Here is a 164,985-nt window from a genome sequence, read left to right on the forward strand (position 1 = left end):
GGCCTTTTTTAAGATCTCCTTTTCCATCCTGAGTTCTTTATTTTTCTTGCGCAGCCTCAACAGCTCTGTTCGTTCATCTGCACTTAAATTGGTCCCAGATTGCTCAGCTTCAAACTTAGCTTTCCAGTTATAGAGTATTTTATCTGTGATACCTAAAGACGCCGCTGCTTTTGGTACGCTGTAACCTTGCTCAGTTACCAATGCCACAGCTTCTTGCTTAAATTCAGCCGTATAATTTCTGTTTGTTCGCTTTGTCATTTAACACCTCAATAATTGGATTATATTCCATTATTAAAGTGTCCTGTTTGATTAAAGCAGATCATTATATTGAAAATATATTTTGATGATCATGTGTCTTTCCGTAACGCTGATGGTGTGACATTAAATAACTGAGTGTGAAATAAATGTGAAATGATAAGGTGTAGTTAAAGACTTATACGATATAGGAGAGCTTGGGCTTATTAAGTCAAATAGTGAAGAGTAAATGTGTTATCCGAAGTTCCGCAAAGTCATTTAAAGCAGGTGTTTTATAACGTAACTATTAGTGAGTCTTTTGTATTTTCTACGGGTAGTCTACTTTATGGTCATGTTTGTTTTTTTTGAAAAATATCAAGTAAATCAGTTTTTCTGGTAACGGAGCTCGTCGTTGAGTGTTATAAAGGCGCTATTGAAACGTGTGTCTATAAATAGAGTATTATGATCTGTATTGAAATGGCTAGGCCACCTAATTCTGCTGCATTTAGGTGGCATAACATAGCTATGTGATACTCAATCTAGATTGATTGTATTTCTACACCTACCTCATAGTAACAAATTCTTCGCTGCCAGTTGGGTGTATCGCAACCACTGCATCAAAGTCTGCTTTGGTCGCGCCCATTTTCATGGCAACGGCAAAGCCTTGGATCATTTCATCCACTGCAAATCCAATACCATGTAAGCCAACCACTTTCTCTTCAGGGCCAACACACACTAGCTTCATTTTACAAGGCTGACGATGGGCTGTAACTGCGGTGTACATGGCCGCAAAAGATGAACTATATACTTTAACTTGATCTTCACCATACTGTGTAATTGCATCGGGTTCAGTTAAACCGATTGTACCAATTGGTGGGTGACTGAATACCACTGTTGGTACTAAGTTATAATCCATTTTTGCATTGGGTAATTCAGGGTTGAACAAGCGTTCTGCCAACATACGGCCAGCTTTAACAGCCACGGGCGTAAGCTCTATGCCCCCTTCCATAATATCGCCTAACGCATAAATACCATCCACCGAGGTGTTTTGAAATTCATCTACTTTGATAAAACCACGCTGGTTGGTATCAACGTCGGTGGCTTTTAGATTGATCAAGTCGGTGACTGGCTCTCGACCGATTGCCCAAATAAGTTGCTCCACGTTGTGACTTTCCCCATTTTCAAGGTGCAGAGTCACAGAGCCGTCGGCTTCTTTGACAATTTCTTTCGGTGTTGAGTGGGTGTGAAGTGTTGGGCCTTCTTTTTCCATTACTTCAGTGAGGGTTTCTACAATGAGCGGATCAAAACTGCGTAATGGGGCGTGTTTACGAACGAATAAATGGGTGTCAGTGCCTAATCCATGTAAAACACCCGCTAATTCAACGGCAATATACCCTGCACCAATTACAGCAACACTGCGTGGTTGCTCATTTAGCTCAAAAAAACCATTGGAGTCGATACCGTGCTCAGCACCCGGTATGTTTGGTACCGATGGACGACCGCCTACCGCAATACAAATGTGATCAGCGGTGTAGTGCTCACCATTAACTTCAAGCGTTTTGTTGTCAATAAACTTAGCAAAGCCATTGATCACGGTAACGCCATTTTTGGCTAAATAGCCATTATAACCTTGATGAATGCGACCAATATATGCCTGACGACTTTCAACTAGTTTGGACCAATTGAAGTTTTTCAGTTCAACATCAAATCCGTAGTCGGGCGCATATAATTTAATTGCTTCAGCGACTTGCGCGCCATGCCACATAACTTTTTTTGGCACACACCCGACATTTACGCAGGTTCCACCCATGTGCTTGGCTTCAATAATGGCTACTTTTGCGCCACGCATTGCAGCTCGGTTTGCAGAAGCAATACCACCACTGCCTCCACCAATAGCAATATAATCAAAATGTTGAGCCATAATTTACCCTTAAAAATTAAATAATATGTTCTACGCTTAAAGTAGTAAGACCATCAAGCCGATGAAAAAATAACAGTGTAATACCAATTTACGCAAAGATCTGAAATTTGTGCGTGATGATAACTTAAGCTTAACGGAAGAATACGTATACATGATCACTTTAGAACAGGTATATGCTTTCTTTTAGGTTGATCAGAATTCTTTGTTACTGCTTGAAATAGCGATGTTTGCCCCAATTTCAACATCTAGATAAAAAATAAAAGAGAGATTACATGAGCAATCCATTAATCGGGCTTGAAGGCCTACCGCCATTTTCTAAGATCCAGCCAGAGCATGTAGTACCCGCCCTTAAAGAAGCGATTGCTCACTGTCGTAAAACCATTGATGATGTGCTGACTAACAGTGTATTTAATTGGGAAAACTTGGTACTACCATTAGAAGAGGCGGATGATAAGCTGTCGCGTATGTGGTCGCCTGTTTCGCATATGCACTCAGTGGTTAATTCAGATGCGTTGCGAGAGGCCTACGATGAGTGCTTACCCCTGATCTCTGAATATTCTACTTACTGTGGTCAGCATCAAGGGTTATATAATGCTTACAAAGCAGTAAAAGAGTCTGCTGAATTTTCAACATTGTCTATTGCTCAGCAAACCACTATCGACAATCAGCTGCGTGATTTTGCATTATCAGGCATCGCATTAAATGAACAACAGCAAAACCGTTATGGCGAAATAAGTGCGCGTTTATCCGAATTGGGTGCAAAGTTTGGTAATAATGTGATGGATGCCACACAAGCTTGGCAAAAACATATTACAGATGAGAGTCAATTATCAGGTCTTCCTGAATCTGCACTCGCATTAGCTGCGCATACAGCACAAAGCAAAGAGTTAGAAGGGTGGGTATTTACCCTCGATTTCCCGTCTTATTTACCAGTGATGACGTATGCCGATAATCGTGAGTTACGCGAAGAAGCGTATCGTGCATTTTCAACCAGAGCGTCTGATCAAGGACCAAATGCCAATGAATTCGATAACTCTGAGATTATGGCTGAAGCGCTAGCCTTGCGTCATGAAATAGCACAATTACTTGGTTTTGATAGCTATGCTCATAAATCACTGGCAACAAAAATGGCCGATTCACCGGGGCAAGTATTTGAGTTTTTAAATGATTTAGCTGAAAAATCCAAAGCACAAGCCAATGGCGAATTAAAAGAGCTTGTTGAATTTGCCGAGCAGGCACATGGCATTAGTGAACTACAAGCTTGGGACTATGGCTATTATGGTGAAAAGCTAAAACAAGACAAGTATACGATTTCTGATGAACAATTACGCCCATACTTCCCAGCAAACCGTGTACTGAACGGCTTATTTGAAACGGTTAATCGTTTATTCGGTATTAAAGTAACTGAAATGACAGACTTTGATAGTTACCACAGCGATGTGCGTTTTTTTGCGATACATGATAAAGCCGATGAATTACGTGGTCACTTTTATTTAGATTTGTATGCGCGCGAGCATAAAAGAGGCGGTGCGTGGATGGATGATTGCATGGGCAGAAAGGTGCGTGCAAATGGCCAACTTCAGACACCAGTTGCTTATTTGGTGTGTAATTTCAATAAAGCGGTTGGAGATAAACCTGCATTATTTACCCATAATGAAGTCACTACATTATTCCATGAGTTTGGCCATGGTATTCACCATATGCTAACACAAGTTGATGCAGCACCAGTGGCGGGTATTAATGGGGTTGCATGGGATGCGGTTGAGCTACCAAGTCAGTTTCTTGAAAACTGGTGTTACGATGAAGAAGCGCTGAGTTTTATTTCTGGGCACTACGAAACAAACGAGCCATTACCAAAAGAGTTACTAGATAAGTTATTAGCGGCTAAAAACTATCAATCTGCGATGCAAATGTTGCGTCAAATTGAATTTAGCTTATTTGATTTCCATATTCATGCTGATTATCAAGCCGATTCAGGGTGCCAAATTCAACAAGTGTTAAATACCGTACGGGAAAAAGTCGCGGTCGTGAAAGCGCCAGAGTTTAATCGTTTCCAACATGGTTTTAGTCATATTTTTGCCGGTGGTTACAGTGCTGGGTATTATTCGTATAAGTGGGCTGAAGTTCTGTCAGCGGATGCATTCTCTAAGTTTGAAGAAGAGGGGATCTTTAATGCTGAGACAGGTCAGGCATTTATGGAAAACATATTAGAAATGGGCGGGTCTGAATCACCAATGACATTATTTACTCGTTTTCGTGGTCGAGCACCACAAGTGGATGCATTGCTGCGCCACAGTGGTATTGATGTAGCAGCATAACACAGCAGTAAAACAGCGCTGTATAAAGATAAAAGTACCTAAGGGTGCTTTTATTTTATCTGAAACTTGCTCGCAAATTTATCATCTCGGTCTATGCTTTTTAAAGAAATGATTTGATAGGGAAAGCACAATGACCAAATTGGTGTTGGCTATAGATGATGACAAATTAGTGCACCATATTATAGAAGAGGCATTGTCGCACTTTTGTAAATTGATACACGCCAAAAATGGTGACGATGGCTTGCGCCTTGCTGAAAAGTATCACCCAGACATAATTTTACTCGATGTTGAAATGCCGGGCATATCGGGCTTTGAAGTATGCGAAAAACTAAAAAAGTCACGCCGTACAGCGGATATACCGGTGATGTTCCTTTCGTCTAAGTCAGAACTTTCTGAGCGAATGCGAGGCTACAATGCGGGGGCGTCAGACTACGTGGCTAAACCCTTCGAAAGCGATGAACTTATTGCTCGTATCAAAGTGTTAGATGCGTATCGCCAACAATCTCGTAAGTTAACGTTAGATGTACGCAGAGCTCAGATCACTGCCGAGATAGCCATGACTGACTCTGGTGATATGGGGCGGATCATGCGCTATGTTGGTCAGTCGTATAACGCCCATGATTTAACCACTCTGTCGGATTACTTCTTTGAATTTTTTGTGCCATTACGGCTAGAGGTTGCTGTGGCATTTTGGTATCACGATACACAAGTGTTTTTATCTGGTAATGGTGCCATGCAGCCAATAGAACAAGAACTACTGAGTAAGCATCGTGATGGCAGCCGCTTTGTTGATTTTGGCCGTCGGACAATTATTAACTACCCGAAGGTTTCTTTGTTGATTAAAAATATGCCAGTGGATGATAATGCCATGTATGGGCGTTACAAAGATTTGTTACCGCACATTTTAGAGGCGACTAATGCAAAAATAAAAGATATGGAAGTCAGTGAAGAAGCATTGAGTAAAGTGGATCAAATTGGCCGTGTTTTTGAAGAGTTATCAGATCAACTGGCTGGTATTGGCGGCCATCATTCAAGTAAAGTAAATGAATTTGGAGCCTTGGTGCAGCAAATTCATAGCTTAAAAGACAGGCAGCTGACGGCAGAGCAAATAAAAGCACTAGATAAACTCTGCCAACATTTTTCGTTTGTGGATGACGAGTTATCAATTATCAAGTTTAAGTTGTCGGATATTACCGAGGCACGGCATCAATTAATTGAAAGCTTAAATAAAATTGCGAAGCCTTGGGGTGAAGAAGAAGTTGCGGCACAAACTGATATTGAGTTATTTTAACTTTCTTATCGCAAATGGCATTAACTTTGGGGCATGAAGCAAGTTTTTATGTCGTGTGGATTACTGATTAGATATACTGTGAAGGCCATGATTTTAGGAGCTTGCAGTTGGTTATTCATACCCCTTTCCCAGAAAACCGCCCATATTTAGAACAAATTGAGCAAAAATTTGCGTTGCCTGCATGGACGCAAAACCATGCGCAAGGTAAAGATTTTAAATTAATATATGACCAATTAGGGCTCCAGTTATTTAAAAGTGATGAACCTAAGTTAGGGGCGATTCAAGTTGATTTTGTCACCGGAGCAAGTGCGCATCGTCGTAAGTTTGGCGGTGGAAAAGGCCAAGCGATTGCCAAAGCAGTTGGCTTAAATAAAGGGGCCACCCCCCATGTTTTAGATGCAACAGCAGGACTTGGACGAGATGCATTTGTATTGGCATCACTTGGTTGTCAAGTCACCTTACATGAACGCCACCCAGTTGTGGCCGCACTGTTATACGATGGCTTACAACGTGCTTATCAGGATGCAGATATTGGACCTTGGATGCAAAGCAATATGGCCATGGCATTTGGCTCTAGTCATGCGCTTTTGGCCGCAACGACGTGTCAGCCTGATGTGGTGTATTTAGATCCGATGTTTCCACATCGCGAAAAGTCAGCATTGGTAAAAAAAGAAATGCGCGTTTTTCAAACCTTGGTTGGAGAGGATCATGATGCGGATGGGCTATTTGACTTTGCTTACGCGCTTGCCAGTAAACGAGTGGTGGTTAAGCGTCCAGACTATGCACCTTTTTTGAATAATAAAAAGCCCAGCATGCAGATCACCACTAAGAAAAACCGTTTTGATGTTTATGTAAAATCAGCGATGAAATAACAAAACACTCATTTACCTGAGGATAAAAGCTACGCCTAAAGTATGCTTTTATCTGTTGCTCAACCTGAAACAAAGAAATTACATTAAACTGTCATAAAAGGTTAATACTCTACCGGTGCTACTCATTATTAGGATGTGATCATGCGCGTATCTTCGTTTACTCGGCTCTTGGCAATACTCTTAGCTTTAGCCAGCATCTTCTTGGCAGGCGTTTTATTTTGGGCGTCAAATACTTTAAATACGTTAGATGTACAAAACACGGCGTACACTCAGTTAAAGAACACCATTTTGATTGACCTTGAAGGCAGTATTGAAGACTATCTAAAAGCAGGGGATAGTCAGCATTTAAGTCAATCTTCAGAGGTTATTACCGCCATTAAGGCCAATAGTTTATCTATATTGCCGATCAGCGTGAGTGGATTACTCACCAAACAGCTGGATAGTTTAGATAGCGACATAAACGGCAAGTATCGAGCTCTGGGTAAGTTGTCGGGCAATGAAATGGCGTTACTAGATAATGCGTTAAGGCAAATGGCAGGCTCGGCATCGTCGTTAATTAGTTACACATTAAAGGCGCAGCCACACCCTTTGAGTGCAGACTATTTTTCACTGGCATCCGACTATTATGCACAAGTGAGCAATCTGGGTATTTATACCTATCAACTCAATGCCCATTTTGACAATACGACAGAGGCCAACTTGCAAAAAACCATCAGCAGCTTAAATACATTAGCGCGCAAATTGGAATCGCTCGACAATTTGGGTGTAATGTCTGAAATTGATGAGGATGAACTGTTTTTTGGTGGCGAGGCGGAAGATCTCGCGGAGGAAATAAAAGCTGAGCTAGTAAGCTGGCCAAAACGCTTTGATCGTGATTTACAAAGTACCTTAACGCAGGCAAAACAAAGGCAACAAGGTATAGATTCACTGCGTAACGACATTAAAGAGGTTGCTGACATCATGCTCAATGCTGAGCAACAATTAAAAGATGAACAGACTCAGTTAAAATACCAAGTATTGCTGATCTTTGGTGTTGCAATTGGCTTGTTGGTTTTATTAGCGGCCGCGGTTTATATAATGCAATTTAATCAGGTACTGACGCCCTTACGCCAATTACGCGATGGGTTTGCCGACTTGATCGAAAGTAATGAATTAAAAAATATTCATAGTAAACATGCCAATACCGAGCTCGGTGAAATAGCGACCTACTTTAATCAATTGATTGACCGACAGCGCAGTGAAGCGCAAGAGCGTTCGCATATGTTGGAAGTGATCAACGACTTTATGCAGCAAATGAGCGATAACCTTTCGCAAATAGGCTGCCAATCAGACACCACGTATGAGCAAGTTGAACAGACCGAGACCATGCTGGTAACAATTAAAGCGTTAGGCGGAGAGGTGAACGATATCAACACCCAAGTCTCGGATAATGCCAGCAGCACTTATCAAGCTATGACGCAAAGCGTACAATTTGCAGACGCCATGCTTAATGCTAGCTCTGAAACGCAAAGCCGAGTTGAGCAAGGGTTAGCCAGCTTAAATGAGCTATTAAATGGCGTGTCGGATGTGGGGAAAGTTATTGAAATGATCCGCACCATTGCAGAACAAACAAATTTGCTCGCTTTAAACGCTGCAATAGAGTCTGCGAGGGCGGGTGAGCATGGCCGAGGTTTTGCTGTGGTGGCTGATGAGGTGAGAAAACTCGCCCAGCAAACCCAAGATTCGCTGTCTGATATTAATCAGCAATTGGGTATTTTAGGTGAAAACTCAGAAAAAGTATCAACGCAAATATCGGCATTGGCGGACGATGCACAGTTGCAAACTTCTCATGCTCACGAGCTTAAACGTAATTCAGAAGGTGTCGCGACCAGTGCACAAAGTGCCAATCAAGTTGCCGATAACGCCATGGAGCTTGCCCAACAGCAAAACGGACTCTTAGAAAACTTTAGTGTGGCAATGTCACAAATGAAGCATCAAGTGAATAGTTCAGGGCAGCAGGTTATTGATATACAAGGGCAGTTACAAGAGCAAATGCAGCGAATAAGAACCAGTTTAGGATTGGTGTAAGTGCAGTGAATAAAAAGGCCAAAGCGGTTGCTTTGGCCTGCCCCAGGGAATGGGAGTGATTGCGAGTTGCTACAATCAGGTTGGGTTATTTGTACTCAGCATTGAGTGTAACGCCTGAGAAAGTAGCGTAAGCATTTAAGCTTAAGTGCCATGTACCCGCTGCTGGCGCATTAAAAGTACAGGTTTCAGCGTTACCTGAATTCCACGAACGGCAATCATAGCTGCTGCTTGTTGGACGTGAACCTTGAGTGACATATAAATCTGCATCACCCGTGCCACCAGATGTTGTTACCGTAAAGCTGCTCATGCCTGCAGGTACATCAATGGTGTAGTGTAACCACTGATTTCTAGAGGCTGCTAGGTTACTTTGTGAGCCACCGCCTGGTTGCGTTGTGCTGCCACCCGTTGTGATATCACCTTTTAAGCTCACACCAGTATATGCAGAGTACGCACTTAATAGTACATGGTAAGTCCCCGCGGTAGGGTTGTCGATTTCACACACTTCACTGGTTGATGGTTGCTCAGATTTACATGCATGCCTGCGTGTTGTTGGTTTAGTGCCTGCCTGTACGTAAAGGTCAACATCACCTGAACCACCCGATGTCGTAAAGCGTACTTTAGTTGCGCCAGCTGGGACTTCAAATGTATAGAACGCTTGGTTATCTTTAGCTGCACTCAAGCCACTTTTCGCGACACCATCAGTTAACACGTTGTCATCACCAGCCGGTGGTGGTGTGCCTGTTGCTTGCGCTACAGCCGCTGCAGCATCAACAATACCAGTACCACAGTTGTTACACGTTGCTGGGAAGCTACGTGTGGTATCTTTTAAGATAGTCTCTATTTCATCAGGCGTTGCATTGGGTTTTACTTGCTTGATCAATGCAGCAACTCCTGCCACATGCGGCGCCGCCATTGAAGTACCTTGCGAGTAATGGTAGCTATCAGATACCGGCCCTGTGCTGCCTGAGTTGTGCGTTGACAAAACCCCTTCTGAATCATTGGCAAAGCTTTGTGCGCCACCTGGTGCTGCGACATCAATAGAGGTACCATAATTTGAATAGTAAGCTCGGCCACCGTTACGTCCAACTGATGCAACATTCACCACGCCATTACAGTTACCAGGGTTGTAGTTGTTGGCATTGTCGTTGTCGTTACCTGCAGCAATTACCACGACAGAGCCGTTGTTACGTGCTTGGTTGATGGCATTTTGCGTTGTTGCACTACATGCACCGCCGCCACCTAAGCTCATGTTAATAACATCAGCAGCATTGGCGTTTGCAGGCACGCCAGCAACACTTCCACCAGATGCCCAAATAATACCGTCGGCAATATCTGAGGTTAATCCGCCACATTTACCAAGTACACGTACAGGCACAACTTGTGCGTTATAAGCAACCCCAGCGATACCTTCGCCATTGTTTGTGACTGCCGCAACAGTACCCGCAACATGAGTACCATGCCAGCTAGAGTCTCTGTCAGAACTAGGTGATGGGTTGCCCTGCGCATCTGTTCCACATTCGCCACGTGTTGTTGCATCACCTGGATCTCGTGCGTCATTATCTCGTAAGCCACCATCATTCGCGACTTGTAAGTTAGAGATCATGTCGTAGCCAGGTAAAATGTTTGCGTTTAAATCTCGGTGAGGACGATAGCCTGTATCAAGTACAGCAACCGTTACACCCGCACCAGTTGCACTATCCCAAGCGGTTGGTAAATTGAGTCCGCCATTGGCTTCAAAATAATGCCATTGATCTGAATAACGCGGATCGTTCGGTGTGGCAAATGGCTGGAGCATTTGATCTATTTCAATATATTCAACATTGCCTGACTCAACGATTTCTTGCATTAACGCGTTTGCTTCAAGGGTTGTTAGTTTTTTATTTACCCGCATAACGTGGTGGTTTGCCAGTGCCATAGGTCGCACATACTGCGTTGAGACGCTCGATTTTTGGCTTTTAAATGTCTGAACAAACCCTTGAGCGCGCTGTTGCAAATTCGCGTCAGACATTTGTTCAGTCGATAACGTCATCACTTGTTCGTTGTTTTCTTTATACTTTATGATGAACTGGGTACCGAGTGTTGCTTGGTTTTGCATTTTCACAGCAGTTTGCGCAAAGTTAATATTGTTATTTGTCGCTAGCGCACTGTGTGCCGTAAATGCTGCCGTCACTGCCAGTGAAATTGCACCTAATTTTAATTTTTTTGTTGTCATTAATTTCCCCTAACTTGTTTGTGTTGATGCTTCTTATTTGCAAGAAGGTTAACGAAGGTAAAATTAAAGTTATTTTTTTTAAAGTGTTGTTTTGTTATGTGCACTATTGTTTTTGTTATAAGGGGTCGTCCAAGTTGTGCAAAAAACATGCTAATATTATGTTTTTATTACATTTATAAAAATTATTTATTCTGTAAACTAGTGTGCACGGCAGTGTAAAAGAATGTAAACAAGGTGAGGTGAATTCATATTTTAGTGAGAATATGCTTTTTTGGCCGGAGTTTGAGCAAGTAATTTTGCTACGAGTACAATTTTGTTACAATGCACGCATAAATTTATTTTGATGAGTAAAAGTGTGCTGCAATTTGATGTTGTTGTGATTGGTGCAGGAGCTGCCGGGTTAATGTGTGCCGCGCAGGCTGGCTATCGAGGCCGAAAAGTCGCTGTTGTTGATATGGGCAAAAAGCCCGGTCGTAAAATTTTGATCAGTGGCGGTGGTCGGTGTAACTTCACCAATGAAGGGGCGTCACCCAGCAACTATTTATGTGCCAATCCACACTTTGTTAAATCATGCTTAAGCCGCTATACCCAGCATGACTTTATTGAGCTGGTAGACCGCCATGACTTGGCCTATCACCATAAAACCTTGGGCCAGTTATTTTGCGACAACAGTGCCCAAGACATTGTTGATATTTTAATGACCGAATGCGAATGGGCGGGTGTTGAGCACTTTTTACGGAGTGAAGTGTTAAACGTCGTGGCAGCGGCTGAAGGTGACTATGTTGTGACAACCTCAGAGCAGCAATTTAAATGTGCGTCATTGGTGGTGGCCGCCGGTGGATTAACTATGCCAAAACTAGGCGCAACGCCGATTGGCTATAAAATCGCCGAGCAGTTTGGCTTAAATGTATTACCAACCATAGCGGCACTGGTGCCATTTACTTTGCATGATCATGATAAAGCGCGATTTGACGGGTTATCAGGCGTGAGTATCGCGTGTAACGTAAGCAGTGAAGATGGCACTGCGTTTAAAGAAAATATTTTGTTTACTCACCGAGGCTTATCAGGCCCCGCGGTGTTACAGATCTCATCATTTTGGCGAGCAGGTCAGGCCGTCACGATTAACTTACTACCCGAATTAAGCTTGTCAGACACCCTTCATCAATGGCGCGCAGAGCAGGGCAGTAAATCGCTTAAAAATAGTTTAAGCACCCTATTACCAAAACGTTTTATCGAAATTTTAATTGCTGAACATGCCATTCCAGACAAAGCACTCAACCAGTTAAGTCACACAGAAATAGAGGCCGTTGCCACTTATATTCATAATTGGACTATCAAACCCAATGGCACCGAAGGCTATCGTACCGCTGAAGTAACGTTAGGCGGCGTGGACACCGATGAACTCAGCTCAAAAACCTTTGAAGCCAAAAAAGCACAAGGCTTATATTTTATTGGCGAAGTAACTGATGTAACAGGCTGGTTAGGGGGTTATAACTTCCAATATGCGTGGAGCTGTGGCTTTGCCGCTGGGCAGGTGTGTTAGTTGTGTTTTCTGATAAACAAAGCGAAGACAATCTCTTTATGATATTACAACTTTAATGACTTTACTGATTAGTATTTATAAGTAGTTTTCGTTTCTAGGGATTAATAACAGAATTCGCTAATCGTTTTTCATTGTTAAGTGGAGTTGTGTAGAAGCGCTCCACAAAGTAAAAAATTTAGCTCTTGAGCGGTAGTAATTTCAAATTTTCTATTTTGAATATCTAAAGTTAATTGTTGATGTTCAATAATTATGTACATGCGTAAGCAGCTAAGCTTGTCTGCAGACGTCATTTCATTAAACGTATCCCTAGCTAAGGCAATACACTTTCTGTTTGGCTTTGACACCTTATCTCACTCAAGATCCCCAGAATGTTTTTTCTCATGAAAAACTTTCCTATTTTTGTTAACGGAAAATTCTACTTATGAACTGTTTCATTTATTTGGGATAGATACATGAGCACTGAATTACTGCATAAAGTAGCATTGTATGCAGATAAAGCTATTTTAGTATTCGCTACCATCCATAAATTACAGTAAAATAGATAGACTAACTTCTATAACTCGGCAGAATTTACGTAATAGCTGTCCTGACACAGAGATCACCATGAAAAAAACTTTTGCTTTGACGCACCCTAAGTTAAAACCTGCACGTTTAGTTGACGCGATAAAATACGAAGTGAAAAAATACCTTCGCCGTGAGCGCAATAAAACGTTACCGGCAGGCGTTGACTATTGGGATTTTGATTGTCGATTTGGTCATACTGAATCTCAAGCAGACGTTATTAAAGTCCATGAAATTAATAAATGTATTGATGAAGCAGCGCGATTGGAGCAGCCATCATTTTACCTTGAAGTCCTCGTTAAGCATGGTTTTAAAACGGCAAATGATGACATTGATTATGAAGATGCTGAGTAATTGACTCGGTATTTTAAAGTGAATAAGCCAGTGAATGAACACTGGCTTTTTTATAGATAACCACCTTATAAAAATAGTGCTTTATAGGGACAATTCGGCGGGTTGCAATAAAATCGTCATAAAATCTTGATAGCGTGTTTGATTATTACTTAATCATGTGGTTTGAATTCAGTGGACAAAGTGCCCAATAACACCTCGCTTGACTTAGCAGCATTAGAAGAATTATTACAACAAGGCGCTGTTCGCACTTTATTTCAACCTATCTATGATATTGCCAAACAACATGTACTTGGTTTTGAAGCGCTTAGTCGAGGTGTTACGGGATCAAATATCGAACTTCCTGACCGCCTTTTTTCACTTGCCAGTGCTCATGGCAGGCTGTCAGAGTTAGAATTACTTTGCCGAGAAAAAGCCATTGCACGCTTTGTCGAACAAGATTTGCCAGGAAAGCTTTTTATAAATGTGAGCCCAAATACATTACTTGATCCAAGTCACCCGAAAGGCGAGACGCTGCATTTAGTTGAAAAGTATGGTTTGGCGGCTAACCGGGTTGTGATTGAGGTTACTGAACAAGATAAAGTCGATGACGGATTTTTGTTATTAAAAACCATAGAGCATTACCGTCAGCTTGGTTTTAAAATCGCCATTGATGACTTAGGCGCTGGATATTCAGGGTTAAAGCAATGGTCTGAACTACGGCCCGATTTTGTAAAAGTTGATCGCTACTTTATCGATCATTGCGACCAAAGTATTGTGAAGCGAGAGTTCCTAAAATCTATCATTGAATTAGCAAAAGTAACCAACACCTCTGTGATTGCGGAAGGGATTGAGCGATTAGAAGAGCTATCTTTGCTAGAAAAGTTAGGGATTGAGCATGCACAGGGGTTTTTGCTTGCAAGACCCGCGCATCAACCGCCAGTCATATTAGATGCAGCACAAGTGATGCAATTAAAATTGCGACCACAAGGAGAGTACAGCGAAATGACGATGTCAGTGGGGTTACTAGCACAAATAGAAAGTGCGATCGATCAAGCTACGCGTTGCAAAGATGCACATAAACGCTTTGAGCAGAATAAATTACTGATGAGCTTGGCTGTCATTGATGCTCAGCAGCAACCAGTTGGTTTACTTCATCGTGATCAATTAACTGAAGTATTCGCAGCTCCCTATGGCCACGCTTTGTATGCGAAAAAGCCTGTTACGGAGTTGATGGATAAGCAGCCCCTTATAGTCAATGAGAACGCAAAGTTAGATGTGGTGAGTAAGCAGATCACAGAGCAAGAGTTTGATATTCGCCGTCATATTATTGTGACTCGAGATGATAGGTACCTTGGTCTAGCACCACTACGAGATATTTTGAAACATATTACAGAAGAAAAAATTCGCCATGCTCAACACGCAAATCCATTGACGATGTTACCGGGTAACGTTGCGATAAATGAAGCGATAGAACAAAGGCTAAAAGCGCATCATACCTTTTCTTTGGCGTATGTGGATTTGAATCACTTTAAACAATTCAATGATTTGTATGGCTATGCCAGTGGTGATAGCGTCATAAAGTTATTGGCAGATGTGACGGTTCAAGTGTGTAGTCAAAGTAAGTGTTTCGTAGGGCACATTGGCGGAGATGATTTTATGGTGGTATTTGATGGTACGGATGCGGAGCATTTATGTCATCAAATTATTAATCAGTTTGAACTGCAGTCTAAAGCATTTTTTACCTCTGAACATGTGGAAGCGGGTGGCTATTGGGCGACCAATCGAGAAGGGCAAAAGCAATTTGTACCATTATTGACACTATCGATTGGGTTAGTAAGGCCTGATTTAGAGAGCTGCAACAATAGCCATCAAGTGGCAGCGCTCGCAACCGATGCAAAGAAAGAGGCTAAGCGCTATCGCAATAGCTATTTGTTTGTGTGTAACCGACGAAAGCCGGCCGCGCCTGTCGTTAGAATTAAGAGTCAAGCACAAGAGTGCTTGGTATAAAATACATAAAATCGCTGTCATTAAATAAGTAAAGAAATGCGTACCTGTGTGTGCTATGAGTTTAGACTTTAGGTGAAGTACGAGTGATAATTCTTGAGTAACGAGTCGCGAACGTGTAGCTTAATTGAAAACAACCTTGGAGCGAGCATATGGGGAAATTCATATGGCTGTGCCTATTGTGTAGTTGGGCTAGTACATCTTATGCGGTATCAACTTTATACGTTGCAAAAGAGCAGCGTGCACTTTATGACCGTGATTTATACTTATATGAGTTGCTTGATAAAGCGTTACTAGCGGCCCAGTTTGAGGTAAAGGTAGAGCATATTGAAGTGCATCCTCATCAGCAGCGTACGTTAATGGCATTGAGTCGTGGTGAAGTGGACTTACATTGGAGTATGACCAGTCCAGAACGAGAGCAATTGGCGATAGCGATTCCTGTAGCATTGTTTAAAGGGTTTATTGGTAAACGGGCTCTGATGATAAACCGCACGCACTTAGCAAGGTTTGAAAAAATAGAGACCAAAGCGCAATTGGCTAAGTTAACCGCCGTGCAAGGCCATGATTGGCCTGATACAAAAATTCTCGCTTTTAATGATTTACCAGTCAGGCCGATGTCTAAATATCAAGCAATGTTTGCGATGGTTGCCCGAGGAAAAATAGATTATTTCCCACGTTCTTTTATTGAGGTTGCCTCAGAACTTGCCAAACAACACAATGACGACTTAGTGATTTTACCTAATTTATATTTGCAGTACCCAAGTGCTTTTTATTTCTTCGTGAGTAAGGAAAAACCTGAGGTCGCGACTGCACTTAAAAAAGGGTTAGCACTGATGCAGCAAAACGGTGAGTTTGATGTGTTATTTGAGCGTTATTTCTTGGCCAAGCTTAATGCGTTACCTATGGATAATGCGAGAAAAATCTCACTACAGAACCCCTACTTTGAAGTGCCTAAGTAATGATTACTTTAATAAAAAGGGCATTAACACCAAAGATATAGGCAAGAAAAAAGGAGGCATGTGCCTCCTTTTATAAAAACAGATTAAATTAGCACAGCAATGATTCAGTCAATACTGGGCGAATTTCTTTTACCACAAGTTGGCAAAGTTTTGGTGAACCACAAATGACGTTACCACTGTGGTTGTAACCTGCACCACCTGCAAAGTCCATAACCATACCACCCGCTTCTTTAACGAGTAATTCGCCAGCTGCCGTATTCCAAGGTTTTAAACCTAATTCGAAAAATCCATCAATACGACCTGCCGCAACATAGGCCATATCTAACGCAGGAGAGCCAGCGCGACGGATGTCAGCAGTGTGGATGAATAATGCTTTGAATGCTTCAGTGTAAGCGTCTAAATGGTGTTTTTGTTTGAACGGGAAACCAGTGGCTAATACTGATCCTGCAATATCATTGCTTTTCGTTACACGAATACGGGTATTGTTGAGCTGAGCACCTTGACCACGAGAAGCGGTGAATAATTCACTGCGAATTGGATCATAAATAACAGCTTGATCGACACGACCTTTCACTTTCAATGCAATTGATACTGCAAAGTGAGGAATGCCCTTGATGAAATTAGTTGTGCCATCAAGTGGATCGATAACCCATTGGTAATCTGCATCAGTGCCTTCAATTACACCTAACTCTTCACCTACTAATGAGTGGTTAGGGAAAGCTTTTAAAATCGTATCACGGATGATCGCTTCAGCGTCTTTGTCGATGTTCGTAACAAAATCGTTGCTACCTTTTTGTTGAGCTTCGATTTTTGATAAATCTTCACATGCACGTAAGATCACTTTACCTGCATTACGCGCAGCGCGTACCGCAATGTTTAACATTGGATGCATAGCATTACCTTTGGGTTGTAAAAGAACAGTATTATTTCAAGCCGGCGTATTTTAGCGACTTTTGCTACAAAGTAAACAATAATTATGAAATTAAGCTGGTGGTTTTTTATACGCAACTGATCTTTCTAAACTAATTTTTTTACTGCGGGTTTTACTATGGGGCTGTTCGCAAGCTGTGGTAAACTCCCGCATTATTTTTATCAGGGCTTATAACGATGGCATTAGAAGACATTCGCATTGTATTAGTAAATACATCTCACTCAGGCAATATTGGTTCAGTCGCACGCGCGATGAAAACGATGGGATTATCCAAACTATTTTTGGTTGACCCGGCTTGTGAAGTTGATAGTCATGCGAGTGCTCTAGCTGCGGGTGCCACCGATGTACTTGGTGCTGCAACCACGGTAAATACCTTATCGGAAGCAATTGATGGGTGCGCATTAACCATAGGCACGAGTGCACGTTCACGTACGTTGTCATGGCCAATGGTTGATCCTCGAGAATGTGCTGAGAAATTGGTTAAAGAATCAAATACTGGGCCTGTTGCTTTGGTGTTTGGTCGTGAAAATAGCGGTTTAACCAATGAAGAATTACAACTGTGTAATTTTCACGTATGTATTCCAGCCAACCCTGAATATAGTTCGTTAAATTTAGCAATGGCAGTACAAACTTTAACGTATGAAACGCGTATGGCCTTCTTGGCGACGCAAGAAGTCAAAGTTGAAGAAGATGATGCGGTTTATCCAAGCGCTAAGCAAATGGCGTTATTCTACGAACATTTAGAAAGTACACTCAATGAAACTAACTTTATTGTAAAGCAGCACCCTGGCATGGTTATGACCAAATTAAAACGCTTATTTAACCGCGCTCGCCCAGAGGATCAAGAGCTTAATATCTTGCGCGGTATTTTAACCTCAATTAATAAATCGACGCAAAAATAGCCAGTGTAAATAGGCTGTGTGGTCGAACACGATTTGCACAAGATAATACTTGACTAAATTACTCGGGTAATTACAATATGATAATACTTGAGTATTTTAGTCGGGTATTTGGGCAGTATCTGTGATTAGACTGGTATTACAAGTGAGTAATACTTGACTATCTTAGTCAGGTAATTAAAATTTGCGCTTTGGTAATCGAGCTTGGGGGCTTTATGAAATTAACATCGAAAGGCAGATATGCGGTAACAGCAATGTTAGACGTTGCGTTGCATACTAAAGCTGGCCCTGTCCCTCTTGCTGATATTTCAGGTCGTCAGGAAATATCTTTATCTTACCTTGAACAATTATTCGCTCGATTACGTAAACATGGGTTAGTGAGCTCAGTACGAGGTCCGGGCGGCGGCTATTTACTTGGTCGTGATGCGCAAGCAATTTCTGTGGGTGACGTGATAAACGCCGTTGATGAGTCAGTCGACGCGACACGTTGTCATGGAGAAGGGGGCGGTTGCCAAAGTGGGATGCGTTGTTTAACGCACACATTGTGGTCTGATTTAAGCCAGCGTATCGAAGATTTTTTAAAAAACATTTCCCTTGCCGAATTAGTCGCAAATTCTGAGGTGCAATCTGTTGCATTACGTCAGGATAACAGCGTCAATAGTGCGATGAAGCAATTAGACAATATTCAAGTGAGCTGTCAACTTTAAGGTTGGCGTCAAGCGGAGAAACAAATGAAGTTACCGATTTATTTAGATTATGCAGCAACCACTCCGGTTGATCAGCGTGTTGCCGACGAAATGATGCAATGCCTGACAATGGAAGGGAATTTTGGCAACCCAGCATCTCGCTCGCACCGCTTTGGGTGGCAGGCAGAAGAACTTGTTGACCAAGCGCGTAATGATATCGCTGATTTAATTAACGCGGACCCGCGTGAAATTGTATTCACTTCTGGCGCAACAGAGTCAAATAACCTGGCTATTAAAGGCGCAGCAAACTTTTATCAGAAAAAAGGGAAGCATGTCATCACTGTAAAAACAGAGCACAAAGCAGTGATTGATACATGTCGTGAGCTTGAACGCCAAGGGTTTGAAGTAACCTATATGGAAGTTGAAGAAAATGGCTTGCTTGACCTGAAAAAGTTAGCAGCCACAATGCGTGAAGACACTATTTTAGTGAGTGTTATGCACGTAAATAACGAGCTTGGTGTTATTCAAGACATCGCGACGATTGGTGAAATGTGTCGTGAACGTAAGATCATGTTCCATGTTGATGGTGCGCAAAGCGCAGGTAAAGTTAAAGTTGACCTGAAAGAGTTGAAAGTTGATTTTATGTCTTTCTCTGGTCATAAAGCCTATGGTCCCAAAGGGGTAGGGGCACTTTATGTACGTCGTAAGCCACGTGCTCGTCTAGAAGCACAAATGCATGGTGGTGGTCATGAACGTGGTATGCGTTCTGGTACTTTAGCAACACACCAGTTGGTTGGTATGGGCACGGCATTTCGTATTGCAAAACAAGATTTTGAAAAGGACCATGCACACATCAGCGCGCTTCGTCAGCGTTTGATTGATGGTGTTATGGGTGAAGATGGTATGGATGAAGTGTACTTCAATGGCTGTGTTGAGCAGTCTGTACCAGGCATCGTAAATATCAGTTTTAACTTTGTTGAAGGCGAGTCTTTGCTAATGGCAGTTAAAGACATTGCTGTGTCGTCAGGATCAGCATGTACTTCAGCGAGTCTTGAGCCTTCATATGTATTAAGAGCACTAGGTCGTAACGACGAACTTGCACACAGTTCAATTCGTTTCAGTATTGGCCGCTTCACAACAGAAGAAGAAATCGACTACACCGTCAAATTAATGAAAGAGTCGATTGGCCGCCTACGTGAAATGTCACCGCTTTGGGAAATGCATCAAGAGGGCATAGACCTAGACAGCGTTGAATGGGCACACCATTAAGCATTAAGCAATTTTTGCTTGTAGCTCAACGCTATGAGCATATAGTGAGGAAAGTATTATGGCGTATAGTGATAAAGTAATTGACCATGTAGAGAACCCACGCAACGTGGGCTCTTTAGACAAAAATGATCCAAATGTTGCGACGGGTATGGTTGGCGCGCCAGCATGTGGCGACGTAATGAAGCTGCAAATCAAAGTATCTGATGGTGGTATTATTGAAGATGCTAAGTTCAAAACGTATGGCTGTGGTAGCGCTATTGCATCTTCGTCATTGGTTACTGAGTGGGTTAAAGGTAAGTCGTTAGATGAAGCTGCTGAAATTAAAAATACAGATATCACTGCAGAGCTAGAATTACCACCAGTGAAGATTCACTGTTCAATCCTAGCAGAAGATGCAATTCAAGCAGCAATTGCTGATTACAAAAGTAAACAAGCAAAGTAAGAGTAAATAGTTATGGCAGTGACATTAACAGACGCGGCAGCAGATCGAGTTAGAACCTTTTTAAACAATCGTGGCAAAGGGCTAGGTTTGCGTGTTGGCATAAAAACCACGGGCTGTTCAGGTCTTGCTTATGTACTCGAATTTGTTGATGAGTTAAGTGAAGGTGATGAAGTTTTCGAACACCAAGATGTGAAGGTCATTATTGATGCTAAGAGCTTAGTATATATTGATGGCACCGAACTGGACTACACGAAAGAAGGGTTAAATGAAGGATTTAAGTTTACTAATCCTAACCAAAAAGATGAATGTGGTTGTGGAGAAAGCTTTACCGTTTAACTTATTCGTTTTACGGATGTAACATACCTGAAGAAATATTTTTTGGGTATAGAGCCCTACTTTAGTGGGGCTTTATTGTATTTTAGCAAAGCCTTTTAGAAGTGAATAAGTGATATGCGTTACTTTGAGTTGTTTGATATTCCAGTAGCCTACGACGTTGATTTAGTTAAAGTTAATAAACAGTATTTAGATTTACAGCGTGTCATACATCCTGATAAATTTGCAGGAAAGAGTGAACGTGAAAAGTTACTTGCAGTGCAAAAAACAGCTGAAATTAACGATGCACTGGCTGTGTTGAAACACCCATTGAAGCGTGCTGAATATATGCTTAGTGAGCGCGGTGTCGATATTCGAGCAGAGCAAAAAACATTACAAGATCCATTATTTTTAATGCAGCAAATGGAATTACGTGAAACGCTATCAGAGCTTGCAGATAGCAGTGATGTTGAACAAGCCATTGAAAACTTTGAAGCCGAAATAGACGCATTAGACAAACAGTACAGTGCGCAGTTATTTACGCAATTAGCTGATGAAGCTGATGAAAGTATGTTATTGGAAGCTGCTGATAACATTCGTAAACTCAAGTTTGTATTTAAATTACGTGATGAACTCGCACGTATTGAAGACAGTTTATTTGATTAATCTTACAGGCTGACCTTTTCGAAGGTGAGCTGCAAAGTGAAGAGCATAATGGCCTTATTGCAAATTGCTGAGCCGGGGCAGAGCGCGGCACCACATGAACATAAACTCGCGATTGGTATAGACTTAGGAACTACCAACTCATTGGTTGCGACAGTACAAAGCGGCGAAGCGAAAACACTGACGGATGTATTTGGCACAGCCATGTTACCTTCTGTGGTTAGGTATCAACAGCAGCAGATCATTGTTGGCCAAGAGGCTCAACAAGCTTCTGTTGAAGATCCAACTAATACCCTTATCTCAGTAAAGCGTTTTTTAGGCAAAACGTTAGCTGAAATCGAACAAAGCTATGGTCAGTTACCGTATGAGTTTATTGAGCAAAGCGGTAACGTTGCGATTAATACCATCGCAGGCGCAGTGAACCCAGTTCAGGCATCGGCTGAAATACTCAAAACATTGAATCAACGTGCTGTTGAGAGCTTTGCAGGTCAAGATATCTTGGGCGCGGTGATCACGGTCCCTGCCTATTTTGATGATGCACAACGTCAAAGTACCAAAGATGCGGCTGAACTTGCCGGACTTAATGTCTTAAGATTGCTAAATGAGCCAACTGCGGCCGCTGTGGCCTATGGTTTAGACTCAGGCCAAGAAGGGGTTATTGCGGTTTATGACTTAGGTGGCGGTACCTTTGATATTTCTATTTTGCGCTTAAACCAAGGTGTTTTTGAAGTATTGGCCACAGGCGGTGACTCAAGTTTAGGCGGAGATGATTTTGACTCCATGCTGGTGTCATTGTTTAAGTCAAAAGTAGGAATTGATGATTTAGACGTCCATGAATTACGTTTGTTCATGAATAAAGCCAAAGCATGTAAAGAAGCGCTGAGTGGTTATAAAACGGTTAACGTTAAATTAGAGGTTAGAGAACAAACTCATACCGTGGCAGTAACACAAGGCGAATTTGCTGAACTTGTGATGCCTCTGGTGAAGAAAACCCTACGTGCTTGTCGCCGTGCAGTGAAAGATGCCGGTGTGACTAACGAAGAAGTACTGCAGGTTGTTATGGTGGGTGGCTCGACACGGATGCCGGTTATTCGTGAAAACGTGGAAAGCTTTTTTGCAAAACAGCCATTAACGTCTATCGATCCAGATAGAGTTGTTGCATTAGGCGCAGCTATTCAAGCTGATATTTTAGTTGGCAATAAGCCTGACTCTGATATGTTGTTATTAGACGTATTGCCGTTGTCGCTTGGTCTTGAAACGATGGGTGGCTTAGTTGAGAAAATCATCCCACGCAATACCACAATTCCAGTTGCTAGAGCGCAAGAGTTCACGACCTTCAAAGATGGTCAAACTGCGATGTCGTTGCATGTACTCCAAGGTGAGCGAGAGCTGGTTGATGATTGTCGTTCGCTGGCCAAATTTAGCTTAAAAGGCATACCGCCAATGGCTGCGGGTGCTGCCCATATTCGCGTTACGTTTAAGGTGGATGCGGATGGGCTATTGAGTGTATCTGCCACAGAAAAATCCACCGGTGTCCAAGCTGACATCCAAGTCAAACCTTCGTTTGGCTTATCGGATGACCAAGTTGCTCAAATGCTTAAAGACTCAATGAGTAACGCTAAAGAAGATATGCAAGCGCGTATGCTAAAAGAGCAGCAAGTAGAGGCACTCAGGGTACTTGAAGCCCTTGAAGCTTCTTTGTTAACAGACAGTAATTTATTAAATGAGCAAGAACTTGCTGATTTACGTGAAGCGATGACGGAGCTGGTGAACACGCGTGAGCAAGCAACGTTACCGGATCAAATTAAGAGTGCCATTGAACATGTTGATGCCGCAAGTAGCGAATTTGCATCACGTCGTATGGATGTATCAATTAAACAAGCACTGCAAGGGCAGTCTGTAGACGAGGTGTAATATGCCACAAATCATCTTTTTACCCCATGAAGAATTATGTCCTGAAGGCGCTGCTATTGAAGCACCTAAAGGGGAAACAGTGTTAAACGTGGCATTGAAAAATGGCATTAGTATTCCCCATGCATGTGAGAAGTCGTGTGCATGTACTACTTGTCACATTGTTGTACGTGAAGGGTTTGACTCATTAGATGAAAGTGATGAATTAGAAGATGACATGCTAGATAAAGCATGGGGCTTGGAACCTGAGTCACGTTTAGGGTGTCAGGTGATTATCACAGATGAAGATCTTGTGGTTGAAATTCCTAAGTACAATTTAAACATCGTAAATGAAGATCATTAATAGTTAGGGGCTGTTGATCTTTCAGGTTCATTTTTGTAGCAGTGTGATTGGCTTTTATACAAGGCAGAGGCTGCGTAGCATGGTTATTCCATGTGAGTCAGCCGATAACATAGTAGAAAAGCCAATCAAGCGCTGCCTACCGGTTCTTTTGAGCGCCCTTTTCTCTTTGTTGCTTAATATTCGCTTAGATTACTAGGCCACACATTAAGCGCTGTGATAAAAGCACGCTCAAAGAGAACAAAAATAGAACAGAAAAGATCAACAGCTCCTAATCTCTGTCATTTATTATGATGAAAACCGTAGCATAAGTGCTGCGGTTTTTTTGTTTATAGCGCCATAACTGTGGCATATTAATCATAACTAGATTAACGGGTTGTCTCGATGCAATTGCTCTTAGAACACGAACATTCTTTTATTAACGGTCAGTCATATCAAACTCAGGATATGTTTGCGGTATTGAATCCAGCTAATCAGCAAACTGTAAAGCACGTCTCATCTGTTGATGAAAAAGGCAGGATGTTGGCGTTAACGGGTGCTAAACACGCATTAGAACAATTACGTTTGGTTTCAGTGCTACAGCGCAGTGAGGTACTGAAAAAATGGCATGGATTAATTTTATCAAATGAAGAGATGCTGGCAGAATTGATGGTCGCAGAGCAAGGCAAGCCATTGCATGAAGCGCTAGGTGAAGTGCGTTATGCTGCGGGCTTTGTGGAGTGGTTTGCGCAAGAAGCCATACGAAGTTATGGCGAGACTATCCCGAGTCAAAATACGTTGGTGCAATTGAGTACCATTAGACAACCAGTCGGTGTAGTACTTGGCATCACACCATGGAATTTTCCGCTTGCGATGATCACGCGCAAAGTTGCACCAGCTTATGCGGCGGGATGTAGCTTTATTTTAAAGCCATCTGAAGAAACCCCATTGAGTGCCATTGCATTAGCAAAATTAGCTGTTCAGGCAGGTATGGAAGCAGGGGCGTTTCAGGTGCTGATAACGACTCAACCTGCTGAGCTGATTGAGTATTATTGCCAATGCGCAGCAATCCGCAAGTTAACATTTACAGGGTCCACAAGGGTGGGGCGATTGTTACTGTCGCAATCGGCTACGACAATCAAACGCACATCTATGGAGCTTGGCGGAAACGCGCCCTTTATTGTCTATGACAGCGCAAATATAGCTGCAGCGGTTACTGGTTTGATGGCAGCTAAATTTCGTAACGCAGGGCAAACATGTGTAGCGGCGAACAGGGTGCTGGTTGAGCAAGGATGTATGGCGGAGTTTATCAGCTGTCTTACAACGGCTGTGGCTGCTTTAAAAGTCGGTGATGGTATGGTGGCAGGTAACGATTTAGGGCCATTAATTAATGAGCCTGCTAAAGTCAAAGTAGAAGACTTGATCTCTTTGGCATTAAACCAAGGTGCGAAAGTACATTACCAAGGAGCTGTAGAAACAGGACTGTTTATTGCCCCTGTTATTTTAACTCATGTGACACCCGATATGGACATTGCCAACACTGAAATATTTGGGCCGGTTGTGTCAGTCATAACATTTACGGATGAACAGCAGAGTTTAAGCTTTGCCAATGGAGTAGAAGAGGGGCTCGCCGCTTATTTCTATTCACAAGATGTGTCGCAAATACATCGGGTCTCTCGTGCGTTAGAGTATGGCATGATTGGCATAAATGAAGGTATGATCTCGAATCCAGTAGCGCCATTTGGGGGGGTGAAGCAATCAGGGTTAGGTCGTGAAGGGGCTAAGCAAGGGCTCGAAGAGTATCTTGAAGTTAAGTATCTCTGCCAAAGGTTTGATTAACGCAAGTTTTACAATGACTTTCTATTATTTAAAAAGCGCTGTAAACTTGTCCGCCTATTAATATTTAGTGGTCTGATATGGTAATCGGAAATACGGATAAGGCAGTGCTTACGCCGCTGCTGGTGATACTAGCCGGAGGTCTTGGTAGCCGTTTTGGTGGTAATAAGCAGATAGCAGAAATCCCAGGGCTAGAATGTTCCATTATGGAATTAAGTATCCAAGATGCTCATAATGCGGGAGTCATGGAAGTTGTGTTGGTGATAAATTCAGCGATAAGATCCACGGTAGAAACACGTATTATTCCACGTTTACCTCAGACCTTAACGATTCATTTAGTTGAGCAAACGATATTAGATGTGCCAAAAAAGCATCTTGATAGGGCAAAAAAGCGACTAAAACCTTGGGGAACGGGCCATGCGTTATTGACGGCGCGTGACTATATTACCCGACCTGCTATTGTGATCACGGCCGACGATTATTATGGACCAAACGCTTACGAACAATTGGTTAGCCACTTTGTTGAAACCGCTGCGAATGAACATCATATGGCTATGGTGGGTTATCCAATTAAGCGTACGTTGTCAGAGCAGGGAGGCGTAAATCGCGGTCTATGCCTGTTAGATGGTGACTCGCTGGTATCGGTTAAAGAATGTTTAAATATTAAGATGGAAAACGAACAACTACTCGGTGAGTGTGCGGGTGACACTATACTTATCAATGAAAACACACTTGCCTCCATGACATTTTGGGGGATCACTCCTAAGCTTATGACATATCTGAATCATGATTTCTCTCGGTTTTTAGATGGCGATGACAACGCTATCAAAAGGGAGTATTATTTGCCCGATTGTATTCAAGCATGTATATCCTTGAATGAAATTCATGTCACAGCTTATTCAGCCATAGATGATTGGTATGGCATTACCTTCAAAGAAGAACTAGATAGCGTAGCAGGAAAATTAAATGAATTACGTCATGGATGAGCAAGTCTCAGTCCCTTCACACACGCGGTCACGCAATGAGGTGCACATGAAGAACACTGCGATAGTGCATTATTTATCGCAACAATTTGGTTTAGATAGCAGCACCGCTGTGATGAACCCGATCGGTAATGGTCATATTAATACCACAATGTTACTAAAAGATGGCAGTCAGGCGGTGGTAGTACAAAAGCTCAATACGGATGTTTTTCCACAGCCAGAGCACCTTGTAGAAAATGCACGGGCTATCGAGCAGCACCTGTCAGACAAAGCGGTTACAGGTAAGTATAAACTGAATATCATTAAGCATTTACCAACAATTAATGGTAAATATTTAGTAACCCATAATAACGAGGTATGGCGCGCATTAGAGTTTATTGGGGGAAGTTACAGTGAAGACGTGGTTAATAGCACCGAGAAAGCGCAAACCGCAGCCAATGCATTTGGGCTATTTGCTCGGGCGCTAGAAGACTTTAATGCACAAACATTACATCATGTTATTCCTGAATTTCATAATTTAACCAAGCGCTTTGAGACATTCAAAAATACGGTGAGTGCAGATGAGCATGACCGTGTAGCGAATTGTATGACGGATATCTCTTTTTGTGAAAGCCAAGTTAGCCTAGTTGCTGAACTAGAGGCATTGGCTGGGACTATTCCACTGAGACCTTGTCACAATGATACTAAAATTAATAACATGCTTTTTTGCAATAGCAGCAATAAAGGTAAGGCCGTCATTGATTTAGACACTTGTATGCCGGGTTATTGGTTATTTGATTTTGGCGATATGGTACGTACTTTTTGCTCACCAGAAGCCGAAGACTCTACAGATTTATCTGCTGTAAAAGTACGAGAGGAAATATTCGAAGCCATTGTGAAAGGATATGTTTCGCCTTTATCTGAGTCGATCACTGAGCAAGAAAAAATGAGCTTCTTACTTGGTGCAAAAGTAATGCCGTTCATGATAGGCCTGCGCTTTTTGACGGATTATTTAGATGGTGATAATTACTTTGCGACCAAGCACGCCACGCACAATTTAGAGCGTGCACGTAATCAGTTTAAGTTGTACCAAGACATACTTGATAAAGAAGGCACCTTAAAGGGTATTCTTGTTAAAAATTAAAAAAGCGCTTATGCGCTTTTTTAATGCTTGTCAGACTTGTTGGTCGTCGCTAATAACGTAATATAGGGCCAGAATAGTTGTGGTAATGACAAAGGATAACAATGAAAAAGTTTAACCGCCGTGATTTTTTAAAAGCAGCCAGTGCAACGGCAGCAGCCAGTGTTGTAGCCGGGTGTGCGCAAACAAATACATCACTCCCCCAATCGCCAGCAGCTCAGGGCCAATCTGTTATAGGATTGGTAGTACCAAAAATGCCAATTGTACGTGTTGGCTTTATTGGTGTTGGGCAGCGTGGCTATGGGCATGTAAAACGCATGAGCCATATTGAAGGCACAAAAATAGTCGCAATTTGTGACACTCATGACGAAGTTTTGGAACGTTCTGCTCAATATTTAGTTGATAAGGGAGTAGAAAAGCCAGCATTATATTCTGGGGGCGAACGAGCTTATCAACAAATGCTAGCGCGTGATGATATTGATATAGTGATTATTTCTACTCCGTGGGCATGGCATGCTCCGATGGCTATCGATACCATGAATAGCGCAAAGCATGCCTTTGTGGAGGTGCCTCTGGCCTTGACGGTAGATGAAATGTGGCAAATTGTAGATACCGCAGAGCGTACTCAGAAAAACTGTATGATGATGGAAAACGTCAACTATGGTCGTGATGAGTTGATGGTACTAAATATGGTTAGGCAGGGCTTGTTTGGCGAATTATTGCATGGTGAAGCCGCTTATATTCATGAATTACGTTGGCAAATGAAAGAGGTTGAGCATAAGACAGGCTCATGGCGTACTGAGTGGCATGCAAAGCGCGACGGTAATTTATACCCAACCCATGGCCTAGGACCCGTTTCACAGTATATGAATATTAACCGGGGTGATCGCTTTGATTATCTAACCTCTATGAGTTCACCTGCGTTAGGCCGAAGCGCTTATGCCAAACGTGAATTTGCAGCGGGGCATCAACGTAATCAGCTCGATTATATCGCGGGTGATATGAACACCACGATAATTAAAACCGTTCAAGGTCGCAGTATTATGGTACAGCACGATACAACCACGCCAAGGCCTTATTCTCGTCATAATTTAATTCAAGGGACCAATGGTGTGTTTGCTGGTTTCCCAAACCGGATTGCCTTAGAAAATAATGGCAGTAAGAGTTTTCATGAATGGGATCATGATATGCAGGCTTGGTACGATAAATATGATCACCCTCTTTGGGTTAAAATGGGAGAAGAAGCACAGCGCAATGGGGGCCATGGTGGCATGGACTTTTTGATGTTTTGGCGGATGATTTATTGTTTACGTAATGGTGAGCCGCTTGATCAAGATGTCTATGATGGAGCAGCGTGGTCTGTTATATCACCATTATCTGCACAATCGGTTGCAAACCGCAGTAATTCTGTTGATATACCTGACTTTACGCGTGGCGCATGGAAAAATGCGAAACCACTTGGCATTGTTGGCGCATGAATAGAGTTAGGGTGTTTTAATCATTAAATCGCCCTATTTATTGCTGTTAATATGTATTTATTTATGATTGCTTTACATGTGTTTAGTGTGAGTAATGGTCGCCAAAGTCGCTATCGGCGGCTACAATAGCCATGTCTATATTTCCTTTAGAGAGCAGTAATGAAACTGTCAGTTGAGATCAGTAAATATCCACTTCATAGTGATTATATTCCATTTATTAAAGAGTTCATTGACCGCTTAAATCAAAATCTAGAACTAAAAGTTATTACCAATACTATGTCTACCCAGGTGTTTGGTGACTATGATTTAGTTATGCAGACGCTACAGTCAGAAATGAAGCGCTCGTTCATTACTTATGGAAAAATCGTTTTTGTGTGTAAATTTATTTCCGGTGACTTGTCCGCCAATGATTGAATTTATACGAGGCGTACTTTCTGGTTTTACCGCGATGTCGTATTGGGAGTATATTGCTGTATTGCTCTCTTTGGCATACTTACTATTGGCCATCAAAGAGAATCGCTTGTGTTGGCCTGCTGCATTTATCAGTACGTTTATTTACACGGTGATGTATTGGAATGGGGCTTTAGTTATGGAGTCTGCGCTGAATTTTTATTACATGATAATGGCGGTTGTTGGCTGGAGAATGTGGCAAAAAACGCAGGAGCAATCCATAGTGCCCATTGTGTCTTGGTCGCTTGACCGACACATTAAAATTATCATAGTGACCAGTATAATTGCTGTCATATTAGGTTATTTGACGGATAAATATATCAGTGCTGAACTGGCATACCTCGATAGCTTTACCACCTGTTTTGCGATCGTTACCACGTACTTAGTGGCTAAAAAGGTGTTGGAGAATTTTTTATATTGGATAGTGATTGATACTGCTTCAATCTATTTATATTTTGCAAAAGGCTATTATCCAACGCTGGTTTTATTTGTTTTTTATACCGTGTTGGTGTGTTGGGGTTACAAACGTTGGTATGATGAACATGAGCAACGTGAAGGCCAATCATTAGCAAAATTAGAATATGACTAACCCGCCGGTTGATTTAACTGCGCTAGCTCAAGCATTGTTACCGACATTGCATGTAGAGGGTATTGAACGCCTAGCTCGAGGGTTAAGTAACGATAACTTCCTATTACAGACTAACCAAGGAAAGTTACTATTAAAATGCTATAAAGGCGAGGTGCCAGTACCTATTTTAAATATTCAAAATACGCTTGCGGATATGGGGATCACGCAATCGGTTAGGGCATACGACTGTGATAAGCGTATTGCGTTATTTGAGTTTATTGAAGAGGTAGCCCCGTTTACCGCGCTTGATGTAAATCTTATTCAATGTTTGGTGACTTTACATGAATACCAAGGGCTGGATAATACAGCCCCTATCGATATAATCAGCTTTGTGAAAAAGCTTACATTAAAAGAGCTCGACTGTGCTGAACATCATATGTTACGGGCTGTTAAATTGATTGAATCGTTGCCGCGAGAGCTGGCTTTTTGTCATAACGACTTGGTATTTGATAACCTAATCAATGCGGATCGTGGGCCTAGATTAATTGATTTTGAGTATGCCCAGTATAATGATGTTTACTTTGATTTGGCTGCACTCAGTTGTAGCTTTAATTTGGATACACACGCACAGGGGGCGTTATTAAAGACATATTACGCACATCGTTACTTCACTTTACCTGACTATGCTATCGGTAAATTAGTGGCGTATCAGGTTGTCTATCTATTATTGAGTATCGACTGGTATCAAAGCAGAGGAGCACACTCACATGTGAGGCCCCTCATTGCAAGACTACACAGTCTCGTTGACTAGATCCCGCCTAACCTTTGTGCTAGCTCTTTGTACTTTTCCACATCTGTTTTATCAAATATAGGCTGACCATCAGCATCATTATCTTTTGCAACAAGTAAGTTCTCCCTAGATAGTCTCCTTACACGCTCTACTTTTACGCCGAGAAATTCAGCTACTTGTTCAGTGGTCATCGGGGTCATAATAATAATCCTCTTGATATTATTTAAGCACAATGCGCTTGTTGTTATAGGGCTTTTGCTCTGTTTCGCATTGTTCGGTGAACACAAATGGCATGTTGCACCGACGAAAGTATAACTAAGCATAGTTAAATATCGCGTTTTTTGTGCAATGTATAGTGTTTTTTTGATTTTTAGATTAAAAATTAGGCATGTAGCGCACAAGTGCTAGTATTTGGCCATCGATAGCATTATTATAAACACGGTTGAAAAACGGCTGTGTCGCTCTCGTGGTGAAATGGATATCACGTGGCCCTCCGGAGGCTAAGTTGAAGGTTCGATCCCTTCCGAGAGCGCCAAACAGCTTTTAGGTTCATTTTTAAAGTGCGACAAAGTCGCATTTTGCTTTACGTCTTCCTTTTTTATTCCAGCGTATACTCTTCGATAGCCTCATCACCATCCAGTATAGCCACTTTTACTTATACAAACTTTACTGATTGTATTTTACCCAGCTTAAAAAATATGCTTTAGTTACAGAATGTTTGATGGTGAATTGTGGCGCTTTTAAAGTTTTGGCGAGTAGCATGCGGTATTTAAAAACAATTATTTATGTTGATAACGTAGAAGAGGTGCTTGATTTTTACTATCAGGCTTTTGGGTTGAGTGCGCTTGAATTAACAGAAACAGCAGATTATGGTGAGTTAAACACGGGCCAAGTGACACTTGGGTTTGCCAGTCACCCCTATGCGCAAGCACAGTTTAAACAAAGCTATATACGGTCTCAGCCCAAACAGCCAGCATTGGGGTTTGAGTTAACTATGCTATGTAATAATGTCAGTGAAAGTTATGATAAAGCTGTTGCTGCAGGTGCTGAGCCGTTAATGCCACCATGTAGTAAAAATGAGCACACACAAGCTTATGTGCGTGCTATTGATGGTACCTTGGTAGCCTTAGTCAGTTAACGCTCGCGCTAAACCAGTTGGTTCGATTTCAAGGCATACATTTTCGTCATTCCAGTTCAGACCAAGTAATGCTTCGTCTTCATTGAGATCTTCAACCCACTCATCTAAAAACTCATCAAGTGCAATGGGTGTTGGTATATAGCCCTGCCATTCATCTTTACACTGAGCTTGCGCTTTTTCTGCGCTATCCCACACGAGTAAAACGTCAGTCGTTTCGAACTGGTTTGATTCACATACCACAACGCCACCATCTTCAGCACCCAGTGCCCATACCTGTTCACCGAGGCGAACCTTTTCAACAAAGGTGACAAGTTCTGATTCAATTTCAATGTCGCTCATGGCGTATACCTTTTTAAATATGTTATTTAGTTGCGTGGATCGCTTTGCTTTATTCCTTTGCGTTGTGATTGAACGGTGTGAAAGTTCAATAAGGCAGCAAATGAGGTTAGATCGGTGAGTTCTCTGAACACGATCCAATCTAGCAAGCAGTATAAACTGATCTGCAAGTACTGACAGTCTAAAAAGTGAGTTTTCACACATTGTTCATTTAAATCTAAAAGTACTTGCTCAATACGTTCCCTTTGTAGGTTAAAAAAGAGTACGTCACTGTGCGTGTCCAAGCCTGAGCGATCACAAATAAGTAGTTCAACCAACGAATCGTTACAGGCGTTAATATTTGTCAGCTGATTTTCTTGCCACCAAGTTGGCCTAGGCAAATCGTAGTGTTCATTTAGGTAACGAAAAATAACGTTAGAGTCACTTATTTGCTGTGATCCGTTCACTAAAAATGGGATTTTCCGAGCTGGGTTATGTGCTATGAGCTCCTTTCTCCCCTCGTCGGAAAAGATATCGAGGTGAATATACTCTATATCGAGGGCGTGATGAGCAATGAATAATCGAATTCGGCGCGCGTAGGGGGATGTATCAGAACCAAATAGTTGCATAGCAGTGTTCCTTTTCCAAATTTAACTCAAAAAAAAGCCGCAAAAAGCGGCTTATTGGCATAAGTATGAACTTACTCAGTTCTACTTGTTACTTCAAGTAAATGGTAACCAAACTGTGTTTGAACAGGGCCTTGTACATCATTCAGTGGTGCAGCAAATACCACAGTATCGAACTCAGGGACCATCATACCAGGGCCAAACTCGCCAAGTGCTCCACCGTCTTGCCCTGAAGGACAACTAGAATACTGCTTTGCTAATTCAGCAAAATCTTCACCGGCAGCAATGCGCGATTTTAAATCTAAACATTCCGCTTCACTATCTACTAGGATGTGCCTTGCGCTTGCAACTGTCATAACTTCTCCATATTTCGCTTGTGATTAATTTTTATTCACTATTTATTCTAATACACTTGTATTAAAAACTCACGATATCATTGTAATGCTTTTTCTACGGCACTCACCATTTCGTCTGATAAAGGTTTAGTGCGGCTATTGAAGCGAGTAATCGTTTGTCTGTCTGCAGAGACTAAATATTTATAAAAATTCCATTTTGGAGAGCTGGTTTTATCACCTAAGTGTTTGAAGATAGGGTTTGCGCTATCACCTCGTACATCTGATGTTGCTAACATATTAAAAGTCACCCCATAATTAACGAAGCAAACTTTGGCTGTGTCTTTCTCATCATCTTCTTCTTGAAAAAAATCATCTGATGGGAAGCCCAATACTACTAACCCTTGGTCTTTATACTTTTTGTGGAGTTTTTCTAAATCTTCAAATTGACCGGTGAAACCACAGTTACTGGCAGTGTTGACGATAAGCAAAGGCTTGTTTTTAAACTGGCACAAGTTAAGGGTGTCTTGAGAGCGTAATTTTCTTAATTCTACATTGGTAAAATCATCACATGTTGCAGCGAGTACTTGCGAGCTCAATAATAAGCTTGATGAAATTAGAGTCAGTGTGAGTAATTTGTTTAGCATTGCCTTTCCTTTGTTTAATGAACTCTTTTATGATACGCCAATAGACCTTGATTTGATCATCTTTCTTACACTATGACTATTAGAATTGCGGAACATCGAGATTTGCCTGCTATCGTTGCTGTTTACAATGAAACTATCGCCAGTCGTATGGTGACAGCGGATACTGAGCCTACGACTGTAGAAGCGCGTCGCCAATGGTTTTTTAGCCACACACCAAGGAGACCCTTATTTGTTTATGAATCCCAGGGAGTTGTGCTTGCTTGGTTGAGTTTTAAGTCATTCTATGGCCGCCCAGCTTACGCTGGAACGTGTGAAATAAGTATCTATATTACAGCCCTAGCAAGGGGGAAAGGGTTAGGTACTCAATTACTGGAATTCGCTGAGCAGTATGCAATAAGCATTGACGTGGATACCTTACTCGGCTTCATTTTTTCACATAATGTGCCCAGTATAAAATTGTTCGAACGTCAGGGTTATAGTTGCTGGGGGAAGTTACCTCATATTGCCCGTATGGATGGCAAGCGGTTCAGTTTAACCATTCTTGGTAAGCAGTTAGGCAATGGGTAGCCTAGGTTTCTAACAAGTTAAAAAATTCGACTACACTACTTGTGTTAGGGCAAGGAATAGAAATGGATTATGTCGAATAAAGTATTGATCATAGATAGTAATAGTGTGTTGGCAATGCGACTCAAAGTATTGTTTGAACTGTTAGGTGGGCAGGTTGAGCATATTCACTATAATATGCTTGATAAAGGAATTACTTTTACTCATTATGATGTTATTGCCATCGCACATGGGATCCCTAGCCATTATTTAACGCTACTTTCCTCTTTAAAAGAGCATTGCAAACTCATCCTTTTAGCGCCAAAACCAGATAATAACGAACATTTAGAAGTATTTAGCCAATTTAATAAAGCACTGCCGAATGGCATTGTAGTTTACCCTTTTTTTGCCAATAAAGAGATCACGCATTTATTAGAGCGTGTATTAGAAGTCGGCGCAAGTCAACGCTTGGTGTTGCCAACAGTGCTATTAGTGGACCATGACGCTATACGTTTAGAGCTGCTAGCCATTAGTTTACGTGGGGCGCAGCTAACCGTATTTACCGCAACAACGATTGGCTCAGCATTAAAAGTAGCAAGTAAAGATCACATTGATTTATTGATCAGTGACTTTAATTTTGAAGACGGCACTGGCGTTGAGATGTTTGTGCAGCTTAAGGGGTTATCGCCAAATTGCCGCTGTTTATTGTTTACTTCCAGAGCAAGCCAAGTAGACATGATGGAAGCCATTCGACAGGGGGTTGAAGATGTATTACTGAAGCCGTTTGATGAAAGTGAATTACTGCAATCACTCCATAAATTATGGCAGACCGAGTTATTACGGCGGCAAAATCAAGAGTTGGTTGAACGACTACAAGAGACCGTTGATGCGCTAATTGAGCGGGATAGCTTATTACGAGTTATTTACAAGCATACTCCAGACCCCATTGTTTTGTTTAAGCGCAGTGGTGCGATTATTGAAGCGAATGATGCGTCAATACGATTACTTAATTTGTCACAAAGCGAGATACAAGCGCGTTCTCTGTATGATTTATTTGCGACTGACTGCACTGACTCTTTAAAATTGGCGATTAAAGAGGTGGGTATAAAGTGGCACTTTAATTGTGAGTTGGTATTACCACAGGCGTCAGGTGATATCCCTTTAATGGGCACTTTTAATGAAATAGATCATCATGGCGAAGTAGCATTTGCGGTTATATTTAAAAATGTCGCGCACTTAAAGAAAAAACAGCAAGTTTTAGAAGAAGCCAAAGAGGTACTTGAAGCAGAAGTTCAAGCACGGACTTCGCAACTACAAAGTGCGAAAGATGCTGCAGAGGCTGCGAATTTAAGCAAATCAGAATTTTTAGCCAATATGTCTCATGAATTACGTACTCCAATGCATTCTATTTTGAGCTTTGCGCGCTTTGGATTAGATAGGTTAAGCAGCGGGGAAGCACCAATAGACAAATTACAAAAATATTTATCAAGAATAGAAACCAGTGGTGAGCGGTTGCTATTGCTACTCAATAACCTTTTGGACTTATCTCGTTTGGATGCTGGTCGCTTTCCCTTTAATCCGAGTAATTATGATTTTACCAGTATTATTAAAACGGGTATTGATGATGTTGCTGGGAGTGCCTTGGCAAAAAAAATCCAATTTGAACTATGTGTCCCTTCAGCGCCTATTTTGTTGTATTGTGATCAAGATCAAATGAATCAAGTGGTGCGTAATCTATTGGGAAATGCACTAAAATTCAGCCCTGAGAATAGCCAGATTAAGGTGGCTGTTGATTTAATCGGAAATAAAGTTGCCGTGGCCATTAGCGATCAGGGCGTTGGGATCCCCGATGATGAGCTTGAGCAGGTTTTTTCGAAGTTTGTGCAAAGTAGTAAAACCAATAATGGCGCTGGTGGTACGGGTTTAGGATTGGCGATTTGCAAGGAATTTATATTGCTACACAAAGGCTGTATTTATGCCAGTAACAATGAGTTTGGAGGTGCGACAGTCCACATAGAGTTGCCATTGAGTCAGCATTAAAGCATTTAACATACTAGCATTCATGTAAATCACGACTATAAATAGAATGAGTGAGATAACACAAAAGGAATAAACTTATGGCCCTACAGCGTATTTTAGCCGTCGATGATGAACCATTTAATTTAGAAATTATTGAAGAAATCCTTGAAGACCTCAATTTTGATTTGCTTCTCGCAAGCAGTGGGCCTGAATGCTTAGATATGATTGAGTCATTTGACCCACAAGTGATTCTACTCGATGTCAGTATGCCGAAAATGAATGGTTACGACGTATGTCGTGCGATAAAGGCAAACCCAGAAACACATCATATTGTAGTGATGTTTGTGTCAGCAAGGGGGTCTGTTGAAGAGCGTATGGAAGGTTATTCTGTTGGGGCTGAAGACTATATTGTAAAGCCATTTGGCCAAGGAGAACTAAAGACAAAGTTATTGAACTTAAGTCAAATGTTGCTAGATAAAGATATTCTTGAACAGCAAGTAGAAGAAGCGACATCGACCGCATTTGATGCAATGGCTACCAGCAGTGAAATGGGCCAAATAGTTAACTATATAGAACAGATTTCACTTTTGGACGATATTCCTACGCTGGCTAATGCTATGACGAAATGCTTGTCTAGCTTTGGCTTGAACAGCAATGTTGAAATTCGAATTGATGAGCAGCGTCATCATTTTGCCACCACAGGGTTATGTTCGCCCATTGTCATTGAGTTATTCGATATTTTAAAATCTAAGGGGCGGTTACATGAATTTACGAACCGAGTGTTAGTAAATTATGATTTGGTCAGCGTACTGATTTTAAATATGCCTAAGGATGAGAGCAAGCATGGTCGAATTCGAGACCATATATGTTTTTTGGTGAGCGTAACAGAGCAACAATTGACCGCAATTTTAACTCGTCATGAATTGGCAGCTCAGCGTCAAAGTTTAGATAAAGCTCAAGCGATGGTAAATGGAAAATTTACAAGTTTGATGGGTATGTTAGAGACGAATCGCAAGCAAAGTGAAACGGTGTTTCGCGCATTGCAAGAGCGTTTTGAAACGCGGATCCCGAGCATGGGTTTAGATGAAGATCAAGAAGTTTTCATATTCAGTAATGTGGATGAGGCAATCCAAAACTCAATTGCAAGAGAAGAAGCCATCGACATGATTAAAAGTGCTTTTAAAGAAATTGAAGGTGATTTGGCACTGTTGTCTGAACATGAAAAAGGTTAGGCGTCTCGTGGTAGGCCCTTTTCAATGATTCTAATGAGTCGGGCCTTTTTTCGTTCTGTGTTTATTTGTTTATCATGCTGTTGTGTGAGTGCCCATTCTACATGTTCTTTAACCAAAGGGGATGCACAATTAAGTCGAGCCTTTAACGCCTCAATGATGAGAGGATCATAATGTGCGTTGCCTAATCCAACGGCTATATTACGCAACCAACGTTCATGACCTATGCGACGTATAGGGCTGCCTTCGGTATTTTTTAAAAAAGTACTTTCATCCCACGCAAATAATGTTATTAAATCTTGATCTTTAATTTGTTGACGAGGATGAAAATCTAGCTCGTCGGTTAATTGCCCGAAGCGATTCCACGGGCACACCAGTTGGCAATCATCACATCCATAAATACGGTTTCCGAGTAATGGACGGTACTGCTCAGGAATAGCACCTTGTAGTTCGATGGTTAAATATGAAATGCATTTTCTGGCGTCGACCACATAGGGTTCGACGATTGCACCAGTGGGGCATAAGGTAATGCAGGCATTACATTTGCCACATCCTTCAATTTCATTGGGCGCATCTATGGGTAAGGGGATGCTGACAAATAACTCGCCTAGAAAAAACCATGAGCCAGCTTGCTTATGAATTAATAAGCTATTTTTACCACGCCAGCCTAGCCCCGCTTTCTCAGCCAATTGGCGTTCAAGTACAGGCGCAGAGTCAACAAAGGGTCGATATCCAAGTTGTTCGACCTCTTGTTCTATTTTTAGGCCTAGTTTTTTGAGCCTGTTACGCAATACCTTGTGGTAATCGCGGCCAAGCGCATAGCGGCTGATGTAGGCTGTATGTTTATTACCTAATGCTCTGGCAAAGCTGGCATCAGGAGGTAGGTAGTTCATTTTGACTGAAATAACGCGTTGTGTGCCTGGCACTAACTCCGCTGGACGTGCTCTTTTCATGCCATGAGCTGCCATATAATCCATTTCGCCGTGATAACCTTTGTCTAACCAACGCTGCAGTTGTGCTTCATGTTCACTGAGATCTATATCGGTGATCCCGACTTCAGCGAAACCAAGTTCGCGGCCCCATTGCTTAATTTTTATTGCGAGTTCAGTATAGTCAATATGAGTGATAGTCACGGGAAATCGATCTTGGCAGTTAAATACACGGCTAATTTACCACAGTTTGCCTACACGGCCCAGCAAGTGAGGGATAATGAAGCAAGCGCAGCCCAGCTTGCTGGTCTTAATTTATCGCAATTAATGATATGCGCAGCTGACGCGCTCTTTGATTTATTCGATCATGAGTTAGTAAATGCAGAGCATATTTTAATTCTAGCGGGTAAGGGAAATAATGCAGGAGATGCATATTTGTTGGCTGAGTTATTGCACCGAGCTGGACGTAAGGTGACCATAGTTGCCGTTTTTTCACCGAGCTTGCTGGCGGACGATGCCCTGCGGGCGTATCAACGAGTTTATGCTGCGGGCTTAAACGTATTAAGTGAGTTACCAAAACAGCACTCATTTGATGTGATTGTTGAGGGGGTTTTCGGGATCGGTTTTTCTGGAGAGTTAAGCGGATCATTAAAAAATATTTTTGCATATTGTAATAAAAATACTGCACTGCGACTCAGTATTGATGTGCCAAGTGGCATTGAGGCATCAACTGGGAGCGTAGCTGACGGTGCATTTTTAGCTGATATTACTCTGACTTTTATTGCCTTAAAGCAAGGTATGCTAACAGGCAGTGCTAAACACGTTTGTGGCAAGTTGTTATTTGCGCCTTTGGGCGTTGCAGAGGCTTTTTCAAAAATAGTGAACTCAGCAGTGTCTTACGTGTCTCACTCTGCGTTTATGGCAATGCGTTTACGCAGGGCGCACGATTGTTATAAAAACCAATGCGGTCACGTTTTATTGGTTGGCGGCAATAAAGGGATGGCAGGGGCGATCCGGTTAGCGAGTGAAGCATGTTTACGCTCTGGCGCAGGTTTAGTGAGTGTACTAACACATACCGATAATGTCGCAATGGTTCAACAAGGGCGATATGAGCTTATGGTACATGGTGTTGAAACAGTTGAGAGCAGTTGTAAATATATTGGCGCCTTGTTTGCTAAAGCCGATGTATTGGTGATTGGCCCGGGGTTAGGTCAAGATAGTTGGGCGAAAGCGCTGTTTGATAAAAGCTTTAACTTTGATGGTATTGTGGTTTGTGATGCTGATGCATTGAATTTGTTAGCTTTATCTTCACTACGCTATAAACAGGCGGTTATGACACCGCATATGGGAGAAGCTCGTCGTTTGCTGACGAAAAGTAATACTGTGGATATGTCGAATAGGTTTGATGTTGCAGCACATTTACAACGGGACTATGACACCACTGTGGTGGTAAAAGGGCCGGGGAGTTTAGTTTGCCAGCAAACTCGAATGAATATTAACCGTTCAGGTAGTTCAGCAATGGCCAGTGCTGGGATGGGAGATGTATTATCTGGTATCATTGCCAGTTTAATTGCACAGGGCATGGAGAAATTTGCCGCGACCAGTTTGGCTGTGTATATTCATGGTCTGGCAGCTGAAAGGGCTGCTGTCGAAGGTGAAAAAGGATTGCTTGCCGGGGATTTATTTAATCATATTAGAGATTTATTGGGGTAAACATGAGTGATGTTTTTTGCCTACACTTAACTGATGAAGCGGCAACTGTAGAGATGGGCCGACGCTTGTCTAATGCTGTGAAAGCAGGCGCGGTGTTGTTTTTAAATGGGGATTTAGGCGCTGGCAAAACCACATTAAGCAGAGGCATTGTGCAAGGGTTAGGGCATAATGGCAAAGTAAAAAGCCCCACTTATACCCTAGTGGAGCCATATGAATTAGATGATGTGTCAATTTATCATTTTGATTTATATCGTTTGGGTGATCCCGAAGAGCTTGAATATATGGGGATCAGGGATTATTTTGCAGAACAGGCTATTTGTATTGTTGAATGGCCTGAGAAAGGGGTGGGTTTTATTCCCACGCCAGATCTTAGTATTGAAATGGCGTATGAGGATCAGCAGCGCTGTATTACTATCACCGCAAAGAGTGCGCGTGGAGAAAAAATTATCAGCAGTTTAGGGTAATATGAGATTATTCAAATATCATACGGTCTTGCTTTGCACTGTATTATTGTGCCTATTTATCAGTACAAAGGTGCTGGCAAAAAACAATATGGAAGGTGTACGTGTATGGCCTTCACCTGAAAGCACGCGTGTGGTTTTTGATATGTCGTCGAAGCCAGACTTTAGCTACTTTATGCTGAAAAACCCTTTGCGGTTGGTTATTGATTTACAAAATACACAGCAAGCTAAATATTTACCCAGTGTGCCCAAAAAGCATAATTTGATCAGTAAATTGAGATACAGTAAACCTAAAAAGAAAAATAGTACGCGGGTTGTATTTGAATTAACTGGGGCGATAAAGCCAGTGGTATTTGCCCTAGCACCAACTGGGCCTTACAAAAACCGCTTAGTCGTTGATTTATATTCTAGAAAGCAAAAATCATTTTCAGTTGATAAAAGTACAGCTAAAAAACGGACACGCACTGCAGACAGAGATATTATTATTGCAATTGATGCAGGGCACGGTGGAGAAGACCCTGGTTCAATCGGGCCTGCAGGTACGTATGAAAAGAATATCACTCTACAGATAGCGAAGCGAGTCGCACGCCTGGTTGATAAAGAACCTGGAATGAAAGCGCGTTTAATTCGTACTGGAGACTACTATTTAAAGCTTAATACGCGCACGGCACATGCACGAAAAAAACGCGCTGACTTTTTTGTTTCTATACATGCAGATGCATTTTCAAGTCCAGGCCCAAACGGTACTTCAGTGTGGGTTTTATCACTGCGTCGAGCTAACTCTGAAATAGGTAAGTGGTTAGAAGATAAGGAAAAACACTCACAGTTGTTGGGGGGGGCGGCCGATTTAATTAAAGACACTGCCAATGAAAAGTATTTAGCGAAAGCATTGTTAGATATGTCGATGGATCACTCTATGAAAACGGCATTTCAAGTCGCTGATGAGGTCGTTAAAGAGCTTAAAAGTGTGTCTAAGTTACATAAAAAGCGACCTCAAGCTGCAAACTTTGGGGTGTTAAAATCTCCAGACATACCTTCGATATTGGTTGAAACTGGCTTTATCTCTAATCCAAAAGAAGAACGAAAGTTGAATACTGCGCAACATCAGCAGCGACTGGCACAGGCGATTTTTTACTCCATCAGAAATTATTATAAGCGCAATCCACCGGATGACTCTTTATTCGCCAGTTTAAAAAATACTAAAACACTGAGACATAAAGTGAAAAGTGGTGAGTCGCTGAGTGTACTTGCAAGCCGTTACGGTACGACCATTTCAGCACTAAAAAAGCATAACCAGTTAAAGAAGAATACCCTTTACATTGGCCAAATTCTTATGATCCCAAAAGCCTAGCATATGAGCATTGAAATATTACCTGCACGTCTCGCTAACCAGATAGCCGCTGGTGAGGTGGTTGAGCGCCCAGCCTCGGTTGTCAAAGAGCTGGTAGAAAATAGTATTGATGCAGGTGCAACAAAGATCCACATTGATATAGAGCGCGGTGGGCATAAGCTAATTCGTATTCGTGATAACGGCAAAGGGATAGCAAAAGACGAACTCACTTTGGCGTTATCTCGACATGCAACGAGTAAGTTAAAGAGCTTGGATGATTTGGAATGTATTTCATCATTGGGGTTTAGGGGGGAAGCATTGGCCTCAATTAGCTCTGTGTCTCGGTTAACATTAAGTTCAAAGCCTGCAATACAAGAAACAGCATGGCAAGCTTTTGCTGAAGGGCGAGATATGGCGGTTCAGGTGCAGCCGACAGCACATCCTGATGGCACGACGATTGAAGTGAAAGATCTGTTTTTTAATACGCCAGCACGTCGCAAGTTTTTACGAACAGAGAAAACGGAGTTCAGTCATATTGATGAGCTATTAAAGCGTATTGCACTGAGTCGCTTTGATATTGCATTAACTTTGACGCACAATAAAAAAGTAGTGCGTCAATATCGAGCCCGCGAGTCCACACATGGTGTAAAGCGGGTTGCGCAGGTTGCCGGAAAAGAATTTGAGCAGTTTGCTGCATTTATAGAGTCAGGGACTGATGGCCTAAAGCTCTATGGCTGGGTGTTGCCGATTGGCAATACCAATAGCATACAATATAGCTATGTTAATGGGCGAATGATGCGAGACAAGTTAGTTTTGCATGCGATTCGACAAGCTTTTGAAGAAGCTGCAGGAGAACAGGCTTTACCGGGCTTTGTGGTGTACGTTGAGATAGACCCGCGTCAGGTTGACGTGAATGTGCATCCAGCCAAACATGAGGTCCGTTTTCACCAAGCGCGGTTAGTGCATGATTTTATTGTGCAAGCTATTAAGCAAGTTGTATTACCCGCGGATCTGATCACGCCTATAGAAGGGGAATTAGATGTATCGGGTGATGAGGCACGTGCTATGCAAATGCACCAACAACAAGATGAACAACATCAAACGTACCGCAGCTCGCTCCAAACTATTAATGAAACGAATACCGACTATACGGCTCTTGTTGGCAGTTATGATCCAAAAGAGAGTAACACAAGGGAGCAGGGCTCTGCAGGTGGTTATAATGCCAATAGTCGCCTAGGGACCACAGAAAACAGCGGTGGATCGGGTTTTAGTACTCACTCTACGCAGCCGCACAATTCTCGTAAATATAATGCAAATCAGATTTATCAGGGGTTGTCTCATCAGCAAGCCAGCCATTTTGATAATGTTGTTGAGGTGGCAGAGCCTACGGTCAACTCAGTTCAGCAAGTTTCTTGGTTGAGTATTCCTAATGGTGCTGTGTTAATTAAGCGTGATGGTGATATATATATTTCACACTTTGAATATGCTCTAACCACTTACTGGCAAAAAGTTATAGAGCAGGATGCTGCTTTACTGGGTAAAGCATTGCTATTGCCTGTTAGAGTTAATCTAGAGAAAGCAGACTTAACACTGTTACATGACCAAAGTTCGTGGTTAACTTTATTGGGCTTTGAAATTTCATTGTTTGAGCAATATGCAATGATAAAAAAAATGCCTATGAGCTTGTACAGTATTGATGTCGCAAAATTTATGACAGCTCTGTTGGCGGGGTGCAGTATAAATCCGGATTCATTAGAACATTGGCTAAAGTGGCTCAATAGCCATACACCTAAACGTTATTTTGCATCGGAGCATTTTGCAAAAATTCAGCCAGCAGTAGAAAAAAATACCGAATGTTTGGCGCGCATTCAGGAAAAAGCAGTTAAAATAGAAAACAGTATATTTTTGAAGTTATTACAGCAAGAGTCTGAGAGTGAATAATTTACCCGTTATAACCTTAATGGGCCCCACTGCCGCTGGAAAAACGGCATTGGCCATTGAGTTATGCCAACATTTAGATACACAAGTTATTAGCGTTGATTCTGCTTTGGTATATAAAGGCATGAACATAGGCACAGCTAAACCTGATGCAGAGGAGTTATCACTTGCGCCACATCATCTAATTGATATGTTAGATCCGCTTGAAACCTATTCGGTGGCTGATTTTCGTCGTGATGCGATTGAAAAAATTGAACAGTTACACCAACAAGGAAAAGTGCCCATTTTGGTGGGAGGAACGATGATGTATTTTAAAGGTTTAATTGAAGGGCTATCTCCTTTGCCGGAAGCTGATGCTACAATACGTCAAGAGTTAGAAGCACAAGCACAGCGAATCGGTTGGGCTGGTTTGCATGAGCAACTTGCAACGGTTGACCCTGATGCAGCAGCAAAAATCAGTGAAAATGATTCTCAGCGTATCAATCGAGCTCTTGAAGTATATCGTTTGACAGGTCAAACTATGACTGTTTTGCAGCAGCAAAAGCAGCCTCTTTTACCTTATCACTTCCACCAATTTGCTATTGCGCCCACAGATCGTAAAGTATTACACGATCGTATTGAAAAAAGATTTAATATAATGTTAGATCAGGGGTTTAAAAATGAAGTTTCGGCCTTATATCAGCGGGGAGACTTACATCCAGATTTACCGTCGATACGGTGTGTAGGGTATCGACAAATGTGGGAACATTTAGCGGGAAACTGCGATCATGACGAAATGGTATTCAAAGGGATTGCGGCAACCAGACAACTTGCGAAGCGTCAGCTTACTTGGTTAAGAAGCTGGCCGGATGTGAATTGGTTAGAGACTGATGATCAAGAAAACTTGCAACGCGTATTAACTTCGCTAAGCTAATAGTAGTTGTTAAATCAATCTGTTCCGATTTGATGACAGCGAAATTATAATAACACCTAGAACGAAGGAAAAGAAAATGGCAAAAGGCCAATCGTTACAAGACCCATTTTTGAATGTCTTACGTCGTGAGCGCATTCCTGTTTCAATTTTTTTAGTTAACGGCATTAAATTACAGGGTAAAATTCAATCGTTTGACCAGTTTGTAATTTTGCTTGAAAACACAGTAAACCAGATGGTTTATAAGCACGCTATTTCTACTGTTGTGCCTGCGCGCGCAGTAAATTTTCAAAGTGCGCAAGGCAATGACGTTGCTGAGCAAAGCGATGAAGGTAGCTATCAATAAAAACTAGGAGCGTAATGCTTGTTTGACCGTTATGAAGCCGGCGAACAGGCAGTTTTAGTCCATATCGAGTTTCCAAATGAAGGAGATCGTGAAGATCTTCATGAGCTGGAAATGTTGGTATCTTCTGCTGGTGTTAGTAGTTTGGCGGTTGTGCAAGGCAGCCGTCAATCACCGCATGCCAAGCTATTCGTCGGTACGGGTAAAGCAGAAGAAATAGCTGAAACTGTCAAAATCCACAATGCAGATGTCATCATATTTAATCACCAACTCAGCCCTTCGCAAGAGCGCAATTTAGAACGTATCTGCCAGTGTCGAGTATTAGATAGAACGACGTTGATTTTAGATATATTCGCCCAACGTGCAAGAACGCACGAAGGAAAGTTACAAGTTGAGCTTGCTCAACTGCGCCATGTGTCTACTCGATTGATCCGAGGTTGGACGCATTTAGAGCGCCAAAAAGGTGGTATTGGGTTACGAGGACCAGGTGAAACGCAGTTAGAAACTGACCGTCGTCTACTGCGAGAGCGTATAAAGAGTATTCGCAAACGGTTAGATAAGGTTGCACTTGTACGAGAGCAAGGGCGACGTGCGAGAGCTCGCAACGAGGTACCTACTGTATCGCTAGTTGGGTATACCAACGCTGGAAAGTCGACACTCTTTAACCATATTACTAATGCTGATGTGTATGCAGCAGATCAATTATTTGCAACACTTGATCCCACATTAAGAAAGTTGCATATAGACGATATTGGGCCTGTGATCTTAGCTGATACAGTAGGCTTTATTCGCCATTTACCTCATGATTTGGTGGCGGCTTTTAAAGCAACGTTAACAGAAACACGAGAAGCTGATTTACAAATTCATGTGATTGATACGGCGGATAGTAGAAGAAAAGAGAATATAGAAGAGGTACAATCGGTGTTAACTGAAATTGAGGCAGATGATATTCCTCAGTTATTAGTGTACAACAAAATCGATTTATTAGACGAAGTAAGACCTCGTATTGACCGTAACGACGAAGGAATGCCAATTCGTGTGTGGTTATCCGCACATAGCGGTGCGGGTGTTGAGCTACTCAGTGATGCTATTTCTGAATTACTGGCGAAAAAGATATTCTCAGAGAGTCTATGTATTCCGCCAAGTTTTGGACGTCTACGAGGGGCGTTGTTTAACCTGAGTGCAGTGCAGCAAGAAAGTTATGACGAGCAGGGTAATTGGCTAATTGACGTCAGAGTGCCTCATGTCGACTGGGAAAAGCTAAAGAAAGAACAAGGCTCAGAAATAGAAAGTTTTATTATAAAATAAAATTTTCACAATAAATTACAGTTTTTCGCGCATTTTTGTATGAGATGCGTTCTATATTTGTTAGATTTATCTTAATTCATTTTAATTACAATGGAGTATAGCTATGGCCTGGAATGAACCGGGTAATAATGGCAATGATAACGACCCATGGAAAAACAAAAACCGTGGTGGACGAGATCAAGGCCCACCTGATCTAGATGAAGTATTCCGTAAGTTCAGTAACAAGTTTGGCGGTTTGTTCGGCGGTAAATCCGGCGGCGGTGGCAATGGTGGCATCGGTGGTGCTGGTATTACATTTGTATTGCTTATCGCAGCTGTTGTTTGGGCTTTAAGTGGTATTTATACCGTTAAAGAAGCTGAGCGCGGCATCGTATTACAGTTCGGTAAATTTGACCGTATTGCTGAGCCAGGTTTACGTTGGAAAATGACGTTTATTGAGCGTGTCATTCCAATTAATATCGAAGCCGTTCGTTCGTTATCAGCATCAGGCTTTATGCTCACTGAAGATGAAAATGTGGTCAGCGTTGAATTTGAAGTGCAATACCGTGTTATGGATCCAACACTATACAAGTTTAGTGTGACGGATGCCGATCACAGTTTGCAGCAATCTCTTGATAGTGCTTTACGATATGTTGTGGGTCACTCACGCATGGACCAAGTACTAACAACAGGGCGTGAATTAGTTCGTCAGCGTACTTGGGATGAACTTAACAAAATTATCGAACCTTACAATTTAGGTATTTTGGTAACTGATGTGAACTTTAAAGATTCGCGTCCACCATCAGAAGTAAAAGATGCGTTTGATGATGCGATTGCAGCACAAGAAGATGAAGAGCGCTTCATCCGTGAAGCTGAAGCATATGCGCGTGAGATTGAGCCAAGTGCACGTGGTCGAGTTACACGAATGACTCAAGAAGCGGAAGGTTACCGAGAGCGTATTACATTAGAAGCTCAAGGTGAGGTTGCACGATTTGAGAAACTATTACCAGAATATTTTGCGGCGAAAGAAGTAACGCGTCAGCGTTTATATATAGATGCAATGGAAGAGGTATTAGGGCGCAGCACTAAGGTGTTAGTTGATGTTGAAGGCTCAAATAATATGATGTATTTACCGCTTGATAAAATCATGAATCAGTCTTCAGGTGGCACACCGATGACCTTACCTAACCAAAATGATATTAATCAGCTTCGTAAGACGCTAGGTCAATCACGTAATAGCACAGTGAATAGCAGTAATGATCGCTATACACAAGACAGATTTAACAGCGGGAGGTAATTGCAATGAAAAACTTTAGTGTTGTGCTACTACTAGCCGCAGTCGTGATGTCTTTTTCATCTGTGTTTGTTGTCACAGAAGGTCAACGTGCGATTGTTTTGCTATTTAGTAAAGTACAAAAAGATAGTAATGACGATGCTGTTGTATATGGACCCGGTTTACACTTAAAAATTCCATTTTTTAGCCAAGTTCGTCGCTTAGATGCACGTATTCAAACACTTGATGGTGCGCCTGATAGATTTGTAACCAGTGAAAAGAAAGATTTGATTGTTGACTCTTTCGTAAAATGGCGTGTTAATGATTTTAGTTCGTTTTATTTACGTGCACGTGGAGATAAGGCATATGCTGAAACACTCCTTAAGCAAAAAGTGAATAATGGACTGAGAACAAACTTTGGTTCGCGTACCATTCGTGAAATTGTATCAGGTGAACGAAGTGAGTTAATGGCTGAAGCGCTGGTACAAGCATCAGAAAGTGCGCAGGAGCTTGGTATTGAAGTATTAGATGTTCGTGTTAAGCAAATTAACTTACCTAATGAAGTGAGTAACTCAATTTATCAACGTATGCGCGCTGAGCGTACCGCTGTGGCGAAAGAGCACCGTTCTGAAGGTCAAGAGAAGGCTGAGACTATTCGCGCTGAAGTAGACCGCAGAGTGACGGTTATGTTGGCTGATGCTGAACGTAATGCGCGTGGTGTTCGAGGTGAAGGTGATGCAACAGCTGCAAAGATTTATGCAGATGCGTATAACAAAGATCCTGAGTTCTTTAGTTTTGTTCGTTCACTGGAAGCGTACAAAAACACTTTTAAAGACAAAAATGATGTAATGGTATTATCGCCTAAAAGCGATTTCTTCAATTACATGAAAGGCGCAAACGCACAGTAGTGGTTGTAGGCCTTTGTAAAAAAGCTCTGAGAATTCAGAGCTTTTTTTGTTTTTAATTCAATGGCTTTTGATAATAAAAAATTGAATGAGGAAAAAATAATCTAAACAAGGTGATCTTGACCATGGTTTTCTGGTAAAATCTGCGCCTAATTTTTTCTAAGTGATTTTGCAATGGGTAAAAACGTCGTTGTATTAGGCACCCAATGGGGTGACGAAGGTAAAGGTAAGGTTGTTGACTTACTGACAGATAAAGCTTCTCTTGTTGTACGTTATCAAGGTGGTCATAACGCTGGCCATACATTGGTAATTAACGGTGAAAAAACCGTTCTACACTTAATCCCTTCAGGTGTGTTACGTGAAAACGTGCAGTGCGTGATCGGCAATGGTGTGGTTTTAGCGCCAGATGCGCTAATGAGAGAAATTGGCATGCTAGAAGAGCGTGGCGTACCAGTACGTGAACGTTTGTTGATCAGTGAAGCTTGTCCTCTTATTTTGCCTTACCATGTAGCTTTAGACCAAGCACGTGAGCTTGCTCGCGGCGAGAAAGCAATTGGTACAACTGGTCGTGGCATCGGCCCTGCATATGAAGACAAAGTTGCACGTCGTGGGTTACGCGTTGGTGATTTATTCAACCCAGAGCAATTTGCAAATAAGCTTAAAGAAGTTCTTGAGTACCATAACTTCGCACTTGTTAATTACTACAAAGTTGACGCAGTAGACTTCCAAAAGACGTATGACGAAGCAATGGCTGTTGCTGATATTCTGAAATCAATGGTTGTTGATGTTACAGAACTACTGGATCAAAAGCGTGCCGCAGGTGAACACATCTTATTTGAAGGTGCACAGGGTACGTTACTAGATATCGATCATGGTACATACCCCTATGTAACGTCTTCGAATACTACTGCTGGTGGTGTTGCAACAGGTGCTGGTTTTGGTCCATTAAACTTAGATTACGTACTTGGTATTGTTAAAGCATATACAACACGTGTAGGCTCTGGTCCTTTCCCAACTGAACTATACGACGGCTTAGACAAGCAAGACCCAGTAGGCAAGCACTTAGGAGATAAAGGCCATGAGTTCGGTGCGACAACAGGTCGTTTGCGCCGTACCGGTTGGTTTGATGCTGTTGCGATGCGTCGTGCGATTCAAATCAATAGTATCACAGGCTTTTGTTTAACCAAGTTAGATGTCTTAGATGGCTTAGAAACAATTAAGATCTGTACTGGGTATCAGTTAGAAGATGGAACGGTAACAAATATCACCCCATTGGCTGCTGAAGGTTACGAAAAAGTAACGCCAGTTTATGAAGAAATGTCTGGTTGGACTGAAAATACATTCGGTGCAACGTCAGTTGAACAGCTTCCAGAAGCAGCTGTTAACTATGTTAAGCGCTTAGAAGAAATTACTGGTGTGCCAATTGATATTATTTCAACTGGCCCAGATCGCGTAGAAACGATGGTTTTACGTAACCCATTTGGCGAGTAAACTCGATCAAATTAAAAAAAAGCTGCAATTGCAGCTTTTTTTATGCCTAAAATTTGATTATTGGTATAGTCTTTGTATAGATATGAGAGTGTGATATTGACCTCAAGGTGCTTATGTTGAAAAAGTGGTGTAGTGTTGGTTTTTTGCTCTGTTGGCAAGTCTATTCCGCGCAGGAGCCGATTGAAGCCGTTCCCTTGTATAATCAGGCTGAGTTAATTGAGCTCATAAAGCAAAACACGCATTTAGAGCGGGTGAAGGCTGATGAATGTCAATTGGTTCAAGATATTGAAGCCAGAGCAGAGATAATGGCGTTACCGTCATATCAATTTTTATATGGGGATATGTTAGCGTATGCGGTTTGTGTAGAACGTGATGTAGAGCTAGGGTTATATTATATGCGAAGTGCTGCTGAGCAGGGCCTAGCGTCGGCACTTGAGCAACTAGGTCGATATTATGATGTCGGGCAGTTGGTGCAAGCAGATAAAGCGATGGCGATAACCTATTTACGTGAAGCCGCAGCACAAGGCAATTTAAAAGCCCAGCTACGTTTAGTTGGTTTATTTAATAACGGGCATGGTAGCCCGAGAGATTATGAAGATGCTTATCGATGGTTATTTCATTCTGCCGTTGCGGATAAAAAACAACATAAACAAATAGAGCATGCTTTAAGCAAGCTCGCAGAGCGTATGCCACTAAGTGTTATACGCCGTGCACGACTGCCGTTGTAACTTATTTAACCTCAGCTCTGGATAAGCGAACTTGCCCAATAAAGCTATTTTTCTCACTCTCGCGTTGCTTTTATGTAGTAACAGCCCGCTATGACTGCATAAAAGCGCCTTGATATTGAGCAAAATATCATCATTAGATTGTACGTAAGTTTGTTTTCAAAACATTTTCTATTCCAAAACCCTTACCCAAACCTGAGGTTATTTAACTGGCTATGAGAAAGTTGTCATAGCCATACTGGCTGCGTTTCTTAGCCTTCTACGTGTGCTTGCTAAGAAGGCTCTTTATTGAGAGTTGTATCTTTTAAAACAGTCATTTTAGGGGGTTGCAAGGCGACGATCTTTTCACCTTCTTCAGGCTGCTTTAGCATACCAATAACAAAAGGCCTAATGAGCAGAGGGCTATCTTCTTTACTGCGCTCAGATATAATAAACAGTGGGATGGCTTCTTTATTTACATCGAGATACTGTTGCCACGTAAATTCTTCTGATAGGCGGGTTGCACTTACTTTCCCCCCTTTGGCTATTAAACTGCTTAAACGCGCATAATTACCTTGCTCTCCAAACAATATCTGCCGGGATAAAAAGGTTGCACTATCTTTGTTTGCTTTGGCGTGGTTGGTTGAGGAGCGCAATGAAAATACACTTTGCTCATTTAATAAATGCGAGAAGTATTGCACCCCTAACGCGTTGTGATGACGATTTGGTGAAAGTGCTATCACTGATCTCAGTTGAGTGAGCGGTAAGTAACGCTCCGCGTGTTCAGACTGAGGGTTTCCATAATAACAAGGTAAGCCATCCATACGTGCCATTTTACAATTTTCCCATGCTGGGTCTGATAAGTGAACGTCAATATTTTGGTCTTTTAAACCACAAGCAATAGCTCTAGCGACGTGATTAGCCCCAATTATGAGTAATGTATTTGGACTGGGTTGACGCACACCCAATAATTTAGCAAGTGGGGTGGCCGTTAAGCTCTGCAGTACCACAGTGACAATGATCACGGTGAATATAAGAGGGACTATTTTATTAGCATCTGCAATACCTGATTCAAACATACTGATTGCGAAGACGGAACCCACTGCCGCTGCGACTATTCCTCTAGGAGCTATCCAAGATAATAGGAGTCGAGACTTAAATGGCAAATCACTATTGAAGGTTGAGATAGCAATACAGATAGGCCTTGCGACAAAGAGTACGATGGCGAGAAAAATGAAAATATTGATATCGAGTAACATCAAATCGTTGATTTGAAGGCGCGCAGCGAGCAAGATAAATAAACTCGAAATCAGGATCATTGATAGATCCTCTTTAAACTCAAGGACTGAATCAATTTCCAAATCATCCTGATTGGCAAGCCAAATACCAAAGACCGTGACAGCTAATAAACCGGACTCATGACTTAAAATGTTAGAAAATGAAAAGCTAAATAGCACCAATGCGAGGATCCCGAACTTATGAAGTTCATATGGGAGCCATTCACGTCTGATCAATAAACTTGTTAGCCAGCCACTAACAACGCCGACACTCATCCCCACACCTAACGTGGTAAAAAGGGCAATTATGGTATGGCTTAACACTTCGCCTTTGCCTACAAAGCTAACTGCTTCAAACACTAATACGGCAAATAGCGCCCCTATGGGATCTATAACGATCCCTTCCCAGCGTAATACTCGGTCAATGTCTTGTGTCGGGCGCATTGCGTTAAGCATTGGCGCAATAACGGTTGGCCCAGTAACCACGAGTACAGCGCCTAACACTGCTGCGACTCGCCAGTCTAAATTAAGGATAAAGTAACCACTGAGAGCAATAGTGACAAAAGTTGCGAGCATGCCTATAGAGCACAAGTTACGTACTATTTTTCCAATACCTTTCAGTTCTCTAAAATGCAGTGTTAAAGATCCTTCAAATAAGATCACAGCAACAGACAATGAAACAATGGGAAATAATAAGTCCCCCAATAAGTCATCAGGGCTTAGCTGGCCAGAAATTGGGCCGAGAAGGAGTCCAACAAGTAGTAAAAACAGGATGGCTGGCACTTTGAAGACCCACGCAAGCCATTGCGCAAAAACAGAAAATAAGGCAATTCCAGCAATGTAAATAGCTGACATAGCGTCTCCGGCTGATCATAGTGTCAGCAAAATTTAACGGACAACTCGCTTGTGGTTGTCGCATAATTAAGGTGAGAGAAAGCAATTTAGTATTGCGTTTTCAAACTACGTATTCACTTTAACAATAGACTGTTTAATGATCCTTTACCGTGAAAATTACTGTGAATATATGACATTTCAACGGTGCCTGTTTTGAATTATTTTTACGGCTAATTATTAAGTATTCGATGGCTGTGCTGAATTAAGCGTTACGTGATGCGTATTGGAATGTCTGCGGGAGAATTTTTTGTTATTTAATGCAAGGGCGTGCTAGCCGCAGTCAACTTATAGTTTGATATGGGGCTGGGCTAAAATCAAAAACGTATGAAGTATAAGGCACGTTAATACTTAAGATTGGATAACGCTATTTAAAGCGAATAGATAGCTCAATCAGAAGAAAAATGAGTGATTAACACTTAAAATAAAGATACGGAAAGTGGTGGAGCTAAGCAGGATCGAACTGCTGACCTCCTGCGTGCAAGGCAGGCGCTCTCCCAGCTGAGCTATAGCCCCACATTCCGTCAAAAGACGAGCCAAAATTTATAGTTTTTCTCCTCAAGAGTCAAGTATTTTCGATATTAAAAAATTAACAATTTTAATGCTGCCTTTGTTAGACTGGCTATACAGTTTAAGAGGGTAGAATATTTTGATTAAAAGCCTAGCCGTTATTTTTCCTAGCGTATTATTTATGCTGGGGTGTAGTAGTACCCCAAAACCAAGCTATGAAATCGAAAAACAAGTGCTGCATACAAAAAAGTCTGAGCAAGGAGCTGAGCTCTTTGTATTTATTGTGACAGTATTACCCACCCCAATGATGAAAGTGGATAGTCGCAAAGCAATGACGCGCAGTGAGCTCAAGCGTTTCTCTGAATATGAACGCGTTGAAGATTCTCCAGAGTTAAAATTGGCTTTAGAAGAAGAGGCTGTCACGCTTTTAGAAAAAAAACTGGATGAAACTACGTATTGTCCGCAAGGCTATAAAGTGAGCCAAGTTTTTTGGCGACAAAGGAGCGTACAATTGCGGGGTGAGTGCTCATGACGCCTCAACAGCTTAAGCTCAAAGCCGTACTAGAAACGCTAAGAATCACATTCAAAAGTTACGAACATCCACCTTTACCTACTTGTACCGAAGCGCAAAAACTCGGACTTAAACGCAGTGGTGTCCAGATCAAAAACCTGTTTTTACGAGATAATCGAGGAAAGAGGCATATTTTGTGCCTGACCCGTGCTCATTTACAAGTTGATTTAAAGGCCTTATCTACACAGCAAAAGCTATCCCGTTTGGGGTTCGCTTCTACGGAGCGTTTAGATAAGTATTTAGGGGTTAAGCCAGGTTGTGTATCTGCTCTTGCGTTAGTAAATGATGATAAAAGAGCGGTTGAACTGTGGCTAGATAGTGGTTTATTGAACGAATTAGAGTGGCAGTGTCATCCGTTTGAAAACGATAAAACCTGGGTATTACAGCAACATGATCTTTATACTTTTTGGCGACAAACAGGGCATTACCCGCGCATAGTTGACATCCCATGTTTATAATTCTTCGCGACTAAAACCAGGCCGACTAAGCTTACGAGCAATAAACTGATGATAAAGGCTGTATAGCCATGGTGTTGCATGATAAGCCCTGGAATGTAAGAGCCAAGTGCGCCACCACTGTAATAAAATGAGACGTAGGCGCCATTTGTTATAGAAGTCGGCGCTTTGCTTAATTGATTTACTAATGGCGCTGCTGTCGAATGTATCATGAACATACAAGCACAAAAGAGCGTAAATATAACGACAAAGAAGTTTAAGTTACTAACTGATAAGAGTGCAATACTGATGCTATATGTCAAAAATACCGCGCTTAAGAATATCCAGTTGTTAGTGATGTAGCGTCGAAAAGTGGGCGTGGACAGTGATAAAATGGCGCCGACTAAGTAGCTGGTGTAAACCCACCCAATCATTTTATTATCAATGATATGAAAGCGTGTTTGCAAGATAAAGGGCAAATAGTTCAGTAATCCTGAAAAGCAAAAGAACATACAAAACACCGCACAATAAAGTCTGAATAATCGTGTTTCTTTCAGTGGACGTAAATAGTCTTTAGGTGAGCTTGGTACGGTATGCTTACTCGGACTGAATTTACTTGACGGAGTCGTGATAGCTAATGCTAAAACCACAAGCATCACTGCAATAAAATAATAAAAGCTTTGCCAAGTAAAAAAGGCGGCGAAATTTGCTGAAAGTACCCGACCTAAATATCCTCCCATAATTGAACTTGCGATATACCGCGTCATATTCTTATGTAAGGTCTGGCTTTGATATTGTTGGCCGATGTAAGTTGTCATGGCTGTTAACGCGGCGGGTAAGATCAAACCTTGTATAAAACGTGTGGCTAGCAGCAACTCAAAGTTGGGCATATGAACAAAGATGATACAGGTGATCGCAAGTAAGAACATGGCATATTTTAAAATCCGTAACGGGTTAAATCGAGTAAATAAAATGCCATAACAAATTGGCGCGATTGCAAGTGGCAGCATAGTCGCAGACATCAAGCTGCCACTGCTGGCTGGGCTGACGTTGTATTGCGTTGCCAATACCATCAACAAAGGCTGCGGTGCATACAAGACAAAAAATGTAAAAAGAGAGCAGCTAAGTAATAGCATTAAAGGCATGAAACAACTCAATATCAGTATTAAATAAGTGGGTGATAAATTTTATTAATTTTATTCTTCATCATAACTTTAAATTTTTTAGATACAAATAACTTGCGCTAAGTCATGGTGCCTGCTGATGAACTTGCTAAATTACTGTTTGTGCCTTTCCTGGTAAATAAGCCACAGAAATGTGTGTTTTCTATCTGGTGAAAAAAATCAACTAGGTTAAAATATAGCGCATTATATTTTCATGGAGCACTGCATTATGGGTTCATTACAAGACCAGCTTTTGAAAGCAGGATTAACATCGGAACATAAAGCCAAAGTGGCTAAATCTGAAAAGCGTAAAGCGCAGAAGAAAAAGAAAAAAGGTGCCACGAGCGATCCGAGTGATTTACAAAAGCACATTGCGCAAACTAAATTAGAGCAGCAGAAAAAAGCCGAAGAGCAGAATCAAGCGAAAAAAGCTGAGCTTAAAGAGCGTGAGCAAGTGGCTCGCGTTAAACAAATTCTAGAGCATCACAATCAGGATGAGATCCGTGGGGAACTCACTTTCAATTTTACATATAACAATAAAGTAAAAGAATTAGATGTGGATGAGCCCACGAAGAACGCTTTATCTAAAGGTCGCTTAGCGATTTGTGTACTGGAAGGTCAGTTTTTTGTGCTTCAAGATGAGCCGGCAAGAAAGGTCGCAGAGGTGGATGAGAAGTACATCGTGTTCCACGTTGAAGATGATAGCCAAGGGCCAGATGAAAATGACCCATATGCAGACTATGAGATCCCAGACGATTTAGTGTGGTAAGACGAAAAATAGTGACTGAATGTGGCTGGTAAGATTGTTTTTCTCTGCGCCAGCTATCGTTGGTATGGATACACTCATTGCGATCTTTGAAGCGAGTAAGTGCGTATGTGTAGTGAAAGTAATTGGTCTACACTATAAAAGATTTATCCGTTTATTTAAAAAAAGAGTAAAGTTATGAGCAAGATAAAACACGTAATAATGGGAGTCGGGTTAGCGCTTTCCACGATGGGAGCAACGGCAGTGAACGCTGCGGATGGTGCTGCACTTTATACCGCTAAGATGTGTCAAACATGCCATGGTGCTGAAGGTAAAGCGCCTATAATGGCACTGTACCCGAAATTAAATGGTCAGAACAAAGAGTATTTAGCGGCTCAGATGAAAGATATTAAATCTGGTAAACGTAATAATGGTATGTCGATGGCAATGAAAGCCATGGTAGCCAACGTGTCAGATGCTGAAATTGACGCCATTGCAGAGTATTTATCCAAAGTTAAATAACGCATTATTTGAGTCAAATAAAAACCACCGCTTGTCGGTGGTTTTTATTTTTCATTGAACAAACGAGCTGAGTGATTTAGACTTCTAAACATCTATATTGATGGGTGTGTGACCAAGTAAAAAGGAAAGTATATGCTAGAGCTGCCAAAACTTGATTTAAAAGGCAAGGTCAGTGAGCAAGAGTGGCAATTGAGAGTTGATTTAGCTGCATGTTACCGGTTGGTAGAACACATGCGTTGGGGTGATTTAATTTATACCCATATGTCGGCTAGGTTACCCGGTACAGACTATTATCTTGTGAATGCTTTTGGCCTGAGCTTTGACGAAGTTACCGCCTCCAATCTTGTTAAAGTTGACTTGGCTGGTAATATTATCGATGATACGCCATTTGAAATAAACCCCGCTGGATTTACTATTCATAGCGCAATTCACGAGGTTCGTGATGACGCGCACTGCGTTATTCATTTACACACCAAAGAAACGATTGCGGTTGCTAGTAGCGAATGTGGTCTATTACCTTTAAGCCAACATTCGATGTTTTCACTGCCCTCACTGTCTTACCATGGCTACGAAGGTTTAGCCGTAAATGATGATGAGAGGCAGCGTTTACAAGATGACTTGGGAACGACTAATCATATGCTTCTGGTGAATCATGGTGGTTTAACGGTTGGGCCTACGGTAGGTGATGCATTTATGCGTTTTTATGATTTGCAGCGAGCATGTGAAATTCAAGTCGCCATTCAAGCCACCGGGCAACAAGCTGTTCAAGTTCCACAGCCCATCATTGATAATATTTATAAACAAGCAAGCGTGGTACACAGCGGCAGTACAGGTGGGCAGTTAGCCTGGCCAGCCATGTTGAGAAAGGCGTATCGTCTTGATCCTGGTTTTGCTCAATAGGAGTTTACATGAAAGTTAATCGCGTCGAAGTATTTGATATTCACTGTCCAGAACGACCAGCTTGGACCCCCGTTTTTATTCGAATTCATACTGATGAAGGTATTTCCGGTGTGGGTGAAGCGGGTTTAGCTTACGACTTAGGGCATAGCGCTGCTGCCAGTATGATTAAAGAAATGGCGGAAGCGTTTCTGATAGGGCATGACCCATTTCAAACTGAATTGCTTTGGTCTCGTATGCTAAGAGAAAGCTTTTGGGGTCTAGGTGGCGGGCCTGTGGTTTATGCTGCGATGAGTGCAATTGATATTGCCTTATGGGATATAAAGGGTAAGGCACTTAAGTTACCTGTATATCAATTACTTGGTGGTAAAGTAAATCCAGAGCTACGTACTTATGCGTCACAATTACAATTTGATTGGGATGATGAATTTAAAGCGCTTGTTCAACCACAAGAATACGCGGAAGCGGCTTTAAAAGCGATTGCACAAGGGTACGATGCTGTCAAAGTTGACCCAATTATGTATGATAAGGCGGGTAACACTTATTATGACCGCACTAAGCTGATCTCTCGCCAAGAAATGAAATTATACCGCGCGCGTATGCAAGCTATTCGAGAAGCAGTTGGTGATGAAGTAGATATTATTTTTGAATGTCATAGTTTACCTGGCGCGACTTCTGCAATTCAAATTGGAGAGATTGCGCAAGAGTTTGATTGCATGTTCTATGAAGAGCCAGTGAATTACTTAAACCATTCGTTACATGCGAAAGTTGCAGATAAAGTTGCTGTGCCCATTGCTGGTGGTGAGCGCTTGTATAATCGTTGGGGTGTTCGTCCTTACTTTGAAGATCAGAGTATTGATGTATTACAGCCAGATGTGGGATTGTGTGGTGGTTTCACTGAAACTAAGAAAGTGTGTGATTATGCAGATATTTTTGATGTACGCGTACAAGCGCATGTTTGTGGTGGACCAGTTGCAACTGCGGCGTCATTGCATTTAGAAACAGCTATTCCAAATTTTCTTATTCATGAACATCATACTTACGCGATTAAAAAGTGGAACCGTGAGCTATGTATTCAAGATCCTCAACCTGAAAATGGCATCTTCAAAGTATCAGAAGAGCCTGGTATCGGTATCGAGCTAAACGATGAGATTGTTACGCGTTCGCGAAGGGTTGAAATAAAGTAAGCAATAAGGGCCTTTGAGGCCCTATTTATTCGAGCGCTTCACATCTTTAGAAAGTAATGTCGGTGTTTTAAAACCATAAAACTCTTTATACGCCATACCCAGTAATACGGTAATGATACCAACAGCAAAAGAATATTTTAAATATCCTACAATTGAATACGAGTAAAAAAAGAAGGTGATGTCATAGCCTTTGGCATTTCTAAAGTAATTCTCAATTAATGTAAAGAAGCTCATAGCGATAGCAATGATTTGTACCCATGGTAACATGCTATCAGCAAAAGTATATTTTACCTTGGCTACGGGAAAAAGCTTTTTTGATAACTCAACACGGTATGTTAGTGGCACTAGCACAGCTAAGTCTATGGCAAAATGTATGCCGTAAATTATACTATTTTGAACGAGCCTATCACCATGTGATGAGGAAAGTTCGACTAACCCGAGCCCAAAAATGAGAAACTCAAAGAGTGTAGGTAGGAAAATGAGAACGACAATAGTGGCGATATTCACTTCGTCTATTCTAATCGATAAGAATAAGACAAGTAATCCAACTGCCATTAATACACTTATAGAGATCAAGGGGTTGTCTTTTACAATGACCCAAATTACTATTGATACAGCATAAATCAATAGTAACCTATAAAGGTTTTTCTCCGATTTCATTTGCGTTTTTGCTGTATTACTTTTTCTGAATTAGCTTTTATTATCGGTTGCTCTGGATCAAAGATACCAGCGCCTATAACTTTTTTACATGCTTCTAACGATAGTGCTTTCATTTTGATATTCCTTCTGCAAAGTATTTAATTAAAAGATGTATTATCCGTATTTCAATTTATGCCTATACTTTTGGGGTTAGCTATAACTAGAAAAATCGAAACGATATGGTTTGTTACAATTATTTTTAGTTACAATTAAGAATTTAACACTAATTAAACAAAAAAAGAAATGAATTAATTAATTTTTCCTAAAAACTATACATAGCCTTTATACGTGTTGGGTTTTTCTTAAGTTGTTGATTTAAATCATTAAGATTTATATTTTTATGGTTTTGTTAGGCATCGAACTTATCCATTTCTCGCTCTAAGGTCGCTGTGAGTTCTTTAATACTATCAGTTGCTAAGTGTGCTTGCTGCGATACATTTGCGGTTTGTGATGCAGTATCTGAAATGGTTACCACTCGTCTAGCGGTATCTTCACCTGCATCAAGTTGCTCTTTAGCCGCCAATGCAATTTGGTGACTCATTTGAGAAATAGCACCTAAAGAACTTGCTACCCTGCGAAGCTCCTCACTTGCTTCTTTTGACATGGTTACTGTTTTCTCACTGGTTGCAATACTCAAAGATACGGAAGATTTTGCATCCTGTGTGGCCGATTGGAGCTTACCTATCATCGTGTGAATTTCTTCGGTACTTGTTTGTGTTCTTTGGGCAAGTTGTCTGACCTCATCTGCAACAACGGCAAAACCTCGCCCTTGTTCTCCAGCTCGTGCCGCTTCAATTGCAGCATTAAGCGCCAGCAAATTGGTCTGCTCGGCAATGCTTTGTATGACACTCAAAACGTTTGCGATATTATTTACTTCTTCATCAAGAACATGAATATTATTGCCTGCACTGTCAATTTGCTGCTCCAACACCTCTATGGCTTCTGCTGCATTGGAAGTTAATCTGTCTGCATTTTGTCCTTGGTTCTCAGCTTCTTGGACAGACGTTGCAGCTTGTTCTGCATGCTCGACTACGGTATGTGCTGATGCAGTTAGCTCTGTAATGGCTGATGCGACCATTTGTGTTTCCTCACTTAAGCTTTGCGTTAAATGCTCCAATTCGTCAGAGCGCTTTTCACCATCAAAGCTTTGTACTTTTAATGTGTCACTTACCGTGACGATTCCACCCACAACATCTCGTAGGCCTTTTTGCATGTAGTCCATCGCAGACATCATGCTATCAGGGTGCGCGTTTGATGTGTTTATAGGGGAGGTTAAGTTACCCCTTGAAACTTGATTAACGATAGACAACACATCGTTAATCTCGCCCCCTAATTTGTTAGAGAGTCCAATACCAAATTTACTGAGCGCGAATGTGAGTACAACCGCAATAATTAAGGATAAAGATAACAACCACTGTGCGGTTTCCCAGTAGCGTTCATCTACCTCTTTGTAGCTAATTCCGGTGCCAATATACCACCCAAAATTCGCTGTTTTTTGCACTACCGAGGTTAAATCCACGGTTTCACCATCGCGTACAGAGTCCCAATGGTAGGTAATGATTTGATTTGTTTTTCTGCCGACTAAACGTTCGACCATTCTGCCAATGCTTTGCCCTTTGGCATCTTTGAAGTCGTTAAAGCTGGTACCATGAAGTTGCGGGTCGTGAGGGGTAGCAACAAAATTTAAACTATCGTCAACCACATAGACGTACTCAGAGTCATGGTATTTATTATTACGAAGCATCTCAATCGCAAGTTGTTTAGCTTGAGACTTTGACAATTCACCACTTGAAGCATATTGCTCAAATTGCTCGACAATATTGACTGTGGTTTTCATTAATTGATTTATTCGTGCAATATTATCTACTTCACTTGCGTGTCGAAGTGATTGCAAGCCTAAAATAGCAACAATTAGCAGTGAGAGGAAAAATGCTGCAGCGAATAAAATTATTTTAATTCTTAACGTTAATGATGAAAACACAAAATACCCCTTAAAACATGTCAAGTATATTAATTATCACGTTTATTGAAATCATGTAAGTAAGATATAACGTATTTACGGGAAAATGAGATGATATTTACTCATACTCCCGTAATGTAAGACTATTTTGCATTAATTATGTTGATTTCTTCATCTGTCAGTAGCCGATATTCACCTGCTGATAAGGCTTCATCTAGTGCGATACCTGCAATATTTTCTCTATGCAGTTCAACGACTTTATTACCTACAGCGGCAAGCATCCTTTTTACTTGATGATATTTGCCTTCATAAATTGATAAACGCAGGCTGTAGCTGGCGAGTTGTTCAACTATCGCTGGGGCTGTTGGCTGTTTTTCGTTATGCAATTGCACGCCATTTCGAAGCTGTTCGATTGCTTCAGAGGTAATGATATCCTGTGTTTCAACTAGGTACGTTTTGTATTTTTGTTTTTTTGGTGAGGTGATCTTATGAGACCAATCTCCATCATTAGTGAGCAATACCAGCCCGGTTGTATCAATATCTAAACGCCCTGCAACATGAAAATCCTTTAAGTGTGTTTCATCTAATAAATCAAACACAGTCGTGTGTAACTCATCGCTATTTGCGCAAACATATCCAGCTGGCTTGTTTAACATAAAGTACCGTTTACCAAGGTATTTTAATGACTCACCTTGCCATGTAACCTGGTCGTCTAAGGTAATTGAATGATCAAATTTTGTAATGGTTTCGCCGTTAACAGTTACTTTATTTTTTTTGATGCCTGCTTTGACTTTTGTGCGGGGTAATTCAGTAAGATGGCTGACAAATTTGTCGATTCTACACGGAAATTTCATATAAACTCATTGGAAAAGTATAACGTATGTCTCATTATACGTTAGCTACAGGCTCAGTTCAGTTTTTTCGATATATTTGTGGGGTCAAATCATAAATATGAACACTTAATTGGTATTCATCGGTCAATTGTATTTGCAGTTGTTGAAGTAATGCATCGCTTAAGAGTTGTTTTTGCTCTGTTGTTCTGCCCTCAATAATATGTGCTTGAACATGGACAAAGCCACATTTATTGTTCCCTAGTTTAAAGTGCTTAAACTCTATTGTGCGAGATTTTATGGTCGTGGGATCAAATAATTGGGTTGATGCTGCCGTGTCATGTAGTGCATTAAGTAAGTTTATTTCAGAAACGGGTAAGTTATGAGAGTGTTCAATGATCAAATGAGGCATGATGACTTATTGTGTAGTTTATGCGTAAATGCCAAATATACTAAGTAAATTTGAAAGGAAAGCCAAATGGTTAATTATAGAATTTTAGCGCTTTTACTGGGCGTTAGCCTCTTGTCTGCTTGTTCTGATGATGCCGCTAAGGTAAGTTTAGGGTTGTTTACTACGAAAGATGTCGTGGTTTCTGCTCAACAAGACCCATTAGTAACGGGTGTTACCTGTCATATAAGTCACGTAGAAGCAGATCTTGATTTTTCTGATCCCTCAGACATGTCGATCGCATGTCGTCAAACAGGCCCCATTACCGCTGAGCAACTAGCAAAGATCAACTTATCAAAAAGTGGTGAGGTAGTGTTTAAAACGTCGAAAAGTATCTTGTTTAAATCATTGAAAGTGAGACGTATTTTTGATGCACCAACACGAAGCTTAATTTATTTATCATATTCAACAAAAGAGACCAGCGGCAGTCACCATCATGCACTATCAACAGTGCCTTTGTATGGGACGCATGCATGGGAATGGGCAAATAAGGCACAGTAAATTATGTTGACACTCTTTAAATCATCTCCTTTATTAAGCGACTCTGAAGTCGAATGGTTAATCGATACGTTCGTATGGGCATGTGAGCAATTTGATGGTCAGTATTTTATGACTGAAACCCAAATTATTGAACCAACGGGTAAATTTTTTCCAGATCAAGTCAGTAGTGTTGAGCAAATGGCCAGCACCGTGTTTAAACGCGTGAGTCATTATGCTGGTATGCAATCATGGCCAATTAGTGTTGTAAATCCGCAGCAACACATGCAGCAGCAAAGTATGCCTAAGTTTACTTTCGTAGATGAAATTCGTGGCGAGAAAGCCCAATTAGTGAATGCGCCGGCAATTGATATGCAGTTATCTTATAACCCAAATCAAATTAACCAACCACAAGATTTAGTCGCAAGTTTTGCCGGTTCTCTGGCGACGGTAATGATTTATCATCGTGGTATTTTACCGCCTGGAGGCGAAGCGCAAGTTGCTGCAGCGAGTGATGCATTGGCTTGCTTTTTAGGATTCGGCGTCATGATGAGTAATACGGTTTATCAATTTAAAGGGGGATGTGGGTCGTGTTACAACCCCTATGCAAATCGCCAAGCCGCTTTGACTGAACCACAAACGGTCTTTATGCATGCATTAATTTGTCATTTTAAGCCACAGGTAGATGGTAAAAAACATTTAAAACCCCATTTGCGCGGTGTATATAAAAAGGCACAAAAGCAAATTAAGAACTATATAAATGATACGCCAAATCCATTGTTGTTGGCTTTAGAGGAGCAGCGTCATGTTCGTCTATCTTGATGAATTTTTATTAATTGCAGTCGCACACTTTTTTGCTGTAGCGAGCCCTGGACCTGATTTTGCGATTGTGTTGAAACAAAGTGTTCAGCGAGGCCGTACAAATGCTTTGTGGACGAGTGCAGGAGTTGCTTTAGGCATTTTAGTGCATGTCACGTATTGCTTGTTTGGTGTAGCGATTTTATTGTCTCAATTTGAAGCTGCCTTTAATGCATTAAAATATGTTGCGGGTGCCTACTTAGCATATATGGGGATCCTAGCGCTTAGAGCAAAAGCGAATACTGACCCTCAAAGTGTTACCAATGAACAGTCTCAAGCTGAGTCATATGGTTTAGCGTTACGTAGAGGCTTTTTGGTTAATGCGCTTAATCCCAAAGCAACACTGTTCTTTTTATCTCTATTTACCTTGGTTATATCTGCTGATACGCCAAGTGTTGTGCAAGCACTCTACGGTGGTTATATGGCTATTGCAACTTGGCTGTGGTTTTCGTTTTTATCGATTGTCTTATCTAAACAGTCGGTAAGAGCATTTTTTCGTAAAGCAGGGCATTGGTTTGATAGAGGGATTGGTATCATTTTAATTGCCCTGGCAGTTCGAGTAGTCATTTAAGAGGAGCTTAGCGATGAAAGGTATTACCTTTTACAACTTTGCATTTGGCTCTAACATGTCAAGTTTGCGACTGTTTGCACGATTACCGCAAGCGAAAAAGGTGGGGGTTGCTCAGTTGTCAGGTTTTGAACTGAAGTTTTCGATGCTCAGTACCGATGGCTCTGCAAAGTGTAATATTCATCAGACCAGTAACACCCAAGATGTTGTTTTTGGGGTTGTGTATGCGTTGGATGAGCATGAACAAGCCTTACTTGACGAGGTTGAAGGAGCACGTTACGACCGCACAGAAGTCACCGTGCAATTGAGGTCAGGTGGGTATGTGAGTGCGTATTGTTACATTGCCAATACATTCATAACGACACAGCTTCCGTTTGACTGGTATGTTCAGCATGTATATGTCGGGGCATTAGAGCACCACTTCCCAACAAGTTATTTAGCACGTATTAAAGAGCAAGCGTCTGTCATTGATAGGCAAGCTCAGCGCAAAGAAACCGAACTCTCAATCTATACAAAATAAAGAAGTTATTAATAATGAAATACCTTAATACATTGGTCGCTGCGACTTTACTTACTGTGAGCTTAGGCTCATTTGGGGCGGCCCCTGCCGCGAAAGTGAATATTACTGATATTGATGATGCTGTATACGCTGCAATGGCACAATTTAATGTACCAGGTATCGCAATTGCCGTGGTGGAAAATAATCAAGTTGTATTGTCAAAAGGGTACGGTGTAAGAGATTTAGCATCTGGTAAAAAAGTAGATAAAAACACCTTATTTGGCATCGCTTCAAACTCTAAAGCGTTTACTGCTGCTGCGTTAGCGATACTTATTGATGAAGGTAAGTTAAGCTGGAATGACAAGGTTACTAAACATCTTCCTGAATTTCGCTTATATGATGAGTATGCGACAGCTCACATGACTATCAGAGACCTATTGAGCCATCGCAGTGGTTTGGGCTTAGGTGCTGGGGACTTAATGATTTGGCCTGATACGGATAAGTCGGTGCAAGATATTATTAAAGGGCTACAGTACATTCCGCCGTCTTCAAGTTTTCGTAGTGAATATGCATATAATAATTTAATGTTTGTGGTCGCAGGAGAAGTGGTTGCTCGAGTATCTGGTATGAGCTGGAGAGAATTTATCGAGCAGCGGATTTTCAAAACACTCAAAATGGATGGTTCTAGAGCCGGCTTCTCACGTATTGCTAAGCACAATACCAACTGGGCGATTGGTAACATACCTGATAATGGTCAGTTGACGCCATTCTTTGTTAATTACTTAGAAGACTTTCGAGGTGCAGGCGCAATTGCATCTAATGTTGATGATATGAGTAAGTGGTTATTAACTCAACTCGCCTCGGGTAAATCGTTAGCTGGTGAGCAGTTATATAACAGCGAACATCAGGTACAAATGTGGCACCCGCATATCATGCGTCTGACAGAGCCCGCTTCTTTTAATGCATACCGACAGCAATTTAGGGGCTATGGTTTAGGTTGGGCAATTGAAGATTACTTTGGTTATAAAAAAGTGGGCCATGGTGGTGGGATTTTAGGAATGGTTTCACAGGTTGCGATGATCCCAGAGAAGAAGCTGGGAGTCGTGGTACTTTCTAATCAACAGGCTTACCCAGCGTTGACTGCGATAATTCATGAAGTGTTTGAAGATGCACTAGGGCAAACGGACAAAGATTGGGTAACGTTATTAGCAACAGAATACAAAAATGAAAAAGCCAAGCTATATGCCAATGCAGGCATTACACTTCCTATAGAGATCCGAAAAGCTTTTCCAGCACAGTATTACACCGGTACATTAAAAAGTGATTGGTATGGTGATGTTATTATTGAAGAGTTAGTGGGTGAACTGCGTATTGACTTTATGCATACTAAAATGCTCAAAGGTAAATTAGAGCACGTCTCGGGAGACCGTTTTGTGGTGCGATGGGACGAAAGGCTACTTGAGGCAGATGCTTATATTGATTTTGTTTTTGACAAAACCCAGCAAGTAAAGTCAGCCACAATGGAATTTGTGAACCCTGATATTTCAGATTTTAGTTTTGATTTTCATGATCTAAACTTAACCGCTAAATAAAGGCTGAGTGTGTATTCATAACACCAAAGTAGCAAAGTATGCACAGATAAGCTTTGCTACACTCTGTGCACATTCGTTTATTGTGTATGAGTTTTTCAAAAGGATCTAAAATGCGCACTGCTGTGATCAGTCACCCTCATTGTCGCAAGCATAAGATGATCGCCGATCATCCTGAGTGCCCAGCTCGTTTGGATGCCATATCGGATAGGCTTTTGGCATCAGGACTCGATATTGCAGTGACGCAAAAGCAAGCACCCTCCGCTACCCGTGATCATATTGCTTTGGTACATGATCACACCATGATAGATCGTGTGTTGACACAATTACCAGAGCATGGTTTGAAGAACTTAGATGGTGACACCTGGTTATGTTCGGAGTCATTTAAAGCCATAGAACGAGCTGTGGGGGCTGGGATCTTAGCTGTTGATGAAATTTTAGCGGGAAATTTAGATGCTGCGTTTTGCAGTGTGCGCCCGCCTGGACACCATGCTAATCAGCATACATCAGCTGGTTTTTGTATCTTTAATAATGTTGCCATTGCTGCAGCCTATGCCAAACAGCAAGGGGTTGAGCGCATTGCGATCCTTGATATTGATGTGCATCACGGTAATGGCACGCAAGATATTTTTAAATCTGACCCTGCTGTTTTGTTTTGCTCTTTATTTCAATACCCATTTTATCCAAATACTGCTATTGAAAACACCGACTCAGTGTTGAACTCTCCGCTGGCTATTGCCAGTGATGGCAAAGATTTACGTGCACTTTATGAACAGCAGTGGTTGCCTAGGCTTAAGTCATTTTCTCCACAGTTAGTGTTGATCAGTGCTGGGTTTGATGCTCATTTAGAAGATGAAATGGGTAGCCTTAAGTTTGTTGAAACTGACTACCAGTGGTTTACCGAGCAGGTGGCACAGTTTGTTAAAGACTCCGGTGCACTGGGCATTATTTCTTATTTGGAGGGAGGGTACGACTTATCTTCGTTGGGGCGTAGTGCCGTTACGCATATAAAAGCATTGGTCAACGGCTAAATATCTACTAAGCCGCTAAGCTGAGTCTTGAAGTAAATAAAACGCTTGGCAAACATCTGTTATTTCGATCTTTTCTACACAACACTGGCCATCATCAACAAGAGACTGTTGCACTAATTTGGTTAATTCCGTTAGGCATATTTTGATTGGCGCGGATGAGCTTAATACATGGCACTCTCCGCTGTTGTATATGACGAGTATTTTATTAAATTCTTTCTTATCAATACTGTAAAGCGATGCATCTAACATGCTTTGATCCTTAATGTACTCAATATCACCTTGTATTATAAGCAGTAGAGGGTAGTGCTTTATTGTCATTTTTTGTGTTCAATCAAAGTATAAATGGTGAGCAATATTATACTGGCTTGTAGTGCTAGAAAGCGAGGTTTAGCTTATGGAAACTGATAACCGCCAATTACAAGTCAAAGATATATTTTCCAACCAATTAGTGACTGTTGTTCTTTGCTGTTCTATTTTTGTTCTCTTTAAGTGTACTTTTATCGTGGCGCTTAATGTGTGGCCTAGTGATCTAAGCGAATAGTAAGCAGTAAAGAGAGAAGGGCGCTCAAAAGAACCAGAATTGATTGGCTTTTCTACTATGTTACCGGCTGGCTCACATGGAGTAACCATGCTACGCCCCCTCTGCCTTATATAAAAGTCAATCAAACTGCTGCAAAAATGAACCTGAAAGATCAACTGCCCCCTAGTAACTTAGATGAGGCAAAAATGCAGCTAACACAGCTCAAGAACTTAGGTGTGTCAATTGCATTAGATGACTTTGATACAGGCTATTCAGCCTTAAGTTACCTGACAAAATCCCCAATTGATATGTTGAAAATTGATGCCATTTTTTACAAAAACTGGGCTGTCATACTTTACAAGGCTATTTGTTTTGTAAACCTCGGGCTGTCAATGATTGGATGAATTTTTACAACTCAGCAAAGCTCACTTCATAAGAAGTGAATTTACGGATGTTGATCACACCGGTATCGAAAATAAGGTATTGGCCTTTTATACCTTGAAGTACACCACTGACTTCTGGATTTTTATCAAAGTTAAATGAGGTGACCTTACTTGGGAATGTCTCGACTGGAAACGATAAATCGATAACATCTTCATCGAGCTTTTCAATGGCCGTTGCACCAAATAGTTCTGCAAGTTCATCTAATTTTGCTTGTATCTGGGGGATCAACTGAGCTGCAGCCGCTTTTAAATCAGCGTCAACACTGATCCCTTTTAACATATTACGCCAATTTGTTTTATCAGCAATAAACTCAGCTAAGGCGACTTCAACCAGTCCTGATTGTAATCTGGTTTGTACTTTAAAAATGGGTAATGCTTGTGTTGCTCCCTGATCTATCCAACGTGTTGGGATCTGAGTATGGCGTGTGATACCGACCTTTAAACCCGAAGTATTGGCTAGATAGACATAATGAGGGACAAAGCAGTTATTCTCACCCCATTCCGGTTCTCGACATGTTCCTTGATCATAATGGCAAGTTTCCGGCTTCATGATACACATATCGCAGCTAGCAAGCTTTTTCATACACATGAAGCAGTGGCCTTGAGAGTAGCTCTTTTTGGTTTTTTTACCGCAGTTACTACAAAAGATATTGCCAGTATGCGTCAATGTGATTGTTTTACCCATAAAGTCATTTAAGTTAATGAGTTCATCCCCAACCGGAAGTTGGTATTGGATAGGATTGGTCAGTTGTGCTTTTAATTTACTCAAAGTACCTTGCATCTTTACGCCCCTAAAGATGTTTAAAAAAGTAATATTATCAAAGCGCGCGATGCTGCGCGAATATTCGAAAAGAATTTATGAATATAACAGTGGAAAAAGGCGCAGTACGGTCTGCGCCTTTACGGTAATAAATTGCTTAGTATTTAGCGGCTTTGTCTGCGCTGGGTAATGACGCTTTTATAAAGTCGCGTAACTCCTGATTTGACTTTTCAAGGTCGGCTCGACGTAAATACATCATATGGCCTGAACGATACCCTTTAAAGCTGAGTCTGTCGCGCATTTTTCCGCTTGGGTCGAGTTGCCAAAGGGTGTATTTAGCATCAAAGTAATTGGTTGCTCCGTCGTAATAACCCGCTTGGATCATCACATTCAAATAGGGATTTTGTGCCATCGCTAATCGCAATTGTTCACCCGTCTTATTATTACTGCGGTCCCAAGGATGCACGTTACCAAACATATTGTATTTTACGTCGGTTTTATAATTTAGCTCTTCTCTTAAATAATAGTTAATCGCAGGGGTAAATGAATGTAACCACGATGTAAGCTCTGGCCAGTAATCAGGTCGAGATCCGGCATCTCTTTTATCAATACCTAAGTAGCGAGAATCTAAGCGACCCAATGTATAACCCTTATCACGCAATAGCTCTTTCCAAAACGCTGCATTTGGAATATCAAGGTTGTTTTGTGCAACAAATTCTTCAGATACACCACTGTATTTAGCTACTTGTGTAATGGTGTGTTGTTTTTCTTGTTCGCTAATAAATGCGCCTTTTGCGAGCGCGGGTAAGTATTGATCAATGGTATAGCTTTCAACCTCTTCCAAGACCTCAAGCAAGTCTTTATTTTGTAGCTCGGTGGTGAGGGCTTTGTGATACCAGGCTGCAGCAGCGAAATAAGGGAGTCTATTAGCCGCTTTGACTGGACCATCACGCTTGATACCAATATCGGTTGGCGAGACTAAAATTACCCCGTTAATATACATCCATTGCTGATTTTGCAAAGCATGAGCTAGCCCAGAGACACGGGTTGTGCCATAGCTTTCACCAATGAGAAATTTAGGTGAACGAAAGCGGTTGTGACGATTAACAAAGGTATTTAACCATTCGGCTAAATACGTTACGTCGGCATTTACACCAAAGAACAATTTCTTTTGCTCTGCTTTACTTGGCATTTTGCCATCTTTGTTGGGTAATATTCGTGAGTAACCGGTATTTACTGGGTTCACAAAAACAATATCTGCCACATCAAGTACTGAAAATGGATTATCTTGCAAGCCGTATGGCTGCACTGGGTAGCCTTCTTCGTCAATGTTAAGCACGCGAGGCCCAGTATAGGCAACATGCATCCATACCGAAGCTGAACCTGGACCACCATTAAAAGAAATTAATAACGGGCGTTTACTGTCGTCTTTGATTTTATCTCTTTTGTAATAGGTGTAGTGTAAGGTTGCAATAGGTTGCCCTTGCGCATTCCATACCGGCTGGGTACCCGTATTGACGGTATAACTGATCTTTTGATCATTAATGGTCGCTTTATGCTTGGTGATAACGTGGCTATCAATGTCGATGGCTCTTGCATGCTCGCTGGCACTGGCGCTAGCGCTATAACAGAGCAAGATCAGTATAAATAGCAATATTGTAACGGGTTTCATAATAATCCTATGTTTTGCAATTGATTAATTAAAGAGGAAAATTTTATATAATGCAAAGGATTTGAGTTTAAATGGCGACATGATGAGATTATTGCTTTTAGTGGAAATAGCCTAGGTACACATGCTAAGTTGATTGTAATTTGTAACGTGTTTGTGGTTTTTTTTGTAACAAAAATCGCGTATATTTAATACTTTATTATGTCGTATTAAAGTATTTAGTCGTTTAAATCCTTGAATCGTCCCATTTCTCTTAGTAGTTATAGAGCCTCGTTATCATGCAAAGAGTTTTAATTGTTGAAGACAGTAAAGTGGTACAGCAAGTGCTGCGTCATTTAGCCAGCTTATATTTAGAAGTTGAAATAGACTTTGCGTGGTCTTTAAAAGAAAGTCGAGAATATTTGAGTAAGCATCAATATACATTGGCTTTGGTCGATTTGACGTTACCCGATGCTATGGATGGAGAAGTTGTTCAACATACGCTAAGACAAAATGTACCTACCGTGGTGCTCACGTCAAAAATTGATGAGTACAGCCGTCAGCAAATGTTAGAGCTCGGTGTGGTTGATTATGTTATCAAAGACAACCGTGACTCATATTTATATGCTGTAAAGCTGGTTTCTCGACTGCTGCGAAACCAAGGTTGTAAAGCATTAGTCGCCGATGACTCGATGATCAGCCGTGCAGTTATGCGGCAAATGCTCGAAAAGCAGCTGTTTACTGTGCTTGAAGCACAAGATGGTGAGCAAGCATTACACATGCTTAAAGAAGATTATGAGATCAAGCTGCTATTAACGGATTATGCTATGCCGACAATGGATGGCTTTGAGTTAGTTAAAGCCATAAGAAATAATCGAGGTCGAGATGAATTAGCGATTATTGGTTTGTCGGGGGCAGGCAGCCATGGTTTGTCGGCTAAGTTTATTAAATTTGGTGCCAATGATTTCTTAGCAAAGCCTTTTATGAATGAAGAGTTTCATTGCCGCATAATGCAGACAATGGAACAATTAAATTTAATTGCTGAAATTAAAGAGTATGCACACCGAGATTATTTAACGGGTTTATATAACCGTCGCTTCTTCTGTCAACAAGCTGAAAAATTGTTTAAGGCAAAACCAGAGCAATATATATTGGCGCTGCTTGATTTAGACCTATTTAAAAGTATTAACGATCAATATGGTCATGAAGGTGGGGACTCAGTTCTAACCCAAGTTGCTGATTTACTTAAAAGTGTATTCAACCATTGTATGGTTGCTCGGATCGGCGGGGAAGAGTTCGCTGTGGTGCTACCGGGCAATGATATGCAAGTTGCAGAGCGGGCAATGAACGATTTTCGTAACCGTTTAGCAAAAACACAGTTCGATATTAATGGTGAAATATTGTTTAGCACGGTGAGCATCGGCTTAGCATTTTGCAACCATGGTTCTCTTAGCCAAATAATGCGTGCAGCGGATAAAGCACTCTATCAAGCCAAAGCTCAGCAACGTAACCGTGTGGTGGTATACAGCTAGCGCACCAGTTCAGCTCATAAATAAATAAAATGCACCTTTATGGTGCATTTTTTATACGCCTCGTAATACTAAATATAATAAGTCTCTAAAAATAAACAATAAAAAATTATGGCATAAAGGTTGGATTACCCCTGTGTACAGGATAAGCCTGTCCTAAGGGGACGAACAATGAAAATGATAAGTGCAATAATAAAACCATTTAAATTGGATGAAGTACGCGAAGCGCTTGCCGATTTAGGCGTGGAAGGGATGACGGTGGTCGATGTAAAAGGGTTTGGGCGTCAGCGAGGTCATACTGAGTTATATCGAGGGGCTGAATACCAAGTAGATTTTATTCCCAAAATTAAGCTAGAAATTGCCACACGAAGTGAAAATACGCAGCGTGTTGTAGATGTATTAACACAAGCAGCACACACAGGGAAAATTGGTGATGGAAAAATATTTGTTTACGATTTAGATCAAATAGTGCGGATCCGTACTGGTGAACTAGACGAAGAAGCTATCTGAGGAACCATCATGGAAAATGCAATAATAGAACTAAAGTTTTCATTAAATACTTTCTACTTTCTTATATCTGGCGTACTGGTTATGTGGATGGCGGCGGGTTTTGCCATGCTCGAAGCAGGACTTGTCCGCTCTAAAAATACCACTGAGATATTAACCAAAAACATCGCGTTATATGCCATTGCATGCACCATGTTTTTGCTGATTGGCTATAATATTATGTACGTGGGAAATACCGAGGGCGGAGTCGTTCCTGAGTTTGGTGCTTTAATTGGTTCAGCAAGCACCGATGCTACGCATGCGTTAGAGGCTGATTTTTTCTTTCAAGTGGTATTTGTCGCGACAGCAATGTCGATAGTATCTGGCGCAGTAGCTGAACGTATGAAATTATGGGCATTTTTAGCCTTTACAGTCGTATTGACCGGCTTCATCTATCCGGTCGAAGGGTTTTGGACATGGGGTGGTGGGTTTTTATCACAACTAGGCTTTGTTGATTTTGCAGGTTCTGCCATTGTGCATGGCGCGGGTGCTGCTGCTGCATTGGCGGGAGTATTATTGCTGGGTGCGCGCAAAGGGAAATACGGTCGTAACGGTGAGATTTACCCGATCCCTGGCTCAAATATGCCTCTGGCAACATTGGGGACTTTTATATTGTGGATGGGCTGGTTTGGCTTTAATGGAGGCTCTCAACTTTTTTTAGCAGACAAAGAAAACGCAGTTGCGGTGAGTCAAATACTTTTAAATACCAATGCGGCGGCAGCCACAGGGGCAATTGCCGCATTGTTGGTGTGTAAAGTTTTATGGGGTAAAGCAGATCTGACGATGATTTTAAATGGTGCGTTAGCTGGCCTCGTGGTTATTACTGCTGAACCTGCGTCTCCGACTCCGTTAATGGCGTGTTTATTAGGCGCATTAGGAGGCTCGCTGGTGGTATTTAGTATCGTGTTTTTAGATAAAGCGAAGGTGGATGACCCTGTGGGAGCGATTTCAGTACATGGCACTTGTGGCATGTTGGGGGTCATGTTAGTACCGCTGTCTAACAGCGATGCTACTTTTGGTGTGCAGCTAATTGGTTTGCTATGTATTTTAGGTTTTGTTTTTGTTGTGTCTTATTTGGTGTGGGCACTACTAAAAGCAACAATGGGAATTAGGGTGGGCCAAGAAGAAGAAATAAATGGTATGGATCAACATGATTGTGGTGTTGATGCATATCCTGAATTTGTGAGTGTGCGTTCTCAGTAAACTTACTTACTCTATATCAGAATATTTACGGGCCTAAGGGCCCGTTGTGACTTTCAGGTCTGGTTAATCTGAGGTAACCTACGCTTATCAACTATTTAATATTTCTTTTTGTACGGTAGGCATGGCAGAAAAAAACGCAGGTTCTAAAAAAAGCACTGATAAAGTCAGTAAGTCAGCCACTAAAAGCAGAGCAAAAACAGCAAAGCCAAAACCCAGAAAAAGAGCAGCCAGAAAGCCGACTAATGCCCCTTTGTTACAACGAATCAAGCAGCGTACATTGCGTACCCTTTGGCACTTAATTTGGAAAGGGAGTTTAGCATGCATTGTGGTCGTGGCGTTTTATTTAGTGTATCTCGACGCCAAAATCACCAAACAATTTGAAGGGAATAAGTGGCAACTGCCAGTGCAGGTGTACGCACGTGCTATGACCTTTTATCCTGATCAGTACTTGTCAGAAGATGAGGTGTTATGGGAATTAAAACGCTTAAATTATTCACAAGTTAATCGAATAAACCGCACTGGGCAATATGTGCTGCAAGGACGAACCATTGAAGTACATCGACGCAGTTTTAATTTTCATGATGGGAGTGAGCAAGCTCGTACCTTTATTTTAAACTTTGCGGGTAAAAAACTAGCCAGCATTGTTGATAAAAATGGCCGTAGGGTTAATTCAGCCCGACTAGAGCCTGTTCAAATAGCCCGTATTGGTAATGAAAGTAATCAAGACCGTGAATTTGTGCCGTTAGAAAAATTCCCGAATATTCTTAAGCAAGCATTATTGGTAGTCGAGGATCGAGATTTTTATGAGCATCATGGTGTATCACTGTGGTCGATTATGCGCGCATTCTATACCAATATTAAAGTCGGCCGCACCGTGCAAGGGGGCAGTACACTCACTCAGCAATTGGCAAAAAACTTTTATTTAACACGAGAGCGCTCCATCGTGCGCAAAATTAACGAAGCCTTTATTGCATTAATTTTAGATTATAGGTACAGCAAGGATGAGATACTTGAAGCGTATCTTAATGAAGTATATCTAGGCCAAGCATATAACCAAGGTGTTCATGGCATGGGTTTAGCTGCTGAGTTTTATTTTGCAAAACCTGTTGATGAGTTAGAGTTTGATCAAATTGCACTATTGGTTGCGATGGTTAAAGGGCCTTCTTATTATAACCCGCGACGCTACCCTGAACGAGTGCAAGAACGCAGAGATCTTGTCTTACGTTTGCTGGCAGAGTCCGGCCATATCAGTACCAATGAATTTCGCTTAGCGTTGGCACGACCTATCAAAATTCAAACATTAAAAAATAGCTTACACAAGAGCTACCCGGGATACCTAGAACTGGTTAACCGAGAGTTGAAAAAGCGCTTGCCAAATCAAGAAATCGTGAATGCAGGAGTGCGTATTTTCACGTATTTCGATTTGCAAAAACAATCGGCCATGGAGCAATCAATTGGAGCTGGGATACCGTATTTAGAGAGGCGGTTTAAAACCAAGCAACTAGAAACCGCCATGATTTCAGTTAACATAGAAAAAGGCGGTGTGTCAGCATTGGTTGCGGGTAGGGAAGTGCGCTACAACGGTTTTAATAGAGTATTAGATACCAAGCGTAATATCGGTTCACTGGTGAAGCCGGCAGTATATTTAACGGCATTAGAGCAATCACAATACAACTTAGGCACGTTATTAGATGATTCTCCGCTACAGGTAACAGATGAAGCTGGCGATACTTGGAAACCTGAAAACTTTGATCATAAGTTTAGAGGATATATGCCATTGTTTAGGGCGTTTAGTCGCAGTATTAATATTCCCGTGGTGAATCTAGGGCTCGATATCGGGGTTCACAACGTTGTTGAATCACTAAATAAACTGGGAATAGAAGAAAAAATAAACCAATACCCTTCATTATTACTAGGCGCGATAGAACTATCTAGCTTTGATGTTGCACAAATGTATACCACCATAGCAAGTGGTGGGCAATATCGAAAATTAACCAGTATTTCGGCGATGACTGACGCGGTTGGGCGGGTTTTATATGAGCATAATGTTGATGCACAGAAGCGATTCTCTGCAGACGCCAGTTATATGACAAAGTATGGATTAAAGCGGGTGACAAAAGATGGAACTGCACGGCGTATCAATGCGCACTTTCCGTCAATTCAACTTGCAGGGAAAACGGGCACAAGTAATGATCTACGAGATAGTTGGTTTGCTGGGTTTGATCATAATACGGTAACGGTTACTTGGTTAGGGCGAGACGATAATCGTCCAACAGGTTTGACGGGTGCCAGCGGTGCGTTAGAGTTATATATTCGTTATTTAAAGCCTTTAAACCCACAAGCCATTGCAGACGCCCGACCTGCTGGCGTTCGCTGGGCTTTTGTCAATGAAAAAACAGGCAAACAAGCGCCACCTTGGTGCGGGAAAGTGATCCAATTACCGATACGAAGCAGCGAATTTGAACCAAGAGCTAAATGTGTTCAATAATTTAGGCCTCTTATAGTCTGGTGGTTATGTTTTAAACTGATCCATCGCGGCCTGTAAATTAGTCGCCATGGTTGAGAGCTTTTGTGCCCCCTCTTGAGTGGCTTCGGCAGACACCAAAGTATGCTCGGAAAGACTGCTTATTTCACTTGAATCAGCCAGTGCTTGCTGGGTTGCACTAGACTGTTGTTTAACTAGGTCTGAAATAAGGTGCCCTTGCTGATCAATGTCGATCATACTTTGCTTTGCGGCTTGAAGCACTTGATTGGTTTGATTGGCTGCATTGACGCCGAGTTCCATTTTTTCAACGCTATTGCGCATTTTGCTTTGCGTATCGTTCGATGCATTTTGGAGCGAACTAATAATGCTGTGGATCTCTTCTGTTTGCTGTTGTGTGCGCTTTGCGAGTGTGCGTACTTCATCGGCAACAACCGCAAAACCACGACCTTGTTCTCCGGCCCTTGCAGCTTCAATGGCTGCATTGAGTGCTAATAGGTTTGTTTGCTCTGCGATTTCACTAATAGCAGCACTGACCTTACTGATATTTTGACTGTCTTGCGCGAGTTTATCGAGTGCGCCTCGGCTCTCTTCAAACTCCAATTGTAGCTCTGTCATATGGCGAGCCAATTCAGTGGTATTGGTTGTGCCTTGTTTTACGTGCTGTGCTGCTGTGCTCGCAAGTTCAGTTGCATGTTGTGCAGAGGTCTCAACCGAGTCGGCAGAGTGTGCCATTTCACTTAAAGCACTATGAATAGTTTGAATCTTATTTTGTTGCTGGTCAACGTCATCACGGGTGTCTTGGCTGATTTGACTGAGTTGTTTGGTCGCAGTGTGTAGGTCGCCACTAGTCACATTCACGTCTTCCAATAAATGCACGAAGGCATCAATAACCTTATTGTACTGTTCGACGATGATAGACATTTCATCTTTACCATGGGCTGTTGCTTTGGCACTTAAATCGCCACCGGCTGCTCTTGCAGCAGTACGAGAAAAGTTTGAAATGCTATCTGATACTGCGAAATAGAACCCTAACATTAAATAGATGGCAATTAATAAACTAACAAGTGCAGCAAATGCGACGGTATTTCGGATCAAGCGCTGCTGTTCCAGCTTCTGAGTTAGCAATGTTTTTAATTGTGGGGTTGCAGCGTTAACTAACGCATTGACGTCATTCAGCACATTTTGATGAAAGCGAGAAAACTGACTCGCGCTGAGCTCTAGGTTATCAGGCTCCAATAGCTTATTGGTGACGGCATTTTTGTATTCATCTAAGCTTTTCTCTAGTGCATCCACATGTGGCTGTAACACTTTTTTTGTACTTGGCATTGCATGTAGGGCAACGAGTAGCTTACTTTGCAGTTGTTCGTTAAAAGTCGGTAACCCCTTGTTCAAATTAGACAGTGCAATAAAGCTATCTGGTGTGAAGCGACCGGCATTGATCACTTTATTAGCTTGCTCTGCGACAGCATTGATTTGAGCCAGTAGGCGAGGCGTGGATTCAACAAGCGTTCTATTGATATAAGAGCGGGTTAAATTATCATCGATTGCTAGTTTAGATTGAATGGATACGAGCTCAAGTACCGAAGAATCTTGCTGAGTTGTTAATTGAAAACCAGCTCTTTCAGCGACTTGCTTATTATTGTCGGGCCGTGCCTGCATGATATTAGAGAGTAACTTTGGATAAATACTTAAGCCATGTTGCTGTTCTTTGCTCACTCGGATCGAGTCAGACAATATGTTGGTTAGAAAAAATAAGCTTAAACTCAATGGAACCAGTAAAATACCGAACACTAAGGTTATTTTTGTTTTGTATTTTAATTGCGCCATAAATTGAGTGGCAGGCGCGCTGAGCGTTCTTAGTCCTTGCATATTGTTCACTTTTGAATGTTAAAAGTATTCGAGAAGAGTAGACCGTGTAATGACTAATATTAGTTCAAAATAAAATAGTCAGGCATAAAAAAAGCCCTTTCGGGCTTTTTATTCAATAATTTACTGTAACAACACTGAGTGTATTACAATTTAGCAAAGGCACGTTGCGCAGCAGCGATGGTATTTTTAATATCTTCATTTGAGTGCATTGTACTTACAAAGCCAGCTTCAAATGCTGAGGGGGCTAAGTAAACACCTTCTTCTAGCATTAAATGGAAGAAGCGTTTAAAGCGCTCTAAATCACATTCCGTTGCTTGCTGGTAACTGGTAACCGACTCCGCGTCAGTGAAGAAGAAACCGTACATCCCACCAGCAAAATTGGTAGTTAGTGGAATACCTGCGGCATCAGCTGCTTGCTGAAAGCCTTCGCATAGCGCTTTACTTTTTGCTTCAAGTTCATCATGCAAGCCTTCAGCAGATAAAAGCTCTAGTGCTTTTAATCCGGCCGCCATAGCGATTGGATTGCCTGATAAAGTACCGGCTTGGTATACAGGGCCAACAGGGGCAATATAATCCATAATGGCGTGTTTACCCCCAAACGCACCGACAGGCATACCACCACCAATCACCTTCCCTAAGCAAGTTAAATCTGGCTGGATATCGTAATAAGCCTGAGCCCCCCCAAGTGCCACCCGAAAGCCTGTCATGACCTCATCAAAGATGAGTACTGCGCCGTGTTCATCACACACGTCACGCAAACCTTGCAAGAAGCCAGGCTCAGGTGGAATGCAGTTCATGTTACCAGCAACCGGTTCCACGATAATACAAGATATTTCATCTGGGTACTGTGCAAAGATGGCTTTCACTTCATCTAAATTATTAAATGATACGGTGAGCGTGTGTTTGGCAAAATCTTCTGGGATCCCAGGGGAGCTAGGCACGCCCATGGTGAGTGCGCCTGAGCCTGCTTTAACCAATAAAGAATCTGCATGGCCATGATAACATCCTTCAAATTTGAGGATTTTGTCACGATTAGTGTAGCCTCGGGCTAAACGAATTGCGCTCATGGTGGCTTCTGTGCCTGAACTTACCATGCGTACCTTTTCAATTGAAGGAACTAGCTCTTTGACTTTTTCTGCCATAAGAATTTCAGCTTCAGTTGGGGCGCCGTAGCTTAGACCGTTTTCTACTGCGGCTAACACGGCTTGTTTTATCTCTGGGTGATTGTGCCCTAAGATCATCGGTCCCCATGAGCCAACATAATCGATGTAACAATTGTTGTCGGCATCGTAGGTAAAAGGCCCTTCTGCTTTGGTAATAAACAAAGGTGTACCGCCGACACCATTGAATGCGCGCACAGGAGAGTTTACACCTCCTGGAATAGAGGTTTGTGCACGAGAAAATAAATCTTGGCTTATGGTCATGTTAAATTCCTATCTGCTTAGCTATTACGCTTACGGCTGAACCAAGGTACATCTGCTTCATACTGAGTAATTTGGTTTTCTACGCCAAGCGTTAATGCAAACAACGCCATTCTGATCAAGACACCATTTTGTACTTGACGGAATATTGCGAGGTTATCGTTATTATTGAGATCATTGTCTAGTTCATTCGCGTCACTGCGGCTATCACGCGGCAGCGGATGCATTAATACGGAGTTTGGTTTGCAGTGCGCGTTGTAAATGGCTTGGCTGATCCGAAAGCCACCACGGTATTTGTTTGCTTCTTCTTGGGAAGGGAAACGCTCTTCTTGAATACGTGTTTGATAGACGATATCAGCGGCTAGGTTGCCTTCCATTTGTGACACGATTTCTATTTTATGGCCCGCATTACTGACACTATCTAAGATGTAATCGGGCATTTGTAATCCGTCAGGTGCAACCATACTGAAGCGAATATCTTTATAGTGACAGAGTAATTTTGATAAAGAGTGCACTGTGCGGCCATATTTTAAATCACCCACCAGAGCAATATGCATTCCATCGATTCCACGCTCAAAACGACCCAGTTCTCGATCTATTGTCAGCAAATCTAATAAGGCTTGAGTTGGGTGCTCATTTGGCCCGTCACCGCCATTAATTACGGGAACGTCTGAGCCTGTCGCAAACTCTGCGACTGATCCTGCATCAGGGTGGCGCATTGCAACGGCATCAGCATAAGCTGAAATGACACGTGCAGTATCGTAGAGAGATTCACCCTTTGCTAATGCAGAGCTTTGCATACCTGTTGTCTCTCGGACAATACCACCGAGTAAGTTAAATGCGGTACCAAAACTCACTCGTGTTCGAGTACTTGGTTCAAAGAATAGGTTGGCTAAGATAGCGCCCTCTAAAACACGCGTGCGCTTATGCTTTTTTGCATAAGGTTCCATTTGTTTTGCAACAGCAAAAATATGCTCAATTGCCTCTCGGTCCAATTGATTTACGGAAAGAATGTTTTCACCTTGGAAACTTAACATGGGGTGGTTCCTAATCACTGATTGACAACGGGCTTGCGGCGCAGCAAACCACCATCATAACGCGCATACAGTAGCATGGTTATTTGGCGCGCCATTGTAACACAATTAAAGGCTTGGTTTGAGTACCGCGAGCAATACAATTGCAAGTAATACCAGCACTGGAAACTCGTTAAAGTAACGATAGAAGCGATCGCTTCGTTTATTTCTGTCATGCTTAAAATCAGCGAGTAATTTAAAGCAAAAGCCATGATAAATATAAAGAATGATCACCAGTATTAATTTGTAATGTAGCCACATACTGTACCGGAACCACTCACGTCCATATTCAACGATAGTTAATACGCCGAAAATCAGAGTTAGGATTGCAAATGGGGTAACAAAATAAAGTAATCGGCGCTCCATTATTTTAAGCATAGCACTGCATGACTTTTCTTCAGTCATTGCGTGGTAGACAAATAATCTAGGAAGATAAAAAATACCCGCAAACCATGCGATCATAAAAAAGAGATGTAACGCTTTAAAAGTTAAAAGTAAGCTCATTGTGCCCTCAATGTTAAAGTAAGCTATTACGCGTGGTTAAAATATGACGGATATGGTCCCAGCGTAATATCCCCATTATTTGTTGATTATCTTTTTGATTGTAAATATATACTGCGCCACTGCGCTTATCTTTGAGTACATCAAATGCGTCTGACAAGGTTGCTTGACTGCTTAGGCCTTGAAGCGGAATATAAGAAATATTCATGCTTTGATCACTCATTAAATTTAGGTCATATTCAGCTAATCGATAACCGTGTTCTTCATCATAAACGATCAGTGGAGTTTGACTATTCACTGCGTCGAGTGTTTCTTTTATTTGTTCTTTATCATCGGAATATAACAATTTAAATTGTTCGTCCATGTCATCCATTATCCCCACTTTTTGTAGTGCTTCGCTGGCGGGAGAAACTTGATAAGGTAAGCCCTGAAAATCAAGTTGCTGTAAAAAAATAGACCGATTACCAAACACTTGCAGTGCAGTTACATAGGCGGTAGAGATCACCAGCATTGCAGGTACGATGATTTCTGGACTAGAAGTCAATTCCATTACCGCAGTTAACGCCGCCAAAGGCGCATGCAAGGTAGCCGCAAGTAACCCTGCCATGCCCAATACACCATAGGTGCCGCTGACATCAACCCCCGGGGTAATAAACTGGGCAAAAAAGGACATTAACGTGCCCATAACAACCCCAAGTCCGATAACGGGACCAATTAACCCCCCTGGTATACCTAGCCCTATCGCAAATAAAGTAGCAAGCAATTTAGCGATGAGTATTGTTGTGAGTAATTGAATATTTTCTGGTGAATCCACAGCAATGGTGATAGCACTCATCCCAGACCCCATTGCTTGAGGAACCATATAGCCGATAAGGCCCGCAATTAGCCCAGCTAACATTAATCTTGGTAACATGCTCAATGGTTTGAATGTTTTTATAATGAGCATAAGATTTTGATTAAAACTAAAGGCGACGGCACCGAGTATTGCGCCACACAGAATTAAATAAGGGTAGTGCCAAAAGCTCAAAGGCGTGATATTGATTAGTGCCAACTCAGATCCTGCGCCAAATACAAACTGCGTTGCTAAGGCCCCTGTGACTGCGGCGAGCATGATGGGCACAAAGATATGTATTTTGTATTCTCGTAAAACGACTTCCATCACAAAAATAACCGCAGCCAGCGGTGTGTTAAATGACGCCGCTATACCTGCAGCGACACCACAGCCAGCAAGAGTACGAGAGGCATTCATAGGTAAATGTAGCCGCTCAGCTAAAATACTGGCGCCGGTAGCTCCCATATGAACAGAAGGTCCTTCACGGCCAACAGAGAAGCCACTTATAAGTGCGACAGCTCCGCCAAAAAATTGGTTCGCGGTATTCCAAATCGGCATTTGACCGTAGTGATGTTTGATACGGTGGATCACAAAAGGAATACCCAACCTATAATGCCTAAAGCCTGTTAAATTAGCGAATAGAGCAATCAATAAAGCGGCCAAAACAGGTAGTACAACACGTTGAAACTCAGGGAGCTGCGAAAAATGATCAGGAGAGTCTAAAAAGGTTGATTGCACAAGCACAATGGTGAGACGAAATAATATGATCAGAATAGCCGCAATTAATCCTGCACACACACCGAGTAAACACAGTTGAACGGATGTTTTGGGTTTGGCCAAACTACGCCGTAATGTATCCAGCGACATATCTTAATTCCATGTCATATTAAAGACTTAAGTCTATCAAAAAAATGTCACTTCGTCTTATTGAGAAACTGAAATTTTATGGCAAGAATTACCTGAATACTTATGAGAAGCAAATGTCATTATGAGGAATTTGGCAATAGTCTGAGAAGCGTGTTTGATATGGGGTTATTTTAATCAATTAAGGTGTTGTGACTATACTTGATTAAAACACTCGGGTATTAGATAATCCAGCCATAAAATGTACAAGGGTCGAAAAGTATGTCTGAACAGTTACCAATTCAATTTAGTGATGCCGCGGCGCATCGCGTAAAAGAGTTAATTGAAGAAGAAGAGAATCCTGAGTTAAAGCTGCGTGTTTATGTAACTGGAGGTGGTTGCTCTGGTTTTCAATATGGATTCACTTTTGATGAAAAAGCCAACCCTGGTGATTTAGAAATTGAAAAAAATGGGGTGGTCATGGTTGTTGACCCGATGAGTATTCAATATTTAATTGATGGTGTGGTGGATTATACTGAAGGGTTAGAAGGCGCACGCTTTTTTGTAAGTAACCCAAATGCAACGACAACCTGTGGGTGTGGGGCTAGTTTTAGCGTTTAATTAAACCCCACTACTTAAAATGAAGAGGCCACGAATTAACGTGGCTTTTTTATGTCTTTGTCACTTGGATCATTAATGTAAAGAATCCTAATACAAAAGAACTAAATACGAGTATATAGATAAATCCTTGCTTCCCTTGTTTCAGTGGAATTCGATTACTGCGTAAAAACCAAAACCATCCTATACATAATAAAATAGGTAACAAAAACAGCACTCTAAACATAAAAGATTCTCTTTTTTAGGTTTACCTATCCTTTTAAAAATCTAAGCTATTGTTTTAAATGAAAAAATAAATCATTTCATTTTCTGGTGCATTTTATAAAAAATTTGTTAAAGTTAATGCCTGTCCACGCTTGGATAAAAAGTCGGTAAAAAGTTAAATTTTAATTAGGTGTTAACAAAAATATAGGCTATACCTAATTTGGTACATAGGAACAAATGATAGATTTTTTGATCATGCCTATGGTATACAGTACACCGCTGATGTGAGACGGGCAAATTTCATATCGGTGTAATTTAGAATAATCATCGAGTAGGAGATGTTAAATATGATGGGTAAAACGGTTTCTTCAGAAGAAAACGGCAAGTTAACAAAATGGTTAAAATCGAAGCGTCATGAAAAAGGCCATACAATGCGCAGCCTTGCGCAGGTTTTAGGCACACCGCACTCTTTTATCGGTAAAATTGAAAATCAAGAACGTCGTTTGGATGTGATTGAATTTTTACGCTATTGCGAAGCATTAGAAGTAGACCCGTATGAAGGTCTTAACTTAGTGAATAAAGACGAAGACTAATTAAATAAGTTAGCGTATGAAGGTGCAAGGAACTGCACCTCAATCCTCTCACTCTTACGTTACTTTTTTGAAAGATGATATGCAGATTCAATGTCATACAGTTTATGACGTATCATATAAAGTAGCAATAATGATGGTATTACCATTAATGCAGTTATCACAAAGAATAACGCCCAATCCCCTTGTAACCAATCATCAATTACCATGCCACTATAGCTCGACATAACCGTTCGCCCTAAGCTTCCTAGTGAGGCTAGCAAGGCATAATGTGTTGCACTGAATGCGCGGTCACACATCATCGATATAAAGGCGACCATTGCAACTAATGACCAAGCTTGTGTAAAGCCATCAACCACGATCGCCATAGCATATAAATGCTCTTGAGGGCCTACTACAGCGATCCATGAAAACATGAGATTAGAAGCAGCCATTGCTAAACCGCTGATAAATAGCCCTTTTACAATGCCATACTTATGGTTAAAAATACTGCTTAAAAAAGCGAATATAATGGTGATCACACCCGTTCCTAGCTTCGAATATTGGCCAATTTGACTGTTACTGAAACCAATCTCTTTATAGAAAACAATAGACATTCTTGCTAAAAACGATTCACCTATTTTAAATAAGAATATAAATAGCAATAATGCTAGCGCTGTTTTGACGCCATTTTTAGTGAAAAAACTTTTAAAAGGCTCTATGAGTGTCACCGCAAACCATGCTAGTGCTTTATTTATGGCACTTTGTGAGTGGCCTAAGCGAGCTTGGTAAGCTAATTCTAGCTGTTTGTGAATATGATCTCTTTTTGATTCCGGCTCTTTAGCAAATAATGTAACGAGAACGAGTAGCCCCATAATGATACCAAGTACTAAATAAATTCTTGGCCAATCGAAAGCCGGTGAGTCAGCCAAGAAAAAAGGGATCGCGCCGAGTAATGCATAGCCACTCCACCACCCAGAGGTCGCCATTGCGGCAGCCGCAGTGGCTTTTTCACTTTCTGCTTCAGGTAAGATATCTATACGGTAGGCGTCAATCGCAATGTCGTGTGTTGCCGAAGCAGCCGCAATAATAAAACACAGTAAGGCGGCACTGAATACGTTATCTTTGATGACGATATAAGACATGCCTATGGTTGCAAGCATAGTGATCACTTGGCAAGTGGCGATCCAGCTTCGTCTTTGACCTAGCATGGCGGTCAATCGTGGGATCTTGACGCGATCGAGCAACGGTGACCATAAAAAGTTAATCGTATATGCACCGAAGACGATACCAAATAAGCCTATCATACTGCGGCTTAAACCTTCATCTTTAAGCCATGCGGACATAACTGAACCTATTAAAACCCAAGGGAAGCCACTGCTGATCCCCAACATAAAAATAGTGACCAATCGTCGGTCTTTATAGTAACCCAAATAGTCACGTAAACTTGCTTTGAGGATCATTGGTGTGCTTCTTGTTTAGTTTAAAGTTCTATTGCTTTGAGCACGGCAATATCGAAAATAATAACCGGAGTCTTGGGGATAAAGGTGTAGCCGAGTTTTTGATTGTAACCTGTCTCTACTTGCATTATTTTGTCGAGCGTTTCATAGCCTTCAATAACATTACCAAATACTGCGAAGCCCCAATCACGGCCCGGGTTTAAATGTTTATTGTTATCCATATTAAAAAAGAACTGACGCGTACCTGAGTGGGGTTTACTGTCTTGGTATGCCATTGCAACGCTATAAATATCATTTTTCATACCATTACCACTTTCGTTAAATATAGGCGGGCGTTCGAACATGCCATCATAGTCTTTATCATATCCGCCTCCTTGGATAACGAAGTCTTGTTCATTGGCATCATCGCGTTCAACACGATGAAAGACGGAACCTTTATAGTCACCATTGATGACATATGTCAGAAAGTTGTTTACGGTAATAGGAGCACGAGAACGATCCAGCTCCAAAGTCACTTTGCCAAGACTTGTGGTGATCTCAACACGAGGAAACAAATTATCTTTTTGTACAAAGCGCCCTTCTTTATTCGCCGTAAAAGCGAGGTTAGAAAATAACGCTACGATCAAAATAAACCATATTCTTTTCATCTTATTGTCCTTGTAAGAAATTGATAAGTACTTGATCAGTTACAATGCGCGTCAGCATTTTCTTCGTCAAGTTGTTTAATTGTGATTCGACTTTTGCTTGTTCGTGTTTTAACGGCCCTGTAATTTGCGATTGGCCTGTATAACGTTTTTCAAACGTATTGCCATTAGCGGCAGCAATAACCAACCAATCTGCAACAGCGTTACTTTCATGTTGCGTGAGACTTTCTGATATTTTGCTATTAAATGCATTGATTTGTAGCGTGATAGTATGGCTTGAAGTAGGTAAGACTGTTACGCCATTGCTGGTTAGTGCGTCTAAAAAGGCGTTTTGTATTTTTACTGGCAAACTGGCATCGGGTAAATATACAGCGGGCTCTTGATTGAGTACTTTGATTGTGAAATTGGTAATACGGTGATCGACAACCTTTGCTTGCAGTACACTGTTAATAGTACTTATTTTTCCACTGGAATAAACTGGGTTTAAAATAACGGATTTTGGCTGTGTTGCACACCCTGACAGTGTGAAAAGGCTGATAAATAGAAGACACAGTTTTAACATGGATTAACCCCTTTTTGTTGCGCTTAGCACGGTAAATTTTTTGTTATTTCCGATAATTTTGCAATTGCCAAATAGTCGATTTAGTTTTTCTTGATACTCCAAATGACGATTTCCAATAATGCGTAATTCACCACCTTGTTTTAGCGTCTGCTTGGCTTGTACAAACATTTGCCAAGCAATGTGATCAGTGATGGCTTGCGCTTGATGAAACGGAGGGTTACATAACACTAAGTCAGCTGAACCCAGTGTGAAGTCTGTAAGGCAGTCATTTTGAATAAAGGTACAGTTACTGATTTGCTCAGGTAAGTTATGCAGTACATTATGTTCTGCACTTGCAACAGCCATGGCAGATTCATCCACAAATGTCAGTTTAGCATTTGGCATTTTGGCGAGCGTTAAAAGGCCTATTACGCCATTTCCACAGCCAAGATCTATGACTTTTAATGGCTTTTTACCTTGTGGCAAGTAGTTGGCAAAAAAGCGCGCACCAATATCAAGTGAATCTCTTGAAAATACATTAGCATGATTGTAAATAGTAAAGTTTGTTTTTTCTAAAGCCCAACTGGTTGGGAACTTGTCTTTGACTGGCTTGCCTGTGCTAGTGGCAAATATTAGTCGAGACTTTTTAACAGCTAAACTGGTTTTTGGTTCAGATAAAAAATGGGTGACACTTTTGAGTGTTGAACTGTGTATTTCTTTAACTTTCCCCGCAATGATAACTGGAATGTCAGCCGCTAGTTGGCTAATTTGGGCTAACTGATGCTGCATAAAGCCAGCATTCTTAGGTACTTTCATTAAAATCAAATCAACATCTTGGGGCAGAGACGTTAAGCTATTTTGAGAAGTAACGTGTTCTGTATTAAGTGTGTTCACAGCTAAATTGTATTGGCATGCTTGATGGCTAACAAATGAGTCTGATACGCAAGTTACTCTGATCGTTGGGTATTGAGCAATAAGTGCTGCTGTAATGGCGCCAAAAGCGTCATTCAAAACCAGTGCATGTTGAGGGGGGCAATGATGCTCAAAAGTGTAATCTAGTAAATATTCATCAGCCGAATCCCACGCTTGTAAACTGCGATTTTTTTGTTCCAGTGGAAAACGGTGTAGTGTAAGGTGATGCTCACCCAGTAGCGCGTCAGTTGTCATAATCAATATAGTAGCAGTTATAGAGAATAGGAGAATGGTATCATGACATTGCAAAACCCTGAACTGCTCTTGCCTCACGGCTTCGACTATATAAAGCATGTTATGAGTTATAGAAAAGGGATGGCTTTGTATGAGTACTTGGTTACGAATCTAAACTGGCAACAGCCACAAATTCAAGTATTCGGTAAGTTACATCGCATTCCTCGGTTGCAAAGCTTTATTGCAGACAATAACGTGAATTACAGTTATTCAAAGCAGACTTTATGCTCTGAGCGCTGGCCTAGTGTGTTGGATGATATGCGGATGCGTCTGCAAAAGGCTTATGGGTATCGTTTTAATGCGTTACTAGTCAATTGGTACCGAGATGGTAATGACTGTATGGGTTGGCATAGTGACGATGAACCCGAACTCGGTATTAACCCTTTTATTGTGTCTATTTCGCTTGGCGCGTCAAGAAAGTTTGTCATTAAAGAGAAGACCTCCAAAACTACTTACAATATCTTGCTTGAAAATGGCAGTGGTTTACTTATGCACAGCACCAGCCAATCAGACTATCAACATGCACTTCCAAAACAAACCCGGGTGAAAGGTGGGCGTATAAATTTAACCTTTCGTAGTGTTGGTCAATAGCAAGCAAAAGCGTATAGTAGCCCTAAATTCCAAATTTATTGAAGGACTTGAAATGTCAATGCAACAACACATTCACGCTAAGCTTGCTGATGCAGTTGCGTGTAAGCATTTAAATGTGGTGAATGAAAGCCATATGCATAGCAGGGGTGAAGAGTCACATTTTAAAGTCGTCATTGTAAGTGAAGAGTTTTTAGGGAAGCGCTTGTTACCGCGTCACCGTATCGTTAATGAGATCTTAAAAGATGAACTTGCTAACCATATTCATGCGCTTTCTATCCATGCATATACTCCTGAGGAGTATAGTGAAAAAAATGGGCAAACTCCTGATTCGCCAACATGTTTGGGTGGTTCAAAGTTTGATAAGTAGCTGATCAGACCTGTGTTTGTCTGATCAACCATTAAACTATGGCAGTTATTTGAAAAGTAAATAGGATTTATCATGGTCGTTAAGCCAAAAATTCGTGGTTTTATTTGTACTAACGCACACTCTGCTGGTTGTGCCGCTCACGTTCAAGAGCAAATTGATTATGTAAAAGCGCAAGGCCCAATTGAAAATGGTCCTAAGAATGTATTGGTTATTGGTGCATCAACTGGATATGGATTGGCGTCTCGTATTACGGCTGCCTTTGGTGCAGGCGCAAAGACGTTAGGGATCTTTTTTGAAAAAGAAGGCACTGAGCGTAAAACCGCATCGGCTGGTTGGTATAATACAGCGGCATTTCAGCAAGCGGCAGATGAAGCTGGTTTATGGTCTAAGAACATAAACGGTGATGCGTTCTCTGACGAGATAAAGCAAAAAACGATTGCTGCAATTAAAGCTGAAATGGGTAAGGTTGATTTGGTTATCTATAGTTTGGCGTCTCCACGTCGCACAGATCCAAAAACCGGTGAAGTATTCTCGTCGGTACTCAAGCCCATTGGTAATGATGTTACAACAAAAAATTTGAATACGTCAGCACGTACAATAGGTGATATTACCGTTGAAGCGGCAAATGAAGACGAGATTGCCAATACAGTGAAAGTGATGGGTGGTGAAGATTGGGAGTTGTGGGTTGATGCTTTAAAAGAAGCAGATGTGTTAGCTGATAACTTCAAAACGACCGCGTATACGTACATTGGTAAAGAACTGACTTGGCCAATATACGGCCATGCAACGATTGGTAAAGCAAAAGAAGATTTAGATAGGGCAACAGCCGCAATTAAAGCATCGACTGCTTCTTTAAATGGTGAAGCGTATGTCTCTTCGTTAAATGCGGTGGTAACACAAGCCAGTTCTGCTATCCCTATTATGCCTCTTTATATTTCTGCGCTATTTAAAGTAATGAAAGCGGATGGTACATATGAAGGTACCATTGAACAAATAAATGGTCTGTTCCGCGAGAGTCTTTATGGTGACACGCCACGTTTTGATGAGGGTGGCCACTTATTCCAAAACTATAAAGAGCTGGAAGAAGACGTGCAATCACGTATTCAAGTCATTTGGGATTCGGTTAATTCTGAAACCATTGATGAGCTTACGGATTATGTTGGTTACCACAATGAGTTCTTACGTTTATTTGGTTTTGGCATCGAATCGATAGATTATGATCAAGACGTTGATTCTGCTGTGGTGATTAATCACCTTTTGTAACGTACTGATAATTATGGACTAGGCCCAATTACCATCTGTGCTTAGTTCATTTATTCAACATTTTTAGTTCTATTTAGCTTTATTTTTGTTCAAAACCCTTCTATATTTTTCATCAATTAGACTTTAGTCTACGTTGAAATAAGTACAAGACCCATAACTACACAAAAACCATTATAAAGACGTATTAATTTAATATTTATCCTCGCATAGTTAGGGCGATTAATGTTAAAATCTAGGCAATATGTGAGAACACGACTACGATGCTTGTTTCAGTACTTGGACAGGTGGCTCTTTTATACCTGACGAATACGAGGCAACAAGCGCCGTGGTAATTAAAAGATTTTTCAATTTCTTTCCGTTAATGTAATGCAAGTGCGTATGATCAACATAAAAAAAGGTCTGGACTTACCCATAGAGGGCGCACCTCAGCAAGTTATTCATGATGGCTCTGCCGTCAAACGAGTAGCTGTGCTAGGTGAAGAGTTTATTGGTATGCGTCCTACCATGCATGTTCGTGTGGATGACCAAGTCAAGAAAGGCCAAGTTCTTTTTTTAGATAAAAAGAATCCTGGCGTCAAGTTTACTGCACCAGCTGCTGGTGTAGTTAAAGAAATCAACCGTGGTGCTAAGCGTGTACTACAATCCATCGTGATCGAAGTACAAGGCAATGAGCAAATTACTTTTGAAAAGTTCTCGGCTGCTGAATTAAGCAATCTTGAGCGTGATAAAGTAAAAGAAGTGCTTGTTGAGTCTGGTCAATGGCCAGCGCTTCGTGTCCGTCCTTTTAGTAAAGTTGCTCAACTAGATGCTACTCCTAGCTCTGTGTTTGTAACTGCAATGGATACTAATCCGTTAGCTGCTGATCCTGCAGTTATCATAGCTGAAAATGTGGAAGCATTTGAAGCGGGTCTTGCTGTGTTATCAAGACTAACTGATGGTAAAGTATTCGTCTGCAAACAAGCTGGTAGTCAAGTACCTAGCTCGTCGCTTTCTCAAGTAGAAGTGCATGAGTTTGGTGGTTTGCACCCAGCAGGACTGGTTGGTACTCATATTCATCATTTAGACGCGGTATCTGCTAGCAAGCAGGTTTGGCACCTAGGCTACCAAGACGTGATTGCGTTTGGTCAGTTATTCTTAACTGGCGAAATCAATGTAGAACGTGTTGTATCCTTAGCTGGCCCTCGTGTGAAAAACCCACGTCTAGTTAAAACACAATTAGGTGCATCGCTAACTGATTTAGTTGCCGGTGAGCTTGAAGACGGTGATAACCGAGTCATTTCTGGCTCTGTGTTAGCTGGTAAAACAGCAGCCGGACCTCATGCTTTCTTAGGCCGTTACCATGTTCAAGTATGTGTATTACTTGAAGGTCGCGAAAAAGAACTATTCGGTTGGATAGCGCCTGGCAGTAACAAGTTCTCAGTAACACGTATGTTTGTTTCACACCTTGCACCGAGTCGTTTATTTAAAATGACAACGTCTACGGGTGGGTCTAAACGAGCAATGGTGCCAATTGGTAACTATGAACGTGTTATGCCACTCGATATTTTACCAACACCTTTACTACGTGACCTAATTTCAGGTGACTTAGATGGTGCAATTACCTTGGGTGCATTAGAGCTAGATGAAGAAGATCTGGCATTGTGTACGTTCGTGTGTCCTGGCAAATATGAGTACGGTTCAATCCTTCGTGATTGCCTGACTACTATCGAGAAGGAAGGTTAAAATGGCCTTAAAGAAATTTTTAGAAGACATTGAACCTCACTTTGAAGCGGGCGGTAAGCACGAAAAGTGGTACGCTCTGTATGAAGCGATAGCAACTGTCTTTTATACGCCTGGTTATGTTAACAAAGGCGGCACGCATGTGCGTGATAACATCGACCTAAAACGTATTATGATTTTAGTGTGGATGGCAACTTTTCCGGCAATGTTTTTTGGTATGTTCAATATTGGTCACCAGGCTGCTTTAGCGTTGGGTAACGGATTTGAAATTGCTAATACATGGCAGGTAGCGATTTTCCAAGCGTTGGGTGGTGAATTAACCGCACAAGCTGGCTGGGGCGCTAAAATATTCTATGGTGCGTGTTTCTTCTTACCTGTCTATGGTACTGTCTTCATAGTGGGTGGATTCTGGGAAGTATTATTCGCGTCAATCCGTAAGCATGAAGTAAACGAAGGCTTCTTCGTAACCTCTGTGTTGTTCTCGCTTATTCTTCCTTCAACCATTCCTCTGTGGCAAGCTGCGCTAGGTATTACTTTTGGTGTTGTTGTTGCTAAAGAAGTATTTGGTGGTACGGGTCGTAATTTCTTAAACCCTGCACTATCGGGTCGTGCATTCTTATTCTTTGCATACCCAGCTGACATTTCTGGTGACACGGTTTGGACTGCAGTGGATTCATTCTCAGGTGCAACATACTTGGGTCAAGTTGCACAAGGTGCGGTTGATTTTAACAACATGGCGCTTTGGTGGGATGCATTCTATGGCTTCATTCAAGGTTCAATGGGTGAAACGTCAACGCTTGCACTCATGATTGGTGGCTTGTTCTTAATCTATGTACGTATTGCGTCATGGCGAATTGTTCTAGGTGTTTTCCTAGGAATGGTTGTGATGTCAACGCTATTTAATGTACTTGGTTCTGAAACAAATCCAGCATTTGCAATGCCTTGGCATTGGCACTTAGTACTTGGTGGTTTTGCATTCGGTATGTTCTTTATGGCGACTGACCCAGTTTCTGCGTCATTCACAAATAACGGTAAATTTGCATACGGTGCATTGATTGGTGTGATGGTTGTACTTGTTCGCGTCGTTAACCCTGCATACCCTGAAGGCATGATGTTGGCTATTCTTTTCGCTAACTTGTTCGCGCCATTATTTGACCACTTTGTTGTGCAGTCTAATGTTAATAGGAGATTAGCACGTGTCTAGTAACAATGAATCTATAGGCAAAACATTAGGCGTTGTTATTGGTCTATGTTTAGTGTGTGCGGTAGTGGTATCTGCTGCATCAGTGCAGTTGCGTCCACTACAGCAAGCTAACAAAATTGAAGACGTGCAGCGCAATATTTTAGCAGCAGCAGGCTTTAATGATGTTACTGATGTAAAAGCAACCTTCGGTACTAACATTGAATCACGCGTTATCAACATGAAAACGGGTGACTTTGTTGACGTTGACCCTATGTCATTTGATTTTGAAATGACTAAATTTGATGACACACGAAGCATTGCGTTATCTAAAGCTGATGACATTGCTGGCGTTCAGCGCATGACAAACAACTCGCCTGTTTATCTTAGCAAAGATGAAAATGGCAATGTTGCGTCTGTTATCTTACCTATTCAAGGGTATGGATTATGGGGCGTGATGTTTGGTTTCCTAGCGTTAGACAGCGACGGTCAAACGATCAATGCAATTCAGTTTTATAAGCATAATGAAACGGCAGGTCTGGGTGGTGAAATCCAAAACCCGAAGTGGACAGCAACTTGGGCTGGAAAGTCACTTCCAATTGATATTGTTAAAGGTACTTCTGATGGCGACGCCAACAAGATTGACGGGCTGTCAGGTGCAACATTAACGTCAGTTGGTGTAGACAATACAATTGATTTTTGGACTGGTAATACTGGTTTTGGTCCATTCCTTGCGAAAGTACGTAAAGGAGCATTGAACTAATGGCTAATGCTAAAGAAATGAAAGACGTTTTGTTTGGCCCTGTATTTGCTAACAACCCAATTGCCCTTCAGGTATTAGGTGTTTGCTCTGCACTTGCCGTAACTTCAAGCCTTAAAAATGCGCTTATCATGTCAATTGCTTTGACTTTGGTAACTGCATTCTCAAGTTTATTTATCTCAATGATACGTAATCATATTCCTTCAAGCGTACGTATCATAGTTCAGATGACAATTATCGCTTCATTGGTAATTGTTGTTGATCAGGTACTCCAAGCCGTTGTTTATACCACGGCAAAAGAGTTATCTACTTTCATTGGTTTGATCATTACAAACTGTATTGTAATGGGTCGTGCTGAAGCTTATGCAATGAAATCACCACCAACGATGTCATTTTTAGATGGTATTGGTAACGGTTTAGGGTACTCAGTGGTACTTCTAACGGTTGGTTTTGTACGTGAACTGTTTGGTTCAGGTACATTATTTGGTGCTGAGATTTTACCTTTGGTTTCTGATGGTGGTTGGTATCGTCCTATGGGTCTACTAATTATGCCATTTAGCTCGTTCTTCTTGGTCGGTATCTTTATTTGGATACTTCGTACATACAAGAAAGATCAAGTAGAAGCGAAGGCATAAGGGGAGAGAGATGGAACAATATATCAGTTTATTCGTCAAAGCAGTTTTCGTTGAAAACTTAGCGTTATCTTTCTTCTTGGGTATGTGTACTTTCTTAGCAGTATCAAAGAAAGTAACGACTTCATTGGGGTTAGGTGTTGCAGTAATCTTTGTACTAGGTGTTGCGGTACCCGTAAACAACTTAGTGTATTACGCAGTACTTGCACCAGGTGCGTTAGAGTGGCTTGGCTTTAAAGAGGCGGATTTGAGCTTCTTACGTTTCCTGACCTTTATCGGTGTTATTGCAGCACTTGTACAGATCTTGGAAATGGCTTTAGATAAGTTCTTCCCTGCACTTTATAATGCACTGGGCATATTCTTACCGCTTATTACCGTAAACTGTGCAATCTTTGGTGCAGTATCATTCATGGTAGAGCGTAACTTGAACTTTACTGAATCAGTGGTGTTTGGTATTGGTTCTGGTGTTGGTTGGGCATTGGCAATTGTATTACTTGCCGGTATCCGTGAGAAAATGAAATATGCAGACGTACCTGATGGATTACGTGGTTTAGGTATTACCTTCATCACTGTAGGCTTGATGGGCTTTGGCTTTATGTCATTCTCTGGTATTTCACTGTAAGGTAGCGAGGAAAAATCATGCTTGAGGTATTTTTAGGCGTAGGAATGTTCATTGCTATCGTTGTACTACTTGTTTTAGTTATTATTGCAGCTAAATCTAAGCTAGTAGCGAGCGGTGACATATTAATTAATATTAATGGTGATCCTGAGAAGGGCATCAAAACATCGGCTGGTACAAAGTTACTTGGTGCCTTAGCTGATGCAGGTATTTTCGTATCATCTGCATGTGGTGGCGGTGGCTCTTGTGGTCAGTGTCGTGTACACATTCATGATGGCGGTGGTGATATTCTACCTACAGAGCTTGACCATATTTCTAAAGGTGAAGCACGCGAAGGGTGTCGTTTAGCATGTCAGGTTAATGTTAAAACAGACATGGACATCGAACTTGAAGAGTCAATTTTCGGTGTTAAGAAGTGGGAATGTGAAGTTATTTCTAACGATAACAAAGCAACCTTCATCAAGGAGCTTAAACTAGGTATCCCTGATGGTGAGTCAGTACCATTTCGTGCCGGTGGTTATATCCAGATCGAAGCACCCGCACACCATGTTAAATATGCAGACTTTGATGTGCCTGATGAGTACCGTGGCGATTGGGAACGTTTTGGCTTCTTTAATCTTGAATCTAAGGTTGATGATGAGACAATTCGTGCGTACTCAATGGCTAACTACCCTGAAGAAGAGGGTATCATCATGCTTAACGTGCGTATCGCTTCTCCGCCGCCAAACAACCTTACGCTTCCTTGTGGTAAGATGTCATCGTACATCTGGTCATTGAAAGAAGGTGACAAGGTGACGATTTCTGGTCCATTCGGTGAGTTCTTCGCTAAAGACACCGATGCTGAAATGGTATTTGTTGGTGGTGGTGCTGGTATGGCGCCAATGCGTTCACATATCTTTGACCAACTTAAGCGTCTTAATTCGAAGCGTAAGATGTCGTTCTGGTATGGTGCACGTTCTAAACGTGAAATGTTCTACGTTGAAGACTTTGACGGCTTAGCGGCTGAAAATGAAAACTTCGTATGGCACACTGCATTGTCAGATCCGCAACCAGAAGATAACTGGGAAGGTTACACTGGATTCATTCATAACGTATTGTTTGAAAACTACCTACGTGACCATGAAGCGCCAGAAGATTGTGAGTACTACATGTGTGGTCCTCCAATGATGAACGCGGCAGTTATCAACTTGTTGAAAGACTTGGGTGTAGAAGAAGAAAACATCTTACTAGATGACTTCGGTGGCTAATTAGCACACTTAGTTTTTCAAACATAGTTTTGAAATAGATATCAGCCCTCAAGTCATGTACTTGGGGGCTTTTTATTTTCTATGGAGCAGTCAGTAAATGAATAGAATGAGTATTGTATTAACCGTGTCTTTGGGTTTGTTTTTAGTGGGTTGTGACAATGCATCGCATGAGCCAGTTAAACCTCTGACATTGCATGGTAAAACGATGGGCACTACCTATAATGTCAAAGTATTTACTCAGGGTAAGCAGGTGGAAGGGGGGGAATTACAGCAGAAAATCGATGATACACTGATTGCGGTGAATGCTTCTATGTCGCCGTGGGTCGAAAACTCTGAGATTAATCGTTTTAATGGTCTAAAGGCGAATGAGGTTATGGAGATCAGTGATGATTTTCGAGTCGTCATTGCTGAGTCTATACGCTTGGGTCGGTCGACAAAAACGCTCGATGTAACCATGGGACCATTGATTGATTTATGGGGGTTTGGACCAGATAAGCGACCAACTAAGCGCCCTGGAAAAATGCAATTAGATGATATGCGTGCTCATATTGGCGTGGATAAACTAGTTCTGAACGAGCAAGGTTTGGCTAAGACTCAAAATGGTTTAGAGCTGTCTTTTTCGGCCACGGCGAAAGGGTATGGTATCGATAAAGTTGCCTTATTATTGGAGCAGCAAGGGTTTCGTAATTATATGGTTGAAATCGGCGGTGAGCTGAGAGTGTCTGGAACTAAAGCGGATAAAGCGCCTTGGAGAATTGCCATAGAAAAACCAGATGCACCTGTGGGGCAACGTCAAATTCATAAAATTATTGAACCTGGAAATAATGGTATAGCGACTTCTGGTGATTACCGTATTTTTTATGAAATGGACGGCGAAACGTTTACGCATTTGATTGACCCGATGACGGGGATGCCAGTAAAGCATGAACTTGTGTCGGTAACTGTGTTACATCCATCAGCAATGACAGCCGACGGTTTAGCTACGGCTTTAACTGTAATGGGCACTGAGCGGGCTAAAGCATATGCACAGCAGCATGACCTAGCGGTGTATTTGATCAGTAAAAGTGATGATGGCTTAGTAACCTATGCAAGTGAGCGGTTCAAACCATATTTGTGAGTACGGAATAACCGCGTTATAATGAGGGGTGTTTTACACCGTCATGAGCTCAATTATTGAGCTGTTTATTTGCTTTTAAGGGGCCTGTGCAATGTCGCTGTTTTTACTTACATTTGGTTTACTGATTTTAATTGTTGTGGCAATGGCTGTAGGTGTTATTGTTCAAAAAAAATCTATGGCGGGTAGCTGTGGTGGTTTAGGTGCAGTAGGTATTGATAAAGCATGTGATTGTGATGACCCGTGTGATAAACGCAAAAAGCGCCTAGAAAAAGAGCAAGTTTGGAAAGAAAACCAAATTTTATAATAGAGTGATGGAAGTAACTTCAGTTACTCAGTGTAATGCGAGCGATTAGCTCGCATTTTTGTATCTGCATTTTAGAGACAATATGCAACAGACTTGGTACTTTTTACGCCATGGCGCACTGATTCAAAGTGGTGTAATGTCTGGTCGTACTGATATTACACTCAGTGAATTAGGTATAGAGCTGCTATTTGCTAAAACGAAGACATTGACTGATATAGACCGTATATTCTCTTTTCCCTTACAGCGATGTCGCCAGTCTGCTACAGCATTAAGTTGTTGCTGGCAGATCTCTTTATCTATTTCATACTCATTACAAGGATGGATTTTGGCGCGTGGTATGGCAAATCGTTTGAATGGCTTTGGAGTAATCCCCATAATCCGAGCATCTGTGACTTTTGGCAAAACCCTTGCTGTATACTCCGCCAGAGGCTGAAACCATGAAAGCGTTTTACACACGGATTCATCAGTGGTGGCATGCACAATTTGCGACATCCAATGATTCATGCAATCTAGTGATCACATATGGCGGTGTGATCAAGCAGTTGCTGGTGCTGATTTTAGCGTTTCCCAAGTAAGATACTAGACAACAAAGCTCATTTGATGTCGGTTATGGGGCAATGATTAAATTACAGGTCTACTATGATGAGCAGGGCATTGCGTGGCCAAAAGTTGTATTTTAGACATCTAGACAGCATAATAGTGACTGTTTGTTGGTTTTTCTTGGGAATGAACTGCAAGTGTTCAACTGTCCCCGCAACTGTAAATGCATTAAATGTGCTGAAGTCAGATACCAAGACCGGCAACTTTCTCATGAGCGGGCGTACTCTGGGTGATTCAATTAATTTATATGTTATATCAGTGATATGACATGCTTTCTTGTATTATCGTTTTTAATAGCCCGTGAAATATAGCTTTCAAACTGATCATAGCTGATTAAATGCAGACATGAGGGTCACTATGGACGATCGAGGGTCTAACCGCTCACCTGTTATTGAGGTCTGTAACTTAGATCTTAAAATTGCTGAACACCATATACTGAACAAGATTGATTTTACAATTCAAGCTGGTAAGTTTGTAGGGTTAATAGGGCCTAATGGCGCGGGTAAGTCTTCATTACTGCGCTGCCTATATCGTTATGTAACGCCGAACGCTGGACGTATTACATTTATTGGAAAGTCGTTATTTGATTATCCTCGGCAAGAATATGCAAAACACGTTGCGGTTGTGCTGCAAGAGATCCCTGAACAATTTAATTTAACGGTGTTTGATGTTGTCGCGATGGGCGTGTTACCACATAAAACATTGTTTAGTTCAGTTAACCAGCAAGACAAAACACATATTTTAAATGCGATTGATAAAGTTGGCTTAGGTGACAAAGCACAGCAGCCTTTTTCTCACTTGTCGGGGGGAGAAAGACAACGGGCATTGATCGCGCGCGCGATAGTGCAACAGCCCACTTTTTTAATTATGGATGAGCCCACCAGTCATTTAGATGTGAAATATCAAATTCAAATTATGGCGCTGGCAAAGTCACTGAATATTACAGTACTAGCGTCATTTCATGATTTGAATTTAGCAGGGGCATTGTGTGATGAAATACTTGTTTTACAGCAAGGAAAGTTAGTCGCGCAAGGAGTGCCTATTGATGTATTAACTGCAGAGCTTTTAGCTGACGTATATGATGTGCGTGCGTCGGTGGTTCCTGTGCCTTGTCCATATGATGGTGTTGTGCAAGTTCCCCATATTCGTTATCACTATGGGTGCCAGTCATGAGGGGGGCAACGATAGTTACTACGCTATTTATAAGCTGTATAGTGAGCTTTTTCATAGCGTTAAAGCTAGGTGCCATTGCCATTACCACAGAGCAAGTATTACAGACTTTGTGGCAGTATGATGTAGGGGATTTTTCACAGAAAATTATTGTAGAACTACGCTTGCCTCGTGTAATTTTGGCATTTATTGCAGGCAGTGGTTTGGCTATGGCAGGGCTTATTTTACAAACGGTAACGCGTAATCCTTTGGCTGACCCTTATTTGTTTGGTATTTCATCGGGCGCGTCGTTCGGGGTTGTGGTGTTATCTGCTGTCACGGGTATTCAAGCTGGTTTGGCATTATCTGGTGCTGCCTTTGCTGGGAGTTTACTGGCGATGACATTGTTGTTACTGATCGCAAAAGGGCGGACATCAGGACAAGTTGAGGCCATGTTACTGGCCGGTGTAGCGCTGTCTTTCTTATTTAGTTCTTTTACTAGTTTGCTTTTGTATTGGAGCGACCCACAAGCGATCAGCGCCATTTTGTTTTGGAATTTAGGCAGCTTTAGTCGAGCAGACTGGCAGTGGTTGTGGTTACCGTCTTTGGTGGTGAGTGGTTGCATGCTGATTATGTTGCTATTACGCCGGCCTATTAACGCTTTATTACTCGGGGATGAGGGTGCTACTACGTTAGGTGTCAGTGTTGAAAAAGTACGTTTAGGCATGCTGCTATTAAGCTCCTTATTGACGGCGGTGCTTGTTGCTATGTGTGGTGGCGTAGGGTTTGTAGGCTTAATGATCCCCCATATTGTGCGATTTTTTATCTCGCAGGCAACCACTCTTGGCCTGATCACGACCTCAATGAGTGGCGGGCTGTTGATGATTTGGGTAGATGTGATAGCTCGAACCTCTTTTGAAAATCAAGAGTTGCCGATTGGTGTAATTACTTCTGCAATTGGTAGTGTGTTTTTCCTGTTTTTATTGATGTTTCGTAAACGTTCATCTTAATAATCTTAACCCCAACGCAGAGAGTTAACGGATGATAGCGCCGCGAGAGAAAAAATTTGCAATGCAAATTAATCATAAAATAGACTTTAAAACCAAGCATTCGGGGCACTCGGTAAATTAGAGGATGTGGCTTACCAAGTAGTCACTATTTTGTCCCAAAAGTTAGACGATAAGCAATTTGCTGAGGCGCGTTTTGAAATTACTTCACCACAACTAATCGTTTTTGCGGGAAAGTATGGTGTGGCGGCACAAGACATTTCGATTGCACTGCGTGAAGTAACGGGGCAAATGGTGGGCACCATGCAACAAGCAGTAAAATTACAAATGATTTTGCTGATCGACGGATTTATTGGAGCGGCTGCGGCAAGGATCGTGTGCGCCCTTTCACCGAACGCACAACAGTATATGATTTTTGCGCATTGCTCAGGTGAAACAAAGCCATCGATGCGTATATAAGGCAAAAATCAGCCTTGTTGAGTGTATTGGGAGAAACTCAAGCCACAGTGATTTTAGTGAGTAATGAAGTAGGGCATGGCATTGTACTGTTAGGTGAATTGAGTCGTACTTTTGTAGACCAATCAAGGTTGTTACATCAAGATATTGCGCAGTTAGCCGATCGCGTCGACTTCATTCTGGCTGGTTGTACATTACGAATAAAACAGAGAAGAAAACAGTGAAAACATTGATGGTACAAGGGACCACGTCAGATGCTGGTAAAAGCACACTGGTAGCAGGGTTATGTCGTGTATTTGCCAGGAAAAATTTTAACGTTGCGCCATTTAAACCACAAAATATGGCATTAAATAGCGCAGTGACCCCTTGTGGTGGTGAAATTGGTCGTGCGCAAGCGTTGCAGGCTATGGCCGCAAATGTCGCTTTAGATACTGACTTTAATCCTATTTTGCTCAAACCTAATAGCGATACTGGTGCACAAGTTATTATTCATGGGAAGGTCATTAGTAATATGGAAGCGGCCAAATATCATGATTATAAAAAAGTGGCGATGGAGGCGGTGCTGCAATCACATGGCCGGCTGATAAACGCGTATGACATGATCATGGTTGAAGGGGCGGGCAGCCCTGCAGAAATTAACTTGCGAGAAAATGATATTGCCAATATGGGATTTGCAACCCAAGTCAATTGCCCAGTGATCATTATTGCTGATATTGATAAAGGAGGGGTATTTGCACACCTTGTTGGCACACTGATGTTGCTCAGTGAGAAAGAACAAGCACTGGTAAAAGGGTTTGTGATTAACCGCTTTCGTGGCGATATTGGATTATTACAATCAGGGCTGGATTGGTTGGAAGAAAGAACCGGCAAGCCAGTACTGGGTGTATTGCCTTATTTACATTCATTGAATTTAGATGCAGAAGACGCAGTAGCGATGGATAATGTGCTTGATGATAAGCAAGTGTCAGTAGCGGTACTGCTATTGCCTCATATTAGCAATCACACAGACTTTGATGTGTTACGTCTACACCCAAATGTTGATTTACGCTATGTGCGTCACACTCAAAGTATTGGCAATGTAGATTTGATCATTATTCCTGGTAGCAAGAATGTGATCAGTGATTTCACCTTTCTACAGTCGCAAACTTGGTCAGCAGAGATCAAGCGCCATTTACGCTACGGTGGAAAGGTACTTGGCGTATGTGGAGGGTTGCAAATGCTGGGAAAATCGATTTCAGATCCGTTAGGGGTTGAGTCATCAGTTCTGCATATTACCACTTTGGGTTTGGCTGATTTTACGACACAGTTAAGTGTAGAGAAAACCTTGACCCAAGTGAGTGGAACCTGCAAATTAGATGGCAACGATGTTGCTATTGCGGGATATGAGATCCATTGTGGCCAAAGTCATGGGCCAGCGATGGCACGTCCTTTTTTGTATTTTTCAGCCCACCCAGATGGTACTGAACAAGATGGCTTTATTTGTGACGATAACCAAATAGCGGGTACCTATTTACATGGTTTATTTGATAACACAGAGGCAGCATTTGCCATTTTGCGCTGGGCCAGTGAAGGGCAATTAGACAATGAGATGTTCGACTTAAATAAGCATCGAGAAACGCAATTAGAACGCCTTGCTGATGTATGTGAACAATATTTAGATATAACAAAAATTACCGCGATCACGCGTGGTGAGTAGAGGAAAATATGAGCACCGATAAGCAAAATAAGACACAAGAAGCACAACAAAAAAGCCACGATAAGCATCAGCAACGCCAGCAAAAAGTAAAAGAGAATGTGGATGCAAAAGTCGCTGCTGCACAAGTTGAGCAAGGGGTATTTCAAGTTATTACTGGTAATGGTAAAGGAAAATCAACGTCTGGATTTGGTACCGTCGCTCGGTGTGTTGGGCATGGTATGAACGCGGCTGTTGCTCAGTTTATAAAAGGTTTATGGGACTGTGGAGAACGTAACCTGCTAGAAAAAGCGGGAGTTCCATTTTCTGTGATGAAAACCGGTTTTACATGGGAAACGCAAAATCGTGAAACAGATACCAAAGCAGCACAAGACACCTGGCAACAAGCTAAAGCTTGGTTAGCGGACGACAGTATCGATCTTGTCTTACTTGATGAGCTGACTTACATGGTGACCTATGAGTATATCGATTTAGATGAGGTCATTACGGCTATTGAAAATCGTCCTAAAATGCAATCAGTCATCATCACAGGTCGTGCTGCACATCGACGCTTAACTGATCTTGCTGATACAGTCAGTGAGGTTCGTAATGTAAAGCATGCCTTTGAAGCAGGGATTAAAGCGCAAAAAGGGTTTGATTTTTAATGCGTTTTTTTACTGCTTTTACAGCGTTTTTATTGCTAAGTAGCTATGTTCAAGCTGATAGCGCTAAGCGCATTGTGGCATTAGCGCCACATGTGGTTGAAAACTTATTTGCAATTGGAGCGGGTGATTTGATAGTCGGTACGGTTGATTATGCCGATTACCCTGACGCCGCCAACGCCATTCCTCGTATTGGGGGTTACAACGGCATTCAGCTCGAAAAACTATTGGCACTAAAGCCAGATTTAGTGATTGCGTGGCAAACGGGCAGTAAAAAAATTGACTTAACAAAAGTGGAAAAGCTGGGCATTAAAGTCGTTTATAGCGATGCAAAAGACATTAATAAAGTGGCTGATGAATTACGGCTTTTTGGTCAGTTAACTGGGAAGAACCAGGAGGGCGAATACGCAGCAAGTGCTTTTACGGCTCAGTTTGAAGAAATAAAAACGCGTTACGCCACAGGTAATTCGCTTAAGGTTTTTTATCAATTGTGGCCCGACCCTATGATGACTGTTAGCAAAAATACGTGGATCCACCAGTTATTATCAGTGTGTGGTGTTGAGAACGTATTTGCAAAGGGCAGTACTGACTATCCACAAATCAGCATTGAGAATGTGATCAAAGCTAGCCCTCACGTTATTGTCTTACCTACTGAAAAAACCAAGAAGCAAATACAAATGGTTAATTGGCAAAAATGGCCAGAGATCCCAGCTGTGGCGAATCAGCAATTTATAGAAGTGAATGCTGATTTGTTGCACCGTTATAGCACTCGGGTGTTGCAAGGAGTAAGCGATATGTGTGATAAAATGCGGCATTCAAAAGCACATTATAATTCGTTATGACAATAATTTATTATGCGATGTATTGAGGCTAGGTTAATTAATGAGGCTATCCACATGAGCGGTTGGAAAACATTTTTAGAGCAAGAGCATAAGCAAACTTACTTACAAGATACACTCAGTTATGTCGCACAACGTCGTGCTGAGGGGATTGCGGTTTACCCGGAAGATAAGCATGTATTTGAAGCGCTGAATGTCACTGATTTAGATAAAGTAAAAGTCGTGATATTAGGACAAGACCCTTACCATGGTCCTGAACAAGCGCATGGCTTGTGTTTTTCGGTTTTACCAGGAATAAAGCCACCTCCGTCATTGGCGAATATGTATAAAGAGCTGGTACAAGATGTGGCGGATTTTACCATCCCAGAGCATGGCTTTTTATTGTCATGGGCTGAGCAAGGTGTTTTACTGTTAAATACCGTATTAACGGTTGAGCAAGGCGCCGCACATTCCCATAAAAAGCTTGGCTGGGAGCGATTTACTGACGCTGTGATTACACATGTAAATGAGCACACCACAGGCACTATATTTTTATTGTGGGGCGCACATGCTCAGAAAAAAGGGAAAAGCATCGATACCGCCCGCCATCATGTATTGCACGCACCACACCCATCTCCTTTATCGGCTCACCGTGGGTTCTTCGGCTGTCAGCATTTTTCTAAAACGAATCAGTTGTTATTGGACATGGGTAGACAGCCCATCAATTGGCAGGTATAGAGCGCGTCATGGTTAAGTTATTACTATGGTGTTAACAATGAATGGCGGTAACTTTTACTATTAATTCATTTTTATGATTTATTTTATAATAAAACTCATGATGTTATGGTTTTACTATAATTATAATGACTTTTCATTTAGAAAATTATAGTATTATTTTTCGCAACTAAACTACTTGAGAAATGGACTTTAAAAGTAGTAAATAACGATGCACGATTAGGTGCTCGTTGTTCCCGTATTTAAAGCCCACCTCTATGTAATACTCATGAAAAATAATAAGGATTATTAATGAGAAGAGCTCTTGGCTTAGCCCTACTTTGTACATTACCCACTTTATCTTTTGCCAATTCAGATGAGTCTGGCCTAATGGAAGAGGCTGCAGCGGCATGTTATAAAATGCGCGCAACAGATTGGTTCGATGAACCGTCAATCGGCTCCGACAACAAGCTGGCGCAGCAAACCGTCTTGTCTAATGAATATGAACAGCTGCGCTTACAACTTGAAGCGTTAAATCCAAACTATGCCCAAAATACACAAAAAGTTGATATTTCAGGGCGCGCTGCCAAGCCGTTTAATGAAATTATCACTTATTGCTCTGATAAAATGGCAGCGCTAAAGCGCTACACCCGAGAATTAGCGGAACTAAAAGTCACGAGGGCTGAAGCTGAACGTATACGGTTAGAAGAAGAGGCACAGGCGAAAGTAGACAAAGAATATGCTGCGCAGATGGCTGCCCAAGACTTGGATGTAAAACTAACAGATATTGCTGCTGAGCATGGTTATGATGCATATATTGGGAGTATTCGAGCGTTCTATCAACAGCATTATGCTGGGGCAAGTATTGATGAGCTGGCAGAGTACGCCATGGTGCCAGCAGAAGATGCTGAGCGTTATACGATGCAACGTGTGATAGGTGATTATGCGATTTATCAAGGGACAGATGATGCCTCGCCACATACACGTTTAATTGCATTAGAAAAAACCTCTGACGGCTCGTACGGCCAATATGCTAGGTTGCCTTTAGAAGCCTATGTAGTATTAGAGAAAAAGACGTTCAAAACTTGGCGCGGCGGTGAAAGAGAGATCCTTGTTTTTGGTCGTGCTGAAGATCATCCGGCGGGTGGGTCGTTTCTAGTCTGGCTGTTCTTGCTTATTATCGCTGGTGGGGCTGGGTATCATTTCCGTGAGCAGTTATTACCGCATTTAGAGCCATTATTGAATAAAGCGAAGCAAGCTAAAGATGACTTAGAGACACGTAAATAAACCTATCCAATTGTAATGTTACATAAGGCCCTACTAGGGCCTTATTTTGTTCTATTAATAAAAATATATGCCAATCAGATAGGTAGGCGTATTTTTAAATGGGCAGTCAAGAAGGAGGAATTACCATGAGAGACTCATTAGAAGCTTCAACTATTGCCAAAGCGCATGGCTTTGATCAGCATGTCACTTGTCTCAGTGAGATCTATGCAAAGCTTCGTGCAGGAGCAACTGTACAGAGTATGAAAAGCTATGCCATTTTAATGGAGGGGGAGGTTTTTTACGCGTTGAAATGTGTGGTGGGTGAGTATGCAATTTATGAGGGCAGTTCGGGCACTGAGCGGAAAAAAAGGCTGATTGCGCAAGAGATAAATCCTGAGCTCTTTTATGCCAAATATACTGCTTTTCCCAAAGGTATGTATGTAATTAAAGACAAGCGTCGTTTTGCTATTCGAGTGGAATCAAGTAGTGATTTTGAGTTACTCGGTGCAGAACAAGAGGTATTGGTGTTCAGTAAGCTTAGTGACTTATAGACAAAAATTAATACGTTTTTATTCATAGCTGAGGCTAAGTACTATTTTTAGTTTTAAAAAGGCTCCTAAGGAGCCTTTTTTTACTGACTTACACAAGATCTAAATCATCTAAGTCTAGATTGTCTGCGAAGTAGTCTAGTTCCTGTAGTTCTTTGCGAAGACGCTGTTTATCCTTGAGCGCTTCTATTTCACGCCATTTTCTCTTTTTACTTTTTTGAGAGGCTCGTTTTTTTGTTTCAGGACCTTCTAGTATTTCAATTATATCGTCTAGGCTATCCATGAATATCTCCTAATTGATTATTAACCTCAATAACGCTTTCGCGCCAGCTTTGTGTGCGTGCCCTAGCACTACAAGCAACTTTGGTATACCACAACTCGGCTAAAAATAAAACAATACTGTGTCAGATAGGTTAAAAAAAAGTGACAGTTTGATGAAGGTCAAAAAGAACCGGGCATAAAAAAACGCCGTATAAAACGGCGATTTTAAATACAGTAAGCTGACTATTGGGTTATAGCGCTTTAAAGCGTGCCTCTAGCGTTTCTTGCGCGTCTGCGAAAGACCGAATACCTTCAGCTAGCTTTTCTGTTGCCATAGCATCTTGATTATGTAACCAACGGAATTGTGCTTCTGTTAAAGGAGTTGGTTTTGCTTCAAGTGGGTAGTTGCTTTCAAGTAGGTACTCTTGTGCATCAGTTAAGTTACCTAGCTCTTCAAGTAACCCCGGGCTAATAGTCAGCTTGTCACAGCCTGTTAGGGCAATGATCTCACCTGTGTTTCGGAAACTTGCACCCATAACAACCGTATTATAACCATGGCGTTTGTAAAATTCATAAATACTGCACACAGACTGCACACCAGGATCATTAAGTGGGTCGGTTGGCTTTTCTAAGCCATTGGCCACATGCCAATCTAAGATACGGCCAACAAACGGTGAGATCAGAAATACGTTAGCATCGGCACAAGCTCTGGCTTGTGCTTGGCTAAATAGTAACGTCAAATTGCACTTTACACCTTCTTTTTCAAGTTGCTCAGCAGCTTTAATACCTTCCCACGTTGATGCAATCTTGATCAGTATCTTATCTTTACTTACACCTTCTTGCTCATACAGTTTCAATAAAGTGTTGGCTTTATTGATCATAGCTTGTGCGTCAAAAGACAAACGAGCATCAACCTCGGTAGAAATGTAGCCAGGGACAATCTCCGCAATTTCTTTACCGATCAATACTGCGAAGTAATCACAAGCAAGCTCTAGCTGTTGTTGTGCATCTGATTCATTTGCTTTGGCAAAGTCCCATGCTTTTTGTAAATAAGCTTGGTATGCAGGCATTTCACTTGCTTTAAGCAGTAGCGAAGGGTTTGTTGTGGCATCTTCTGGTTGATGCTTACGAATGGCTTCAATGTCGCCGGTGTCGGCAACAATCGATGAATGTTGTTTTAGCCTATCTAGTGCTGATGTCATTAGCTGTCCTCATTCCTATTTGCAGCAAATTTAAAGTGTAATTACGCTATGTTGCAGTACTGTGATTTGCTTTAATAGGTCAATTGTCCGTATCTAAAAAGACTCAAGGCAGGTAAGCACAACCAGAAGGAACATTTAGGTAATTACACGAATTAGGGCTATCCCTTATTACTTCAAAGGTTATTCTAAGCTTGAAGTCAAACAGGGATAGTGTTGAAATTGACATTAAATAATTTTCAAGTCAATAGGCTAGCCATGATCACGGTAATATCTCCTGCAAAAAATTTGGATTACGACACTCCAGCACATATTTCACGTCATACACAAGGGCAACTACTTGATCATAGCGAGGAGTTGATGACGGTTTGTCGTGAACTGTCTCCTCAGCAAATCGGCAGTTTGATGAAAATCAGTGATAAATTGTCGGGATTAAATGCTGCACGATTTAGTGAGTGGTCTCAGCCGTTTACGCCAGAGAATGCGAAGCAAGCGGTACTTGCATTCAATGGTGATGTGTACACGGGCTTAGATGCAGCCAGTTTAGATGACGCGACACTAGATTATGCGCAAAATAATCTCCGTATTTTATCTGGGCTTTATGGTGTGTTGAGGCCGCTTGATCTGATGCAAGCTTATCGCTTAGAGATGGGCACTAAATTAGAAAACAGCCGTGGTAAAAATTTGTATGAATTTTGGGGCTCGGTTATTGCTGAGAATTTAAATGAAACTGTTGCTGATCAACATGCAACGCACATAGTTAATTTGGCATCAAATGAATACTTTAAAGCGGTTAATAAAAAGGCATTAAGCGCTGACATTATTACACCGATATTTAAAGATTGTAAAAATGGGCAGTTTAAAGTGATCAGCTTTTACGCTAAAAAAGCGCGTGGCATGATGGCGCGTTTTATAATGGAGCATAAAATAACAAGTCTTGATGCGCTTAAAACATTTGATGTTGCAGGCTATTATTTTAGCGAAGAAGCAACGATTAAAGCCAATGAACCAGTATTTTTACGTGCTGAACAAGGTTAACCAAGCTACATATTCTTACAAAATACGATAGGTACTAAAGTATTAAAAGTGTTTATGATGCCTAAGTAGGTACCTTGCCAAAAACTTAGGTTTATAGGTCTGAGTAATATCTTATTTGTAAGGAGCAGTCGATATGCTAAAAAGCACGATATTGATAACATCATTTGTGTGTTTAATAACGGGGTGTGGTAGCGTCAAGACATCGATGACGAGCAAAGGGTTGAGTTGCGAGCAAGCACATTCACAATGTAAATCGTATTGTTATGACGACACGTCGTTGCCCGGTACTCAGCAACAAACGTGTTTAGATAGATGTTATGAAACACTTAATAGTTGCCGAGTGTCACCTGAGGACCCATTTGTGTTCCCCAAACCGACTGTGGGGTGGTAACGTCCATGCGACCGAGCTTTTTGGAGTTAAGCTACCCGATATGAACAAAAACGTATTGCTATTAGCAATGTGCCAAGGGTTAATTACGACGGGCAACATTTTACTCGTTACCATTGCGGCATTGGTGGGCCAAGCCTTGAGCCCTTCAGCCGCATTCACGACCTTACCTGTAGCGACTCAAATGTTTGGCTTACTTATTGCGACGATCCCTGCTTCATTGGTGATGGCAAAAATAGGACGTAGGAGAGGGTTCAGTTTAGGCAATATTGTGGGGTTAAGTGGGACACTTTTAGGTTACTTTGCTTTGAATCAAAGTGCTTTCTTGTTGTTTTGTATTGCCACCCTTTTGATAGGTATTGGTATCGGTTTTGCGACTCTTTATCGCTTTGCTGCGATAGAAGCCAGTGATAACCCTGCCAGAGCGATATCTATAATCATGGCGAGTGGAGTGGTTGCAGCCATACTGGGGCCAAATTTAGCGGTATGGGTAACAAGCTATTTTCCTAGTATTAATTATGCGAATGTTTTTATTTCACTGAGCGGTTTGTACTTACTGGCATTATGTTTACTGCAAGCAGTCAAGTTTAATGAAGTAAGTGAGACATTGAATTTACATAAGGCGAGAGGGTTACGAGAAATTGTGATGCAGCCGCAGTTTATAACGGCAGTGTTAATTGCGATGTTGAGCTATACAATAATGAATTTATTGATGACGGCAACCCCTCTGGCCATGCATCGTCATGGTTTTGACTTAGCTGACTCGGCACTGGTTATTGAATGGCATGTATTGGGCATGTTTGTCCCTTCCTTTTTTACCGGTAAGTTAATTCAACGGTTTGGACAGACGCCTATGATGGCGTCAGGTGCACTCCTTATTATCGGGTGCTGCGTCATCAATTTATTGGGGGTGAGTCATTGGCACTTTTTATTCGCACTGTGTATTTTAGGCGTTGGTTGGAATTTTATGTTTATTTCAGCGACTCATATGGTGAGTGAAACGTATCACCCAAGTGAGAGAGCAAAAGCACAAGCCAGTAACGAATTCTCTGTATTTAGCATGGTTGCAATATCCTCGTTAGGTGCTGGTTGGTTAGAAGCTATTGCTGGCTGGCGTTTTTTGAATATGATGAGTATTCCTATCATGCTGATAGCGCTTGGTGTGATCTACTGGTTTGCGTCACAAAAAGAGACGCCATTAACTCAGATACCTTTAGGTAGATGAGAGTAGACGATCACGATTTCATCTCTAAATGCACTGTCTAAATGTCGCTGTTCGATACGATATTGTTGGCAAAATACCTGTGCAGATCCTGTTTGTGTGAGTAGGCTAATGTGAGCATGTTTGTCTAATACGGCTTGCCATTTATGTATGATATGTGTCGGTGGGTTAGGCAAGATATCAATAATTTCTAGCGGGCTTTTAAACTCACTGCACATGGCAACTTTTAACATTTCATCATTGGCGGCAGTTAGCCAGCTTGTTTGATTTTTACCGACACAAATAATAGGTAAAAAGGGCGCCAGTGCAGGCCATACTGTATTTCTATATAACTCTACTTGCCAATAAGGGCGTGCGATATGAGCAAATTGCTTGAAGCTCGTAATTTGACTAAACCCAGATTGTGCAAAAGGCACGATTTCTACCCGGGGTTTATTTGCATTAACAGTGTCATTGGCCACATCAATGTACCATTGATCAATTATTATGGCATTTTGGAAAACTCATCTCTCAATGAGCCCCATACTTTTCGTAATTCAGGCCGTTGTTGTGTGGTTTTCAGTATATTTAATATCGGATATTCGGTGTAGCTCTGAGGGGGCATTAATAGACGATATACTTCATCCCTGATCTCTTTGCAGCGCCCGAGAGGGGATGGCTTACCTGCAAAGTATGGATAGTTCGGCGCTAATGTTAAGTCTGCTTTTAGGCGCAGCTGAGCCAATTCACTGCATAATACACCTTGTTATTCCTTGGAAATATTCATCATTTGCTCCTTTGAAATTGCCCAGTTTATTTGCTCAATATATCGCGCGTAAGGGTTCAGTGGGTAGCAAATCAAGATCTAGATCAAAAAAAGTACAAAAAATTAACCTTTTGTAACGTTGCTGTTTGTTTTTTATCCTTGTTGAATTTAACCTGCGCACAGCAGGGGAAGTTTAAATTTCTTCAAGTGAGATATAAAAAATAGAGGCAAGTTATGAAGTGTTTAAGGCGAACAAAGGACATTGTGCCCATTACATCACCGTCATTTGAAATAACCGTCAATCAGCGGCAGGTTACAGCGAGTGAAGGGGAGACTATTTTATCAGTACTTTTGGCAACAGAGCATAAGGCGTTGATGGTGAATGACCATCAAGGTATATCTGGTGCATATTGTGGTATGGGCGTTTGTCATTGCTGTCATGTTAAAGTGAATAAGCGCTATAAAAAACGCGCATGTCAAACGGTTGTAAAGCCGCAAATGATTGTTGAAACGTTAACGAATCGTTTTTTAGAAGAGGGCATAAAATGACACATTCATGTCCTGTGGTGATTGTTGGGGGAGGCCCTGCTGGCACAGCCGCCGCGGCCCAACTAGGAAAGTTGGGTATTACGAGCAAAATCATCGAAGAAGCGTCAAAAATTGGTGGGGTGATTTATCGAGGCCCTTTGCGTAACACCCACAGCTTGCCCCATTTAGATGACAATTTAAAACGTGCCATGGCAGCACTGCAAACGCGCTACTATGCTAATCGACGTCACATTGAGTTATTAGAGAATACTCGGGTATTGGGACCTGAAGGGACGCATTCTTTGCTCTTAAACAAAGGTGAAACGCTAAGCAACATTGAATACCAAGAGCTTATTTTAGCAACGGGTTGCCATGAGAGAAGTGTACCTTTTGAAGGTTGGCAATTACCTGGCGTGATGCTTATGGGCGGAGTTCAGTTGCAAATTAAAAGTGGATTAGTACAACCTGGGCGTAAAATGGCTTTAGTGGGTACGGGCCCTTTACTCCCCTTAGTTGCCTGTCAGCTGCACAGATCAGGTATTGATGTTGTAGGAGTATATGAAGCAAGTCAGTTTAGTAAATTAGCGAAAGAAGCCGTCGCATTATTGAATGAGCCAAAGTTAACTTTGTCAGGCTTGAGCATGATGGGGTATTTAAAAAAGCATACTATCCCTTTTTATTATGGCTGGGGGATTGTCAGTGCTCAGGGTGAGAATGCGTTAAAGTCTATTACTGTGGCGCCTTATAACGAGCATTGGCAAGCCGATACTCAGAATGCGCAAACACTGGAAGTCGATGCGCTTGGTGTCGGGTATGGTTTTGTCGCACGCAGCCAGCTGGCTATGTTAATGGGTTTAGACCATCAATATAGCACTGTGAGTGGCAGTATTCCGACGTTAGATCAGTGGCAACATAGTAGTGTAAATAATGTATATGTTGCTGGGGACAGCAGTGGTGTATTAGGCGCTGATGCGGCAATTTGTGAGGGGCAAATTGCCGCTATTAGGATTGCGCAAAATCGAGGCGTTTTGACTGGCAAAGAAGCCGCGCAGCATGCCGGAAAAGTGATGAGAAAACTTGAAAGACTTAAACGTTTTAGATCTGGTTTTGATCGGTTTTCAGAAAGACAGGTTGGCTTAATGGAGTTAGCAAAACCAGAAACGGTGGTTTGTAGATGCGAAAAAACCACGCGGGCGCAAGTTGATATCGCATTAGCACAAGGTGTAAAAGATATTACGAGCTTAAAGATGCGAACTCGATTAGGTATGGGCGATTGCCAAGGAAAAACATGTGCAAGTTATGCGATTGACAGGCTTTACCAATCGGGTTGCACAGACAATATAGGTGCCATAAAACCTCGCTTTCCGTTAGATCCTATCCCTTTTACTTTTTTGGAAGAGCAGTAATGAAAAAATTTGATATTGTTATTGCCGGCGGTGGTGTTATTGGAGCCGCATGTGCTTATTTCTTGAGTCGAGATACACAGCTTAAGGTGGCTTTAATTGATATAAAAAAGCCGGGTAATGCGTCACGTGCATCTGCTGGTGGATTATGGGCAATTGGCGAATCTGTTGGGTTAGGGTGCGGCGTTATCTTCTTTAAAACGCTTTCTAAATTACAAAGTGAATCTAAAGGAAAAGATATTCCTGTTATGCGCCCGCATCAACTACCAGATTGTTTTTTTGAATTTGCGTTAGCTTCTAATGCGATGTATCCAGCGTTACATAAAGAACTATTTGAACAACATGGTGTTGATTTTAAATTTGAACGAACCGGTCTTAAGTTCATTATGTATAACCAAGATGATCGTATTTATGCCGAACAGATCACCCGTGGTATTCCACACTTAGCAGATCAAATTCGTTGGTTAGATGCACAACAGCTCAAAGAAGAGGAACCCTACATTACAGATGATGCCATTGGTGCCATAGATTTTATCTGTGATCATCAAGTTAATCCTTATCGACTGGTTGATGCTTACTTAGAAGGTGCACGGCAAAATGGTGTCGATCTGGTGCTCAATAGTGAAGTGAATAAGGTATTACGAAAAGACGATAGGGTTACGGGGGTGACAACTCAAGAAGAAACATACTACTGTGATACGTTGATAAATGCGGCAGGGGCATGGGCTGATACTTTATTTAATAAAGCAACGGGTTTGAATATGCCAGTTTACCCAGTGAAAGGTCAAATTGTGCTATCTGAACGTTTACCCAAAGTGCTTAATGGCTGTGTCAGTACCAGTGATTGTTATATCGCTCAAAAAGACAATGGTGAAATTTTAATTGGTTCTTCTACCGAAGAAAAAGGATTTGATACAACGAATAGCTTGGATAAAATTACCGAGCTTTCTCAGGGAGCATTAAAGTGCCTACCTATTTTAAAAGACAGTAATATCAAACGTTGTTGGGCAGGGCTCAGACCTGGTACACCTGATGAATTACCTATCTTAGGTCATGTGCCCGGCATTAAAGGCTATATTAATGCGTGTGGGCACTTTCGTACCGGAATAGTGACATCGGCGATTACAGGGAAATTGATCACGGAATTAGTGACAGGGCAAGAAACGAGCTTAGATTTAACCCCGTTCAGTGTAACGCGCTTCTTTACACAAGAGTAAAAATAAAATGGCCCCATTGGGGCCATTTTATTTAAATTATTTCTTTTTCTTAACTTTCGCTTTGGCTTTTTTCTTTGCTTTCATTTTTACTGGGTCTTTTTTCTTCTTAGGTGGTCGCGCTTCTTTATTTTGTGGCTCTAGCCCCTTAATAACACGTCGTTTTAAACCTAAGTCAATGTACCGTTCAATTTTTGCCAAAATAGCGACGTCATGTGCTTCGACAAATGAAATAGCGGTGCCTTTTTTACCTGCTCTGGCAGTACGACCAATACGGTGTACATAAACATCAGCTGTACGCGGTAAGTCAAAGTTTATAACATGCGTGATGTCAGCAACGTCAATACCACGGGCCGCAACATCGGTGGCAATTAAAATGCGCGTACGACCACTTTGGAAATTAGCCATGGCGGTCATACGCTTGTCTTGTGGCATTTCACCGCGTAGCCAAGTCGTTTTTACACCATGCGTATAAAGCTCACCGACTAATTGCTCTAGGCGTTCGCGTGTTTTGACGAACACAATGGCTTTTTGTACTTCTTCTTCGCTTTGTAATAAATGCAGCAGTAATTCTAACTTGTGCGTGTAGTTGTCAGCCAAATGAACCCATTGGTGAATTTTGGCTTTTTCTTTACGTGATGACTCTGCTTCAAGCAGTGCAGGGTCATTTAAAATGCGTTCAGCGAACAATTCAACGCTGTCACCTTCTAGTGTGGCTGAAAACAAGAAACATTGACGACGATTTTTGGCTTCTTCGCATATGCGAAGCATTTCTTTTTTAAAACCTAAATCGAGCATACGGTCTGCTTCATCAAGGATGAGCAGTTCTACGTTTTCTGCGTGAAAGTTTTCAGTTTCAAGGTATTCCATCAACCGACCAGGGGTTGAAATTAAAATATCGTTATTTTTTTCAAAGATTTCTTTGTGAGTACCATAGTTAATGCCCCCAGTAACCACACCAATTTTCAAGTGTGTATTTGCAGCAAGTAATTGGCACTGCTCGTGAATTTGGTACGCAAGCTCACGGGTTGGTGTCATAATTAATACCCGAGCAAAGCCTGGTTCTTTGCGCGGAAAGTCTAGCAAATGCTGAATCGCGGGGATCAAAAACGCAGCAGTTTTACCGGTACCCGTTGGGGCTGACGCTAGAATATCGCGCCCAATCAACGCTTCAGGAATTGCCAACTGTTGAATACTGGTGGCGGTTTGGTAACCTATTTTGTCAATAGCGGCCAACACTTTGGCATCAAGATCAAATTCAGAAAATTGCATAGCACATCATAAATAAAGGACAATGGAGACAATTATACGCGTGATGGCGATTTTCGAAAAGGTGAATAATGGCTGGCTTTGCATTTAAACAGTTTAAGGTACAACAAAATAATACCGCAATGAAGGTATCAACAGATGGGATCTTGTTAGGTGCTTGGGCAAATATTGGTGATGCGAGCCGCTTATTAGACATAGGAACTGGTACGGGGTTACTGGCGCTGATGTGCAAACAGCGTAATCAAAGCTTGGCGATCGATGCGGTAGAAATTGACGAACAGGCAGTGAAAGATGCGCGTACCAATATCAAAAATAGTCCTTGGCCTGATATTACTGTTCATCAATGTGCAATTCAGGATTTTTCTAGTGAAACAAAGTTTGATGTAGTGATCAGTAACCCGCCGTATTTCAATCACAGTTTACATAGCCCAGATAGTGCTCGGACTAAAGCACGGCACACTGTAGGGTTAAGCTTTAGTGAATTACTCAGTGCTTTTATTCGAGTCAGTCATTCCCACAGTACATTAACGGTCATTTTACCTTGTATTGAAGCTGACATCTTTACCGAGCATGCGAATGTGATGGGCTTACATTTGCACAGAGTGTGTCATGTGCAGATGACACCAACAAAGCCGGTAAGTCGCCGGCTTATGGCGTTTTCATTGATACCAAATAAATCAATGTGTGTAAGCGCATTATGTGTTCGTAATAGTGATAATACGTATACGCCAGAGTATATTACCTTATGTCAGAATTTTTATTTAAAGATGTAATGGCGTTGCAGCGAGGTATAGAATAGTCATTTTTGTAAAAAATTACACTGCATTACATCGACTTTATTTATCCAAGAAAACGATTCAAAATAGCATAGAGCACCCGCTTTGGGGGCGCTTTTGGCGTGATAATTAGCAGGGAAGTATATATGGATCCAACAGTACGTAAGATTTTGGCATTTTTAACGCAGATTGAATTACCCTTTCAGCTAAGCTATTTCACCCATGACACATTTTTGCCCGGCTTGAGACTGCAACAAGGTGTATTACATATTGATGTGGATAAGCTACTCTATGCAGGTGATATATTACACGAAGCAGCACATATAGCTGTGTGTGAGCCGACTGAGCGGCATTTATTAAGTGATGATGTCTATAAATGTCGCAGCAATAAAAGTTGGATGAAAGGAGAGGAAGTTGCCGCAATAGCATGGTCTGTGGCAGCTATTCAGCATATTGGTTTACCAATCAGTGTGGTGTTACATCCTGATGGGTATAAGGGATCCAGCGAGAATCTGATCAGGGTGTTTGAAGATAATGAATTGTATGGTCAGCCCTTGCTCGCTGCATGGAGTATGATAGATTCAGTTGAAGAGTTTCCGAACGTAAGAACTTGGGTCCGTCAGGTATCATGGGCAGAACCCGTTGTGGTCTAATCGGGGTAAGTGCCAATTAAACCACTTTGTTTTGGTGCTTTTATAATGTGAGAAAGCGGTATTTTTTACGTTATAGCGAGTCACTATACTGGGTCATAATAAGTTCTATCCAGCCAGCGATACGCTCATCGCTTTTTTCATATTGGCTATCCTCATCGAGTGCAAGACCGACAAAGTGAGTTCCATCTTCGGTGAGGGCTTTGGATGCTTCAAATTCGTAATCCGCAGTATTTGGCCAATAACCAAGAAAGTTAACGCCTTGCGGCTTGATTTTGTCGTGTAGCATACCAAGCGCATCTTGAAACCACTGACCATAACCTTGCTGATCGCCCATACCAAATAAGGCAATGGTTTTCCCCACTAGGTTTACATGTTCTATGTCATCCCAGCACGATTCCCAGTCTTCTTGTAACTCACCGAAGTCCCATGTTGAGATCCCCAAGATCAAAAAATCATATTGCTCTGCATTTTTTAATGGTTCATCTTTAATATTGTGTAATGAAACCGTTTCTTCACCTATAATTTCTCTGATTTTCTCAGCTGCCATTTCGGTGTAGCAGGTTGTTGAACCATAAAATAACGCTATCTGCATTGTGTTTATCACTTTCTAATTGACTGTTATGATAGACGCGAAGTCTACCCTATGACGTTAAAAATTGATACAGGAAGCCTGTGAGCGAATACCCTAATGACAGTGACAGCATCAAGAGTAATGCTGACTATATAGAAGCATTTTTAGACTCTTTATTTTTAGAGCAAGGATTGAGCGATAATACTTTATCGGCGTATCGTTCAGACTTGGATAAATTCTGCCAATTCTTAGTAAAATCGAGCCGGGATATTTCATTGATGGAAGTTGAAAGTCACGATATTGAAGCTTATTTGGCTTATCGGATTGATTCGGGCTTTAAATCTCGTAGTACAGCACGATCAATTAGCGCGTTAAAAAGATTTTTTTTATATTGGGTTAAAGAAAAGGCAATTGCGGTGACGCCATTGCTAAGTATTGCACAACCCAAAATAGCGCAGTCTTTGCCTAAGACATTGACTGAGCAGGAAGTCGAAGCCTTGCTTGATGCCCCTGACACCGATGATGCCCTTGGCTTACGTGACAAAGCCATGCTCGAGCTTTTATATGCAACAGGTTTGCGGGTAACAGAGCTGGTCGGTATGCGTATCGAGCAAATTAACTTGCGTCAAGCGGTTGTGTTAGTCAAAGGTAAGGGTGGCAAAGAGCGTTTGGTTCCGATGGGGGAAGAAGCATTGCATTGGATCGAACAATTTTTAAAGGTTGGTCGCTCACAATTGATTAAGCATGCCACTGACTTTGTGTTTCCGTCAAAGCGCGGGGTTGGGATGACGCGGCAAACTTTTTGGCATCGAATTAAACACTATGCTATTTTGGCTAATGTAACGTCGCCTTTATCACCCCATACGTTGCGTCATGCTTTTGCAACACATTTGCTTAATCATGGTGCTGACTTACGCGTCGTCCAAATGATGTTGGGTCACAGTGATCTGTCGACGACACAGATTTACACACATGTTGCAAGTGAACGATTAAAATCGCTACACCAACAGCATCATCCACGAGCATAAGGGAATTTTTTTTAGATTGTCCGGTCTCAGTGGGTAACCGAAGAATAATTAACGAGCAGAATATGAAAAAACTATTTTTAGCTGCGGCCTTGGCATGTAGCTTTTCAACACTGGCAACCAGTGAACCAGAATTGGTCGTACCTAGCCCGATGGTGGCAGATCCGATCACCGAACAGTTTTCTAATTTAGGGGTGATTGTTAAGAGTATTTCAGATAGCCCAATTGCGAACCTGAAAACCGTGATCACCGATAAAGGCGTATTGTATGCCAGTGCAGATGGTAAGTATCTGATACAGGGTACGGTGATTGACCTTGAAAATCGTGAAAATATTACGGAAGGTGCGTTAAGTGGTCTGCGTAAAAAAGGTGTTGCCGATTACCAAGAATCCACGATTGTGTATAAAGCAGAAAATGAAAAACACCAGATCACGGTCTTTACAGATATCACATGCGGTTATTGCCGCAAGCTTCATCGTGAGTTAGATGATTACTTAGCCGCTGGGATCACGGTAAAATATATGGCATTTCCGCGTGGTGGATTACGTGGTTCAGGGTATGAAGATTTAAGAAACGTGTGGTGTGCAAAAGATGCAGCGCAAGCCATGACAGATGCGAAAGCTGGCCAAGCGGTGGCTAAAGTAGAAAATTGTAATGCGCCAGTTGCCGAACACTATGAGTTGGGCCAGAGTTTTGGTATCACAGGTACGCCGGCCATTATTCTGGAAGATGGCACATTGATCCCAGGCTACCAACCAGCTGCGTCGTTATCTAAAGCATTGGATGAAAAAAGCAAAAAATCGTAATTTTGATATACTAATATCATGACTAAAAAAGGCCTTTGGGCCTTTTTTATTGCCTAAAATACGTGAGATGTTGAATGAACACAGAGATACGCACGCGTGGGTTTGTTGATGACAGTCATTTACCCGCCCATTTACACCCCGTCATCAAACAGGTTTATGCAACCCGAGGCGTACTAGATGCCAGTGAATTAGATAATAGTGCTAAAACGCTGCTGGATTTCAAGTTATTTAAAGATATAGATAAAGCCAGTGATATCTTAATCGATATGCTTGGTAAAAAAGCAAATGTATTAATCGTCGGAGACTTTGATGCGGATGGGGCAACCAGTACGGCTGTCCTTATGGAAGGGCTTCCGCAGTTTGGCTTTACACAGGTTGACTACTTAGTTCCTGATCGTTTTAGCCTTGGTTATGGGTTAAGCCCCGCGTTGGCTGAGCAAATAGTGCAACTTAAACCAGATTTAGTTATTACGGTTGATAATGGCATCTCCTGTGTGGCTGGAATAGATATTGTGAAACAAGCTGGTATTACGGTGATTGTGACAGATCACCACTTACAAGGCTCACAGCTTCCGAATGCCGATGCGATTGTTAATCCAAATCGTCATGATTGTACTTTTCCGTCAAAATCTATTGCAGGGGTCGGGGTTGCTTTCTATTTATTAATTGCATTACGTAATGCGTTAAGAGAAAAGGGGCACTTTACAACACATCCACAACCCAATTTAGCGGCGTTATTAGATATTGTTGCATTGGGTACTGTGGCCGATGTGGTTGCGCTTGATGCAAACAACCGCACCCTAGTGCATCAAGGGCTAGCACGGATCAGAAGTGGTAATACACGCCCTGGTATACAGGCATTGATAGAGGTAGCAAATCGTAATGCTGCACGTTTGAGCGCCAGTGATTTTGGGTTTTCATTGGCCCCGCGCCTGAATGCTGCTGGGCGACTAGATGATATGAGTTTGGGCATAGCCTGTTTATTGGCAAAAGATACGAATCAAGCTCGGCGGATTGCGGGTGAGTTGGATGGCTTAAATCATGAACGACGAGAGATAGAGCAAGGTATGCAGCAAGAAGCTCAGGCTGTGCTTGAGCGATTGGTACTAAGCAGCAAAAGTGTGCCCGATGCGGTGTGTTTGTATCAAGATGATTGGCACCAAGGGGTGATAGGTATTTTAGCAGGCAGGTTAAAAGAAAAATATCATCGACCTGCGGTAATTTTTGCACAAGGTGATAATGGTGAGATAAAAGGGTCATGCCGCTCAATAGAAGGTCTGCATATGCGAGACTTGTTAGAGCAGCTTAATACCCAGAAGCCAGATCTTATTTTAAAGTTTGGTGGTCATGCGATGGCTGCTGGTTTGACCATTCTCGAAGCCAACTTTGCGCAATTCAAACAGGCGTTTGAATATGGCGTCAGTGAACTGTTATCAGAGGAACATAAGCAGAGTGTTTTATTAACTGATGGCGCGTTACCGGCAGAGTGTTTTTCGATGGACTTCGCTCAACTTTTGCAACAAGCTGGCCCATGGGGGCAACACTTTGCTGAACCTATATTTTGTGGTGAGTTTGAGTTGGTTCAGCAGCGTATCGTGGGCGAAAAGCATCTAAAATTGGTATTAAAACACCCTAGTGGCAAGTTAGTCGATGCGATTGCATTCAATGTTGATGTTAGAGCATGGCCGAATAATCAAGCACAGTTAGCGCAAGTTGCCTATCAACTCGATATTAACGAGTTTCGAGGGAAATTTTCATTGCAGTTAATAGTGCGAGAAATCAGCGCAATTACTGCATAAAGAGATTTATAGCAGGGACAAATTTTGTTAATATGGCGCGTTTAACAATTGGGTTATTGCAGATCGTCGTTGCGTTAACGCGGTAGCCCATTACCGTAGTAAAATTTTGGAGTAATGTGCATGTTTGAAGTGAATCCTGTGATTAATCAAATCAAGGACATTCGCGAACGTACTGAGCTGCTTCGGGGGTACCTTTGACTATGCTCTTAAACAAGAGCGCTTAGAAGAAGTTAACGCTGAACTTGAAGACTCGGCAGTATGGAATGAACCTGAAAGAGCGCAAGCATTAGGCCGTGAAAAATCCGCATTAGAAATTGTTGTTGAAACGATAGATAACCTTGTTGCTGGTGCAGATGATGTTGAAGGGCTGGTGGAGCTTGCCGTTGAAGCTGAAGATCAAGACACGTTTGATGAAGCTGAGCAAGAGTTAGCAGCGCTCATTGCGAGCCTTGAAAAGCTCGAATTCCGTAGAATGTTCTCAGGTCCACATGATGACAATGACGCATACTTAGATTTACAATCAGGCTCTGGCGGCACAGAAGCGCAAGACTGGTGTAACATGTTGCTGCGTATGTATTTACGCTGGGGCGAAGCAAAAGGCTTTAAAGTTGAGCTGGTTGAAGCTACCGATGGTGATGTGGCCGGTATTAAAGGCGCTACGGTACGTTTCAGTGGTGAATATGCCTACGGTTGGCTACGTACAGAAACAGGCGTACACCGTTTGGTGCGTAAAAGCCCATTTGATTCAAGTGGTCGTCGCCACACTTCATTTGCGTCAGCGTTTGTTTACCCAGAAGTTGACGACAACATTGAGATTGATATTAACCCAGCTGAGTTACGTATTGATGTATATCGAGCTTCTGGCGCGGGTGGTCAGCACGTAAACACCACTGAATCAGCAGTACGTATTACCCACTTACCCACCAATACCGTGGTACAGTGCCAGAACGAGCGTTCACAGCATAAAAACAAAGCACAAGCGATGAAGCAATTAAAGGCCAAGTTGTTTGAACTTGAAATGCAAGCACAGAACGCTGAAAAACAGTCACAAGAAGATGCCAAATCAGACATTGGTTGGGGCAGTCAAATACGTTCTTACGTATTAGATGACTCGCGGATCAAAGATTTGCGTACAGGAGTCGAAAATCGAAATACACAGGTTGTACTCGATGGTGACCTAGACAAATTTATCGAAGCTAGCCTGAAATCAGGCCTTTAATCAACAAGCTAAACTAAGAGCTAAAAAATGACAGATCAAATCCAAGACGAAAATAAACTCATTGCTGAGCGTCGTACTAAGTTGGATGCGATTCGCGAGAATTGCAGTGCCAACGGCCACCCTAACAGCTTCCGCCGCGAAGATTACACGGCAGATCTACAAGCTAAGTTTGGTGATAAATCGAAAGAAGAGCTTGTTGAATTAAACCAGCAGGCGTCAGTAGCTGGGCGTGTCTTAGCAAAACGCGGTCCTTTTTTAGTACTGCAAGACATGAAAGGCCGCATTCAAGCTTACGCATCTAAAGATGTACAAAAAGATCTAAAAGCAAAATATGGCCAGCTTGATATTGGCGATATTATTGGTGTAACTGGACCTGTACACAAGTCAGGCAAAGGCGATTTATACGTTGATATGGTTCACTATGAATTATTGACTAAATCATTGCGTCCGCTACCCGAGAAGTTTCACGGTTTAACAGACCAAGAAGCCAAATACCGTCAGCGCTATGTTGATTTGATCACCAACACAGATACGCGTGAAACATTCCGTATCCGATCTAAAGTGATTGAAGGTATTCGTCGTTTCCTTGCTGAACGTGAGTTTATGGAAGTTGAAACACCTATGCTACAGGTTATTCCTGGTGGTGCGACTGCTCGCCCGTTTGCGACGCATCATAACGCCTTAGACATTGATATGTACCTGCGTATTGCACCTGAACTTTACTTAAAGCGTTTAGTGGTAGGTGGCTTTGATCGTGTATTTGAAATAAACCGTAACTTCCGTAACGAAGGTTTATCGACACGTCATAACCCTGAGTTCACTATGATTGAATTCTATCAAGCTTATGCAGATTACAATGACTTGATGAACTTAACTGAGGATATGTTACGTACTGTGGCACAAGATGTGTTGGGCACGACGACCATTTTAAATACCACTAAAAATGCGGAAGGTGAAGTTACTGACAGCGTTGAGTATGACTTTGGTCAGCCGTTTGCACGTTTAACCATGGCTGATGCGATCATTGAGTACAGCGAAGAGGCGGCTAAGCAAGCTGAAATCTTCCAAGATCCTGAAAATCATTTTGAGGCGCTTAAAGCATTTGCTAAACAAGTTCACGTTAAAATTCCTGAAAAGTGTGTATGGGGACCTGGTAAGTTCTTATGTGAAATCTTTGAAGAAGTGGCAGAGCATAAACTTATTCAACCGACCTTCATTACTGCATACCCATGGGAAGTGTCTCCGCTTGCACGTCGTAATGACGACAATGCATTTATCACAGACCGCTTTGAATTCTTTGTTGGTGGACGTGAATTGGCGAACGGTTTCTCTGAATTAAATGATGCTGAAGATCAAGCTGCACGCTTTGCACGTCAGGTTGAAGAGAAAGATGCGGGTGATGATGAAGCAATGCATTATGATGAAGACTACATTCGCGCATTAGAGTATGGATTACCACCTACGGCTGGTGAAGGTATTGGTATTGACCGTTTAGTGATGCTATTTACTGACTCATCAACGATTAAAGATGTGATCTTGTTCCCTCATATGAGACCTCAAGCAGACTAACGCTGAGACTTTATGTGGTTTAAATGAGAAAAGCGCCTTAATGGCGCTTTTCTTCTATTTATCTGCGAAATATCGTAGTTTACGACTTTTTTTACCTTTTAATTTGACTCAGTTCATGACTGGTAACTGCTTAGTTGTTTTCTATACTGCTTGGAATAACTAAGGAATAATCATGAAATAGTTAAATGAATTAAGGGTCTCAGAAGAATATTCCGAACAAAGAAGAATAGAATACTGCAGAGTATGTATTTGCGAATTTCAGCGTTTAGGTTATCAAGATGCGTATTTAGCAGAGTTGCAAAGCTCGAAAAAGGCATTATTAGATCAATATCTCCTTCCTTATTTACCATGTTCAAACCAATTTTTTGTGGAAAAGTCACCATTTTGACCAGGCTGGTTAATCTATCACCATATGACCTGATTTTACAAGAAAAGTGTTTGACATATTTTTTATAGCCTATATTATACGCCCCACGACACGGAGAGGTGGCCGAGTGGCTGAAGGCGCTCCCCTGCTAAGGGAGTATAGGGTTTGTAGCCCTATCGAGGGTTCGAATCCCTCCTTCTCCGCCATTTAATTATAAATGGTTTGTCGTGTCGATGAAGTATCGATTAAAATAATACTTAATACGGACGCGTAGCTCAGCTGGATAGAGTACCTGGCTACGAACCAGGCGGTCGGAGGTTCGAATCCTCCCGCGTCCGCCACTTTTCTTTAGGTGGTAAAATATAAAAGAAATCGCAGTAAGTAGCGATATAAATAAAAACTTAATACGGACGCGTAGCTCAGCTGGATAGAGTACCTGGCTACGAACCAGGCGGTCGGAGGTTCGAATCCTCCCGCGTCCGCCACTTCTCAAAGTGGTAAAATAAACGGGTATCTGAAGTAAGATATAAAATGACTTAATACGGACGCGTAGCTCAGCTGGATAGAGTACCTGGCTACGAACCAGGCGGTCGGAGGTTCGAATCCTCCCGCGTCCGCCACTTCTTTTGAAGTGAACAATTAACCGATATGATTATTTATAGTCAATCGGTTTTTTTGTGTCTTAATTTCACGAATGATCTATCAAGTTCTTCTATTTTATTTTCTGTATACCAAAGCTGCGTTGCGACCTGTGAGTTTGGTATCACTTTTATGCTTTCTATTTAAAATCATGTGTCATGATCTTACTATTGCATCGCTTTATCTTCTCAGTCATGATGGCAAAAATGTCTATTCTCATAATGATTATGCGCCTCTTCTTTATACTTCTGTTCACTTTATTTTCTTTAAACTCATTCGCATTGCAGGTTGGAGCTGAGCGCTATGAGCACTATTTGCCGCTATTAAAAAAGCAGCGTGTGGCGCTTGTTGTTAACCACAGTGCACAAACCAAAAGTGGACATTTATTAGATAGCTTATTAGCTAAGGGGGTGAAAGTTAGTAAAGTATTTGCACCGGAACATGGCTTTCGTGGCGACCATGATGCAGGGGCGCATGTTGCCTCTAATACGGATATAAAAACAGGCATACCCATCTTATCCCTTTATGGTAAAAATAAGCGTCCTAAAGTAGAGCAGTTACATGATGTTGATGTCATAATTTTTGACATTCAAGATGTCGGTGTACGTTTTTACACTTATATTAGTACCATGCATTACATGATGGAGGCGGCAGCAAAATATCAAAAAACGTTTATTGTGCTTGATAGGCCCAACCCAAATATCGCCTATATTGATGGGCCAATTTTAGAACCCGCGTTTACATCGTTCGTTGGTTTACATCCTATTCCGGTATTACATGGTTTAACCGTGGGTGAGTTAGCTAAAATGATAATAGGCGAAGGCTGGCTTGAGGAGAGCAAGTCGCTTGATTTGAAAGTGATCCCAGTGGAGGGATATAGTGCAAGTATGCATTATGATTTGCCGATAAAGCCAAGCCCAAATTTACCAAATGCACAAGCGATTGCGTTGTATCCGTCATTATGTTTTTTTGAGGCAACGTCGGTTAGTGTAGGGCGTGGTACGGCGTTACCTTTTCAGGTTTATGGTCACGCAGAGTTGCAACTTGGAAAGTTTAGCTTTACACCGCAGTCTATTGTTGGCGCTGCTGCAAACCCTAAATTTAAAGGTCAGCGTGTATTGGGAGTTGATTTAACAAAGTATGAGAGTAAAGGCTTAGATTTAAAATGGTTGATCAGTGCATATCAGCAACTGTCTTCACACAATATCCCGTTTTTCACCCATGCAAAATTCATGGATAAGCTGGCAGGTACTGATAAGTTAAGGTTAGCAATTGAAGCCGGCGATCCTCAGCAGGTCATTGAACAGCGGTGGCAGCGGCCGTTGCAACATTATTTGCAGCGCCGCCAACCATATTTACTTTATCAACGTTAAATATGACGTAGTTCACTCATATGTTCATTGGCGCGTTCTGCACGTTTCTGCCAATGTAAGTTTGATTGAGTTAAGCCAATAAACAGCACATCGATTAAGTAACTTTGCGATGTGCGTGTCAAGATTGATGCGTGTTTAATTGGCTCATGATCAATGACGGTAAATAGCTTGATATTCGCTAAATCACTTAATGGATTGTTACCATAGCGAGACATGGTCAAAATTGTACACTCGTTGACAGCAGCTTGTTTGGCAACTTTTAATACGCCTTTGCTTTGCCCTGAGTCACTAATGGCAATCAATAAGTCGTCTTTACCCATGGTGGCAACATAACTTGAAGCTGATAGTTCATCAACCTGTGCTATGGCAGGCAAACCCAGCTTTTGCAGCTTAAGCGCAAAATCTTGGGCCATAGTATAGCTTCCACCAACCGCACATATCATGATTTTTTTGGCTGACTTTATGGTTTGGATCGCACTCTCAAATTGATTTGGGGTATTGAGTTCATGCGTTTCAGACAAAATCGCGTGTTGGTTAGACAGTAATTTATCAGCAATTTGCTCTAGTGGGTCGTTGCTGTTTATGATCCCTGTGGCAGGTCGTGCTTGTTGAACCTGTAAGTTAAGATCATCGACTACCGCCAGTTTAAAAGCTGGAAAGCCTTTATACCCGAGTTTTTGTGCAAACTTTACAACACTAGATTGGCTAACACCGGCTGCTCTTGCAAGTTCCACAGATGAGAGCGCTCTAATTTTAGCACTTGAATTTAATGTAAAATCAGCAAGCTTAGCCTCGCTGTTCGACAGACTAGGCCGTAAAGCCTTTATTTTTACGAATGTAGACATGTTTGATACTTCACCTGTAACTAACTTGTAATTGTACTTATTATAGGTGCAATTGGAACGTTGCGGTAGTGTTTACAGTTAGGATTATTGCTATTTTTTCACACATTATACTATTATGGGTACTAATGTTGCATTTATGACTTTGATTGAACTGAAAAACTTGGTTTTTAGTGCTGAACTGATTAAGCTATTTGGCTGAATTTATTATTTTCAATTGTTGCAATTGCGACCTGTAAGGGAACTTATGACTTGGTATTCTATATTACCGCCATTGATAGCTATTTTAGTGGTTTTTTGGCGCAAGGAAGTGATTTTAGCGCTGGTATTAGCTCTGTTAAGCTCGGAGTTACTGTTAGCCTTGCAGGGCGATGCAAGTAATATATTTATGACAGTTGTAAATAGCGTTGAGCGTGTTGTTTCAGTTGCAACGTCTGCAGGCAATAGCCGAATACTGATTTTTAGTATCGTGATTGGCGCATTACTGGCTTATATTCGAGAGTCTGGTGGCGTGGCTGCCGCTGTAAATGTATTGATGAATCGAGGGGTTGCCAAGAGCAAACGGCAAGTTGGTTTGTTAACCATGTTTACCGGAACTGCGGTATTTATTGAATCTAATATGAGTGTACTTACCTCTGGTATCGTGTCGCGCGGGCTGTTTGATAAATTTAAAATGAGCCGCGCCAGATTAGCCTATATTATTGACAGTACGAGTGCACCGGTATGCATTTTGATTTTGCTCAATGGCTGGGGAGCATATGTGCTGGGGCTGTTAAGTAATTATGAGTTAGAGCAATCGGCGGTCAGTATTTTGTGGGGCAGTGTGGCATTTAATTTTTACGCCATTATTGCACTGCTTATTGTGTTATATACCATTGTGTTCGACAAAGTACATGGCCCAATGAGACAAGCTGAGCAGCAGCTGTCTAAGCACTCAGTTGAAATGGATGCGGGGCCAGCAGCAAGTAAAGCACGCTTTATGCTTATTCCATTATTGACCTTGATTGTCAGTATGGTGGGTTTTATGTTTTGGACTGGGGGGGGGGAGCTTGCGCAGGGCAGTGGTTCAAAGTCTGTGTTATACGCAACTGTATTAGCGTGTGCCGTCGCTTATCTATTACTGTTAACCCATAAACGTTTCACACATTATCAGCTCGTTGATGTGGGGTTTAAAGGTATGGGTGAGTTATTGCCGCTTGTTTCTATTGTATTGCTTTCATTAACTCTCGGTGCGAGTCTTAAAGAGTTAGGAACCGGGGTTTTCGTTGCCTCTTTAGTGGGTGATTATTTACCTATTTACTTTATTGTTCCTGTACTATTTTTAACGGGCGCGGTGATGTCATTTACTACGGGGACTTCATGGGGCACATTTGCGATTTTAATCCCTATCGGTGTGCCGCTTATTCAAGCTTTGGGGCTGCCTCCTTCGTTGGTTGTTGGAGCAATTTTAAGCGGGGGAATTTTTGGTGATCATTGTTCGCCTATCTCTGATACAAGTGCGGTTTCTGCACTGGCATCGGGATGCGATCTATTAACGCATGTTAAAACCCAATTGCCTTATGCATTGGTGGGTGGCGCTCTTGCACTTGTTGGCTTTTTTGTCGCTAGCATCGTTTTAATTTAAGCGAACCACTTTTTAAAGTATGTACAAACAGAGTCTAAGGCGAAGCTAAAAGTATGCGGCTACAAGTACTGGGCTACTATGGGCAACTATATATTTGTTGCCCATTTTTAACATCACTTGGCCCCGCAATTTGTAGTCCCGTAATTTGCCCTACATTGTTGTGATTGAGAGCTAAATACTGACCAATATAAGAAGGTTGGCTTTTCCAATCAGGTACTAGCTGCGCTAGCAAGCTTTGCTCAAGGCTTATTAATGTATGCCTTTGACAGTCTGCGATGAGCCATCCGCTCATCTTTTGCTCTATCACTTCACCATGGTAAATGGCGGCTTTTCGTATTGCCTGGCTGTTGGCTAACTGTGCATCAAGGTTTTGCTTTAATGCCACCATTTCACGTTGGTATTGCCCATGTGTAACCCGATGTATTTCAAAGTTTTGATACTTAATAGCAGCGTGAGTATTTAAGGCATGCTGTTGATTAACGGGTGTTGTAATGAATAACTGTACGCCTAAAAAAGCGAGTCCTGTGCAGGCCAATAACCACTGTACTGTTTGCCATGAGAAGTATTTTTTACTTTTCGCACAGGCGTGTTTGTATGCGTGAAGCTGATGCGCACTTAACGGTGTTTTATTTTTTTTGTATGCCTGTTTGAGTGCTTGTTCGAATTGCTTTTCTTTATCCATCAGTGGTCTCCATATTTGCCTTTAAGTACTGTTTGGCATATCGCAAACGGGTTTTAATGGTTTCTTGATTATGATGTGTGATCTGTGAAATCTCTTGCAGTGAGAATCCTTCAAGCTGAAGCATGAGTGCTTCACGCTGCAAAAATGGCAATGTGATCATTGCTTGACGCAGAGCATCTACGTCTGTGTTATCTGACAGCGCTGCGATTAACGTTGTTTCATCGAGTTGCACAATTCTATTTGTTTTGCGTAACTCATCAATTAATGCGTTGCGAGCAATGCAAAATAGCCATGCTTTTGGGGTGCTTTGTTGATGATAAGTATGGCGTTTTTCTACGACATTCAGCCACGTCTTTTGGCAGATATCATCAGCCAATACAGGATTGCTTTGGCTGCTGATAAAGTGAAATATATCATGGCTATATTCATCAATAGCTTGTTCAAGAAAGTGATCTTGGCCTGTTTTTTTGTATTCATGCAGTGGATCATCAGCTGGCATATTTAACTTTAACCATGATCTTAAGGCTATCAGCATAGGCTTTCCTCAAAGTTAACGGGTAAACACCGCGTTGTATTTACCCAATAAAGTTACTGACTCAATTTGAACTCTAGCACAACATTTTGATTAGGTTGAGCGATGGCTTGTCCATCGACTATTTTTGGCCTGTATTTCCAGCGTTTGATAGCACGCAAGGCTTGTTTGTTAAAAATACGCTTTGGTTGTGCATTCACGACGGTGGCATGGGTGACTTGACCATTGGGAGCAATGGTAAAATGAAGTTGTACCCATCCTTCTATCCCCTGACGTGCAGCAGTAATTGGGTATTTCGGTTCAGAGCGCACAATGGCGGTTGCCTCAGTATCTTGTGGACGCAATATAGGGGGGGCATGTTTTATTTCACCAATATTAAGGGGGGATGTAAATGTGAAGGCGGTATCCACGGGAGCTGCAGAAGTACCCTCTATTGGCCTTGGGGGCTGTACTTTTGGGGCTGGTGGCGGTGGTAATATATTTTTGATTTTTACTTCTGAGTCTTCTTTATTTACGAAAAGAGCGAGGTCTATCACCTTCGGTACTATTGGCGCTTTTACTTGTTCTTGACTGATCAATTGATCCATAAATACAAAAGCCGCAAATGTTACCAGTAAGGCACCTGCCGCAGAGACGACTACTTTAGCAATAGGGGGGGTCGGACTATAGACGATTGCTGACATAGCATATTCCTTTTATAGGTTAGTTATTTCATAGAACGAAGTAAGATCAAAAAAGGGGTGAACTTTTATTTTTTTTTCTAAGATTGCGAGTACAATCCGCAGAAGTTGTATTTTAGAGAGCCCCCTATGAAGTTAGAGACAATTAATAAAGCCAGATACCGTAAGCACCTCAACTATGTTATTGGCGCGTGTGTTGTTGTATTAACAGCGGGTAGTTTAGGTATCGCACAGTGTTTGATAGCCCTGTTTCCTGACTCGGATGGGAGTCACTTTCATTGGAATCTAACCGGTGTCATTCTCACGAGTGTGACAATTGGTGTCGTCCTGTTGAAAGTGAAACATCATGCATTTATGTATGAAGTAGCCTATGTATGGGATTTAAAGCAAGCGCTTAATAAAATCACTCGAAAAATGGCGAAATTAAAGAAAGCTGCTGAGCAAGGTAATGCCGACGCAATGCTGGCTATTCAGTTCAGCTATACGGGTTCTAAACAGTTGTGGGAGCTTGATGATAATACCATTACTATGGAAGACTTAGTGATGTGGCAAGCGCAATTGGATGTACTCACTACGCGTTACAATATTGAGTTAGATATCACTCATTTTCAGTCACATCTACTGAAACAATTTTAACTGCACTTATATTTGATAAAAAGCGAAGTTATTTTTGCTGGTTCTTTTTATCGTATACATTGCTACGTTCTTGCTTAAAAAGTGCTTCAGTGCGGTAAAGTAGTTTGTTTATATTATTATTTAATTCCATTCGCCAAGTGAGTGATAGGATGTTTTGGTCAATTAGGTAAAAATTGGTGTGTTGATAATACTCTGGTACAGGTAGTCGAGCTCAGGGTTTGATATTAGCGGGGCTCAGGCACTTGATTATTTGACTTGGCAATTGATGCAGTTGCCATTAATGTATATTGGTTAAAACGTCTGCCAACGCTTAAATAGCCACTTCTTAGGTGGCTCAGCACTTCTGAATTAAGAAAGCTCTGATTGAATCAGCCAAGTAGCATTGTCATATCTTACCCCAATTGCACTGTAGTTAAATTGTTTACCCACAATATTTGAAGAATCTTGAAGGTGTGGTTGGTTAGGCCAAATTTGTATTGGCACATGCGCTATGGCGTCTTTAAGTTGCTTCTGTTGCGCATTTTCATTCCCTGATTTAGATTGGGTATAATTGATTCTATATGACCAATAGTGTCGTTCTAAATCTATGGTTAGCCCTTTACTCTGCATTCCAGTAAAAGTTGTCATCACTGACAATGTGAGCTGTTGAGCGACCAACAAAGGCATGCAAACCCAATAAACCTAAAGTGGTTGGCGCTTTATAACGCGCGTCTATACCATCGATGTTTTGATGAGGAACAATCGCGTAAAACTCTGTTGGCAAATGTTCCTGGGTAAAGGAGTAGCCAATATCACGATATTCGGTCATCATGAACAGATCAAGCTCGGTTCTTCCTGCTCGTAGTGTCCAGTTCGCGGTGGGCATAAAGCGAATAAACGCCAATTGAGTAAGTGTATCTAAATTATGTTTTTCTTGGTCTTTTAAAGCGGCTTGAATAACGGTTTGCCAACGGGCTGAGTATTGCCACTCTAGTTGCATGCCGATAGATGAAGTGTATAGACCTATTTCATTATCGCGTAGCCCATGAGACTGAGAGATTAAGTGCCGTATTTTTGCTGTGTCAGATGAGCTGGTTGTCAGTGATAGATTTGCAAACCCATCAAAATTAAAAGTCGAACACTCAGCTGTTAAATGTGTGAAGAATAATAAGGCTGCCAATAGTCTCATTGCTTAGGTCCGACGTTACAGTGCACGTTGAAGGTGTGATCTTAAGTTAAGATTAGCTGGTGTTATTTGTAATTCAATAATAGAGAGGGAGTAAGGCAGATTATTTGATGATAAGTATTGAACTCATGATGATGTGGTTACGTACAACGAACTTGTTTTTTTCTATTTCAACACCATATCTATATTATTGCAGAGAATGACTGTGATAATATCACATTAATTAATTTTATAGGTTCTGAAGTCGTGGCAGAAGTAAGAGCGAGAGTTCAGCTGAATGTGGGGCAGCATAGTCATATCCCCGCGGAAATCGTGTCATTTAGTGGCTTACAAGATGGGCAAGAGCATGTGGCATTGATTTTTAATCAAGCAGAGTCAGAGCAAGAGATCCCGTTGATCCGTATGCACTCAGAGTGCTTAACGGGTGATGTATTTCACTCGTCGCGTTGTGACTGCGGTGAGCAATTAAACGAGTGCATTGAGACAATGCACCAACAAGGTGGCATATTATTATACCTTCGTCAGGAGGGCAGAGGTATTGGTCTATACAATAAAATAGACGCCTATGTGCTGCAATCTCAGGGTATGAATACCTATGAAGCTAATAACCACTTGGGCTTTGATGACGACTTACGGGACTTTTCAGATGCTGTATTAATGCTAAAGGCGATGGGCTTATCTCATGTCAAACTGATGACCAATAACCCAAAAAAACTCAACGCGCTGCGTAATGCAGGGATAACAGTTGATGAAGTGGTAGGCACGGAAGCACATGTTAAAGCTGGTAACCGAAGCTATCTTGAGACAAAAGTAAAACATGGCGATCACATGTTGAATATTAAGAAAATATCAAAATCAGAATAAGTTGTAATTTGCTTTATTTTTGAATGCGGCTCCTTGTGCCGCATTTTTACTTTCTACGCTAGTCAAATCGAGCGATAAACTCGCAATTTTGTTCCTCTTGGGTATAATCTGCATGTTTTTATAAGCTTTGAGCCGTTATGTCACCAGAATTTAAAGTATTTAAAGCCGCCATGGGTATACAGTGGTTAAAAGCCGGTTGGGTTATTTTTAAAACTCAGCCCATGACGTTTGTTTTCATGTATTTATTTATCGTTATATCAGCGCTTATTCCGCTGGTAGCGCCGCCACTTCAGATATTAGTTGCATTTGCATCGCCGTTCTTAACCGCGGGAATGTACATGGCGGTGATCAGCAAACAACAGGGAAAACGTATTAGTCTTGCGGATATCTTGGCGCCTTTTAGTGCAAAAGGCCGGCGTTTAAACTTATTTCGCTTAGGTTTGTACCAGATGGGGGTGATTATTTTATTGACCTTACTGGCTGATCTGCTCTTTTCTGATGCGTTCGCGATTATGCAAGAGGCAACACCAAACCAGCAGCCAGATGAGCTGTTAAATGCGGTACTGGCCAGTTTATCGATGTCAGATATTATGCTGTTTGCAATTGCACATTGTGTGAACCTAATGGCGTTTGCTTATGCGTTACCACTGGTGTTTTTTAAAGGTGAAACACGTATTTTCAAAGCGATTATGCAGTCTCTCACTGTATTTCAAAAAAATATGGCGCCACTGGGTCTTTATGGCCTTATGATTGCTTTATTAATCGTAGCTTCAATACCACTTAGTGTGATCCCATTATTGGTTATTATTCCCTTGTCTTATATTAGCTTTTTCGTCTCATTTCAGGCTATTTTTATGGCAGATGAGACGCCTACTAAGCCTCAAAACATAGCGACGCAAGACGGTACAAGCGAAGATAATAATACAGGGCGATTTGACGCTTAGATGGATGATAAAAGTAAGCAAAAACTAAAAAATTATGTATTGTGGTTACTGGCTCGCCAAGAATACTCAAAGAAAGAGTTAACCACAAAGCTCAAGGCGAAAGATGCGTCTGAGAGTTATATTGAAGCGCTTTTAAGTTGGTGTGAAAGGCTAGGATATATTGATGAAGATCGATATTGTGAGAGCTTTTTACGACGACAAATAAATAAGGGCCTTGGCCAAAGAAGAGTGTTGGCTGAGGCAATGAATAAAGGGGTTGATCGAGCCCAGTTGGTGCAACTAATAGAAACCCTTGAAGTAGATTGGTTTCAGTTGGCACAGGCCGCGTATGAAAAAAAATATGCAATAACGCCCCTTAACCTCGATTACAAAGAAAAGGCAAAGCGGGTGCGATACATGATGTATCGTGGCTTTGGCTATGAAGAAATAGATTTTGCAATGCAAGCAGCAACAATGGGTGAATAATCACATGCAGCACATGACTACCGCACAGATCAGGCAAGCGTTTTTAGACTACTTTGCCACTCAACAACACCAAATTGTCCCTTCAAGCTCGCTGATCCCGGGTAATGATGCGACTTTGTTATTTAACAATGCGGGCATGGTGCAGTTTAAAGATGTATTTTTAGGCGCGGAATCTCGCCCTTATACCCGCGCTACAAGCTCTCAACGTTGTGTACGAGCTGGCGGAAAGCATAATGATTTAGAAAATGTCGGTTATACCGCGCGTCACCATACCTTTTTCGAAATGTTAGGTAACTTTAGTTTTGGTGATTACTTCAAGCAAGAAGCCATTACATTTGCGTGGCAATTCTTAACAGATGTGGTGAAGTTACCAAAAGAGAAGCTGTTGGTAACGGTTTACCATACTGATGAAGAAGCGTATGACTTTTGGTCAAAAGAGATAGGCTTAAGTGATGATAAAATTATTCGTATAGATACTACGGATAATTTTTGGTCAATGGGCGATACTGGCCCGTGTGGTCCGTGCTCTGAAATATTTTATGACCATGGTGAGCATATTTGGGGGGGCCCTCCAGGATCTCCAGAAGAAGACGGCGATCGCTTTATTGAGATCTGGAATCTGGTATTTATGCAATACAACCGTCACGCTGACGGGTCTATGGAGCCTTTGCCGAAGCAATCAGTTGATACGGGTATGGGTCTAGAGCGTATCGCTGCAATTTTGCAAGGCGTGCACTCAAATTATGAAATTGATTTATTCCAAGGGTTAATAAAAGCGGCTGCTGTGGTAACCAATGCCAAAGATTTAGAAGATAAATCTTTACGCGTTGTTGCTGATCATATTCGGTCGTGTGCGTTTTTGGTATCGGATGGCGTTATGCCATCAAACGAAGGTCGTGGTTATGTATTACGTCGGATCATTCGTCGTGCTGTGCGTCATGGTAATAAGTTAGGCGCATCAGGTGCATTCTTTTACAAGTTGGTAGCGGCATTAATTGAACAAATGGGTGAGGCTTACCCAGAGCTTGCGAAACAACAAGCAATCATTGAAAAAGTGCTACGCATAGAAGAAGAGCAATTCGGTAAAACGCTAGAGCGTGGTTTGGCTATTTTAGAAGAAAGCTTAGCCAGTATCGAAGGCGATGTTATTCCGGGTGAACTGGTCTTTAAGCTTTATGATACTTATGGTTTCCCAGCCGATTTAACTGCCGATGTGGCGCGTGAACGCTTCATGACGATTGATGAGCGTGGCTTCCAAGAATGTATGGAAGTTCAGCGTAAAAAAGCACAACAAGCTGGTAAGTTTGGCGCAGATTATAATGAACAATTAAAGTCTGAAAAATCAACAGATTTTAAAGGTTATGATACTGAACACTACACAGGCACCGTCATTGAGCTCTTTTTTGAAGGGCAAGCAGTTAATGTACTAGAAGATGGGCAAGAAGGGATTGTGGTGCTAGACAGAACCCCTTTCTATGCTGAATCTGGTGGTCAGGTTGGTGACTCAGGTACACTGACGGTGACAGGGGGTGAATTTACGGTTGTTGATACACGTAAGCTAGGTAATGCATTTGCCCACCATGGCACAGTGCAAGGGCGAATTGGTATTAATGACAAAGCTGACGCACAAATTGACAGTGAGCGTCGTGAACGTATCAAGAAAAACCACACAGGCACACATATACTGCATGAAGCGCTTCGCCAATTGTTAGGCGATCATGTTGCACAAAAAGGCTCACTTGTGATGCCTGATAAGTTACGTTTTGACTTTTCTCACTTTGAAGGTGTAACGAAGACGCAACTACGTGAACTTGAAGATGCCGTTAATGCTGAGATCCGCAGTAACTTTGCGCTTGATACGCAGTTAATGGACATTGATGACGCCAAAGCAAAAGGGGCGATGGCCTTGTTTGGTGAAAAGTATGATGACGAAGTGCGTGTGGTGTCTATTGGTGATTATTCAATAGAATTATGTGGAGGAACACACGTTCAACGTACGGGTGATATTGGTTTGTTTAAGATAGTGTCTGAAGGCGGTATTGCAGCGGGTGTGCGTCGTATTGAAGCCGTAACAGGTGAAGATGCGATTGCTTATGTTGCACAGCAAGAGCAACAGCTAGCTGAAATTGCCGCCCTTGTGAAAGGTGATAGTCATAACGCACTAGAAAAAGTGAGTGCGCTACTAGAAAAAGCCAAAGGCTTAGAAAAGCAGGTTTCTCAGTTAAATGATAAGTTAGCAAGTGCAGCAGGTGCGTCATTATTAGATTCTGCAGTTGACGTTAACGGCATCAAGCTATTGGTTGCTAATGTCGCTGGCACGGAGTCAAAAGCACTCCGCGGCATGGTCGATGACCTTAAAAATAAGATGGGCTCAGGGGTGATTGCACTGGGTGTTGTCAATGGCGATAAAGTGAGCTTGATCAGCGGTGTGACAAAAGATCTTATTGGTAAACTTAAGGCAGGTGAGTTAGTGAATCACATGGCTGCACAAGTAGGCGGAAAAGGCGGCGGTCGCCCAGATATGGCACAAGCAGGTGGCTCAGAGCCGCAAAACCTAGATGCGGCACTGGCGAGTGTTAATGCTTGGGTTGCTGAGAAAACTCAGTAACAGGTGGCATTATTTGTACAAAAGTTTGGTGGCACTTCGGTAGGCTCCTTAGAGCGTATCGAAGCGGTTGCTGAATTAGTCGTAAAGACAAGACAGCAAGGTCATCAAGTTGTTGTGGTTCTTTCTGCGATGTCGGGTGAAACAAATCGTTTAATTGGTATGGCACGGCAACTTGATACACGCCCTAACAGTCGTGAACTCGACGTGCTACTTACGACCGGTGAGCAAGTCAGTGTTGCATTGTTGGCGATGGCAATTATCAAACGCGGCCACTCTGCAATAAGTCTACTGGCTGATCAAGTCGGGATCCAAACTTCCAATCATTTTGGCAAAGCGCAAATTGAGTGCATTCATACTGAACGCCTAAAACAAGAGTTAGAGCATAATCGCATTGCAATTATTGCCGGTTTTCAGGGGCGAGATAATGAAGGCAATATCACAACTTTAGGCCGCGGTGGCACAGATACAACTGCGGTTGAATTAGCCGCAGCATTAAAAGCTGATGAATGTCAGATCTTTACGGATGTAGATGGCGTATATACTACTGATCCGCGGATTGACTCTAACGCTCGGCGCTTAGCATATGTTACTTGTGCTGAAATGCTCGCATTAGCCAGCTTAGGCGCGAAAGTATTACACCTTCGTTCTGTTGAAGCGGCAGGCAGGCATAAAGTGCCATTAAGAGTACTTTCTAGTTTTTTTCCAGATGCGGGAACATTGATAACCTATGAAGAGAATTCAAGGTTGCAAAGTACGGTGTCAGGGATCGCAGCATCACGCGATGAAGTACAGATTAGTGTATTGAGTAGTACGCAGAGTACACCTAAGTTAAGGTTAATAGAGGCGCTGTGCACTGAACATAATATTGAAATAGATATGATCACGCAAACTCAGCAACATAGCGAAAAAATAGGCTATGCTTTTACAGTGCACAGTAATGATCACTTACAGGTGATTGAGATATTGCAGTCAAACTTAGGGTACATACGAGCACACCATGTTGAAAGTAACATGGGGGTTGCTAAGGTCTCTGCTGTTGGCTTGGGCATAAAATCAAATTGTGGTGTTACAGAACAATTTTTTAGTGCTTTAGCCCAAGAAGGTATAAAAACACTAATGAACGCTAGTTCTGAGATAAAAGTCTCAGTAGTGGTGGAAGAAAAATATCTAGAATTAGCCGTAAGGACATTACACGCTACATTTTTCTCGGAAAGTACTGAGTAAGGACGTTTTTTGCTTACTTTTACTGTAACTTTTCATTAAAATGAGAAAGACGCGGAATCTTTTAATTTTTGGAATAACAGGAGCAAGAGAATGCTAATACTAACTCGTCGAGTAGGTGAAACCCTGATGATTGGTGATGAAGTTACTGTAACTGTACTTGGTGTTAAAGGAAACCAAGTACGTATTGGTGTAAATGCACCTAAAGATGTTTCAGTCCACCGTGAAGAGATCTACATGCGTATTCAGGCTGAAAAGTCTAATCCAACGACCGGCAATATCTGATCAGCAGAAGAATTTGTGAAAATAGCCACATAATGTGGCTATTTTTTTGTCTGCGATAAAATAAATATCCGTGTGTCATCACTGATAGACCGATTGGAAAGATATTGCATCTTTTTATTACTTTTTAAAATTAACCCTTTTTCTGTTTCAATAATACTGTCAATCTCCTGCCACGTTAACTGATAGTGTTTGTAAGGGTTTTTTGCTTCAATATGCGTTTCATCAATATGCAGCTCAACTGTACTGCCACTCGCGCGGCTCAACATTTGACGTGCTATCCACCATGGCCGACGATAGTAAAAAGCTAAACACTCAACCACCGCAAGTAGGATCAGGAAGTTTCCTAAATAATGCTCTGCCAGCCAATAAATACTAAATAGACCTAAGGCGATGAGTAATACGAGTAAAAAATATTTGGGTTTATTGTGATCGCTAAGTTTAATCGATTCATCAAAGCATTCTTGAAAATACGGCTTATCTAATACAAATTTTTCTGTGTACATATACGCTCCTAACGTTTGGCACATTGTACCGTATAGCTTTGTAGGGTGCATTAACTGTACTCTAGAACGCTGGTTTAACAGGAATTAATACCATTTATTAATGCACCAAGATAAACAAAGCGTTTGGTATTACCAATTTTTTGTGGTGTTTTAGTAACTGTTTTATGAGCTTATAAATAAATAATCTTAGATATTCTCACCTTTTATTTTGAATATTTTTCATGTTTATGCTGTTTTATGCCTTAATATATACCCAGTCTCCTTTTAAATTTTTGATTTTTATGTTTAATTTACTTTTGGTATTACCAATTTACAATGTTATTTACATGTGACGATGTTTTGGTATGATGGGTGAATAAATATTTATAAAAAATGATTATTAACGCAGGTTGTATTTGTCGAGAGACTAAAGGGGAGAGTTATGGATATAGGCGCATTGTTAATTCAGGCAGCTAGCCTAATGCTAACGGGCATGATTGGAGTCTTTGTGTTTTTATCTATTTTAATTTTGGCCGTGACGAATTTGTCTAAGCTCGCCAAACCAGACACAGGAGCTCCTACCGTCCCAACTACGCGTCGCCAGCCGTCAGGCGGGGTGCCAAATGCTCATATTGCAGCGATTAGTGCTGCAATTACGCAATACCGAACAAAACAATAATAGGGGTCTTTCATGTCACAATTAAAACTTACAGAGCTAGTTTTACGAGATGCTCACCAGTCTTTGCTTGCAACCCGTATGCGCTTAGAGGATATGTTACCAATCGCAGAAAAGTTAGATAAAGCAGGTTACTGGTCAGTTGAGTCTTGGGGTGGAGCGACCTTTGATTCGTGTATTCGTTATTTAGGTGAAGATCCTTGGGAGCGCATTCGAGCTTTAAAAGAAGCAATGCCAAATACCAAGCAGCAAATGTTATTACGAGGCCAGAACCTATTAGGCTATCGTCATTATGCTGATGATGTTGTTGAAAAATTTGTAGAGCGTGCGCACAAAAATGGTGTGGATGTATTTCGTATTTTTGATGCGATGAATGATGTAAGAAATTTAGAAACAGCGGTGAAAGCTGCGATTAAAGTAGGTGCTCATGCACAAGGCACGATCTCTTACACGGTGAGTCCAGTTCACACCCTTGATATGTGGTTAGCGCAAGCAAAACAGCTTGAAGATATGGGGTGTCACTCAATTTGTATAAAAGATATGGCAGGTTTACTTAAGCCATATGATGCAGAGCAGTTGATATTGGCTCTAAAAAGTACCGTATCAGTGCCTATTGCAATGCAATGTCATGCAACGACAGGCTTAAGCACTGCGACGTATCAAAAAGCGATTGATGCGGGTATTGATATGCTTGATACCGCAATTTCTTCAATGAGTATGACTTATGGGCATAGCGCGACGGAAACCATTGCTGCTATTACTGAAGGGACAGCCAGAGATACTGGTCTAAACTTAGCTGAACTTGAAGAGATTGCGAGTTACTTCCGTGAGGTACGTAAAAAGTATGCCGCGTTTGAAGGTAGCTTAAAAGGAGTTGATGGTCGAATTCTCCTGGCACAAGTGCCTGGTGGTATGTTGACGAACATGGAAAATCAGCTTAAAGAGCAAGGCGCAGCTGATAAACTTGATGATGTACTGAAAGAAATTCCAAAAGTTAGACAGGATCTGGGCTTTTTACCCTTAGTTACGCCCACATCACAAATCGTAGGTACTCAAGCTGTATTGAATGTACTTACTGGGGAGCGCTATAAAACCATCACTAAAGAAACCGTGGGTGTATTAAAAGGTGAATATGGTTCAACACCTGCGCCTGTAGATAAAGCGTTACAACTTAAAGTGCTGGATGGTACTGAAGAAATACAATGTCGCCCAGCGGATTTGATCAAGCCTGAGCTAGAAAGCTTACATACTGAATTGCTAGAGAAAGTAAAAGAAGAGTCAATTGAACTGGCTTCAGAGCAAATTGATGATGTTTTAACTTATGCGTTATTTCCACAGGTTGGCTTAAAGTTCCTGAAAAATAGACACAATCCAGACGCGTTTGAACCAAAGCCAACGTTAGTCGAGTCCAGTCAGTCAAAAATACAAAACAAGCCAACACCAAGTAAAGCGAGCCCAGAACGGTATAGTGTACAAGTTGATGGCAAAGTATATGACGTTGTGGTTGCGGCAGGCGGAGAGCTAAAAGAAGTTAAAGTAAAAGACAGCGAGCTTATTCCACAATCAGCATCGGTGAGCTCGTCAGATACCCTTAATGCGCCATTGGCCGGTAATATTTTCAAAATTAAAGTACGCGCTGGCGATCACGTTGCTCAAGGTGATGTTGTACTGATCATGGAAGCCATGAAGATGGAAACTGAAGTACGAGCTACCTCAACAGGTACTGTATCAGAAGTCTTTGTAGCCGAAGGTGACTCAGTCGCAACTGGCGACGCCATGATAGCATTGGCTTAGGAGCTGATATGGACGGATTATTGAATTTATGGCAAGCCACTGGCATTGCCAACTTCACGCTGCCCGCGTTAATTATGATGGCGGTTGGCTGTGGCTTATTGTATTTGGCTATTGCAAAAGGGTTTGAGCCTCTGTTGTTAGTACCCATTGGTTTTGGGGCAATTTTAACAAATATTCCTGTGGCTGGTTTAGCTGATCCCGGTGGGTTGTTGTATTACGTTTATTACATAGGTATAGACAGTGGTGTATTCCCACTTTTAATTTTCATGGGGGTGGGTGCAATGACCGACTTTAGTGCGTTAATTGCGAACCCTCGCATGTTATTTTTAGGTGCTGCTGCGCAGTTTGGTATTTTTGCCACCTTGTTTGGTGCCATCGCGTTAAACTATGTACCTGGTTTTGAGTTTACTCTTAAAGATGCATCAGCGATAGCGATCATCGGAGGCGCGGATGGCCCAACGGCAATTTTCTTGGCCTCAAAATTGGCGCCTGAGCTGCTTGGAGCGATAGCTGTTGCTGCGTACTCTTATATGGCATTGGTTCCTATTATTCAGCCTCCTATTATGCGTTTATTAACAACTCCAGAAGAGCGCTCTATTGCGATGCCGCAGTTACGTGTGGTCTCTAAAAAGGAAAAGATTTTGTTTCCGTTGATGGTGCTTAGCTTAACCATCTTATTTTTGCCCTCAGCAACTCCTTTAGTGGGCATGTTTTGTTTAGGTAACCTAATGAGAGAGTGTGGCGTAGTTGACAGGCTTAGTAATACCGCGCAAAACGAGTTAATTAATATCACAACAATATTCTTGGGGTTAGCCGTTGGCTCTAAATTAGCGGCCGAGCATTTTTTAACAGTTGAAACATTGGGTATTTTATTGCTTGGCGCATTGGCATTTTCAATCGGAACTGCATCGGGTGTATATATGGCTAAATTGATGAATCGGTTATCAAGTAACCCTATCAACCCGTTGGTGGGTGCTGCAGGGGTATCTGCGGTGCCAATGGCTGCACGAGTGGTTAATAAAGTTGGTCTTGAAAGTAACCCGCATAACTTTTTATTAATGCATGCGATGGGTCCTAATGTTGCAGGTGTATTAGGCAGTGCAGTAGCTGCGGGGATACTCCTTGCATTAGTCGGCTAAGCCGACAGAATTTTAATGTCTCCAACCGACTGCGCAGTTTAGGCTGCGCTTTTTTTGTTCCTCATTTTTATGATATAACAAGGACAATTAAGAAATAGGGGGGAAGTAGCGCAATGAATGTATTGATCATATTAGGGGTATTATTTGCTACTTTACTGATCTTGGTATCATTGTTGGAGCGTTATCAGCATAAATTGGGGCTGGATAAAATGCAGCGTTACAGCAAGTATATATTTCCGCTTGTTATGGCGTCACTCGTGGTTAAGTTGATTTATGTTCTGTGGAATGAGTAGAGCGCCACAGTTTATATCTAAAGGCTACTCATAGCATTAAGTTATGTGCATATATAGGGTGATAAAAGTACGGCATATAAGTCACTGCGCATCAACGTTTTACTGTTTTATATGGGCCGTGTATTACTCTATTTATTGAGTACCCTAGGTATATTTTTTGGTTTCATTAATATAAAAAAAGGCGCTACAGCGCCTTTTTTTACTACCGCTGGTAAATGTTATTCGTTCATTTGGGCTTGCTGTATATGCGCTTGAATAAACTGTGTGGCATCGGCATAGTCGTGATCGAGCCTATCACGCAATGCAATAAGCTCATCAGCGGTTAAATTACCCGCTTTACACTGGCTTTCAAACTCGATGGCAGTTTCGGCTACTTGTTCTGCTCCAATTGTATTCGAAATCGATTTAAGTTGATGGCAAGCTTCAATGATCGCAGCTTGGTCCATGGAGATCACAGCACCGTTCACTTCCCTGGTTAATATACTGCTTTGCTCTAAGTACATACGGAAGAAGCGTAATTGCTTTGCTTCATCATGATTAACATATTTGTTAAGAGTCTCTAGATTAATTGCCGGCGTCACCAATACTTCAGGGTCACTCGGTAGTTCCTGAATAAGTAGATTGTTGGACTCTTGAGTCTCTGGTGTATTGGTATGGTTGGTATTCACGCCACTGGCTGAAGAGTCTGGTGCTGATAAGTTGTTAGCGTGTTTTTCTTGCCACTTCATTAATGTAGCCTCGAGTACGTTCAGCTCAACCGGTTTTGTGATGTAATCATTCATACCTGTGGCGATACAGCGTTCCTTCTCGCCTTTGAGTGCGTTAGCGGTGACAGCGATAATATAGGGTTGAGCGTTAGCATCGTTACTTTGCTCTGCAATATCACGGATCCGTGTAACCATATCGTAGCCAGACATTTTAGGCATATGTAAGTCTGTAAGAATAATAGGGAAATTGCCTTTTTGCCATACTTTTAGGCCTTCTTCACCATTTTTTGCAACTTCTACGCCATAGCCAAGCAAGTGCAATTGATCGGTGAGTACTTGCTGGTTCAATACGTTATCTTCAACTAACAGCACGAGTTTATTTTCAGCACGTGCCTGATCTACGTTAAGATAGATATTCATACTACGTGACGGTTTAAGTGCTTTCGGTTTGTGTAGTCCTGCAGCGACCATTACAGAAGTCATGAATGAGCCTTTACACAGTGGCGCCGCATTGAGGTAGAAAATATTCTCATGGTTTACAGCGGCTTCATCCATCGTGCTTAGCACGATGACTTGTTGCTTGTTGTTTTCTAATGAATACAGCAATGAACGTAATTGGTCATTGACTGGTGCCATACCTTCTAAGCCATCTAAAACCCAAATAACGCCTTCTTGATACTGGAATTCGTCAAATTCATCCATTGATCCCAAGGCCACAGTGCTTGCCCCCATGAATGACAAATAACGGCATAAAATATCACGCCTATCATTATTACCTGTCAGCACGACAACTCTTCGTTGCCCGAGTTTACTCTTATGTTCGTATTCAATTTTGCCTTGCGTGCTAAACGGTAATTCGACAACAAATTCGCTGCCCATACCAATGTCACTATTGACTTGAATAGACCCTAACATTAACTCAATAAGACTCTTACAAATCGATAAACCAAGGCCTGTACCACCAAACTCTCGAGTAATAGAGCCTTCCGCTTGAATAAACGGGTTAAAGATTTCACGTAACTGAGTTTGTGTCATCCCTTTGCCGTTATCGGTCACTCTAAAGCGCAAGGTATAATGTTCAGAGGTATTTTGTGCAACTTCAACGGTGATTTTTACATAACCCTGTCGATCACTTTCTGTGCTGGTGAATTTTATCGCGTTGCTACACAGGTTATACAATACTTGTCGAACACGAATGGTATCTCCCACTAGGTTGTTTGGAATATCTGGTGCAATTGCGAGCTGTAGGTCAAGTTTACGTTTCTTGGCAACTGATGAGAGTACTCGTGCGACTTCTTCAATGGTTTCTGACACCGAAAACACACTGTTGTCGATTTGCAGTTTGCCCGCTTCAATTTTAGAGAAGTCTAAAATATCATCCAAAATGCCCAGTAGTGAGAAGGCAGAGTCACGGATAATGGTGGTTAAACGGTGTTGAGCACCATCAAGATCTGTTTGACGAAGCAGATCAATGGTACCAATGACACCATTCATTGGGGTTCTTATCTCGTGACTCATGGTTGCTAAAAAGGTGGTTTTTGCGTCATTGGCGCGTTCAGCATTGAGCGTGGCTTTTTCTAATGCGAGTGTACGTGCTTGTACTTCGGTTTCAAGGCTGGTTTGTAATTGCTTAAGCTCTTTTTGTGACTCTTGGTTATTATCAATCACAGACTGCACTTGATGCAGTACATTGTTAATGGCACAGGCGATACTTTCAAGGCCGAAACCCAAATCACTATTTAGGTGTACTCGGTAATCTTGTGTATCGACTACCAGCTTTAGTTCAGCCTCTAACTTTTGGGTGTCATTGTTAAGCTGCAATACAATGCGTTTTTTTGCGGCAGCGGCTAATAAAAAGGCACAAATTAACGCCAAAGTAAAAAGTGCAAATCCCATCATTGGACTTTGTGCTAAGTTAGGTGATTGATAACGTAACACCAGTTCACCAATGACTTGTTCGTCTAATTTGATAGGCTTATAAACAGTAATAACATTGCCTTTAACGATCTTCTTTTGTTGTGAAATTGCCGCTACTGGGGTGCTGCTTGTTTGAAAAATAAGTGATGGTTCAGCCAAGCCAGTTGAACTATATAAATAGATATCAACATGTGGAGCGCCTTCTTTTATACCTTGAAGAATTTGCTTTGCCTGCGAAAACCCTGTTTTCATCATTATATTAGCGAGGGGCGATGCGAGCTCATCGGCTTGTTTTTGAATATTAGGGACTTGTTCTACGTGATTGGCTTTTGGGAGCATATAGGCCGCAGCAGCACAAATAGCCCCAGTGATCAGAGCTATTATCAGTATGAGAGGCAGTAGCCCAGCAATTTTTGTTGGAGATGAATTTTGCATTGAAATGTTCCGATATTTCGCGACACAATGTTAAAGCTTAATATACGGACAATCGTATCATTGTCTGATGGCTTTTTCTCTACGTTTTTACGGTAAGCGACCTGTTTTAATCAGATAAAAGGCTAACTTAGGTTAGCTGAACGTAAATTAAGTTGTGTGAAACTTAGCCATTTTAAGCAATAAATTAATTCCGTTGTTTGAAAAATATTCAAACGAGCAGAAGTTTGAAAAAAAAGTTGACTTGAAAGGGCAAAACCCGTTTAATACGCCGCACGCCCAGATAGCTCAGTCGGTAGAGCAGAGGATTGAAAATCCTCGTGTCGGTGGTTCGATTCCGCCTCTGGGCACCATTTTAGGTGCGCCGACTTAGCTCAGTTGGTAGAGCAACTGACTTGTAATCAGTAGGTCATCCGTTCGACTCGGATAGTCGGCACCATTTCCTCGCTAGGAATAAAAACATAAACAACAAATTTTGCCCAGATAGCTCAGTCGGTAGAGCAGAGGATTGAAAATCCTCGTGTCGGTGGTTCGATTCCGCCTCTGGGCACCATTTTAGGTGCGCCGACTTAGCTCAGTTGGTAGAGCAACTGACTTGTAATCAGTAGGTCATCCGTTCGACTCGGATAGTCGGCACCATTTCCTTGCTAGGAATAAAAATATAAGCAAAAATTTTTGCCCAGATAGCTCAGTCGGTAGAGCAGAGGATTGAAAATCCTCGTGTCGGTGGTTCGATTCCGCCTCTGGGCACCACTATTAAGTGTGCCGACTTAGCTCAGTTGGTAGAGCAACTGACTTGTAATCAGTAGGTCATCCGTTCGACTCGGATAGTCGGCACCATTTAATTTGGCGTAAGCCACAAAATTTGCCCAGATAGCTCAGTCGGTAGAGCAGAGGATTGAAAATCCTCGTGTCGGTGGTTCGATTCCGCCTCTGGGCACCATCATTTAACCCTAAACTATGTTTAGGGTTTTTTTGTATCTGTATTTTACCTTTGAGCACACATAATCAACAACTCCGAGTTCTAGTCCTTTAATAATATGCCCTGTTTGCTCAAGGGCGGATAAAAAACCACCGTCATGTTCTGTGTGCTTGGAACACCTTTTAAGCTTTTACATACTAATAAGCCGTCCACTTCAAGCATCATAATATCCATTAAAATAATATCGGACTGTGGATCTTTAGTACATATCTCTAGTACTTTTTTCCCGTTGAGTGCTTTCTTTACAAGGTCTTACTGGTTTGGTTAATACGCGCTGTGATCGAGAAGTTAACCTCTTACTTGAAAAGGGGTTATTACATATTCAGACATATCGCATTGAATAGCTTTGACAACATGGGCTTGCTCTATGGTTATAGAGGCCATTACGAAGGGAGTTTTAGCTGTTCGAGCGGTTTTGCGTACTTTTTTAAGAAAATCAATGTCTGAAAATTTGAGGAGGCCCCATTCTACACTGATCAAGTTGATGTCTTTATGCTTAAATTGTGTCGATGTCTTTGATGATTACGATTTTAACGATGCCAGTGCTTTGTTTTATATCCTGAAAAATATCTACAAAGAACCACAAATAGCTGTTTAGCAATTAAACAAAACAGGTTTTTATACAAAAGTTGCCTACCACCTCAAAAAATAGGCAACTTAATCCATCACATTGATTGTTTATCAGTGTCAGATCAGCGAAAATAGTCTGTAATCATGATTAACAATGATAGGTTGCCCGACACAAAGCAGAAAACTCGCTCTTGGAAAGGTAAGACGCAACCTATGAAAAATTAGAAGAACCTATTAATGTCACACACTGTAATTACGCAAGAGGTCTCTAAAAGACGTACCTTTGCTATTATCTCGCACCCAGATGCAGGTAAAACCACCATCACTGAAAAAGTATTATTGTTCGGAAAGGCGTTGCAAAAAGCGGGTACTGTTAAAGGTCGAGGCTCAAACCAGCATGCTAAATCGGACTGGATGGAAATGGAAAAAGAACGTGGTATCTCAGTGACCACTTCCGTAATGCAGTTTCCTTATAATGATGCCTTAGTTAACTTACTGGATACACCAGGACACGAAGACTTCTCAGAAGATACGTACCGTACACTTACGGCGGTAGATTCATGTTTAATGGTGATAGATGCCGCTAAGGGTGTAGAAGATCGTACCCGTAAGTTAATGGAAGTAACCCGTTTACGTGATACGCCGATTGTTACCTTCATGAACAAACTTGACCGTGATATTCGCGACCCGATGGAAGTGTTGGACGAAGTTGAAACTGAGTTAAACATTGCCTGTGCGCCAGTAAGCTGGCCAATTGGCTGTGGTAAAGAGTTTAAAGGGGTTTACCATATTCACCGTGATGAAACGATTTTGTATCAAACTGGTCAAGGCCACACGATCCAAGAAAAGCGTATCATTAAAGGGCTAGACAACCCAGAACTAGATGCTGAAATTGGCTCAGAGCTGGTGGAGCAACTACGAGAAGAGCTAGAGCTGGTTATTGGTGCATCGCATGAGTTTGATCATGAACTCTTTTTAAAAGGTGAATTAACGCCGGTCTTTTTTGGTACTGCACTGGGTAACTTTGGTGTTGACCATATGCTTGATGGTTTGACTGAGTGGGCACCGACGCCCATGCCTCGCCAGACAGATGACCGTGAAGTGAAAGCGGATGAAGAGAACTTCTCTGGTTTTGTATTTAAAATTCAAGCAAATATGGATCCTAAACACCGTGACCGTATCGCATTTATGCGAATTGTATCTGGTAAATATAACCAAGGTATGAAAATGAATCACGTCCGCTTAGGTAAGCAAATCAGTATTTCTGATGCGGTGACATTTATGGCCGGTGACCGTGAGCGTGCGCAAGATGCTTATGCGGGCGACATTATTGGTTTACACAACCATGGCACGATTCAAATAGGCGACACGTTCACACAAGGTGAAAAACTGAAGTTTAGTGGTATTCCTAACTTTGCCCCTGAGTTATTTAGACGTATCCGTCTTAAAGATCCTCTTAAGCAAAAGCAGTTATTAAAAGGCTTAGTACAGCTATCTGAAGAAGGCGCTGTACAGGTATTTAGACCGCTAGCGAATAATGACCTTATTGTAGGGGCTGTAGGGGTGCTGCAGTTTGATGTGGTAGTGGCTCGCTTAAAAGCCGAGTATAACGTAGATGCGATATATGAAAGCGTTAACGTACAAACCGCGCGCTGGGTAAATTGTAGCGATGAGAAAAAACTGGCTGAATTTAGACGCAAGTGTGAAACGAACTTAGCGCTTGATGGCGGTGATAATCTAACATACGTTGCGCCAAGTCGAGTGAATTTAAACTTGTCTATGGAACGTTATCCTGAGGTTGAGTTCCATCATACACGCGAACATTAATATGTATGGAGCCAAATGATACTCGGTATTATCAACTGGCTTTAACCGTGTAAATTAAGAGATAGATTTATAGTGTGCTGTACAGTCGAGCAAGCTCCTAAGCAGCACATAATAGGATGAAGAATGAATATTAAAACGATATTAATTGAAAAAGCCAATGCGGCGATGGGTGCAGCTGGTATTCCTGAAGGTTCAAACCCAGCAGTAACACAAAGTACACGCCCACAATTTGGTGATTACCAAATTAATGGCGCAATGGGGGCGGCAAAAGCACTGAAAACCAACCCGCGCGAACTGGCACAAAAAATTATTGATAATTTAGACGTATCAGACATTGCTGAAAAAACAGAAATTGCAGGCCCTGGGTTTATTAATATTCACCTAAAGCCAGAGTTTTTATCAAATAGTCTTGCGGCGGCAAACCAAGATCAGAAATTAGCGGTTGCTGAACATGGCCAGCCACAGAAAGTCGTGGTTGATTTTTCTTCGCCTAACTTGGCGAAAGAAATGCATGTAGGGCACTTGCGTTCGACGATTATTGGTGATTCTGTGGTACGTGCCTTAGAGTTCCGTGGTGATACGGTGGTACGTCAAAATCACATGGGGGATTGGGGTACGCAGTTTGGTATGTTGATCGCACATTTAGAAGACTTATTAAATCAAGGTGTTGATTTAGAGTCTGTGGCACTCGCTGACTTAGAAACATTTTATCGTGACGCGAAGAAGCGCTTTGATGACGAAGAGGGCTTTGCTGATAAAGCCCGTGATTATGTTGTAAAGCTGCAAAGTGGTGATGCACATTGTCAGAAACTATGGACTCTGTTCATTGATACCTCTGTGAAGCATTCTGAAGAAGTATATCAACGTTTGAATGTGACGCTTACTCGTGATGATATCATGGCTGAAAGTGCTTATAACGGTGAACTGAATGCGATTATTTCATTGTTAAAAGACAAAAGCATTGCGATTGAAGACCAAGGTGCGCAAGTTGTATTTTTAGACGAGTTAGCGAATAAAGATGGCGAGCCATCGGTATTTATTGTGCAAAAATCTGGCGGAGGCTTCTTGTATGCAACCACAGACTTAGCTGCATGTGATTATCGTTCAAATAAACTGGGTGCAGACCGCATCTTAATTTTTGTTGATGCCCGTCAAAGTTTGCATTTTAATCAGGTTGAGTTAACTGCGCGTAAAGCCGGTTTGTTGCGTGATGAAACCAGTTATGAGTTCAGCCCATTTGGCACCATGATGGGGAGCGATGGTAAACCTTTTAAAACGCGCACAGGTGGCACTGTTAAACTTGCTGATTTACTTGAAGAGGCGATTAGTCGTGCGACTGATAAATTAGCTGATCGAGAGTCAACTTTGTCTGATGCCGAACGTGCTGAAATTGCTCGAAAGGTGGGGATTGGTGCGGTTAAATATGCTGATTTATCTAAGCACCGTACCAGCGACTATATTTTTAACTGGGACAGCATGTTGAGCTTTGAAGGTGCGACGGCACCGTATCTACAATATGCTTATACACGGGTACGCAGTATTTTCCGCAAAGCACAGGTTGATAGTCGTACACTTAACGCTGCGATTAACATTGAACAGCCGCAAGAAAAGGCGCTGGCAATTAAGTTGTTACAACTAGAAGAAGTGTTGGATCTGATGATCAGTGAAGCCACACCACACGTATTATGTGGTTACTTGTACGAGTTAGCCAGTTTATATATGACGTTCTATGAAGCTTGTCCAATCTTAAAAGATGATGTGGCAAGTGATGTACGAGATAGCCGTTTAGTGCTGTGTAACTTAGTTGCCAATACATTACGTACCGGCTTAGATTTATTGGGAATTGAAGTAATGGAGCAAATGTAATCTACATTTGTATGCATTAGGACGACCCCTGATTCGATAAATTAAAGCCGCAGTTCAACGTTGTTGATGCGGTTTTTTTGTAAGGAAATACCATGAAGCTTGAAGATATTCGCCGTGAGTATAGTAAAGGCGGGCTGCGCCGTGAGATGTTAGCTGATGAGCCCACTACGCAATTTGAAGCGTGGTTACAACAAGCCGTTGATGCCAAATTTAGCGACCCTACAGCCATGGTTGTGGCAACAGTTGATGAAACGGGCCAACCCTCTCAGCGTATTGTGCTGTTAAAGCATTTAGATGAAGAAGGGTTTGTATTTTTTACTAATACGGGGTCGCGTAAAGCACAAGAGCTTAAAGGCAATAATAAGGTGAGCTTACACTTCCCTTGGCATGCCATTGAGCGCCAAGTGATTGTTTATGGTGAAGCTAAACCGCTTTCGACGACTGCGGTTGCCAAATACTTTTTGTCTCGCCCACAAGAAAGTCAATTGGCTGCATGGGCATCGCAACAATCACGCCCAGTGTCATCTCGCAAAGCTTTGATGGAGACATTTCATGCGATGAAAGCAAAGTTCTCTAATGGGGATATTCCGCTTCCTGATTTTTGGGGCGGGTATTGTGTAGAGCCAAGCAAGATCGAGTTTTGGCAAGGGGGAGAACATCGCTTACATGACCGGTTTATGTATGTTAAGCAGCCAGATGGTACGTGGAGTATTGAAAGATTGAACCCGTAATGCAGCTTGGATATCTGTAACATGCGCTTTTTTGATAGTCATTGTCACCTAGATTTTCCTGAACTAGCTGAGGGGCTAGTAGATCATTTAAGCGAAGCACACAGTGCTGGCGTGAGTGATTTCTTAGTCCCCGGTGTGACATTGGCACAAAGTAAATCGTTAGTGACATTTAAGCAGCAATATGCAAGTTGTCATATTGCGCTAGGCTTGCATCCCTACTTTATTGCTCAGCATTGCGATGAGCATTTTGCTGAGCTTGCCGAGTTTGCAGCGGTGCATGTAGAGCGTATTGTTGCTATTGGAGAGTGTGGCATAGATGTGACATGTGAGCAGTTAGACTACCAACAATCTTTGTTTCAGCAGCACATCAAGCTGGCTAATACACTAAAGTTACCATTAATTGTTCATCACCGACAAAGTCATCATTTGATAGCCCAAAGTTTTAAACTCACCCCTCCGTTATATGGCGGCGTTATTCATGCTTTTTCGGGGTCGCTTCAACAAGCGCAGTACTATATTCAAAAAGGGTTTAAGTTAGGCGTGGGCGGTACGATCAGTTATTCAAGGGCGAACAAAACCAAGCGGGCTTTTGCTCAAGTGCCACTCGATGCATTATTATTAGAGACAGACGCTCCTTCTATGCCGTTAGCCGGTTATCAAGGGCAAATAAATGTACCAAAACGTTTAGCTGAGGTATTTATCTATTTATGTCGCTTACGTGATGAGTCCGCCGATACCATTGCACAGCAGCTTTATGCGTCATCTTGCGCGCTTTTTCGAATTTGACGTTTCACTTCCCAGCGCTTTAAACCACGGCCAATCTGCCAAGTAAACACACATGTGATCATTAACATAAGCAATACCATTCGGCCTAGCTCATGAAAGTGCTGGTGGCTTTGAGCCATTGCAGATTTACTTAAATAGATGACACTGACAAAGCCGATTGGCTGCTCGCTCGCATCAACAATTTGTACAATAATAGGCGTTTTTATTTTGCTTATCCCAGGAAGTGCGGCTGGTAATCCTTGAATATTTTCTTGCGGGGTAAAACCATCATTACTGATTTTCAACTTACCCTGTTGGCTATAAATACTGACTCCCATCACAAAGGGGTCTTGAGCTAAATGGTTGGTTAGCTTTCTTAACGCTGGAATGTCAGCGCGCTGTAGTGGCTGAGCAGCATTGAGGGCAAGTTGAGTGGTGAGGCTTTTAGCTGCACTGTCGGCTTGCTTATGAAGCAGTTGGTGTGATTCAAAGCTGGTATTAAACGCGATTTTTGTTAATAAAATAAAGCAGCCTGCTGCAATAATTAACCGGATCATTCTACGGCCACGAGAGGAGGTGATCAAATCGATAGCTTGTGTATTTTTCATAGTGCCCCTGATGTTTGCTGACAGGTTACACCTGAGATGGTAAAAAGAGTAAGCACGTTACTTAGGAGCCAAACATGTCACCCGTTAGTCTTACTCACCTTAGTGAAAAAACCTTGTCACAGGTCCTTACCTTAACAAAATGGTATCAAGTTGAAAATGCACAATTGCATTTGAGCGATAAAGCCCCTTTACGTCAACAAGGGATATTTATCAGTGTATTTGGCGATGAGCTAACAGCAATGAGTACCATTGCATTACTGTCGTTTGCTGCACAATATAAGGTTGTGGTGTCTTCTTTGTGCTTGTATCAACCCGATTCTCAATTGCCCGTGGGGTTAGTATTGCATAGTGATAGTCACTTGAGTGACACCATGATGAGTGAATTTCGGCATGGATTGAGAGGGGTAGCAGCGGATCAAGGTTTGCAAGGCTCATGTATTACCAATCCAGCTGATTTAAAGCAAAAAGGCCTTATGGTGATGGATATGGACTCCACAGCCATTTCGATAGAATGCATTGATGAAATAGCGCGATTAGCTGGTGTGTATGATGAGGTTGCCAGTGTAACGGCACAAGCAATGGCTGGTAAATTGGCATTTAATGACAGCTTGCATCAAAGGGTGGGTAAGCTCGAAGGTGTTGAGTTATCCCTTATTCAAACCTTAAAAGATGATTTGCCTTTAATGCCTGGTATTCAAACGTTATGTCGTATACTAAAAAGCCATGATTGGCATTTGGTGATTGCCTCCGGTGGCTTTACTTGGTTTGCAGAAGCATTGCAAAAACCCCTTCAGTTAGATGCGTATTATGCTAATGAATTGGAAATTTCCGATAACAGATTAACAGGTCATGTGATTGGAGATATCGTTAATGCGCAGCGCAAAGCGGATATTTTATCGGATATTAGAGCTAAGTTAGCGTTACCTAAGCAGCAGTGCGTCGCGATTGGTGATGGCGCTAATGATTTGGTGATGATGGCCGAAGCCGGCACCGGTATTGCCGTACACGGTAAGCCCAAGGTGGTTGCTCAAGCCGATGCGGCAATTTGCCAAGGGTCATTATTACAAGTGCTTTATTTGCTCGCTATACCAGCGAAATCGGATCATTAATACAATAGGGCATGTGTTACGCGTGTTACGCTTATAAAACAGAGCTGTCACTTAGCGAAGCAGCTCTGTATGCCACAACATGAAAAAAGGTTAGAAGAGCGAGTTAATCTTGCAATACATTACCGGTGTTAATGGCGATTTTTCTAGGCTTGAGTGCTTCTGGCACTTCACGCTGTAGATCAATAATAAGTAAACCGTTATCTAATTCGGCACCAAGGATGCGAACATGATCCCCTAATTGGAACTTACGTTCGAAGTTGCGCTCTGCAATACCTTGATGGATAAATTGTCGCTGTGTCGTGTTACCACTTGCGGCTTTTTCACCTTTAACTAGTAAGGTGTTATTTTCTGACTCTATAGACAATTCAGTATCATTGAATCCGGCAACAGCCATGGTAATTTGATACCTGTCGTTGTCTAGCGCTTCAATATTATATGGTGGGTAGCTAGGTTGCTTTTCACCATTGCGCTGTGCTGCTTCCATTAATGATGATAAATGGTCAAAACCAATGAATGAGCGGTGTAGTGGTGTTAAGTCGATAGTTCGCATATTTGCATCCTCATAAAGCGATTAATGATGGTGTTTATTCTTTTTAATAAGCAATAAACACCAATATAAACATATGGTTAATTTTAATTTTGGACCCTGTCGGCGTCCTAAATATGTTGTATGGACAGCGCTATATTTTTTCAAGGAGATGAGGGAAATAAATTTTAGTTTTATTATATTTATGTGGGGGCCCTGTGTTATTCAATGGCTGAAATACAACTTTTACATAACTCTAAATAGGCATGAATATTGTCACCAGCCCAGAGTTGTTGGCGTTTTTTTTCTTGTAAAATAACGGCTTTAAATTCAGTAAAGGGGATGTCAGAAAAGTGAGAAATATAATATTCGAATGCTTTTTTGACCGTTCGGTTGCCCAATGCGGCATCACTAATGACGGAGTCGCTTGCATCGATTAATAATCGCGTGCATACAACAAAGCGTTCATTTGGTGTATTCGCAGTTTGAATTCTGGCCATGCGCTCTTTTAACATTAACTGCTCTTCTTTTGCTAACTCCATAACAATACCGCCCAAATGCGTTTTTTGGCGACTTGCAGATTCTAATTTAGAATTGGCTCGCTTTAGCTCTCGTTTTATGTTTTCGCCTCTAACAAATAATAAAATCATTAAAAAAACTGAAAAAACGATACCACCGACGACAGTCATTGACATAGTACACCTTTAATTACGTTCAGGGTTTCTCTAATTATTGTTTATAAAGGGGCTTATTACAAAGAGGGACGTAAGCGCATTAGCGCATAATATCGAGTGTGTTTAAAAGTAACCACAGTGTTTTCAAAACACTTAACTGGTCAGACCTTTTTTATAACGCTTCTCAAATGTATATTTTTGTATAAAGTTTAGACTCTAGTTTGCGGTTGTTGAAGGCAATAATACGCAGATTTTTGACAGTACAGCTTGATTTTGGTACCGTATTGTTCAAATTTGGTATGACCAATTTACCTTTTGGTTTTAATACTCCAACTTACTGATGGTTTCAGCGGTTGGCAATACACCTAAATTCGGCGATTGATTAATGTCTTTAAAGATAAAAGCAGCTAAGTTATCAGATGTTATTTTGGAACAACTCGAAAACATGATCTTAGAGGGGTCATTGATGCCGGGTGCTAAGTTGCCGCCAGAAAGAGAGCTTGCCAAACAGTTTGATGTGTCTCGACCTTCATTACGAGAAGCGATTCAAAAGCTAGAAGCGAAAGGACTGGTTACACGGCGTCAAGGTGGCGGAACGTATGTAAAAAATCAATTAGAAGAAGGGCTCACTGATCCCTTGTTTGATTTGATCAGTAAACACCCTGAATCTCAATTTGATTTACTTGAGTTTCGTCATGCGCTGGAAGGTATTGCAGCTTATTACGCGGCTTTACGCGGTACCGGCACTGATTTTGAAAAAGTACAACATAGTTTTGATCGTATTGCCTCTGTTCAAGGTGATTTAGCACAAACGGCTGCCGCGATTAACACATTTCATTTTACCGTAGCAGAAGCGTCACATAATGTGGTGTTACTGCATTTAATGCGCGGAATGCAAACGTTATTGGAACAAAATGTATTACAGAACTTAACGGTTCTAGTACAAAAATCAAACGTCAGTGAGCAGCTGGCTGAACATCGTAAAGTATTAATGGATGCCGTGATCAACGGTAATCCAGAGCAAGCACGGTTAGCGAGTAATGCACACTTGGCGTTCATTGAAGAAGCCTTATTACAAGCAGGTAAAGAGCGCTCTCGAATAGAGCGAAGCCTTAGACGGACCAAGCAACAGTAATTAAGTTGGTTTGTTAAAACTGAATAAATAAATTCGTATTTTAAACATAAGGAACACTCCATATGTCTGAAGTCAATAAATTTGACGTAGACGCGTTAGAAACCAAAGAGTGGTTGCAAGCGCTTGAGTCGGTAGTAAAAGAAGAAGGTGTAGAGCGCGCTCAGTTCTTGCTAGAGCAAGTTTTAGAGCAAGCACGTCTTGATGGCGTTGATATGCCAACTGGCATCACGACTAACTATGTAAACACAATTCCAGCTGATAAAGAGCCAGCTTACCCAGGCGATGTAAACATTGAACGTCGTATTCGCTCTATCGTTCGTTGGAATGCGATTATGATCGTATTACGTGCGTCAAAGAAAGATCTTGAGCTTGGCGGACATATGGCGTCTTACCAGTCGTCAGCAGCATTTTATGAAATGTGTTTTAACCATTTCTTCCGTGCACCAAATGAAGTAGATGGCGGTGATTTAGTTTATTACCAAGGTCATATTTCACCAGGTATTTATGCGCGTGCTTTCCTTGAAGGGCGTTTAACTGCTGAGCAGCTAGATAACTTCCGTCAAGAAGTGGATGGAAAGGGTATCTCTTCATACCCTCACCCTAAGCTGATGCCTGAATTCTGGCAGTTCCCAACGGTATCTATGGGCTTAGGTCCAATTGCATCGATTTATCAAGCGCGTTTCTTAAAGTACCTTGATGGCCGTGGTATGAAAGATACTTCAGCACAGCGTGTATATGCGTTCTTAGGTGATGGCGAAATGGACGAGCCAGAATCACGTGGCGCAATCTCGTTTGCTGCGCGTGAGAAATTAGACAACTTATGTTACTTGATCAACTGTAACCTACAGCGCCTAGATGGGCCAGTAATGGGTAACGGTAAAATCATTCAAGAGCTAGAGGGCCTATTCAAAGGTGCTGGCTGGAATGTGATCAAAGTTGTTTGGGGGTCAGGTTGGGATAAGTTACTGGCTAAAGACACAACCGGTAAGTTACTAGAATTGATGAACGAAACTATCGACGGTGACTATCAAACTTATAAAGCAAAGAATGGCGCGTACGTACGTGAACATTTCTTTGGTCGTTATCCTGAAACAGCAGCATTGGTTGCTGATATGACAGATGATGAAATTTTTGCCTTGAAACGTGGTGGACACGAGCCGTCTAAATTGTTTGCTGCCTTTAAAGCTGCACAAGAAGAGAAAGGTCGTCCAACGGTCATCCTAGCCAAAACTGTAAAAGGTTATGGCATGGGGGAAGCCGCAGAAGGTAAAAACATTGCGCACCAAGTTAAGAAAATGGACCTAACACACGTTGAGCATTTACGTTCACGTCTAGGACTTGAGGACTTGGTGACTGACGAACAGCTTAAAGATTTACCGTATTTAATGCTAGAAGAAGGTTCGAAAGAATATGAGTACCTTCATGCTCGTCGTAAAGCGCTTCACGGTTATACTCCGCAGCGTTTACCTAACTTTACACAAGCACTAACATTACCTGAAGTTGATGCGTTTGCGCCATTATTGCAAGAGCAAAAGCGTGATATTTCTACCACGATGGCATTTGTTCGTGCGCTTAATGTGTTACTGAAGGACAAGGGTATTGGCAAAAACATCGTGCCAATTATTGCCGACGAAGCACGTACGTTTGGTATGGAAGGTTTATTCCGTCAAATTGGTATTTATAACCCGCATGGCCAAAACTATACACCGCAAGACCGTGATATTGTTTCTTACTATAAAGAAGAGAAATCAGGTCAGGTATTGCAAGAAGGTATCAATGAGCTAGGCGCTATGTCTTCGTGGGTTGCTGCTGCAACGTCATACAGCACCAGTGATTTACCAATGATCCCATTCTATATTTATTACTCTATGTTTGGTTTCCAACGTGTTGGTGATATGGCATGGATGGCAGGCGATCAGCAAGCTCGTGGTTTCTTATTAGGCGCGACAGCGGGTCGTACAACACTCAACGGTGAAGGCTTACAGCATGAAGATGGCCACAGTCATATTCAAGCTGCAACAGTGCCTAACTGTATTTCTTATGACCCAACATTCGGTTACGAAGTTGCGGTAATTATGCAAGATGGTATTCGTCGTATGTACGGTCCTGAGCAAGAAAACGTGTTCTACTACTTGACGCTAATGAACGAAAACTATCATCAGCCAGCAATGCCTGAAGGTGCTGAAGAAGGTATTCGTAAGGGTATCTACAAACTAGAATCTAACACGGGTGAAAAAGCCCATGTTCAGTTACTGGGTTCAGGCACTATCTTAAACGAAGTACGTAAAGCGGCTGTTATTCTAAGCGAAGAGTACGGTGTTGCTTCTGATGTTTACTCGGTAACCTCATTCAATGAGTTAGCGCGTGATGGTCAAGCGGTTGAACGTTTGAACATGCTTAACCCGCAAAACGATGCGCAAGTGCCATATATCGCCACTGTGCTAGGTGATTCACCAGCCATTGCTGCAACAGATTATATGAAAAATTACGCTGAGCAAGTACGTGCCTTTATGCCAAGCACTTCTTACAAAGTGTTAGGTACTGATGGCTACGGTCGCTCAGATAGCCGTGAGAATTTGCGTCGTCACTTTGAAGTGAACGCGGGTTACGTTGTGGTTGCTGCGCTAACAGAGCTTGTTAAGCAAGGCAAAGTTGAATCATCAGTGGTTGTTGAAGCGATTAAGAAGTTTGATATCGATACAACAAAAACTAACCCACTTTACGCATAAGAGGTTTAATCATGACAATCGAAATTCATGTTCCTGACATTGGCGCGGATGAGGTTGAAGTAACCGAGATCCTAGTAAGTGTGGGTGATACAGTAAGTGAAGATCAATCTTTACTTACTGTTGAAGGTGATAAGGCTTCTATGGAAGTGCCTTCTGCACATGCTGGCGTAGTGAAAGAAATAAAAATTTCAGAAGGCGATACGGTTGCAACCGGGTCGTTAATTATGGTCTTTGAAAGCCAAGGTGCAGCGCCTGCTGCCCCTGCGGCTGAAGTAGCGACACCTGCTGTAGCGGCTGAAGTAGCAGCCCCAGCTGCTAGCGCAGAGTTAAAAGAAGTCCATGTACCAGATATTGGTGGTGATGAAGTTGAAGTGACCGATATTATGGTTGCTATTGGCGACACAGTTAGCGAAGACCAATCAATTTTAAACGTAGAGGGCGATAAGGCCGCTATGGAAGTACCAGCGCCATTTGCGGGTATTGTTAAAGAGATCAAAGTGAACGTTGGCGATAAAGTATCAACGGGCAGCTTAGTGTTTGTTTTCGAAACGGCCGGTTCAGCGCCAGTTGCAGCTCCTGCTGTTGAAGCTACAGCCCCTGCGGCACCAGTAGCCAATGCCAACAAAGAAGTGAATGTTCCTGATATTGGTGGCGACGAAGTTGAAGTGACCGATATTATGGTCGCGGTTGGCGATACAGTTAGCGAAGATCAATCAATCTTAAACGTAGAAGGCGATAAAGCCGCTATGGAAGTACCAGCACCGTTTGCTGGTACAGTGAAAGAGATCAAAGTAAACGTTGGCGATAAAGTATCAACGGGTTCATTGGTATTTGTATTTGAAGTCGCAGGCAGTGCACCAGTTGCAGTACCGGTTGCGCAAGCAACGCCGACACCTTCTTCACCAGCACCTGCAGCTAAGCCTGCATCAGCGCCAGCGGCTTCTAATGTTAAAGAAGAATTTGAAGCGAACGCATCTTATGCGCATGCCTCTCCGGTAGTGCGTCGTTTAGCGCGTGAGTTCGGTGTAAACCTAGCGCGTGTTAAAGGCACTGGCCGTAAAGGGCGTGTGGTTAAAGAAGATGTGCAGAACTATGTGAAAGAGCTGGTTAAGAAAGTTGAATCAGGTCAAATCTCTAACAACAACTCTGGTGGTGGTGAGCTTGGTCTTATCCCTTGGCCAAAAGTTGACTTTGCTAAATTTGGTGAAGTAGAAGAGAAGAAACTATCTCGTATTCAGAAAATTTCAGGTGCAAATCTGCATCGCAACTGGGTGCAAATTCCACACGTAACGCAGTTTGATGAAGCAGATATCACAACGCTTGAAGCATTCCGTAAAGAACAGAATGTCTTGGCTGAGAAGAAAAAGCTTGGCGTTAAGATCACACCACTTGTGTTTGTGATGAAAGCGGCTGCAAAAGCGTTGGAAGAGTTCCCAACGTTTAACTCGTCACTGTCGCAAGACGGTGAAAGCCTAATTCTTAAGAAATATGTCAATATTGGTGTTGCGGTTGATACACCAAACGGCTTGGTTGTTCCAGTGTTTAAAGATGTGAATAACAAAGGCATTATTGAGCTATCACGTGAGTTGATGGACATTTCTAAAAAAGCCCGTGATGGTAAGTTAACCGCATCAGACATGCAGGGCGGCTGTTTCACAATTTCAAGCTTGGGTGGTATTGGTGGTACGGCATTTACTCCTATCGTCAATGCACCTGAAGTCGCTATCTTAGGGGTTTCTAAATCAGAAATGAAACCTAAGTGGAATGGTAAAGAATTTGAGCCGCGCTTAATGGTGCCGCTAAGTTGTTCATATGATCACCGTGTAATTGACGGTGCATTGGCAGCACGCTTTACTGTGACACTCGCTAACTACTTAAGCGATATCCGTCAGTTAGTAATGTAATTTGCTGTCCCGCCTCATAAATAGGCGGGACATCTTTTTGTGTGAATGATACAATTTTTAAACTCTCTCTGCCTTGTACCAAATATTGAGTATGTGGCAGGCATTTTGGTACGGATACTCTTTTTGAGTACAGTCCCGTTCGAATAATAGTTAAGGTAATAACATGAGCAACGAAATCAAAACTCAAGTTGTTGTACTAGGCGGTGGTCCTGGTGGTTACTCAGCAGCATTCCGTGCTGCGGATCTAGGTTTAGACGTTACACTAATTGAATCTCGCAACACCTTAGGTGGTGTATGCTTGAACGTTGGTTGTATCCCTTCAAAAGCATTACTTCACGTTGCTAAAGTCATTGATGATGCAGCTGAAATGTCTTCACACGGTGTTACATTTGGTGCGCCGCAAATTGACTTAGATAAAATCCGTACGTGGAAAGAGTCTGTGATCGGTCAATTGACTGGTGGTTTAGACGGCATGGCTAAAATGCGTAAAGTAAGCGTAGTGAGTGGCTATGGTAAATTTACCGGCTCTAATACGATTGCAGTTGAAGGCGAAGCGGGTACTACGACAGTCACTTTTGATAACGCTATTATCGCAGCCGGTTCTCAACCAGTTAATCTACCTTTCATCCCAGAAGATGATCGTGTAATAGATTCTACTGGTGCATTAGAGCTTAAAGACGTACCAGAGAAACTACTTGTATTAGGTGGTGGTATCATTGGTCTTGAGATGGGTACTGTTTACCGTGCACTAGGATCTCAAATTGATGTGGTTGAATTTGCTGATCAGCTAGTACCTGCTGCAGACAAAGATATCATTAAGATTTACCAACGCTATGTGAAAGACAAGTTTCACGTGATGTTGTCGACTAAAGTGGTTGCTGTAGAAGCGAAAGACGATGGTCTATATGTGACGTTTGAAGGCAAGAAAGCACCAGCTGAACCAGTACGTTATGACAAAGTATTAGTGGCTGTTGGCCGTACGCCAAATGGTAAGCTTTTAGATGCTGATAAAGCGGGCGTCAATGTTGATGAGCGTGGCTTTATTAGTACTGATAAGCAAATGCGTACCAACGTGAATAACATCTTCGCAATTGGTGATGTTGTTGGTCAGCCAATGCTTGCACACAAAGCGGTGCATGAAGCGCACGTTGCTGCTGAAGTGATTTCAGGTCAGAAGCATTTCTTCGATCCTAAATGTATTCCTTCAATTGCATACACAGATCCTGAGATTGCATGGGTTGGTGTTACTGAAAGAGAAGCAAAAGAGCAAGGCCTTAGCATTGAAACTGCGGTATTCCCGTGGGCTGCATCTGGTCGTGCTATCGCTTCTGCGCGCACTGAAGGGTCTACAAAGCTTATCTTTGATAAAGAGTCTGGTCGTGTTATCGGTGGTGCAATGGTCGGTATTAATGCCGGTGAAATGTTAGGTGAAATTGGCCTAGCTGTTGAAATGGGCGCGGATGGTGAAGACCTTGCGCTAACAATTCATGCTCACCCGACATTGAATGAGTCTATTGGACTTGCAGCTGAAATATTTGAAGGGTCAATCACTGACTTACCAAATAAAAAAGCAGTAAAGAAAAAGTAAATCTTTGTCTTTAAATTGAAAAACCCAGCATTAGCTTAATGCCAGTCAGTTA

At 41.8% G+C, this 164,985-nt stretch carries 160 protein-coding genes, 13 tRNA genes and 1 riboswitch; of the genes, 127 read left to right on the forward strand and 46 right to left on the reverse strand.

What is annotated here, in order from left to right; translation table 11 throughout:
* Both CWC18_RS07355 and gorA read right to left on the reverse strand, forming a co-directional pair.
* Positions 1-258, reverse strand: a 258-nt coding sequence (locus CWC18_RS07355; RefSeq protein ID WP_138675000.1) for a transposase, incomplete at its 3' end; no start/stop codon positions are given.
* Positions 259-796: 538 nt separating this feature from the next.
* Entirely contained in the window at positions 797-2,155 is a 1,359-nt protein-coding gene (gene gorA, locus CWC18_RS07360; RefSeq protein WP_138675001.1) for a glutathione-disulfide reductase, read from the reverse strand.
* A 272-nt stretch (positions 2,156-2,427) separates the two neighbouring features.
* Between gorA and prlC the strand changes: the two genes are divergently transcribed.
* The 4 genes from prlC (at position 2,428) to CWC18_RS07380 (ending at position 8,703) form a co-directional block, all read left to right on the forward strand.
* Complete coding sequence (prlC, locus tag CWC18_RS07365) at positions 2,428-4,473, forward strand: oligopeptidase A (protein ID WP_138675002.1); 2,046 nt, start codon at positions 2,428-2,430, stop codon at positions 4,471-4,473.
* A 130-nt stretch (positions 4,474-4,603) separates the two neighbouring features.
* Positions 4,604-5,764, forward strand: coding sequence for a response regulator (locus CWC18_RS07370; RefSeq protein ID WP_138589794.1), 1,161 nt, complete (start codon positions 4,604-4,606; stop codon positions 5,762-5,764).
* A 107-nt stretch (positions 5,765-5,871) separates the two neighbouring features.
* Positions 5,872-6,636 carry a class I SAM-dependent methyltransferase gene (locus CWC18_RS07375; RefSeq protein ID WP_138589793.1) on the forward strand — a complete coding sequence of 255 codons (765 nt, stop codon included), beginning with the start codon at positions 5,872-5,874 and terminating at the stop codon, positions 6,634-6,636.
* A gap of 141 nt (positions 6,637-6,777) precedes the next feature.
* Positions 6,778-8,703: a methyl-accepting chemotaxis protein gene (locus CWC18_RS07380; protein ID WP_138589792.1), complete on the forward strand. Its 1,926-nt coding sequence runs from the start codon at positions 6,778-6,780 to the stop codon at positions 8,701-8,703.
* 85 nt (positions 8,704-8,788) lie between these two features.
* Here CWC18_RS07380 and CWC18_RS07385 read toward each other — a convergent pair whose 3' ends face one another.
* Complete coding sequence (locus tag CWC18_RS07385) at positions 8,789-10,915, reverse strand: S8 family peptidase (RefSeq protein ID WP_138589791.1); 2,127 nt, start codon at positions 10,913-10,915, stop codon at positions 8,789-8,791.
* A 355-nt stretch (positions 10,916-11,270) separates the two neighbouring features.
* Here CWC18_RS07385 and CWC18_RS07390 point away from each other — a divergent pair, with 355 nt between their 5' ends.
* The 4 genes from CWC18_RS07390 (at position 11,271) to CWC18_RS07405 (ending at position 16,315) form a co-directional block, all read left to right on the forward strand.
* Positions 11,271-12,458, forward strand: a complete 1,188-nt coding sequence (locus tag CWC18_RS07390; protein ID WP_138675003.1) for an NAD(P)/FAD-dependent oxidoreductase — start codon at positions 11,271-11,273, stop codon at positions 12,456-12,458.
* Positions 12,459-13,061: 603 nt separating this feature from the next.
* Positions 13,062-13,373, forward strand: coding sequence for a DUF6172 family protein (locus CWC18_RS07395; RefSeq protein WP_119861618.1), 312 nt, complete (start codon positions 13,062-13,064; stop codon positions 13,371-13,373).
* A 180-nt stretch (positions 13,374-13,553) separates the two neighbouring features.
* The gene (locus tag CWC18_RS07400) at positions 13,554-15,359 is read left to right on the forward strand and encodes a GGDEF domain-containing protein (protein WP_249348114.1); all 1,806 of its coding nucleotides are present in this window, start codon (positions 13,554-13,556) and stop codon (positions 15,357-15,359) included.
* Between the two features lie 149 nt (positions 15,360-15,508).
* Positions 15,509-16,315, forward strand: coding sequence for a substrate-binding periplasmic protein (locus tag CWC18_RS07405; protein WP_138675004.1), 807 nt, complete (start codon positions 15,509-15,511; stop codon positions 16,313-16,315).
* An 88-nt stretch (positions 16,316-16,403) separates the two neighbouring features.
* Here the strand turns inward: CWC18_RS07405 and suhB are convergent, their stop codons facing one another.
* Entirely contained in the window at positions 16,404-17,207 is an 804-nt protein-coding gene (suhB, locus tag CWC18_RS07410; protein WP_138589787.1) for an inositol-1-monophosphatase, read from the reverse strand.
* A 215-nt stretch (positions 17,208-17,422) separates the two neighbouring features.
* Between suhB and trmJ the strand changes: the two genes are divergently transcribed.
* The 15 genes from trmJ (at position 17,423) to CWC18_RS07485 (ending at position 30,993) form a co-directional block, all read left to right on the forward strand.
* A complete protein-coding gene (trmJ, locus tag CWC18_RS07415) occupies positions 17,423-18,148 on the forward strand; it encodes a tRNA (cytosine(32)/uridine(32)-2'-O)-methyltransferase TrmJ (RefSeq protein ID WP_119861622.1) in 726 nt (241 codons plus the stop codon).
* Positions 18,149-18,360: 212 nt separating this feature from the next.
* Positions 18,361-18,852, forward strand: a complete 492-nt coding sequence (gene iscR, locus CWC18_RS07420; RefSeq protein WP_010362763.1) for a Fe-S cluster assembly transcriptional regulator IscR — start codon at positions 18,361-18,363, stop codon at positions 18,850-18,852.
* Between the two features lie 24 nt (positions 18,853-18,876).
* Positions 18,877-20,100, forward strand: coding sequence for an IscS subfamily cysteine desulfurase (locus tag CWC18_RS07425; RefSeq protein WP_138589786.1), 1,224 nt, complete (start codon positions 18,877-18,879; stop codon positions 20,098-20,100).
* Positions 20,101-20,158: 58 nt separating this feature from the next.
* On the forward strand, positions 20,159-20,542 hold the full coding sequence (gene iscU / locus CWC18_RS07430) for a Fe-S cluster assembly scaffold IscU (protein WP_010362765.1): 384 nt from the start codon (positions 20,159-20,161) through the stop codon (positions 20,540-20,542).
* A 12-nt stretch (positions 20,543-20,554) separates the two neighbouring features.
* Positions 20,555-20,878 (forward strand): iron-sulfur cluster assembly protein IscA, encoded by a 324-nt coding sequence (gene iscA, locus CWC18_RS07435; RefSeq protein WP_138589785.1) that lies wholly within the window; start codon positions 20,555-20,557, stop codon positions 20,876-20,878.
* 114 nt (positions 20,879-20,992) lie between these two features.
* Entirely contained in the window at positions 20,993-21,520 is a 528-nt protein-coding gene (hscB, locus tag CWC18_RS07440; protein ID WP_138589784.1) for a co-chaperone HscB, read from the forward strand.
* Between the two features lie 48 nt (positions 21,521-21,568).
* On the forward strand, positions 21,569-23,431 hold the full coding sequence (hscA, locus tag CWC18_RS07445; RefSeq protein WP_138589783.1) for a Fe-S protein assembly chaperone HscA: 1,863 nt from the start codon (positions 21,569-21,571) through the stop codon (positions 23,429-23,431).
* Between the two features lies 1 nt (position 23,432).
* Positions 23,433-23,771, forward strand: coding sequence for an ISC system 2Fe-2S type ferredoxin (gene fdx, locus CWC18_RS07450; protein ID WP_138589782.1), 339 nt, complete (start codon positions 23,433-23,435; stop codon positions 23,769-23,771).
* Positions 23,772-24,152: 381 nt separating this feature from the next.
* Positions 24,153-25,586: an NAD-dependent succinate-semialdehyde dehydrogenase gene (locus tag CWC18_RS07455; protein WP_138675005.1), complete on the forward strand. Its 1,434-nt coding sequence runs from the start codon at positions 24,153-24,155 to the stop codon at positions 25,584-25,586.
* Positions 25,587-25,663: 77 nt separating this feature from the next.
* On the forward strand, positions 25,664-26,569 hold the full coding sequence (locus CWC18_RS07460; protein ID WP_138589780.1) for an NTP transferase domain-containing protein: 906 nt from the start codon (positions 25,664-25,666) through the stop codon (positions 26,567-26,569).
* A 46-nt stretch (positions 26,570-26,615) separates the two neighbouring features.
* The gene (locus CWC18_RS07465; RefSeq protein ID WP_138589809.1) at positions 26,616-27,689 is read left to right on the forward strand and encodes a phosphotransferase enzyme family protein; all 1,074 of its coding nucleotides are present in this window, start codon (positions 26,616-26,618) and stop codon (positions 27,687-27,689) included.
* A 101-nt stretch (positions 27,690-27,790) separates the two neighbouring features.
* Positions 27,791-29,164, forward strand: coding sequence for a Gfo/Idh/MocA family protein (locus tag CWC18_RS07470; protein WP_138675006.1), 1,374 nt, complete (start codon positions 27,791-27,793; stop codon positions 29,162-29,164).
* A gap of 159 nt (positions 29,165-29,323) precedes the next feature.
* Positions 29,324-29,578: a hypothetical protein gene (locus CWC18_RS07475; protein ID WP_138589778.1), complete on the forward strand. Its 255-nt coding sequence runs from the start codon at positions 29,324-29,326 to the stop codon at positions 29,576-29,578.
* The gene (gene pnuC, locus CWC18_RS07480) at positions 29,574-30,203 is read left to right on the forward strand and encodes a nicotinamide riboside transporter PnuC (protein WP_138589808.1); all 630 of its coding nucleotides are present in this window, start codon (positions 29,574-29,576) and stop codon (positions 30,201-30,203) included. Before CWC18_RS07475 ends, pnuC begins: the two co-directional genes overlap by 5 nt.
* Entirely contained in the window at positions 30,196-30,993 is a 798-nt protein-coding gene (locus CWC18_RS07485; protein ID WP_138675007.1) for a phosphotransferase, read from the forward strand. The genes pnuC and CWC18_RS07485 overlap by 8 nt, the downstream gene beginning before the upstream one ends.
* On the opposite strand, the gene CWC18_RS07490 is transcribed toward CWC18_RS07485, so the two are convergent.
* On the reverse strand, positions 30,990-31,172 hold the full coding sequence (locus tag CWC18_RS07490) for a helix-turn-helix domain-containing protein (RefSeq protein ID WP_138589776.1): 183 nt from the start codon (positions 31,170-31,172) through the stop codon (positions 30,990-30,992). The genes CWC18_RS07485 and CWC18_RS07490 overlap by 4 nt on opposite strands.
* A 260-nt stretch (positions 31,173-31,432) precedes the next feature.
* Here CWC18_RS07490 and CWC18_RS07495 point away from each other — a divergent pair.
* A tRNA-Arg gene (locus CWC18_RS07495) sits at positions 31,433-31,507 on the forward strand.
* A 225-nt stretch (positions 31,508-31,732) separates the two neighbouring features.
* Positions 31,733-32,110, forward strand: coding sequence for a VOC family protein (locus CWC18_RS07500; protein WP_138675008.1), 378 nt, complete (start codon positions 31,733-31,735; stop codon positions 32,108-32,110).
* Here the strand turns inward: CWC18_RS07500 and CWC18_RS07505 are convergent.
* The 4 genes from CWC18_RS07505 to CWC18_RS07520 form a co-directional block, all read right to left on the reverse strand.
* Positions 32,099-32,449 (reverse strand): DUF2750 domain-containing protein, encoded by a 351-nt coding sequence (locus tag CWC18_RS07505; RefSeq protein WP_138589774.1) that lies wholly within the window; start codon positions 32,447-32,449, stop codon positions 32,099-32,101. The genes CWC18_RS07500 and CWC18_RS07505 overlap by 12 nt on opposite strands.
* Positions 32,450-32,475: 26 nt before the next feature.
* Positions 32,476-33,054 (reverse strand): glutathione S-transferase family protein, encoded by a 579-nt coding sequence (locus CWC18_RS07510; RefSeq protein WP_138589773.1) that lies wholly within the window; start codon positions 33,052-33,054, stop codon positions 32,476-32,478.
* Between the two features lie 71 nt (positions 33,055-33,125).
* A complete protein-coding gene (locus tag CWC18_RS07515) occupies positions 33,126-33,407 on the reverse strand; it encodes a peptidylprolyl isomerase (protein WP_138589772.1) in 282 nt (93 codons plus the stop codon).
* A 77-nt stretch (positions 33,408-33,484) separates the two neighbouring features.
* Complete coding sequence (locus tag CWC18_RS07520) at positions 33,485-34,030, reverse strand: glutathione peroxidase (protein WP_138589771.1); 546 nt, start codon at positions 34,028-34,030, stop codon at positions 33,485-33,487.
* A 72-nt stretch (positions 34,031-34,102) separates the two neighbouring features.
* Between CWC18_RS07520 and CWC18_RS07525 the strand changes: the two genes are divergently transcribed.
* The 3 genes from CWC18_RS07525 to CWC18_RS07535 all read left to right on the forward strand — a co-directional run bounded on the left by CWC18_RS07525 (position 34,103) and on the right by CWC18_RS07535 (position 37,824).
* Positions 34,103-34,597 (forward strand): GNAT family N-acetyltransferase, encoded by a 495-nt coding sequence (locus CWC18_RS07525; protein WP_138589770.1) that lies wholly within the window; start codon positions 34,103-34,105, stop codon positions 34,595-34,597.
* 69 nt (positions 34,598-34,666) lie between these two features.
* A complete protein-coding gene (locus CWC18_RS07530; RefSeq protein WP_138589769.1) occupies positions 34,667-36,613 on the forward strand; it encodes an ATP-binding protein in 1,947 nt (648 codons plus the stop codon).
* Positions 36,614-36,690: 77 nt separating this feature from the next.
* On the forward strand, positions 36,691-37,824 hold the full coding sequence (locus tag CWC18_RS07535) for a response regulator (RefSeq protein ID WP_138589768.1): 1,134 nt from the start codon (positions 36,691-36,693) through the stop codon (positions 37,822-37,824).
* Here CWC18_RS07535 and queG read toward each other — a convergent pair.
* Positions 37,821-38,954 (reverse strand): tRNA epoxyqueuosine(34) reductase QueG, encoded by a 1,134-nt coding sequence (gene queG, locus CWC18_RS07540; protein ID WP_138675009.1) that lies wholly within the window; start codon positions 38,952-38,954, stop codon positions 37,821-37,823. The genes CWC18_RS07535 and queG overlap by 4 nt on opposite strands.
* Before the next feature lie 12 nt (positions 38,955-38,966).
* Between queG and CWC18_RS07545 the strand changes: the two genes are divergently transcribed.
* From CWC18_RS07545 to CWC18_RS07595, 11 genes are all read left to right on the forward strand, one after another.
* Entirely contained in the window at positions 38,967-40,463 is a 1,497-nt protein-coding gene (locus CWC18_RS07545) for an NAD(P)H-hydrate dehydratase (protein ID WP_138675010.1), read from the forward strand.
* Between the two features lie 2 nt (positions 40,464-40,465).
* Positions 40,466-40,927, forward strand: coding sequence for a tRNA (adenosine(37)-N6)-threonylcarbamoyltransferase complex ATPase subunit type 1 TsaE (gene tsaE, locus CWC18_RS07550; protein WP_138589765.1), 462 nt, complete (start codon positions 40,466-40,468; stop codon positions 40,925-40,927).
* An 88-nt stretch (positions 40,928-41,015) separates the two neighbouring features.
* On the forward strand, positions 41,016-42,275 hold the full coding sequence (locus tag CWC18_RS07555) for an N-acetylmuramoyl-L-alanine amidase (RefSeq protein WP_249348115.1): 1,260 nt from the start codon (positions 41,016-41,018) through the stop codon (positions 42,273-42,275).
* A 3-nt stretch (positions 42,276-42,278) separates the two neighbouring features.
* Positions 42,279-44,195 carry a DNA mismatch repair endonuclease MutL gene (gene mutL / locus CWC18_RS07560; RefSeq protein WP_138589764.1) on the forward strand — a complete coding sequence of 639 codons (1,917 nt, stop codon included), beginning with the start codon at positions 42,279-42,281 and terminating at the stop codon, positions 44,193-44,195.
* Positions 44,188-45,105, forward strand: a complete 918-nt coding sequence (miaA, locus tag CWC18_RS07565) for a tRNA (adenosine(37)-N6)-dimethylallyltransferase MiaA (RefSeq protein WP_138675011.1) — start codon at positions 44,188-44,190, stop codon at positions 45,103-45,105. Before mutL ends, miaA begins: the two co-directional genes overlap by 8 nt.
* 76 nt (positions 45,106-45,181) lie before the next feature.
* Positions 45,182-45,448, forward strand: coding sequence for an RNA chaperone Hfq (hfq, locus tag CWC18_RS07570; RefSeq protein ID WP_010362794.1), 267 nt, complete (start codon positions 45,182-45,184; stop codon positions 45,446-45,448).
* Positions 45,449-45,466: 18 nt separating this feature from the next.
* On the forward strand, positions 45,467-46,753 hold the full coding sequence (gene hflX, locus CWC18_RS07575) for a ribosome rescue GTPase HflX (protein WP_138675012.1): 1,287 nt from the start codon (positions 45,467-45,469) through the stop codon (positions 46,751-46,753).
* Positions 46,754-46,856: 103 nt separating this feature from the next.
* Positions 46,857-48,029 carry an FtsH protease activity modulator HflK gene (gene hflK, locus CWC18_RS07580; protein ID WP_138589761.1) on the forward strand — a complete coding sequence of 391 codons (1,173 nt, stop codon included), beginning with the start codon at positions 46,857-46,859 and terminating at the stop codon, positions 48,027-48,029.
* Between the two features lie 5 nt (positions 48,030-48,034).
* On the forward strand, positions 48,035-48,913 hold the full coding sequence (gene hflC / locus CWC18_RS07585; RefSeq protein ID WP_010362797.1) for a protease modulator HflC: 879 nt from the start codon (positions 48,035-48,037) through the stop codon (positions 48,911-48,913).
* A 171-nt stretch (positions 48,914-49,084) separates the two neighbouring features.
* The gene (locus CWC18_RS07590; protein ID WP_138589760.1) at positions 49,085-50,401 is read left to right on the forward strand and encodes an adenylosuccinate synthase; all 1,317 of its coding nucleotides are present in this window, start codon (positions 49,085-49,087) and stop codon (positions 50,399-50,401) included.
* Between the two features lie 113 nt (positions 50,402-50,514).
* On the forward strand, positions 50,515-51,129 hold the full coding sequence (locus tag CWC18_RS07595; protein ID WP_138589759.1) for a tetratricopeptide repeat protein: 615 nt from the start codon (positions 50,515-50,517) through the stop codon (positions 51,127-51,129).
* A 269-nt stretch (positions 51,130-51,398) separates the two neighbouring features.
* Here the strand turns inward: CWC18_RS07595 and CWC18_RS07600 are convergent, their stop codons facing one another.
* Both CWC18_RS07600 and CWC18_RS07605 read right to left on the reverse strand, forming a co-directional pair.
* Entirely contained in the window at positions 51,399-53,237 is a 1,839-nt protein-coding gene (locus CWC18_RS07600) for a cation:proton antiporter (protein WP_138589758.1), read from the reverse strand.
* 476 nt (positions 53,238-53,713) lie between these two features.
* Positions 53,714-53,789 (reverse strand) — tRNA-Ala (locus CWC18_RS07605).
* 133 nt (positions 53,790-53,922) lie between these two features.
* Here CWC18_RS07605 and CWC18_RS07610 point away from each other — a divergent pair.
* Together CWC18_RS07610 and CWC18_RS07615 are read left to right on the forward strand one after the other, a co-directional pair.
* On the forward strand, positions 53,923-54,315 hold the full coding sequence (locus CWC18_RS07610) for a hypothetical protein (RefSeq protein ID WP_249348101.1): 393 nt from the start codon (positions 53,923-53,925) through the stop codon (positions 54,313-54,315).
* On the forward strand, positions 54,312-54,812 hold the full coding sequence (locus CWC18_RS07615; protein WP_138589757.1) for a prolyl-tRNA synthetase associated domain-containing protein: 501 nt from the start codon (positions 54,312-54,314) through the stop codon (positions 54,810-54,812). The genes CWC18_RS07610 and CWC18_RS07615 overlap by 4 nt, the downstream gene beginning before the upstream one ends.
* Here the strand turns inward: CWC18_RS07615 and CWC18_RS07620 are convergent.
* Positions 54,779-55,933 carry an MFS transporter gene (locus CWC18_RS07620; RefSeq protein ID WP_138589756.1) on the reverse strand — a complete coding sequence of 385 codons (1,155 nt, stop codon included), beginning with the start codon at positions 55,931-55,933 and terminating at the stop codon, positions 54,779-54,781. The genes CWC18_RS07615 and CWC18_RS07620 overlap by 34 nt on opposite strands.
* Positions 55,934-56,180: 247 nt before the next feature.
* Between CWC18_RS07620 and CWC18_RS07625 the strand changes: the two genes are divergently transcribed.
* The 4 genes from CWC18_RS07625 to CWC18_RS07640 all read left to right on the forward strand — a co-directional run bounded on the left by CWC18_RS07625 (position 56,181) and on the right by CWC18_RS07640 (position 59,302).
* A complete protein-coding gene (locus CWC18_RS07625) occupies positions 56,181-56,720 on the forward strand; it encodes a DUF2058 domain-containing protein (RefSeq protein WP_119861647.1) in 540 nt (179 codons plus the stop codon).
* 174 nt (positions 56,721-56,894) lie between these two features.
* Positions 56,895-57,218, forward strand: coding sequence for a c-type cytochrome (locus CWC18_RS07630; RefSeq protein ID WP_119861648.1), 324 nt, complete (start codon positions 56,895-56,897; stop codon positions 57,216-57,218).
* A gap of 132 nt (positions 57,219-57,350) precedes the next feature.
* Complete coding sequence (locus tag CWC18_RS07635) at positions 57,351-58,118, forward strand: class II aldolase/adducin family protein (RefSeq protein ID WP_119861649.1); 768 nt, start codon at positions 57,351-57,353, stop codon at positions 58,116-58,118.
* Between the two features lie 8 nt (positions 58,119-58,126).
* On the forward strand, positions 58,127-59,302 hold the full coding sequence (locus tag CWC18_RS07640; RefSeq protein WP_138589755.1) for a mandelate racemase/muconate lactonizing enzyme family protein: 1,176 nt from the start codon (positions 58,127-58,129) through the stop codon (positions 59,300-59,302).
* A 21-nt stretch (positions 59,303-59,323) separates the two neighbouring features.
* Here the strand turns inward: CWC18_RS07640 and CWC18_RS07645 are convergent, their stop codons facing one another.
* The 4 genes from CWC18_RS07645 to CWC18_RS07660 all read right to left on the reverse strand — a co-directional run bounded on the left by CWC18_RS07645 (position 59,324) and on the right by CWC18_RS07660 (position 63,203).
* Positions 59,324-59,857, reverse strand: a complete 534-nt coding sequence (locus tag CWC18_RS07645) for a hypothetical protein (protein ID WP_138589754.1) — start codon at positions 59,855-59,857, stop codon at positions 59,324-59,326.
* Positions 59,858-60,350: 493 nt separating this feature from the next.
* Positions 60,351-61,982, reverse strand: coding sequence for a methyl-accepting chemotaxis protein (locus CWC18_RS07650; protein ID WP_138675013.1), 1,632 nt, complete (start codon positions 61,980-61,982; stop codon positions 60,351-60,353).
* Positions 61,983-62,104: 122 nt separating this feature from the next.
* Positions 62,105-62,815: a 16S rRNA pseudouridine(516) synthase RsuA gene (gene rsuA / locus CWC18_RS07655; protein WP_138589752.1), complete on the reverse strand. Its 711-nt coding sequence runs from the start codon at positions 62,813-62,815 to the stop codon at positions 62,105-62,107.
* A gap of 58 nt (positions 62,816-62,873) precedes the next feature.
* Positions 62,874-63,203 (reverse strand): 5-carboxymethyl-2-hydroxymuconate isomerase, encoded by a 330-nt coding sequence (locus CWC18_RS07660; protein WP_138589751.1) that lies wholly within the window; start codon positions 63,201-63,203, stop codon positions 62,874-62,876.
* A gap of 66 nt (positions 63,204-63,269) precedes the next feature.
* On the opposite strand from CWC18_RS07660, the gene CWC18_RS07665 reads away from it, so the two are divergent.
* From CWC18_RS07665 to CWC18_RS07690, 6 genes are all read left to right on the forward strand, one after another.
* Positions 63,270-63,740 (forward strand): CreA family protein, encoded by a 471-nt coding sequence (locus CWC18_RS07665; RefSeq protein WP_138589750.1) that lies wholly within the window; start codon positions 63,270-63,272, stop codon positions 63,738-63,740.
* 3 nt (positions 63,741-63,743) lie between these two features.
* Entirely contained in the window at positions 63,744-64,538 is a 795-nt protein-coding gene (locus tag CWC18_RS07670; RefSeq protein WP_138589749.1) for a hypothetical protein, read from the forward strand.
* On the forward strand, positions 64,522-65,145 hold the full coding sequence (locus CWC18_RS07675) for a LysE family translocator (RefSeq protein WP_138675014.1): 624 nt from the start codon (positions 64,522-64,524) through the stop codon (positions 65,143-65,145). The genes CWC18_RS07670 and CWC18_RS07675 overlap by 17 nt, the downstream gene beginning before the upstream one ends.
* A 13-nt stretch (positions 65,146-65,158) precedes the next feature.
* Positions 65,159-65,662: a gamma-glutamylcyclotransferase family protein gene (locus CWC18_RS07680; protein ID WP_138589747.1), complete on the forward strand. Its 504-nt coding sequence runs from the start codon at positions 65,159-65,161 to the stop codon at positions 65,660-65,662.
* A gap of 14 nt (positions 65,663-65,676) precedes the next feature.
* Positions 65,677-67,233, forward strand: a complete 1,557-nt coding sequence (locus CWC18_RS07685; protein WP_138589746.1) for a serine hydrolase — start codon at positions 65,677-65,679, stop codon at positions 67,231-67,233.
* Positions 67,234-67,343: 110 nt separating this feature from the next.
* A complete protein-coding gene (locus tag CWC18_RS07690) occupies positions 67,344-68,261 on the forward strand; it encodes a histone deacetylase family protein (protein WP_138589745.1) in 918 nt (305 codons plus the stop codon).
* Between the two features lie 15 nt (positions 68,262-68,276).
* Here the strand turns inward: CWC18_RS07690 and CWC18_RS07695 are convergent, their stop codons facing one another.
* Positions 68,277-68,579, reverse strand: a complete 303-nt coding sequence (locus CWC18_RS07695; RefSeq protein WP_138589744.1) for a DUF4144 family protein — start codon at positions 68,577-68,579, stop codon at positions 68,277-68,279.
* 360 nt (positions 68,580-68,939) lie between these two features.
* Here CWC18_RS07695 and CWC18_RS21715 point away from each other — a divergent pair, with 360 nt between their 5' ends.
* A complete protein-coding gene (locus tag CWC18_RS21715; protein ID WP_212747718.1) occupies positions 68,940-69,185 on the forward strand; it encodes an EAL domain-containing protein in 246 nt (81 codons plus the stop codon).
* 4 nt (positions 69,186-69,189) lie between these two features.
* Here CWC18_RS21715 and CWC18_RS07705 read toward each other — a convergent pair whose 3' ends face one another.
* Positions 69,190-70,005 carry a DUF2797 domain-containing protein gene (locus tag CWC18_RS07705; protein WP_138589743.1) on the reverse strand — a complete coding sequence of 272 codons (816 nt, stop codon included), beginning with the start codon at positions 70,003-70,005 and terminating at the stop codon, positions 69,190-69,192.
* Between the two features lie 136 nt (positions 70,006-70,141).
* A complete protein-coding gene (locus CWC18_RS07710) occupies positions 70,142-71,656 on the reverse strand; it encodes a S10 family peptidase (RefSeq protein ID WP_138589742.1) in 1,515 nt (504 codons plus the stop codon).
* Positions 71,657-71,931: 275 nt separating this feature from the next.
* Here CWC18_RS07710 and CWC18_RS07715 point away from each other — a divergent pair, with 275 nt between their 5' ends.
* The 4 genes from CWC18_RS07715 (at position 71,932) to mrcB (ending at position 77,398) form a co-directional block, all read left to right on the forward strand.
* Positions 71,932-73,164 (forward strand): GGDEF domain-containing response regulator, encoded by a 1,233-nt coding sequence (locus CWC18_RS07715; protein ID WP_138589741.1) that lies wholly within the window; start codon positions 71,932-71,934, stop codon positions 73,162-73,164.
* Positions 73,165-73,332: 168 nt separating this feature from the next.
* Positions 73,333-73,671, forward strand: a complete 339-nt coding sequence (locus tag CWC18_RS07720; RefSeq protein WP_119861665.1) for a P-II family nitrogen regulator — start codon at positions 73,333-73,335, stop codon at positions 73,669-73,671.
* Positions 73,672-73,680: 9 nt separating this feature from the next.
* On the forward strand, positions 73,681-74,910 hold the full coding sequence (locus CWC18_RS07725; protein ID WP_138589740.1) for an ammonium transporter: 1,230 nt from the start codon (positions 73,681-73,683) through the stop codon (positions 74,908-74,910).
* Positions 74,911-75,031: 121 nt separating this feature from the next.
* On the forward strand, positions 75,032-77,398 hold the full coding sequence (mrcB, locus tag CWC18_RS07730) for a penicillin-binding protein 1B (RefSeq protein WP_138675015.1): 2,367 nt from the start codon (positions 75,032-75,034) through the stop codon (positions 77,396-77,398).
* Between the two features lie 24 nt (positions 77,399-77,422).
* On the opposite strand, the gene CWC18_RS07735 is transcribed toward mrcB, so the two are convergent.
* From CWC18_RS07735 to CWC18_RS07755, 5 genes are all read right to left on the reverse strand, one after another.
* Positions 77,423-79,264 carry a methyl-accepting chemotaxis protein gene (locus tag CWC18_RS07735; protein ID WP_138589738.1) on the reverse strand — a complete coding sequence of 614 codons (1,842 nt, stop codon included), beginning with the start codon at positions 79,262-79,264 and terminating at the stop codon, positions 77,423-77,425.
* 143 nt (positions 79,265-79,407) lie between these two features.
* Entirely contained in the window at positions 79,408-80,688 is a 1,281-nt protein-coding gene (gene hemL / locus CWC18_RS07740) for a glutamate-1-semialdehyde 2,1-aminomutase (protein ID WP_138589737.1), read from the reverse strand.
* A gap of 17 nt (positions 80,689-80,705) precedes the next feature.
* A complete protein-coding gene (locus CWC18_RS07745; RefSeq protein ID WP_119861670.1) occupies positions 80,706-81,722 on the reverse strand; it encodes an aspartate carbamoyltransferase in 1,017 nt (338 codons plus the stop codon).
* A 105-nt stretch (positions 81,723-81,827) separates the two neighbouring features.
* Positions 81,828-82,262, reverse strand: a complete 435-nt coding sequence (locus CWC18_RS07750; protein WP_138675016.1) for a CopD family protein — start codon at positions 82,260-82,262, stop codon at positions 81,828-81,830.
* Positions 82,263-82,275: 13 nt separating this feature from the next.
* Entirely contained in the window at positions 82,276-83,958 is a 1,683-nt protein-coding gene (locus CWC18_RS07755; RefSeq protein ID WP_138589735.1) for a chloride channel protein, read from the reverse strand.
* Between the two features lie 258 nt (positions 83,959-84,216).
* Between CWC18_RS07755 and erpA the strand changes: the two genes are divergently transcribed.
* Together erpA and CWC18_RS07765 are read left to right on the forward strand one after the other, a co-directional pair.
* Positions 84,217-84,555 carry an iron-sulfur cluster insertion protein ErpA gene (erpA, locus tag CWC18_RS07760; protein WP_010362831.1) on the forward strand — a complete coding sequence of 113 codons (339 nt, stop codon included), beginning with the start codon at positions 84,217-84,219 and terminating at the stop codon, positions 84,553-84,555.
* 548 nt (positions 84,556-85,103) lie between these two features.
* Positions 85,104-85,349, forward strand: a complete 246-nt coding sequence (locus CWC18_RS07765; RefSeq protein WP_010362832.1) for a helix-turn-helix domain-containing protein — start codon at positions 85,104-85,106, stop codon at positions 85,347-85,349.
* A 59-nt stretch (positions 85,350-85,408) separates the two neighbouring features.
* Here CWC18_RS07765 and CWC18_RS07770 read toward each other — a convergent pair whose 3' ends face one another.
* Genes CWC18_RS07770 through CWC18_RS07785 form a run of 4 tightly spaced genes read right to left on the reverse strand, consistent with a single transcriptional unit; the run spans position 85,409 to position 89,137 of the window.
* Entirely contained in the window at positions 85,409-86,788 is a 1,380-nt protein-coding gene (locus CWC18_RS07770) for an AmpG family muropeptide MFS transporter (protein ID WP_138589734.1), read from the reverse strand.
* A gap of 20 nt (positions 86,789-86,808) precedes the next feature.
* A complete protein-coding gene (locus tag CWC18_RS07775) occupies positions 86,809-87,432 on the reverse strand; it encodes a peptidylprolyl isomerase (protein ID WP_138589733.1) in 624 nt (207 codons plus the stop codon).
* A gap of 1 nt (position 87,433) precedes the next feature.
* Complete coding sequence (locus CWC18_RS07780; RefSeq protein ID WP_138675017.1) at positions 87,434-87,991, reverse strand: YajG family lipoprotein; 558 nt, start codon at positions 87,989-87,991, stop codon at positions 87,434-87,436.
* 3 nt (positions 87,992-87,994) lie between these two features.
* Positions 87,995-89,137 carry a methyltransferase gene (locus tag CWC18_RS07785; protein ID WP_138589731.1) on the reverse strand — a complete coding sequence of 381 codons (1,143 nt, stop codon included), beginning with the start codon at positions 89,135-89,137 and terminating at the stop codon, positions 87,995-87,997.
* Positions 89,138-89,179: 42 nt separating this feature from the next.
* On the opposite strand from CWC18_RS07785, the gene CWC18_RS07790 reads away from it, so the two are divergent.
* The 23 genes from CWC18_RS07790 to CWC18_RS07900 all read left to right on the forward strand — a co-directional run bounded on the left by CWC18_RS07790 (position 89,180) and on the right by CWC18_RS07900 (position 107,870).
* Positions 89,180-89,767 carry an alpha-ketoglutarate-dependent dioxygenase AlkB family protein gene (locus tag CWC18_RS07790; protein WP_138589730.1) on the forward strand — a complete coding sequence of 196 codons (588 nt, stop codon included), beginning with the start codon at positions 89,180-89,182 and terminating at the stop codon, positions 89,765-89,767.
* A 52-nt stretch (positions 89,768-89,819) separates the two neighbouring features.
* The gene (locus CWC18_RS07795; RefSeq protein WP_138589729.1) at positions 89,820-90,134 is read left to right on the forward strand and encodes a BolA family protein; all 315 of its coding nucleotides are present in this window, start codon (positions 89,820-89,822) and stop codon (positions 90,132-90,134) included.
* 72 nt (positions 90,135-90,206) lie between these two features.
* On the forward strand, positions 90,207-91,397 hold the full coding sequence (gene fabV, locus CWC18_RS07800; RefSeq protein WP_138589728.1) for an enoyl-ACP reductase FabV: 1,191 nt from the start codon (positions 90,207-90,209) through the stop codon (positions 91,395-91,397).
* 378 nt (positions 91,398-91,775) lie between these two features.
* Positions 91,776-93,119 carry a Na(+)-translocating NADH-quinone reductase subunit A gene (locus tag CWC18_RS07805; protein ID WP_138675018.1) on the forward strand — a complete coding sequence of 448 codons (1,344 nt, stop codon included), beginning with the start codon at positions 91,776-91,778 and terminating at the stop codon, positions 93,117-93,119.
* A 1-nt stretch (position 93,120) separates the two neighbouring features.
* A complete protein-coding gene (locus tag CWC18_RS07810) occupies positions 93,121-94,320 on the forward strand; it encodes an NADH:ubiquinone reductase (Na(+)-transporting) subunit B (protein ID WP_138589726.1) in 1,200 nt (399 codons plus the stop codon).
* A complete protein-coding gene (locus CWC18_RS07815; protein ID WP_138589725.1) occupies positions 94,313-95,059 on the forward strand; it encodes a Na(+)-translocating NADH-quinone reductase subunit C in 747 nt (248 codons plus the stop codon). Before CWC18_RS07810 ends, CWC18_RS07815 begins: the two co-directional genes overlap by 8 nt.
* Positions 95,059-95,691, forward strand: coding sequence for an NADH:ubiquinone reductase (Na(+)-transporting) subunit D (locus CWC18_RS07820; protein WP_138589724.1), 633 nt, complete (start codon positions 95,059-95,061; stop codon positions 95,689-95,691). Before CWC18_RS07815 ends, CWC18_RS07820 begins: the two co-directional genes overlap by 1 nt.
* Before the next feature lie 10 nt (positions 95,692-95,701).
* Positions 95,702-96,310 carry an NADH:ubiquinone reductase (Na(+)-transporting) subunit E gene (gene nqrE / locus CWC18_RS07825; RefSeq protein WP_010362844.1) on the forward strand — a complete coding sequence of 203 codons (609 nt, stop codon included), beginning with the start codon at positions 95,702-95,704 and terminating at the stop codon, positions 96,308-96,310.
* Between the two features lie 17 nt (positions 96,311-96,327).
* Complete coding sequence (gene nqrF / locus CWC18_RS07830) at positions 96,328-97,554, forward strand: NADH:ubiquinone reductase (Na(+)-transporting) subunit F (protein ID WP_138589723.1); 1,227 nt, start codon at positions 96,328-96,330, stop codon at positions 97,552-97,554.
* Positions 97,555-97,651: 97 nt separating this feature from the next.
* Entirely contained in the window at positions 97,652-98,671 is a 1,020-nt protein-coding gene (locus CWC18_RS07835; protein ID WP_138675019.1) for an FAD:protein FMN transferase, read from the forward strand.
* A gap of 91 nt (positions 98,672-98,762) precedes the next feature.
* Positions 98,763-98,975 carry a (Na+)-NQR maturation NqrM gene (nqrM, locus tag CWC18_RS07840; RefSeq protein WP_010362847.1) on the forward strand — a complete coding sequence of 71 codons (213 nt, stop codon included), beginning with the start codon at positions 98,763-98,765 and terminating at the stop codon, positions 98,973-98,975.
* Between the two features lie 82 nt (positions 98,976-99,057).
* Positions 99,058-99,408, forward strand: coding sequence for a histidine phosphatase family protein (locus tag CWC18_RS07845; protein ID WP_138675020.1), 351 nt, complete (start codon positions 99,058-99,060; stop codon positions 99,406-99,408).
* A 4-nt stretch (positions 99,409-99,412) separates the two neighbouring features.
* Positions 99,413-99,550 carry a hypothetical protein gene (locus CWC18_RS07850; protein WP_138675021.1) on the forward strand — a complete coding sequence of 46 codons (138 nt, stop codon included), beginning with the start codon at positions 99,413-99,415 and terminating at the stop codon, positions 99,548-99,550.
* A 119-nt stretch (positions 99,551-99,669) separates the two neighbouring features.
* Positions 99,670-99,790, forward strand: a riboswitch (cobalamin riboswitch).
* 142 nt (positions 99,791-99,932) lie between these two features.
* Complete coding sequence (locus tag CWC18_RS07855; protein WP_138675022.1) at positions 99,933-100,748, forward strand: ABC transporter ATP-binding protein; 816 nt, start codon at positions 99,933-99,935, stop codon at positions 100,746-100,748.
* Entirely contained in the window at positions 100,745-101,734 is a 990-nt protein-coding gene (locus tag CWC18_RS07860; protein WP_138675023.1) for a FecCD family ABC transporter permease, read from the forward strand. The genes CWC18_RS07855 and CWC18_RS07860 overlap by 4 nt, the downstream gene beginning before the upstream one ends.
* Before the next feature lie 126 nt (positions 101,735-101,860).
* On the forward strand, positions 101,861-102,190 hold the full coding sequence (locus CWC18_RS07865) for a nicotinate-nucleotide--dimethylbenzimidazole phosphoribosyltransferase (RefSeq protein WP_138675024.1): 330 nt from the start codon (positions 101,861-101,863) through the stop codon (positions 102,188-102,190).
* A gap of 14 nt (positions 102,191-102,204) precedes the next feature.
* On the forward strand, positions 102,205-102,411 hold the full coding sequence (locus CWC18_RS07870) for a bifunctional adenosylcobinamide kinase/adenosylcobinamide-phosphate guanylyltransferase (protein WP_249348106.1): 207 nt from the start codon (positions 102,205-102,207) through the stop codon (positions 102,409-102,411).
* A complete protein-coding gene (locus CWC18_RS07875; protein WP_138675025.1) occupies positions 102,408-103,883 on the forward strand; it encodes a cobyric acid synthase in 1,476 nt (491 codons plus the stop codon). Before CWC18_RS07870 ends, CWC18_RS07875 begins: the two co-directional genes overlap by 4 nt.
* A gap of 8 nt (positions 103,884-103,891) precedes the next feature.
* Positions 103,892-104,524, forward strand: coding sequence for a cob(I)yrinic acid a,c-diamide adenosyltransferase (gene cobO, locus CWC18_RS07880; protein WP_138675026.1), 633 nt, complete (start codon positions 103,892-103,894; stop codon positions 104,522-104,524).
* Complete coding sequence (locus tag CWC18_RS07885; protein ID WP_138675027.1) at positions 104,524-105,363, forward strand: cobalamin-binding protein; 840 nt, start codon at positions 104,524-104,526, stop codon at positions 105,361-105,363. The genes cobO and CWC18_RS07885 overlap by 1 nt, the downstream gene beginning before the upstream one ends.
* Before the next feature lie 12 nt (positions 105,364-105,375).
* On the forward strand, positions 105,376-106,077 hold the full coding sequence (gene ung, locus CWC18_RS07890) for a uracil-DNA glycosylase (protein ID WP_138675028.1): 702 nt from the start codon (positions 105,376-105,378) through the stop codon (positions 106,075-106,077).
* A gap of 288 nt (positions 106,078-106,365) precedes the next feature.
* Entirely contained in the window at positions 106,366-107,340 is a 975-nt protein-coding gene (locus CWC18_RS07895; protein ID WP_138675029.1) for a hypothetical protein, read from the forward strand.
* A 125-nt stretch (positions 107,341-107,465) separates the two neighbouring features.
* Positions 107,466-107,870: a hypothetical protein gene (locus CWC18_RS07900; RefSeq protein ID WP_138589712.1), complete on the forward strand. Its 405-nt coding sequence runs from the start codon at positions 107,466-107,468 to the stop codon at positions 107,868-107,870.
* An 88-nt stretch (positions 107,871-107,958) separates the two neighbouring features.
* Here the strand turns inward: CWC18_RS07900 and CWC18_RS07905 are convergent, their stop codons facing one another.
* On the reverse strand, positions 107,959-108,150 hold the full coding sequence (locus CWC18_RS07905) for a DUF3545 family protein (RefSeq protein WP_010362861.1): 192 nt from the start codon (positions 108,148-108,150) through the stop codon (positions 107,959-107,961).
* 229 nt (positions 108,151-108,379) lie between these two features.
* On the reverse strand, positions 108,380-109,330 hold the full coding sequence (gene tal / locus CWC18_RS07910) for a transaldolase (RefSeq protein ID WP_138589711.1): 951 nt from the start codon (positions 109,328-109,330) through the stop codon (positions 108,380-108,382).
* A 255-nt stretch (positions 109,331-109,585) separates the two neighbouring features.
* Between tal and yaaA the strand changes: the two genes are divergently transcribed.
* From yaaA to CWC18_RS07925, 3 genes are all read left to right on the forward strand, one after another.
* Positions 109,586-110,365, forward strand: coding sequence for a peroxide stress protein YaaA (yaaA, locus tag CWC18_RS07915; protein WP_138589710.1), 780 nt, complete (start codon positions 109,586-109,588; stop codon positions 110,363-110,365).
* A gap of 133 nt (positions 110,366-110,498) precedes the next feature.
* The gene (locus CWC18_RS07920; RefSeq protein ID WP_138589709.1) at positions 110,499-110,756 is read left to right on the forward strand and encodes a hypothetical protein; all 258 of its coding nucleotides are present in this window, start codon (positions 110,499-110,501) and stop codon (positions 110,754-110,756) included.
* A gap of 40 nt (positions 110,757-110,796) precedes the next feature.
* A complete protein-coding gene (locus CWC18_RS07925) occupies positions 110,797-111,978 on the forward strand; it encodes an MFS transporter (protein ID WP_138675030.1) in 1,182 nt (393 codons plus the stop codon).
* Here CWC18_RS07925 and CWC18_RS21440 read toward each other — a convergent pair.
* Positions 111,957-112,436, reverse strand: coding sequence for a hypothetical protein (locus CWC18_RS21440; protein WP_249930088.1), 480 nt, complete (start codon positions 112,434-112,436; stop codon positions 111,957-111,959). The genes CWC18_RS07925 and CWC18_RS21440 overlap by 22 nt on opposite strands.
* A 23-nt stretch (positions 112,437-112,459) precedes the next feature.
* A complete protein-coding gene (locus CWC18_RS21445; protein WP_249930089.1) occupies positions 112,460-112,699 on the reverse strand; it encodes a hypothetical protein in 240 nt (79 codons plus the stop codon).
* Positions 112,700-112,954: 255 nt separating this feature from the next.
* On the opposite strand from CWC18_RS21445, the gene CWC18_RS07935 reads away from it, so the two are divergent.
* The 3 genes from CWC18_RS07935 to CWC18_RS07945 are packed head-to-tail and all read left to right on the forward strand — an operon-like array spanning position 112,955 to position 115,868.
* Entirely contained in the window at positions 112,955-113,269 is a 315-nt protein-coding gene (locus CWC18_RS07935; protein WP_138589707.1) for a 2Fe-2S iron-sulfur cluster-binding protein, read from the forward strand.
* Positions 113,266-114,654, forward strand: coding sequence for an NAD(P)/FAD-dependent oxidoreductase (locus CWC18_RS07940; RefSeq protein ID WP_138675031.1), 1,389 nt, complete (start codon positions 113,266-113,268; stop codon positions 114,652-114,654). Before CWC18_RS07935 ends, CWC18_RS07940 begins: the two co-directional genes overlap by 4 nt.
* On the forward strand, positions 114,654-115,868 hold the full coding sequence (locus tag CWC18_RS07945) for an NAD(P)/FAD-dependent oxidoreductase (RefSeq protein ID WP_138675032.1): 1,215 nt from the start codon (positions 114,654-114,656) through the stop codon (positions 115,866-115,868). Before CWC18_RS07940 ends, CWC18_RS07945 begins: the two co-directional genes overlap by 1 nt.
* 36 nt (positions 115,869-115,904) lie before the next feature.
* Here the strand turns inward: CWC18_RS07945 and srmB are convergent, their stop codons facing one another.
* Positions 115,905-117,137, reverse strand: a complete 1,233-nt coding sequence (gene srmB / locus CWC18_RS07950) for an ATP-dependent RNA helicase SrmB (RefSeq protein ID WP_138589704.1) — start codon at positions 117,135-117,137, stop codon at positions 115,905-115,907.
* A 68-nt stretch (positions 117,138-117,205) separates the two neighbouring features.
* On the opposite strand from srmB, the gene CWC18_RS07955 reads away from it, so the two are divergent.
* Together CWC18_RS07955 and CWC18_RS07960 are read left to right on the forward strand one after the other, a co-directional pair.
* On the forward strand, positions 117,206-117,907 hold the full coding sequence (locus tag CWC18_RS07955; RefSeq protein ID WP_138675033.1) for a tRNA1(Val) (adenine(37)-N6)-methyltransferase: 702 nt from the start codon (positions 117,206-117,208) through the stop codon (positions 117,905-117,907).
* 149 nt (positions 117,908-118,056) lie between these two features.
* Positions 118,057-118,563: a hypothetical protein gene (locus tag CWC18_RS07960; protein ID WP_138675034.1), complete on the forward strand. Its 507-nt coding sequence runs from the start codon at positions 118,057-118,059 to the stop codon at positions 118,561-118,563.
* 70 nt (positions 118,564-118,633) lie between these two features.
* On the opposite strand, the gene fldB is transcribed toward CWC18_RS07960, so the two are convergent.
* Positions 118,634-119,155, reverse strand: a complete 522-nt coding sequence (fldB, locus tag CWC18_RS07965; RefSeq protein WP_138675035.1) for a flavodoxin FldB — start codon at positions 119,153-119,155, stop codon at positions 118,634-118,636.
* A gap of 80 nt (positions 119,156-119,235) precedes the next feature.
* Here fldB and xerD point away from each other — a divergent pair, with 80 nt between their 5' ends.
* The 10 genes from xerD to CWC18_RS08015 all read left to right on the forward strand — a co-directional run bounded on the left by xerD (position 119,236) and on the right by CWC18_RS08015 (position 127,931).
* A complete protein-coding gene (gene xerD, locus CWC18_RS07970) occupies positions 119,236-120,162 on the forward strand; it encodes a site-specific tyrosine recombinase XerD (RefSeq protein ID WP_138589700.1) in 927 nt (308 codons plus the stop codon).
* A gap of 62 nt (positions 120,163-120,224) precedes the next feature.
* Positions 120,225-120,965, forward strand: a complete 741-nt coding sequence (gene dsbC / locus CWC18_RS07975; protein WP_138675036.1) for a bifunctional protein-disulfide isomerase/oxidoreductase DsbC — start codon at positions 120,225-120,227, stop codon at positions 120,963-120,965.
* A 74-nt stretch (positions 120,966-121,039) separates the two neighbouring features.
* A complete protein-coding gene (recJ, locus tag CWC18_RS07980; RefSeq protein WP_138589698.1) occupies positions 121,040-122,764 on the forward strand; it encodes a single-stranded-DNA-specific exonuclease RecJ in 1,725 nt (574 codons plus the stop codon).
* 120 nt (positions 122,765-122,884) lie between these two features.
* A protein-coding gene (prfB, locus tag CWC18_RS07985; protein WP_138675037.1) for a peptide chain release factor 2 occupies positions 122,885-123,983 on the forward strand; the annotation gives its coding sequence in 2 pieces (ribosomal slippage) (positions 122,885-122,959 and positions 122,961-123,983; 1,098 coding nt in all).
* Positions 123,984-124,010: 27 nt separating this feature from the next.
* Positions 124,011-125,552, forward strand: coding sequence for a lysine--tRNA ligase (gene lysS / locus CWC18_RS07990; protein WP_138589696.1), 1,542 nt, complete (start codon positions 124,011-124,013; stop codon positions 125,550-125,552).
* 480 nt (positions 125,553-126,032) lie between these two features.
* Positions 126,033-126,125 (forward strand) — tRNA-Ser (locus CWC18_RS07995).
* 58 nt (positions 126,126-126,183) lie between these two features.
* Positions 126,184-126,260, forward strand: a tRNA-Arg gene (locus CWC18_RS08000).
* A gap of 67 nt (positions 126,261-126,327) precedes the next feature.
* A tRNA-Arg gene (locus CWC18_RS08005) sits at positions 126,328-126,404 on the forward strand.
* 58 nt (positions 126,405-126,462) lie between these two features.
* Positions 126,463-126,539 (forward strand) — tRNA-Arg (locus tag CWC18_RS08010).
* Between the two features lie 240 nt (positions 126,540-126,779).
* Positions 126,780-127,931, forward strand: coding sequence for an exo-beta-N-acetylmuramidase NamZ family protein (locus CWC18_RS08015; RefSeq protein ID WP_138675049.1), 1,152 nt, complete (start codon positions 126,780-126,782; stop codon positions 127,929-127,931).
* On the opposite strand, the gene CWC18_RS08020 is transcribed toward CWC18_RS08015, so the two are convergent.
* Positions 127,928-128,776, reverse strand: a complete 849-nt coding sequence (locus CWC18_RS08020; RefSeq protein ID WP_138589695.1) for a MurR/RpiR family transcriptional regulator — start codon at positions 128,774-128,776, stop codon at positions 127,928-127,930. The two genes, CWC18_RS08015 and CWC18_RS08020, sit on opposite strands and share 4 nt — an antisense overlap.
* Before the next feature lie 244 nt (positions 128,777-129,020).
* Here CWC18_RS08020 and CWC18_RS08025 point away from each other — a divergent pair, with 244 nt between their 5' ends.
* Entirely contained in the window at positions 129,021-130,397 is a 1,377-nt protein-coding gene (locus CWC18_RS08025; protein ID WP_138589694.1) for a Na+/H+ antiporter NhaC family protein, read from the forward strand.
* Between the two features lie 76 nt (positions 130,398-130,473).
* Here CWC18_RS08025 and CWC18_RS08030 read toward each other — a convergent pair whose 3' ends face one another.
* The 3 genes from CWC18_RS08030 to CWC18_RS08040 are packed head-to-tail and all read right to left on the reverse strand — an operon-like array spanning position 130,474 to position 132,294.
* Entirely contained in the window at positions 130,474-131,079 is a 606-nt protein-coding gene (locus tag CWC18_RS08030) for a hypothetical protein (protein WP_138589693.1), read from the reverse strand.
* Positions 131,072-131,614 (reverse strand): RNA polymerase sigma factor, encoded by a 543-nt coding sequence (locus tag CWC18_RS08035; RefSeq protein WP_138589692.1) that lies wholly within the window; start codon positions 131,612-131,614, stop codon positions 131,072-131,074. Before CWC18_RS08035 ends, CWC18_RS08030 begins: the two co-directional genes overlap by 8 nt.
* A gap of 53 nt (positions 131,615-131,667) precedes the next feature.
* Positions 131,668-132,294 carry an energy transducer TonB gene (locus tag CWC18_RS08040; RefSeq protein ID WP_138589691.1) on the reverse strand — a complete coding sequence of 209 codons (627 nt, stop codon included), beginning with the start codon at positions 132,292-132,294 and terminating at the stop codon, positions 131,668-131,670.
* A 126-nt stretch (positions 132,295-132,420) separates the two neighbouring features.
* Here CWC18_RS08040 and CWC18_RS08045 point away from each other — a divergent pair, with 126 nt between their 5' ends.
* Positions 132,421-132,927, forward strand: coding sequence for a DUF3087 domain-containing protein (locus CWC18_RS08045; protein ID WP_138675038.1), 507 nt, complete (start codon positions 132,421-132,423; stop codon positions 132,925-132,927).
* Between the two features lie 348 nt (positions 132,928-133,275).
* Here the strand turns inward: CWC18_RS08045 and CWC18_RS08050 are convergent, their stop codons facing one another.
* Both CWC18_RS08050 and CWC18_RS08055 read right to left on the reverse strand, forming a co-directional pair.
* The gene (locus CWC18_RS08050; protein ID WP_171041056.1) at positions 133,276-133,536 is read right to left on the reverse strand and encodes a hypothetical protein; all 261 of its coding nucleotides are present in this window, start codon (positions 133,534-133,536) and stop codon (positions 133,276-133,278) included.
* A complete protein-coding gene (locus CWC18_RS08055; RefSeq protein WP_138675040.1) occupies positions 133,526-134,095 on the reverse strand; it encodes a hypothetical protein in 570 nt (189 codons plus the stop codon). The genes CWC18_RS08050 and CWC18_RS08055 overlap by 11 nt, the downstream gene beginning before the upstream one ends.
* A 243-nt stretch (positions 134,096-134,338) precedes the next feature.
* On the opposite strand from CWC18_RS08055, the gene CWC18_RS08060 reads away from it, so the two are divergent.
* From CWC18_RS08060 to csrA, 6 genes are all read left to right on the forward strand, one after another.
* Positions 134,339-134,956: a GTP cyclohydrolase II gene (locus CWC18_RS08060; RefSeq protein ID WP_119861056.1), complete on the forward strand. Its 618-nt coding sequence runs from the start codon at positions 134,339-134,341 to the stop codon at positions 134,954-134,956.
* Between the two features lie 137 nt (positions 134,957-135,093).
* A complete protein-coding gene (locus CWC18_RS08065) occupies positions 135,094-135,900 on the forward strand; it encodes a BPSS1780 family membrane protein (protein WP_138675041.1) in 807 nt (268 codons plus the stop codon).
* On the forward strand, positions 135,901-136,365 hold the full coding sequence (locus CWC18_RS08070) for a regulatory protein RecX (protein ID WP_138589687.1): 465 nt from the start codon (positions 135,901-135,903) through the stop codon (positions 136,363-136,365).
* Between the two features lie 4 nt (positions 136,366-136,369).
* The gene (gene alaS / locus CWC18_RS08075) at positions 136,370-138,973 is read left to right on the forward strand and encodes an alanine--tRNA ligase (RefSeq protein WP_138675042.1); all 2,604 of its coding nucleotides are present in this window, start codon (positions 136,370-136,372) and stop codon (positions 138,971-138,973) included.
* A 3-nt stretch (positions 138,974-138,976) separates the two neighbouring features.
* Positions 138,977-140,197 carry an aspartate kinase gene (locus CWC18_RS08080; RefSeq protein WP_138589685.1) on the forward strand — a complete coding sequence of 407 codons (1,221 nt, stop codon included), beginning with the start codon at positions 138,977-138,979 and terminating at the stop codon, positions 140,195-140,197.
* A 90-nt stretch (positions 140,198-140,287) separates the two neighbouring features.
* Positions 140,288-140,479 carry a carbon storage regulator CsrA gene (gene csrA / locus CWC18_RS08085; RefSeq protein ID WP_010362895.1) on the forward strand — a complete coding sequence of 64 codons (192 nt, stop codon included), beginning with the start codon at positions 140,288-140,290 and terminating at the stop codon, positions 140,477-140,479.
* A 38-nt stretch (positions 140,480-140,517) separates the two neighbouring features.
* Here csrA and CWC18_RS08090 read toward each other — a convergent pair whose 3' ends face one another.
* Complete coding sequence (locus tag CWC18_RS08090) at positions 140,518-140,982, reverse strand: YcxB family protein (protein ID WP_138589684.1); 465 nt, start codon at positions 140,980-140,982, stop codon at positions 140,518-140,520.
* Between the two features lie 421 nt (positions 140,983-141,403).
* Here CWC18_RS08090 and CWC18_RS08095 point away from each other — a divergent pair, with 421 nt between their 5' ends.
* The 4 genes from CWC18_RS08095 (at position 141,404) to CWC18_RS08110 (ending at position 144,863) form a co-directional block, all read left to right on the forward strand.
* Positions 141,404-141,640 (forward strand): OadG family transporter subunit, encoded by a 237-nt coding sequence (locus tag CWC18_RS08095; RefSeq protein WP_138589683.1) that lies wholly within the window; start codon positions 141,404-141,406, stop codon positions 141,638-141,640.
* Positions 141,641-141,652: 12 nt separating this feature from the next.
* Positions 141,653-143,431: a sodium-extruding oxaloacetate decarboxylase subunit alpha gene (gene oadA, locus CWC18_RS08100; RefSeq protein WP_138589682.1), complete on the forward strand. Its 1,779-nt coding sequence runs from the start codon at positions 141,653-141,655 to the stop codon at positions 143,429-143,431.
* Positions 143,432-143,439: 8 nt separating this feature from the next.
* On the forward strand, positions 143,440-144,570 hold the full coding sequence (locus tag CWC18_RS08105) for a sodium ion-translocating decarboxylase subunit beta (RefSeq protein ID WP_010362899.1): 1,131 nt from the start codon (positions 143,440-143,442) through the stop codon (positions 144,568-144,570).
* 113 nt (positions 144,571-144,683) lie between these two features.
* Positions 144,684-144,863 carry a hypothetical protein gene (locus CWC18_RS08110; RefSeq protein ID WP_138589681.1) on the forward strand — a complete coding sequence of 60 codons (180 nt, stop codon included), beginning with the start codon at positions 144,684-144,686 and terminating at the stop codon, positions 144,861-144,863.
* 218 nt (positions 144,864-145,081) lie between these two features.
* Here CWC18_RS08110 and CWC18_RS08115 read toward each other — a convergent pair whose 3' ends face one another.
* A complete protein-coding gene (locus CWC18_RS08115) occupies positions 145,082-147,922 on the reverse strand; it encodes a hybrid sensor histidine kinase/response regulator (protein WP_138675043.1) in 2,841 nt (946 codons plus the stop codon).
* Between the two features lie 274 nt (positions 147,923-148,196).
* On the opposite strand from CWC18_RS08115, the gene CWC18_RS08120 reads away from it, so the two are divergent.
* The 11 genes from CWC18_RS08120 to CWC18_RS08175 all read left to right on the forward strand — a co-directional run bounded on the left by CWC18_RS08120 (position 148,197) and on the right by CWC18_RS08175 (position 154,681).
* Positions 148,197-148,272, forward strand: a tRNA-Phe gene (locus CWC18_RS08120).
* A gap of 10 nt (positions 148,273-148,282) precedes the next feature.
* Positions 148,283-148,358: transfer RNA gene (locus CWC18_RS08125), tRNA-Thr, on the forward strand.
* Positions 148,359-148,396: 38 nt separating this feature from the next.
* Positions 148,397-148,472: transfer RNA gene (locus CWC18_RS08130), tRNA-Phe, on the forward strand.
* Between the two features lie 10 nt (positions 148,473-148,482).
* Positions 148,483-148,558 (forward strand) — tRNA-Thr (locus tag CWC18_RS08135).
* 38 nt (positions 148,559-148,596) lie between these two features.
* A tRNA-Phe gene (locus CWC18_RS08140) sits at positions 148,597-148,672 on the forward strand.
* Positions 148,673-148,683: 11 nt separating this feature from the next.
* Positions 148,684-148,759: transfer RNA gene (locus tag CWC18_RS08145), tRNA-Thr, on the forward strand.
* Between the two features lie 27 nt (positions 148,760-148,786).
* Positions 148,787-148,862 (forward strand) — tRNA-Phe (locus tag CWC18_RS08150).
* A gap of 846 nt (positions 148,863-149,708) precedes the next feature.
* Positions 149,709-151,298 (forward strand): peptide chain release factor 3, encoded by a 1,590-nt coding sequence (gene prfC, locus CWC18_RS08160; protein WP_119861068.1) that lies wholly within the window; start codon positions 149,709-149,711, stop codon positions 151,296-151,298.
* 123 nt (positions 151,299-151,421) lie between these two features.
* A complete protein-coding gene (gene argS, locus CWC18_RS08165; RefSeq protein ID WP_138675044.1) occupies positions 151,422-153,164 on the forward strand; it encodes an arginine--tRNA ligase in 1,743 nt (580 codons plus the stop codon).
* Between the two features lie 92 nt (positions 153,165-153,256).
* Complete coding sequence (gene pdxH / locus CWC18_RS08170; protein WP_138593756.1) at positions 153,257-153,895, forward strand: pyridoxamine 5'-phosphate oxidase; 639 nt, start codon at positions 153,257-153,259, stop codon at positions 153,893-153,895.
* Between the two features lie 21 nt (positions 153,896-153,916).
* Positions 153,917-154,681 carry a TatD family hydrolase gene (locus tag CWC18_RS08175; protein ID WP_138593755.1) on the forward strand — a complete coding sequence of 255 codons (765 nt, stop codon included), beginning with the start codon at positions 153,917-153,919 and terminating at the stop codon, positions 154,679-154,681.
* Here CWC18_RS08175 and CWC18_RS08180 read toward each other — a convergent pair.
* Positions 154,648-155,268, reverse strand: coding sequence for an AhpA/YtjB family protein (locus CWC18_RS08180; RefSeq protein ID WP_138593754.1), 621 nt, complete (start codon positions 155,266-155,268; stop codon positions 154,648-154,650). The two genes, CWC18_RS08175 and CWC18_RS08180, sit on opposite strands and share 34 nt — an antisense overlap.
* Before the next feature lie 74 nt (positions 155,269-155,342).
* On the opposite strand from CWC18_RS08180, the gene serB reads away from it, so the two are divergent.
* Complete coding sequence (gene serB / locus CWC18_RS08185; protein WP_138593753.1) at positions 155,343-156,377, forward strand: phosphoserine phosphatase SerB; 1,035 nt, start codon at positions 155,343-155,345, stop codon at positions 156,375-156,377.
* Positions 156,378-156,480: 103 nt separating this feature from the next.
* Here the strand turns inward: serB and CWC18_RS08190 are convergent, their stop codons facing one another.
* Both CWC18_RS08190 and CWC18_RS08195 read right to left on the reverse strand, forming a co-directional pair.
* Positions 156,481-156,927, reverse strand: a complete 447-nt coding sequence (locus CWC18_RS08190) for an Hsp20 family protein (RefSeq protein ID WP_138675045.1) — start codon at positions 156,925-156,927, stop codon at positions 156,481-156,483.
* A gap of 197 nt (positions 156,928-157,124) precedes the next feature.
* A complete protein-coding gene (locus tag CWC18_RS08195; protein ID WP_138593751.1) occupies positions 157,125-157,598 on the reverse strand; it encodes a hypothetical protein in 474 nt (157 codons plus the stop codon).
* Positions 157,599-157,962: 364 nt separating this feature from the next.
* Between CWC18_RS08195 and pdhR the strand changes: the two genes are divergently transcribed.
* The 4 genes from pdhR to lpdA all read left to right on the forward strand — a co-directional run bounded on the left by pdhR (position 157,963) and on the right by lpdA (position 164,933).
* Positions 157,963-158,712 carry a pyruvate dehydrogenase complex transcriptional repressor PdhR gene (gene pdhR, locus CWC18_RS08200; protein WP_138675046.1) on the forward strand — a complete coding sequence of 250 codons (750 nt, stop codon included), beginning with the start codon at positions 157,963-157,965 and terminating at the stop codon, positions 158,710-158,712.
* Between the two features lie 62 nt (positions 158,713-158,774).
* Entirely contained in the window at positions 158,775-161,441 is a 2,667-nt protein-coding gene (aceE, locus tag CWC18_RS08205; RefSeq protein ID WP_138675047.1) for a pyruvate dehydrogenase (acetyl-transferring), homodimeric type, read from the forward strand.
* Positions 161,442-161,452: 11 nt separating this feature from the next.
* Entirely contained in the window at positions 161,453-163,345 is a 1,893-nt protein-coding gene (gene aceF / locus CWC18_RS08210) for a pyruvate dehydrogenase complex dihydrolipoyllysine-residue acetyltransferase (RefSeq protein WP_138675048.1), read from the forward strand.
* Between the two features lie 163 nt (positions 163,346-163,508).
* Entirely contained in the window at positions 163,509-164,933 is a 1,425-nt protein-coding gene (gene lpdA, locus CWC18_RS08215; protein WP_138593747.1) for a dihydrolipoyl dehydrogenase, read from the forward strand.
* Positions 164,934-164,985 lie beyond the last annotated feature (52 nt).

It is taken from the genome of Pseudoalteromonas aurantia (assembly GCF_005886875.1).
GTDB classification, from domain to species: Bacteria; Pseudomonadota; Gammaproteobacteria; order Enterobacterales; family Alteromonadaceae; genus Pseudoalteromonas; species Pseudoalteromonas aurantia_A.

Bases quoted from the DNA above. Each gene is read 5' to 3' on its own strand.
- hscA (WP_138589783.1), top strand. From the start codon at position 21,569: ATGGCCTTATTGCAAATTGCTGAGCCGGGGCAGAGCGCGGCACCACAT.
- hfq (WP_010362794.1), top strand. From the start codon at position 45,182: ATGGCAAAAGGCCAATCGTTACAAGACCCATTTTTGAATGTCTTACGT.
- CWC18_RS07370 (WP_138589794.1), top strand. From the start codon at position 4,604: ATGACCAAATTGGTGTTGGCTATAGATGATGACAAATTAGTGCACCAT.
- lysS (WP_138589696.1), top strand. From the start codon at position 124,011: ATGACAGATCAAATCCAAGACGAAAATAAACTCATTGCTGAGCGTCGT.
- mrcB (WP_138675015.1), top strand. From the start codon at position 75,032: ATGGCAGAAAAAAACGCAGGTTCTAAAAAAAGCACTGATAAAGTCAGT.
- CWC18_RS07745 (WP_119861670.1), bottom strand. From the start codon at position 81,722: ATGTTAAGTTTCCAAGGTGAAAACATTCTTTCCGTAAATCAATTGGAC.
- CWC18_RS07805 (WP_138675018.1), top strand. From the start codon at position 91,776: ATGATCAACATAAAAAAAGGTCTGGACTTACCCATAGAGGGCGCACCT.
- hscB (WP_138589784.1), top strand. From the start codon at position 20,993: ATGCGTTACTTTGAGTTGTTTGATATTCCAGTAGCCTACGACGTTGAT.
- CWC18_RS07720 (WP_119861665.1), top strand. From the start codon at position 73,333: ATGAAAATGATAAGTGCAATAATAAAACCATTTAAATTGGATGAAGTA.
- argS (WP_138675044.1), top strand. From the start codon at position 151,422: ATGAATATTAAAACGATATTAATTGAAAAAGCCAATGCGGCGATGGGT.
- CWC18_RS07505 (WP_138589774.1), bottom strand. From the start codon at position 32,449: ATGAGCGACATTGAAATTGAATCAGAACTTGTCACCTTTGTTGAAAAG.
- CWC18_RS07750 (WP_138675016.1), bottom strand. From the start codon at position 82,262: ATGAGCTTACTTTTAACTTTTAAAGCGTTACATCTCTTTTTTATGATC.
- CWC18_RS07905 (WP_010362861.1), bottom strand. From the start codon at position 108,150: ATGGATAGCCTAGACGATATAATTGAAATACTAGAAGGTCCTGAAACA.
- srmB (WP_138589704.1), bottom strand. From the start codon at position 117,137: ATGCAATTTTCTGAATTTGATCTTGATGCCAAAGTGTTGGCCGCTATT.
- CWC18_RS07620 (WP_138589756.1), bottom strand. From the start codon at position 55,933: ATGCCTTTAATGCTATTACTTAGCTGCTCTCTTTTTACATTTTTTGTC.
- suhB (WP_138589787.1), bottom strand. From the start codon at position 17,207: ATGCATCCAATGTTAAACATTGCGGTACGCGCTGCGCGTAATGCAGGT.
- aceF (WP_138675048.1), top strand. From the start codon at position 161,453: ATGACAATCGAAATTCATGTTCCTGACATTGGCGCGGATGAGGTTGAA.
- prlC (WP_138675002.1), top strand. From the start codon at position 2,428: ATGAGCAATCCATTAATCGGGCTTGAAGGCCTACCGCCATTTTCTAAG.
- CWC18_RS07630 (WP_119861648.1), top strand. From the start codon at position 56,895: ATGAGCAAGATAAAACACGTAATAATGGGAGTCGGGTTAGCGCTTTCC.
- CWC18_RS07510 (WP_138589773.1), bottom strand. From the start codon at position 33,054: ATGCAACTATTTGGTTCTGATACATCCCCCTACGCGCGCCGAATTCGA.
- CWC18_RS07675 (WP_138675014.1), top strand. From the start codon at position 64,522: ATGTTCGTCTATCTTGATGAATTTTTATTAATTGCAGTCGCACACTTT.
- CWC18_RS07940 (WP_138675031.1), top strand. From the start codon at position 113,266: ATGACACATTCATGTCCTGTGGTGATTGTTGGGGGAGGCCCTGCTGGC.
- gorA (WP_138675001.1), bottom strand. From the start codon at position 2,155: ATGGCTCAACATTTTGATTATATTGCTATTGGTGGAGGCAGTGGTGGT.
- CWC18_RS07925 (WP_138675030.1), top strand. From the start codon at position 110,797: ATGAACAAAAACGTATTGCTATTAGCAATGTGCCAAGGGTTAATTACG.
- CWC18_RS08105 (WP_010362899.1), top strand. From the start codon at position 143,440: ATGGACGGATTATTGAATTTATGGCAAGCCACTGGCATTGCCAACTTC.
- CWC18_RS07600 (WP_138589758.1), bottom strand. From the start codon at position 53,237: ATGTCAGCTATTTACATTGCTGGAATTGCCTTATTTTCTGTTTTTGCG.
- tal (WP_138589711.1), bottom strand. From the start codon at position 109,330: ATGACATCAGCACTAGATAGGCTAAAACAACATTCATCGATTGTTGCC.
- rsuA (WP_138589752.1), bottom strand. From the start codon at position 62,815: ATGAAATTTCCGTGTAGAATCGACAAATTTGTCAGCCATCTTACTGAA.
- CWC18_RS07475 (WP_138589778.1), top strand. From the start codon at position 29,324: ATGAAACTGTCAGTTGAGATCAGTAAATATCCACTTCATAGTGATTAT.
- CWC18_RS08175 (WP_138593755.1), top strand. From the start codon at position 153,917: ATGCGCTTTTTTGATAGTCATTGTCACCTAGATTTTCCTGAACTAGCT.
- CWC18_RS07470 (WP_138675006.1), top strand. From the start codon at position 27,791: ATGAAAAAGTTTAACCGCCGTGATTTTTTAAAAGCAGCCAGTGCAACG.
- CWC18_RS07775 (WP_138589733.1), bottom strand. From the start codon at position 87,432: ATGAAAAGAATATGGTTTATTTTGATCGTAGCGTTATTTTCTAACCTC.
- ung (WP_138675028.1), top strand. From the start codon at position 105,376: ATGCGATGTATTGAGGCTAGGTTAATTAATGAGGCTATCCACATGAGC.
- CWC18_RS07685 (WP_138589746.1), top strand. From the start codon at position 65,677: ATGAAATACCTTAATACATTGGTCGCTGCGACTTTACTTACTGTGAGC.
- CWC18_RS07405 (WP_138675004.1), top strand. From the start codon at position 15,509: ATGGGGAAATTCATATGGCTGTGCCTATTGTGTAGTTGGGCTAGTACA.
- CWC18_RS07845 (WP_138675020.1), top strand. From the start codon at position 99,058: ATGCAACAGACTTGGTACTTTTTACGCCATGGCGCACTGATTCAAAGT.
- CWC18_RS08035 (WP_138589692.1), bottom strand. From the start codon at position 131,614: ATGCTGATAGCCTTAAGATCATGGTTAAAGTTAAATATGCCAGCTGAT.
- CWC18_RS08020 (WP_138589695.1), bottom strand. From the start codon at position 128,776: ATGTCTACATTCGTAAAAATAAAGGCTTTACGGCCTAGTCTGTCGAAC.
- erpA (WP_010362831.1), top strand. From the start codon at position 84,217: ATGTCTGAACAGTTACCAATTCAATTTAGTGATGCCGCGGCGCATCGC.
- CWC18_RS07615 (WP_138589757.1), top strand. From the start codon at position 54,312: ATGACGCCTCAACAGCTTAAGCTCAAAGCCGTACTAGAAACGCTAAGA.
- CWC18_RS08190 (WP_138675045.1), bottom strand. From the start codon at position 156,927: ATGCGAACTATCGACTTAACACCACTACACCGCTCATTCATTGGTTTT.
- serB (WP_138593753.1), top strand. From the start codon at position 155,343: ATGTCACCCGTTAGTCTTACTCACCTTAGTGAAAAAACCTTGTCACAG.
- CWC18_RS08025 (WP_138589694.1), top strand. From the start codon at position 129,021: ATGACTTGGTATTCTATATTACCGCCATTGATAGCTATTTTAGTGGTT.
- CWC18_RS08110 (WP_138589681.1), top strand. From the start codon at position 144,684: ATGAATGTATTGATCATATTAGGGGTATTATTTGCTACTTTACTGATC.
- hflK (WP_138589761.1), top strand. From the start codon at position 46,857: ATGGCCTGGAATGAACCGGGTAATAATGGCAATGATAACGACCCATGG.
- CWC18_RS07500 (WP_138675008.1), top strand. From the start codon at position 31,733: ATGCGGTATTTAAAAACAATTATTTATGTTGATAACGTAGAAGAGGTG.
- tsaE (WP_138589765.1), top strand. From the start codon at position 40,466: ATGAGTGATGTTTTTTGCCTACACTTAACTGATGAAGCGGCAACTGTA.
- CWC18_RS07755 (WP_138589735.1), bottom strand. From the start codon at position 83,958: ATGTCGCTGGATACATTACGGCGTAGTTTGGCCAAACCCAAAACATCC.
- CWC18_RS08070 (WP_138589687.1), top strand. From the start codon at position 135,901: ATGGATGATAAAAGTAAGCAAAAACTAAAAAATTATGTATTGTGGTTA.
- CWC18_RS07810 (WP_138589726.1), top strand. From the start codon at position 93,121: ATGGCCTTAAAGAAATTTTTAGAAGACATTGAACCTCACTTTGAAGCG.
- fabV (WP_138589728.1), top strand. From the start codon at position 90,207: ATGGTCGTTAAGCCAAAAATTCGTGGTTTTATTTGTACTAACGCACAC.
- fdx (WP_138589782.1), top strand. From the start codon at position 23,433: ATGCCACAAATCATCTTTTTACCCCATGAAGAATTATGTCCTGAAGGC.
- CWC18_RS07855 (WP_138675022.1), top strand. From the start codon at position 99,933: ATGGACGATCGAGGGTCTAACCGCTCACCTGTTATTGAGGTCTGTAAC.
- CWC18_RS07485 (WP_138675007.1), top strand. From the start codon at position 30,196: ATGACTAACCCGCCGGTTGATTTAACTGCGCTAGCTCAAGCATTGTTA.
- hflC (WP_010362797.1), top strand. From the start codon at position 48,035: ATGAAAAACTTTAGTGTTGTGCTACTACTAGCCGCAGTCGTGATGTCT.
- CWC18_RS07765 (WP_010362832.1), top strand. From the start codon at position 85,104: ATGATGGGTAAAACGGTTTCTTCAGAAGAAAACGGCAAGTTAACAAAA.
- CWC18_RS07690 (WP_138589745.1), top strand. From the start codon at position 67,344: ATGCGCACTGCTGTGATCAGTCACCCTCATTGTCGCAAGCATAAGATG.
- CWC18_RS07595 (WP_138589759.1), top strand. From the start codon at position 50,515: ATGTTGAAAAAGTGGTGTAGTGTTGGTTTTTTGCTCTGTTGGCAAGTC.
- CWC18_RS07795 (WP_138589729.1), top strand. From the start codon at position 89,820: ATGTCAATGCAACAACACATTCACGCTAAGCTTGCTGATGCAGTTGCG.
- hemL (WP_138589737.1), bottom strand. From the start codon at position 80,688: ATGACCATAAGCCAAGATTTATTTTCTCGTGCACAAACCTCTATTCCA.
- CWC18_RS07645 (WP_138589754.1), bottom strand. From the start codon at position 59,857: ATGGCAGTTGGATTACTTGTCTTATTCTTATCGATTAGAATAGACGAA.
- CWC18_RS08055 (WP_138675040.1), bottom strand. From the start codon at position 134,095: ATGAGACTATTGGCAGCCTTATTATTCTTCACACATTTAACAGCTGAG.
- CWC18_RS07790 (WP_138589730.1), top strand. From the start codon at position 89,180: ATGACATTGCAAAACCCTGAACTGCTCTTGCCTCACGGCTTCGACTAT.
- CWC18_RS07385 (WP_138589791.1), bottom strand. From the start codon at position 10,915: ATGACAACAAAAAAATTAAAATTAGGTGCAATTTCACTGGCAGTGACG.
- CWC18_RS07395 (WP_119861618.1), top strand. From the start codon at position 13,062: ATGAAAAAAACTTTTGCTTTGACGCACCCTAAGTTAAAACCTGCACGT.
- CWC18_RS07515 (WP_138589772.1), bottom strand. From the start codon at position 33,407: ATGACAGTTGCAAGCGCAAGGCACATCCTAGTAGATAGTGAAGCGGAA.
- CWC18_RS07725 (WP_138589740.1), top strand. From the start codon at position 73,681: ATGGAAAATGCAATAATAGAACTAAAGTTTTCATTAAATACTTTCTAC.
- CWC18_RS08115 (WP_138675043.1), bottom strand. From the start codon at position 147,922: ATGCAAAATTCATCTCCAACAAAAATTGCTGGGCTACTGCCTCTCATA.
- CWC18_RS07935 (WP_138589707.1), top strand. From the start codon at position 112,955: ATGAAGTGTTTAAGGCGAACAAAGGACATTGTGCCCATTACATCACCG.
- CWC18_RS07705 (WP_138589743.1), bottom strand. From the start codon at position 70,005: ATGCAAGGTACTTTGAGTAAATTAAAAGCACAACTGACCAATCCTATC.
- CWC18_RS07640 (WP_138589755.1), top strand. From the start codon at position 58,127: ATGAAAGTTAATCGCGTCGAAGTATTTGATATTCACTGTCCAGAACGA.
- CWC18_RS07715 (WP_138589741.1), top strand. From the start codon at position 71,932: ATGCAAAGAGTTTTAATTGTTGAAGACAGTAAAGTGGTACAGCAAGTG.
- alaS (WP_138675042.1), top strand. From the start codon at position 136,370: ATGCAGCACATGACTACCGCACAGATCAGGCAAGCGTTTTTAGACTAC.
- CWC18_RS07835 (WP_138675019.1), top strand. From the start codon at position 97,652: ATGAATAGAATGAGTATTGTATTAACCGTGTCTTTGGGTTTGTTTTTA.
- CWC18_RS07425 (WP_138589786.1), top strand. From the start codon at position 18,877: ATGAAGTTACCGATTTATTTAGATTATGCAGCAACCACTCCGGTTGAT.
- CWC18_RS07955 (WP_138675033.1), top strand. From the start codon at position 117,206: ATGGCTGGCTTTGCATTTAAACAGTTTAAGGTACAACAAAATAATACC.
- CWC18_RS08195 (WP_138593751.1), bottom strand. From the start codon at position 157,598: ATGTCAATGACTGTCGTCGGTGGTATCGTTTTTTCAGTTTTTTTAATG.
- cobO (WP_138675026.1), top strand. From the start codon at position 103,892: ATGAGCACCGATAAGCAAAATAAGACACAAGAAGCACAACAAAAAAGC.
- CWC18_RS08090 (WP_138589684.1), bottom strand. From the start codon at position 140,982: ATGTACACAGAAAAATTTGTATTAGATAAGCCGTATTTTCAAGAATGC.
- iscR (WP_010362763.1), top strand. From the start codon at position 18,361: ATGAAATTAACATCGAAAGGCAGATATGCGGTAACAGCAATGTTAGAC.
- CWC18_RS08015 (WP_138675049.1), top strand. From the start codon at position 126,780: ATGATTATGCGCCTCTTCTTTATACTTCTGTTCACTTTATTTTCTTTA.
- mutL (WP_138589764.1), top strand. From the start codon at position 42,279: ATGAGCATTGAAATATTACCTGCACGTCTCGCTAACCAGATAGCCGCT.
- CWC18_RS07680 (WP_138589747.1), top strand. From the start codon at position 65,159: ATGAAAGGTATTACCTTTTACAACTTTGCATTTGGCTCTAACATGTCA.
- CWC18_RS07960 (WP_138675034.1), top strand. From the start codon at position 118,057: ATGGATCCAACAGTACGTAAGATTTTGGCATTTTTAACGCAGATTGAA.
- CWC18_RS08040 (WP_138589691.1), bottom strand. From the start codon at position 132,294: ATGTCAGCAATCGTCTATAGTCCGACCCCCCCTATTGCTAAAGTAGTC.
- CWC18_RS07920 (WP_138589709.1), top strand. From the start codon at position 110,499: ATGCTAAAAAGCACGATATTGATAACATCATTTGTGTGTTTAATAACG.
- CWC18_RS07665 (WP_138589750.1), top strand. From the start codon at position 63,270: ATGGTTAATTATAGAATTTTAGCGCTTTTACTGGGCGTTAGCCTCTTG.
- pdxH (WP_138593756.1), top strand. From the start codon at position 153,257: ATGAAGCTTGAAGATATTCGCCGTGAGTATAGTAAAGGCGGGCTGCGC.
- CWC18_RS07850 (WP_138675021.1), top strand. From the start codon at position 99,413: ATGAAAGCGTTTTACACACGGATTCATCAGTGGTGGCATGCACAATTT.
- CWC18_RS07490 (WP_138589776.1), bottom strand. From the start codon at position 31,172: ATGACCCCGATGACCACTGAACAAGTAGCTGAATTTCTCGGCGTAAAA.
- CWC18_RS07530 (WP_138589769.1), top strand. From the start codon at position 34,667: ATGTCGAATAAAGTATTGATCATAGATAGTAATAGTGTGTTGGCAATG.
- pdhR (WP_138675046.1), top strand. From the start codon at position 157,963: ATGTCTTTAAAGATAAAAGCAGCTAAGTTATCAGATGTTATTTTGGAA.
- CWC18_RS08045 (WP_138675038.1), top strand. From the start codon at position 132,421: ATGAAGTTAGAGACAATTAATAAAGCCAGATACCGTAAGCACCTCAAC.
- CWC18_RS07535 (WP_138589768.1), top strand. From the start codon at position 36,691: ATGGCCCTACAGCGTATTTTAGCCGTCGATGATGAACCATTTAATTTA.
- CWC18_RS07710 (WP_138589742.1), bottom strand. From the start codon at position 71,656: ATGAAACCCGTTACAATATTGCTATTTATACTGATCTTGCTCTGTTAT.
- lpdA (WP_138593747.1), top strand. From the start codon at position 163,509: ATGAGCAACGAAATCAAAACTCAAGTTGTTGTACTAGGCGGTGGTCCT.
- recJ (WP_138589698.1), top strand. From the start codon at position 121,040: ATGAACACAGAGATACGCACGCGTGGGTTTGTTGATGACAGTCATTTA.
- CWC18_RS07785 (WP_138589731.1), bottom strand. From the start codon at position 89,137: ATGACAACTGACGCGCTACTGGGTGAGCATCACCTTACACTACACCGT.
- nqrE (WP_010362844.1), top strand. From the start codon at position 95,702: ATGGAACAATATATCAGTTTATTCGTCAAAGCAGTTTTCGTTGAAAAC.
- nqrM (WP_010362847.1), top strand. From the start codon at position 98,763: ATGTCGCTGTTTTTACTTACATTTGGTTTACTGATTTTAATTGTTGTG.
- dsbC (WP_138675036.1), top strand. From the start codon at position 120,225: ATGAAAAAACTATTTTTAGCTGCGGCCTTGGCATGTAGCTTTTCAACA.
- CWC18_RS07555 (WP_249348115.1), top strand. From the start codon at position 41,016: ATGGAAGGTGTACGTGTATGGCCTTCACCTGAAAGCACGCGTGTGGTT.
- CWC18_RS07670 (WP_138589749.1), top strand. From the start codon at position 63,744: ATGTTGACACTCTTTAAATCATCTCCTTTATTAAGCGACTCTGAAGTC.
- CWC18_RS07465 (WP_138589809.1), top strand. From the start codon at position 26,616: ATGAAGAACACTGCGATAGTGCATTATTTATCGCAACAATTTGGTTTA.
- csrA (WP_010362895.1), top strand. From the start codon at position 140,288: ATGCTAATACTAACTCGTCGAGTAGGTGAAACCCTGATGATTGGTGAT.
- yaaA (WP_138589710.1), top strand. From the start codon at position 109,586: ATGATCACGGTAATATCTCCTGCAAAAAATTTGGATTACGACACTCCA.
- CWC18_RS07895 (WP_138675029.1), top strand. From the start codon at position 106,366: ATGAGAAGAGCTCTTGGCTTAGCCCTACTTTGTACATTACCCACTTTA.
- CWC18_RS08180 (WP_138593754.1), bottom strand. From the start codon at position 155,268: ATGAAAAATACACAAGCTATCGATTTGATCACCTCCTCTCGTGGCCGT.
- CWC18_RS08095 (WP_138589683.1), top strand. From the start codon at position 141,404: ATGGATATAGGCGCATTGTTAATTCAGGCAGCTAGCCTAATGCTAACG.
- CWC18_RS08030 (WP_138589693.1), bottom strand. From the start codon at position 131,079: ATGGATAAAGAAAAGCAATTCGAACAAGCACTCAAACAGGCATACAAA.
- CWC18_RS07520 (WP_138589771.1), bottom strand. From the start codon at position 34,030: ATGCTAAACAAATTACTCACACTGACTCTAATTTCATCAAGCTTATTA.
- CWC18_RS07660 (WP_138589751.1), bottom strand. From the start codon at position 63,203: ATGCCTCATTTGATCATTGAACACTCTCATAACTTACCCGTTTCTGAA.
- CWC18_RS07635 (WP_119861649.1), top strand. From the start codon at position 57,351: ATGCTAGAGCTGCCAAAACTTGATTTAAAAGGCAAGGTCAGTGAGCAA.
- CWC18_RS08050 (WP_171041056.1), bottom strand. From the start codon at position 133,536: ATGCAGAGTAAAGGGCTAACCATAGATTTAGAACGACACTATTGGTCA.
- CWC18_RS07460 (WP_138589780.1), top strand. From the start codon at position 25,664: ATGGTAATCGGAAATACGGATAAGGCAGTGCTTACGCCGCTGCTGGTG.
- CWC18_RS07525 (WP_138589770.1), top strand. From the start codon at position 34,103: ATGACTATTAGAATTGCGGAACATCGAGATTTGCCTGCTATCGTTGCT.
- CWC18_RS08065 (WP_138675041.1), top strand. From the start codon at position 135,094: ATGTCACCAGAATTTAAAGTATTTAAAGCCGCCATGGGTATACAGTGG.
- trmJ (WP_119861622.1), top strand. From the start codon at position 17,423: ATGGCATTAGAAGACATTCGCATTGTATTAGTAAATACATCTCACTCA.
- CWC18_RS07625 (WP_119861647.1), top strand. From the start codon at position 56,181: ATGGGTTCATTACAAGACCAGCTTTTGAAAGCAGGATTAACATCGGAA.
- CWC18_RS07380 (WP_138589792.1), top strand. From the start codon at position 6,778: ATGCGCGTATCTTCGTTTACTCGGCTCTTGGCAATACTCTTAGCTTTA.
- CWC18_RS21715 (WP_212747718.1), top strand. From the start codon at position 68,940: ATGAACCTGAAAGATCAACTGCCCCCTAGTAACTTAGATGAGGCAAAA.
- CWC18_RS07770 (WP_138589734.1), bottom strand. From the start codon at position 86,788: ATGATCCTCAAAGCAAGTTTACGTGACTATTTGGGTTACTATAAAGAC.
- CWC18_RS07860 (WP_138675023.1), top strand. From the start codon at position 100,745: ATGAGGGGGGCAACGATAGTTACTACGCTATTTATAAGCTGTATAGTG.
- nqrF (WP_138589723.1), top strand. From the start codon at position 96,328: ATGCTTGAGGTATTTTTAGGCGTAGGAATGTTCATTGCTATCGTTGTA.
- iscU (WP_010362765.1), top strand. From the start codon at position 20,159: ATGGCGTATAGTGATAAAGTAATTGACCATGTAGAGAACCCACGCAAC.
- CWC18_RS07455 (WP_138675005.1), top strand. From the start codon at position 24,153: ATGCAATTGCTCTTAGAACACGAACATTCTTTTATTAACGGTCAGTCA.
- CWC18_RS07820 (WP_138589724.1), top strand. From the start codon at position 95,059: ATGGCTAATGCTAAAGAAATGAAAGACGTTTTGTTTGGCCCTGTATTT.
- CWC18_RS07780 (WP_138675017.1), bottom strand. From the start codon at position 87,991: ATGTTAAAACTGTGTCTTCTATTTATCAGCCTTTTCACACTGTCAGGG.
- fldB (WP_138675035.1), bottom strand. From the start codon at position 119,155: ATGCAGATAGCGTTATTTTATGGTTCAACAACCTGCTACACCGAAATG.
- oadA (WP_138589682.1), top strand. From the start codon at position 141,653: ATGTCACAATTAAAACTTACAGAGCTAGTTTTACGAGATGCTCACCAG.
- aceE (WP_138675047.1), top strand. From the start codon at position 158,775: ATGTCTGAAGTCAATAAATTTGACGTAGACGCGTTAGAAACCAAAGAG.
- CWC18_RS07735 (WP_138589738.1), bottom strand. From the start codon at position 79,264: ATGCAAGGACTAAGAACGCTCAGCGCGCCTGCCACTCAATTTATGGCG.
- CWC18_RS07885 (WP_138675027.1), top strand. From the start codon at position 104,524: ATGCGTTTTTTTACTGCTTTTACAGCGTTTTTATTGCTAAGTAGCTAT.
- CWC18_RS07900 (WP_138589712.1), top strand. From the start codon at position 107,466: ATGAGAGACTCATTAGAAGCTTCAACTATTGCCAAAGCGCATGGCTTT.
- CWC18_RS07945 (WP_138675032.1), top strand. From the start codon at position 114,654: ATGAAAAAATTTGATATTGTTATTGCCGGCGGTGGTGTTATTGGAGCC.
- CWC18_RS07590 (WP_138589760.1), top strand. From the start codon at position 49,085: ATGGGTAAAAACGTCGTTGTATTAGGCACCCAATGGGGTGACGAAGGT.
- prfC (WP_119861068.1), top strand. From the start codon at position 149,709: ATGTCACACACTGTAATTACGCAAGAGGTCTCTAAAAGACGTACCTTT.
- iscA (WP_138589785.1), top strand. From the start codon at position 20,555: ATGGCAGTGACATTAACAGACGCGGCAGCAGATCGAGTTAGAACCTTT.
- CWC18_RS07695 (WP_138589744.1), bottom strand. From the start codon at position 68,579: ATGACAATAAAGCACTACCCTCTACTGCTTATAATACAAGGTGATATT.